At 71.4% G+C, this 226,611-nt stretch carries 214 protein-coding genes, 5 tRNA genes, 2 pseudogenes and 2 riboswitches (1 of these 223 running past the window's edge); of the genes and pseudogenes, 156 read left to right on the top strand and 65 right to left on the bottom strand.

Translation table 11 applies throughout. The features are described 5' to 3' along the window. The 5 genes from EWV39_RS01380 to EWV39_RS01360 all read right to left on the bottom strand — a co-directional run. Positions 1-731: the 5' end (the start) of an MMPL family transporter gene (locus tag EWV39_RS01380; RefSeq protein ID WP_129656514.1), read on the bottom strand. The gene continues 1,801 nt to the left of window position 1, outside the view; only the first 731 of its 2,532 coding nucleotides appear in the window; the start codon lies at positions 729-731; its stop codon lies off the left edge, out of view. Positions 732-733: 2 nt separating this feature from the next. Beyond that, positions 734-1,399 carry a TetR/AcrR family transcriptional regulator gene (locus EWV39_RS01375; RefSeq protein ID WP_129656513.1) on the bottom strand — a complete coding sequence of 222 codons (666 nt, stop codon included), beginning with the start codon at positions 1,397-1,399 and terminating at the stop codon, positions 734-736. Positions 1,400-1,489: 90 nt separating this feature from the next. Then, complete coding sequence (locus EWV39_RS01370) at positions 1,490-2,275, bottom strand: amino acid ABC transporter ATP-binding protein (RefSeq protein WP_129656512.1); 786 nt, start codon at positions 2,273-2,275, stop codon at positions 1,490-1,492. Between the two features lie 23 nt (positions 2,276-2,298). Further along, a complete protein-coding gene (locus tag EWV39_RS01365) occupies positions 2,299-3,090 on the bottom strand; it encodes an amino acid ABC transporter permease (protein ID WP_129656511.1) in 792 nt (263 codons plus the stop codon). Between the two features lie 69 nt (positions 3,091-3,159). After that, on the bottom strand, positions 3,160-3,972 hold the full coding sequence (locus EWV39_RS01360) for an ABC transporter substrate-binding protein (protein WP_165313072.1): 813 nt from the start codon (positions 3,970-3,972) through the stop codon (positions 3,160-3,162). Between the two features lie 172 nt (positions 3,973-4,144). Between EWV39_RS01360 and EWV39_RS01355 the strand changes: the two genes are divergently transcribed. From EWV39_RS01355 to EWV39_RS01335, 5 genes are all read left to right on the top strand, one after another. Then, entirely contained in the window at positions 4,145-4,846 is a 702-nt protein-coding gene (locus EWV39_RS01355; RefSeq protein ID WP_129656509.1) for a demethylmenaquinone methyltransferase, read from the top strand. 4 nt (positions 4,847-4,850) lie between these two features. Continuing rightward, positions 4,851-6,221, top strand: coding sequence for a geranylgeranyl reductase family protein (locus tag EWV39_RS01350; protein ID WP_129656508.1), 1,371 nt, complete (start codon positions 4,851-4,853; stop codon positions 6,219-6,221). Positions 6,222-6,377: 156 nt separating this feature from the next. Continuing rightward, positions 6,378-7,385 carry a polyprenyl synthetase family protein gene (locus tag EWV39_RS01345; RefSeq protein WP_129657280.1) on the top strand — a complete coding sequence of 336 codons (1,008 nt, stop codon included), beginning with the start codon at positions 6,378-6,380 and terminating at the stop codon, positions 7,383-7,385. A 73-nt stretch (positions 7,386-7,458) separates the two neighbouring features. Beyond that, a complete protein-coding gene (locus tag EWV39_RS01340; protein WP_129656507.1) occupies positions 7,459-9,153 on the top strand; it encodes a sodium-dependent transporter in 1,695 nt (564 codons plus the stop codon). After that, positions 9,150-9,260: a methionine/alanine import family NSS transporter small subunit gene (locus EWV39_RS01335; RefSeq protein WP_129656506.1), complete on the top strand. Its 111-nt coding sequence runs from the start codon at positions 9,150-9,152 to the stop codon at positions 9,258-9,260. Before EWV39_RS01340 ends, EWV39_RS01335 begins: the two co-directional genes overlap by 4 nt. Before the next feature lie 113 nt (positions 9,261-9,373). On the opposite strand, the gene EWV39_RS01330 is transcribed toward EWV39_RS01335, so the two are convergent. Further along, entirely contained in the window at positions 9,374-10,711 is a 1,338-nt protein-coding gene (locus EWV39_RS01330) for a DUF6882 domain-containing protein (RefSeq protein WP_129656505.1), read from the bottom strand. A 103-nt stretch (positions 10,712-10,814) separates the two neighbouring features. Here EWV39_RS01330 and EWV39_RS01325 point away from each other — a divergent pair, with 103 nt between their 5' ends. Further along, positions 10,815-12,305 carry an SseB family protein gene (locus EWV39_RS01325; RefSeq protein WP_129656504.1) on the top strand — a complete coding sequence of 497 codons (1,491 nt, stop codon included), beginning with the start codon at positions 10,815-10,817 and terminating at the stop codon, positions 12,303-12,305. 128 nt (positions 12,306-12,433) lie between these two features. Here the strand turns inward: EWV39_RS01325 and EWV39_RS01320 are convergent, their stop codons facing one another. Both EWV39_RS01320 and EWV39_RS01315 read right to left on the bottom strand, forming a co-directional pair. Next, positions 12,434-13,912, bottom strand: coding sequence for a catalase (locus tag EWV39_RS01320; protein ID WP_129656503.1), 1,479 nt, complete (start codon positions 13,910-13,912; stop codon positions 12,434-12,436). Between the two features lie 85 nt (positions 13,913-13,997). Further along, positions 13,998-14,522, bottom strand: coding sequence for a Fur family transcriptional regulator (locus EWV39_RS01315; protein ID WP_420329928.1), 525 nt, complete (start codon positions 14,520-14,522; stop codon positions 13,998-14,000). Positions 14,523-14,899: 377 nt separating this feature from the next. Between EWV39_RS01315 and htpX the strand changes: the two genes are divergently transcribed. Then, positions 14,900-15,793 (top strand): zinc metalloprotease HtpX, encoded by an 894-nt coding sequence (gene htpX, locus EWV39_RS01310; RefSeq protein ID WP_129656501.1) that lies wholly within the window; start codon positions 14,900-14,902, stop codon positions 15,791-15,793. An 84-nt stretch (positions 15,794-15,877) separates the two neighbouring features. On the opposite strand, the gene EWV39_RS01305 is transcribed toward htpX, so the two are convergent. After that, positions 15,878-16,369: a YajQ family cyclic di-GMP-binding protein gene (locus tag EWV39_RS01305; protein WP_129656500.1), complete on the bottom strand. Its 492-nt coding sequence runs from the start codon at positions 16,367-16,369 to the stop codon at positions 15,878-15,880. 169 nt (positions 16,370-16,538) lie between these two features. Here EWV39_RS01305 and EWV39_RS01300 point away from each other — a divergent pair, with 169 nt between their 5' ends. From EWV39_RS01300 to trxA, 4 genes are all read left to right on the top strand, one after another. Further along, positions 16,539-16,799: a hypothetical protein gene (locus tag EWV39_RS01300; protein WP_129656499.1), complete on the top strand. Its 261-nt coding sequence runs from the start codon at positions 16,539-16,541 to the stop codon at positions 16,797-16,799. A gap of 215 nt (positions 16,800-17,014) precedes the next feature. Continuing rightward, positions 17,015-17,096 (top strand) — tRNA-Tyr (locus tag EWV39_RS01295). Between the two features lie 95 nt (positions 17,097-17,191). Next, positions 17,192-18,637 carry a DHA2 family efflux MFS transporter permease subunit gene (locus tag EWV39_RS01290; RefSeq protein WP_129656498.1) on the top strand — a complete coding sequence of 482 codons (1,446 nt, stop codon included), beginning with the start codon at positions 17,192-17,194 and terminating at the stop codon, positions 18,635-18,637. 61 nt (positions 18,638-18,698) lie between these two features. Then, positions 18,699-19,112: a thioredoxin gene (gene trxA / locus EWV39_RS01285; protein ID WP_129656497.1), complete on the top strand. Its 414-nt coding sequence runs from the start codon at positions 18,699-18,701 to the stop codon at positions 19,110-19,112. 57 nt (positions 19,113-19,169) lie between these two features. Here the strand turns inward: trxA and EWV39_RS13750 are convergent, their stop codons facing one another. Then, a complete protein-coding gene (locus EWV39_RS13750) occupies positions 19,170-20,192 on the bottom strand; it encodes a DNA-3-methyladenine glycosylase family protein (RefSeq protein WP_165313070.1) in 1,023 nt (340 codons plus the stop codon). A gap of 55 nt (positions 20,193-20,247) precedes the next feature. On the opposite strand from EWV39_RS13750, the gene EWV39_RS01275 reads away from it, so the two are divergent. The 12 genes from EWV39_RS01275 (at position 20,248) to EWV39_RS01220 (ending at position 31,524) form a co-directional block, all read left to right on the top strand. Beyond that, positions 20,248-21,873 carry a DUF2079 domain-containing protein gene (locus tag EWV39_RS01275; protein WP_129656496.1) on the top strand — a complete coding sequence of 542 codons (1,626 nt, stop codon included), beginning with the start codon at positions 20,248-20,250 and terminating at the stop codon, positions 21,871-21,873. Positions 21,874-22,299: 426 nt separating this feature from the next. Continuing rightward, positions 22,300-24,285, top strand: coding sequence for a DEAD/DEAH box helicase (locus EWV39_RS01270; protein ID WP_420329927.1), 1,986 nt, complete (start codon positions 22,300-22,302; stop codon positions 24,283-24,285). A gap of 92 nt (positions 24,286-24,377) precedes the next feature. Then, positions 24,378-24,449, top strand: a tRNA-Thr gene (locus EWV39_RS01265). Positions 24,450-24,503: 54 nt separating this feature from the next. Then, positions 24,504-24,577 (top strand) — tRNA-Met (locus tag EWV39_RS01260). A 171-nt stretch (positions 24,578-24,748) separates the two neighbouring features. Next, positions 24,749-25,582 carry a TrmH family RNA methyltransferase gene (locus EWV39_RS01255; RefSeq protein ID WP_129656494.1) on the top strand — a complete coding sequence of 278 codons (834 nt, stop codon included), beginning with the start codon at positions 24,749-24,751 and terminating at the stop codon, positions 25,580-25,582. A gap of 103 nt (positions 25,583-25,685) precedes the next feature. Beyond that, positions 25,686-26,150 (top strand): FAS1-like dehydratase domain-containing protein, encoded by a 465-nt coding sequence (locus EWV39_RS01250; protein ID WP_129656493.1) that lies wholly within the window; start codon positions 25,686-25,688, stop codon positions 26,148-26,150. Continuing rightward, on the top strand, positions 26,147-26,605 hold the full coding sequence (locus tag EWV39_RS01245; protein WP_129656492.1) for a MaoC family dehydratase: 459 nt from the start codon (positions 26,147-26,149) through the stop codon (positions 26,603-26,605). The genes EWV39_RS01250 and EWV39_RS01245 overlap by 4 nt, the downstream gene beginning before the upstream one ends. Before the next feature lie 5 nt (positions 26,606-26,610). Then, complete coding sequence (locus tag EWV39_RS01240) at positions 26,611-27,885, top strand: MFS transporter (protein WP_129656491.1); 1,275 nt, start codon at positions 26,611-26,613, stop codon at positions 27,883-27,885. Between the two features lie 50 nt (positions 27,886-27,935). Continuing rightward, on the top strand, positions 27,936-29,027 hold the full coding sequence (locus EWV39_RS01235) for a UDP-N-acetylmuramate dehydrogenase (RefSeq protein ID WP_129656490.1): 1,092 nt from the start codon (positions 27,936-27,938) through the stop codon (positions 29,025-29,027). A gap of 111 nt (positions 29,028-29,138) precedes the next feature. Beyond that, positions 29,139-29,630: a PGPGW domain-containing protein gene (locus tag EWV39_RS14055; RefSeq protein ID WP_238147961.1), complete on the top strand. Its 492-nt coding sequence runs from the start codon at positions 29,139-29,141 to the stop codon at positions 29,628-29,630. 55 nt (positions 29,631-29,685) lie between these two features. Next, entirely contained in the window at positions 29,686-30,159 is a 474-nt protein-coding gene (locus EWV39_RS01225) for an RrF2 family transcriptional regulator (protein WP_129656488.1), read from the top strand. A gap of 189 nt (positions 30,160-30,348) precedes the next feature. Then, positions 30,349-31,524, top strand: coding sequence for a globin domain-containing protein (locus EWV39_RS01220; protein ID WP_129656487.1), 1,176 nt, complete (start codon positions 30,349-30,351; stop codon positions 31,522-31,524). 21 nt (positions 31,525-31,545) lie between these two features. On the opposite strand, the gene EWV39_RS01215 is transcribed toward EWV39_RS01220, so the two are convergent. The 8 genes and pseudogenes from EWV39_RS01215 to EWV39_RS01185 all read right to left on the bottom strand — a co-directional run bounded on the left by EWV39_RS01215 (position 31,546) and on the right by EWV39_RS01185 (position 39,824). Further along, entirely contained in the window at positions 31,546-31,989 is a 444-nt protein-coding gene (locus EWV39_RS01215) for a GntR family transcriptional regulator (protein ID WP_129656486.1), read from the bottom strand. Positions 31,990-31,999: 10 nt separating this feature from the next. Beyond that, positions 32,000-33,139 carry an aspartate-semialdehyde dehydrogenase gene (asd, locus tag EWV39_RS01210; protein WP_129656485.1) on the bottom strand — a complete coding sequence of 380 codons (1,140 nt, stop codon included), beginning with the start codon at positions 33,137-33,139 and terminating at the stop codon, positions 32,000-32,002. A gap of 83 nt (positions 33,140-33,222) precedes the next feature. Continuing rightward, positions 33,223-33,915, bottom strand: coding sequence for a dihydrofolate reductase (locus EWV39_RS01205; RefSeq protein WP_129656484.1), 693 nt, complete (start codon positions 33,913-33,915; stop codon positions 33,223-33,225). Further along, positions 33,912-34,736, bottom strand: coding sequence for a thymidylate synthase (locus EWV39_RS01200; RefSeq protein WP_129656483.1), 825 nt, complete (start codon positions 34,734-34,736; stop codon positions 33,912-33,914). The genes EWV39_RS01205 and EWV39_RS01200 overlap by 4 nt, the downstream gene beginning before the upstream one ends. Then, entirely contained in the window at positions 34,726-35,670 is a 945-nt protein-coding gene (locus EWV39_RS01195) for an NUDIX hydrolase (RefSeq protein ID WP_129656482.1), read from the bottom strand. The genes EWV39_RS01200 and EWV39_RS01195 overlap by 11 nt, the downstream gene beginning before the upstream one ends. Before the next feature lie 84 nt (positions 35,671-35,754). Beyond that, entirely contained in the window at positions 35,755-38,028 is a 2,274-nt protein-coding gene (locus EWV39_RS01190) for an RNA degradosome polyphosphate kinase (RefSeq protein WP_238148051.1), read from the bottom strand. A gap of 6 nt (positions 38,029-38,034) precedes the next feature. After that, positions 38,035-39,063: pseudogene (gene mshD / locus EWV39_RS14050) on the bottom strand (mycothiol synthase); the annotation flags it as partial. Positions 39,064-39,149: 86 nt separating this feature from the next. After that, positions 39,150-39,824 carry a winged helix-turn-helix transcriptional regulator gene (locus EWV39_RS01185; RefSeq protein ID WP_129656480.1) on the bottom strand — a complete coding sequence of 225 codons (675 nt, stop codon included), beginning with the start codon at positions 39,822-39,824 and terminating at the stop codon, positions 39,150-39,152. A 250-nt stretch (positions 39,825-40,074) separates the two neighbouring features. Here EWV39_RS01185 and EWV39_RS01180 point away from each other — a divergent pair, with 250 nt between their 5' ends. The 3 genes from EWV39_RS01180 to ygfZ all read left to right on the top strand — a co-directional run bounded on the left by EWV39_RS01180 (position 40,075) and on the right by ygfZ (position 42,681). Continuing rightward, entirely contained in the window at positions 40,075-40,761 is a 687-nt protein-coding gene (locus EWV39_RS01180) for a hypothetical protein (RefSeq protein ID WP_238147960.1), read from the top strand. A 178-nt stretch (positions 40,762-40,939) separates the two neighbouring features. After that, positions 40,940-41,545, top strand: coding sequence for a heme-binding beta-barrel domain-containing protein (locus tag EWV39_RS01175; RefSeq protein WP_129656479.1), 606 nt, complete (start codon positions 40,940-40,942; stop codon positions 41,543-41,545). Beyond that, complete coding sequence (gene ygfZ, locus EWV39_RS01170) at positions 41,542-42,681, top strand: CAF17-like 4Fe-4S cluster assembly/insertion protein YgfZ (RefSeq protein ID WP_129656478.1); 1,140 nt, start codon at positions 41,542-41,544, stop codon at positions 42,679-42,681. The genes EWV39_RS01175 and ygfZ overlap by 4 nt, the downstream gene beginning before the upstream one ends. A gap of 115 nt (positions 42,682-42,796) precedes the next feature. On the opposite strand, the gene EWV39_RS01165 is transcribed toward ygfZ, so the two are convergent. Both EWV39_RS01165 and EWV39_RS01160 read right to left on the bottom strand, forming a co-directional pair. Continuing rightward, positions 42,797-43,828, bottom strand: coding sequence for a 6-phosphofructokinase (locus EWV39_RS01165; protein WP_129656477.1), 1,032 nt, complete (start codon positions 43,826-43,828; stop codon positions 42,797-42,799). Positions 43,829-43,934: 106 nt separating this feature from the next. Continuing rightward, the gene (locus tag EWV39_RS01160; protein ID WP_129656476.1) at positions 43,935-45,146 is read right to left on the bottom strand and encodes a pyridoxal phosphate-dependent aminotransferase; all 1,212 of its coding nucleotides are present in this window, start codon (positions 45,144-45,146) and stop codon (positions 43,935-43,937) included. 301 nt (positions 45,147-45,447) lie between these two features. Here EWV39_RS01160 and EWV39_RS01155 point away from each other — a divergent pair. From EWV39_RS01155 to rplL, 7 genes are all read left to right on the top strand, one after another. Further along, positions 45,448-45,520 (top strand) — tRNA-Trp (locus tag EWV39_RS01155). Positions 45,521-45,598: 78 nt separating this feature from the next. Beyond that, on the top strand, positions 45,599-45,862 hold the full coding sequence (gene secE / locus EWV39_RS01150; RefSeq protein ID WP_129656475.1) for a preprotein translocase subunit SecE: 264 nt from the start codon (positions 45,599-45,601) through the stop codon (positions 45,860-45,862). Positions 45,863-45,948: 86 nt separating this feature from the next. Next, a complete protein-coding gene (nusG, locus tag EWV39_RS01145) occupies positions 45,949-46,887 on the top strand; it encodes a transcription termination/antitermination protein NusG (RefSeq protein WP_238147959.1) in 939 nt (312 codons plus the stop codon). A gap of 277 nt (positions 46,888-47,164) precedes the next feature. Continuing rightward, positions 47,165-47,599: a 50S ribosomal protein L11 gene (rplK, locus tag EWV39_RS01140; protein WP_129656474.1), complete on the top strand. Its 435-nt coding sequence runs from the start codon at positions 47,165-47,167 to the stop codon at positions 47,597-47,599. A 131-nt stretch (positions 47,600-47,730) separates the two neighbouring features. Then, positions 47,731-48,423 (top strand): 50S ribosomal protein L1, encoded by a 693-nt coding sequence (gene rplA / locus EWV39_RS01135; RefSeq protein ID WP_129656473.1) that lies wholly within the window; start codon positions 47,731-47,733, stop codon positions 48,421-48,423. A 548-nt stretch (positions 48,424-48,971) separates the two neighbouring features. Beyond that, positions 48,972-49,511, top strand: a complete 540-nt coding sequence (gene rplJ / locus EWV39_RS01130; RefSeq protein ID WP_129656472.1) for a 50S ribosomal protein L10 — start codon at positions 48,972-48,974, stop codon at positions 49,509-49,511. Positions 49,512-49,637: 126 nt separating this feature from the next. Continuing rightward, positions 49,638-50,027, top strand: a complete 390-nt coding sequence (gene rplL, locus EWV39_RS01125; protein ID WP_129656471.1) for a 50S ribosomal protein L7/L12 — start codon at positions 49,638-49,640, stop codon at positions 50,025-50,027. Positions 50,028-50,287: 260 nt separating this feature from the next. On the opposite strand, the gene EWV39_RS01120 is transcribed toward rplL, so the two are convergent. From EWV39_RS01120 to EWV39_RS14335, 6 genes are all read right to left on the bottom strand, one after another. Next, positions 50,288-51,682 carry an LLM class flavin-dependent oxidoreductase gene (locus EWV39_RS01120; RefSeq protein ID WP_129656470.1) on the bottom strand — a complete coding sequence of 465 codons (1,395 nt, stop codon included), beginning with the start codon at positions 51,680-51,682 and terminating at the stop codon, positions 50,288-50,290. Continuing rightward, complete coding sequence (locus EWV39_RS01115) at positions 51,679-53,220, bottom strand: MFS transporter (protein WP_129656469.1); 1,542 nt, start codon at positions 53,218-53,220, stop codon at positions 51,679-51,681. The genes EWV39_RS01120 and EWV39_RS01115 overlap by 4 nt, the downstream gene beginning before the upstream one ends. 1 nt (position 53,221) lies before the next feature. Further along, positions 53,222-54,532 (bottom strand): acyl-CoA dehydrogenase family protein, encoded by a 1,311-nt coding sequence (locus tag EWV39_RS01110; protein ID WP_238147958.1) that lies wholly within the window; start codon positions 54,530-54,532, stop codon positions 53,222-53,224. Positions 54,533-54,848: 316 nt separating this feature from the next. After that, positions 54,849-56,036, bottom strand: coding sequence for a molybdopterin molybdotransferase MoeA (locus EWV39_RS01105; RefSeq protein ID WP_165313068.1), 1,188 nt, complete (start codon positions 56,034-56,036; stop codon positions 54,849-54,851). Further along, positions 56,033-56,896 (bottom strand): molybdenum cofactor guanylyltransferase, encoded by an 864-nt coding sequence (gene mobA, locus EWV39_RS01100; protein ID WP_129656466.1) that lies wholly within the window; start codon positions 56,894-56,896, stop codon positions 56,033-56,035. The genes EWV39_RS01105 and mobA overlap by 4 nt, the downstream gene beginning before the upstream one ends. Next, positions 56,868-57,227: a MoaD/ThiS family protein gene (locus EWV39_RS14335; protein WP_165313066.1), complete on the bottom strand. Its 360-nt coding sequence runs from the start codon at positions 57,225-57,227 to the stop codon at positions 56,868-56,870. The genes mobA and EWV39_RS14335 overlap by 29 nt, the downstream gene beginning before the upstream one ends. Before the next feature lie 218 nt (positions 57,228-57,445). Between EWV39_RS14335 and EWV39_RS01090 the strand changes: the two genes are divergently transcribed. The 26 genes from EWV39_RS01090 (at position 57,446) to tuf (ending at position 93,968) form a co-directional block, all read left to right on the top strand. After that, a complete protein-coding gene (locus EWV39_RS01090) occupies positions 57,446-58,741 on the top strand; it encodes a molybdopterin molybdotransferase MoeA (protein ID WP_129656465.1) in 1,296 nt (431 codons plus the stop codon). After that, positions 58,738-59,226 carry a cyclic pyranopterin monophosphate synthase MoaC gene (gene moaC / locus EWV39_RS01085; protein ID WP_129656464.1) on the top strand — a complete coding sequence of 163 codons (489 nt, stop codon included), beginning with the start codon at positions 58,738-58,740 and terminating at the stop codon, positions 59,224-59,226. Before EWV39_RS01090 ends, moaC begins: the two co-directional genes overlap by 4 nt. Further along, on the top strand, positions 59,223-59,723 hold the full coding sequence (locus EWV39_RS01080) for a MogA/MoaB family molybdenum cofactor biosynthesis protein (protein ID WP_129656463.1): 501 nt from the start codon (positions 59,223-59,225) through the stop codon (positions 59,721-59,723). Before moaC ends, EWV39_RS01080 begins: the two co-directional genes overlap by 4 nt. After that, on the top strand, positions 59,724-60,029 hold the full coding sequence (locus tag EWV39_RS14280; RefSeq protein ID WP_129657274.1) for a molybdenum cofactor biosynthesis protein MoaE: 306 nt from the start codon (positions 59,724-59,726) through the stop codon (positions 60,027-60,029). Further along, positions 59,920-60,468, top strand: coding sequence for a rhodanese-like domain-containing protein (locus EWV39_RS14275; RefSeq protein ID WP_129656462.1), 549 nt, complete (start codon positions 59,920-59,922; stop codon positions 60,466-60,468). The genes EWV39_RS14280 and EWV39_RS14275 overlap by 110 nt, the downstream gene beginning before the upstream one ends. A gap of 65 nt (positions 60,469-60,533) precedes the next feature. Next, the gene (locus EWV39_RS01065) at positions 60,534-64,253 is read left to right on the top strand and encodes a nitrate reductase subunit alpha (protein WP_129656461.1); all 3,720 of its coding nucleotides are present in this window, start codon (positions 60,534-60,536) and stop codon (positions 64,251-64,253) included. Then, positions 64,253-65,917, top strand: coding sequence for a nitrate reductase subunit beta (gene narH, locus EWV39_RS01060; RefSeq protein ID WP_129656460.1), 1,665 nt, complete (start codon positions 64,253-64,255; stop codon positions 65,915-65,917). The genes EWV39_RS01065 and narH overlap by 1 nt, the downstream gene beginning before the upstream one ends. Next, entirely contained in the window at positions 65,917-66,654 is a 738-nt protein-coding gene (gene narJ, locus EWV39_RS01055) for a nitrate reductase molybdenum cofactor assembly chaperone (protein ID WP_129656459.1), read from the top strand. Before narH ends, narJ begins: the two co-directional genes overlap by 1 nt. Continuing rightward, positions 66,651-67,406: a respiratory nitrate reductase subunit gamma gene (gene narI / locus EWV39_RS01050; protein WP_129656458.1), complete on the top strand. Its 756-nt coding sequence runs from the start codon at positions 66,651-66,653 to the stop codon at positions 67,404-67,406. Before narJ ends, narI begins: the two co-directional genes overlap by 4 nt. Positions 67,407-67,516: 110 nt before the next feature. Next, on the top strand, positions 67,517-68,746 hold the full coding sequence (locus tag EWV39_RS01045) for a nitrate/nitrite transporter (RefSeq protein ID WP_129656457.1): 1,230 nt from the start codon (positions 67,517-67,519) through the stop codon (positions 68,744-68,746). 173 nt (positions 68,747-68,919) lie between these two features. After that, positions 68,920-69,010, top strand: a riboswitch (glycine riboswitch). Next, positions 69,011-69,110, top strand: a riboswitch (glycine riboswitch). Positions 69,111-69,136: 26 nt separating this feature from the next. Further along, on the top strand, positions 69,137-72,001 hold the full coding sequence (gene gcvP / locus EWV39_RS01040; RefSeq protein WP_129656456.1) for an aminomethyl-transferring glycine dehydrogenase: 2,865 nt from the start codon (positions 69,137-69,139) through the stop codon (positions 71,999-72,001). Positions 72,002-72,004: 3 nt separating this feature from the next. Beyond that, positions 72,005-73,177 carry a glycine cleavage system aminomethyltransferase GcvT gene (gcvT, locus tag EWV39_RS01035; protein ID WP_129656455.1) on the top strand — a complete coding sequence of 391 codons (1,173 nt, stop codon included), beginning with the start codon at positions 72,005-72,007 and terminating at the stop codon, positions 73,175-73,177. Between the two features lie 40 nt (positions 73,178-73,217). Beyond that, positions 73,218-74,654 (top strand): L-serine ammonia-lyase, encoded by a 1,437-nt coding sequence (locus tag EWV39_RS01030; RefSeq protein ID WP_129656454.1) that lies wholly within the window; start codon positions 73,218-73,220, stop codon positions 74,652-74,654. Positions 74,655-74,920: 266 nt separating this feature from the next. Then, the gene (gene rpoB / locus EWV39_RS01025; protein WP_129656453.1) at positions 74,921-78,436 is read left to right on the top strand and encodes a DNA-directed RNA polymerase subunit beta; all 3,516 of its coding nucleotides are present in this window, start codon (positions 74,921-74,923) and stop codon (positions 78,434-78,436) included. Positions 78,437-78,489: 53 nt separating this feature from the next. Further along, entirely contained in the window at positions 78,490-82,386 is a 3,897-nt protein-coding gene (locus EWV39_RS01020; protein WP_129656452.1) for a DNA-directed RNA polymerase subunit beta', read from the top strand. A gap of 230 nt (positions 82,387-82,616) precedes the next feature. Further along, entirely contained in the window at positions 82,617-83,483 is an 867-nt protein-coding gene (gene pcaH / locus EWV39_RS01015; RefSeq protein WP_129656451.1) for a protocatechuate 3,4-dioxygenase subunit beta, read from the top strand. Next, positions 83,480-84,118, top strand: a complete 639-nt coding sequence (gene pcaG / locus EWV39_RS01010; protein ID WP_129656450.1) for a protocatechuate 3,4-dioxygenase subunit alpha — start codon at positions 83,480-83,482, stop codon at positions 84,116-84,118. The genes pcaH and pcaG overlap by 4 nt, the downstream gene beginning before the upstream one ends. Positions 84,119-84,132: 14 nt before the next feature. Next, the gene (locus EWV39_RS01005; RefSeq protein ID WP_238148047.1) at positions 84,133-85,407 is read left to right on the top strand and encodes a lyase family protein; all 1,275 of its coding nucleotides are present in this window, start codon (positions 84,133-84,135) and stop codon (positions 85,405-85,407) included. Continuing rightward, entirely contained in the window at positions 85,404-86,798 is a 1,395-nt protein-coding gene (gene pcaDC, locus EWV39_RS14330; RefSeq protein WP_165313062.1) for a bifunctional 3-oxoadipate enol-lactonase/4-carboxymuconolactone decarboxylase PcaDC, read from the top strand. Before EWV39_RS01005 ends, pcaDC begins: the two co-directional genes overlap by 4 nt. A gap of 220 nt (positions 86,799-87,018) precedes the next feature. Then, positions 87,019-87,705, top strand: coding sequence for a 3-oxoacid CoA-transferase subunit A (locus EWV39_RS00995; RefSeq protein ID WP_129656447.1), 687 nt, complete (start codon positions 87,019-87,021; stop codon positions 87,703-87,705). Continuing rightward, positions 87,702-88,409 (top strand): 3-oxoacid CoA-transferase subunit B, encoded by a 708-nt coding sequence (locus EWV39_RS00990; RefSeq protein WP_129656446.1) that lies wholly within the window; start codon positions 87,702-87,704, stop codon positions 88,407-88,409. Before EWV39_RS00995 ends, EWV39_RS00990 begins: the two co-directional genes overlap by 4 nt. Further along, on the top strand, positions 88,406-89,188 hold the full coding sequence (locus tag EWV39_RS00985) for an IclR family transcriptional regulator domain-containing protein (RefSeq protein ID WP_129656445.1): 783 nt from the start codon (positions 88,406-88,408) through the stop codon (positions 89,186-89,188). Before EWV39_RS00990 ends, EWV39_RS00985 begins: the two co-directional genes overlap by 4 nt. A gap of 379 nt (positions 89,189-89,567) precedes the next feature. Beyond that, on the top strand, positions 89,568-89,942 hold the full coding sequence (gene rpsL, locus EWV39_RS00980) for a 30S ribosomal protein S12 (RefSeq protein ID WP_129656444.1): 375 nt from the start codon (positions 89,568-89,570) through the stop codon (positions 89,940-89,942). Continuing rightward, the gene (gene rpsG / locus EWV39_RS00975) at positions 89,942-90,412 is read left to right on the top strand and encodes a 30S ribosomal protein S7 (protein WP_129656443.1); all 471 of its coding nucleotides are present in this window, start codon (positions 89,942-89,944) and stop codon (positions 90,410-90,412) included. The genes rpsL and rpsG overlap by 1 nt, the downstream gene beginning before the upstream one ends. A gap of 66 nt (positions 90,413-90,478) precedes the next feature. Beyond that, positions 90,479-92,593 (top strand): elongation factor G, encoded by a 2,115-nt coding sequence (gene fusA, locus EWV39_RS00970; protein ID WP_129656442.1) that lies wholly within the window; start codon positions 90,479-90,481, stop codon positions 92,591-92,593. Positions 92,594-92,777: 184 nt separating this feature from the next. After that, a complete protein-coding gene (tuf, locus tag EWV39_RS00965) occupies positions 92,778-93,968 on the top strand; it encodes an elongation factor Tu (protein WP_129656441.1) in 1,191 nt (396 codons plus the stop codon). 155 nt (positions 93,969-94,123) lie between these two features. On the opposite strand, the gene EWV39_RS14205 is transcribed toward tuf, so the two are convergent. Beyond that, on the bottom strand, positions 94,124-97,753 hold the full coding sequence (locus tag EWV39_RS14205; RefSeq protein WP_129656440.1) for a hypothetical protein: 3,630 nt from the start codon (positions 97,751-97,753) through the stop codon (positions 94,124-94,126). Between the two features lie 500 nt (positions 97,754-98,253). Between EWV39_RS14205 and rpsJ the strand changes: the two genes are divergently transcribed. The 34 genes from rpsJ (at position 98,254) to glmM (ending at position 120,118) form a co-directional block, all read left to right on the top strand. Continuing rightward, complete coding sequence (rpsJ, locus tag EWV39_RS00955; RefSeq protein WP_030015043.1) at positions 98,254-98,562, top strand: 30S ribosomal protein S10; 309 nt, start codon at positions 98,254-98,256, stop codon at positions 98,560-98,562. Positions 98,563-98,578: 16 nt separating this feature from the next. Beyond that, entirely contained in the window at positions 98,579-99,235 is a 657-nt protein-coding gene (gene rplC / locus EWV39_RS00950; RefSeq protein ID WP_129656439.1) for a 50S ribosomal protein L3, read from the top strand. A 5-nt stretch (positions 99,236-99,240) separates the two neighbouring features. Continuing rightward, on the top strand, positions 99,241-99,864 hold the full coding sequence (gene rplD, locus EWV39_RS00945) for a 50S ribosomal protein L4 (protein WP_129656438.1): 624 nt from the start codon (positions 99,241-99,243) through the stop codon (positions 99,862-99,864). Continuing rightward, positions 99,861-100,163, top strand: coding sequence for a 50S ribosomal protein L23 (gene rplW, locus EWV39_RS00940; protein WP_129656437.1), 303 nt, complete (start codon positions 99,861-99,863; stop codon positions 100,161-100,163). Before rplD ends, rplW begins: the two co-directional genes overlap by 4 nt. Before the next feature lie 36 nt (positions 100,164-100,199). Next, the gene (rplB, locus tag EWV39_RS00935; RefSeq protein WP_129656436.1) at positions 100,200-101,039 is read left to right on the top strand and encodes a 50S ribosomal protein L2; all 840 of its coding nucleotides are present in this window, start codon (positions 100,200-100,202) and stop codon (positions 101,037-101,039) included. A 12-nt stretch (positions 101,040-101,051) separates the two neighbouring features. Beyond that, complete coding sequence (gene rpsS / locus EWV39_RS00930) at positions 101,052-101,333, top strand: 30S ribosomal protein S19 (RefSeq protein WP_129656435.1); 282 nt, start codon at positions 101,052-101,054, stop codon at positions 101,331-101,333. A gap of 59 nt (positions 101,334-101,392) precedes the next feature. Then, complete coding sequence (gene rplV, locus EWV39_RS00925; RefSeq protein WP_129656434.1) at positions 101,393-101,758, top strand: 50S ribosomal protein L22; 366 nt, start codon at positions 101,393-101,395, stop codon at positions 101,756-101,758. Further along, entirely contained in the window at positions 101,759-102,586 is an 828-nt protein-coding gene (gene rpsC / locus EWV39_RS00920; protein WP_129656433.1) for a 30S ribosomal protein S3, read from the top strand. Continuing rightward, on the top strand, positions 102,587-103,003 hold the full coding sequence (gene rplP / locus EWV39_RS00915; protein WP_129656432.1) for a 50S ribosomal protein L16: 417 nt from the start codon (positions 102,587-102,589) through the stop codon (positions 103,001-103,003). It begins immediately after the preceding gene. Positions 103,004-103,005: 2 nt separating this feature from the next. After that, positions 103,006-103,335 (top strand): 50S ribosomal protein L29, encoded by a 330-nt coding sequence (gene rpmC, locus EWV39_RS14200; protein WP_129656431.1) that lies wholly within the window; start codon positions 103,006-103,008, stop codon positions 103,333-103,335. Further along, positions 103,332-103,604, top strand: coding sequence for a 30S ribosomal protein S17 (gene rpsQ, locus EWV39_RS00905; protein ID WP_129656430.1), 273 nt, complete (start codon positions 103,332-103,334; stop codon positions 103,602-103,604). Before rpmC ends, rpsQ begins: the two co-directional genes overlap by 4 nt. 453 nt (positions 103,605-104,057) lie before the next feature. Continuing rightward, positions 104,058-104,429, top strand: a complete 372-nt coding sequence (gene rplN / locus EWV39_RS00900; protein ID WP_129656429.1) for a 50S ribosomal protein L14 — start codon at positions 104,058-104,060, stop codon at positions 104,427-104,429. Between the two features lie 3 nt (positions 104,430-104,432). Beyond that, a complete protein-coding gene (rplX, locus tag EWV39_RS00895) occupies positions 104,433-104,768 on the top strand; it encodes a 50S ribosomal protein L24 (RefSeq protein WP_129656428.1) in 336 nt (111 codons plus the stop codon). Further along, positions 104,768-105,331, top strand: a complete 564-nt coding sequence (gene rplE / locus EWV39_RS00890) for a 50S ribosomal protein L5 (RefSeq protein WP_129656427.1) — start codon at positions 104,768-104,770, stop codon at positions 105,329-105,331. The genes rplX and rplE overlap by 1 nt, the downstream gene beginning before the upstream one ends. Before the next feature lie 69 nt (positions 105,332-105,400). Beyond that, positions 105,401-105,799 carry a 30S ribosomal protein S8 gene (rpsH, locus tag EWV39_RS00885; RefSeq protein ID WP_129656426.1) on the top strand — a complete coding sequence of 133 codons (399 nt, stop codon included), beginning with the start codon at positions 105,401-105,403 and terminating at the stop codon, positions 105,797-105,799. A gap of 27 nt (positions 105,800-105,826) precedes the next feature. After that, a complete protein-coding gene (rplF, locus tag EWV39_RS00880) occupies positions 105,827-106,363 on the top strand; it encodes a 50S ribosomal protein L6 (RefSeq protein ID WP_129656425.1) in 537 nt (178 codons plus the stop codon). A 2-nt stretch (positions 106,364-106,365) separates the two neighbouring features. Then, positions 106,366-106,728, top strand: coding sequence for a 50S ribosomal protein L18 (gene rplR / locus EWV39_RS00875; RefSeq protein WP_129656424.1), 363 nt, complete (start codon positions 106,366-106,368; stop codon positions 106,726-106,728). Further along, on the top strand, positions 106,725-107,447 hold the full coding sequence (rpsE, locus tag EWV39_RS00870) for a 30S ribosomal protein S5 (RefSeq protein ID WP_129656423.1): 723 nt from the start codon (positions 106,725-106,727) through the stop codon (positions 107,445-107,447). The genes rplR and rpsE overlap by 4 nt, the downstream gene beginning before the upstream one ends. Then, the gene (gene rpmD / locus EWV39_RS00865) at positions 107,447-107,656 is read left to right on the top strand and encodes a 50S ribosomal protein L30 (RefSeq protein WP_129656422.1); all 210 of its coding nucleotides are present in this window, start codon (positions 107,447-107,449) and stop codon (positions 107,654-107,656) included. Before rpsE ends, rpmD begins: the two co-directional genes overlap by 1 nt. Positions 107,657-107,658: 2 nt before the next feature. Next, positions 107,659-108,135, top strand: a complete 477-nt coding sequence (rplO, locus tag EWV39_RS00860) for a 50S ribosomal protein L15 (protein ID WP_129656421.1) — start codon at positions 107,659-107,661, stop codon at positions 108,133-108,135. Between the two features lie 265 nt (positions 108,136-108,400). After that, on the top strand, positions 108,401-109,711 hold the full coding sequence (gene secY, locus EWV39_RS00855) for a preprotein translocase subunit SecY (RefSeq protein WP_129656420.1): 1,311 nt from the start codon (positions 108,401-108,403) through the stop codon (positions 109,709-109,711). Next, positions 109,708-110,271 (top strand): adenylate kinase, encoded by a 564-nt coding sequence (locus EWV39_RS00850; RefSeq protein WP_129656419.1) that lies wholly within the window; start codon positions 109,708-109,710, stop codon positions 110,269-110,271. The genes secY and EWV39_RS00850 overlap by 4 nt, the downstream gene beginning before the upstream one ends. Before the next feature lie 103 nt (positions 110,272-110,374). Next, a complete protein-coding gene (gene map, locus EWV39_RS00845; RefSeq protein ID WP_129656418.1) occupies positions 110,375-111,202 on the top strand; it encodes a type I methionyl aminopeptidase in 828 nt (275 codons plus the stop codon). Between the two features lie 46 nt (positions 111,203-111,248). Beyond that, complete coding sequence (gene rlmN / locus EWV39_RS00840) at positions 111,249-112,424, top strand: 23S rRNA (adenine(2503)-C(2))-methyltransferase RlmN (RefSeq protein WP_129656417.1); 1,176 nt, start codon at positions 111,249-111,251, stop codon at positions 112,422-112,424. 206 nt (positions 112,425-112,630) lie between these two features. Then, on the top strand, positions 112,631-112,852 hold the full coding sequence (gene infA / locus EWV39_RS00835) for a translation initiation factor IF-1 (RefSeq protein WP_005505018.1): 222 nt from the start codon (positions 112,631-112,633) through the stop codon (positions 112,850-112,852). Positions 112,853-112,999: 147 nt separating this feature from the next. Beyond that, positions 113,000-113,113: a 50S ribosomal protein L36 gene (rpmJ, locus tag EWV39_RS00830; RefSeq protein ID WP_129656416.1), complete on the top strand. Its 114-nt coding sequence runs from the start codon at positions 113,000-113,002 to the stop codon at positions 113,111-113,113. A gap of 152 nt (positions 113,114-113,265) precedes the next feature. Continuing rightward, positions 113,266-113,634, top strand: coding sequence for a 30S ribosomal protein S13 (rpsM, locus tag EWV39_RS00825; RefSeq protein ID WP_129656415.1), 369 nt, complete (start codon positions 113,266-113,268; stop codon positions 113,632-113,634). 25 nt (positions 113,635-113,659) lie between these two features. Then, the gene (gene rpsK / locus EWV39_RS00820; protein WP_129656414.1) at positions 113,660-114,064 is read left to right on the top strand and encodes a 30S ribosomal protein S11; all 405 of its coding nucleotides are present in this window, start codon (positions 113,660-113,662) and stop codon (positions 114,062-114,064) included. Between the two features lie 175 nt (positions 114,065-114,239). Then, entirely contained in the window at positions 114,240-115,244 is a 1,005-nt protein-coding gene (locus tag EWV39_RS00815) for a DNA-directed RNA polymerase subunit alpha (RefSeq protein ID WP_129656413.1), read from the top strand. Between the two features lie 100 nt (positions 115,245-115,344). Continuing rightward, a complete protein-coding gene (gene rplQ / locus EWV39_RS00810; RefSeq protein WP_129656412.1) occupies positions 115,345-116,040 on the top strand; it encodes a 50S ribosomal protein L17, sunset domain variant in 696 nt (231 codons plus the stop codon). Positions 116,041-116,167: 127 nt separating this feature from the next. Then, positions 116,168-117,112 carry a tRNA pseudouridine synthase A gene (locus EWV39_RS00805; protein ID WP_129656411.1) on the top strand — a complete coding sequence of 315 codons (945 nt, stop codon included), beginning with the start codon at positions 116,168-116,170 and terminating at the stop codon, positions 117,110-117,112. Between the two features lie 416 nt (positions 117,113-117,528). Next, positions 117,529-117,972: a 50S ribosomal protein L13 gene (gene rplM / locus EWV39_RS00800; RefSeq protein WP_129656410.1), complete on the top strand. Its 444-nt coding sequence runs from the start codon at positions 117,529-117,531 to the stop codon at positions 117,970-117,972. 32 nt (positions 117,973-118,004) lie between these two features. After that, positions 118,005-118,508, top strand: a complete 504-nt coding sequence (rpsI, locus tag EWV39_RS00795; protein ID WP_129656409.1) for a 30S ribosomal protein S9 — start codon at positions 118,005-118,007, stop codon at positions 118,506-118,508. Between the two features lie 236 nt (positions 118,509-118,744). Beyond that, entirely contained in the window at positions 118,745-120,118 is a 1,374-nt protein-coding gene (gene glmM, locus EWV39_RS00790) for a phosphoglucosamine mutase (protein ID WP_129656408.1), read from the top strand. Between the two features lie 205 nt (positions 120,119-120,323). Here glmM and mscL read toward each other — a convergent pair whose 3' ends face one another. From mscL to coaA, 3 genes are all read right to left on the bottom strand, one after another. Continuing rightward, positions 120,324-120,737 (bottom strand): large conductance mechanosensitive channel protein MscL, encoded by a 414-nt coding sequence (mscL, locus tag EWV39_RS00785; RefSeq protein WP_129656407.1) that lies wholly within the window; start codon positions 120,735-120,737, stop codon positions 120,324-120,326. Between the two features lie 149 nt (positions 120,738-120,886). Next, the gene (locus EWV39_RS00780) at positions 120,887-121,672 is read right to left on the bottom strand and encodes a M15 family metallopeptidase (RefSeq protein WP_129656406.1); all 786 of its coding nucleotides are present in this window, start codon (positions 121,670-121,672) and stop codon (positions 120,887-120,889) included. Positions 121,673-121,757: 85 nt separating this feature from the next. Beyond that, the gene (gene coaA, locus EWV39_RS00775) at positions 121,758-122,714 is read right to left on the bottom strand and encodes a type I pantothenate kinase (protein WP_129656405.1); all 957 of its coding nucleotides are present in this window, start codon (positions 122,712-122,714) and stop codon (positions 121,758-121,760) included. 265 nt (positions 122,715-122,979) lie between these two features. On the opposite strand from coaA, the gene EWV39_RS00770 reads away from it, so the two are divergent. From EWV39_RS00770 to EWV39_RS00750, 5 genes are all read left to right on the top strand, one after another. Then, positions 122,980-124,971, top strand: a complete 1,992-nt coding sequence (locus EWV39_RS00770; RefSeq protein WP_420329926.1) for a PTS mannitol transporter subunit IICBA — start codon at positions 122,980-122,982, stop codon at positions 124,969-124,971. Further along, positions 124,968-126,107 (top strand): mannitol-1-phosphate 5-dehydrogenase, encoded by a 1,140-nt coding sequence (locus tag EWV39_RS00765; RefSeq protein WP_129656404.1) that lies wholly within the window; start codon positions 124,968-124,970, stop codon positions 126,105-126,107. The genes EWV39_RS00770 and EWV39_RS00765 overlap by 4 nt, the downstream gene beginning before the upstream one ends. A 250-nt stretch (positions 126,108-126,357) precedes the next feature. Beyond that, the gene (gene glmS / locus EWV39_RS00760) at positions 126,358-128,232 is read left to right on the top strand and encodes a glutamine--fructose-6-phosphate transaminase (isomerizing) (protein WP_129656403.1); all 1,875 of its coding nucleotides are present in this window, start codon (positions 126,358-126,360) and stop codon (positions 128,230-128,232) included. Positions 128,233-128,373: 141 nt separating this feature from the next. Continuing rightward, positions 128,374-128,778 (top strand): holo-ACP synthase, encoded by a 405-nt coding sequence (locus tag EWV39_RS00755; protein WP_129656402.1) that lies wholly within the window; start codon positions 128,374-128,376, stop codon positions 128,776-128,778. After that, positions 128,769-130,382 (top strand): bifunctional ADP-dependent NAD(P)H-hydrate dehydratase/NAD(P)H-hydrate epimerase, encoded by a 1,614-nt coding sequence (locus tag EWV39_RS00750; RefSeq protein WP_129656401.1) that lies wholly within the window; start codon positions 128,769-128,771, stop codon positions 130,380-130,382. Before EWV39_RS00755 ends, EWV39_RS00750 begins: the two co-directional genes overlap by 10 nt. A gap of 58 nt (positions 130,383-130,440) precedes the next feature. On the opposite strand, the gene EWV39_RS00745 is transcribed toward EWV39_RS00750, so the two are convergent. Then, positions 130,441-131,235 (bottom strand): phosphatase, encoded by a 795-nt coding sequence (locus tag EWV39_RS00745; RefSeq protein WP_129656400.1) that lies wholly within the window; start codon positions 131,233-131,235, stop codon positions 130,441-130,443. 11 nt (positions 131,236-131,246) lie between these two features. After that, positions 131,247-132,488: a glycosyltransferase gene (locus tag EWV39_RS00740; RefSeq protein WP_129656399.1), complete on the bottom strand. Its 1,242-nt coding sequence runs from the start codon at positions 132,486-132,488 to the stop codon at positions 131,247-131,249. Positions 132,489-132,729: 241 nt separating this feature from the next. Here EWV39_RS00740 and alr point away from each other — a divergent pair, with 241 nt between their 5' ends. From alr to tsaD, 5 genes are read left to right on the top strand one after another with little or no spacing between them, the layout of a single operon-like run. Continuing rightward, on the top strand, positions 132,730-134,109 hold the full coding sequence (alr, locus tag EWV39_RS00735; protein WP_129656398.1) for an alanine racemase: 1,380 nt from the start codon (positions 132,730-132,732) through the stop codon (positions 134,107-134,109). Continuing rightward, positions 134,102-134,662 carry a tRNA (adenosine(37)-N6)-threonylcarbamoyltransferase complex ATPase subunit type 1 TsaE gene (tsaE, locus tag EWV39_RS00730; protein WP_129656397.1) on the top strand — a complete coding sequence of 187 codons (561 nt, stop codon included), beginning with the start codon at positions 134,102-134,104 and terminating at the stop codon, positions 134,660-134,662. Before alr ends, tsaE begins: the two co-directional genes overlap by 8 nt. A 9-nt stretch (positions 134,663-134,671) precedes the next feature. Then, positions 134,672-135,433, top strand: a complete 762-nt coding sequence (gene tsaB / locus EWV39_RS00725) for a tRNA (adenosine(37)-N6)-threonylcarbamoyltransferase complex dimerization subunit type 1 TsaB (protein WP_129656396.1) — start codon at positions 134,672-134,674, stop codon at positions 135,431-135,433. Beyond that, a complete protein-coding gene (gene rimI, locus EWV39_RS00720; protein WP_129656395.1) occupies positions 135,430-136,011 on the top strand; it encodes a ribosomal protein S18-alanine N-acetyltransferase in 582 nt (193 codons plus the stop codon). Before tsaB ends, rimI begins: the two co-directional genes overlap by 4 nt. After that, complete coding sequence (gene tsaD, locus EWV39_RS00715; protein WP_129656394.1) at positions 136,008-137,132, top strand: tRNA (adenosine(37)-N6)-threonylcarbamoyltransferase complex transferase subunit TsaD; 1,125 nt, start codon at positions 136,008-136,010, stop codon at positions 137,130-137,132. Before rimI ends, tsaD begins: the two co-directional genes overlap by 4 nt. A gap of 7 nt (positions 137,133-137,139) precedes the next feature. Here the strand turns inward: tsaD and EWV39_RS00710 are convergent, their stop codons facing one another. Beyond that, positions 137,140-138,291, bottom strand: coding sequence for a glutamate--cysteine ligase (locus tag EWV39_RS00710; protein WP_129656393.1), 1,152 nt, complete (start codon positions 138,289-138,291; stop codon positions 137,140-137,142). 94 nt (positions 138,292-138,385) lie between these two features. After that, positions 138,386-139,708, bottom strand: coding sequence for a class I SAM-dependent methyltransferase (locus EWV39_RS00705; RefSeq protein WP_129656392.1), 1,323 nt, complete (start codon positions 139,706-139,708; stop codon positions 138,386-138,388). Positions 139,709-139,929: 221 nt separating this feature from the next. On the opposite strand from EWV39_RS00705, the gene groES reads away from it, so the two are divergent. The 12 genes from groES to EWV39_RS00645 all read left to right on the top strand — a co-directional run bounded on the left by groES (position 139,930) and on the right by EWV39_RS00645 (position 160,353). Beyond that, positions 139,930-140,226, top strand: coding sequence for a co-chaperone GroES (gene groES / locus EWV39_RS00700; RefSeq protein ID WP_129656391.1), 297 nt, complete (start codon positions 139,930-139,932; stop codon positions 140,224-140,226). Between the two features lie 51 nt (positions 140,227-140,277). Then, the gene (groL, locus tag EWV39_RS00695) at positions 140,278-141,867 is read left to right on the top strand and encodes a chaperonin GroEL (RefSeq protein WP_129656390.1); all 1,590 of its coding nucleotides are present in this window, start codon (positions 140,278-140,280) and stop codon (positions 141,865-141,867) included. A 547-nt stretch (positions 141,868-142,414) separates the two neighbouring features. Beyond that, the gene (locus EWV39_RS00690) at positions 142,415-144,529 is read left to right on the top strand and encodes an acyltransferase family protein (RefSeq protein ID WP_129656389.1); all 2,115 of its coding nucleotides are present in this window, start codon (positions 142,415-142,417) and stop codon (positions 144,527-144,529) included. Between the two features lie 64 nt (positions 144,530-144,593). Next, positions 144,594-146,858, top strand: coding sequence for an acyltransferase family protein (locus tag EWV39_RS00685; RefSeq protein ID WP_129656388.1), 2,265 nt, complete (start codon positions 144,594-144,596; stop codon positions 146,856-146,858). Between the two features lie 330 nt (positions 146,859-147,188). Next, on the top strand, positions 147,189-148,568 hold the full coding sequence (locus EWV39_RS00680) for a DUF3100 domain-containing protein (protein ID WP_129656387.1): 1,380 nt from the start codon (positions 147,189-147,191) through the stop codon (positions 148,566-148,568). A gap of 192 nt (positions 148,569-148,760) precedes the next feature. After that, entirely contained in the window at positions 148,761-150,278 is a 1,518-nt protein-coding gene (gene guaB, locus EWV39_RS00675; protein WP_129656386.1) for an IMP dehydrogenase, read from the top strand. A gap of 37 nt (positions 150,279-150,315) precedes the next feature. Then, complete coding sequence (locus EWV39_RS00670; protein WP_129656385.1) at positions 150,316-151,443, top strand: GuaB3 family IMP dehydrogenase-related protein; 1,128 nt, start codon at positions 150,316-150,318, stop codon at positions 151,441-151,443. 112 nt (positions 151,444-151,555) lie between these two features. Beyond that, entirely contained in the window at positions 151,556-152,599 is a 1,044-nt protein-coding gene (locus tag EWV39_RS00665; RefSeq protein ID WP_129656384.1) for an SURF1 family protein, read from the top strand. 6 nt (positions 152,600-152,605) lie between these two features. Further along, the gene (locus EWV39_RS00660; RefSeq protein ID WP_129656383.1) at positions 152,606-153,169 is read left to right on the top strand and encodes a DUF3817 domain-containing protein; all 564 of its coding nucleotides are present in this window, start codon (positions 152,606-152,608) and stop codon (positions 153,167-153,169) included. Between the two features lie 106 nt (positions 153,170-153,275). Next, on the top strand, positions 153,276-154,880 hold the full coding sequence (gene guaA, locus EWV39_RS00655; protein WP_193554664.1) for a glutamine-hydrolyzing GMP synthase: 1,605 nt from the start codon (positions 153,276-153,278) through the stop codon (positions 154,878-154,880). A gap of 390 nt (positions 154,881-155,270) precedes the next feature. Then, on the top strand, positions 155,271-156,044 hold the full coding sequence (locus EWV39_RS00650) for a MurR/RpiR family transcriptional regulator (protein ID WP_129656381.1): 774 nt from the start codon (positions 155,271-155,273) through the stop codon (positions 156,042-156,044). A gap of 133 nt (positions 156,045-156,177) precedes the next feature. Next, a complete protein-coding gene (locus EWV39_RS00645; protein ID WP_129656380.1) occupies positions 156,178-160,353 on the top strand; it encodes a DNA helicase in 4,176 nt (1,391 codons plus the stop codon). A gap of 426 nt (positions 160,354-160,779) precedes the next feature. Here the strand turns inward: EWV39_RS00645 and EWV39_RS00640 are convergent, their stop codons facing one another. The 3 genes from EWV39_RS00640 to EWV39_RS00630 all read right to left on the bottom strand — a co-directional run bounded on the left by EWV39_RS00640 (position 160,780) and on the right by EWV39_RS00630 (position 162,714). Next, complete coding sequence (locus tag EWV39_RS00640) at positions 160,780-161,400, bottom strand: CpaB family protein (RefSeq protein WP_129656379.1); 621 nt, start codon at positions 161,398-161,400, stop codon at positions 160,780-160,782. A 369-nt stretch (positions 161,401-161,769) separates the two neighbouring features. Further along, complete coding sequence (locus EWV39_RS00635; protein WP_129656378.1) at positions 161,770-162,009, bottom strand: FmdB family zinc ribbon protein; 240 nt, start codon at positions 162,007-162,009, stop codon at positions 161,770-161,772. 72 nt (positions 162,010-162,081) lie between these two features. Next, positions 162,082-162,714, bottom strand: coding sequence for a 5-formyltetrahydrofolate cyclo-ligase (locus EWV39_RS00630; protein ID WP_165313060.1), 633 nt, complete (start codon positions 162,712-162,714; stop codon positions 162,082-162,084). A 76-nt stretch (positions 162,715-162,790) separates the two neighbouring features. On the opposite strand from EWV39_RS00630, the gene galU reads away from it, so the two are divergent. The 3 genes from galU to EWV39_RS00615 all read left to right on the top strand — a co-directional run bounded on the left by galU (position 162,791) and on the right by EWV39_RS00615 (position 167,062). Next, the gene (gene galU, locus EWV39_RS00625) at positions 162,791-163,705 is read left to right on the top strand and encodes a UTP--glucose-1-phosphate uridylyltransferase GalU (protein ID WP_129656376.1); all 915 of its coding nucleotides are present in this window, start codon (positions 162,791-162,793) and stop codon (positions 163,703-163,705) included. 525 nt (positions 163,706-164,230) lie between these two features. Continuing rightward, complete coding sequence (locus tag EWV39_RS00620) at positions 164,231-165,241, top strand: hypothetical protein (RefSeq protein WP_129656375.1); 1,011 nt, start codon at positions 164,231-164,233, stop codon at positions 165,239-165,241. A gap of 120 nt (positions 165,242-165,361) precedes the next feature. Next, positions 165,362-167,062 carry a CYTH and CHAD domain-containing protein gene (locus tag EWV39_RS00615; protein WP_129656374.1) on the top strand — a complete coding sequence of 567 codons (1,701 nt, stop codon included), beginning with the start codon at positions 165,362-165,364 and terminating at the stop codon, positions 167,060-167,062. Between the two features lie 187 nt (positions 167,063-167,249). On the opposite strand, the gene EWV39_RS14325 is transcribed toward EWV39_RS00615, so the two are convergent. Then, a complete protein-coding gene (locus tag EWV39_RS14325; protein WP_420329939.1) occupies positions 167,250-167,462 on the bottom strand; it encodes an aromatic-ring hydroxylase C-terminal domain-containing protein in 213 nt (70 codons plus the stop codon). A 141-nt stretch (positions 167,463-167,603) separates the two neighbouring features. On the opposite strand from EWV39_RS14325, the gene EWV39_RS13735 reads away from it, so the two are divergent. Beyond that, entirely contained in the window at positions 167,604-167,750 is a 147-nt protein-coding gene (locus tag EWV39_RS13735; protein ID WP_165313059.1) for a hypothetical protein, read from the top strand. A gap of 14 nt (positions 167,751-167,764) precedes the next feature. On the opposite strand, the pseudogene EWV39_RS14320 reads toward EWV39_RS13735, so the two are convergent. Further along, positions 167,765-168,781, bottom strand: a pseudogene (locus EWV39_RS14320) (FAD-dependent monooxygenase); the annotation flags it as partial. Between the two features lie 454 nt (positions 168,782-169,235). After that, positions 169,236-170,654, bottom strand: coding sequence for a phytoene desaturase family protein (locus EWV39_RS00605; RefSeq protein WP_129656373.1), 1,419 nt, complete (start codon positions 170,652-170,654; stop codon positions 169,236-169,238). A gap of 672 nt (positions 170,655-171,326) precedes the next feature. On the opposite strand from EWV39_RS00605, the gene EWV39_RS00600 reads away from it, so the two are divergent. Beyond that, positions 171,327-171,758, top strand: a complete 432-nt coding sequence (locus EWV39_RS00600) for a hypothetical protein (protein ID WP_129656372.1) — start codon at positions 171,327-171,329, stop codon at positions 171,756-171,758. 112 nt (positions 171,759-171,870) lie between these two features. Here the strand turns inward: EWV39_RS00600 and EWV39_RS00595 are convergent, their stop codons facing one another. After that, positions 171,871-172,269, bottom strand: coding sequence for a hypothetical protein (locus EWV39_RS00595; RefSeq protein ID WP_129656371.1), 399 nt, complete (start codon positions 172,267-172,269; stop codon positions 171,871-171,873). 332 nt (positions 172,270-172,601) lie between these two features. Here EWV39_RS00595 and EWV39_RS00590 point away from each other — a divergent pair, with 332 nt between their 5' ends. From EWV39_RS00590 to EWV39_RS00570, 6 genes are all read left to right on the top strand, one after another. Continuing rightward, positions 172,602-174,176, top strand: a complete 1,575-nt coding sequence (locus EWV39_RS00590; RefSeq protein ID WP_129656370.1) for a helix-turn-helix transcriptional regulator — start codon at positions 172,602-172,604, stop codon at positions 174,174-174,176. A 497-nt stretch (positions 174,177-174,673) separates the two neighbouring features. Continuing rightward, positions 174,674-174,838 (top strand): hypothetical protein, encoded by a 165-nt coding sequence (locus tag EWV39_RS14015; protein WP_238147957.1) that lies wholly within the window; start codon positions 174,674-174,676, stop codon positions 174,836-174,838. Between the two features lie 15 nt (positions 174,839-174,853). After that, a complete protein-coding gene (locus tag EWV39_RS14010; RefSeq protein WP_337589935.1) occupies positions 174,854-175,195 on the top strand; it encodes a GNAT family N-acetyltransferase in 342 nt (113 codons plus the stop codon). Between the two features lie 148 nt (positions 175,196-175,343). Then, on the top strand, positions 175,344-175,814 hold the full coding sequence (locus EWV39_RS00580) for an SNARE-associated domain-containing protein (protein ID WP_129657270.1): 471 nt from the start codon (positions 175,344-175,346) through the stop codon (positions 175,812-175,814). Between the two features lie 54 nt (positions 175,815-175,868). Beyond that, the gene (locus EWV39_RS00575; protein ID WP_129656369.1) at positions 175,869-176,216 is read left to right on the top strand and encodes an ArsR/SmtB family transcription factor; all 348 of its coding nucleotides are present in this window, start codon (positions 175,869-175,871) and stop codon (positions 176,214-176,216) included. A gap of 22 nt (positions 176,217-176,238) precedes the next feature. After that, positions 176,239-177,216, top strand: coding sequence for an SRPBCC family protein (locus tag EWV39_RS00570; protein ID WP_129656368.1), 978 nt, complete (start codon positions 176,239-176,241; stop codon positions 177,214-177,216). A gap of 115 nt (positions 177,217-177,331) precedes the next feature. Here EWV39_RS00570 and EWV39_RS00565 read toward each other — a convergent pair whose 3' ends face one another. From EWV39_RS00565 to EWV39_RS00550, 4 genes are all read right to left on the bottom strand, one after another. Then, entirely contained in the window at positions 177,332-178,306 is a 975-nt protein-coding gene (locus EWV39_RS00565) for an MsnO8 family LLM class oxidoreductase (RefSeq protein WP_129656367.1), read from the bottom strand. Between the two features lie 100 nt (positions 178,307-178,406). After that, a complete protein-coding gene (locus tag EWV39_RS00560; protein WP_129656366.1) occupies positions 178,407-179,438 on the bottom strand; it encodes a P1 family peptidase in 1,032 nt (343 codons plus the stop codon). Positions 179,439-179,913: 475 nt separating this feature from the next. Then, positions 179,914-180,390 carry a PH domain-containing protein gene (locus EWV39_RS00555; RefSeq protein ID WP_165313057.1) on the bottom strand — a complete coding sequence of 159 codons (477 nt, stop codon included), beginning with the start codon at positions 180,388-180,390 and terminating at the stop codon, positions 179,914-179,916. 97 nt (positions 180,391-180,487) lie between these two features. Then, complete coding sequence (locus tag EWV39_RS00550; RefSeq protein ID WP_129656364.1) at positions 180,488-181,228, bottom strand: hypothetical protein; 741 nt, start codon at positions 181,226-181,228, stop codon at positions 180,488-180,490. A 79-nt stretch (positions 181,229-181,307) separates the two neighbouring features. Between EWV39_RS00550 and EWV39_RS00545 the strand changes: the two genes are divergently transcribed. Further along, on the top strand, positions 181,308-181,742 hold the full coding sequence (locus EWV39_RS00545; RefSeq protein ID WP_238147956.1) for a hypothetical protein: 435 nt from the start codon (positions 181,308-181,310) through the stop codon (positions 181,740-181,742). Positions 181,743-181,926: 184 nt separating this feature from the next. On the opposite strand, the gene EWV39_RS00540 is transcribed toward EWV39_RS00545, so the two are convergent. Then, positions 181,927-181,999, bottom strand: a tRNA-Ala gene (locus EWV39_RS00540). A 64-nt stretch (positions 182,000-182,063) separates the two neighbouring features. On the opposite strand from EWV39_RS00540, the gene EWV39_RS00535 reads away from it, so the two are divergent. Then, positions 182,064-183,083, top strand: a complete 1,020-nt coding sequence (locus EWV39_RS00535; RefSeq protein WP_129656363.1) for a LysR substrate-binding domain-containing protein — start codon at positions 182,064-182,066, stop codon at positions 183,081-183,083. Here EWV39_RS00535 and EWV39_RS00530 read toward each other — a convergent pair. Next, a complete protein-coding gene (locus EWV39_RS00530; protein WP_238147955.1) occupies positions 183,037-184,023 on the bottom strand; it encodes a mechanosensitive ion channel family protein in 987 nt (328 codons plus the stop codon). The genes EWV39_RS00535 and EWV39_RS00530 overlap by 47 nt on opposite strands. A gap of 388 nt (positions 184,024-184,411) precedes the next feature. Further along, the gene (locus EWV39_RS00525) at positions 184,412-184,600 is read right to left on the bottom strand and encodes a hypothetical protein (protein ID WP_129656362.1); all 189 of its coding nucleotides are present in this window, start codon (positions 184,598-184,600) and stop codon (positions 184,412-184,414) included. Positions 184,601-184,902: 302 nt separating this feature from the next. Between EWV39_RS00525 and EWV39_RS00520 the strand changes: the two genes are divergently transcribed. From EWV39_RS00520 to EWV39_RS00510, 3 genes are read left to right on the top strand one after another with little or no spacing between them, the layout of a single operon-like run. Continuing rightward, positions 184,903-185,337 (top strand): NUDIX hydrolase, encoded by a 435-nt coding sequence (locus tag EWV39_RS00520; RefSeq protein WP_238147954.1) that lies wholly within the window; start codon positions 184,903-184,905, stop codon positions 185,335-185,337. Between the two features lie 59 nt (positions 185,338-185,396). Continuing rightward, complete coding sequence (locus EWV39_RS00515; protein ID WP_129656361.1) at positions 185,397-186,356, top strand: ABC transporter substrate-binding protein; 960 nt, start codon at positions 185,397-185,399, stop codon at positions 186,354-186,356. Between the two features lie 27 nt (positions 186,357-186,383). Next, positions 186,384-187,610 carry a pyridoxal phosphate-dependent aminotransferase gene (locus tag EWV39_RS00510; protein WP_129656360.1) on the top strand — a complete coding sequence of 409 codons (1,227 nt, stop codon included), beginning with the start codon at positions 186,384-186,386 and terminating at the stop codon, positions 187,608-187,610. Positions 187,611-187,758: 148 nt separating this feature from the next. Here EWV39_RS00510 and EWV39_RS00505 read toward each other — a convergent pair whose 3' ends face one another. Both EWV39_RS00505 and xseA read right to left on the bottom strand, forming a co-directional pair. Beyond that, entirely contained in the window at positions 187,759-188,016 is a 258-nt protein-coding gene (locus EWV39_RS00505) for an exodeoxyribonuclease VII small subunit (protein WP_420329925.1), read from the bottom strand. 115 nt (positions 188,017-188,131) lie between these two features. Beyond that, positions 188,132-189,469 (bottom strand): exodeoxyribonuclease VII large subunit, encoded by a 1,338-nt coding sequence (xseA, locus tag EWV39_RS00500; RefSeq protein WP_129656358.1) that lies wholly within the window; start codon positions 189,467-189,469, stop codon positions 188,132-188,134. A 63-nt stretch (positions 189,470-189,532) separates the two neighbouring features. Between xseA and EWV39_RS00495 the strand changes: the two genes are divergently transcribed. Both EWV39_RS00495 and EWV39_RS00490 read left to right on the top strand, forming a co-directional pair. Next, positions 189,533-190,507 (top strand): hypothetical protein, encoded by a 975-nt coding sequence (locus tag EWV39_RS00495; RefSeq protein ID WP_129656357.1) that lies wholly within the window; start codon positions 189,533-189,535, stop codon positions 190,505-190,507. An 83-nt stretch (positions 190,508-190,590) separates the two neighbouring features. Next, positions 190,591-191,646 (top strand): 4-hydroxy-3-methylbut-2-enyl diphosphate reductase, encoded by a 1,056-nt coding sequence (locus tag EWV39_RS00490; RefSeq protein WP_193554682.1) that lies wholly within the window; start codon positions 190,591-190,593, stop codon positions 191,644-191,646. A 216-nt stretch (positions 191,647-191,862) separates the two neighbouring features. On the opposite strand, the gene EWV39_RS00485 is transcribed toward EWV39_RS00490, so the two are convergent. From EWV39_RS00485 to EWV39_RS00465, 5 genes are all read right to left on the bottom strand, one after another. Further along, complete coding sequence (locus tag EWV39_RS00485; RefSeq protein ID WP_129656355.1) at positions 191,863-193,047, bottom strand: DNA recombination protein RmuC; 1,185 nt, start codon at positions 193,045-193,047, stop codon at positions 191,863-191,865. 67 nt (positions 193,048-193,114) lie between these two features. After that, entirely contained in the window at positions 193,115-193,726 is a 612-nt protein-coding gene (locus EWV39_RS00480) for a response regulator transcription factor (RefSeq protein WP_129656354.1), read from the bottom strand. After that, positions 193,723-194,928, bottom strand: a complete 1,206-nt coding sequence (locus EWV39_RS00475; protein ID WP_129656353.1) for a sensor histidine kinase — start codon at positions 194,926-194,928, stop codon at positions 193,723-193,725. The genes EWV39_RS00480 and EWV39_RS00475 overlap by 4 nt, the downstream gene beginning before the upstream one ends. After that, positions 194,925-195,689, bottom strand: a complete 765-nt coding sequence (locus EWV39_RS00470; RefSeq protein ID WP_129656352.1) for an ABC-2 transporter permease — start codon at positions 195,687-195,689, stop codon at positions 194,925-194,927. Before EWV39_RS00470 ends, EWV39_RS00475 begins: the two co-directional genes overlap by 4 nt. Beyond that, positions 195,686-196,597, bottom strand: a complete 912-nt coding sequence (locus tag EWV39_RS00465) for an ABC transporter ATP-binding protein (RefSeq protein WP_129656351.1) — start codon at positions 196,595-196,597, stop codon at positions 195,686-195,688. Before EWV39_RS00465 ends, EWV39_RS00470 begins: the two co-directional genes overlap by 4 nt. A 138-nt stretch (positions 196,598-196,735) precedes the next feature. Between EWV39_RS00465 and EWV39_RS00460 the strand changes: the two genes are divergently transcribed. The 9 genes from EWV39_RS00460 (at position 196,736) to EWV39_RS00415 (ending at position 208,538) form a co-directional block, all read left to right on the top strand. After that, positions 196,736-197,206, top strand: coding sequence for an OsmC family protein (locus tag EWV39_RS00460; RefSeq protein WP_129656350.1), 471 nt, complete (start codon positions 196,736-196,738; stop codon positions 197,204-197,206). A gap of 327 nt (positions 197,207-197,533) precedes the next feature. Further along, complete coding sequence (ychF, locus tag EWV39_RS00450) at positions 197,534-198,640, top strand: redox-regulated ATPase YchF (RefSeq protein ID WP_129656348.1); 1,107 nt, start codon at positions 197,534-197,536, stop codon at positions 198,638-198,640. 145 nt (positions 198,641-198,785) lie between these two features. Next, on the top strand, positions 198,786-200,690 hold the full coding sequence (locus EWV39_RS00445) for a site-specific DNA-methyltransferase (protein WP_129656347.1): 1,905 nt from the start codon (positions 198,786-198,788) through the stop codon (positions 200,688-200,690). A 2-nt stretch (positions 200,691-200,692) separates the two neighbouring features. Beyond that, complete coding sequence (locus EWV39_RS00440) at positions 200,693-203,032, top strand: DEAD/DEAH box helicase (RefSeq protein ID WP_129656346.1); 2,340 nt, start codon at positions 200,693-200,695, stop codon at positions 203,030-203,032. Positions 203,033-203,102: 70 nt separating this feature from the next. Then, a complete protein-coding gene (locus tag EWV39_RS00435; protein ID WP_129656345.1) occupies positions 203,103-204,653 on the top strand; it encodes a recombinase family protein in 1,551 nt (516 codons plus the stop codon). A gap of 115 nt (positions 204,654-204,768) precedes the next feature. Next, the gene (locus EWV39_RS00430) at positions 204,769-205,674 is read left to right on the top strand and encodes an Abi family protein (protein ID WP_129656344.1); all 906 of its coding nucleotides are present in this window, start codon (positions 204,769-204,771) and stop codon (positions 205,672-205,674) included. A gap of 94 nt (positions 205,675-205,768) precedes the next feature. Beyond that, positions 205,769-206,449 carry a hypothetical protein gene (locus tag EWV39_RS00425; protein WP_129656343.1) on the top strand — a complete coding sequence of 227 codons (681 nt, stop codon included), beginning with the start codon at positions 205,769-205,771 and terminating at the stop codon, positions 206,447-206,449. Then, the gene (locus EWV39_RS00420; RefSeq protein WP_129656342.1) at positions 206,442-207,563 is read left to right on the top strand and encodes a helix-turn-helix domain-containing protein; all 1,122 of its coding nucleotides are present in this window, start codon (positions 206,442-206,444) and stop codon (positions 207,561-207,563) included. The genes EWV39_RS00425 and EWV39_RS00420 overlap by 8 nt, the downstream gene beginning before the upstream one ends. Positions 207,564-207,644: 81 nt before the next feature. Next, positions 207,645-208,538, top strand: a complete 894-nt coding sequence (locus EWV39_RS00415; RefSeq protein WP_129656341.1) for a hypothetical protein — start codon at positions 207,645-207,647, stop codon at positions 208,536-208,538. 26 nt (positions 208,539-208,564) lie between these two features. Here EWV39_RS00415 and EWV39_RS00410 read toward each other — a convergent pair whose 3' ends face one another. Beyond that, entirely contained in the window at positions 208,565-208,720 is a 156-nt protein-coding gene (locus EWV39_RS00410) for a response regulator transcription factor (RefSeq protein WP_337589934.1), read from the bottom strand. Between the two features lie 164 nt (positions 208,721-208,884). After that, complete coding sequence (locus EWV39_RS00405; protein ID WP_238147953.1) at positions 208,885-209,895, bottom strand: EamA family transporter; 1,011 nt, start codon at positions 209,893-209,895, stop codon at positions 208,885-208,887. 83 nt (positions 209,896-209,978) lie between these two features. On the opposite strand from EWV39_RS00405, the gene EWV39_RS00400 reads away from it, so the two are divergent. Beyond that, the gene (locus EWV39_RS00400) at positions 209,979-210,449 is read left to right on the top strand and encodes an RrF2 family transcriptional regulator (protein ID WP_202864868.1); all 471 of its coding nucleotides are present in this window, start codon (positions 209,979-209,981) and stop codon (positions 210,447-210,449) included. Positions 210,450-210,516: 67 nt separating this feature from the next. After that, complete coding sequence (locus tag EWV39_RS00395; protein WP_202864867.1) at positions 210,517-211,734, top strand: MFS transporter; 1,218 nt, start codon at positions 210,517-210,519, stop codon at positions 211,732-211,734. Between the two features lie 154 nt (positions 211,735-211,888). Here the strand turns inward: EWV39_RS00395 and EWV39_RS00390 are convergent, their stop codons facing one another. Next, positions 211,889-212,584, bottom strand: a complete 696-nt coding sequence (locus tag EWV39_RS00390; RefSeq protein ID WP_129656339.1) for a response regulator — start codon at positions 212,582-212,584, stop codon at positions 211,889-211,891. Beyond that, on the bottom strand, positions 212,581-213,423 hold the full coding sequence (locus EWV39_RS00385) for a sensor histidine kinase (protein ID WP_129656338.1): 843 nt from the start codon (positions 213,421-213,423) through the stop codon (positions 212,581-212,583). Before EWV39_RS00385 ends, EWV39_RS00390 begins: the two co-directional genes overlap by 4 nt. A gap of 109 nt (positions 213,424-213,532) precedes the next feature. Here EWV39_RS00385 and EWV39_RS00380 point away from each other — a divergent pair, with 109 nt between their 5' ends. The 5 genes from EWV39_RS00380 to EWV39_RS00360 all read left to right on the top strand — a co-directional run bounded on the left by EWV39_RS00380 (position 213,533) and on the right by EWV39_RS00360 (position 216,899). Beyond that, positions 213,533-214,240: an ABC transporter ATP-binding protein gene (locus EWV39_RS00380; RefSeq protein ID WP_129656337.1), complete on the top strand. Its 708-nt coding sequence runs from the start codon at positions 213,533-213,535 to the stop codon at positions 214,238-214,240. Next, complete coding sequence (locus tag EWV39_RS00375; RefSeq protein WP_129656336.1) at positions 214,237-214,968, top strand: ABC transporter permease; 732 nt, start codon at positions 214,237-214,239, stop codon at positions 214,966-214,968. The genes EWV39_RS00380 and EWV39_RS00375 overlap by 4 nt, the downstream gene beginning before the upstream one ends. Beyond that, positions 214,965-215,729, top strand: coding sequence for a hypothetical protein (locus EWV39_RS00370; RefSeq protein ID WP_129656335.1), 765 nt, complete (start codon positions 214,965-214,967; stop codon positions 215,727-215,729). The genes EWV39_RS00375 and EWV39_RS00370 overlap by 4 nt, the downstream gene beginning before the upstream one ends. A gap of 91 nt (positions 215,730-215,820) precedes the next feature. Continuing rightward, a complete protein-coding gene (locus tag EWV39_RS00365; protein ID WP_129656334.1) occupies positions 215,821-216,570 on the top strand; it encodes a hypothetical protein in 750 nt (249 codons plus the stop codon). Beyond that, positions 216,567-216,899: a hypothetical protein gene (locus tag EWV39_RS00360; RefSeq protein WP_129656333.1), complete on the top strand. Its 333-nt coding sequence runs from the start codon at positions 216,567-216,569 to the stop codon at positions 216,897-216,899. Before EWV39_RS00365 ends, EWV39_RS00360 begins: the two co-directional genes overlap by 4 nt. 42 nt (positions 216,900-216,941) lie before the next feature. On the opposite strand, the gene EWV39_RS00355 is transcribed toward EWV39_RS00360, so the two are convergent. The 3 genes from EWV39_RS00355 to EWV39_RS00345 form a co-directional block, all read right to left on the bottom strand. Beyond that, complete coding sequence (locus EWV39_RS00355) at positions 216,942-217,553, bottom strand: recombinase family protein (RefSeq protein ID WP_129656332.1); 612 nt, start codon at positions 217,551-217,553, stop codon at positions 216,942-216,944. 230 nt (positions 217,554-217,783) lie between these two features. Beyond that, positions 217,784-218,272, bottom strand: coding sequence for a transcriptional regulator (locus EWV39_RS00350; RefSeq protein WP_238147952.1), 489 nt, complete (start codon positions 218,270-218,272; stop codon positions 217,784-217,786). A 143-nt stretch (positions 218,273-218,415) separates the two neighbouring features. Continuing rightward, positions 218,416-218,814 (bottom strand): DNA-binding protein, encoded by a 399-nt coding sequence (locus EWV39_RS00345; RefSeq protein WP_129656330.1) that lies wholly within the window; start codon positions 218,812-218,814, stop codon positions 218,416-218,418. Between the two features lie 60 nt (positions 218,815-218,874). On the opposite strand from EWV39_RS00345, the gene EWV39_RS00340 reads away from it, so the two are divergent. The 6 genes from EWV39_RS00340 (at position 218,875) to EWV39_RS00315 (ending at position 223,142) form a co-directional block, all read left to right on the top strand. Next, positions 218,875-220,041, top strand: a complete 1,167-nt coding sequence (locus EWV39_RS00340; protein WP_129656329.1) for a PEP/pyruvate-binding domain-containing protein — start codon at positions 218,875-218,877, stop codon at positions 220,039-220,041. Between the two features lie 63 nt (positions 220,042-220,104). Next, the gene (locus tag EWV39_RS00335; protein WP_129656328.1) at positions 220,105-220,707 is read left to right on the top strand and encodes a histidine phosphatase family protein; all 603 of its coding nucleotides are present in this window, start codon (positions 220,105-220,107) and stop codon (positions 220,705-220,707) included. Positions 220,708-220,981: 274 nt separating this feature from the next. Next, on the top strand, positions 220,982-221,323 hold the full coding sequence (locus EWV39_RS00330; protein ID WP_129656327.1) for an ArsR/SmtB family transcription factor: 342 nt from the start codon (positions 220,982-220,984) through the stop codon (positions 221,321-221,323). After that, complete coding sequence (locus EWV39_RS00325) at positions 221,320-222,501, top strand: MFS transporter (RefSeq protein ID WP_129656326.1); 1,182 nt, start codon at positions 221,320-221,322, stop codon at positions 222,499-222,501. The genes EWV39_RS00330 and EWV39_RS00325 overlap by 4 nt, the downstream gene beginning before the upstream one ends. 111 nt (positions 222,502-222,612) lie before the next feature. Next, positions 222,613-222,960, top strand: coding sequence for a hypothetical protein (locus EWV39_RS00320; protein WP_129656325.1), 348 nt, complete (start codon positions 222,613-222,615; stop codon positions 222,958-222,960). Then, the gene (locus EWV39_RS00315; RefSeq protein WP_129656324.1) at positions 222,957-223,142 is read left to right on the top strand and encodes a hypothetical protein; all 186 of its coding nucleotides are present in this window, start codon (positions 222,957-222,959) and stop codon (positions 223,140-223,142) included. The genes EWV39_RS00320 and EWV39_RS00315 overlap by 4 nt, the downstream gene beginning before the upstream one ends. A gap of 33 nt (positions 223,143-223,175) precedes the next feature. Here EWV39_RS00315 and EWV39_RS00310 read toward each other — a convergent pair whose 3' ends face one another. From EWV39_RS00310 to EWV39_RS00300, 3 genes are all read right to left on the bottom strand, one after another. Then, positions 223,176-223,865 carry a type 1 glutamine amidotransferase domain-containing protein gene (locus EWV39_RS00310; RefSeq protein ID WP_129656323.1) on the bottom strand — a complete coding sequence of 230 codons (690 nt, stop codon included), beginning with the start codon at positions 223,863-223,865 and terminating at the stop codon, positions 223,176-223,178. A gap of 37 nt (positions 223,866-223,902) precedes the next feature. Then, complete coding sequence (locus EWV39_RS00305; protein WP_129656322.1) at positions 223,903-224,865, bottom strand: alpha/beta hydrolase; 963 nt, start codon at positions 224,863-224,865, stop codon at positions 223,903-223,905. A 100-nt stretch (positions 224,866-224,965) separates the two neighbouring features. After that, on the bottom strand, positions 224,966-225,553 hold the full coding sequence (locus EWV39_RS00300) for a TetR/AcrR family transcriptional regulator (protein WP_129656321.1): 588 nt from the start codon (positions 225,551-225,553) through the stop codon (positions 224,966-224,968). 104 nt (positions 225,554-225,657) lie between these two features. On the opposite strand from EWV39_RS00300, the gene EWV39_RS00295 reads away from it, so the two are divergent. Next, positions 225,658-226,593, top strand: coding sequence for an NAD-dependent epimerase/dehydratase family protein (locus EWV39_RS00295; RefSeq protein ID WP_129656320.1), 936 nt, complete (start codon positions 225,658-225,660; stop codon positions 226,591-226,593). Positions 226,594-226,611 lie beyond the last annotated feature (18 nt).

The raw sequence follows: 226,611 nt of genomic DNA, 5'->3' as shown, positions 1-226,611 counted from the left end.
TCGAACGCGTCCATGACGGCGTCCTTGGTCTCCTGGCTGATGTTCTGCTCGGACTCCGAGAAGGAGATGTTCACCAGGGCGGTGGTGTCGTCATCGGAGACCATGTCGCTGGCGGAGGAGAGCTCGAACAGCGCGAGGCTGCGGTTGTAGCTCTCCTGCTGGGAGGAGAGCTCCTCGCGGCTGGACTCGAGCTGGTCCGCGGTGGAGTCCAGCTCGCGCTGCTGCTCGTCGAGCCGCTGGCCGGCTGCGCCGTCCGCCTCCGCCCGGGCGCTCTCGAGCTGGTCGCGGCCCTGCTGCAGCTGGTCCTCGGCCGAGCCCAGCTGGGACCAGCCGCCCTCGATCTGGCGGGCGGCATCGTCGAGCTGGGTCTTGCTCTCGGCGACGGTCTCCTCGGACTGGAACGGGTCGATCGCCTGCTCCACGCCGTCGACGTCGGACAGGGTGCCGAGGAAGTCGGAGATCTCGGCGCGCTGGTCCTCGGTGAAGGGCTGGTCGTCGTCGGTGCTCAGCACGACCTGCCCGATGCCGTTGCTCGCGGAGGGCAGCTCGTCCTCGAGGACGTCCTGGAGCCGCTCGGTCTCCGAGCCGGGGATACTGAAGCTGCTGCTGAGCTGCCCGCCGAAGGCCGCGAAGCTGCCGCCGGCCGCGGCCAGCACGACCACCCAGAGGGCGATGAACAGCCAGGAGGTGCGCGCGGCGAACCGCCCGAGCCTGTAGAGAAGTGATGCCACGATCAGTTCCTATTCGATGAGTGCTGGAAGGAGAAGTGCGAGGAGGAGAGGAAGGTCAGCGCGTCGACGACGCGGGCGCGCAGGTCCTCGAGGGAATGCGGCCGCTCGGCGCACGCCTCGAGCGCGATCGCCGCGGACTCCACGAGCACGGTGCACAGGATGCGCACGCGGACCGGGTCGGCCTCGGGGTAGGCCTCGGAGACGAGCTCGGCGAAGGAGCCGATGATGTGCTCCATGGCCTGCCATCCCCAGGTGTCGAGCGACTGGTGCTGGCCCAGCTGCACAGCCGTCTCGAGGATCCCCTGGACGATCCGCAGGGGCTCGGCCTCGAGGATGAAGTCCCCGAAGGCCTGGGTGACCTCGGCCGTCATGTCCTCCTGGCGGCCGCCGACCTCGAGGCGGAAGCCCTCGATCAGGGAGTCGAAGTCGTCGTGCAGCTGAGCGTATGCCGCCTCCTCGATCGAGGAGAAGTGGTTGAACACGGTGCGGCGGGAGACGCCCGCCTGCTCGGCGATCTCGTCGACCCTCAGCTGGTCCGCGCCCTTGGCGCGGATCAGCTCGGCCGCCGCGGCCGCGATGGCCCGGCGGTTCTGGGTGCGGACGAGGGCGCGGCGGTCGGGGCGCGCGCCGTCGTCGGCGGGAGGGGGAGGGGTCTGGGGAACGCTCACTCCATTACACTAAGTGCAAGGATGCACCGAGTGCAAAGACCTTCGGGTGAGATCTGCGTCGCACTTTCCCGCCCCGTCCGGCGCCGGTCCTCAGTCCTCGGGGGCCTCGACGCCGGTCGGGTTCAGCACCCGGGAGAGGAAGCGCCTGGTCCGCTCGTGCTGGGGGTCGCCGATGACCTCGGCGGCCGGTCCCTCCTCGACGATGACCCCGCCGTCCATGAAGGCGACCCGGTCGGCGACGTCGCGGGCGAAGGCCATCTCATGGGTGACCACCAGCATGGTCATGCCGCGCTCGGCCAGCGAGCGCATGACGGCCAGGACGTCTCCCACCGTCTCCGGGTCCAGGGCCGAGGTCGGCTCGTCGAAGAGCATCAGCTGGGGGTCCATGGACAGCGCGCGGGCGATCGCGACGCGCTGCTGCTGGCCGCCGGAGAGCTGGTCGGGGTAGCGGTCGGCCTTGTCGGTCAGGCCCACCAGCTCGAGGTTGCGCCGCGCGGCCTCGGCGGCCTCCCGCTTGGAGCGCCTGAGCACCTTCGTCTGGGCCACGGTGCAGTTCTCGAGCACCGTGAGGTGCGGGAAGAGGTTGAACTGCTGGAAGACCATGCCCACGGAGCGGCGGGCGAGGTCGAGGTCGGCCTCGGGGTCGGTGACCTCGTGGCCGGCGACCTCGATCGTGCCGCGCTGGGGCGTCTCCAGGAGGTTGACGCAGCGCAGCAGCGTGGACTTGCCGGAGCCGGAGGGGCCGATGAGGCAGACGACCTCGCCGGCGTCGATCTCCAGGTCGATCCCCTTCAGGACATCGACGGGGCCGTAGGACTTGTGCAGCCCCCGGATGGAGGCCGAGGCGTGGGAGGCGGTCTGGGAAGCGTCGGACATGGTGGGTACCTCTCGGGCGGTGGCTAGCGGGACGCCTTGTCGGCGCGGTTCTCGAAGCGGCGGGCCAGGATGCCCAGGGGGACGGTGATGACCAGGTAGCAGGCGCCGGCGACCACCAGCGGGGTCAGCCCGGCGCCGGTCGCGGAGATGCCCTCGCGCCCGAACTTCGTGAGCTCGTACTGCGAGACGGTCATGCCGAGCAGGTACACCAGGGAGGAGTCCTTGGTGAGCAGGATGATCTCGTTGGTCATCGGCGGCAGGACGATCCGCAGGGCCTGCGGGATGACGATCGTGACCATCGCCCGGGTCCGGGACATGCCCAGCGAGCGGGCGGCCTCCATCTGGCCCTTCGGCACGGCCTGGAGGCCGGCGCGCAGCACCTCGCCGATGTAGGCGGCCGAGACCAGCCCGAGGGCGAGCATCACGGTGACGTAGCTGTTGAAGCGGAAGCCGAAGGCCAGCGGGATGCCGTAGCCGAAGGCCAGGAAGACCAGCAGGGCCGGCAGGCCGCGGAAGACCTCGATGTACAGTGTCGCCAGCCAGCGGTAGGGGGCCACCGAGGAGAGCTTCATCAGCGCCAGCACCACGCCGCCGACGACGCCGACGACGAAGCCGAGCAGCGTGTAGATGATCGTGTTCTTCAGCGCGGTGACGATGATCCCGGGGAACTGCTGCGCGATGATCTCGGGGTTGAAGGCCGCGCCGAGCAGGGTGGGCCAGTCGGCGAGGAGCGCGACGGCGAGCACCGCCGCCACCAGGACCGCGTACTGCACGGTGCGGCTGACGCGCTGCCGCTGACGCATTGACATTGCCATCGAAAGTTCGGTTCCTCAGTTGCTCGTAGTGGTCGGACCGGGCAGGGGCGGGGTGCCCCGGTGCGGCGGCTAGGGCCGGACGTGCTCGGGGCGGGCCGCCTCGGCGGCCTCCGGGCCGAGCCAGGCGGAGCGGATGGCGTCCAGGCGCCCGTCCCCCTCCATCTGCTCGAGCACGGAGTCGACGTGGCGCAGCAGGCTCTCGTTGCCCTGCCGCACGCCGACCACCAGGGGCTCGCCGGTGCCGATCTCGTCGACCACGGTGGCCCGCTCGTTGGCCTGCAGCTCGTCGGCGAAGATCGAGACGTTGCCCACCACGGCGTCGATCTGCCCGGTGGACAGGGCCTGCAGCAGCAGCCCGCTGTCCTCGAACTGGATCTTGTCCAGCCCCGCCTCGTCGGCGTAGTCGTCGCCCGAGGTGCCCTGCTGGACCCCGACCCGGTGGCCGGGCAGGTCCTCGGCGGAGGAGACCCCGGTGCCGTCCATGCTCAGCACCGCCAGCGAGTCGTCGACGTAGGGCTGCGAGAGATCCATCACGGACTCGCGCTCCTCGGTCGCGCCCATGCCGGAGATCACGACGTCGCACTGCAGCGAGGACAGCGCCGAGCCGGACTCGAGGGACTCGAAGCTGGTGTTCAGCACGCTGAGCTCCACGTCCATGCTGTGCGCGATCTCCGTGGCGATGTCCGGGTCCAGGCCGACGATCTCGCCGTCCCGGTCGAACTCGAAGGGCTTGTAGGGGGAGTTGGCGCACATCGTCATGCTGCCCTCGTTGACGAGCTGGACCTCGCCGGACTCGGTGGAGACCGTCTGCATGGGGGTGCATCCGGACAGGGCGAGCGCCGCGGCGGCGGCGAGCCCCGCGCTGGCGAGCGATCTGCGCATGTGGGTCCTCATCGAAGGGGAAGGGGACGGCGTCGTGCCGGAGGGCCGGCGCCGGGAGCGGATGGAGCGCACGTCCGGCGCGGGCCCGGGGAGGGCCGGCCGGCCATGGACGCCGGCGGGCGCCCTCGACCCCGGCAGCTCCAGGTTATCGGGACCGGGCCGTTCTGACACAATGGGGGATGTGAATCGCGCAGATCTGACAAAAGTGAGCCACGAGGTCGCCGAGATGTTCGACGGCGTCGCCCCGCGCTACGACCTCATGAACGCCCTCCTGTCCCTGGGCCAGGACCGCGGCTGGCGCCGGGCCACCGTGGAGGCGGTCCAGCCGCGCCCCGGCCAGCGGCTGCTGGACATCGCGGCGGGCACCGGCACCTCCTCGGTGCCGTACGCGGAGGCCGGCCTCGACGTCGTCGCCGCGGACCTCTCCGAGGGGATGCTCGCTGAGGGGCGCCGCCGCCACCCGCGCATGGAGTTCGTCCGCGCGGACGTCACGGACCTCCCCTTCGCCGACGCCGAGTTCGACGTCGTGACCATGTCCTTCGGCCTGCGCAACGTCGCCGACTACCCCCGCGCCCTCTCCGAGCTGCACCGGGTGACCAAGCCCGGCGGCCGGATCGTGGTGTGCGAGTTCTCGACGCCGGTCCTCAAGCCCTTCCGGGTGCTCTACCAGGAGTACCTCATGCGCGCCTTCCCGCCGGTGGCGAGGCTGTTCTCCTCCAACCCGGAGTCCTACGAGTACCTGGCCGAGACCATCCGCGACTGGCCGGCCCAGGAGGAGCTCGCCGCGGCCTTCTCCCGCGCGGGCTGGACGGGAGTGCAGTACCGGAACCTGACGGGCGGCATCGTCGCCCTGCACCGCGGATTCAAGGGCTGATCCGATGCGCGTACTGATCGTCGGGGCGGGCCCCGCGGGATCCACCGCCGCCTTCTGGCTGGCGCGCGCCGGACACGAGGTGACCGTGTTGGAGAAGACCCGCTTCCCGCGGGAGAAGGTGTGCGGCGACGGCCTGACGCCGCGGGCCGTGCGCGAGATGCGGCTGATGGGCCTGGCGCACGGGACCGCGGAGGGATACCACCGCCAGCGCGGCCTGCGGCTGCGCGCCGCGGGCACCAGCATCGACCTCCCCTTCGAGGCGGCCGGCGACTTCCCCGGCTACGGTCTGACCCGCACCCGCTTCGGCTTCGACGAGGACCTGGCCCGGCACGCCCGCGCCGCCGGCGCCCGCATCCTGGAGGGCCACGGCGCCCACGAGGTGATCCGCGCCGGCGAGCTCGCGCAGGCGCCGGAGGGGCTCTCCCGCGCGCTGCTGCGGGACGCGGACCGCATCGTCGGCGTCCGGGCGCGGCTGCACGACGCCGCGGGCCATCGGACGGGGGAGACCGCCGACTTCCACGCCGACGTCGTGCTGGCCGCCGACGGCAACTCCACCCGGGTCGCCGTGGCCGCCGGCCTGGAGAAGCGCGACGACCGTCCCATGGGCGTGGCCGTACGCGCCTACTACGACTCCCCGCGCTCCGAGCTGGAGTGGATGGAGGGCTGGCTCGAGCTGCGCGGGGACGACTCCTCGCGCTCGGGCTCCGCCGGGACGGACGGGCCCGCCGGCTCCTCCGGCCCCGGCGGGCTGCTGCCCGGCTACGGCTGGATCTTCGGCGTCGGGGACGGCACCGCCAACGTCGGCCTGGGGATCCTCAACACCTCGCGCGAGTTCGGGACCCTGGACTACCGGAAGGTGCTGGCCTCCTGGACCGCGACGATGCCGCAGGAGTGGCGCCTGGACACGGAGCACCGCACCGGCCGGGTGCTGGGGGCGGCGCTGCCGATGGGCTTCAACCGCACGCCGCACTACGTGCCGGGGCTGATGCTGCTCGGCGACTCGGGCGGGATGGTCTCCCCGTTCAACGGCGAGGGCATCTCCTACGCCATGGAGTCGGGACGCTACGCCGCGGACCTGATCGACGAGGCCGCGCGCGCCAACGGCCCCGCCCAGCGCGAGCTGGCGCTGGCCCGGTACCCCGACGCCATCGGCGGCGCGTGGGGCTCGCACTTCACCCTGGGGCGGGTCTGCGCACGGCTGATCGGCAAGCCCGCCGTGATGCGCGCGGCGCTCGCGGCCGGGATGAGCGTCCCCTCGCTGATGCGCCTGGCGGTCTCCGTCATGGCCAATATGAGCCCCGACCGGCCGGAGACCCTCACGGACCGCGTGGTGGGCGTGATCGAAGCTCTCACGCCCGCGACGTCCACCCGATAGGATTGCGTCCGACCCCCTTTTCAGCGTGCCCCGTGCCGACCGCGAACTTGCTCGTCAGACAGATAGTGTGATCCCGTGACCGATACAAACCCCGCTCAGCCGGCGGATCAGCCGGACGCCCGCCTCGCCGAGGACCTCTTCGCGCCCTTCGAGGGCATGACCCTGCCCGCGGGGTTCGAGCTGATCGCCCGCGACGAGGAGCTCGGCCCGAAGATCCTGGAGGGGCTGACCGAGGTCGAGGAGCGGCTGGACCGGGCCATGCGCTACACGGACGCGCTGGCCGACGTCGCCGCCCGCCACCTCCTGGAGGCCGGAGGCAAGCGCGTGCGCCCCCTGCTGGCGCTGCTGGCCGCCGAGGCCTCCGGCGGGATCAACGACGACGTCCTGCAGGCGGGCGTGGTCACCGAGCTGACCCACCTCGCCACCCTCTACCACGACGACGTCATGGACGACGCGACCAAGCGCCGCGGCACCGACGCCGCCCACACCATCTGGGGCAACTCGGTCGCGATCCTGACCGGGGACCTCATCTTCTCCCGCGCCTCGCTGATCGTCTCCGAGCTGGGCGCCCGGCCGCTGGCCATCCAGGCCCGGACCTTCGAGCGCCTGGTCCTGGGTCAGCTGCACGAGACCTCCGGGCCCGGCACGGGCGAGGACCAGCTGGCCCACTACATCAAGGTCATCGAGGGCAAGACCGGCTCGCTCATCGCGGCCGCCTGCGAGTACGGCTCGCACCTGGCGGGCGCGCCGGAGGAGACCGTGCAGACCCTGATCCGGTACGGGGAGCTGGTCGGCGTCGCCTTCCAGCTGGCCGACGACGTCATCGACGTCACCGCCGACGACGCCGTCTCCGGCAAGACCCCGGGCACCGACCTGCGCGAGGGCGTCCCGACGCTGCCGACGATCCTGGTGCGCCAGGCGGCCCTCGACGGCGACGAGGCGGCCCAGCGCGTCGTCGAGCTCATGGACGCGGACCTCGCATCGGACGAGGCCCTGGACCGGGCCGTCCGCGCGCTGGCGGCCCACCCCGCCACCAGCACCGCCTGGAACATCGCCTACCGCTGGGCCGACGACGCGATCGAGGCGATCTCGCCGCTGCCGGACTCGACCGTCAAGCGCGCGCTGGAGAGCTTCGCGCACGCCGTCGTGCACCGGGACGCCTGAGGCCCCGTCCACCTCCCACCGCAACCGTCCACCACCGAGTTCACCGCATCGTCACCTGAATGTTGAGGCACCTATGAGCCGCACCTCATCGACTCCCGCGGCCCCCGAGAAGCGCGAGGGCTTCTCGAGCCGCAGAGTCTTCATCTTCGCAGCGATCGGGTCCGCCATCGGGCTCGGCAACATCTGGCGCTTCCCCTACGTCGCGTACGACAACGGGGGAGGGGCCTTCATCATCCCCTACCTGGTGGCGCTGCTGACGGCGGGCATCCCCCTGCTGTTCTTCGACTACGCGGTCGGGCACCGGCACCGCGCCTCCGCGCCGCTGTCCTTCCGCAGGATCCACCCCAAGCTGGAGTTCCTGGGCTGGTGGCAGCTGGCGATCTGCTTCGTGATCGCCGCCTACTACGCGGTGATCCTGGCGTGGGCCGTGATGTACACGGGCTTCTCCTTCACCCGGGCCTGGGGCTCCGACCCCGCCGCCTACTTCCAGGAGACCTTCACGCAGTCCACCGGGGGCTCGGGCGTCGGCTTCGACTTCGTGCCGCAGGTGCTGATCCCCCTCCTGCTGGTGTGGGTGGTCCTGCTGATCGTGATGGCCTTCGGCGTGCAGAAGGGCATCGGGGCCTCGAACATCGTCTTCCTGCCGCTGCTGGTGGTCATGTTCATCGTCATGGTGATCATGGCGCTGACCCTGCCGGGCGCGAGCACCGGCCTCGACGCGCTGTTCACCCCGAACTGGGCCGCGCTGGGCGACTCGGGGGTGTGGGTGGCCGCCTACGGGCAGATCTTCTTCTCGCTCTCGGTCGGCTTCGGCATCATGATCACCTACTCCTCGTACCTCAAGCGCAAGACGGATCTGACCAGCTCCGGCCTGGTCGTCGGCTTCTCCAACTCGAGCTTCGAGATCCTCGCCGGCATCGGCGTCTTCGCGGCGCTGGGCTTCATGGCCCAGGCGTCGGGGACGCAGGTCTCGGAGGTCGCCGAGTCGGGCATCGGGCTGGCGTTCATCGCCTTCCCCGCGGTGATCAACGAGGCGCCCTTCGGCACGGTGATCGGGGTGCTCTTCTTCGGGGCGCTCTCCTTCGCCGCCTTCACCTCCCTGATCTCGATCGTCGAGGTGGTGATCGCCGGCGCCCAGGACAAGCTCGGGCTGCGCCGCGTGCCGGCCACGCTCGGCGTCGGCGGCCTGATCGCGCTGGCCTCGCTGCTGCTGTTCCCGACCACGACCGGGCTGAACCTGCTCGACGTCGTGGACAACTTCGTGAACAACTTCGGCATCGTGGTCGTGGCGCTGATCGCGGTGACCCTGCTGACGGCCGGCTTCAACGCCCTGCCGCGGCTGAGGGACCACCTGAACGAGGTCTCGACCTTCAAGGTGGGGCGGACGTGGCAGATCTTCGTCGGCGTCGTGACCCCGCTGCTGCTGGGGTACATCCTCATCGACCAGATCAGCGCCGTGATCGCCGAGGGCTACGGGGACCTGCCGCGCGAGTTCGTCAACGTCTACGGCTGGGGCATGTCCATCGGCCTGATCGTGGTCGCCGTGCTGCTCTCGCTGATCCCCTGGTCCTCCCGTTCCCGGGCCGCCGAGCCGAGCCCCGCCTACGCGGTGCTCGACCCGGTCATGGACGCCAAGCTGATGCGCCGCAACGGCGCCCGCGGCGAGGCGGGGCACGTGGAGGCCGAGCCGGGCGTCGAGCGGGAAGCACTGGAGGGAGCCGCCGCGGCCCCCTGGAGCACCGAGTCAGGAGAGGGGGAGCGGGCATGAGCGCATCCGCCATCGTCATGATGGTCGTGGCCATGGTCACCGTGTGGGGCGGTCTGATCGCCTCGGCGGTGAATCTCAGCCGGTCCAAGGACGAATCGGCCGAGTAGGCCGGCCGCCCGCCCGAGGCGCGGAGCGACCGGGAACGCCGCGGGCCGGGCACCTTCCCAGGTGCCCGGCCCGCGGCGTTCTCGCAGGCGGGGCGCGACCCCGCCGAGGCCCTCTACAGGCCGAAGAAGCGGTTGAAGAAGCCCTTCTTGCGGGGCTTCTCCTCCTTGGCCGGCCGCTTCTCGGCCTCCTCGGCGGGCTGCTCGAACTCCTCGTACTCGACCTCGTCCCGCCGCTCCGCGGCGTCCTGCTGCGGGGCATCGCCGCCGGCCCGGAGGCGGTCCAGGGCGGAGGGCTCCCCGCCCGGCTCCGGGGTCTCGGCGCTGGTCTCGGGGAGCTCCTGGCGCGCGGCCGGCGCCTCCGCCGGCTCCACGACCGGGTGGGCGTCGGTGGCGGCCTCGTCCGGCTCCTCGGCCCGCGCGGGCTCCTCCTCCACCACGTGGGTGGAGACCAGGCCCGGCTCGACGTCGGCGCGGGGATCCTGGTCGAAGGGGAGGTCGCTGCCGGAGCTGTCGGTGCGGACGACCCCCGCCGGCTCGGCCGCGGGCTCCCGTTCGGCGCTGGGCTCCGGCTCGGCGACGGGCTCCGGTTCCTCGGCGGCCTCGGGCTCGGCGAGGGCCGCCTGCGTCGCGGCGAAGCGCTCCGCCTCGGACCGCTCGCGCAGGACCCGCTGCTCCTCGGACTCGCGGGCGGCGAGGTCGAGGGCGCGGTGGCCCTCCTCGCGCAGCACCTCGCGGTGTTCCCGCGCCTCCTGGGCCGCGCGAGCCAGCTCGCGCTCGCCCACCACCGGCTCGGCGGGCTCGATCCCGGAGATCCTCCGCTCGTCGAACCACAGGCGCAGGGCGCCGTCGGATGCGGTCACCACGGCGCAGGCCTCGGTGTCCCAGGAGATGTGGGCGCCGCGCAGGCGGGCGTAGGAGTCGACGGCGCGCTGATGGTGCTCTGCGGTGCCGGTCTGCAGGGCCTGGGCCATGACGCGGCCCATCCGCTGGACCGTGGGCGCAGGGAGCTCGAGTTCCGGACCGTCGAGCAGGAGCCACGCCCGCACCCCGCCGCCGGCGACGGCGGGGTAGTGCGCGTAGACGCCGGTGACGGCCTTGGCGGCGAGGGTCAGGCGGCGGGCCAGCCCCTCGCTGGTGAGCAGCTCGTCGGTGGTCAGCTCGGGGATCTCGAGCCGCTCACCGGCCTCGCGGGCCTGCACGGCCGCGGAGACCACGCTCTCGGGGAAGTGTCCCAGCTCCTGCCAGGCCCAGATCCAGGAGCCCCGCTGCTCGGACTCGGTGCCCAGGAGATAGGGCGTCAGAGAGCGCGAAGGGTCGGCCTGGAGGGTGAAAGACGGTGCCGAGAAGTCCACCGACCAGTCAGAATCCCCGGTGATCTCGGCCAACCGGGCCTGGTACTCGGTGGAGATGAAGATCGATTCGTCGATCAAGTCCTGCAGAGATTTCGTCATGCCATCAGGCTAGCAAGTAAAACCCGCCTCCCGGGCGTCCGACGGGAGGGGCGAATGTGTAGGCTCGACAGAGCAAGATGCCCACGGACCGGAGGAAGCGCGCATGGCCAGCAACGATCAGTCGGGAGCGACCCCGGTGGAGCCAGAGGGCGGGCCGGGCGGGGTCGACGCGGCCGTCAACCGGCTGGCCCACTGGCTCCTCGGATCGACCGTCACCGAGCCGGGCTGGGAGCGGATGGTGGCCGACTTCAAGCCCTCGCGCCGCACCCCCGGCGCCTATCTCGCCCGCATCGTGGAGATCCGCGACGGACGGGAGGTCCCCGGCTCGAGCGGGATCCTTGGCCCCCAGACGCGGGCGGCCCCGCTGCTGGACGATCTGCGTGAGGCGAGCTACACCCCCGAGGAGGGGGCGTGGCTCTCCGCGACCATGATCCTGCGGGCCCACGGCTGGCCGGAGCCCGAGTACGAGGTCGGCGTGGACATGAACCACCACGAGCAGCCCGAGGTGTGGGCCGAGGAGGCCCCGCTGGACGCGGAGGACCTCCACGCGGACCTCGCGCGCTTCCCGCGCCGGGGCCGCCTGCCGGAGTGGATGAGGGAGCTGCTGAGCGACCCGGGCGCGGAACCGGCGCCCGACGCCGGCCGGTCGCCTCAGTCGGATCCCTCCGCCTCCTCCGCGCCGGCATCGGAGACGCCCTCCGACGCCGGCCAGGACCCCGCCGCGACCCCGGCGCCCCCTGCGCCGGGATCGGCCGCCCCGGAGGTCCCGGCCGACGACGCCGAGGCCTCCCCGGGGGAGGAGACGGTCAACGAGGAGGTCCTCAGGGCCCTGGACCACTACGGGCGGCTGCCGGGCGAGAAGACCACGGTCAACGTCCTGCGCGCCCTCATGGGCGGGGAGATGCTGCTCGAGGTCTCGGGCCCCGGCGGTGCCGAGACCCCCGCCGGGGAGAGGGGCACCTACCTGCAGACGGTCCGGGCCTCCGACGGCGCCACGCTGCTGGCGGTCTACGCCTCCGCCGCCACCGCCCGGACGATGTTCGAGGCCTCCGGCCTGCCCGGCCCCATGCGCCTGGAGCGCCGCCGCGGCGTCCGCATCCTGGAGGGGTTCCTCGCCGACCAGAGCTGCCAGGACGTCGTCGTGGAGCCCAACGGGGAGGTCAGCTGCCGGATCGAGCGACAGCTGGTCGAGTGGGCCCTGCGGACCCCGCGCAACGACGCCGCCAAGCGCGCGCTGCTGGCGGGCAGCATGCAGCAGCTGCTGGGCAGCTTCATGGCCCCCACGGCGACGCTGCTCATGGGCGTCCGCGCCGACGATCCCCAGGGCCGCCCCGTCTTCCGCGGGGCGGACGGCTCGGAGGAGCCCGAGACGATCGTCCTGTTCACCTCGGGGCCCGAGGTGGCGGCCATGGACCCGGCCCTGCAGATCCGCTCCGCCCCGGCCGTGGCCGCCCTGCGCTACGCCCTCGAGATCGGCGCGCGCTCGGTGGCGATCAACGCGCTCGGTCCCACCGCGACCCTGGAGCTGGGGCAGATCAGGGAGCTGATCGAGATCGCCGAGGCCAGGAACGCGCAGCAGCCCCCGCAGGGCTGAGACCGTGCCGCCTGGCCGGGTCCTGGCCGGGCAGACGAAAGGGCCCCTCCCGTTCCGGGCAGGAACGGGAGGGGCCCTTCACTCGCTCGGGGAGCGGGCCGGGCCCCCCGAGGAGGCCCTGCGGCGGATCAGGCGCCGGGGACGTCGTCGCCCCGGCCCTCCATGGCCGCCTTCTGGATGCGGTCGCCGACCTCCTGGTCGATGTTCTTCCAGTACTGGAAGACGCGGGAGAGCACCGGCTCCTCGACGTCGGCCATCATGCCGGAGACGGTCGCGATGAGACGCTCGCGGGCGCCCTCGTCGTAGACGTCGCGGACCAGCGTGTGGGCCTGGCCGAAGTCGTCGTCCTCGGGATGCAGGGTGTAGGCGGCGCGCACGAGCTCGCCATCGGACTCCCAGCCGTTGTCCACCGGGCCCTGCTCGTCCTGGTAGGAGCGGCCGTACGAGTTGGGGGCGTAGACCGGAGCGTCACCGCTGTGGTGGTACTCCATCTGCCCCTCCTTGTCGTAGGAGTTCATGGGCACGATCGGCGCGTTGACCGGCAGCTGGTTGTAGTTGGTGCCGATGCGGTTGCGCTGCGCGTCCGGGTAGGAGAACACGCGGCCCAGCAGCATCTTGTCCGGGGATACGCCGGTGCCGGGGACGGTGTTCGAGGGGCTGAAGGCCGCCTGCTCGATCTGCGAGAAGTGGTTGACCGGGTTCTGGTTCAGGGTGAACCGGCCGATCTTGAACCGCGGGTAGTCCTTCTTCGACCAGATCTTGGTCAGGTCGAAGGGGTTGAAGCGGTAGTCCTTCGCCTCGTCGTAGGGCATGACCTGCACCTCGACGCTCCAGGAGGGGTAATCGCCCTTCTTGATGGAGTTGAAGAGGTCGCGGCGGTGGTAGTCCCCGTCGGTGCCGGCCAGCTGGTCGGCCTCCTCGTTGGTCAGGTAGTCCATGCCCTGCTCGGTGATGAAGTGGTACTTCACCCAGAAGCGCTCGCCGTCCTCGTTGACCCACATGTAGGTGTGCGAGGAGTAGCCGTTCATGTGGCGCCAGGTCTTCGGCAGGCCGCGGTCGCCCATGAGGTAGCTGACCTGGTGGGCCGACTCCGGGGAGAGGGTCCAGAAGTCCCACTGCATGTTGGCGCTGCGCAGGCCGGAGTCCGGGGTGCGCTTCTGCGAGTGGATGAAGTCGGCGAACTTCATGGGGTCCCGCACGAAGAAGATGGGGGTGTTGTTGCCGACGATGTCGAAGTTGCCGTCCTGGGTGTAGAACTTCAGCGAGAAGCCGCGGACGTCGCGCCAGGTGTCGGGGGAGCCGAGCTCGCCCGCCACCGTGGAGAAGCGGGCCAGCATCGGGGTCTTGGTGCCCTGCTGGAACAGCTTCGCCTTGGTGTACTTGCTGACGTCCTCGGTGATCTCCAGCTCGCCGAAGGCGCCGGAGCCCTTGGCGTGCGGGGAGCGCTCGGGGACGCGCTCGCGGTCGAAGCGGGCGAGCTTCTGGACCAGGGCGACGTCGTGCAGCATCAGCGGGCCGTTATGGCCCACGGACAGCGAGTGGGCGTCGGATTCGCGAGGGGCGCCGACCTCCGTGGTCGACGGGCGCTTCGGATCGAATTCGGTCATGTGTGTCTCCTGAGTCGTGTGATGTGTGACTGGGGATAACCCGGGACCAGGGGAAGGCCCGGGAAACTGGTGGCGGAGGGTGCCGCTAGGGTGCGACGGCAGCCGTGGGGCCGGAGCTGCTCTCCTGCTCGGCGGCCTCCCGGGCCGCGCAGTCGGCGCAGATGGCCCGGTAGACGATGTCCGCGCTGAGGACGGTCATCCCATGGGACTCGCTCGGGGTCAGGCACGGGGCCTCGCCCACCGAGCAGTCGACGTCCTCGACCCGCCCGCAGCGGATGCAGAAGGCGTGGTGATGGTTGTCGTCCGTGCGCGTCTCGTAGAGGCCCGGGGTGCCGGGGGGCTGGAACTTGCGCAGCATCTCGATGGCGGTCAGGTCGGCGAGCACCACGTAGATGGACTGCACCGTGATGGTGGGCAGGTCCTCGCGCACGTGCTGGACGATCTCCTCCGCGGTCGAGTGCGGGTGGCCGTGCACGGCGGCCAGGACCGCGAGGCGCTGCTTGGTGACCCGCCGGCCGTGCGAGCGGAGCTCTCCGGACCAGAGGGCCGACATCGCCTCGAGGGTGTGGCCCCCGTGCGGATTCGTCGTCTCCGGTGTCAGGGAAGTCATACCTAACATCGTACAGTTATTCTGAGGTATTCACAATAACGCTACGTCGGAGCCCGGGGATCGAGCCCTCCGGAGGCGCCGCCGGGCGCCGGGGAGGGGGTCGCGGGCGCGAGGAAATGGTAAGCTTTTGCTTCCCTATCCGGCGTGTCCGACGTCGCGGGGGACGCCGCGCCGCGGGTGGGCCGCGCTCCGCCCGGGGCGGCGTCCGGAGGTCCCGGCGCCCACGATCTTCGGAGCCTCCTCACAGCCGGGTGAGAGGGCATCGAGATCATCCCGTGATCCTGTTACTTTACAGTGGAGGCAAACCTGCCGGAGCCTCCGGCGGCCCGTGAAACCTGTAGCGCCCGCTAAGGCGCCCGAGGAGAGATGCAGCGACTATGCACAACCACTACAACGGGCTCAAGACCGTGTTGTTATTCGGTGGCATGTGGGCCGTCCTGCTCGCGATCGGCGGGGTGCTCTCCGCCGGCAGCGGCAGCAGCGCCTTCCTCTGGATCTTCGCGGTCGTCGGCCTGGTCTCCACCGCCTACGGCTACTGGAACAGCGACAAGCTCGCGATCCGGGCGATGAACGCCCAGCCGGTCTCCCGCGAGCAGGCCCCCGGCATGTACCGCATCGTCGAGGAGCTCTCCGCCAAGGCCGGCAAGCCCATGCCGCGCCTCTACATCGCCCCCACGATGTCGCCCAACGCCTTCGCCACCGGCCGCAACCCGCAGAACGCCGCGGTCTGCTGCACCGAGGGGATCCTCCAGCTGCTCAACGAGCGCGAGCTGCGCGGCGTCCTCGGCCACGAGCTCATGCACGTCTACAACCGCGACATCCTGACCTCATCGGTCTCCTCGGCGATCGCGGGCGTCATCACCTCCGTCGCGCAGTTCGCCGTGTTCTTCGGCGGCTCGCGCGACCGCGGGGGGAACCCCATCGCCGCGATCCTCGTCTCGCTGCTGGCCCCCTTCGCGGCCATGACCATCCAGTTCGCGATCAGCCGGACCCGGGAGTACGACGCCGACCAGGACGGCGCTCAGCTCACCGACGACCCGCTCGCGCTCGCCTCGGCCCTGCGGAAACTGCAGATGGGCACTCAGCAGGCCCCGATGGACGCCGAGAACCAGCGCGTGGTCAACGCCTCGCACATGATGATCGCCAGCCCCTTCCGCGCCGGCCAGATCAAAAACCTGTTCTCGACCCACCCGCCGATGGACAAGCGGATCGCCCGCCTGGAGGGCATGGCCGGCTACGGCGGCAACGTCCCGGAGCCCGGCCGCTACTGACCGGGGCGCGGCGGCTTCCCCGAATGATCGGAGCGCGGCGCGGGCTCCGAGCGCCGGGTGCCCGCCCGGGGTCGTCCTCCGGCTCTACCGGTAGTTGACGAACTGCAGGTCCACCTCGAGGTCGGCGCCCTTGAGCAGGGCGATGACGTCCTGGAGGTCGTCGCGGGACTTCGAGGAGACTCGGAGCTCGTCGCCCTGGATCGTGGCCTTGACCCCCTTGCCGGCCTCGTCGCGGATCAGCTTGGAGATCTTCTTCGCCTGGTCCTGCTCGATGCCCTCCTTGACGGAGGACTCGATGCGATACTCCTTGCCGGAGGCGTAGGGCTCACCGGCGTCGAGCGACTTCAGCGAGATGCCCCGCTTGACCAGCTTGGACTCGAAGACGTCCAACACGGCCCGGGCCCTCTCCTCGGTGTTGGCCTTGATGAGGATCTTCTCCCCGGAGAAGTCGATCGAGGCGCCGACGCCGCGGAAGTCGTAACGCTGCTCCACCTCCTTGGACGCCTGGTTCAGCGCGTTCGAGACCTCCTGCTTGTCCACCTTGCTCACGATGTCGAATGACGATTCGCTGGCCATGTTGCCGTCCCTTCGCGGTCGATGCGGTTCTGGTTCCTCACCCTTCAGCTTATGGCACTGTGACGCCGTTCGACGGGGAGTGACGGCGGGGCGTCGTGCGGGGAAATCTTAATAGAAATGTGATCCCTTTCCCTCCCGCTTCACAGGTGGGCTGAGCAGAATGGGAGACATGAAGACCAACACCACTCTTCCCGCTGGTGACTTCCTCGCCGACGTCGACCTGATGATGCTGCAGTCCTCAACGCTTCCCTCCCCGCCCACCGCGGACGGGGAGGCGGGGGAGCTGGTGCGCCCGGATCTGGTGGCGCGCCGGGACGGCGTCCTCGGCGACCTGCGGGGGGCTCTGGAGCGGGGCGAGATCAGCGAGGAGCAGCTCGAGCGCTTCCTCGAGAGGATCGAGGCCCGGCTGCTCGCCGAGCAGGCCGGCTGAACCCGGCGTCGTCACACACCTCCTCCCCGGCCGTCCGGAGCGTTCTCTCGGCGGGGTCCGGGGGCGGAGCGACGTCGGCCCGGGGCGCGGTGAGCCGGCTCGCGGAGGCCGGTTTGTACTTTCGGCCGGGTGTTCGGTACTGTTGAACCCGCTCCCGTTCGCGGGGGCGATGTTCTGCCGGCGCTCTCCTCTCACGGGAGCCCGGCGGGATGCTCGGCAGATTACCCGAGCGGCCAAAGGGGGCTGACTGTAAATCAGCTGGCACTGCCTACGGGGGTTCGAATCCCTCATCTGCCACCGAGCACATGCCGCGGGACCGATCCGGTCCCGCGGCATTTTTCTGTCTGCCCTGACGGCCTGACGGCCCCGATTCCCCAGGAAGGGACCATCCCGTGACGCACGAGAACACCCCGCCCGCCGCCGTGGCCCGGCCCGCCGAGCAGGAGCGGCCGACGAAGGGCCGGCTGACCGCCATCATCGGCTCCCTGGCCTTCGCCGGGCTGATCATGATCCTCAACGAGACGGTGCTCTCCGTGGCGCTGCCCTCCATCCTGGAGGACTTCCGGATCAGCGAGACCACCGGGGGATGGCTGACCACCGGCTTCCTCCTCACCATGGCCGTGGTCATCCCCACCACCGGCTACCTGCTGCGGCGCTTCAGCACCCGGGCGCTCTTCGTCGCGGCCCTGCTGCTCTTCATCGTCGGGACGGCTCTGGCCGCCCTCGCGCCCGGCTTCCTGGTGCTGCTGCTCGCCCGGGTGGTGCAGGCCAGCGGGACGGCGATCGTGCTGCCGCTGCTGATGACCACCACGCTGAACCTCGTGCCGATCACCCACCGCGGGTCGGTCATGGGGCTGATCGGCGTCGTCATCTCGGTCGCTCCGGCGATCGGGCCGACCGTCTCCGGCGTCGTCATGCACGCCTTCAGCTGGCGGATGGTCTTCGGGGTGGTCCTGCCGCTGGCGCTGCTGACCCTGGTGGTGGGCTTCATCGGACTCGGGCGCTCCGAGGCGCCGGGCAGCGGGAAGCTCGACGTCGTGAGCATCCCGCTCTCGGTCATCGGCTTCGGCGCCCTGGTCTACGGGCTCTCCAGCGCCTCCCAGCTGGCCGAGGGGAACCTCGTGCCGGCGGTGGGCCTCGTGGTGGGGGCTGCCTCCCTCGTCCTGTTCATCCGCCGCCAGAACCGGCTCGACCGTCAGGGGCGCGGGCCGCTGCTGAGCCTCGAGCCGCTGGGCATCCCGGTGTTCCGCCGCGGCGTCCTCGTGCTGGCGATCGGCATGGCCACGGCGCTGGGCTCGATCGTGGTGCTGCCGCTCTACCTGCAGAACGGCCGTGGCTTCGACCCGCTGGCCATCGGCCTGGCCCTGCTGCCGGGCGGGCTGCTGCAGGCGGCGCTGTCCTCGATCTTCGGGCGCGTCTACGACCGCTTCGGTCCCCGTCCGCTGGTGATCCCCGGCGCGATCCTGCTGCCCACGGCGCTGTTCGGCTTCGCCACGATGTCCGGGCAGACCCCGCTGGGCGCCATGATCGGGTGGCACATGCTCTTCTGCACCGGCATGGCGATGCTGATGACGGCGCTGATGACGCACTCCCTCGGGGCCCTGCCGCAGCGGCTGTACCCGCACGGCTCGGCGATCGTGAACACCGTGATGCAGCTGGCCGGGGCCACGGGCACGGCCCTGCTGCTGACCGCGTTCTCGATCGGCATCGCCGTGACGGGCACGGCGGGGACCGGCGCGCGCTTCGCCTTCCTGTTCGCCGGCGCGCTCGCGCTGCTGCCGATCTTCATCGTCCCCAGGCTGCGCAAGCACTCCGCCGAGGAGCCGGCCGCCGCCTGATCGGTGAGCTGAGCGTGAAAGCCCCTTGGGCGGCCCGCCCGCGGTCTGTAGGCTCGGGACCATGTCAACTCTGGAACTGACCCAAGAGAACCTGAACGAAACGATCGAGAAGAACGACGTCGTGCTCGTCGACTTCTGGGCCGAGTGGTGCGGACCCTGCAAGCAGTTCGCCCCGGTCTTCGAGGACGCCTCCGAGAAGCACGACGGCGTCGTCTTCGGCAAGGTCGACACCGAGGACCAGCAGCAGCTGGCCGCCGCCGCCGGCATCTCCTCGATCCCGACCCTGATGGCCTTCCGCGAGCAGACCCTCGTCTTCGCCCAGCCGGGCGCGCTCAACGGCGCCCAGCTGGACCAGGTGATCGACGCCGTCAAGGCGCTCGACATGGACGAGGTCCGCGAGCAGATCGCCCAGGCCGAGGCGGAGGCCAAGGCCAAGGAGGAGAACGAGGCGGCGGCCGACCCCGGCCAGGCCTAACCCCTCCGGACCCAGCGCGGACCAGCGGGCCGCGGCCGGCCCTCCGGGGCGCATCGCTCAGACGAGCCGGTGCGCCCCGGGGGCCAGCCGCGGCCCGCGTCGTTGGTCCCGGGCCCCCGCGAGCAACAGGATCCGGACCACGCGCTGACGGTTGCCCCGCCACGGGGCCAGCAGCTCGAGCATCCTGTCGTCGTCGCCCCGCCGGCCCTCCAGCGCCACGCAGATCCGGTGCGCGAGGTGGTAGTCCCCGACGCTGACGGCGTCGGGCAGTCCGTGCGAGCGCTGCATGGCCTCCGCGATGGTCCAGGGGCCGACGCCGGACACCCCCGCCAGCGCGCGGGCCAGCTCGCCGGGGGAGGCGCCCTCGCCGAACCGGCTGAGCGAGGGGGCGAGCTCGGCCATCCGCCGGACCGCCCGCGCCCGGTGGACGTCCACGCCGTGCCGGTGCCACTCCCACGAGGGGACGGCCAGCCAGTCGGCGGGGCGCGGGAAGACCCGCATGCCCTCCGGCAGGCCGGGCAGGCCCGCGGGCGGCGGGGGAGGAGCCTCGCCGTACCGCCGCACCAGGCGCTGCCAGGCGCCGATGGCCTCGCCGGAGGTGACGCGCTGCTCGAAGATCGCGGTGATGGTCTGCTTGACCACCTGGCCGGTGGCGGGCAGCCGCAGCCCGGGGCGCCGCCGGAAGCCGGCCCGCGCGCCCTCCGGGATGAGCCGGTAGGCCTCCGAGGCGGTGAAGGGCTCCCAGTCGTCCCCGAGGCCGACCAAGGCCGGGGCGCCCCGGAGGAAGGCCTCCACGTCCTCGGGCTCGGGGCCCCACGCGCGGACCCGGATCGGCGCCCGGACGCGGGACCCGGCCGGGCCGGCCGGGCCGGAGGCGCCGCGCTGCTCGAGGACCGCGGAGACCCCGCCCCCGGAGACCTCGCCGACGCGCGCGGCCACGTGCACGCGCGTCGCGCCGTCGGCCGCCTCGATGCGTAGGGTGGGGTCGGACGCGCCGCGCTGCACGACCGAGAGGGTCAGCGCGAGGTCCAGGGGTCGCCGCGGCTCCAGGACGCGTTCCGCCAGATAGGTCGGGGGCATGGGCCCATCGTCTCACGCCTCACGAGCCCTCCACGAGACCAGCGAAAGGCCCCTCATGCCAGCCCACGGCCCCTCGGACCGCCCGGCTCCCCGCGCAGGCGCTCCCGTCTCCGGCCGGCGGCTGGCGGCCCTGACGGCCGTCGCGGTGGGGCTCGCGGCCACGGCCGCCTACCTCTGGATGTCCGCGGAGCAGCTCCGCCGGATGGAGACCCCCTCCTGGGACCTGGCGATCTTCACCCAGCTGGCGAAGGCGTACGCCGGGGCCTCCGCCCCGATCGTGGACGTCAAGGGATACGGCTTCAACCTGCTGGGCGACCACTTCCACCCCATCCTGGTGCTGCTGGGGCCGGTCTACGCGGCATGGCCCTCGCCGATGGCGGTGATGGCGGTCCAGGACGTGCTGCTGGGGGCGGGCGCCGGGATCCTGGCGTGGTTCGGCTGCCGCTGGATCGGCCCGGTGCGCGGGGCCGCGCTGGGGCTGGGGTTCGCCCTGAGCTTCGGCGTCCTCGAGGCGGTGCGGGTCCAGTTCCACGAGGTGGCCTTCGCGGTGCCGCTGCTGGCGGCCTCGCTGTGCCTGCTCGCCCTGCGGCGTTTCCTGCCAGCGGCGCTGTGGGCCGCGCCGCTGGTGTTCGTCAAGGAGGACCTAGGGATCACGGCGGCTCTCATCGGGGCCCTGATCGCCGTTATCGCCGCGGCTCAGCGGGATCCCGAGGGCGCGTGGACCCCGCGGGGGCGGGCTGTCCGCGCTCCCGGGCCCGCCCGGTGGGGAAGGGCCGGGGGAGCCCCGCGGATCGGCGGGTCCGGGAGGCCTCGCGAGAGCGGCGGACGCCGCTGGGACGTGCGCCGGCCCGGCGTCGTCCCCGGGGCGCTGCTCTGCCTGTGGGGCGTGGGATGGACGCTGCTGGCGATCCTCGTGGTGCTCCCCGCCCTGAACCCGGAGGGAGCCTTCGACTACGGGGACCGGGTGGACCTCGGGGCGGCGCTGGCGGATCCGCTGCGCTCGCTGGCCCTCATGCTCTACCCCTGGCAGAAGGCCGAGACGCTGGCGCTGATCCTCGCGACCGGGGCCGTGGTCTTCCTGCGCTCGCCGCTGGCGCTCGTCGCGCTGCCGACCGTGGCCTGGCGCTTCCTCTCCGAGGAGCCCGGGTACTGGGAGCCGACCTGGCACTACAGCCTCGTGATCATGCCGGTGCTCTTCGCCGCCCTGCTCGACGCCGTCCTGCGGGGCAGGCGCTCCGGAGCGCGCCGGCTGGGCGCCGGGCCCGGAGCGGTCCTCTCCCGGGCGTGGAACGGCTGGGCCGCGGGCGGGCCCCTCCTCGCGCTGGCCTTGGGCCTCCTCCTGCTGCCGGCCTCCCCGCTGGCGGCGACGGCGCAGGAGACCGGGCGGCCGGTGTCCCCGGCCGTCGAGGCTCAGCGGCGCGCCGTCGACCGGGTGCCCGCCGGCTCGCTCGTGGCCAGCGACCTCTCGGCCCTCACCTTCCTGGTGCCGGATCACCGCGTGCTGTGGATCGGCAACGAGGGCGATCCGGCGCCCGACTACGTCGTCCTGGACACCGACGGGAGCACCTGGGGCGGCAGCGGCCCCGGCGACCCGGTCGGCTACGCGGAGCGGAAGTACGACGCCGGCTACTCGCTCCGCTCCCAGGAGGGCGGGATGACGGTGCTCGAGCGCACGGACTGAGCCGATCCCGCCCCGGAGCCGTCGCGGGATCGGCGGGGCGTCGGCCCCGGGCCGGTGCCCCGCCGTCGCGGGGCCGGTGCAGCGCGGGAGGCCCCGGCGCCGGAGGACGCGAGGGCGCCCGTGCCCCGGCTGAGGATTGCGTCACGTCTTCCCGGCGGGAGAGCGCCGATGCGGTAGGATGGACACTTACCGGGATTCCCCGTTGTGTGCCGTGTCAGTCCCGCGTATGGGACCCGGCCGTTACATCAGAAGTGTCGAGCTCGCCGCAGCGCGCATCATCAGTTTTCCATCTCCCACCGGATCGTCCGTGGGAGGGGTGCGCCCACAGAGGATATGAAGGTCCGTCCGCCGGACCGCATTGCGGGCAGTTCACAAGGGGATACACCGGCGTCCGCCGTCGAGACGACTCGGCGCGTGATCACCCCGATGTGCAAAGGATATGTGGTGACCGAAACCAACTCCGCCCTGCCCGAAAACTCCTCCTCCGCCGAGAGCGAGGAGACCGTCCTGTTCACCGATCTCGGGATCGACGGCCGCGTGCTGTCCTCCCTCCAGGAGATCGGCTACGAGAAGCCGTCCCCCATCCAGGCCGAGACCATCCCGCTGCTGCTGCAGGGGCGCGACGTCGTCGGCCTCGCCCAGACCGGCACCGGCAAGACCGCGGCCTTCGCGGTCCCCGCCCTGTCCCACCTGGCCGAGCTCGCCGACGTCCACGGCCCGTCCCAGACCACCCAGGTCCTGGTGCTGGCCCCGACCCGCGAGCTGGCCCTGCAGGTCGGCGAGGCGTTCTCCTCCTACGCCAAGCACCTGGAGAACTTCACCGTGCTGCCGATCTACGGCGGCTCGCCCTACGGCCCCCAGCTGGCCGGCCTGCGCCGCGGCGCCCAGGTCGTCGTCGGCACCCCGGGGCGCGTCATCGACCACCTCAAGCGCGGCTCGCTGGACCTCTCGCAGCTCAAGCACCTCGTGCTCGACGAGGCCGACGAGATGCTGCGCATGGGCTTCGCCGAGGACGTCGAGCAGATCCTCGCCGAGACCCCGGCCGAGAAGCAGGTCGCGCTGTTCTCCGCGACCATGCCCAAGTCCATCCGCCACCTGGCGGAGCGCTACCTCAACGACCCGGTCGAGGTGCGCGTGAAGTCCAAGACCACCACCGCGGCCAACATCCGCCAGCGCTACATGCAGGTCATGCACTCCCACAAGCTGGAGGCCATGACGCGCGTGCTCGAGGTCGAGGAGTACGATGGCGTCATCGCCTTCGTGCGCACCAAGAAGGAGACCGAGGAGATCGCCGAGAAGCTGCGCGCCCGCGGGTTCACCGCGGCCGCGATCAACGGCGACATCCCGCAGAACCTGCGCGAGCGCACGGTCGAGTCGCTGCGCGAGGGGCGCATCGACATCCTCGTGGCCACCGACGTCGCCGCCCGCGGCCTCGACGTCGAGCGCATCTCGCTGGTCGTCAACTTCGACATCCCGCACGACACCGAGTCCTACGTGCACCGCATCGGCCGCACCGGCCGCGCCGGGCGCGAGGGCGAGGCGATCCTGTTCATGACGCCGCGCGAGAAGTACATGCTGCGCCAGATCGAGAAGGCCACGCGCCAGCAGGTCGAGCAGATGCACATGCCCACCGCCGACGCCGTCAACTCGACCCGCCTGCAGAAGTTCGCGGACGAGATCACCGAGACGATCGAGAGCAGCGACCTCTCCATGTTCAAGGGCCTGGTCGAGGAGTACCAGACCGAGCACAACGTGCCGGCCGAGGACATCGCGGCGGCCATCGCCGTGATCGCCCAGGCCGGGCGCTCGTTCCTGGTCGAGGAGCTGCCGGAGAAGCCCAAGCGCGCCCGCGAGGACCGCGGCGAGCGGGGCCGGGACGACCGCGGCCGCGGCGAGCGGGACGACCGCGGCGGGCGCAAGCGCCGCGACGAGGGCCTGAAGACCTACAAGATCCAGGTGGGGCACGACCAGCGGGTCTCCCCGGGCTCGATCGTCGGCGCGCTGACCAACGAGGGTGGCCTGAACGGCTCCCAGGTCGGCAACATCGACATCCGCGGGGGCTTCTCCCTCGTCGACCTCCCGGAGACCGTGGACCTCGGCGCGCTGCGCGACATCGAGATCAACGGCTCGCCGCTGCGCATCGAGGCCGACCGCGGCGGGCGCGGCGGCGGTCAGGGCGGCCGCGGCCACCAGGGCGGTCGTGGCGGCTTCCGGGGCGGCCGTGAAGACCGCGACGGCCGGGACGACCGCGGGGGCTACCGCGGCGGCCGCCAGGACCGCGGAGGCTACCGCGGCGGGCGCGAGGACCGCGGCGATCGCGGGGGCTACCGCGAGGACCGCGGCGGCTACCGCGGAGGCCGTGACGACCGCGGTCCCCGCGGCGGCCGCGGCGGCGGATTCCGGAAGTTCTAGGGTCCGCCACCCCCTCCGATCACTGATGTGATCAGCGACATGCTGTGCGGATTTGTCGGTTCCGGCAAGGGTCTGTATAGTTTTATGTCGTTGCCCCGATAGCTCAGTGGTAGAGCGCCATCTTGGTAAGATGGAGGTCCCGGGATCGATTCCCGGTCGGGGCTCTCATGCTGAGGGCCTGCATCAGGTTCATTCCTGGTGCGGGCCTTCCATGTCACGGCGGTGTAGCTCAGCTGGTTAGAGCGCACGACTCATAATCGTGAGGTCGACGGATCGAGCCCGTCCACCGCTACAGAACCGGGATCCCCGGCATTCCAGGCCACAGGCTGCGGATGCCGGGGATTTTTCGCGTCCGGGGCCGCGGGGGATGCACACCACCCCGCACGTCGACGCACGTTCCGCTCCCGGAACCGCGCAGGAACGCCCCGAAAGCCCCGCCCACCCCGATTGATAGGATGCGCAGATGGAATCTTACGAGACGATCACCGACCGCGGGGACCCCGGCGTGCAGCGCATCGTGGACGTCGCGAAGCCCTCGCGGACGGTCCTGCGCACCATCCTCGTCGAGGACGAGGAGCCGGTCCTGCAGAGCCTGCGCGGCGGCGTCGACTTCATCGAGGTCTACGCCCTGGAGACGGCGCCCGTCCCGGCCGAGGTGGCGGAGATCTGCCGTGAGCGGGAGATCCCGATCCGCCTGCTGGGCACCTCGCTGGCCACCGAGGTCTTCAAGAGCGAGAAGCGGCCCAAGCTCTTCGGCATCGCCCGCGCGCCGCGGGCCCTGCGGCCCGGCGGGGTCTACGGGAGGACGGGCGACGTCGTCGTGCTGGACGGCGTGACGATCGTGGGCAACATCGGGGCGGTCGTGCGCAGCGCCTACGCCTTCGGCGCCGCCGGGGTGGTGCTGGTGGACAGCGGCCTGGCGAGCATCGCCGACCGCCGGCTCATCCGGGCCAGCCGCGGCTACGTCTTCTCCCTGCCCGTCGCGCTGGCTACCCGGGAGCAGGCCAGGAACATGCTCGCCGAGGGCGAGCGCCGCGTGGTGGCCCTGGACGGCGGCGCCCGCCGGCGGGTGCGGGAGATCTCCGGGGACGCCGGGGACCTCGCGCTGGTGTTCGGCGCGGAGAAGACCGGCCTGTCCGAGGAGGTCGCCTCGGCGGTGGACTGGACCGCCGCGATCCCGATGGCGGCCGGCACCGAGTCGCTGAACGTCTCGGTCGCGGCCGGCATCGCGCTCTACGACCGCTCCGAGCGGGCCCTGGGGCGCTCGGACGCGGGGGAGGCCGCCGCCTCCGCCTGAGCGCCGCGTGCGCGCCGGTAGGCTGGGGTACGACGTCGTCGGGCCCCGCCGGGCGGAGCCGCGACCGACCACTCCACCAGAACCCCACCCGCCAAGGAGAGCCATGCCAGCATCCCCGAGCCTCGCGGAGGACCTGGCCGGGCGCGTCTACGCCGACGCCCCGGTCTACTCCGTCTCCCGCGAGAAGATCCGCGAGTTCGCCCGCGCCGTGAAGGCCCAGGCCCCGGCGCACCACGACGTCGACGCCGCCCGCGCGCTCGGGCACGCCGACCTGGTGGCCCCGCCCACCTTCGCGATCGTCGTGGCCCAGGCCGCGGACGCGCAGCTGATCCAGGACCCCACCGCCGGGATCGACTTCTCCCGGGTGGTCCACGCGGACCAGCGCTTCACCCACCACCGCCCGATCGTGGCCGGCGACGAGCTCAGCGCCACCGTCCACGTCGACGCCGTCCGCTCCCTGGGGGCCGGCGCCATGATCACCACGCGCGAGGAGATCGCGGACGCCGCCGGCGAGCCCGTCGCCACCGCCGTGTCCTCCCTGCTGGTGCGGGGAGGGGAAGAGGAGTGAACGTGAACCTCGCAGAGCTCGAGAAGGGCCAGAGCATCGGCACCCGCGAGATCCCGGTGACGCGCGCCGACCTGGTGCGCTACGCCGGCGCGAGCGGCGACCTCAACCCCATCCACTGGAACGAGCGGTTCGCCCGCGCCGTCGGGCTGCCGGGCGTCATCGCCCACGGCATGTTCACGATGGGCGCCGCCGTGCAGCTGGTCGTCGACTGGGCCGGGGACCCCGGTGCGATCCTCGACTACCAGACGCGCTTCACCAAGCCCGTCCCCGTGCCCGACGCCGAGGGCGCCGGCTCCCCGGAGACCGGTGGCAGCGTCGTCACGGTCTCCGGCAAGATCGCCGCGCTCGACGCCGAGGCCTCCACCGTCCGCGTGGACCTGGCGGTGACCGCCCCGGACGAGGCCGGGAAGGACCAGAAGGTCCTGGTGAAGGCCCAGGCCGTGGTGCGCCTCTGAGCGACATGAGGACCCCGCGCCCCACCGACCGCGCCTGGCTGTACGCCGTCCTGGGCGTCTACCTGGCCAGCGGCCTGTCCATCTCCGCATGGCTGGTGCGCGTGCCCGCCATCGCCGGCGAGCTCGGGCTGAGCGCCGGCCCGCTCGGGATGCTGCTGCTCGCCCAGACGGTCGGCGCCTTCCTCTCCGTCTCCGCCTCCGGGCCGGTGGTGATGAGGCTCGGCGCGCAGCGCACGCTCTGGCTGACCTTCGCGCTGATGATGGTCGGCGGCTTCGGCCTCGCCGCGGGGGTGACGCTGCTGCACTCGGTGGCGGTCGCCGGGATCGGGCTGGGTCTGTTCGGCCTGGGCCAGGCCACGTACTCGGTGGCCGCCAACGTCCAGGGAGCCGCCGTCGAGCGGGCGCTGAGGAAGCAGCGCATGCCGCTGATGCACGGCTGCTTCTCCGTGGGTACCGTGCTCGGCTCGATCGTGGGCACCGCGATGACGGCGCTCGGGGTCTCGGTCTTCGCCCACATGGCCGGGGTCTACGTCGTGGTGATCGCGCTGGTCATCGTCTCGATGCGCTTCACCCGGCACGAGGGCGGCGACATCCAGCCCACCACCACGGGACTGATGGCGATCGTCGACCAGCGGGGCGGTCCGTACACCGTGCGCCACGCGTGGCAGGAGCGGCGGACCGTGCTGCTGGGCCTGTTCGTGCTCGGCATGGCGCTCGCGGAGGGGGCCGCCAACGACTGGGTCGCGCTGGCGCTGACCGACGGCTACGACGCCTCCGCCTCGGTCGGCGCGATCGGCTACGGCCTGTTCGTCACGGCGATGACCACCGGCCGGCTGCTCGGCACCGGGGTGCTCAACGTCTACGGCCGCGTCGCCGTCATGCGGGTCGCCTGCGGCCTGGCGATCGTGGGGCTCGCGGGCTTCGTGCTCTCGCCGTGGCTGTGGCTCGGCCTGATCGCGGTCTTCGTGTGGGGCGTCGGGGCGGCCCTGGGCTTCCCGGTCGGGATGTCCGCCGCGGCCGACGACCCGGTCCGCGCCTCGGCCCGCGTCTCGGTGGTCTCCACCATCGGCTACGGCGCCTTCCTGGGCGGTCCGCCGTTGCTGGGCGTGCTCGGCGAGGCGCTGGGGGTCCGCAACGGGCTGGCCGTGGTCCTGGTGCTGGTGGTCTGCTCGCTGTTCCTGGTGCCGCAGCTGGCGACGCCGAAGCGCGAGCCGCGTGCCCCGGACGGGGATTCCGAGCCGCACCTGCGCGGTCCCCTGCCGGGCGAGGACGAGCGTTAGAGGCCCCGGCCACACCCGGCTCGGTGCGCCCTCCGGCTAGACTGGATGCCGTGACTGAGACCCTCCTGAGCGACCTGACCACTCTCGGCGTGGGCGGACCCGCCGCCTCCTACGCAGCCGCGACGAGCACCGAACGGCTCGTGGACGCCGTCGCCCGCGCCGACGCCGCGGGAGAGCCCCTCCTGGTGCTCGGCGGCGGCTCCAACCTGCTGATCGGCGACGCGGGCTTCGCCGGGACCGTGGTGCACGTGCGGACCCGCGGCGTCGAGATCTCCGAGCGCGCCGGGAGCGAGGGCGTGCTGCTGCGGGCCGCGGCGGGCGAGCCGTGGGACGAGCTGGTGGCCCGCGCCGTCGACTCCGGGCTCTCCGGGCTCGAGACGCTCTCCGGCATCCCCGGCACCACGGGTGCGACGCCGGTGCAGAACGTCGGCGCGTACGGCACCGAGATCTCCCAGCTGCTGACCCGCGCGTTCGTCTACGACCGGCGGGAGCGCCGGCGGCTCGAGCTGAGCCGGGACGAGCTGGCCTTCTCCTACCGGGACTCGCGCCTGAAGCGCGAGACCATGGGGCACTCGCCCCGCTACGTCGTGCTCGAGGTCGAGTTCGCGCTGCCGCGCAGCGCCGCCTCGGCGCCGATCCGCTACGCCGAGCTGGCCCGCGTCCTGGGGGTCGAGGTCGGCGAGAGCGCCCCGGCGGCCGAGGTGCGGCGCGCGGTCCTCGGCCTGCGGGCCGGCAAGGGGATGGTTCTGGACGCCGGGGACCGGGACACCTTCAGCACCGGCTCGTTCTTCACCAACCCCATCGTCCCGGCGGGGGAGGCCGGGGCGGTTCCCGACGACGCCCCCCGCTATCCCGTCCTGGACCCGGCCGGCGAGGTCGACGCCTCCAGGATCAAGCTCTCCGCCGCCTGGCTGATCCAGCACGCGGGTTTCACCAGGGGCTTCGGGCTCGACGGCGAGGCGGCGGGGATCGCGGGCGGGCGCTCCTCGCTCTCGACCAAGCACACCCTCGCCGTGACCAACCGCGGGGGCGCGAGCGCGGGGGACGTGCTCGCGATCGCCCGGACGGTGCGCGACGGCGTGCAGGAGGCCTTCGGCGTGCGGCTGGAGGCCGAGCCGGTGCTGCTCGGCGTCGAGCTGTAGCTGGCAGTTTCCTGCGCATCGGCCGTTCCGTGGGGCGTACCATATACCGGAGGGCCGCCAGCACCTAGACTGGGGAGCACGTTTGTCACCCGAGCGCGCCAGGAGGTGCCGGTGAGCCTAGAGGCCGAGATCGAACAGGGGCAGCGCGAAGGGCGCCTGCACCACCTGCTGGGACGGTTCAAGGCGTTCACGCACCGGCACCCCGTGCTGCGGCTGGTCTACAAGGGGCTCGTGACGCTGGTCGGAGGAGCGATCGCGCTGGCCGGCGTCGTCATGCTGGTGACGCCGGGGCCGGGCTGGCTCGCGATCTTCCTCGGGCTCGGGGTCCTGGCCACGGAGTACCCGCTGGTCCATCGGTTCAACCAGTGGGCCAAGGGCAAGGTCGTGGCCGTGTGGCGCGCGTACCGGCGGCGCCGGGAGCAGCGCCGCGAGCGGACGGAGAGGGTCCGCGCGGAGCGGGCGGGGGCCCGGGTCGCCCGCCGCCAGCGGCACGACCTCCTCATGGCCCGGATGCACAGGCGGCACAGCTGCGCACCGCATCGCCGGCGCGGTGCGCACCCCCTGGTCCTGCCGCGGACCGGGCGGATCATGAGCCACTCCTGACGGGCCGACGCCCGCCGGGGCGGACGGAAACTCGAAGGGAAGAGAGGGCAGGCCCGTGCGTCTCACCGCGTTCTCCGACGTGAGCCTGAGGACCATGATGCTGCTCGTCGGCGTCGAGAGCGGCAGCCGGCTGACCACCCAGCAGATCGCCGAGGCCATCGACTCCCCGTACCACCACGTGACCAAGGCCGTGGCGCGGCTGAGGTCGCTGGGGCTCGTCGACGCCGCGCGGGGCCGCTCGGGCGGCGTCGCCATCACCCCCGCCGGCGGCCGGGAGACCGTGGGACGCCTGCTGAGGGAGCTCGAGGGGGACCAACCGATGGTCGAGTGCGAGGCCGCGGACGGCGCCTGCCCGCTCGACTCCTCGTGCCGGCTGCGAGCCGCGCTGGGGAAGGCCAGGGAGGCCTTCTACGCGGCGCTGGACGACATCGTGGTCTCGGACCTGCCGCACGCGCGGCAGATGGGCCCCGTGATGCTCAGCCTGGGCCTCACCGTCTCCCAGGGCGAGACCACGCCGCAGCTTCCCTGACGGGGCCTCACCCTCCTGGCCGTGCGCGGCCCCCGCGTCCACCGGAAGCGGGCCCCTCAGGCCCGCGGCGAGCACTGACGGAACGGCGCGACCCTCACCGATGCGGCCCCGGGATCCCCCGATTCAATAATTGGTATTCAAAATGCTAGTTTTAAGGGGCACACAGATCCCGACCGCCGGAGGCATCCCATGCTGTCTGCCAAGTCCCGTCCCCTCATCGAGGCCACCCTTCCCGTCATCGCCGAGCGGATACCCCACATCACCCCCGTCTTCTACCGGGAGATGTTCCAGGCGCGCCCCGACCTGATGGACGGGATGTTCTCCCGCTCCTCCCAGCTGGAGGGCTCGCAGCCGCGGGCGCTCGCCGGCTCCATCACCCTCTTCGCCCAGTGGCTCGTCGAGAACCCGGACGCCTACCCGGAGAAGATGCTCTCGCGCATCGCCCACAAGCACGCCTCGCTCGGGCTGGATGAGGGGGAGTACCCCACCGTCTACCGCTACCTGTTCGGCGCGATCGCCGCCGACCTGGGCGAGGCGGCGACGCCGGAGATCGTGGACGCCTGGACCGAGGTGTACTGGCTCATGGCCGACGCCCTGATCTCGCTCGAGAAGGACCTCTACGCCCGGCAGGCCAACGACGAGGTGCGTTCGCCCTTCCGGCTCGTCCGCCGGGAGGAGACGGGGGAGGACGTCGTCGTGCTCACCTTCGAGCCGGCCGACGAGACCCCGATGACGCCCGCGCTGGCCGGGCAGTACGTCTCCCTCTTCGCCCGCGCGCAGGACGGCCTGCTGCAGCCGCGGCAGTTCACCCTCCTGCCCGCCGGGCCGGGGCAGCGGCGGGTCTCGGTCCGGCGCGATCCGGAGGGGGAGATGACGCCGATCATCCACGCGCGGCTGCGGGAGGGCGACGTCGTGGAGCTGTCCAACCCCTACGGCGACCTCACGCTCGACGTCGTGGCGGACGGGGGAGAGGAGCCGCTGTACCTCTTCGGCGCCGGCATCGGGCTGACGCCGGTGGTCTCCCTCGTCGACGAGCTGGCGCGCCGGGGGAGCGAGCGGGAGGTCGTGGTCGTCGCGGCGGTGCGCTCCCGGGACGCCTGGCCCCTGCGCGAGGAGCTGGCCGCGGGCGTGCGCTCGCTGGCGAACGGCCGGCTGCTGTCCTTCACGGAGGAGACCGACGAGGGCACCTACCGGGGCCGGGCGGACGTGGGCCTGCTGGAGGTGCCCGCCGAGGCGAGCGCCTTCCTCTGCGGGCCGCTGCCCTTCATGCAGGGCGTCCGGTCGCAGCTGATCGACGCCGGCGTGGCGGCCACCGCCATCCGCTACGAGGTCTTCGGCCCCGACGAGTGGCTCCCGCGGAGCTGAGCCGCGCCCGCGGGGCCGGGGTCAGGCGCCCTCCTCCTCCGGGGCGAGCGGGCGCTCCTCGAGGACGCGGTCCAGCAGGGAGCGGCCCTCCCGGGCGGTGAGGCCGAGGTCGCGCAGCGCCGCGAGGTAGTCGCGGGTCAGCGTCAGCGCGCGCTCCTCGGCGTCGGAGGCGGCCCGGACGAAGCTGCCGGAGCGCCCCCGGGTCTCGATCACGCCGGCCGCCTCGAGCTCTCGGTAGGCCTTCGCGACGGTGTTGGGGGCCAGGTCCAGCCAGCTCGCCAGCCGGCGCACGGGCGGCAGCCGGGTGCCGGGCGCGAGCGTGCCGCGGGCGCGGGCGTCGATCACCCGGCGGCGCAGCTGCGAGTAGGGCGGCACGTCCGAGCCCTGCTCGACGGCGAAGAACCCCCGCGCCGCCTCCTCGTCGCCGAGGTCGAGGGGAAGCGGACGGGGGTCCGGACCGGTCACGGCGGGCGCCCTAGAGGGTTCCGGTCGCGATCTTGAGCATGCGGCGCACCGGCTCGGCGGCGCCCCACAGCAGCTGGTCGCCCACGGTGAAGGCCGAGATGTACTCCGGGCCCATCGCGAGCTTGCGGATCCGGCCCACCGGGATCTGCAGGGTCCCCGAGGCCGCCACGGGGGTCAGGTCCCGCGCGGTGGCCTCCTTGGTGTTGGGCACCACGGCGGCCCACTCGTTGTCCTCCGCGATGATCCGCTCGATCTCCTCGACCGGCAGGTCCTCGGTGAGCTTCATGGTCAGCGCCTGCGCGTGCGAGCGCATGGTCGCGATGCGCACGCACAGCCCGTCCATGATCACCCGGTCGGAGCCGGAGAGGCCGAGGATCTTGTTGGTCTCGGCGTCGGCCTTCCATTCCTCGCGGGACTGGCCGTTGCCGAGGTCGGAGTCGATCCAGGGGATCAGGGAGCCTGCCAGGGGCACCTCGAACTGCTCGGTGTCCAGCTCGTCGGAGCGCTGCTTCTCCAGCACCTTGCGGTCCACCTCCAGGATGGCCGAGGCCGGGTCCTCCAGCTCCGCGGCGACGCCGCCGGAGATGTCCCTGAACCCCTTGAGGACCTCGCGCATGTGCCGGGCCCCGCCGCCGGAGGCGGCCTGGTAGGTCATGGCCGTGGTCCACTCGACGAGCCCGCGGCGGAACAGCCCGCCCAGGCCCATCAGCAGGCAGGAGACGGTGCAGTTGCCGCCGACGAAGTCCCGGATCCCCGACTCGAGTCCGCGGTCGATGACGTCGCGGTTGACGGGGTCCAGCACGATCAGGGCGTCCTCGGACTGGCGCAGGGTCGAGGCGGCGTCGATCCAGAGGCCGTCCCAGCCGCGGCGGCGCAGCTCGGGGTGCACGGCCTTGGTGTAGTCGCCGCCCTGCGTGGTCACGATGATCGGCAGCTCGGCGAGGGCGTCGATGTCGTGGGCGTCCTGCAGCGTCCCGGTCTCGGAGGCGCCCGCGAAGCGCGGTGCCTCGCCGCCGGCGTTGGAGGTGGAGAAGAACACGGGGGCGATCCCGGAGAAGTCGCCCTCCTCTTCGAGGCGCTTCATGAGCACGGAGCCCACCATGCCGCGCCACCCGACAAAACCCACTGCATCTGAACGGCTGAAAGTCATGGGGCACAGTCTACCGGTCGAGAGGCGGACGGCCGAGTCCGCGTCGCAGGGGCGGAGCACGACGCCGTCCCGCCGCGGGCGGCTCAGCCCGCCCGGCGCCGCTCCAGGAAGCGGTAGGGGACGGGGCGGGGAGCCAGGGCGCCGTCGGGGCCGGCGACCCGGGCCCGCTCGTCCACGCCCTGGCCGAGCGTCTCCTCGGTCCACTCCGGGCCCAGCGCGGGCGCCCGGCGGTCCCCGGGCACCTCGACGTCCAGGCGGGTGACCAGGACGCGGGAGAGCCTGCCGCCGAGGACCTCGGGCAGGCCGGCGGCGTCGAGGACGCGATCGTACAGGCTCGCCCCGCCGATGATCCAGATCCGCTCCTCCCCGCCGGGGGCGCGGGCCGCCAGCGTCAGGGCGCGCTCGAGGTCCGGGACCCACCGGGCGCCGTCGCGCTCCTCTCCCTCCCGCGGGGCGCGGCGGCTGAGCACGATGTTGGCGCGGCCCGGCAGCGGCCGGAACCGCTCCGGGAAGGACTCCCAGGTGGAGCGCCCCATGATCACGGGGAAGCCGGTGGTCGCCCGGCGGAAGAACGCCATGTCCTCCGGCACGTGCCACGGCATCGAGCCCCGCGCGCCGATGACGCGGCCGCGGGCCTCGGCCCAGACCGCGGCGAGCTCGGGGCCGGCGGGGCCCGCCGCACCGGCGTCCGTCCCGGCCTGCGCGGCGTCGTCCCTCTCCGGGCCGGGGCCGGCCGCCCCGCCCGCCGGCGTCCCCTTCCCCACGGCGTCGCTCATACGGCGATCGGCGCCTTGATCGTGGGGTGCGGGTCGTAGCCGAGGACCTCGAAGTCCTCGTACTCGTAGGCGTCGATGGACTCGCGGTGCCCGATGCGCAGCTCGGGGTAGGGGCGGGGCTCGCGGCTGAGCTGCAGCCGCACCTGGTCCATGTGGTTCTCGTAGATGTGGCAGTCCCCGCCGGTCCACACGAACTCGCCGGGGGCCATCCCCACCTGGTCCGCGACCAGCCGGGTCAGCAGGGCGTAGGAGGCGATGTTGAACGGCACTCCCAGGAACATGTCCGCCGAGCGCTGGTAGAGCTGGCAGGAGAGCCGGTCGGGACTGTCCTGCACGGGCTCGACGTGGAACTGGAACAGCGCGTGGCACGGCGGGAGCGCCATCTGGTCGACCTCCGCCGGGTTCCAGGCGGTCACGATGTGCCGGCGGGAGTCGGGGCGCCGGCGCAGCGAGTCGATGACGCGCGCGAGCTGGTCGATGCTGCCGCCCTCGGGCCGGGGCCAGGAGCGCCACTGCACGCCGTAGACGGGCCCCAGGTCACCGTTCTCGTCCGCCCACTCGTCCCAGATGGTGACGCCGCGCTCCTGCAGCCAGCGCACGTTCGAGCCGCCGCGCAGGAACCACAGCAGCTCGATCGCGACCGACTTGAAGTGCACGCGCTTGGTCGTGAGCAGGGGGAACGAGGAGGAGAGGTCGAAGCGCATCTGGCGCCCGAACACGCCGAGCGTGCCGGTGCCGGTCCGGTCGGTGCGCCGGTGGCCGGTGGCCAGGATGTCGCGCAGGAGGTCCTCGTAGGGGGTGGGGACGGGTTCAGTCGTCAAAGGGCTTGACCTGTTCTATCGAGATGACGCGGTCGCGGTGCCTGAGGCTGACGTTCAGGACGATCATCTCGCCCGGCGTCAGGTACGGGTCCTTGGCCGGCAGCTGCGAGCGCAGCTGCTTGGGGCAGTGCTTCCCCAGGGCCTCCAGGACGGTGGGGAGCACGGGACGGTGGGTGCACAGCACCACCGACTGGCTCGAGTCGAAGAGCGTGTGGACCAGCCGGGTGACCTTCTCCGGCTTGCGGCTGTGCGCGGCCTCCGTGAGCCGGTTCTTCTCCTTCACCGGGACGGAGAAGCGCTGGGCGTAGCCCGCGACGGTCTGCATGCACCGCATCCACGGGCTGGAGATGACACGCGCGGGCCGCCAGCAGGCCAGCAGGTTCCCGACGGCGACGGCCTGCCGCCTGCCCGTCGCGGCCAGGGGACGCTCCCCCTCGGCGCGGGACCACGAGGAGCGCGGCTTGGCCTTCGCATGCCGCACGACGACGATCTGCCGGGTCTTCAGGTCCTTGGCCTCCCGCAGCTCCAGGAGGCGGTCCAGCGGTGCGGTGTCGGTGGGGTTGGTGAGCATCTTGCGGGCCTTGGCGGGCGAGACCCACTCGAGGCGGTCCACCTCGCCGTCGTCGGGCTCGGCGTGCGCCGCCGGGTCGGTCTGGGCCGCCCAGTAGTACACGTCCTTGCGGCGCTTCGAGACCGTGTACGTGGTGGTGGCCAGGGGCGGGCCGAGGGTGACCTCGAGCCCCACCTCCTCGCCGAGCTCGCGCACCGCGGTCTCCGGGATGGACTCGCCCCGGTCCTGCTTGCCCTTGGGCCAGGACCAGTCGTCGTACTTGGGGCGGTGGATGATCAGCACCTCGAACCCGCCGTCGCGCTCGCGCCAGCAGATCGCGCCCGCGGCCACGATCGGCGGCCGGGCGTCGGGTGAATGGGACATAGGCGTGGGTTCCTTCGGGGCGGAGAGGGACGAGGGGAGGGGCGGCGAGGCCCCGCGGCGGACGGCTGCGCGCCCTGCGGGGCCTCAGGAGCGCGAGGAGGAGCTGGTCTCGGCCCGGGAGGCCAGGTAGTGGGACTGGACGTCGCGCAGCCGCGAGCCGTCCGCGGCCCGGGAGTGCCGCGTCCACTCGCCGTCGCCGCTCAGGTGCCAGTTGGAGGACTCGTCGGAGACGTAGACGTCGAACATGTTCAGCAGGTACTCCACGTGCACGGGGTCCTTGATCCGCACCAGCGCCTCGACCCGGCGGTCCAGGTTGCGGTGCATCATGTCCGCCGAGCCGATGAAGGCCACCGGCTTCCCGCCGTTCTCGAAGGTGAAGACCCGCGAGTGCTCCAGGAACCGGCCCAGCACGGAGCGGACCGTGATGTTCTCGGAGAGGCCGGGGACCCCGGGACGCAGCGCGCAGATGCCGCGGACGACCACGTTGACCTCCACCCCCGCCTGCGAGGCGCGGTACAGGGAGTCGATCACCGCCTCGTCCACCATCGAGTTGCACTTGATCTGCACGCGGGCGACCATCCCGGCGCGCTGGTGGGCGATCTCGCGGTTGATCCGCCCGATCAGCCCCGAGCGCAGCGAGCGGGGCGCCACCAGCAGGGACTCGTAGGAGGTCTTCGGCGCGTAGCCGGAGAGCTGGTTGAACAGCCGGGTGACGTCCTCGGCGATGCCGGGATCGCAGGTCAGCAGGCCGAGGTCCTCGTAGAACCGGGCGGTGGAGGGGTGGTAGTTGCCGGTGCCGATGTGGCAGTAGCGCCGCAGCCCGTCGGCCTCGCGCCGGACGACCAGGGAGATCTTGCAGTGGGTCTTCAGCCCGACGATCCCGTAGACCACGTGCACCCCGGCCTGCTCGAGCTTGCGCGCCCAGGAGATGTTGGCCTGCTCGTCGAAGCGGGCCTTGATCTCGACGACGGCGAGCACCTGCTTGCCCGACTCGGCGGCCTCGATGAGGGCGTCCACGATGGGGGAGTCCCCCGAGGTGCGGTAGAGCGTCTGCTTGATGGCCTGCACCGAGGGGTCGGCCGCCGCCTGCTCGAGGAAGGCCAGCACGCTGGTCGCGAAGGAGTCGTAGGGGTGGTGGAGCAGGACGTCGCGCTCCCGGGTGGCGCCGAAGACGTCGGCGGCGTTGGCGGTCTCCGCGGAATTCAGGAAGCGGGAGGTGTGCGCGACGAACTTGGGGAAGTGCAGCCGCGGCCGGTTGGCCCGGACGATGTTGGACAGGCCGCGCAGATCCAGCGGGGCGGGGAGCCGGTAGACCTCGTCCTCGTGGATGCGCAGCTCGGAGACCAACAGGTCCAGGATCGCCGGGTTGATGGAGTCCTCGACCTCGAGGCGGACCGGCGGGCCGAAGCGGCGGCGCAGCAGCTCCTTCTCCAGCGCCTGGAGGAGGTTCTCGGCGTCGTCCTCCTCCACCTCCAGGTCCTCGTTGCGGGTGACCCGGAAGACGTGGTGCTCCACCACCTCCATGCCCGGGAACAGCAGGTTCAGGTGCTGGGAGATGATCTCCTCGAGCGGAATGAACCGGGCCGTGCGGGCGGGGGAGTTGGCGGCGCGCTGGCCGTCCACCGAGACCATCCGGTCCAGCTGGTCCGGGACCTTGATGCGGGCGAAGAGCTCCTTGCCGGACTGGGGGTTGCGGACGATCACGGCGAGGTTCAGGGAGAGCCCCGAGATGTAGGGGAACGGGTGCGCCGGATCCACCGCGAGCGGGGTCAGCACCGGGAAGAGCTCCCGGGTGAACTGCTCGGAGAGCCGCTCCCGGGCCTCGGCATCCAGGTCGTCCCACTCGACGATCCTCAGGCCCTCCTCGGCCAGGTCGGGCCGGAGCATCTCGTGGAAGACGCGGGCGTGGCGCTCCTGCAGCCGGTGGGCCGAGGCGCTGATGAGGTCCATCTGCTCCTCCGGCGTCAGGCCGGAGGCGGAGGGGACGGCGATGCCGGTGGCGATGCGCCGCTTGAGCCCGGCCACCCGCACCATGAAGAACTCGTCGAGGTTGGAGGCCACGATCGAGAGGAAGTTCAGGCGCTCCAGCAGGTACTGGGCGGGGTCCTCGGCCAGCTCGAGGACGCGGGTGTTGAAGTCCAGCCAGGAGGACTCCCGGTCCAGGAACCGCTCGGGGCCGAAATCGCCCTGCAGCAGGGGCGCCTGGACCTTCTCCGGGGCCTCGATGCGGTCACCGCGGGTCTCGGCCCGCTCGATCTTGCCGATGCTGGTCGAGGTGGCCGGCTGGGTCAGGTTGTGCTGCTGCCGGGAGCGCTCCGCCCCGCCCGCGGCACCGTCCTCACCCTCGGGCGCGTACATGGTGTCGATGTCCCAGGGCTTGAAGCCGAGGGAGCGGTACAGGCCCACCGCGGCGGAGTTGTCCGAGTCCACGTAGAGCACGATGGCCTTCAGCGGCTCCTCCGAGCCGTCGAGGCCGAGGGAGGCGAGGTAGTCCATCCCCGTGAGCGTCAGCGCCCGGCCGAGCCCGGTGCCCTGGGCGTCGGGGGAGACCCCGACGGCGTAGACCTCGCCCTCGCGCTCCCCGGCGGGCTGGTCGGCCTCGATCTTGGTCCAGTGGAAGCCCAGCAGGGCGGGCCTGCCGGTGGCGTCCCGCTCGGACTCGGCCAGGAAGAAGCCCTCGGGGCGGAACCAGCTCTCCTCGCGGCGGGCCTTCAGGTCCTCCAGGGACAGCTGCCCCTGCTCGGGGTGGTCCGCGAAGGCCTCGGCGTTCAGGGTGAGCCAGGCCTCGGCGTCGGCGTCCTGGAAGGTGCGCAGGTGCACGGGGCCGCTGGGGGCGTGCCGGGCCGCCTGGCGGGAGATCTCCTCGCGGGCCTGGTCGGTGAGCTCGAGCCGCATCTTCCACAGCTCGCGGACCGAGGTGAAGCGGAAGTCCCGGGCCAGCGCGACGGCGGCGAGCGGCGCGGAGTACTCCGCATTGTCCCCAACGACGCCGGTGCCGTGCACCCACGCCCGGTAGCGGCGCAGCTCCGAGCCCAGCCCCCGCTCGCCCAGGGCGTAGCCGAGCAGCGCCCGCCCGACCCCGCGTCCCCGGGCCTCGGGGGCGACGACGGCCTCGAGCGTCCCCGTGGCGTCCTCGGACACCGGCGGGGTCGCCACCGCGGCGGCCACGAGCTCGCCCTCCTCGCAGGCGGTCACCAGCAGCAGCCCGGTCCCCTCCTCGCCGGCGGCCCGGCGCAGCTCCACGAGGCTCTGCTCCGAGAGCGGGGCCGCGCCGTCGTGCGCCTGGGCGGCCTGAGCGATCCGCTCCACGCGCTCCACGAGGCCGGGGGTCGGGCGGGACCCCTCCACGTGGAAGCTGGTCGAGGATCCGTGCTGCGCCTGCTCCACCGTCATGTCCGTCTCCTCTCGCGAAGGCAGGGGCCGGAAGTGCCCCACGAGCCTCTCCATACTCTAACAATCCGCACCTCGGAGGCCCTCGCTCAGGAGGAGCCGGCGGCGAAGCTGTAGCCGACGTTGCGCACCGTGGTGATCAGCTGCTCGTGGTCGTTGCCGAGCTTGGCCCGCAGCCGCCTGATGTGCACGTCCACGGTTCGGGTGCCGCCGTAGTAGTCGTACCCCCACACCTCGGAGAGCAGCTGGACGCGGGTGAAGACCCGGCCGGAGTTCTGGGCCAGGAACTTCAGCAGCTCGAACTCCTTGAAGGTCAGGTTCAGCGGCTGCCCGTTGACCCGGGCGACGTAGGAGGCCTCGTCGATGGTCACGGCCCCGGAGCGGATCACCGTCTCCCGGACGGGCTCCTCCTCGGTGCGCTCACCGGCGAAGCGCAGGCGCGCGTCGAGCTCGGCGGGGCCCGCGGCCGCCAGGACGAAGTCGTCGATGGACCAGTTGGCGGAGACCGCCGCCAGCCCTCCCTCTCCCATCACCGCCAGCACGGGCGCCTGGGCCCCCGCCGCGCGCAGCAGCTGGGCGGTGTTCTTGGCGGTCACGAGCGCCTGGCGAGCGTCGATGAGGACGACCTCGGCCCCCGTCTCCGCCAGCGCGGCGGCTCCCGCGCCGGTCGGCCGCGTGCTGGTCCGGTGCGTCAGCAGCTCCAGCGACGGCAGCACCTCGGCGGCCTCGCCGGCGGTGTCGCTGAGCATCAGGATGTGGACCACGTAGTACCTCCGGGATGTGGCGTGCCGCCCGGGCCGGTGAGGGGCGATCGGGCGCGTGCGATTCGTGCGGCGCCGGTGCCTGAAGGTCAGTATATGGCGTGGCGCACCCGCCGCCGCGGAGATCGGGGCACGCCGTGGGGCCGGCCCGGACCCGGGGCCCCGCCCCGGTTAGACTGGCCAGGTCAGGCCCGGGGCCCGAGGGCCGCCCCAGCGCGGGTGCCGGCGGGGCCCGCAGATCGCACGGAGGAACATGGAAGCCAGTCCAGCGCAGGAGGGGGGCGGCGCGGGTGCTCGCGCCGGGACCCACGGCAGGGGGCGCTACGCGCTCGTGGCGGGCGCGGCCGTCGTCGCGCTCGTGCTGGCCCTGACCGGGGCCGTGCTCTCGCCGACGGTCTCGCTGCTCGTCACGGTCGCCATGGTCCTCACCATCGCGTGGGGGTGGCCGGCCGCGACGGGCGTCGCCGCGATGCGGGGGCGCAAGCGGCTGCTCTCCCACAGCGCCCTCATCGCCGGGTGCGGGCTGCTCAGCTGCCTCGTGGTCTACCTCTTCTCGATCGAGGAGCTGCTGTACCTGCTGCCGGCGGTGGTCGCCGTCGGGGTGCTGCTGTGCTTCATCGTGGAGCTGGTGCGCGGCGAGGGGGCGCGCGGGCGGCTGGAGTCGGTCATCTCCGCGGCCGCCGGGGTCCTCGCCGCGGTGAGCTCCTCGGGATGGATCGGCATGGCCACCGTGCACTCGGAGACCAGCGCCGACGCCGTGGTGTGGGGCACCGGCGTCGTCATCGCGGCTTGCATCGGCCTGGTGGGCGGGCGGATGATCTGGGCGGGCCCGCGGGACGGCCCCCGCCGCGGCGCGATCACCCTCGGGGTGACCCCCGTGGCGTTCTTCGGCACCCTCGGCTACGCGGGGACGTTCTTCCTCCTGGCCGTGTTAGGTTAAGGGCATGATCATCGCTCTGGAAATCTTCTACCTGACCCTGCTGGGCGTCGCCAGCCTGTCCATCGCCGGGTGCGCGGCCCTGGTGATCGCGCGGCTGTTCAAGGGCCAGCGCTAAGCTCACGACGTACGCGAGGGCCCGGGCATGGATGCCCGGGCCCTGCGCGTTTAAGATGGGGGCATGCCTATTGAAATCCCCTCGAACCTGACTCCCGAACTCGTCCCCTTCGCCTGGCTGCTCGGCGAGTGGGAGGGCGTGGGCGTGCTCGGCTACGGCGAGGACGAGGAGCGCCAGTTCGGCCAGATCGTCTCCTTCTCCCAGAACGGCCTCCCCTACCTCGAGTACCGCGCCGAGTCCTACCTGCTGGACGAGGAGGGGAACCAGACGCGTCCCCTCTCCGTCGAGACCGGGTTCTGGCAGCTGGACCGGAAGCTCGTGGACGGCGACCCGGGGCCGGGGCTGCTGCCCGCCGACGTCGTCCCCGTCATGTCCTCGGCCGAGGACGTCGAGAGGCTGCGCCGCGAGGAGGGCGGCTTCGAGATGATCGCGACCATCAACCATCCCGGCGGCATCAGCGAGATGTACGTCGGCGTCATCGAGGGACCGCGGATCCAGATGGCCACCGACGCCGTCATGCGCAGCTCCGGATCCAAGGAGTACGCCTCGGCCTCGCGGATGTACGGGCTGGTCAACGGCGAGCTCATGTGGGCCTGGGACATGTCCGCCCTCGGCCGGGAGCTGGCCACCCACGCCTCGGCGCGACTGCGCAAGGTGGAGGGACGATGAGCCGCCGCTCCCCGCTGCTGGACCTGCACGGCGCCGTGGAGGCCTCCGCGCCCGACGCCGGCGTCGCCGCCCACTACGGCGACCCGGTGCGCGAGCAGCGCGCCCTGGTGCGCGAGGACGGCGGGGCCCCGGCCGCCGTGGACCTCTCCCACCACGAGATCGTGACCATCGCGGGGGAGGATCGCGCCTCCTGGCTCACCACCCTCTCCTCGCAGGTGATCACCGGCCTGCCCGCCGGCGCCTCGGCCGAGACCCTGCTGCTGAGCGTGCAGGGCAGGATCGAGTTCGCCCCGCACGTGATCGTGGGGGAGGACCGGCTGTGGCTGATCGTCGAGCCCGGCCAGGGAGATTCGCTCGCCGCGTTCCTCGACTCCATGCGCTTCATGCTGCGGGTCGAGGTGGCCCGGGCCGACGAGGAGCTCGCGGTCATCGGGTCCAGCCGGGACCTGACGGAGGCGCTGGGCGAGGACCTCGCGTGCCCGGTGTGGCGGGACCCGTGGCCGGGCGTCGTCGAGGGCGGCATCGGCTACTCCGCCGGGCCGCACCCGGGGGAGGACTACGCGTGGTTCGAGGCGATCGTGCCGCGGGACCGGCTGCCGGAGCTGGGGCTGCGGTGGTCGGGCGTGTGGGCCGCCGAGGCCCTGCGCGTGGAGGCCTGGCGGCCCCGCATCGCGACCGAGGCGGACGAGCGCACCATCCCCCACGAGCTGGACCTGCTGCGCACCGCCGTCCACCTGGCCAAGGGCTGCTACAAGGGGCAGGAGACGGTGGCCCGCGTGCACAACCTCGGCCATCCCCCGCGCCGGCTGGTCTTCCTGGACCTGGACGGCTCCGAGCACACGCTCCCCGCCCGGGGCTCGGCCGTGCGGCTCGGCGAGCGCACCGTGGGCCGGGTGACCAGCGTCGTCCAGCACCACGAGGCGGGGCCGATCGCGCTCGCGGTCCTCAAGCGCTCGGCGGACCCGTCCGCGGCGCTGACGGTGCTCGACGAGGGCGGCGACTCGGAGCAGGGCGAGACCCGCGACGCCGAGGGTGCCCCGGCCGCCGTGGAGTACGCCGCGGCCCAGACCGTGATCGTGGACCCCGAGGCGGGGCAGGTGGTGGGCCGCCGGAACCGGGCGGACTTCCTCCGCTGAGCCCGGCGGCGGGCGGCTCCGCTGCCGTCGCCGACGACGGGAAACGCAGAGGGGCGGCGTCCGGAAGGTCGTTCCGGACGCCGCCCCTCCCGCGTCGTCGTACCCCTCGGGCGGCTCAGCGGCCGAAGAGCACCTTCGCCTCGTCCCAGCGGGCCTGCGGGACGGACTTGAGGTTGTTCAGCGCCTCCGCGAACTCCACCCGCACGACGTCGGTCCCCTTGAGCGCGACCATCCGGCCCCACTCCTTGTCGTGGATCATGTCCACCACGGCCATGCCGAAGCGGGTGGCCAGCACGCGGTCGAAGCCGGTGGGGGCGCCGCCGCGCTGGATGTGGCCCAGCGTGGTGTTGCGGGTCTCGATGCCGGTGAGGCGCTCGATCTCCTCCGTCACGTACTCGCCGATCCCGCCCAGGCGCGGCCGGCCGTCCTTCTCCGTGCCCTTCTCGTGCAGCACCTCGTCGAAGCCCTCCGGGATGAAGCCCTCGGCGACGACGACCAGCGGCGCCCGGCCGCGGTCGTGGACCTCCTTGACCCACTCGGCGACCTGGCTCATCGGGACCTGCTGCTCGGGGATCAGCACGGCGTGCGCGCCGGCGGACATCCCGGAGTGCAGCGCGATCCAGCCGACGTGGCGGCCCATGACCTCGGCGACCATGCAGCGGTGGTGGGACTCGCCGGTGGTGCGCAGCCGGTCCATGGCGTCGGTCGCGATGGAGACGGCGGTGTCGAAGCCGAAGGTGTAGTCGGTGGCCTGGAGGTCGTTGTCGATGGTCTTGGGCACGCCCACCACCGGCAGGCCCGCGTCCGCGAGGCGCTTGGCGCCCGCCAGGGTCCCCTCGCCGCCGATCGCCACGATGGCGTCGACCTGGTGGCGCTCCAGCACGATCGAGATGTTCTCGGGGCCGCCGTGGGGGCCGTCGAAGGGGTTGGTCCGGGAGGTGCCCAGGATGGTGCCGCCGGTGCGGGCCAGCCCGCGCACCTTGGTGCGGGGGAGGTCCATGATGTCGCCCTCGACGACGCCGCGCCATCCGTCCCGGAAGCCCACGAACTCGTCGTCGTAGGTCTTGACGCCGTTGAGCACGGCGCCTCGGATCACGGCATTGAGTCCGGGGCAGTCGCCCCCGCTGGTCAGCAGTCCGATCTTCATCTCGGCGCTCTCCTCGCTTGGTCGCGGTGTGTGGTCGGGCGGGATCCTTCGATCACCAGTCTACCCGGTGGGAGGTTGCGATCGTGTGTGTTCCCGAGGGTTTCCCTCAGCGCTCGGCCCCAGCCAGCAGGCGCTGGATCCGGCCGAGGCCCTCCTCCAGATCCTCGTCGGCCAGCGCGTAGGAGAGCCGGAGGTATCCCGAGGGGCCGAAGGCCTCGCCGGGCACGACGGCGACCTCGGCCTCCTCGAGGATGACCTCCGCGAGGTCCTGCGAGCTCTCGACGCGGCGCCCGGCCACGCTGCTGCCGAGCAGGCCGGTCACGTCCGGGTAGGCGTAGAAGGCGCCCTCGGGCACCGGGCAGCGCACGCCCTCGATCGCGTTGAGCCCCTCGACGATGGCGCGGCGGCGGCGGTCGAAGGCGACCTTCATCTCCTCCACGGCGTCCATCGGGCCGGAGATCGCCGCGAGCGCGGCGCGCTGGGCGATGTTGTTGACGTTGGAGCTCAGGTGCGACTGGAGGTTCGCGGCGGCCTTGACGACGTCGTCGGCGGCGATCATCCAGCCCACCCGCCAGCCGGTCATGGCGTAGGTCTTGGCGACGCCGTTGAGGATCACGACGCGGTCGCCGAGCTCGGGCGCGGCGGCCGCGATGGAGGTGAAGGGGACGCCGTCGTAGGTCAGGTGCTCGTAGATCTCGTCGGTGATGACGAAGATGCCCTTCTCCGCGGCCCACCGGCCGATGGCGGCGGTCTCCTCGGGGGAGTAGACCGCGCCCGTGGGGTTGGAGGGGGAGACGAAGATCAGGGCCTTGGTGCGCTCGGTGACGGCCTCCTCCAGCAGGTCGACGGTCACCTTGTACTCCAGCTCCGAGCCGGCGAAGACCTCCACCGGGACGCCGCCGGCCAGGCGGATCGCCTCGGGGTAGGTGGTCCAGTAGGGGGCGGGCAGCAGGACCTCGTCGCCCTCGTCGATGACGGTCGCGAACGCCTCGTAGACCGCCTGCTTGCCGCCGTTGGTCACCAGGACCTGCGAGGGCTCGACGTCGCAGCCGGAGTCCCTGCGGGTCTTCTCGGCGACGGCCGCGCGCAGGTCGGGCAGGCCGGCGGCGGGGGTGTAGCGGAAGTTGGCGGGGTCCTCCAGGGCCTCGCGGGCGGCGTCGACGATGTAGCCGGGGGTGGGGAAGTCGGGCTCGCCCGCGCCGAAGCCGATCACGGGGCGCCCGGCCGCCTTGAGGGCCTTGGCCTTCGAGTCCACGGCCAGGGTGGCAGAGGGGGCGATGGCGGCGATGCGGGCGGAGATGCGCTCGTGGGAGGTCATGGTCTCTCTTCTTCTGAGGCGTCGCGGACAAAGGGCGGTGGGGGCTGCCCCCTCGGACAATCCTAGGCGGCGGGGGCCTCGGAATCCTAGGGCGGGACGCCGGGAGGACGGGCCGCGAGGGGCCGGGTCCCCGGCTCCGGGGCGCGGGGGCGTCGGGGCTCGGGGCGCCGGCGGGCGGGGCGTCGCGTTGCGCTCCGTCCGCGGAGCCGTTACAGTTGTTCCCGGTGCTCACACCCCAGTGATCGAGTGCGCCTTGAATCGCCTCGGGAACGAATGTGGGACGGCGGCATCGTGCCGCCGAAGGGCAGTGGCGCAATTGGTAGCGCAGCGGTCTCCAAAACCGCAGGTTGCAGGTTCGAGTCCTGTCTGCCCTGCAGTATCCCCTCACGGATGACAGTTCGTGATCAGCAGTCGAGGTGCTTTCGATCGTCTAGGAAAGGGGCGGAACCCAGATGGCAAGAGCCGCAGTACCGGGAGCCGCCGGCGAGCAGGAGGCGCGTGAGAAGGGCTTCTTCGGCCGCTTCTTCACCTTCCTGCGCGAGGTCATCGGCGAGCTCAAGAAGGTCGTCACCCCGACCCGCCGCGAACTCTTCAACTACGTGGTCATCGTCCTGGTCTTCGTGGCCTTCATGCTCCTGCTGATCTCGGGCCTCGACTTCGTGTTCGGCCAGGGGGCCTTCTGGCTCTTCGGCAACGGCACGGCGGGACCGCAGTAGCGCCCCGACCACCTCATCCAACCGATCTCCGCGTGATCAAGACGCCGACCATCCGGTGGCGGTACCACGAGAAAGCAGGGAACCCAGTGTCCGAGCAGGAACTCGAGAACTCCAGCGCGCAGCTGCCTTCCGACGACTCCGAGCAGGTCGAGCAGGCCCAGGCCGCGGAGCAGGCCAGCGGCTCGGCCTTCGAGCAGACCGAGTCGGCGCTGGTCTCCTCCGCTCAGGAGGACGCCGAGGAGTCCGACGCCGGTGCCGACGCCGACTTCGAGGACACCGTGGCCGAGGCCGTGGAGTCCGCCGAGCAGGCTGAGGATCCCGCAGAGGAGGGCGAGCAGCAGCCCGAGAGCTCCGACGAGGAGCCCGCGGAGCAGGGCGAGGCCCAGGCCGAGCAGCCCGAGGAGGAGGTGGACCCCCTCCAGGAGTTCCGCTCCAAGCTGCGCCGCCAGGAGGGTGACTGGTACGTCATCCACACCTACGCCGGCTACGAGAACCGCGTGAAGACCAACCTCCAGACCAGGGCCCAGTCCATGAACATGGAGGACGACCTCTTCGAGATCCAGGTCCCCATGGAGGAGGTCGTGGAGATCAAGAACGCCCAGCGCAAGACCGTGCGCCGCGTGCGCATCCCCGGCTACGTGCTGGTCCGGATGAACCTCACCGACGAGTCCTGGGGCGTCGTCCGCCACACCCCGGGCGTCACCGGCTTCGTGGGGCAGGACGCCTACAACCCGGTCCCGCTGCGCCTGGACGAGGTCGTGGACATGCTGGCCCCGGTCTTCGAGGCCGAGCAGGTCGAGGCGGCCAAGGAGGCCGGCGAGCCCATCCCGGAGGCCGTGGCCCCGCAGCTGAACGTCGGCTTCGAGATCGGCGAGTCCGTGATCGTCAAGGAGGGTCCGTTCGAGACCCTCCCGGCGACCATCTCCGAGATCAAGCCCGAGGCCCAGCAGCTGGTCGTGCTCGTCTCGCTCTTCGAGCGCGAGACCCCCGTGACCCTGAGCTTCAACCAGGTCACCAAGATCTAGAGGGGCCGGGCGGATGCCCGGACCCTCCTCGCCGGACGGCGCGCCGAGTCCTCGCGGACCGGCGCGCCGTCCGCCGTCCATCCCCTCCCGCGGCTCTTCCGCCGGCGTGAGCTTGCTCCCCTCAGGTGGCGGTCCGCGCCCGGGGAGGACTATGATGGATGTCGCGTGTGCTCGCTCAGCTTTGGCGAGTCTCCGCGCGGCCACCGCGCCACGGTGGCCACCCGCCGTCGTACGCTCCTGTGCGGCGGTCAGCACCGTCACGAAAAGGACCAGCGAATTGGCTCCCAAGAAGAAGAAGGTCGCAGGCCTCATCAAGCTGCAGATCCAGGCGGGCGCCGCCAACCCGGCGCCTCCGGTGGGTCCGGCGCTCGGCCAGCACGGCGTCAACATCATGGAGTTCTGCAAGGCGTACAACGCCGCCACCGAGTCGATGCGCGGCAACGTGGTGCCCGTGGAGATCACGGTCTACGAGGACCGTTCCTTCACCTTCATCACCAAGACCCCGCCCGCCGCCGAGCTGATCAAGAAGGCGGCCGGCGTCGCCAAGGGCTCGGGCGTCCCCCACACCCAGAAGGTCGGCTCCATCACCCCGGATCAGATCCGCGAGATCGCCGAGACGAAGATGCCGGACCTCAACGCCAACAGCGTCGAGTCCGCCTCCAAGATCGTCTCCGGCACCGTCCGGTCGATGGGCATCACCATCAGCGAGTAGGCTCCGGCCCCTCGCACCTCAACCCCTTTCCATGAAGTCCCGCGCGACAGCGGGCCTCCCGTACCCCGCGGGAGCGTGGCAGGATCCAGCGCGATCCGATGGACCACAACTGCACAAGGAGAATTCAGCAGATGGCACAGCGCAGCAAAGCGTACCGGGCGGCCGCAGCCAAGATCGACGAGAACCGGCTGTACGGCGCCTCCGAGGCGATCGCCCTCGCGAAGGAGATCAACTCCTCCAAGGCCGACGCCACCGTCGAGGTCGCCATGCGGCTCTCGGTGGACCCCCGCAAGGCCGACCAGATGGTTCGCGGCACCGTGAACCTCCCCAACGGCACCGGCAAGACCGCCCGCGTGGTCGTCTTCGCCCAGGGTGAGAAGGCCGTCGCGGCCGAGGAGGCCGGGGCGGACTACGTCGGCTCCGACGAGCTCATCGCCAAGGTCGCCGACGGCTGGGTCGACTTCGACGCCGCCGTGGCCACCCCGGACATGATGGGCAAGGTCGGCCGCCTGGGCAAGGTCCTCGGCCCCCGCAACCTCATGCCGAACCCGAAGACCGGCACCGTGACCATGGACGTCACCAAGGCCGTGGGCGACATCAAGGGCGGCAAGATCGACTTCCGCGTCGACCGCAACGCCAACCTCCACTTCATCATCGGCAAGTCCTCGTTCGACGCCGAGAAGCTGGAGGAGAACTTCCGCGCCGCCGTGGAGGAGATCGTCCGCCTCAAGCCCTCCTCCTCGAAGGGCCGCTACATCTCGCGGCTCACCGTGGCCACCACCTTCGGCCCCGGCATCCCCGTGGACCCCGCCGCGGCCGAGTAGTCGCGAGGCGCCTCCCGCGGGAGGCGTCGGGGGAAGGGGCCCGTCGAGCGTTCGCGCTCGGCGGGCCCCTTTCGCGTCTCCCGGTAGGAGGGAGCACGCTGGACCGCATGCGGGCCCGGGGTGCACAGGCCGTTCCGACGCGCCTGCCGTCCCGGAGGCGGAGCATTGCATCCGGGCTGCGGGCCGGATGCAATGCCCCGCTTCCGGGCTGGGGGCCGGGTTCTGTATGCCGAGACCTCGACGCCGGGCGGAAGCCGCTCCCGGAAGCCCGGGTGACGTCCATCTCCTTCCTCCTCCCGCGGTTTTGCCCGGGGCGCCGCGTGTGGTTTACTGGAATCACCAAAGACCGCCGGTCGTAGGTTTTGCATGTCCTTCATGGGCGTGTCGATCCGCCGTAAGAGTTCCTCAGGAACGGCCAGCGCAGGTGAACGTGACGTATGGGAGATTCCGCGCATTTCTGTGCGCGTTGAGTCCTATGTGCCCCGCCTCCTGCGCGGGGCTTTTTCATGAGCTCATGGGCGCCCGGCAATCAGACCGGAAGGAGTACCATGGCGACACCGGAAAAGGCAGCCGCTGTAGCCGAGTTGAAGGAGCTTTTCTCCAACTCGAACGCTGCTGTTTTGACTGAGTATCGTGGTCTCACCGTGGCGAAGCTCATGGAGCTGCGCCGTTCCCTCGGTGAGAACGCCGAATATGCCGTGGTGAAGAACACGCTGACCGCCATCGCGGCCAGGGAAGCCGGCGTCAAGGGCCTGAACCTCGACGACCTCCAGGGCCCTTCGGCCGTCGCCTTCATCACCGGCGAGCCGGTGGAAGCGGCCAAGAACCTGCGTGACTTCGCCAAGGCGAACCCCCAGCTGATCATCAAGAGCGGTTTCTTCGGAGACAGCCCCCTGAACGCAGCTGACATCGAGAAGCTTGCGGATCTTGAATCTCGCGAGGTGCTGCTGTCCAAGGTCGCGGGTGCCGCAAAGGGCGCCCTGTCCAAGGCAGCATCGCTCTTCCAGGCACCCATGTCCAAGACCGTCCGCACCGCAGAGGCCCTGCGCGCGAAGGTCGAGGAGCAGGGTGGAGAATCCGCCGCCTGAGGCATTCGATCCGTTCGATGCCGACAACGGGAAACCGTTGCGCCTGGATCCCCGCCCCGGGGCCAGGAGACCAAGATCCGTTGCAGGACCAACCGCTGCAACTAGACATGAGAAGGAGCCAAGCACATGGCTAAGCTGACCACCGATGAACTGATCGAGGCCTTCAAGGAACTGTCCCTGATCGAGCTGTCCGACTTCGTCAAGGCCTTCGAGGAGACCTTCGACGTCACCGCTGCCGCTCCGGTTGCCGCTGCTGCCGCCCCCGCCGCCGGCGGTGGCGAGGCCGCTGCCGCTGAGGAGGAGCAGACCGAGTTCGACGTCGTCCTCGAGTCCGCCGGCGACAAGAAGATCGCAGTGATCAAGGAAGTCCGTGCCCTCACCTCCCTCGGCCTCAAGGAGGCCAAGGACCTGGTCGACGGCGCTCCCAAGCCGGTTCTCGAGGGTGCCTCCAAGGAGGACGCCGACAAGGCCAAGGAGCAGCTCGAGGGCGCTGGCGCGACCGTCAACCTCAAGTAATTTCCCTTCCGGAAATCTTTGGTTCGGAGGCTCCCCCACCATCAGGTGGGGGAGCCTCCTCCCTTTTAACCCGGTGCTCTCCGGGCGCCGGTCTCTTCTGGCTGACCGCTCGCGACAGGGCGGGCCTCCTGATCGCCCGGCTGTTCCTCGGGGCGGACCGTCCCGGGTTGGCAGTCTGGCAGTTTCCGTCCCGCGTGCAGAACGGCCCGCCCCAGGCGTCTGGGACGGGTCGTTCTGCGTCGGGGCGGGAGAGGGGGAGGCTATCCCCGTCCGGCCGCGACCGCGCTCGTGCGCCGGTAGGAGGCTCCCCGGTGCTCGGCGGGCAGATGCGGGCCGGAGCCGGTCAGCCGCTCGCGCAGCGTCGCGGCGGGCACGGCGTCGGCCTCCGGCAGCAGCCCGCGGCGCCGCAGCTCGGGGGAGACGAGGCGGGAGAACCGCTCGAGGTCGGCGGGGCGCACCGCGGCGGAGACGTTGAAGCCGTCGACGCCGGCCTCCTCCTGCCAGCGCTCCAGCTCGTCGGCCACGGTCTGCGGGGAGCCCACGATCACGGGCCCGCGGCCGCCGATGGCCACGAACTCGGCGAGGTCGCGCACGGTCCACTTCCTGCCGCCGGCCAGCGTCGTGAACGAGGCCAGCGCCGACTGGTTCGCATCGGTGGCCACGTACTCCAGCGTGGAGTCGGGGTCGGCGCCGGAGAGGTCGACGCCGGTCCAACCGCCGAACAGCGCCAGCGCCGACTCGGTGTCCACCAGCGCGCGGTACTCCTCGAGCCGCCGCTGGGCCTCCTCGTCGGTCTCGGCGACGATGACGGTGGCCAGGGAGAAGATCTTGACCGCATCGCGGGGGCGGCCGGCGGCCTCCACGGAGTCGCGCACGCCGTCGACCCATCCGCGGACCAGCTCGGGCGTGCCGCCGGAGAAGAAGATCGCCTCGGCGTGGTCGGTCGCGAACTGCTGGCCGCGCTTGGAGGCGCCGGCCTGGAAGAGCAGCGGCGTCCGCTGCGGGCCCGGGTGGGTCAGCGCGGCGCCCGGCACGGAGAACCAGCGGCCCTCGTGCCCGATCGGGCGGACCCGCTCGGGGTCCACGAAGACGTTGGCCTCGGGGTCGGCGCGCACGGCGTCGTCGTCGAAGGAGCCCTCGAAGAGCTTGTACATGACCTCCATGTACTCGTCGGCGCGGTCGTAGCGCTCGTCGTGCGGGATCTGCCCGGACATGCCGAGGTTCCGGGCCGCCGAGTCCTGGTAGCTGGTCACGATGTTCCAGGCGACCCGGCCCTCGGTGAAGTGGTCCAGCGTGCTCAGGGTGCGGGCCAGCAGGTACGGCTGCTCGTAGGTGACCGAGGCCGTCACCCCGAAGCCGAGGGTCCGGGTGGCCCGGGCCATCGCGGGGACCACCACGAGGGGGTCCAGCAGGGGGTACTGCACGCCGCCCCGGGCGGTGGCCGCGCCGTCGCCGCCGTAGACGTCGTAGATGCCGGGGATGTCGGCGAGGAAGAGCGAGGCGAAGCCGCCCTCCTCGAGGGTCTCGGCGAGCTCCACCCAGTAGTCGAGGCGGTCGAAGCCGGCGACGCCGGACTCGGGGTGCCGCCACAGGCCGGGGGACTGGTGGACGGGCACGAGCATGTCGAAGGCGTTGAGCAGCATCGGGCGGGTCATCGGTTCTCCTGAGCGGTGGTGTCGGACGGTGCGGAGGGGGCCGCGGCGGCGGACGGGGCGCGAGGGGCCTCGTCGTCTCGGACGGCGGGGGCCTCGCGGGCGGCGTCGGGAGCCGATAGCGGGGAGGCCTCGGAAGCCGGGGCCGGGGCGGTGGCGGGCTCCGGGGCCGAGCCGGCGGCGGCGTCGGGCGTGGGGGCCGGCCCGGCGAGGGCCTCCTTCGCCTCGGCGCGCGCCGGGTCCGCGGCGAGCAGCGCGGCGGTCACGGAGAGCACCACCAGCACGGTGAGGTAGGAGACGATCAGCCACGGGGTGTTCCCGCCCCAGGTGTAGAGCAGGGTCGCGGTGAAGGGCATCAGGCCGCCGCCCACCAGCGTCCCGATCTGGTACCCCATGCTGACGCCCGAGTAGCGGACCTCCACGGGGAACTGCTCCGCGAACCACGCCGCCTGGGCGCCGTACACGCTGTCGTGGGCGAAGACCAGGCCGACCACGATGATGACCGGCAGGATCGAGAGCATCCCGGCGTCGGCGGCGATGAAGATCAGCCAGCCGAAGATCCCGATGCCGATGTAGCCGAACAGGGAGACGGCCCGCCGCCCGACCCGGTCCGAGACGTAGCCCCAGACGGGCCCGGAGAAGAGCCCGATCGCGGAGGCGATCATGACCGCGGTCAGCACCGAGCCGGAACCGCCCTGGGTCTCGCCGAGGTAGGTCAGCAGGTAGACGGTGACCAGGTAGTAGATGCCGTTCTGGGCCACCCGCAGGAAGATCGTGATCAGCAGCGCCCGGGGGTGCTCCCTGATCACGCGGATGACCGGCGCCCGCTCGACGTTGCCGGACTCCTTGACGTCCTTGAACTCCCGCGCATCGGTGACGCCCAGGCGGATCACCAGGGCGACGGCGACCAGCAGACCGGAGGCGAGGAAGGGCAGGCGCCAGCCGAAGCTGGCGAACTGCTCATCGGTGAACACCGCCTGCACCACGGCGTAGGAGCCGGTGGCCAGCAGCATCCCGCCGGCCGAGCCGATCTGGGTGAAGGAGCCGAAGAAGCCCCGGCGCCGCGGGGGAGCGTGCTCCACGCTCAGCAGCGCCGAGCCGCCCCACTCGGCGCCCGCGGAGAGCCCCTGGAACACGCGCAGCACCACCAGGCCCACGGGGGCGAGGATGCCGACGGCGTCGTAGGTCGGCAGCACGCCGATCAGGGTCGAGGAGATGCCCATGGTCAGCAGCGAGCCCACCAGCAGCACCTTGCGGCCCACCCGGTCGCCGATGTGCCCGGCGAGGATCCCGCCGATCGGGCGCACGACGACGCCCACGGCCAGCGAGGCGAAGGAGGCCAGCAGCGCGACCAGCGGGGAGTCGGAGTGGAAGAACTGGTTGTTGAAGATGATCGCCGCGGCGATGCCGTAGAGGTAGAAGTCGTACCACTCGATGGTGGTGCCGGCGAAGGCGCTGCCGAGCACGCGGACGGGGTTCGAGCGCTTGGCCTCGACGGCCGTGGCCGGCGGCCGCTGCTCGGTGATGGTGTTCTCGCTCATCTCAGGCGTCCTGTCGGGGGTTCTGGCGGGGTGAGGCGGTGGCGTCGCCGATGGCGTTGAGCCCCTCGGGCAGCGTGCCGTTGATCCAGTAGTCGCCGAGCGCGCGGGCGCGGAAGGCGATGGGGTTGTGGGTGGCCACGGTCTGGGCGTTGCGCCAGTGGCGGTCTAGGGCCTTGCCGCGGGAGACGGCGGAGGCGCCCACGGTCAGGAACAGCTCCTGGGCGGCGTCGAGTGCCAGGTCCGGGACCGTGACCTGCGCGTGCTCCACCGCGATCTCGCTCTGGTGCAGGGCCTCGGGGATCCGGGCCGCGAAGTCGGGGTCGGAGAGGAACTCCCAGGACGCGGCGCCGGACTCGACGGCGGCGCGCAGCCCGGCGTCCTGGGCGCGGGCGACGGCGAGCACGGCGGCCTCGGCGGCGAAGGCCTTGGCGGCGATCCGGCCGGTGGCCTCCTGGATCAGGGGATCCTCGCGGAAGGGCAGCCCGGAGCCGGTGTTGAAGGTCCGCGCGCGGCGAGCGATCGTGGCGGCGGCGTCGCGCCGGGCGGCCCGGGCGATGCCGGCCAGCACCGCGAGCAGCACGAGCTGGAAGAACGCGGCCTCGTGGATCGCCTCGGGGGAGCCGGAGACCCGGTCCAGCACGGACTCGGGGGAGACCTCGACGCCGTCGAAGGTCGTGGTGCCGGTGCCGGTGAGCTTCTGGCCGAAGCCGTCCCAGTCGTCGGCCACGGTGACGCCCGGCGCGTCGACGGCGACGACGGCGAAGCGGCGGCCGTCCTGCCCGTCCAGGGCCGCGGAGACGCGCGTGTGGTCGCAGAAGATGGTGCCGGTGGTGTAGTACTTCTCACCGGTGATGCGCCAGCCGCCCTCCTCCTGCGTCAGGACGGTGTTCAGCGTCCCGAGGCGGTTGCCGCCGCGCTCGGTGGAGGCGTTGCCCACGGTCTGGCCGGCGAGGACCCGGGGATACCAGGCCTCCTGGACCTCCCGGGGCTGGAAGCGCAGCGACTCGACGAAGCCGGAGTGGGAGCGGTAGACGTGTGCGATGTTCGAGTCGGCCTCGGCGAGGTCGACGAGGAGGCGGATGAAGGTCTCGATGCTCACCTCGGGGCCGCCGTGCTCGGCGGGGACGCGCAGGGTGCCGAAGCCCGCGGCGTCGAGCTCCCGGATCTCCTCGAAGGGCATCCTCCGCTCCAGGTCACGGGCGAGGGACCCCTCGGCGATGCGGGCGAAGATCGGGGCGAAGCGCTCGGACAGGGAGTCGTAGTCACGGGGCAGGGCGGCCGTGGTGACCGACGGATGATCGTGGGTGCTCAATCGTTCTCTCGCTCCAGGATGGCGTGTTCGGGACCGCTTTGAGATTACGGAGCCGGGAGCGGATCGGAAAGAAATGGTCGCCATGTGTCCGTATGACGCCGGAAGTCGTCACAGGCCTCCCGGGCGGCGGGAGATGACGCCGGATGGCGACGCGGCCGCGGGACCTCGGCGGAAGGTCCGCGGCGGGAGGGCCCGCGGCCGGAGCCGTGCCCGGGGGTCCGGAGTCGCCCGGCGGCAGCCGGTACCGCCTCCGGAACCGGCCGGTGCCGCGTTCGGGGCCGGTGCGGGTCAGCCGGCCCGGGACAGACGAGCCGGGTCAGTCGAGCCGGAGCAGCTCGACCTCCTGGCCTTCGACGCCCCCCTCGGGACCGACGCGGCAGAGGACCTCGGCGGCGGCCAGTCCGGAGAGCATGTGGGAGCGGGTGCCGGAGAGGGGGAGGACCCGCTCCCCGTCCCACCGGGCCGGCAGCAGCCGGTCCTCGCCCGAGGGCAGCGGGGCGACGGCAGCGCCGAGCCTCCCGCGGCTGGTGCTCGGCAGCGGACTGCCGAGCAGTCCCGCGCAGGCCGCCGGCGCGAAGGAGTACAGCGAGGTGTGGGCCGCCAACGGGTTCCCGGGCAACCCCAGGACGATCCGCTCGCCGGGCAGGATCCCGAGGATCGTCGGGTGGCCGGGCCGCACGGCGAGGGATGAGGCGACGAGGTCCGCGCCCAGGTCGGCCAGCGCGGAGCGCACGAAGTCCTGCCCGGAGGACCCGGAGCCTCCCGTCAGGACGACGAGCCTGCCCTCGGCCCCGGCGATCCAGCGCCGGACCGCCCCGGCGTCGTCGGGGAGCCAGTCGTTCCGGTCCACGCGGGCGCCCCAGGCTCGCAGGAGCGTCGGGAACCCGGGGGAGAACGCGTCGCGCACCTCGCCGGGGCCGGGCAGCCCGGCGGGGATCACCTCGTTGCCCGTGCGGCCGAGGCTGACCCCCACCGGCTCGCGCACCGTCACCTCGTCGATGCCGCAGGAGGCCAGCAGGGCGAGCTGCCTCGGGCCGAGGCGGGTTCCGGCCTCGAGGAGGAGCGCGCCCGGGGCCAGCTCCTCCCCGGCCCTCCGGATGTCCCGGCCGGTCCGGTGGGGATGCTCGGGGAGCGGGCGGAGGAGACCGCCCTCGAGCAGGGCGTGCTCGGAGCGGACGACGCCGTCGGCTCCCGGCGGCAGGAGGGAGCCGGTGAGGACCGGCCGGGCGCCGCCGGGGCGCAGCGGAAGGGCGCGGCGGTGCACGTTCCTGCCCTCGGAGTCCTCCACCGGCGCCTCCAGCAGGGTCCACGGCGGGGGGCCGGCCACGGCGTAGCCGTCCATCGCGGAGGAGGAGAAGTGCGGGACGGGGGCGGGTGCGGTGGTCCCCTCGGCCAGGGCCCGTCCCATGGCCTCCCGCAGGGGGACGCGGCCTGCCGGCGGCGGGGAGAGCAGCGCGGCCGCCTCGTGCAGGGCCTCCCGCGCCTCGGCCCAGCGCCGCCTCACGCCGGCTCCCCGGGCGGGAGGGAGGCGCCGCCGGTGAAGCCCAGCTCGACGGCGTCCTGCCAGGTGTCCACGTCGGCGCTGGATCCGGACGGCACCGCGACGGGAAGTGGTTCGAGGATCCGCAGTCTGGAGCGCACCGACGCGTCCTCCGAGCCCCGGCCGAAGGCGGCCAGGGCGGCGTCGAGCCGGAGCAGGCACAGCAGCGGCTGCTCGACGCCCTCGTCCACCGCGACGAGGGCGGAGGGGGCGGCATCCCCGGCGCGCGCGGCCTCGAGGGCCTCGACCAGGCGCAGCAGGGCCGGGAGGGCGCGGGGCATGTCGGCGGCCAGCAGGAGGACCCAGCCGGGCCGGGCTCCCGCGGCGTCGCCGGATGCGCGGGGGGAGCGCGGTGCACCGGCCTCCGGGGAGGGGGCGCGTCCGCCGGTGGGTCCGGCGTCGGCGCCGGTGGCCTCCCCCAGGGCGGTGAGCCCCGCTGCGATCGCCGCCGCCGGTCCGGTGAACGGCGGGTCCTCGCGCACCAGCCGGGCCCCGGCCGGGACGGGGAGGAAGGGAGGTCCCACGACGACGCTGCGCCGGCTCGGGACGCCCGCCGTCCGCAGCGCCCCGAGGGCCGCCTCCAGCAGCGTCCCCGAGCCGTCCGCGAGCAGCGGCTTGTCCGGGGCGGGGAAGGGGGCGCTGCTGTGCAGCCGCGAGGAGCGGCCTCCGGCGAGGACCAGTCCGTGCAGCCTCGGCTCGCCGTCCCCCTCGGGGGAGGCTCCGGGGGACGCCCCGGTGCGGGCAGCACGGCCGGCGGGGGCCGGCGTCGTGGGCGGGGGGACCGCGTCCCCGGGGCTATCCGCCGGCGAAGGGGGGCATGACATCGAGCCGGCTCCTTTCCTTCAGCTCGGCCTCGGGGGAGGCGACCCTGCCGTCGAGCAGGAAGGCGCAGCGCTCGAAGACCTCCGCCAGGGACAGGCTCCCGGCCCGGCCGGAGACGTGGCGCTCGCCCATCAGGGTCAGCAGGCCGCCCAGCGTCGTGATCCCCTCGGGCCCGGGGTCGACCGCCTCCTCGGCGGTCAGCAGCTCCGGGCGGGGGAGCCAGTCCAGGCCTTCCGCCGGCATGCAGTAGACGCAGCGGAGGTTGCATTTGTCGATGAGGGAGAGCCGCAGGTCCTCGGCCACCCGCCCCCATCTGTCCTTGAGGAGCCCCATATGACCTCCCGATGGTGCTTCGACATGGCGTCGGGCTGGTCCTCCCCACCCTACGGTAAATTTGCATCGAGGATGACATAATGACTGGTGGGCAGGTCGCACGAATCCCCTCGAGGAGGAGCACATGACGCGCCGCATCCCCGGCCCGCGGGCCGGCGTCGTGCGCGCGCCGCTCGCGTCCTCCCGCCGTCCCGGACGGAACCGGAAGGAGCGCAGCCATGGGTCCAGCCCCGCGTGAGCCGAGGGAGCACCTGGAGCACCTGGTCGAGCGCCTGCGCCGGTCCGGAGCGCGCCCCGCCGCCGAGCAGGCGGCCCTCGGGGAGGCCCTGGGGCGGACGCTCGCCGAGGACCTGCACGCGATGCACGACTCCCCGCGCTTCGACAACTCCCAGATGGACGGCTACGCCCTCTCCCGGGAGCAGAACGAGGCCGCGGACCGCCGCTTCACCGCCGGGCCGCCGCTGCCGGCCGGGACCGACCCGGAGGAGGCCTACCCGCGGGGACTGGGCGACCGAGAGGTCTGTCCCATCATGACGGGAGCGGCGCTGCCGGACGGCGCCGTCGCCGTCGTCCCGGTCGAGCACTGCGTGCCGCCCGAGTTCGTGGAACGGGGGGCGGAGGTCCGGGTGCCCGCCGCGGAGCCCGGCCGCTTCGTGCGGCGCGCCGGGGAGGACCTCGGCGCCGGCGCGCTCCTGCTGCGCGCGGGGGAGCGGCTGAACCCCCAGGCCCTCGCCTCGGCCGCCGGCCAGGGGCTGCGGGAGCTCCCCGTCCGGAGGCTCCCCCGCGTCCTTCTCTGCACCGGCGGCGAGGAGCTGGTCTCCGCGGGGGAGACGGCGGGCCCGGCTCAGATCCCCGACGCCAACGGGCCCCTGCTGGAGGCCCTCTGCGCCGTGCACGGCCTCCGGGTGGTCGGGCGCCTGCGCACCGGCGACGATCCCGAGGCGCTGGGCGCCGCGCTCCGGGAGGCGATCGCCGCGTCGGCGCCCGATCTGATCGTGACCTCCGGCGGGGTCGGACACGGGCGGTACGAGGTGGTCCGCCGCCTGCTGGAGGGTGCCGAGGGAGCGTGGTTCGGGCACGTCGCCCAGCAGCCGGGAGGCCCCCAGGGGCTCGGGACGTTCGAGGGCGTGCCGGTGGCGGCCCTGCCCGGGAACCCCATCAGCACCCTGGTCTCCTTCCGGCTGTTCGTGGTGCCCGCCGCGGCGCGGGCCTGGGGAGCCGCCCCGGAACCGCCCCGTCTGCGGGCCCGGATCTGCGAGGACGCCGCCGGGCTGCCCGGCAGGACCTGCTTCCTGCGCGGCCGGCTGGAGCTGGGGGAGAACGGCCTGCGGGTGCGGCCGGTCGGTGGGAGGGGCTCGCACCTGCTGGCCCAGGCCCTTCCGGCGGACTGCCTGATCGAGATCCCCCCGGACGACGACGTCGGGCGAGGGGATCCGGTGACGGTCCACCCCCTCGAGGGGTCCGGGCCGGCCGGAGCGACCGACATGGAAGAACGACCTGAGGGGAAGAGATGACTGAGGAACGGCTGACTCACGTCCGCGCGGACGGCTCGGCGCACATGGTGGACGTGACGGAGAAGCGGAGCACGAGCCGCCGGGCCAGGGCCACGGCCCGGCTGGTGACCCGCCCGGAGGTCATCGAGCTCATCTTCGCCGGGGAGCTGCCCAAGGGGGACGCGCTCCCGGTGGCCCGCGTGGCGGGGATCATGGGGGCCAAGCGCACCCCGGAGATCATCCCGCTCTGCCACCCGCTGCCGCTGGGGAAGATCGAGGTGGACTTCCACCGCGAGGAGTCGGCGGTGCGGATCGAGGCCGCGGTGAAGACCCTCGGGGTCACGGGGGTGGAGATGGAGGCGCTCACCGCCGCCACGACCGCCGCGCTCTCGCTCTACGACACGGTCAAGGCCGTGGACCGGCACGCGAGCATCGAGGACGTGCGGGTGCTGGCCAAGTCCGGCGGGAAGTCCGGCGACTGGGAGGTCGGGGAGGAGGGCCGATGAGCGATGGTCCGAGCCTGCCGAGGACGGGCCTGGTGATCGTCGCCTCCACCCGGGCCGCCCGCGGCCTGTACGAGGACCGCTCCGGCCCCGTCCTGGTCGACTGGCTGCGCTCCCGGGGCTTCGAGGCGCCCTCTCCCCGGGTGGTCGAGGACCGGCTGATCGGGGTGGAGCTGGACGCCCTCCTCGGGGATCGGGAGCGGCTGCCGCGGGTGACCCTGATCAGCGGCGGCACGGGGCTGAACGCCGAGGATCGGACGGTCGAGGCCCTGCGCCCGCACCTGGACAAGGAGATCCCGGGGATCGCGCACGCCTTCTGGGCCCGGGGCCTGGAGAGCACCCCGGCGGCGGTGCTCTCGCGCACCCTGGCCGGGGTGGCCGGCCGGGGCTTCCTGATGGCCCTTCCCGGCTCCCGGGGCGGCGCCGCGGACGGCGCGGCGGTGCTGGATCCCCTCCTCGAGCACATCCTGCGGCAGCTGGAGGACTACCACGACCGCTGAATCCGGAGACTCCCGCGCGCGGGAGGGGGACGACGTCGTCCTCCCGGGTCCCGAGCGGGCCGCCGAGGAGGCCGGGCGCGTGCTGCGCGCCGAGGTCGTCTCCCGGCACCCCGGGTCAGGCTGTGGAGCGCGCACCGGATCGGCGGTCTGCGGGTCGGCGAGTCGGCCCTGACCGGCGTGGCGGCGGCCCACCGGGATGAGGCCTTCGCCGCCTGCGAGGACACGGCCGACACGGTCGAGCGGCGCGTGCCGACCCGGAAGGAGCAGACCTTCTCCGACGGCGGCATCGATTGGGTTGGGCTGTGACGGCCGAGCGGGAGAGCACGACGGAGGCGGGCCGGGGCGCGGGCCCGGAGCGGCGGCGGATGCGGCGCTACCGGCGCCAGGTGGTCCTGCCCGGCTTCGGTCGGCGCGGGAGGAGGGCCCCTCCGCCGTCCTCGCCGACGACGCCGAGAGTCTGGGAGACGACGTCCTGCTGGTGGACGTCAGGGAGCGGAAGGAATTCTCCGCGGTACATATTCCCGGCGCCGTCAACATTCCGCTGAGCGACGCCGAGAAGTATTCGGAAATATCCGCTCAGAAGATAGTAACCCTATTGAAAGAGGGGCCCGAGGGGTCCCGGATCGTCGTGTGCTGCGCCTTCGGGGTGCGGTCGGCCCGCGCCCTCGAGGGGCTGCGGAGCCAGGGGGTGAGGGACCTGGAGAACCTCCCCGGCGGGGTGGACGACTGGCTGGATCGGCTCTGATCCGGGGAAATAACGAAGATTTTTATTCGGTATTTTACAGGCAAGTTTTAAGCTAGCCTCGTCTCATGGAGGAGACGACGAAGACCCCAGACATCGACGGACCGCTTTTCCGGAATCTCGTCAAATTCGGCAGATTCTTTTCCCGCGCCGAACTCTCCGAGGACGGTCGAGCCGAATTCCTGGAGGGCGGGCGCCAGGGTGACGTATTTTACAGGGACCGCTGGAGCCACGATAAGGTGGTGCGTTCCACGCACGGCGTGAACTGCACCGGCTCCTGCTCCTGGAAGGTCTACGTCAAGGACGGGATCATCACCTGGGAGGCCCAGGAGACCGACTACCCCTCGGTCGGCCCCGACCGCCCCGAGTACGAGCCCAGGGGCTGCCCCCGCGGCGCCGCCTTCTCCTGGTACACCTACTCGCCCACCCGGGTGAAGTACCCCTACGTCCGCGGCGTGCTCCTGGAGATGTACCGGGAGGCGAAGGCGGAGCACGGCGACCCGGTGGAGGCCTTCGCTGCCATCACCCAGGACCCGGAGCGGCGCCGCCGGTACCAGCAGGCCCGGGGCAAGGGCGGGCTGGTGCGCTCCAGCTGGGAGGAGGCCCTCGAGCTCATCGCTGCGTCCCAGATCCACACGATCAGGGAACACGGCCCGGACCGCAACATCGGCTTCTCCCCGATCCCCGCCATGTCGATGGTCTCGCACGCCGCGGGCGCCCGCTACATCGAGCTGATCGGCGGGGTGATGACCTCCTTCTACGACTGGTACGCCGACCTCCCCGTCGCCTCGCCGCAGGTCTTCGGCGACCAGACGGACGTCCCGGAGTCGGGGGACTGGTGGGACGCCAGCTACCTGATGATGTGGGGCTCCAACATCCCCGTGACCCGCACGCCGGACGCCCACTGGCTCGCGGAGGTCCGCTACCGCGGCACCAAGGTCGTCTCGGTGAGCCCGGACTACGCGGACAACACCAAGTTCGCCGACGAGTGGCTGCCCGCCCAGGCGGGGACCGACGCTGCGCTCGCCATGGCGATGGGGCACGTAGTGCTGAAGGAGAACTTCGTCGACCGCCGGGTCCCCTTCTTCGAGGACTACGTGGGCACCTACACCGACCTGCCCTTCCTGATCCGCATCGACCGGGACGAGCAGGGCCGCGCCAAGGTGGGCAAGTTCCTCACCGCCGCGGACCTGCCGGAGCACCGCGACGCCGCCGACGCCTCCTTCAAGACCGTCCTGCTGAACAGGGAGACGGGCGAGGCCGTGGTGCCCAACGGCTCCATGGGCTTCAGGTACAACGACGAGGACGCCGGCCGCTGGAACCTGGACCTCGAGGGGGTCGTCCCGGCCCTCTCCGTCCGGGACGCGGCGGGGCTGGGGGCGGAGGCCACGGAGCTGCAGATGGCCGCCTTCGACCGGCCGGACGGCTCGGGCAGGACCGTCTCGCGCGGCGTCCCCACCACCACGGTCGCGGGGCACGAGGTCACCACGGTCCTGGACGTCATGCTCGCCCAGTACGGGGTGGGCCGTGAGGGCCTGCCCGGCACCTGGGCCCAGGGGTACGACGACGCCTCCGTCCAGTACACCCCCGCCTGGCAGGAGGAGATCACCTCCGTCCCCGCCGAGGCGGTGATCCGGGTGGCCCGCGAGTTCGCCAGGAACTCCGAGGAGTCCAGGGGCCGCTCGATGATCATCCTCGGGGCCGGGATCTGCCAGTGGTACCACGGGGACACCACCTACCGCGCGATCCTGGCGCTGCTCATGCTCACCGGCTGCCAGGGCCGCAACGGCGGCGGCTGGGCGCACTACGTCGGGCAGGAGAAGGCCCGGCCCATCACCGGCTGGGCCACCGTGGCCAACGCGCTGGACTGGAGCCGCCCGCCCCGCACCATGATCGGCACCGGCTTCTGGTACATGCACACCGACCAGTGGCGCACGGACGGGCACTCGACCGACTCCCTGCAGTCCCCCCTGGGCCGCGGCGACCTGCGCGGGATGCACACCGCCGACGTCGTCGCCAAGTCCACCCGGATGGGATGGATGCCGTTCTACCCCCAGTTCCGGGAGAACTCGCTGGACCTCGCCGACCGCGCCGGGGAGGCCGTGGCGGCGGGGGAGGCCGAGGACGAGGCCGCCTACGTGGCGGGCCGCCTGAACTCGGGCGACCTGGACCTCTCGGTCGAGGATCCCGACGCGGAGGAGAACTGGCCGCGCACCCTCATGCTCTGGCGCTCCAACCTCCTGGGATCCTCCGCCAAGGGCGAGGAGTACTTCCTCAAGCACCTGCTGGGCACGCACCACAGCGTCCAGGGCGAGGAGCACTCCGACTCCCGGCCCAGCGACGTCGCCTGGCACGAGGAGGCCCCCGAGGGGAAGCTGGACCTGCTGGTCTCCGCCGACTTCCGGATGACCTCCTCGACGCTGCTCTCCGACGTCGTCCTGCCGGCCGCGACCTGGTACGAGAAGCACGACCTCTCCTCGACCGACATGCACCCCTACGTGCACGCCTTCACCCCGGCCATCGACCCGCCCTGGGAGGCCCGCACGGACCACCAGATGTTCAAGGACCTCGCCGAGGAGTTCTCCCGGCAGGCCGCGCGGCACCTGGGCACCCGGCGCGACGTCGTCGCCGTGCCCCTGCAGCACGACACCCCGGGCCAGCTCGCCCAGCCGGGCGGGCACGCCCCCGACTGGAAGAACACCGGGATCACCGGGGTCCCGGGGCGCAACATGCCGATCTTCAAGACCGTCGAGCGCGACTATCCGGCCGTCTCGCAGATGTACAACACCGTCGGGCCGCTCGCCTCGAGCCTGGGGCTGACCACCAAGAACGTGACCTTCGACGTCACCTCCCAGGTGGACCGGCTGGCTTCCGAGCACGGCGTGATGAGCTCAGGGAAGGGCGCGGGACGCCCCGCGATGGACACCGACGTCAAGATCGCCGAGACGATCCTGAGCTTCTCCGGGGCCACCAACGGCGAGCTGGCGGTGCAGAGCTTCAAGAGCCTCGAGGAGCGCACCGGGGTCCGCCTCGCGGATTACGCCGAGGGCAGCGAGGAGAAGCGCATCACCTTCCCGCAGACCCAGGCGGGGCCGGTTCCGGTGATCACCTCGCCCGAGTGGTCGGGGTCCGAGACCGGAGGCCGGCGCTACGCGCCCTTCACCGTCAACATCGAGCGGCTCAAGCCCTTCCACACCCTCTCCGGGCGGATGCACTTCTTCCTGGACCACGACTGGATGCACGAGATGGGGGAGAACCTCCCGATCTACCGGCCCCCGCTGGACATGAATGCCCTGTTCGGCGAGCCCAAGCTCGGCGAGCGGGGGGAGCTCTCCGTCGCGGTCCGCTACCTCACCCCGCACAACAAGTGGTCGATCCACTCCGAGTACCAGGACAACCTCTTCATGCTCTCCCTCTCCCGGGGCGGGACCACGGCGTGGATGAGCCCCCAGGACGCGGAGAAGATCCAGGTGAGGGACAACGACTGGATCGAGTGCGTGAACACCAACGGGGTCTTCGTCGGCCGCGCGGTGGTCTCGCACCGGATGCCCGAGGGCGTCATCTACGTCCACCACGCCCAGGAGCGGACCATCGACGTCCCCCGCTCGGAGACCACCGGGAAGCGGGGCGGCATCCACAACTCCGTCACCCGCATCCTCGTCAAACCCACCCACATGATCGGCGGGTACGCGCACCAGGCCTACGCGTTCAACTATCTGGGCCCCACAGGAAACCAACGGGACATCGTCTCCCTCATCCGCCGTCGCAGCCAGGAGGTCAACTACTAATGCGAGTCATGGCGCAAGTCAGCATGGTGATGACGCTCGACAAATGCATCGGGTGCCACACCTGCTCCGTCACCTGCAAGCAGGCCTGGACCAACCGGGCGGGCACCGAGTACGTGTGGTTCAACAACGTCGAGACACGCCCCGGCCAGGGCTATCCACGCCGCTACGAGGACCAGGAGCGGTGGCGCGGCGGCTGGGAGCTGAACAAGCGCGGTCGGCTCCGGCTCAAGTCCGGGAACCGGCTGCAGAAGCTCTTCGGGATCTTCGCCAGCCCCGTCCAGCCCGAGCTCAAGGACTACTACGAGCCGTGGACCTACGACTACGCCTCGTTGGTCAACGCGCCCCTGGGCGACGACTTCCCGGTGGCCAAGCCGAAGTCGCTGATCACCGGCGAGGACACCAAGATCGAGTGGAGCGCCAACTGGGACGACGACCTCGGCGGCGTCACCGAGAACGGGCACCTGGACCCCATGGTGGAGAAGGTGCGGAAGGAGTCCGAGGAGCGGATCGCCTTCGAGTTCGAGAAGACGTTCATGTTCTACCTCCCGCGCATCTGCGAGCACTGCCTGAACCCCTCCTGCATGGCCTCCTGCCCCTCCGGGGCGATCTACAAGCGCACGGAGGACGGCGTCGTGCTGGTGGACCAGGACCGCTGCCGCGGCTGGCGGCAGTGCATCACCGGCTGCCCCTACAAGAAGATCTACTTCAACCACAAGTCGGGCAAGGCCGAGAAGTGCACCTTCTGCTACCCGAGGATCGAGGCCGGGATCCCGACGGTCTGCGCGGAGACCTGCGTGGGGCGGATGCGCTACATCGGCATCTTCCTCTACGACGCGGACCGGGTCACCGAGGCCGCCTCGGCGCCCGAGCAGGAGCTCTACGAGGCGCAGTTGGACCTCATGCTGGACCCGAACGACCCCGAGGTCATCCGCGAGGCCCGGAAGGCCGGCATCGAGGAGTCATGGCTGGAGGCGGCCCGCCGCTCGCCTGTCTACAAGATGGCCAAGGAGTGGCGGGTGGCCCTGCCGCTGCACCCCGAGTACCGGACCATGCCGATGGTCTGGTACGTGCCCCCGCTCTCGCCCATCGTGGACCTCCTCAGGGACCAGGGGCACGACGCGGAGGACGAGGGGAACCTCTTCGGCGCGATCGACGCCCTGCGCATCCCGGTGGAGTACCTGGCGGAGCTGTTCACGGCCGGGGACACCGAGCTCATCACCGGCGTGCTGAGGAAGCTCGCCGCCATGCGCTCCTACATGCGGGACATCTCGCTGGGCCGTGAGGCCCGCTCCGAGATCGCGGAGGAGGTGGGCATGACGGGCTCCGAGATGTATGAGATGTACCGGATGATGGCCATCGCCAAGTACCAGGACCGCTACGTCATCCCCAAGGCCCACATGGAGGACGCCCACAACCTCGAGGAGATGGGCTGCTCCCTGGACTTCGAGGGCGGGCCGGGCATGTACCAGGGCGCCTTCGGGGAGACCAGCGGGCGGCCGGTGCCGGTCGCGGTCGAGAACTTCCAGGCGCTGCGCGAGCGCCAGTGCGGGGAGCGCCCAGCCGACGACGAGGCCATGGCCGGTCGCGTGAACCTGCTCAACTGGGACGGCAACGGCAGGCCCGATGGCCTCTTCCCCGACCAGCGCGAGGGAGGCGAGCGGTGATGGCGGGTCTGCTCTCCAAGATCCTGGGCCGCCAGCAGTCCGCGGAGGAGGCCGGCCGCCGCGGCCGGGACCCCCTCGACCCGGGCCCCGGCGGGCCCACGGACCCGCTGGTCTACCAGCTCGTCGCCGTGCTGCTCGGGTACCCGGACGAGGACCTGCTCCGGGACCTGCCGGCGGTGCGCGAGGCGGCGGCCGCGTCGGAGCACCCCGGCCTGGCGGAGGCGGTGGAGCGCACCGCCTCCTGGCTGACCGGGGACGGGCTGGCGGAGGTCCAGGGCGCGTACGTCCAGGAGTTCGACCTCTCCCGGCGGCACAGCCTCAACCTCTCCTACTGGACCGACGGGGACACCCGGCGGCGCGGGGAGGCGCTGGGCCGCTTCAAGCGGGCCTACCGGGAGTCCGGGGTGCTGACCCACCTGCGCGGGGAGCTGCCGGACTACCTGCCGATGGTCCTGGAGTTCGCCGCCGCCGTGGACATGGGGCGGGGCAGGGCCCTGCTGCAGGAGTACCGGCCCAGCCTCGAGCTGCTGCGTCTGGCCCTGCGCGAGGGCGGGCTGCCGCACGAGGCGCTCGTCGAGCTGGTGTGCGGCTCCCTGCCGGGCGTCTCGCCGAGGACCCAGCAGGAGGTCCAGGCGATGGTGAGCGCCGGGCCGCCCCAGGAATCGGTGGGACTGGGCCACGACGACCCCCGCCTGCTGCCAGTGATCGACAAGAACGCCGCGGGAGCCGCATCATGAACGTCCTCGACCTCCTCCTCTGGGGAGTGCTTCCCTACGTCACGCTGGTCATCCTGGTCGGCGGCACCGTCTGGAGGTACCGCTACGACCAGTTCGGCTGGACCACCCGCTCCTCCCAGCTCTACGAGTCCAGGATCCTGCGGATCGCCTCCCCGGTCTTCCACATCGGCATCCTGGTGGTGCTGGTGGGGCACATCGTGGGCCTGCTCATCCCCAAGACGTGGACGCAGGCGATGGGGGTCTCCCAGGAGATGTACCACGTGATGGCCCTGGGACTGGGCTCGGTGGCCGGCGTCGCGACGCTGGGCGGGCTGGCGCTGATGATCTACCGCCGGCGCCGCACGGGCCCGGTGTTCATGGCGACGACGAAGAACGACAAGGTCATGTACCTCGTGCTGGTCTCGGCGATCGTGCTGGGCCTGGCGACGACGCTGATCTCGGTCACCGAGGGCGAGGCCGGCGGCGACTACCGGGAGACCGTCTCCCCGTGGTTCCGCTCGCTCTTCATCCTCCAGCCGGACATCGGGGCGATGGCCGCGGCGCCGCTCTCCTTCCACCTGCACGTGCTGGTGGGGCTGCTGCTGTTCATGCTCTGGCCCTTCACCCGCCTGGTCCACGCCTTCACGGCCCCGGTCCACTACCTGTTCCGTCCCTACATCGTCTACCGCTCGCGCGGGGCGGGGCGCCGCAGCTCGGCCTCCCCGCGGCGCGGCTGGTCCCCGGTGGGCACCCCCGACCGGGAGAGGAGGTAGCCCGGCCCCGCCCCGGGCCCTCCCGCGGCGGGCCGCCGCGCCGGGAGGGCCTCTCCAGCAGAAGCGCACCATCCGAGACGCCTCCAACCCGAGGAGATCTGAGAGGAAACATGTCCGCACCATCCGACGCCGTGACCGCCAACGACCTCAAGAAGGGCCAGCTGCGCAATCTCCTGCTGGCGACCTTCGCCTCCACCATCGGCTTCTGGGGCTGGACCATGATCGGCCCGCTCAGCGGGCACTACACGTCCATCATGGAGCTGAGCACCGCGCAGGCCTCCCTGCTGGTGGCGATGCCCGTCATCGTGGGCTCCGTGGCCCGCATCCCCGCCGGGGCGCTGACCGACCGCTACGGCGGGCGGGTCATGTTCACCTGGGTGCTGGGGCTGACCGCGCCGCTGATCGTGCTGGTGGGCCTGGCGGGCGCGGCGGGGAGCTACCCCCTGCTCCTGGTCGTCTCGTTCTTCCTGGGCATCGCCGGGACGATCTTCTCGGTCGGCATCCCCTTCTCCTCCGACTGGTACGAGTCGCACCGCAAGGGCTTCGCCACCGGGGTCTTCGGCGCCGGGATGGGCGGCACCGCGGTCTCCGCCTTCGTGACCCCGCGGCTGGCCGCCTGGCTGGGCTACCTGCCCACGCACTTCGTCGTCGCCGGCGTCGTGCTGGTCACGGCCCTGATCGTCTGGCTGTTCCTGAGGGACTCCCCGGTCTGGCTCCAGCGCGAGGCGACGCCGATGATGCCGAAGCTGAAGAGGGCCTTCACTCTCGGGGTGACCTACCAGATGTGCTTCCTCTACGCGATCATCTTCGGCGCCTTCGTCGCCTTCTCCAACTACCTGCCCACCTACCTGGGGAACGTCTACGCCTTCGACGCCACGGAGGCCGGGACCCGGACGGCGGGCTTCGCCCTGGCCGCGGTGATCGCCCGTCCGATCGGCGGCACGCTGGCGGACCGCATCGGGCCCCGGCTGGTGACGTGGGCGTCCTTCATCGGCGTCACCGTCTTCGCCGCGATCCTGGCCTTCCAGCCCGCCGACGAGCGTCAGTTCGGCCCCCTGTGGGTCCTGATGGCCCTGTTCGTCGGACTGGGCACGGGCGGGGTCTTCGGCTGGGTCAGCCGGGCGGCCCCCGCCGCCGCGGCGGGGACCATCTCCGGGGTCATCGCGGCCGCGGGCGGGCTCGGCGGCTACTTCCCTCAGCTCTACATGGGCGCCGTGTACGACCCGGACAACGCGAGCTACTTCGTGGGCCTGATGACCCTCGCGGTCTTCACCGTCCTGGGGCTGGCACTGACGTTCTTCGTCCGCAACGGAGGCGCTCCCGGCAGGGAAGGACGCTGAGGCTCAGCGGACACGCGCCCTCCTCGGGAGGGTGAGGGAGGTGCCCCGGCCCGGCCGGCGGGGCGCCTCTCCGCGCGGCGATGAGGCCGCAGGCGGAAAGGGCGCGGGCGGTTCGTGTCGCCCCGTTCACGTCCGTCCGTGTCCTGTGGCACACTGGATCGGAGACAAGCCGTTCACGCGCGACGGGAGAGCCCCGGTCAGCCGGGCGCCGAAGGAGCAAACCCTCCCCGGGAAACTCTCAGGCACACGAACCGCCGCGCTAGGCGACTCTGGAAAGGAGCCCCGTGGCTCCGCCGAAGGGGCAAGGACCCCGATCCGCGGATCGGGACCCGAAACTCTCAGGTCACTGCACAGAGTGGGGAGGATCAGCCCACCCCGCTCGGAGAACAGATGCCCTTCCTCGACCGTCACCTCGGTCCCCGCCCGGACGACGTCGCCGCCATGCTGGAGGCCGTCGGCCACCGCAGCCTGGACGATCTCGCGGCCGCCGCGGTCCCCGCCTCCATCGCCGCCCGGGAGCCGCTGCGCCTGCCGGGCCTGCCGGCGGCGCTCTCCGAGGAGCAGGCCCTCGCCCGGATGCGCAGGATCGCGGCGAGGAACCGCCCGGCGGTGCAGATGATCGGGCAGGGCTACCACGAGACGACGACGCCGGCCGTGCTGCGCCGCAACATCCTGGAGTCCCCGGCCTGGTACACCTCCTACACCCCCTACCAGGCGGAGATCTCCCAGGGCCGGCTCGAGGCCCTGCTGAACTTCCAGAACGCGATCATGGACCTGACCGGCCTGGACATCGCCAACGCCTCGATGCTGGACGAGGCCACCTGCGCGGCGGAGGCGGTGCTGCTGATGCACCGCGCCAACCGGAAGGTCAAGGAGGGCGCGGTCGCGGTCGACTCCCGGCTGCTGCCGCAGACCCTCGGCATCGTCTTCAGCCGCCTCGAGGCCCTGGGCATCGAGGCCATCCTCACCGACTTCTCGTCAGGGCTGCCGGAGGGGCGGCTGTTCGGGGCCCTGCTCGCCCAGATCGGCTCGGAGGGAGAGCTGCTCGACGTCGGCCCCACGGCCGCCGCGGCGCGGGAGGCGGGCGCGCTCGTCGCCGTCGCGACCGACCCGCTGGCCCTGACCCTGATCCCCTCGCCCGGCTCGCTGGGCGCCGACGTCGCGGTGGGCAGCTCCCAGCGCTTCGGCGTCCCGCTGTTCTACGGCGGCCCCCACGCCGCGTTCATCGCCGTGCGCAAGGGGCTGGAGCGCTCCCTGCCGGGCCGCCTGGTGGGGGTCTCGACCGACGAGGCGGGGCGGCCGGCGTACCGGCTGGCCCTGCAGACCCGCGAGCAGCACATCCGGCGGGAGAAGGCGACGTCGAACATCTGCACCGCCCAGGCGCTGCTGGCCGTGGTCGCCGGCGCCTACGCCGTCTACCACGGGCCCGAGGGCCTGCGGCGCATCGCCGAGCAGATCCACGGCCGGGCGGCCCGGCTCGCCGCGGGGCTCGCCGGGGCGGGCCTGGAGCCGCTGCACGGCCGCTTTTTCGACACGGTCACGGTGCGCGTGCCGGGCGAGGCCGACCGGGTGCTCGCCCGGGCGCTGGAGGAGGGCATCAACCTGCGCCGCGTCGACGCGGACACGGTGGGCGTCTCGGTGGGGGAGCCCCACACGGCCGAGCACATCGAGGCGGTGCTGCGGGCCTTCGGCGCCTCCGCGGCGCAGGAGGGCGAGGCCGAGCGCTTCGCGATCCCCGCGCAGCTGCGCCGCCGGGACGGCTACCTCGGCCACCCGGTCTTCCACGCCCACCGCTCCGAGACCTCGATGATGCGCTACCTCCGGGAGCTCTCCGACCGGGACCTCGCGCTGGACCGCACCATGATCCCGCTGGGCTCCTGCACCATGAAGCTCAACGCCGCGGCCGAGCTCGAGCCCATCTCCTGGCCCGAGCTCGCCGGCATCCACCCGCTGGCCCCGGCGGACCAGGCGCGGGGATGGGCCGAGCTGATCGGCGACCTCGAGGCCTGGCTCGCCGCGATCACCGGGTACGCGGCCGTGTCCCTGCAGCCCAACGCGGGCTCCCAGGGAGAGTACGCGGGACTGCTGGCCATCCGCGACTACCACCGCGACCGCGGCGACGACCAGCGACGCATCGTGCTGATCCCCGCCTCGGCGCACGGCACCAACGCCGCCTCGGCGGTCCTGGCGGCGCTGAGGGTGGTCGCGGTCGCGACGGCCGAGGACGGCTCGATCCTCATGGAGGACCTCGCCGCCAAGGTCGAGAGGCACCGGGACGAGCTCGCGGCGATCATGATCACCTACCCCTCCACCCACGGCGTGTTCGAGGGGGACGTCGCGGAGGTCTGCCGCATGGTGCACGACGCCGGCGGCCAGGTCTACCTCGACGGCGCCAACCTCAACGCCCTGGTGGGGCTGGCGACGCCGGGCGGCTTCGGCGGCGACGTCTCCCACCTGAACCTCCACAAGACGTTCTGCATCCCGCACGGCGGCGGGGGCCCCGGCGTCGGCCCCGTGGCCGTCGGCGAGCATCTGCGGCCCTACCTGCCGGGGGATCCGGCGGCTCCCGGGGAGGGGAGCGGCGCGGTCTCGCAGGCGATGTTCGGCTCCGCCGGCGTCCTGCCGATCTCCTGGATGTACCTGGCGATGATGGGCGCCGAGGGGCTGGCCGAGGCCTCGCGCACCGCGATCCTCAACGCCAACTACCTCGCCCGGCGCCTGGACCCGTACTTCCCGGTCCTCTACGCCGGCGCCGGCGGCCTGGTGGCCCACGAGTGCATCCTCGACCTCCGTCCGCTGACCAAGGCCTCCGGCATCACCGCCGAGGACGTCTGCAAGCGGCTCATGGACTTCGGCTTCCACGCCCCGACCCTGGCGTTCCCGGTCCCCGGCACCCTCATGGTCGAGCCGACCGAGTCCGAGGACCTCGCCGAGCTGGACCGCTTCGTCGAGGCGATGGCCGCCATCCACGCCGAGATGACCGAGGTGGCCGAGGGCCGCGTGGAGGCGGGGGAGTCGGTGCTGCGCCGGGCACCGCACACCGCCGAGGCGGTCTCCGCCGACGCGTGGGACCGGCCCTACCCGCGCTCGCAGGCCGCCTACCCGGTGCCGGGGCTGCGCCGGAGCAAGTACTGGCCGCCGGTCGGCCGGAACGACGGCACGGCGGGGGACCGCAACCTCGTCTGCGAGTGCCCGCCGCCGGCCGCCTTCGACATCGAGCACCGGGCGGACGAGCCCGCCGGAAGCGAGGACTAGGACATGAGCGAGGAGACCACCGGGGGCACGGCGCCCCGCCGCACGCCCCTGCACGGCGTCCACGAGGAGCTGGGGGCCGCCTTCACCGACTTCGGCGGCTGGGAGATGCCCCTGAGGTACGGGAGCGACGTCGCCGAGCACCGGGCGGTGCGCACGGCCGCGGGCCTGTTCGACCTCTCCCACATGGGCGAGATCCGGGTGAGCGGCCCCGGGGCGGGCGCCCTGCTGGACCGGGCCCTGGTCTCCTCCTTCGGCGCCCTCGCCGTGGGGCGGGCCAGGTACTCGATCATGGCCGACGCCGCGGGCGGGATCGTGGACGACCTCATCGTCTACCGGCTGGGCGAGCAGGACTTCCTGGCGGTCCCCAACGCCGCCAACGCGGAGGCGGTGCTGCGCGAGCTGACGGTGCGCGGCGCCGGGATCGAGGCGGAGGTCGCCGACGAGTCCGAGGCCACGGCGCTGATCGCCCTCCAGGGTCCCGCCGCGGCCGGCGTCGTGGGGCGCCTGCTCGAGGAGCTGGAGCTGCCCGGCGGGGACTCCGAGCTCTCCGGGCTGAGGTACTACGCCGCGGCCCCGGCCCGGGTGGCCGGGCACGAGGTGCTGCTGGCGCGCACCGGCTACACCGGCGAGGACGGCTTCGAGCTGTACGCGGCGCGGGAGGACGCGGAGGCCCTGTGGCGGGCGCTCGCCGCGGCGGGGGAGCCCGACGGCGTCGTGCCCGCGGGCCTGGCTGCCCGGGACTCGCTGCGGCTCGAGGCCGGCATGCCCCTCTACGGGCACGAGCTCGGACCCGGCATCTCGCCGTGCGAGGCCGGATTCGAGCGCATGGTGGAGAGGGCCCTGGAGGCCAAGGGGGAGTTCGTGGGGCGGGAGGCGCTGGCCGTGGCCCTGGAGGCCGCCGGGGACCCGTCCTCGCGCACCCTGGTGGGGCTGCGCGGGCTGGCCCGGCGCCCCGCCCGCGCCGGCGCGGAGATCCTGGAGCCGGGGGAGGAGAGCGCCGGAAAGGTCGGCGTCGTCACCTCGGGCATCCCCTCGCCGACGCTGGGGCACCCCATCGCGATGGCCCTCCTCGAGCGGCGCCGGGCCGAGCCGGGCGCCGTCCTGCCGGTGGACATCCGCGGCCGCAGCGCGGACTTCGAGGTCACGCCCCTGCCGTTCTACCGACGCGGACGATGAGCATCAGCACACACAGCACCTGCTACCGGGAGGTACACGGATGAACGCCACCGACATCAGCGTCTTCGACCTGTTCAGCATCGGCGTGGGGCCCTCGAGCTCCCACACGGTGGGGCCGATGCGGGCCGCCAACCGCTTCGTGACCGAGCTGATCGACGCCGGGGCCCTGGAGAGGGTCGCCGAGCTGAGCGTGGACCTCTACGGCTCGCTGGCGGCCACGGGGGCCGGGCACGGCACCATGGCGGCCACGGTCAAGGGCCTGGCCGGCTGGGAGCCGGAGAGCATCGACATCGCCGCCGCCGAGCGCCAGCTCGCCGAGAACCAGGCCACCGGCCGGCTCGTCCTGGCCGGCCGGCCGAGCCCCGCCCGCGGCGGGGGAGGGGAGCCGGCCACCGGCCCCGAGGTGGCGGTCAGCGAGGCGGCCATGACCCTGCGCCCGCTGACGGTCCTGGAGCGGCACACCAACGGCGTCCGCTTCAGGGCGCTCGACGCCGGGGGAGCCGTGCTGGACGAGCGGACCTACTTCTCGGTGGGCGGCGGCTTCGTCGTCGAGGAGGGGGAGGAGGCCGCCGACGGCGACAGCCTGGCCGACGTGCCGCACCCCTACGACTCCGCCGAGCAGCTGGTGTCCCGGGCTTCCGAGGCGGGGATCTCGATCGCCCGGCTCAAGCTGGAGAACGAGCTGACGGCCCGCTCCGAGCGGGAGGTCGAGGAGGGGATCCTCGCGATCTACCGGGTCATGCGCGAGTGCATCGGCTCCTCGCTGGAGCGGATCGGCTACCTTCCCGGCGAGCTGAAGGTCCGCTGCCGGGCCGGGCAGTGGCACCGCGACCTGCTCCGGGAGGACGCCGGGAAGTCGGCCGAGTACGCGATCGACTGGGTCAACCTCATCGCGCTCGCGGTCAACGAGGAGAACGCATTCGGCGGCAGGGTGGTCACGGCTCCCACCAACGGCGCCGCGGGGATCCTCCCGGCGGTCCTGCACTACGCCATGAACTACCTGCCCGGCATCCGCACGGCGGGTCGCCCGGCGCGGGAGCGCGCCCTCGTCGACTTCTTCCTCGCCTCCGCGGCGGTGGGGGCGCTGTACAAGAAGCGGGCCTCGATCTCGGGGGCGGAGGTCGGCTGCCAGGGCGAGGTGGGCAGCGCCTCGTCGATGGCGGCGGCCGGGCTGGCCCAGGTGATGGGCGGCAGCAGCCAGCAGATCGAGAACGCGGCCGAGATCGCGATGGAGCACAACCTCGGGCTCACCTGCGATCCGGTGGGCGGGCTCGTGCAGATCCCGTGCATCGAGCGCAACGCCATGGCGGCGGCCAAGGCGGTGAACGCCGCCAAGATCGCGCTGCGCGGCGACGGCGAGCATAGGGTATCGTTGGACCAGGTGATCGAGACCATGAGGCAGACCGGTGCCGACATGTCGGCGCGGTACAAGGAGACCTCCCGCGGCGGGCTGGCCGTCAACGTCGTCGAGTGCTAGAGCCCGGGCCACGGCCTGTGGACAACGCCCGCGCCGTGGTGTACTGTGATTATTTGCGCTTTCCCTAACTCTTTGTGCCTTCATATAGCGGTGGGTACAACTGATGGATCCAGCTCACGTTTCCAGGCCAGCAGACCACCGACTCGCACGCACCCTCAGCCCCCGGGCCCCTTTCCGCGTGCTGCAAGAGGTCGGCCGCGCGACGTGAGTGAGATCGGATCCGGGCGAGCCCGTGTACACACACGTTACGTGGAAGGATCCATATCTTGGTCGCCTCGAGCACCTCAAATTACGACGCCGCTAGCGCGGCCGGAAACCTCCCCGAGGGTTCCGCGTCCCGCATCTCATTCGCAAAGATTCACGAGCCCCTCAGCGTGCCGAACCTGCTCGCGCTGCAGACCGACAGCTTCGACCGGCTGATCGGCAACGAGCGCTGGGCCCAGCGTGTGGAGGAAGCCGCGAAGACGGGGGACACCTCCGTCTCCCCCGTCGCGGGCCTGGCCGAGATCTTCGAGGAGATCTCTCCCATCGAGGACTTCCAGGGCACCATGTCCCTGTCCTTCTCCGAGCCCGAGTTCGCGGACCCGAAGTACACCATGGAGGAGTGCAAGGATCGCGACGCGACCTACTCCGCCCCGCTGTACGTCAAGGCCGAGTTCATGAACAACGAGACCGGCGAGATCAAGCAGCAGACCGTGTTCATGGGCGACTTCCCGCTGATGACCGAGTCCGGCACCTTCGTGATCAACGGCTCCGAGCGCGTCGTCGTCTCCCAGCTGGTCCGCTCCCCGGGCGCCTACTTCGAGAAGTCGGCGGATCGCACCTCGGACAAGGACATCTACTCGGCCCGCATCATCCCTTCCCGTGGTGCCTGGTTCGAGCTCGAGATCGACAAGCGCGACCAGGTCGGCGTGCGCCTGGACCGCAAGCGCAAGCAGTCGGTGACCGTGCTGCTCAAGGCGCTCGGCTGGACCGAGGCCAAGATCCTCGAGGAGTTCGGCGAGTTCGACTCGATCCGCGCGACGCTGGAGAAGGACGCCGTCGAGACCCGCGACGACGCCCTGATCGACATCTACAAGAAGCTGCGCCCGGGCGAGCCGCCGACGGTCGACGCCGCCCAGGCGCTGCTCGACAACATGTACTTCACGCCGAAGCGCTACGACCTGGCCAAGGTCGGCCGGTACAAGATCAACCGCAAGCTGGGCATCGACAAGCCGCTCGGCGACAACGACTCCTCCGTGCTGACCCAGGAGGACATCGTCGCGATGATCCGCTACCTGGTGACCCTGCACGCCGGCGGCGAGTCCATCAAGGGCGCCCGCGACGGCGAGGAGGTGGACATCCGCGTCGACACCGATGACATCGACCACTTCGGCAACCGCCGCATCCGCGCGGTCGGCGAGCTGATCGAGAACCAGATCCGCACCGGCCTGTCCCGCATGGAGCGCGTCGTGCGCGAGCGCATGACCACCCAGGACGTCGAGGCCATCACCCCGCAGACCCTGATCAACATCCGCCCGGTCGTGGCGTCGATCAAGGAGTTCTTCGGGACCTCGCAGCTCTCGCAGTTCATGGACCAGAACAACCCGCTGGCCGGGCTGACGCACAAGCGCCGCCTGTCCGCGCTGGGCCCCGGCGGCCTCTCCCGCGACCGCGCGGGCATGGAGGTCCGCGACGTGCACCCGTCCCACTACGGCCGGATGTGCCCGATCGAGTCCCCTGAGGGCCCCAACATCGGTCTGATCGGCTCGCTCGCGACCTTCGGCCGCATCAACCCCTTCGGCTTCATCGAGACCCCCTACCGGGTGGTCGAGGGCGGCAAGGTCACCGACAAGGTCGTGTACCTGACCGCCGACGACGAGAAGGGCTCGATCATCGCGCAGGCCAACGCGCCGCTGACCGATGACCAGCGCTTCGCAGAGGAGGGCGTGCTCTGCCGCGCCTCCGACGGCTCCGGCGAGGCCGAGGTCAAGGCCGCCGAGGACGTCCAGTACATGGACGTCTCCCCGCGCCAGATGGTGTCGGTGGCGACCTCGCTGATCCCGTACCTCGAGCACGACGACGCCAACCGCGCGCTCATGGGCGCCAACATGCAGCGTCAGGCGGTCCCGCTGCTCCAGTCCGAGTCCCCCGTGGTGGGCACCGGCATGGAGGGCTACGCCGCCCTGGACTCCGGCGACTCCGTCCTGGCCCGCAAGGCCGGCGTGGTCACCGAGGTCTCGGCGGACCTGGTCGTGGTGGCCAACGACGACGGCACCACCACCTCGTACCCGATCGCGAAGTTCCAGCGCTCCAACCCGGGCAACTGCTACAACCACCGCGTCGTGGTCTCCGAGGGACAGCGCGTCGAGGACCGCTCCCTGCTGGCCGACGGCCCCTCCACCGACGAGGGCGAGCTGGCGCTGGGCAAGAACCTCCTGGTGGCGTACATGTCCTGGGAGGGTCTGAACTACGAGGACGCGATCATCCTCTCGCAGCGGATGGTCTCCGACGACGTGCTGACCTCGATCCACATCGAGGAGCACGAGATCGACGCCCGCGACACCAAGCTGGGCGCCGAGGAGATCACCCGGGACATCCCGAACGTCTCCGAGGAGGTCCTCTCGGCCCTCGACGAGCGCGGCATCATCCACATCGGCGCCGAGGTCGAGGCGGGCGACATCCTGGTCGGCAAGGTCACCCCGAAGGGCGAGACCGAGCTGACCCCGGAGGAGCGCCTGCTGCGCGCGATCTTCGGCGAGAAGTCCCGCGAGGTCCGCGACACCTCCCTGAAGGTCCCCCACGGCGAGTCCGGCACCGTCATCGGCGTCCGTGTCTTCGACCGCGAGGAGGACGACGAGGACATGCCCCCCGGCGTCAACCAGCTGGTCCGCGTCTACGTGGCCCAGAAGCGCAAGATCACCGACGGCGACAAGCTCGCCGGCCGCCACGGCAACAAGGGCGTTATCTCCAAGATCCTCCCGGTCGAGGACATGCCCTTCATGGCCGACGGCACCCCGGTGGACGTCATCCTCAACCCGCTGGGCGTGCCCGGCCGCATGAACATCGGGCAGGTGCTCGAGGTCCACACCGGCTGGCTGGCCAAGCAGGGCTGGAAGATCGAGGGCGAGCCCGAGTGGCTCGGCAAGCTCTCGAACTTCCCCAAGGAGTCCGGCCCCACCAAGGTCGCCACCCCCGTGTTCGACGGCGCCGAGGAGCAGGAGATCTTCGACCTCCTGGACCACACGAGCCTGAACCGCGACGGCGAGCGCCTGATCGACAGCACCGGCAAGGCCCTGCTGTTCGACGGCCGCTCCGGCGAGCCGTTCCCCGAGCCGATCTCGGTGGGCTACCAGTACATCCTGAAGCTGCACCACCTGGTGGACGACAAGATCCACGCCCGCTCGACCGGCCCGTACTCGATGATCACCCAGCAGCCGCTGGGCGGCAAGGCGCAGTTCGGCGGTCAGCGCTTCGGCGAGATGGAGGTGTGGGCCCTGGAGGCGTACGGCGCCGCCTACACCCTGCAGGAGATCCTGACCATCAAGTCCGACGACGTCCACGGGCGCGTGAAGGTCTACGAGGCCATCGTGAAGGGCGACAACATCCCCGAGCCGGGTGTCCCCGAGTCCTTCAAGGTGCTCATCAAGGAGATGCAGTCGCTGTGCCTGAACGTCGAGGTCCTCTCGAGCGACGGGCACGCGATCGAGATGCGCGACTCGGATGAAGAAGGATTCCGGGCTGCCGACGAACTGGGGATCGACCTCTCCCACGCCGAGCCCAGCTCGGTCGAGGAAGTCTGACCCGCTCGTCCACCCAAGATCCTTCACACGTTTTTTCAAGAGAAAAGGACCCCATGTCCAACGAATCTTCACTTGGATTGATGCGGATCGGCCTGGCCACCGCTGAAGACATCCGTAACTGGTCCTACGGCGAGGTCAAGAAGCCTGAGACCATCAACTACCGCACCCTCAAGCCGGAGAAGGAAGGCCTCTTCGACGAGCGGATCTTCGGACCCACTCGCGACTGGGAGTGCTACTGCGGCAAGTACAAGCGCGTCCGCTTCAAGGGCATCATCTGCGAGCGCTGCGGCGTCGAGGTGACCCGCGCCAAGGTGCGCCGCGAGCGGATGGGCCACATCGAGCTGGCCGCCCCCGTGACGCACATCTGGTACTTCAAGGGCGTCCCCTCCCGCCTCGGCTACCTGCTGGACCTGGCGCCGAAGGACCTCGAGAAGATCATCTACTTCGCCGCCTACATGATCACGTGGGTGGACGAGGAGGCGCGCCACGACGACCTGCCGAACCTGCAGGCCGCCCACGACAAGGACAAGCGGTCCCTGGAGTCCGAGCGCGACGCCGACATCGCCGCGATCGCCCGGGAGACCGAGCAGGAGCTGGCACGCATCGAGGCCGAGGGCGGCAAGGCGGCCGAGAAGCGCAAGCTGCGCGACTCCGCCGAGCGCCAGATGGCCCAGGTGCGCAAGCGCGTGGACGCCGAGATCGCCCACCTGGACCAGGTCTTCGACCGCTTCAAGAACCTCAAGGTCTCCGACCTCGAGGGCGACGAGGCGCTCTACCGCTCCATGGTCGACCGCTTCGGCATGTACTTCGAGGGCTCGATGGGCGCGGAGTCCATCAAGAAGCGCCTGGAGAACTTCGACATGGCCGCCGAGGCCGAGTCGCTGAAGGAGGTCCTCCAGACCGGCAAGGGCCAGCGCAAGACCCGCGCCCTGAAGCGCCTGAAGGTCATCAACGCGTTCCTGACCACGGACAACTCGCCGCTGGGCATGGTCCTCGACGCCGTCCCGGTGATCCCGCCGGAGCTGCGCCCGATGGTCCAGCTCGACGGCGGCCGCTTCGCGACCTCGGACCTGAACGACCTGTACCGCCGCGTGATCAACCGCAACAACCGCCTCAAGCGGCTGCTGGACCTCGGCGCGCCCGAGATCATCGTGAACAACGAGAAGCGGATGCTCCAGGAGGCCGTGGACTCGCTGTTCGACAACGGCCGCCGCGGCCGCCCGGTCACCGGGCCGGGCAACCGCCCGCTGAAGTCGCTGTCCGACATGCTCAAGGGCAAGCAGGGTCGCTTCCGTCAGAACCTGCTGGGCAAGCGCGTCGACTACTCGGGCCGTTCCGTGATCGTCGTCGGGCCCCAGCTGAAGATGCACCAGTGCGGTCTGCCCAAGCAGATGGCCCTGGAGCTGTTCAAGCCCTTCGTGATGAAGCGCCTGGTCGACCTCAACCACGCGCAGAACATCAAGTCGGCCAAGCGCATGGTCGAGCGGTTCCGCCCCCAGGTCTGGGACGTGCTGGAGGAGATCATCACGGAGCACCCCGTGCTGCTCAACCGCGCCCCCACCCTGCACCGCCTGGGCATCCAGGCCTTCGAGCCGCAGCTGGTGGAGGGCAAGGCCATCCAGCTGCACCCGCTCGTCTGCTCGGCCTTCAACGCCGACTTCGACGGCGACCAGATGGCCGTGCACCTGCCCCTGAGCCCCGAGGCCCAGGCCGAGGCGCGCGTGCTGATGCTGTCCTCGAACAACATCCTCAAGCCCTCGGACGGCCGCCCCGTGGCGGTCCCGTCCCAGGACATGATCATCGGCCTGTACCACCTCACCACCGTGCGCGAGGGCGCCGAGGGCGAGGGGCGGGCGTTCTCCTCGCTGGCCGAGGCCCTGATGGCCCTGGACCGCCACGAGATCCACCTCAACGCGAGGATCAGGATCATCCTCGAGGACTTCACGCCCTACGCGGGCTGGGAGGCCCCCGAGGGCTGGGAGGCCGGCCAGCCGGTGCTCGTGGACTGCACGCTCGGCCAGGTCCTGTTCAACCAGACCCTGCCCGCCGACTACCCGTGGTACGGCGGGGTCGCGGACAAGAAGGGCCTGGGCGCGCTGGTCAACGACCTCGCGGAGAACTACCCGATGGTCGAGGTCGCCCGCACGCTGGACAACCTCAAGGACACCGGCTTCTACTGGGCCTCGCGCTCGGGCGTGACCGTCGCGGTCACCGACATCGCGACGCCGCCGCAGAAGCCGGCCATCATGGAGGGCTACGAGAAGCAGGCGTCGGAGATCCAGGGCCAGTACGAGCTGGGCCTGATCGACGACGACGAGCGCCGCTCCGAGCTGATCGACATCTGGACCAAGGCGACCGACGAGGTGGCCGAGGCGATGCGCGAGAACCTCACGGATCTGAACACCATCAACCGCATGGTGTCCTCCGGTGCGCGAGGCAACTGGATGCAGGTCCGCCAGATCGCGGGCATCCGCGGCCTGGTGGCCAACACCCGCGGCGAGATCATGCCCCGCCCGATCAAGTCCTCCTACCGCGAGGGCCTGTCCGTGCTGGAGTACTTCATCGCGACCCACGGCGCCCGCAAGGGCCTCGCGGACACCGCGCTGCGTACCGCCAACTCGGGCTACCTGACCCGTCGTTTGGTGGACGTCTCGCAGGACGTCATCGTGCGCGAGCTCGACTGCGGCACCCGCCGCGGCCTGAACCTCGACCTGGTGGACATCGATCCGGACACCGGCACGATCTCGCTGCAGGAGGACGTGGACAACTCGATCCACGGCCGCGTGCTCGCCGTCGACGTCAAGGACGCCGAGGGCAACGTGCTGGCCGAGGCGGGCTCCGACGTCTCCGACGCGGTGATCCGCCGCATGTACGAGGGCGGGATCCAGCAGGTCCGGGTCCGCTCGGTCCTGACCTGCGAGTCCGCCGTCGGCGTCTGCGCCAAGTGCTACGGCCGCTCGATGGCCTCCGGCAACCTGGTGGACATCGGCGAGGCCGTGGGCATCATCGCCGCGCAGTCCATCGGCGAGCCCGGCACGCAGCTGACCATGCGGACCTTCCACACCGGCGGCGTGGCCTCGGCTGAGGACATCACCCAGGGTCTGCCCCGCATCCAGGAGCTCTTCGAGGCCCGCACGCCCAAGGGCGTCGCGCCGATCTCGGAGATCGCCGGCCGGGTCAGCATCGAGGACACCGAGAAGGCCCTCAAGGTCGTGGTGACCCCGGACAACAAGGACGACGAGCCGATGGCCTACCAGGTCCTGCGCCGTTCCCGCCTGCTGGTGGACGACGGCGACACGGTCGAGGTCGGTCAGCAGCTGGTCTCCGGCGCGGTGGATCCCAAGGAGGTGCTGCGCATCCGCGGCCCCCGCGAGGCGCAGAAGCACCTCGTGGACGAGGTCCAGGGCGTGTACCGCTCCCAGGGCGTGGGCATCCACGACAAGCACGTGGAGGTCATCGTGCGTCAGATGACGCGCCGGATCACCGTCATCGAGTCCGGCGACACCGAGCTGCTCCCGGGCGAGCTGGTGGAGACCGTGCTGTTCCAGCAGTCCAACAAGAAGGCGGTGACCAGCCAGCAGCGTCCGGCCGCCGGACGTCCGGAGCTGATGGGCATCACCAAGGCCTCGCTGGCGACCGACTCCTGGCTCTCCGCGGCCTCCTTCCAGGAGACCACCCGCGTCCTCACGCAGGCCGCGATGGAGGGCAAGTCGGATCCGCTGGTGGGCCTCAAGGAGAACGTCATCATCGGCAAGCTCATCCCGGCCGGCACCGGTCTCGATCGGTACAACAACCTCGAGATCGAGCCGACGGACGAGGCACGCGAGAAGCTGTACGCCAACACCACCGGGTTCGGCGACTTCAGCTACGCGGCCGAGAACGACGCCTCCGTGGCCGCCGAGTTCCAGGCCATCCCGCTGGATGACTACGACTTCGGCAGCAACAGCTAGACGCCCGCCGGCGTTCTGCGTGCCCGGCTCCTTTCGGCGGCCGCGGCGCCCAGACCCCGGGCCGGCCGAGCACCTCCGCCCCCGCGGTTCGCATGCCGCACACAGATTCAGCAAGCGAACACCTCCCCGGTAGGGTCGTTATGGGCCACATCACAGGAGCCGTTCCCGCGGGGCGGATCCGGGAGGCCCGGCGCAGTGCGGCGCCGGGCGCTCCGAGGGAAGGAGTTCGCATGTCATCCACCACCGAGACGTTCGAGGACAGGCACCGGGAGCACGATGCCGTTCCCGCCACGCCCCCGCCGGGGCTCCCGGCAGACCCCGCGGCGTCCTCCGACGCGGCCGCCGACTCCCAGTCCCAGCTGAGCGAGGAGATGGAGCGCATCCAGCGCGGCTACGAGGCCTCCGGCGAGCGGGAGCACGGCCCCCGGCTGGACTACGCCCCCTACCGCAGCTCGGTGCTGCGCCATCCGACCAAGGACCCGCACCACGTGGACCCGGAGCTGATCGAGCTCTCCTCGCCGGCCTTCGGGCACCGCGACGTCGGGGACCTGGAGTCGGACCTGACGATTCAGAGCGGGGGAGAGCCCATCGGCGAGCGCATCAAGGTGCGCGGGCGCATCCTCGACTCGGCGGGCCGCCCCGTGCGCGGACAGCTCGTGGAGGTCTGGCAGGCCAACGCCGCCGGCCGCTACATCCACAAGCGGGATCAGCACCCCGCGCCGATCGACCCGAACTTCACCGGCGTCGGCCGCTGCCTGACGGGTCAGGACGGCTCCTACGAGTTCACCACCATCAAGCCGGGGCCGTACCCGTGGAAGAACCACCGCAACGCCTGGCGCCCGGCGCACATCCACTTCTCCCTGTTCGGCACCGACTTCACGCAGCGGCTGATCACGCAGATGTACTTCCCCGGGGACCCGCTGTTCTCCCTGGACCCCATCTACCGCTCGATCGTCGACGACCAGGCGCGCAGGCGGTTGGTCGCCGAGTACGACCACGAGGTCTCCGAGCACGAGTGGCTGCTGGGATACCGCTGGGACATCGTCCTCGGCGGCAGTAACCGCACCTGGACCGAGCCCGAGGAGGACGAGCGATGAGCCGCGAGCCGCAGCAGACCCCCGTGAGCCGCGGCCGTCCGGTGGCGGATCCCCCGGCCGACCTCACCCCGACCCCGGGCCAGACCATCGGCCCGTTCTACGGCTACGCCCTCCCGTACGAGGGCGGCGAGAGGCTCGTGGACCGTGCCGATCCGCGCGCGGTGCGCCTGCACGGCACCGTGTACGACGGCGCGGGCGACCCCGTCCCCGACTGCCTCCTGGAGATCTGGCAGCCCGACGAGCACGGCCGGGTCCCCCGGGAGCCGGGCTCCCTCCTCCGGGACGGCTACACGTTCACCGGATTCGGCCGCGCGCCGGCCGATAGGGCGGGCCACTACGACTTCACCACGCTGGAGCCCGGCGCGACCGCGCCCGGCAGAGCCCCCTACCTCCTGCTGACGGTGTTCGCGCGCGGTCTGCTGGACCGCCTCTTCACCCGGATCTACCTGCCGGAGGACGCGGTGGCCCTGGCCGCGGACCCCGTCCTGAGCGGCCTGCCGGAGCAGCGGCGCTCGACGCTGGTCGCCGAGCGGGAGCCCTCCGGGGCCCTGCGCTTCGACGTGCGCCTGCAGGGCGAGGACGAGACGGTGTTCCTCACCTATCCGGGCCAGTCGAGCTACGGGTTCGGGAGGTAGCCGGCGTGCCGTTCATGGACTTCCTGGTGCCGGGCGGGCAGCGGGCGCACGACGTCGTCGGCCCCGCCGCCTTCCTCGACCGGTTGGTCGAGGCCGAGGCCGCGTGGGTGCGCGCCCAGGCCGCCGCGGGAGCGCTGGAGGGCTCCACGGCCCGGGCCCTCGCCGAGCGCCTGGGCACCGGCCGCGAGTACGACGCCGCGGGCCTGGCCGCCGCGGCGGAGGGCGGCGGCAACCCGGTGATCGGCCTGGTCGCCGCGATGCGCGAGCGCGCCGGTGACTCCGCGGCCGGCGGGGACCCCGCCTGGAGGCCGCTCGTCCACCGCGGTCTGACCAGCCAGGACGTCATGGACACCGCGCTGATGGGCATGCTCGCCCGGGCCGTGGAGCGGACGCTGGACGAGGTGCTCGCCGCGGGCGACGCCGTGGCCCGCCTCGCCGCCGAGCACATCGGGACCCCGATGCTCGCCCGGACGCTCACCCAGCCGGCGCTGCCCACGACCTTCGGCGCCCGAGCGGGGAGCTGGCTCGCGGGGCTGACCGGCGTCGTCCCCCTGCTTCGCCGGGCGCGGGAGCAGGCGCCCTACTCGCTGGGCGGGGCGGCCGGGACGCTCGCGGCGCTCGAGGAGTGGGAGCGGCCTGCCGGCGTCGGCGCGGCGGAGCTCGCGGGCCGCCTGGGCGCGGCGTGGGGGCGCGAGCTGTGCCTGGCGGGGGAGCCGCTGGGGGTCTGGCACACCCGCCGGGGCCCGCTGCTGCGGATGCTGGAGCCCCTCGCGGAGACCGCGGCGGCGTGCGCGAGGATCGCGGGCGACGTCGCCCTGTCCTCCCGCGCGGAGATCGCAGAGCTCTCCGAACCCGCGGCCCAGGGGCGGGGAGGCTCCTCCGCCATGCCGCACAAGCGGAACCCGGTGCTCTCCGTGCTGATCCGCCGCTCGGGGCTCAGCGCGGGGGCCGCGCTGGGGGCCGCGGCCCAGGCCGGCGCCCTGGCCGTCGAGGAGCGCTCGGACACCGCCTGGCACCTGGAATGGGAGCCGGCGCGCGCCGTCGCCCGGCACGGCATCGTCGCCGCGAGCCTGACCCGCGAGCTGGCGGCGGGCCTGGAGGTCCACCGCGAGGCGATGCGGGAGAACCTGGCGGCCCACGGCCCGGCCGGCTCAGGGTCGGGGCAGGCGGCCCGGACCGCGGGGCAGGCGGTCCGGGACTGGAGCGCCCTGCGGCGGGACGCGGCGGAGGACGCGGCACCGCAGAGACCCACCACCCGAGAGAGCATCCGAGAGGCGAAGGACCGATGACAGAACCCCGACTCGTGGCAGTCTCCCTCTCCGGCCGAGGGGCCGGAGGGAGCGCCCATCAGGAGCACCGGCCCCTGCTGATCGTGGGCCCCTCGCTGGGGACCTCGGTGACCGCGCTGTGGAGCGCGGCCGCCGGGCACCTGGGCGAGAACTACGAGGTCGTGGGCTGGGAGCTGCCCGGCCACGGCCGGGGAGCCCCCGCCGCCGAGCCCTTCTCCGTGGCCGAGCTCGCGGGCGCCGTCGCCGCTCTGGCGCGGCGTCTGCAGGACGAACGCGAGGTCCCGGGGGCCCAGTACTACTACGCCGGCGTCTCCGTCGGCGGGGCCGTGGGCCTCGAGCTCGCGCTGCTCGCGGGCGAGGAACTCGCCGGGCTGGCCGTGATCTGCTCGGGTGCGCGCATCGGCGCCCCCGAGGCGTGGATCGAGCGGGCGGAGCTCGTGGAGGCCGCCGGGACCCCCACCCAGATCACCGGCTCGGCCCAGCGCTGGTTCACGCCCGGGTTCATGGAGAGGGACAGCAAGACGGCCACCGAGCTGCTGCACGCCCTGCAGTCGGCGGACCGGCACAGCTACGGCCGCATCTGCCGGGCCCTCGCCGACTTCGACCTCCGAGAGCAGCTGGGGGAGATCTCGACGCCGGTCCTCACCGTGGCGGGGGAGTACGACGAGGCGACGCCGCCGGAGCGCCTCGCCGAGGTCGCGGCAGGCGTCCGGGACTCCGAGTCGCTGCTCTACCTCGACGCCGCCCACCTGGCCCCCGCCGAGGCGCCCGAGCGGATCGCCGGGGACCTGCACGGGTTCTTCGCCGAGCACCCGCCGCAGGGGCGGGCCCCCGGCAGCGGGAGGGATCCCGGGGCGACGCCGCCGCGGGTGACGGTCGATCCCGACACCGGCGAGACGGTCCGCCGCCGCCCGGCCGCCGACGCCGCGGGCGCCCCCTCCCGGGCAGCGGGCGCCCCCTCCCGGGCAGCGGGCGCGCCCGCTCCCGGCCGAGCGGCGCCGGCGGACCCCCGCCGCTCCGAGGAGCGCGCGGCGGGCATGCGGGTGCGCCGCGAGGTGCTCTCCGACGAGCACGTGGACCGGGCCGTCGCCGCGACCGACCCCTTCACCGAGGACTTCCAGGACTTCATCACCCGCAACGCCTGGGGAGGCATCTGGACGAGGCCCGGCCTGGACCGCCGCATGCGCAGCGCCATCACGCTGACCGCGATGATCGCCCTGGGCCACTGGAAGGAGTTCGACCTGCACGTGCGGGCCGCGCTGCGGAACGGGCTCTCGGTCGGGGAGATCCGGGAGGTTCTGCTGCAGTCGGCGATCTACTGCGGCGTCCCGGCGGCCAACACCGCCTTCTCGCGGGCGGACGAGATCCTCCGCGAGGAGGGGGAGCTGTGAGCGCAGCGCCCCGCCCCACCGCGTCCCGCCCGCCCGCGCCTCGACCCATCGAGGCCCGCCCCGCCGCGGCCCGCCCCATCAAGGCGATCCCGCGCGCACCCCACGCCCTCGCGGCCCGCCCCTGCGCGCCTCGCACCGCCGAGGCCCACCCGATCGAGAGGACCCCCATGCCAGTCACCCGAGCCGCCCGCCCCCGCCGAGACCGAGGGAGCGCGGGACGATGACCCGGTTCGTCGAGACGGCCCTGGAGGCCGTGCGCAGCATCGAGGACGGCGCGACCGTCATGATCGGCGGCTTCGGCGTCGCCGGGCAGCCGGTGGAGCTGATCGACGCGCTGATCGAGCACGGCGCCGGCGGGCTCACGGTGGTCAACAACAACGCCGGCAACGGCGACGTCGGCCTGGCCCGGCTGATCCAGCTCGGGCGGGTGGAGAAGATCGTCTGCTCCTTCCCCCGGCAGAGCGACTCCTGGCACTTCGAGGAGCAGTACGCGGCGGGCGGGATCCGGCTCGAGGTGGTCCCGCAGGGCAACCTCGCCGAGCGGATCCGCGCCGCGGGGGCCGGGATCGGCGGGTTCTTCACCCCCACCGGCTTCGGCACGGCGCTGGCCGAGGGCAAGGAGACCCGGCGGATCGGCGGGCGCGACTACGTCCTGGAGATGCCGCTGGCCGCCGACGTGGCGCTGACCAAGGCCCAGGTGAGCGACGGCGTCGGGAACCTGACCTACCGGAAGACGGCCCGGAACTTCGGGCCGATCATGGCCGCGGCCGCCGCGCACTCCGTGGTGCAGGTCGCCCGGACCGTCGAGACCGGGGCGCTGGACCCCGAGGCGGTGGTGACGCCCGGGATCTACGTGGACACCGTCGTCGAGATCCCCGCCCCAGAGGCAGAAGGAGCGAGAGCATGACGCAGCATAGCACCGCCGGGCTCGCGGTCCCGAGGCGCTCCGACGAGCCGCTGGACCGCGAGGGCATCGCCCGCGCCGTCGCCGCGGACATCCCCCGCGGGGCCTTCGTCAACCTCGGCATCGGGCAGCCGACCCGGGTCGCCGACCACCTCGACCCAGCCGACGGCGTCACCCTGCACACCGAGAACGGCATGCTGGGCATGGGGCCCGAGGCGACGGGGGACCGGATCGACCCGGACCTGATCAACGCCGGGAAGATCCCGGTCACGGAGCTGCCCGGCGCCTCCTACTTCCACCACGCCGACTCCTTCGCGATGATGCGGGGCGGGCACCTGGACATCTGCGTGCTGGGCGCCTTCCAGGTGGCGGCCGGGGGCGACCTCGCCAACTGGTCCACCGGGGCCCCCGGGGCCATCCCGGCCGTGGGCGGCGCGATGGACTTGGCCATCGGCGCCAAGCAGACCTTCGTGATGATGTCCCTGCTCGCCAAGGACGGGGCGCCGAAGCTGGTGCCCGAGTGCAGCTACCCGCTGACCGGCGTCGGCTGCGTCTCACGGGTCTACACGGACCTGGCCGTCTTCGACCTCGCCGAGGGCCGCGCCCACGTCCGGCAGACCCACGGGATCGACGCCGGGGAGCTCGCCGAGCTGCTCGAGGTCGAGCTGGCCGGGCCCCTGGGCGCGGACCGGGACGCGCCGGGATGAGCGGGGACGCCTACGTGCAGTCGCTGGCCCGCGGCCTGGCGGTGCTGCGGGCCTTCGACGCCGAGCACGTGCAGATGTCCCTGGCCGACGTCGCCCGGCGCACCGACCTGACCAGGGCCACTGCCCGGCGGTTCCTGCACACGCTCGTGGAGCTCGGCTACGTGCTGACCGACGGAAGCAGGTTCCGGCTCAGCCCCAGCGTGCTGAGCATCGGCTACTCGTACCTCTCCGGCCTCTCCCTGCCCGAGCTCGCCTACCCGCACCTGCGGGAGCTCTCGGGCCGGGTGGGGGAGTCCTCCTCCATGTCGGTGCTGGCCGGGGACGACATCATCTACGTGGCCCGGGTGCCGGCGCGCCGGATCATGGCGGTGACCATCAGCGTCGGCACGACCTTCCCCGCCTACGCGACCTCCATGGGCAGGGTCCTGCTGGCCGGGCTCGCTCCCGGCGAGCTCGAGGCCTACCTGGCCCGGCAGGAGCCCGAGGCGCTCACCGACCGGACCCTGACCGACCGCGCGCAGATCGCGGAGAAGATCGAGCAGGCGCGCCGCTGCGGGTGGACGCTGGTGGACCAGGAGCTCGAGATCGGCCTCCGCTCGGTCGCGGCCCCCGTGGTCGACGCCGCCGGGAGGACCATCGCGGCGATCAACGTCTCCATGCGCGTGGGCTCCACGACGGCGGGGGTGGAGTCGATCTCCCGCAGCGTCGTGCCGCGCCTGCGGGAGACGGCGCTGCGGATCGGCCACGCCTACCGGGCCTCCGGCGGGGTGCTGGGCTGAGACGGCCCCGGCGGCGGGAGAAGGGTCGCGTGCGGCACATCCGTTAGCCAAAGCCGGGGCTCTCGGGTATTCTTTAATGCGAAGTACTCAGTCTCAGTGCGAGCGTGCCGTGCTCCGTCCCTCCGTTTCTCCGGTGGGACAGGCCGCGGTCCGCGCCACGCGGGTCGGGCTTCGAATCAATGGCAGGTATGGATACGGTCCTCTGGCGCGCTCTCTTGCGTCAAAATGCCATCAGTTCGCTGTGCCCACTTGCGCCTCGCTGGACCGGTCATCAGTGCGCTCAGCAGCGGGCCCCGCCCGCGTGAGGCAATCATCAACGGCCCCCCGTACACGCGCCCCGCGCGAGTGCCGGGCCCTCGATACAACGGAGAACACGAAAGTGCCTACAATTCAGCAGCTGGTCCGCAAGGGCCGGACTCCCAAGGTCACCAAGACCAAGGCGCCCGCTCTCAAGGGCAGCCCCATGAAGCGCGGCGTGTGCACCCGCGTGTACACCACCACCCCCAAGAAGCCGAACTCCGCGCTGCGGAAGGTCGCTCGCGTCAAGCTCAACGGCGGCGTCGAGGTCACGGCCTACATCCCCGGCGAGGGCCACAACCTGCAGGAGCACTCGATCGTGCTCGTCCGCGGCGGTCGTGTGAAGGACCTCCCCGGCGTGCGCTACAAGATCGTGCGCGGCGCGCTGGACACCCAGGGCGTCAAGAACCGCGGCCAGGCCCGCTCCCGCTACGGCGCGAAGAAGGAGAAGAAGTAATGCCTCGTAAGGGTCCCGCTCCCAAGCGTCCGCTCGTGGTCGATCCGGTCTACGGCTCCCCGCTCGTGACGCAGCTGATCAACAAGGTCCTGCAGGACGGCAAGAAGTCCACCGCCGAGCGCATCGTCTACGGTGCCCTCGAGGGCGTGGCAGGCAAGGCCGAGGGCGACGCCGTGTCCACCCTGAAGAAGGCCATGGACAACATCAAGCCCTCCCTCGAGGTCCGCTCCCGCCGCGTCGGCGGCGCGACCTACCAGGTCCCGGTCGAGGTCCGCTCCGGCCGCGCCACCGCCCTGGCACTGCGCTGGCTGGTCGGCTTCTCCAAGCTCCGCCGCGAGAAGACCATGACCGAGCGTCTCATGAACGAGATCCTGGATGCGTCCAACGGTCTCGGTGCCGCTGTGAAGCGCCGCGAGGACACTCACAAGATGGCCGAGTCCAACAAGGCCTTCGCCCACTACCGCTGGTAATTTCAGCCCCGCCGGCCCGCCCAGCGGGCGGGCCGGCGCTCCTGAACCACCTGAAAGGGATACATCGTGGCACTTGACGTGCTTACCGACCTCAACAAGGTCCGCAATATCGGCATCATGGCGCACATCGATGCCGGTAAGACCACCACTACCGAACGCATCCTGTACTACACGGGCATCAACCACAAGCTCGGTGAGACCCACGAGGGTGCCTCCACGATGGACTGGATGGCGCAGGAGCAGGAACGCGGCATCACCATCACCTCCGCGGCGACCACGTGCTTCTGGAAAGACAACCAGATCAACATCATCGACACCCCGGGCCACGTGGACTTCACGGTCGAGGTCGAGCGCGCGCTGCGCGTGCTCGACGGCGCCGTCGCGGTCTTCGACGGCAAGGAGGGCGTCGAGCCCCAGTCGGAGACCGTCTGGCGCCAGGCCGACAAGTACGAGGTCCCCCGCGTCTGCTTCGTCAACAAGATGGACAAGCTGGGCGCGGACTTCTACTTCACCGTCGACACCATCGTCAAGCGCCTCGGCGCCAAGCCGCTGGTCATCCAGCTGCCCATCGGCTCCGAGAACGACTTCGTCGGCGTCGTGGACCTGATCGAGGAGAAGGCGTACGTCTGGGAGGGCGACTCCAAGGGCGACGTCTCCCTGGGCGCCTCCTACGAGACCCGAGAGATCCCCGAGGACCTCAAGGAGCGTGCCGAGCAGTACCGCAACGAGCTCATCGAGTCCGTCGCCGAGAGCTCCGAGGAGCTCATGGAGAAGTACCTCGAGGGCGAGGAGCTCACCAAGGACGAGATCAAGGCCGGCATCCGCGCCCTGACCGTCAACAACGAGGCCTACCCGGTCCTGTGCGGCTCCGCGTTCAAGAACCGCGGCGTGCAGCCCATGCTCGACGCCGTGATCGACTACCTCCCCTCGCCGCTGAACGTGCCGCCGATGATCGGGCACGACCCCAAGGACGAGGAGGTCGAGCTGGTCCGCAAGCCGGCCAAGGACGAGCCGTTCTCGGCCCTGGCCTTCAAGGTCGCGGCGCACCCGTTCTACGGTCAGCTCACCTACATCCGCGTGTACTCGGGCATCGCCACCTCCGGGCAGCAGACGCTCAACGCGACCAAGGGCCGCAAGGAGCGCATCGGCAAGCTGTTCCAGATGCACTCCAACAAGGAGAACCCGGTCGAGGAGATCCAGGCGGGCCACATCTACGCCGCGATCGGCCTCAAGGAGACCACCACGGGCGACACCCTGTGCGATCCGGCCAACCCGATCGTGCTGGAGTCGATGACCTTCCCCAAGCCCGTGATCTTCGTGGCCATCGAGCCCAAGACCAAGGGCGACCAGGAGAAGCTCTCCACGGCCATCCAGAAGCTCGCCGCCGAGGATCCGACCTTCACGGTCAACCTCAACGAGGAGACCGGCCAGACCGAGATCGGCGGCATGGGCGAGCTCCACCTGGACATCCTGGTGGACCGCATGAAGCGCGAGTTCCGCGTCGAGGCCAACGTGGGCAAGCCCCAGGTGGCCTACCGCGAGACGATCAAGAAGACCGTCGACAAGGTCGACTACACCCACAAGAAGCAGACCGGCGGCTCCGGTCAGTTCGCCAAGGTGCAGGTGGCCTTCGAGCCGATCGCCCTGGACGCCGAGGAGCTCTACGAGTTCGAGGACAAGATCACCGGCGGCCGCGTGCCCCGTGAGTACATCCCCTCGATCGACCGCGGCATCCAGGACGCCATGCAGCTCGGCATCCTCGCCGGCTACCCGGTCGTGGGCGTCAAGGCCACCCTGCTGGACGGCGCGTACCACGACGTCGACTCCTCCGAGATGGCCTTCAAGATCGCCGGCTCGATGGTCTTCAAGGAGGGCGCGAAGCGGGCCAGCCCGGTCCTGCTCGAGCCCCTCATGGCCGTGGAGGTCCGCACCCCCGAGGAGTACATGGGCGACGTCGTCGGCGACCTGAACTCCCGCCGCGGGCAGATCCAGGCCATGGAGGACGTGGCCGGCGTCAAGCTGGTCTCCGCCCTGGTCCCGCTGTCGGAGATGTTCGGCTACATCGGCGACCTGCGTTCCAAGACGCAGGGCCGCGCGGTGTACTCGATGACCTTCGACAGCTACTCGGAGGTCCCCAAGGCGGTCGCCGAGGAGATCATCCAGAAGAACCGCGGGGAGTAAGAGCCCCTCACGCTGCGGCCCCGCCCGGGGCCGCAGCGCCACCCCACCTACCCAAGCCCGGAAACCGCGCTGGTTTTCATGCGGGAAGAGTTTTCCGCTAATGTGTACCAGGAATCCGTCTTCAACCGCGGACTGCGCACAGGCCAGCGCACGTTTTCATCAGACGTTCTAGGAGGAACATTCAGTGGCTAAGGCAAAGTTCGAGCGCACCAAGACGCACGTCAACATCGGCACCATCGGTCACGTCGACCACGGTAAGACCACGCTGACCGCTGCGATCTCCAAGGTGCTCCACGACAAGTTCCCGGACCTCAACGAGGCCCGCGACTTCGGCATGATCGACGCTGCTCCCGAGGAGCGCCAGCGCGGCATCACCATCAACATCGCGCACATCGAGTACCAGACCGACAAGCGCCACTACGCGCACGTCGACGCTCCCGGCCACGCCGACTACGTCAAGAACATGATCACCGGCGCGGCTCAGATGGACGGTGCGATCCTCGTGGTCGCCGCCACCGACGGCCCGATGGCCCAGACCCGTGAGCACGTCCTCCTGGCCCGCCAGGTCGGCGTCCCCTCGCTGCTGGTCGCGCTGAACAAGTCCGACATGGTCGAGGACGAGGAGCTGCTGGACCTCGTCGAGATGGAGGTCCGCGAGCTGCTGTCCTCCCAGGAGTTCGACGGCGACAACGCTCCCGTCGTGCGCGTCTCCGCCCTGAAGGCCCTCGAGGGCGACCCCCAGTGGGTCAAGTCCGTCGAGGACCTCATGGACGCCGTGGACGAGTTCATCCCGGACCCCGAGCGTGACAAGGACAAGCCCTTCCTCATGCCGATCGAGGACGTCTTCACCATCACCGGCCGCGGCACCGTCGTGACCGGTCGTGCGGAGCGCGGCACCCTGGCGCTGAACTCCGAGGTCGAGATCGTCGGCATCCGCCCGGTCCAGAAGACCACCGTCACCGGCATCGAGATGTTCCACAAGCAGCTCGACGAGGCATGGGCCGGCGAGAACTGCGGCCTGCTGCTGCGCGGTCTCAAGCGTGACGACGTCGAGCGCGGTCAGGTTGTCGTGAAGCCGGGTTCGATCACCCCGCACACCAACTTCGAGGCGAACGTCTACATCCTCTCCAAGGACGAGGGTGGGCGTCACAACCCGTTCTACTCGAACTACCGTCCGCAGTTCTACTTCCGGACCACCGACGTCACCGGCGTCATCACCCTCCCCGAGGGCACCGAGATGGTCATGCCCGGCGACAACACCGAGATGTCGGTCGAGCTGATCCAGCCCATCGCGATGGAAGAGGGCCTCGGCTTCGCCATCCGCGAGGGTGGCCGCACCGTCGGCTCGGGCCGCGTCACCAAGATCACCAAGTAAGGTCCCAGACCTTCCGCGTGATCGCGGGCGGATCCCCGTGATCCGCCAGCGCGCCGCATGAAGGGCCCCGGCATTGCGCCGGGGCCCTTCGTCGTGCCTGGGGGCAGCCGTCGCGCCGGATGGGACCGGCCCGCTGAGGACGGCCGGGGCGCGGGTCAGTCCCGCCGGCCGGTGCGCAGCAGGAACCAGATGACGACGCCGGTGATCGCCAGCGCCAGGATGATGAGTAGCAGCGGTCCCAGGTTCCGGGCGTACCACAGCAGCACGGCCGTGATCAGCGTGGCCCACGCCCAGCCGGGGGCGGTGCTCCGGGTCAGCACCGCAGCGACCATGCCCAGCGCGAGGGCCGCCACCAGCAGGGCCGGCACGGCCAGTCCCCACAGAGCCCCCGCCGGCCCGGCCGTGCCGGGGTAGGCCATGGAGACCAGCCACGCGAGGACCTCGGCCGCGAAGGCGAACCAGAGGTAGGCTCGCGCCCGGTCCGGCGCGTCGTCGCGACCGGCCAGGGCGAGCCCCGCCAGCGCGACGCCGACCAGCAGCGGCCACAGGACCGGCTGCGGGCCGTCGAAGAAGTACCCCAGCAGACGCAGCAGGACGATCAGCCCCGTCCACACGACCACGTGCCGCCGCAGCTCGGCGCGGGGGAGCGCCCCGACCGGCGTCGTGCCCTCCCCGCCGGCGCGCCCCGCCGTCTCCCGGAGCAGCAGGAGGACCGTCCCCGCCGCGACGACGACGCCGGCGCACGCGACCCAGCCGGTCCGGTCCGGCACGAGCCCGCCGAGGACCAGCAGCCCCAGCCACACCAGCTCGCCCGCGGCCCCGGCGCGGCCCTCCCCGCGCCCGGCGGCCTCGCGGAGGATGCGGGCTCCGAGCGAGATCAGGGCCGCCAGGAGGATGCCGAGGCCGGCGAGCACGGGCGTCGCCTCGGCTCGCGGCGCGAGCGACTGCCCCGCGCCGTCGGCGGCCGCGAGTCCGGCCAACGCCAGGAGGTGGGGGAGGGCGGCGTAGCCCGGCAGCGTCCTGCGGAGCTCGTAGACGCCGGCGGCCGCCGCCGCGAGCAGCAGCATGGCCCCGGCGGAGAACGCGGCCGCGGCGCCGGGCACCGTGAGCCAGAGCAGCAGGGCGGTCAGCGTCTGCGCCGCCAGCAGGACCCAGCCGAGCACCGCGTCCGGGCGGGCGGGGGCGGGGCCGCGCAGGGTCACCCAGCTCACGAGGTGCTGGGCGAGGACGACGACCGCGATCGCCCAGGCGATCCCGATCCAGCTGTCCAGCAGTCGCACGGCGAGCTCGGCGGTCAGCGGGAGCACGGCGATCCGGGTGATGAGGATCCAGAAGGGGGCGGCCTGCCCGCGCCGGGCCGCGAGCGCTCCGAGGGCGGTCAGCAGGAGGACCGCGTACACCGCGGCGGGCGCCCACCCGGGCACGGCTCCGCCGGGGATGCGGCTGCCGGCTGGGATGCTCAGCAGGAGGCCGGTGACCAGCGGCGAGAGCAGATAGGCGGCCGCGAGCCCGTCCAGGAGGGCGCGGCCGCGTCCGGACCGCGCGAGGTCGAGCACGATCGCGGCGCCGACGAGGACCGGCGCGGCGAGCAGGACCCAGAGGAGCACGACGTCGAGCACGGCCGGCCCCTCCGCCCCGCTCGGCAGACCGAGGGCCGTCGCCCCGGCGGGCCAGAGCACCGCCGAGGCCGCGACCGGGACCGCGATGCGGGCGACGGGACGGTCTCGCTCCCTCGGCATCAGAGCCTGCGCGAGCGCGACGCAGGCGAGCGCCGCCACGGCGACCAGCAGCCCGTGCCGGGCCGCGGGGGAGGGAGCGACGTCGGCCGTCAGGGCCCCGAGGCCCAGGGCCAGGGCGGAGGGGAGCCAGAGGAGCGGCGGCAGCCCCCGAGAGCGGCGGGCGGTCCCGGAGCCCGCCGTCCCGGAGCCCGCTGCCTCTGCGTCCGCCGCCCCGCCGGTCCGGGCCGCCGCCCCTCCCGGAGCAGGAGCCGGCGTCGGGGCCAGGAGGACGACGAGGACGAGCGCCGCCGCGATCCACACCGGTCCGAGGCCGTGGAGGCTCAGCAGGGAGGCGGCGGAGACGGCGAGCACCACGGTCTGCGCCAGGGCGGGGACCCGGAACCGCCGGCCCCAGAACGCGGCCGCGGCGAGCGTGAGGACCGCGGCCAGCCATACCGGGGGAGCCCAGGCCGGCTCGGCGAGCAGGCGCTCGGCGCTCCAGCCGGCGACGTCGGGGCCCCCGGGGGTCTCGCGCACGCGTTCCCCGACGGCCATGTACCACAGGGCGAGGAGGGTCAGCGCGGCGAAGAGCCAGGCCTGCACGAGCTCCGAGCGCGCCCCGAGCGAGTGCCGGAGGCCCGCGAGGCCGCTCGTGCCTCCCGATGCCGAGGCACCGCTGCGCTGCCCGGCGGCGCGGCCGTCCCCCGGCGTGACAGTGCGGTCGTGTCCCCGCGCGGCGGCGTCGCCGTCCCCCGGCGGCGCGGCGGGGCCGCCGCCCGGCAGGCCGCGGGTGAAGCCGCAGGAGGCCGTGGCCGCCAGCAGCCCGGCCCAGGCGCCCCAGCCCGCCCAGTACCAGCTCCCGGCGAGCCACAGCACGCCGGAGGAGAGCACCACGGCGGGGAAGGCGCGGAGCTGGAGCAGCTCGATCCTCGTCCGGTGGAGGACGTGGAAGAGCGTCGCGTAGGCCGTGAAGACCGCGAAGGCGATGCAGATCTGCCGGGCCTCGGCCCACGGCGCGGTGAAGACCGTGGCCGCCGCGGAGCCCGGGACGATGAGCCGGTGGGTCTGCACGACCGAGGCGAGCACGCTGCGGGGCAGCCGCTCGGGCAGCAGCCGGACCAGCAGGGTCAGCACCGTGGCGAGGGCAGTGGTGGCGACGAAGTACCACACCAGGCCCAGCCCCACGGTGGAGACCATGGACAGGGAGACGGAGACCAGGAAGGCCACCATCAGCCAGCCCAGGACCCGGCTGTTCATGAGCGCGCAGGCGGCGAACAGGGCCGCGGTCCCCACCAGCGAGGTCAGCAGCCAGATCAGGGACCCGGCGTCGGGCAGGAGCAGGGTCCAGGTCGCGAGCCCCGCGAAGGGCAGGACCGCCAGGCCCGTGCCCGTCATGGAGATCCCCGCGGCCCGCAGCCTCCGGACGGAGAGGAACAGCACGAGGCCGACGCCGTAGTACAGCAGGCTCAGCAGCCATAGCCCCGCCACCTTGATCGCCGCGGGGGCCGTGAAGGTGACGAGCAGGGCACTTCCGGTGATCAGGAGCAGGCTCGCGACGTAGAGCCCCAGGTTGATCAGGACGCCGGAGCCGGAGGGGCCCGGCCTCTCACCGGGCTGGGCCGCTTCCGCGCCGGGACGGGAGTATCTCGGGGCGTACGGCCCGATCCCCTGGTGGCGAGCGCCCAAGTCCGTACCCGTGCCGGCTCCCCGTCCGGTCCCTTGGTGATGGGCGCCCGAGCCAGCGCCTTGCCCGACGCCGGACGAGGCGCCTGCCGGGCGCGCCCCGGAGCCCTGCCCGCTCCCGGGGACGGGCCGGACGCCGCCGCCCTCGGGAGGGGCCCCGGCGCCGGGCCCCGGGGCCGGGTACGGCGAGGAGGGCGGGACGGAAGGGCGGGGGCCATCGTGGGGAGCGGGCCGCGGGTGCTGCGCGGGGGCCCTCGTCCCGCCGTCGTAGTCGTCCCGCCGGCGCGCGGACCGGCGGCCCCAGGCGAAGCCGATCGCCAGGCCGAGGGCCAGCGGCGCGCCCAGCAGGATCCCGAGGACGATGACGACGAAGAGCGCTTCCATGAGTGGTTCACCTCGGGGTCGGCGGGGCGACCGGCCGGGGCGCGCCGTGCCGGTCTCTTGGCACAAATCTAGTCGGTGGACCCCGCGCCGGGCGGTTGGACGGCCCTCCGCAGTGTCTCTGGACACGCCGGCGGGCAGAGGTTGCGGGGCGCTGCCCGCTCTGGCAAGATGGAGGACGTTGTTCAAGCGCTTGTTGGCGTCGACATGCCCGAAATCGGGGTCTCCCCGGGGTGGTCCGCACAAGCCCAAATACGACCCGGTCCGACAGATCGAGGCCGTGTACCTGGAATCTAGGCGACACGCCCGAGTACGGGGGTCGGTGTCTCGGTGAGTTGAGGAACCCGGAAGAAGTCCGGATTCAGCTTGCGCGAGGCGGCGCCAGGAACCCATCCACGCATCCGCTGCAAGGGGACGTGCGTTGGGAGCTTGCCTGAAGACGCCATACAAGGGGCCTGCCGGCCCCATCACAGGGAAGTACTTGAAGAAAGAGAGTCCGACAGATGGCGGGACAGAAAATCCGCATCCGGCTGAAGTCGTATGACCACGAGGTCATCGACTCCTCGGCTCGGAAGATTGTTGAGACGGTGACGCGCGCCGGCGCCACGGTGGTCGGCCCCGTGCCGCTGCCCACCGAGAAGAACGTGTACTGCGTGATCCGCTCGCCGCACAAGTACAAGGACAGCCGCGAGCACTTCGAGATGCGGACGCACAAGCGCCTGATCGACATCGTCGATCCCACGCCGAAGGCGGTCGACTCGCTCATGCGCCTGGACCTGCCGGCAGACGTGAACATCGAAATCAAGCTTTAAAGAGGATCGCATCCCCATGACTACCAAATTCGAGCGCCAGGTGAAGGGCCTGCTGGGCACCAAGCTCGGTATGACCCAGGTCTGGGACGAGAACGGCAAGTTCGTGCCGGTCACCGTCGTCAAGGCCGATTCCAACGTCGTCACCCAGCTGCGCGACCAGGACACCGACGGCTACTCCGCCGTTCAGATCGGTTTCGGTGCGATCGACCCCCGCAAGGTGACCAAGCCCCTGGCCGGTCACTTCGAGAAGGCCGGCACCACCCCGCGTCGCCACCTCGTCGAGATCCGCACCTCGGACGCCTCCGAGTACGCCCCGGGACAGGAGCTGTCGGTCGAGGTCTTCGAGACCGGCCAGCACGTCGACGTCATCGGCAACACCAAGGGCAAGGGCTTCGCCGGTGTGATGAAGCGCCACGGCTTCAAGGGCGTCGGCGCCTCGCACGGCCAGCACAAGAACCACCGCAAGCCCGGTTCCATCGGCGGCGCCTCCTACCCCGCCCGCGTGTTCAAGGGAATGCGCATGGCGGGCCGGATGGGCAACAACCGTCACACCACCCAGAACCTCACGATCCAGGGTGTGGATGCCGAGAACAACGTCCTGCTCATCAAGGGTGCCATCCCCGGCCCCAAGGGCGGCGTGGTTCTGGTGCGCACCGCTGTGAAGGGAGCCTAACTCTCATGGCTACTGAAACCCTCAAGGTCGACCTGCCGAGCGACGTCTTCGGCGTGGAGCCCAACACGGCCCTGTTGCACCAGGTCGTCGTGGCCCAGCTGGCGGCTGCCCGCCAGGGGACCCACAAGACCAAGAACCGCGGCGAGGTCTCCGGGGCCGGCCGCAAGCCGTTCAAGCAGAAGGGGACCGGCCGCGCCCGCCAGGGCTCGATCCGCGCTCCCCAGATGACCGGCGGCGGCATCGTCCACGGCCCGGTGCCGCGCGACTACTCGCAGCGGACCCCCAAGAAGATGAAGGCAGCCGCCCTGCGCGGAGCGCTCTCGGATCGCGCCGCCTACGGCCGCATCCACGTGGTCGCTTCCCTGGTGGACTCCGTCTCCACCAAGGCCGCGAAGGCAGCCCTCGCCGACATCACCCCCCGCAAGAACGTGCTGGTTGTGATCGACCGCAAGGAAGACGCCGTCGCACTGTCCGTGCGCAACCTCGCCGACGTCCACGTCCTGTACGCGGATCAGCTCAACACCTACGATGTGCTGGTCTCCGACGACGTGGTGTTCACCAAGGATGCGTACGACGTGTTTGTGGCATTCGCCAGCAAGGCTGGAAAGAACCAGGAGGACGCCCAGTGAGCGCCACCATCAAGGACCCCCGCGACGTCATCATCGCGCCCGTCGTCTCGGAGAAGAGCTACGGTCTGATCGACGAGGGCAAGTACACCTTCGAGGTCGACACCCGCTCCAACAAGTCGGAGATCAAGGACGCCGTGGAGCGCATCTTCGGCGTCAAGGTCGCCGGCGTGAACACCATCAACCGTGCCGGGAAGCGCAAGCGCACGCGCTTCGGCTGGGGAGCCCGCAAGAGCACCAAGCGTGCCGTGGTGACCCTCAAGGAAGGCACCATCGACATCTTCGGCGGTCCGCAGGCCTAGGGCCTAGCGGAGACCACTTTAACGAGGAACTGAACTATGGCAATTCGCAAACACAAGCCGACAACCCCGGGCCGTCGTGGCTCGAGCGTCGCCGACTTCGCAGAGATCACGCGCTCGACCCCGGAGAAGTCCCTGGTCCGGCCGCTGCCGAAGAACGGCGGACGCAACAACTCCGGCCGCATCACCACCCGTCACAAGGGCGGCGGGCACAAGCGCCAGTACCGTCTGATCGACTTCCGTCGGCATGACAAGGACGGCGTGGACGCCAAGGTCGCTCACATCGAGTACGACCCCAACCGCACCGCGCGCATCGCGCTGCTGCACTACACGGACGGCGCCAAGCGGTACATCATCGCCCCGAGCCGCCTGAAGCAGGGCGACGTCGTCGAGTCCGGTCCGGCCGCCGACATCAAGCCCGGCAACAACCTGCCGCTGCGCAACATCCCCGTGGGCACCGTGATCCACGCCGTGGAGCTGCGCCCCGGCGGTGGCGCCAAGCTCGCCCGTTCCGCCGGCGCCTCCGTGCAGCTGGTGGCCAAGGAGGGCAAGTTCGGCCAGCTCCGCCTGCCCTCCGGCGAGATCCGCAACGTCGACGTGCGCTGCCGCGCGACCGTCGGCGAGGTGGGCAACGCCGAGCAGTCCAACATCAACTGGGGCAAGGCCGGCCGCAACCGCTGGAAGGGCATCCGCCCGACCGTGCGCGGCGTCGTCATGAACCCGGTGGACCACCCGCACGGTGGTGGCGAGGGCAAGACCTCCGGTGGTCGTCACCCCGTCAACCCGAACGGCAAGCCCGAGGGACGTACCCGTCGTCCCAACAAGGACAGCGACAAGCTCATCGTCCGTCGTCGTCGTACTGGCAAGAAGAAGCGCTAAGGAGCCTGAAAGATGCCTCGTAGTCTGAAGAAGGGCCCTTTCGTTGATCAGCACCTTTTCCTGAAGGTCGCGGCTCAGAACGATAAGGGCTCCAAGAACGTCATCAAGACGTGGTCCCGCCGCTCGATGATCGTCCCCGACATGCTCGGGCACACGATCGCCGTGCACGACGGACGCAAGCACATCCCCGTGTTCATCACCGAGTCGATGGTCGGGCACAAGCTCGGCGAATTCGCTCCCACGCGGACTTTCCGCGGCCATGTGAAGGACGACCGCAAGGGCAAGCGTCGCTGATCGGGCAACCGATCGGCAACGTGAAGCTCTTCGGCAAGAAGACGAAAGAGAGATAGGCAATGGAAGCCAAGGCATCTGCGCGCTACGTTCGCGTGACGCCTATGAAGGCCCGGCGCGTCGTCGACCTGATTCGTGGCAAGCAGGCGAATGAGGCTCTGGCGATTCTGAAGTTCGCCCCCCAGGGCGCTTCTGAACCGGTGTTCAAGATTGTCGAGTCGGCAGTGGCCAACGCGCGCCAGCTGGCGGACCGCGACAGCCTCGCCTTCAAGGAGGAGGAGCTGTTCGTCAGCACCGCCTACGTCGACGAGGGCCCGACCATGAAGCGGTTCCAGCCGCGTGCGCAGGGTCGCGCCTACCGCATCAACAAGCGAACCAGCCACATCACCGTGGTGCTCGCTACCCCGGATCACGAGGAGGACCGCTAAGTGGGACAGAAGATCAACCCGCACGGATTCCGACTGGGGATCACCACGGACCACAAGTCGCACTGGTTCGCTGACTCCAACAAGGAAGGCCAGCGCTACAAGGACTTCATCCGCGAGGACGTGAAGATCCGCGAGCTCATGTCCAACGGCATGGAGCGCGCCGGCATCGCCAACGTCGAGATCGAGCGGACCCGGGACCGCGTGCGGGTGGACATCCACACCGCGCGTCCGGGCATCGTGATCGGCCGCCGCGGCGCCGAGGCCGACCGCATCCGCGGCGAGCTCGAGAAGCTCACCGGCAAGCAGATCCAGCTGAACATCCTCGAGGTGAACAACCCCGAGACCAACGCCCAGCTGGTCGCCCAGGGCGTCGCCGAGCAACTCGCCTCCCGCGTGGCCTTCCGCCGCGCGATGAAGAAGGCCATCCAGTCCGCGCAGCGGGCCGGGGCCAAGGGCATCCGCATCCAGTGCGCCGGCCGTCTGGGCGGCGCGGAGATGTCCCGCTCGGAGTTCTACCGCGAGGGCCGCGTGCCCCTGCACACCCTCCGCGCCAACATCGACTACGGCTTCTTCGAGGCCAAGACCACCTTCGGTCGCATCGGTGTCAAGGTGTGGGTCTACAAGGGTGACCTGACCGATAAGGAACTGGCTGCTCAGCAGGCCGCTCAGGGCAACCGCCGCGGCGGCGGCAACGACCGTCGCGGAGGGGGCGAGCGTCGTCGTCGCAACGCCGGCGGTGCCCCGCGCCGCGGCCGCAACGAGCAGCAGAACACCGCTTCCGAGGCCCCGGCCCAGGAAGCCAAGACTGCAGAAAACGGTGAGGCATAAATGCTGATTCCCCGTCGCGTTAAGTACCGCAAGCAGCACCACCCCAAGCGCACCGGCGTCGCCAAGGGCGGCACCACCGTCTCCTTCGGTGAGTGGGGCGTCCAGGCACTGGCTCCTGCATACGTGACCAACCGCCAGATCGAGGCAGCTCGTATTGCCATGACCCGCTACATCAAGCGTGGCGGCAAGGTCTGGATCAACATCTACCCGGATCGCCCGCTGACCAAGAAGCCCGCCGAGACCCGCATGGGCTCCGGCAAGGGCTCGCCGGAGTGGTGGGTTGCCAACGTCAAGCCGGGTCGCGTGCTCTTCGAGCTCGCCGGCGTGAACGACGACGTGGCACGCGAGGCCCTGCGCCTGGCGATCCACAAGCTCCCGATGAAGGCACGCATCGTGCGTCGCGAAGGTGGTGAATAGAAATGGCAGTAGGATCCAAGGATCTCTCGATCGATCAGCTCGAGGAACTGGACAACAACGCTCTCGTTGAGAAGCTGCGTGCGTCTAAGGAGGAGCTGTTCAACCTCCGTTTCCAGAAGGCCACCGGTCAGCTGCAGAACTCGGGTCGGTTCCAGGCCGTCAAGCGCGACATCGCGCGCATCTACACCGTGATGCGCGAGCGCGAGCTGGGCATCCGCCCGGAGGCCGAGGCGACGGAGGCCGGGGCTTCGGACAAGAAGGCCGACAAGAAGGCCGCCAAGGCGGCCAAGAAGGCTGACAAGGCCAACGCTACCGAAGGTGATGCCAAGTGAGTGAAGTGAAGTCGGAAGAGCGCAATCTCCGCAAGACCCGCCGCGGCTACGTGGTGTCCGACAAGATGGACAAGACCGTCGTCGTCCAGGTCGAGGATCACGTCACGCACGGCCTCTACGGCAAGGTCATGCGGCGCAGCACCAAGGTCAAGGTCCACGATGAGCAGAACGCCGCCGGCACCGGCGACCTCGTGCGCATCATGGAGACCCGTCCGCTGTCCGCGGGCAAGCGCTGGCGCATCGTCGAGATCGTCGAGAAGGCCAAGTAGGCCGGACCGTCAGCTCGACTGATCACGAGGGCCCCTTCCGCCGTCCGGCGGGAGGGGCCCTCGCCGTGCCCGGGCGCACTCGTCCTTCCGTCAGCACGTGACGGAGGTCAAGCGCGGAGCCCGCCGGGACGGGCTCCGCGCCCTGTCGGACACGCCCGGGCTGTGGTAAAGTTTTATCTTTGTGTGGGCCCATCCGGCCCGCTCGTCACCACGGATCTTCCGTGCCAGTGCATAATGCCGCTACCAACGGGCGCATTCGCCCGCTCGAGGCGGGACCAGATGTTCCTGGCATGGCGGCTCCCAGGCGTGGCCGCTAACCCCTGGACCTTCCGTCCGGCGGGACCGGTGCGTCAATCAACCCCGATCAACTGTTCCACAAGGCCCACGGCGTTCAGCGCGGACGATCAGATCCGCCTGCGGCGTGAGAACCGGTGAGACGACAGGAGTACATCAGTGATTCAGCAGGAGTCACGGCTCAAGGTCGCCGACAACACGGGTGCTAAGGAAATCCTTACCATCCGCGTCCTCGGTGGCTCCGGCCGTCGCTACGCAGGCATCGGCGACATCATCGTCGCCACCGTCAAGGATGCTATCCCCGGCGGAAACGTGAAGAAGGGCGACGTGGTCAAGGCCGTCGTCGTCCGTACCAAGAAGGAGGTCCGTCGTCCGGACGGCTCCTACATCAAGTTCGATGAGAACTCGGCAGTGATCCTCAAGAACACCGACGGCGACCCCCGCGGCACCCGCATCTTCGGGCCGGTCGGGCGCGAGCTGCGCGACAAGAAGTTCATGAAGATCATCTCGCTTGCTCCGGAGGTGCTCTAACTCATGGCCAAGATCAAGAGCGGTGACCTCGTGCAGGTCATCTCTGGTTCCGACAAGGGCAAGCAGGGCAAGGTCCTGAAGGTCATCCCTGAGACCAACCGCGTCGTCGTCGAGGGCGTCAAGGTGGTCACCAAGCACACCAAGGCCAACCCGAACACCGGTGAGGGCGGGGGCATCCAGAAGGTCGAGGCCGCGATCCACGCGTCCAACGTCGCGATCGTCGATCCCGAGACCAACAAGCCCAGCCGCGTTGGCTACCGCGAAGAGACCGTCGAGCGCAACGGGCGCGAACGCACCGTCCGCGTGCGCGTGTCCAAGAGCTCGGGTAAGGACCTCTAATGACCGATACGAAGATCACCCCCCGCCTGAAGGGCAAGTTCCAGGACGAGGTCGTTCCGGCGCTGCAGGAGAAGTTCGAGTACAAGAACCCCATGCAGACGCCCAAGCTCGTCAAGGTCGTCGTCAACATGGGCGTCGGAGAAGCGGCTCGCGACTCCAAGCTCATCGACTACGCCGTGCGCGACCTGACCGCCATCACCGGTCAGAAGCCGCAGGTGTCCAAGGCCAAGAAGTCCATCGCGCAGTTCAAGCTCCGCGAGGGTCAGCCGATCGGCTGCCACACCACCCTGCGCGGCGAGCGCATGTGGGAGTTCCTGGACCGCCTGGTCTCCCTGGCCCTGCCCCGCATCCGCGACTTCCGCGGTCTCTCGGACCGCCAGTTCGACGGCAACGGCAACTACACCTTCGGCCTGACCGAGCAGTCGGTCTTCCACGAGATCGACCAGGACGCGATCGACCGCGTCCGCGGTATGGACATCACCGTGGTCACCACCGCCAAGACCGACGACGAGGGTCGCGAGCTCCTGCGGGCGCTCGGCTTCCCCTTCAAGACCAACAACTAACTACGGCGCAGGTCCGACGGCGCGTGATGCGCCCGCAGGAAACCGCTCCGAGGAAGGGCTAGTGCCCACATGACCATGACAGATCCTGTCGCAGACATGCTGACGCGTCTGCGCAACGCCAACTCGGCACACCACGACACCGTGTCCATGCCGTTCTCCAAGCTCAAGTCCCGGATCGCCGCGATCCTCAAGGCCGAGGGCTACATCAAGGACTGGCGCGAGGAAGAGGCACGGGTCGGCAAGACCCTGACCCTGGACCTCAAGTTCGGTCCGAACCGCGAGGCCTCCATCGCCGGGGTCCGCCGCATCTCCAAGCCGGGCCTCCGCGTCTACGCGAAGTCCACCAACCTCCCGCAGGTCCTCGGCGGGCTCGGCATCGCCATCCTCTCGACCTCCTCCGGGCTGCTGACCGACAAGCAGGCCTCGAGCAAGGGCGTCGGCGGGGAAGTCCTCGCCTACGTCTGGTAGTCGGGCACAAGAGAAAGGAAGAGAATAATGTCACGTATTGGACGTCTCCCCATCTCGGTGCCGGCCGGCGTTGAGGTCTCGATCGACGGGTCCGAGGTCACCGTGAAGGGGTCCAAGGGAGAGCTCTCTCAGACGATCGCCTCGCCGATCAGCGTCTCCCTCGAGGAGAACACCATCACCGTCACCCGTCCCGACGACGAGCGCGAGTCCCGCTCGCTGCACGGTCTGTCCCGGACCCTGATCAACAACATGATCATCGGGGTCTCGGAGGGCTACTCCAAGCAGATGGAGATCGTGGGCACCGGCTACCGCGTGCTCGCCAAGGGCAACGATCTCGAGTTCGCGCTGGGCTACAGCCACCCGGTCTCGGTCAAGGCCCCCGAGGGGATCACCTTCACCGTGGAGGGCAACAACAAGCTCACCGTGTCCGGAATCAACAAGCAGCAGGTCGGCCAGGTGGCCTCCAACATCCGCGGCCTCCGTGCACCCGATCCCTATAAGGGCAAGGGTGTCCGCTACGCGGGCGAGCAGATCCGCCGCAAGGTCGGAAAGGCTGGTAAGTAAACATGTCCCAGAAGACGAAGACTGTTGCTCGCAAGCGCCGTCACACGCGCGTTCGCAAGCACATCAACGGCACTGCCGCTCGTCCCCGCCTCTCGGTGTTCCGCTCGACCCAGCACATGTTCGTGCAGGTCATCGACGATGCCCAGGGTCACACCCTGGCCTCGGCGTCGACCCTCGAGGCCGAGCTGCGCTCCGCATCTGACCTGGACAAGACCGGCAAGGCCAAGCGGGTCGGCGAGCTGATCGCCGAGCGCGCCAAGGCCGCCGGCGTCGAGTCCGTCGTATTCGATCGTGGCGGCAACAAGTACCACGGCCGTGTGGCCGCTGTTGCTGAAGGCGCCCGGGAAGGTGGTTTGGCACTGTGAGCGAGCAGACCGCAAACGAAAAGGAAACCCAGGTGGCAGAGAACAACGCTGCGCCCGAGACCGCCGAGAACCAGAACCAGAGCCAGAACTCCCAGCAGCGCGACGACCGCCGTGGCGGCCGTAACGAGCGTGGCGGCCGCGGCCGCAACGAGCGCGGCGGCGACCGCGGCGGCCGTGGTGGCCGCGGCGGGCGCGATGAGGAGAAGGACAAGTACATCGAGCGCGTGGTGACCATCAACCGCGTCTCGAAGGTCGTCAAGGGCGGCCGTCGCTTCAGCTTCACCGCTCTGGTCGTCGTCGGCGACGGCAACGGCCTGGTGGGCGTGGGCTACGGCAAGGCCAAGGAGGTGCCCTCGGCCATCGCCAAGGGCGTCGAGGAGGCGAAGAAGAACTTCTTCCGCGTCCCCCGCATCGAGGACCGCACCGTCCCGCACCGCGTGCAGGGCGAGGCGGCCGCGGGCGTGGTCATGCTGCGTCCGGCCACGGCCGGTACCGGCGTGATCGCCGGCGGCCCGGTCCGCGCGGTGCTCGAGTGCGCCGGCATCCACGACGTGCTCTCGAAGTCCCTCGGTTCCTCGAACCAGATCAACATCGTGCACGCAACGGTCGAGGCCCTGCGCCAGCTGGAGGAGCCCGTCTCCGTCGCCGCGCGCCGTGGCCTGCCGCAGGACGAGGTCATCCCGGCCTACCTGATGCGTAGCGAAAAGGCAGGTGCGTAATGACCGGCAAGCGTATTCAGCCCAGCGATTCCCAGCTGGAGATCACGCAGATCAAGTCCTACGTTGGCCAGAAGCAGAACATGCGCGACACCCTGCGTTCGCTGGGTCTCAAGCGCCCGGGCAACACGGTGGTCCGCACCGCCGACCCGGTGACCTGCGGCATGGTCAACACCGTTGCTCACCTCGTGAAGGTTGAGGAGGTCAAGTAACCATGGCAGACACCAACGAAGAGCAGACCGGCTCCGCGATCAAGATCCACGATCTGCGTCCGGCCCCGGGCTCCCGCAAGGCCAAGACCCGCGTGGGTCGCGGCGAGGGATCCAAGGGCAAGACCGCCGGCCGCGGCACCAAGGGCACCAAGGCCCGGTACCAGGTCCGTGCCGGCTTCGAGGGCGGGCAGCTTCCGCTGTACATGCGCCTTCCGAAGCTGCGCGGCTTCAAGAACCCGTTCCGCGTCGAGTTCCAGGTGGTCAACCTGGATCGCCTCTCGGAGCTGTTCCCCGAGGGCGGCGACGTCACCGTCGAGTCCCTCGTGGCCAAGGGCGCGGTCCGCAAGAACCAGCCCGTGAAGGTTCTCGGCCAGGGTGAGCTGACCGTCAAGGTCAACGTCACCGTGGACAAGTTCTCCGCCTCCGCGGTGGAGAAGATCGAGGCCGCCGGCGGCACCGCTACGGCGACCGCCCAGTAAGGACGGCCGGATCCGGCTTTCGTCCGGGTTCCCCTCCTCACATGCAGAGGCCCCTTCCCACGTTCGCTGGGCGGGGGCCTCTGCGCCGTTCGGGGCCGGATGACGCCGCCGACGCCGGGGGAGCGGGGCCGGCACCACGGGATCCCACCGGGTGGTGACCCGACCATAACCGGTTAGACTTACCCACGGATGCCCAGAGCCCGTCCGTCCCGCCAGGCGGCGTGCGCGGACTCGCCAACACCCAAGACTTTCTACAGGAGGCCATGTGCTCAGCGCTTTCGGACGGGCGTTCAAGACCCCTGATCTGCGGAACAAGCTGCTGTTCACCCTCGCGATCATCGTGATCTACCGCGCCGGGACGTTCATCCCGGCGCCCGGGGTCGACTACGGCAACGTCCAGCAGTGCCTCGCCCTCGGCGGCACCACCGGCGGCATCTACGACATGGTCAACCTCTTCAGCGGCGGCGCGCTGCTGCAGCTGTCCATCTTCGCCCTGGGCGTGATGCCCTACATCACGGCGTCGATCATCGTCCAGCTGCTGCGCGTGGTCATCCCGCGCTTCCAGGAGCTCCACCAGGAGGGTGGCCAGGGCCAGCAGAAGCTGACCCAGTACACCCGCTACCTGACCATCGGGCTGGCGATGCTCAACGCGACCACGATCATCTCGCTCGCGCGCTCCGGGACCCTGCTGGGCGACTGCCCGCTGCCGATCATCCCCGACGACTCGATCCTCATGATCGTGCTGCTGATCTTCACCCTGACCGCCGGCACCGGCATCATCATGTGGCTCGGCGAGCAGATCACCGAGAAGGGCGTCGGCAACGGCATGTCCCTGCTGATCTTCACCTCGATCGCCGCCTCCTTCCCCTCGGCGCTGGGAGACATCTTCCGCACCCAGGGCTGGGCCGTCTTCGCCGGGATCCTGCTGATCGGGCTGCTGGTGATCATCGCGGTGGTCTTCGTCGAGCAGTCCCAGCGCAGGATCCCCGTCCAGTACGCCAAGCGCATGGTCGGACGGCGCACCATCGGCGGGACCACCACGTACATCCCGCTCAAGGTCAACATGTCCGGGGTGATCCCGGTGATCTTCGCGTCCTCGCTGCTGATGCTGCCGGGGCTGCTGGCCGAGTTCAACACCCCCGCGGACGGCACGGCTCCGCCGGCCTGGGTCAACTGGATCAGCAGCTACCTGGTCAGCGGGGACCACCCGATCTACATGATCGCCTACTTCCTGCTGATCGTGGGCTTCAGCTACTTCTACGCCTCGATCACCTTCAACCCGCAGGAGGTCTCGGACAACATGAAGCGCTACGGCGGCTTCATCCCGGGCATCCGCGCGGGCCGGCCCACGGAGCGGTACCTGAGCTACGTGCTCTACCGCATCACCCTGCCGGGCTCGCTGTACCTCGGCATCATCGCCATGATCCCGCTCATCGCGCTGGTCCTGGTCGATGCGAATCAGAACTTCCCGTTCGGCGGCACCTCGCTGCTGATCGTGGTCGGCGTCGGACTCGACACCATCAAGCAGATCGACGCCCAGCTGCAACAACGACACTACGAAGGACTTCTGCGATGAACCGTCTGCTCATCATCGGGCCTCCCGGGGCCGGCAAGGGAACCCAGGCCGCGAGGATCTCCGAGGAGCTCGCCATCCCGGCGATCTCCACCGGGGACATCTTCCGCGCCAACATCAAGGGCGAGACCGAGCTGGGCCGCGAGGCGAAGCAGTACATCGACGCCGGAAACCTCGTGCCCGACTCCGTCACCAACCGCATGGTCCGGGACCGCCTGGGCCAGCAGGACGCCGGCCAGGGCTTCCTGCTGGACGGCTACCCGCGGAACACCGCGCAGGTCGAGGAGCTGGACCGGATCCTGGAGGAGCTGGGCCAGAAGCTCGACGGCGTCCTGCTGCTGACCGCGGACAACGAGGAGCTGGTGCAGCGACTGCTGGGCCGCGCAGCCCAGGAGGGCCGCAGCGACGACACCGAGGACGTCATCCGGCACCGCCTGGACGTCTACGCGAGCGAGACCGCCCCAATCGTGGACCTCTACGCCGAGCGCGGGCTGGTCACCGAGGTCGACGGCCTCGGCTCGATCGACGAGGTGACCGAGCGGCTGCTGTCCGCCGTCCGCTAGAGCCCCTCGACCCCCTGCCGCGGCGGGCCCCCGGGACCCCGGGGGCCCGCCGTCGCACTATCCGCTCTCAGCCTCCCCACCCCTCACGAAAGCGAGCCTCCCCATGTTCGGGCGCCGAAAGATCGAGTACAAGACCAACTCCGAGCTGCGCACCATGGCGCGCGCCGGCGTCGTGACCTCGAGGGCCCTCGACGCCGCCGTGGCCGCCACCGCCGCCGGGGTCACCACCGCCGAGCTCGACGCCGCCTTCCGCGCCGTCCTCGAAGAGCACGGCGCGACGTCGAACTTCCTCGGCTACTACGGCTTCCCCGCCACGATCTGCGCCTCGCCCAACGACGTCGTCGTGCACGGGATCCCGGGGGACCGGCTGCTGGCGGAGGGGGACATCGTCTCGATCGACGGCGGCGCGGTGGTGGAGGGCTGGCACGGGGACTCCGCCCGCACCGCCCTGATCGGACCCGCCTCCGCGGCGGACCGGGACCTCTCCGAGATGACCCGGACGGCGATGTGGCACGGCATCGCGGCCGCCTCCCGCGCCCAGCGGGTCGGGGAGATCGGCGAGGCGATCGAGGCCTTCGTCCGCAGGGAGTCGGGGGAGACCTACGGGATCGTCGAGGACTACGTCGGGCACGGCATCGGCAGCGCGATGCACATGGCCCCGGACGTCCCGAACTACAGCACGCGTGAGGGAGGTCCCAGGCTCAAGGCCGGGATGGCCCTGGCCATCGAGCCCATGCTTGTGACAGGATCGACCGAGACCGTCGTCCTGGAGGACGACTGGACCGTCAAGACCGTCGACGGCTCCCACGCCAGCCAGTGGGAGCACTCCGTGGCCTTCCACCGGGACGGCATCTGGGTCCTGACCGCCGAGGACGGCGGCGCCGAGGAGCTCGGCAAGCTCGGGGTGAAGGTCTCGCCCATCCCGGCCTGACCACCCATCACACACACCGTCGCCATCGCGTAAAGGGGCAGCACCCGTGTCCGAAAGCACCGCCACTCCCGTGGAGATCACCACCCGGCCCGAGCCGGGCAAGATCCAGCTCAAGGCCCCGCGCCGGGGGAAGCCGCCGCGGCACATCGCCGACTTCGACCTGGCCGGCCGCAAGGAGTTCCTGCGGGAGCTCGGGCACCAGCCCTTCCGCGCGACCCAGCTGTCCAAGCACTACTTCGACCACCTCATCACGGACCCGGAGCAGATGACGGACCTGCCGGCCGCCTCCCGGGAGCAGATGGTGGCGGACGCGATGCCGACGCTGCTGACCTCCGTGCGGACCCTCGAGGCCGACGGCGGCGCCACCCTGAAGTCGGTGCACCGCCTCTTCGACGGCGCCCTGGTCGAGTCCGTCATCATGCGCTACTCCAACCGCGTCACGATGTGCATCTCCTCCCAGGCCGGCTGCGGCATGAACTGCCCCTTCTGCGCGACCGGCCAGGCGGGCCTGACCCGCAACCTCTCCACGGCGGAGATCGTGGAGCAGGTGGTCGCGGGCGCCCGGCTGCTCAAGCAGATGCAGGGCCTGGAGGCCGCGGAGGACGGCGCCGAGGCCACCCGGCCCCTGCGGGTCTCGAACATCGTCTTCATGGGGATGGGCGAGGCGCTGGCCAACTACAAGTCCTCCCTGGGGGCCGTGCACCGGCTGATCGACGCCTCCCCGGAGGGCCTGGGCATCTCGGCCCGCGGGATCACCATGTCCACCGTGGGCCTGGAGCCGGCGATCCGGAAGTTCACCCGGGAGAAGCTCCCGGTCACCCTGGCGCTGTCCCTGCACGCGCCCGACGACGAGCTGCGCGACGAGCTGATCCCCATCAACAACCGCTGGAAGGTCGACGAGACCCTGGACGCGGCCTACGCCTACTACCGGGAGACCGGGCGGCGGGTCTCGATCGAGTACGCGCTGATCCGGGACATCAACGACCAGGGCTGGCGCGCCGACCTGCTGGGCAAGAAGCTCGCGCAGCGGGGGAGGGGCTGGGTGCACGTGAACCCCATCCCGCTGAACCCGACGCCGGGCTCCAAGTGGACGGCGTCGCGCCCCGGCGTCGAGCAGAACTTCGTGGAGCGCCTGCGGGCCCACGGCATCCCCACCACGGTGCGGGACACGAGGGGCTCCGACATCGACGGCGCCTGCGGGCAGCTCGCGGCGGCCTCCTAGTCTCCCGTCCCGGCCCGCGGGCGGGGAGGGAGATCACAGCTCGGACCTCCGGGGCGCCGGGTTAACTTTCGAGCCGCTATCGCGTACACTAGTCTGTTGGTTGTCTCTGCCGTGGACTCGCGCGCCCGCGCTCGGGAACGGCAGACGAAGAATCATACATCTGCCCCGCCGCACGCCAGCGGTGGGCATCGACGTTAGCGGAGGATATGGCCAAGAAAGACGGCGTAATCGAGATCGAAGGCTCTGTGGTGGAGGCCCTGCCCAACGCGATGTTCCGCGTTGAGCTGGACAACGGCCACAAGGTCCTCGCGCACATCTCCGGGAAGATGCGCCAGCACTACATCCGGATCCTCCCCGAGGACCGCGTCGTGGTGGAGCTCTCCCCGTACGATCTCTCGCGAGGCCGCATCGTCTACCGCTACAAGTAGGACTCGCTCCCCGCTCCGTGGCGGGAAGCGGAAGGCACCGCCGCTCACCAGCAGGTGGTGCCTGTCTGCGTGCGGGACGAGGGGATCCTCCGAGGTCCCCGCGCCCCGCGAACAACAGCAACAGTTGCAACAACGCGAAGGAATGCGATGAAGGTCAAGCCGAGCGTTAAGCCGATCTGCGATAGCTGCAAAGTGATCCGTCGTCACGGTGTGGTTATGGTGATCTGCTCGAACCCGCGCCACAAGCAGCGCCAGGGCTAAGCTCCCCGGCCGCCGGCCGGACCGGCACCTCAAGGACAAGGCACCGCACCCGTCACGCAAGGGACACCTCCGGATACAGAGGCCGGAGACCGGGGAAACCCGGGCGAGCGATGCCGTAAACCTCTGGATCAACTACAAGGAGAACCGCCACTATGGCTCGTCTCGCAGGAGTGGATCTTCCCCGCGAAAAGCGCGTGGAAATTGCTCTCACGTACATCTACGGCGTGGGTAAGACCCGCGCATCCGAGGCCCTCGCGGCCACCGAGATCAGCGGTGACATCCGCGTCAAGGATCTCTCCGACGCTCAGCTCGTCGCGCTGCGCGACTTCATCGAGGGCAACTTCAAGGTCGAGGGCGACCTCCGCCGCGAGGTGGCCGCCGACATCCGCCGTAAGGTCGAGATCGGCAGCTACCAGGGCCTGCGCCACCGTCGCGGTCTGCCCGTCCACGGTCAGCGCACCAAGACCAACGCTCGCACCCGCAAGGGCCCGAAGCGCACGGTCGCCGGTAAGAAGAAGTAAGCCCAAGCGTAGGAGAATTTTCTAAATGCCCCCAAAGACTCGTGCTGCGGCCGCTCGTAAGCCCCGCCGCAAGGACAAGAAGAACATTGCCGCCGGTCAGGCGCACATCAAGTCCACGTTCAACAACACCATCGTCTCCATCACCGATCCCTCGGGCGCTGTGATCTCCTGGTCCTCCGCCGGTGAGATGGGCTTCAAGGGCTCGCGCAAGTCCACGCCCTACGCCGCCCAGATGGCCGCTGAGTCGGCCGCCAAGCGCGCGCAGGAGCACGGCGTGCGCAAGGTCGACGTCTTCGTCAAGGGCCCGGGCTCGGGGCGCGAGACCGCGATCCGCTCGCTGCAGGCCACCGGCCTGGAGGTCGGCTCGATCCAGGACGTGACCCCCAGCGCTCACAACGGCTGCCGCCCGCCGAAGCGCCGTCGCGTCTGATCGCCAGGTCGTCGTCCGCCGGGTGAGCGGGCCGCCCTCGGGCAGCTCGCGCTCCTGAGGCTCTGCGGTGAGAACCGCGGGCCTTCCCGGCGCGGCCTCCGGCCGTGCCCCCATCCCTTGTTTTCCCCCACCTGTGTTGCGTCATATAGCGGATGCTCGCTGAAAGGAAACATCAGTGCTCATTGCACAGCGCCCTACTCTCAGTGAAGAAGTCGTAGCGGAAGACCGCTCGCGTTTCACCATTTCGCCTCTCGAGCCCGGATTCGGCTACACGCTGGGCAACTCCCTGCGCCGTACCCTCCTCTCCTCCATCCCCGGTGCCGCCGTGACCAGCATCCGTATCGACGGCGTGCTGCACGAGTTCTCCACCGTGGACGGCGTGAAGGAGGACGTCACCGAGATCGTCCTCAACGTGAAGCAGCTCTCGGTCTCCTCGGAGAACGACGAGCCGGTCATCGCCTACCTGCGCAAGCAGGGGCCGGGCGAGATCACCGCCGCGGACATCGAGGTGCCCGCCGGGGTGGAGATCCACAACCCGGATCTCCGCATCGCGACGCTCAACGCCAAGGGAAGCTTCAACGCGGAGCTGACCATCGAGCGCGGCCGGGGCTACGTCTCCGCCTCGCAGAACAAGGCGGGCGTCGGGGAGTCGGAGATCGGCCGCATCCCGGTCGACTCCATCTACTCGCCGGTGCTGAAGGTGACCTTCCGCGTCGCCGCGACCCGTGTGGAGCAGCGCACGGACTTCGACAGCCTCGTGCTCGACGTCGAGACCAAGGAGGCGATCGCCCCGCGCGACGCCGTGGCCTCTGCAGGCAGCACCCTGGTGGAGCTCTTCGGGCTGGCCCGCGAGCTGAACACCGAGGCCGAGGGCATCGAGGTCGGGCCGTCGCCGGCCGACGAGTCGATGGCGGCCGACATGGCGCTTCCCATCGAGGACCTCGACATGTCGGTGCGTTCCTACAACTGCCTCAAGCGCGAGGGCATCCACACCGTGGGTGAGCTCGTGACCCGCTCCGAGGCGGACCTCATGGACATCCGCAACTTCGGTGCGAAGTCCATCGACGAGGTCAAGGACAAGCTGGCCGAACTGGGGATGTCGCTCAAGGATTCGCCCGCAGGATTCGATCTGGCAGCGCGGGTCGCCGAGGAAGAGGAGCCCGAGGAGGACTCCTACTAGGCCTCGGACCGGCCCAGCCGTCCACAGTTCACGAACAAACTTGGTCTTCGGTGCATCTATGATCGGCGCGGAAGACCGTCACCAACGGAGATAATCTACTATGCCTACTCCCACCAAGGGGCCCCGCCTCGGAGGCAGCCCGTCGCACCAGCGGCTCATGCTGGCCAACCTCTCGCAGCAGCTCTTCGAGCACAAGCGCATCACCACCACGGTGACCAAGGCCAAGCGCCTGCGTCCCGTCGCCGAGCGCATGATCACCTTCGCCAAGCGCGGTGACCTGGCCGCTCGTCGTCGCGTGATGCGTCAGCTGACCGACAAGTCGGTCGTGCACGAGCTGTTCACCGCCATCGCGCCGGCCATGGCCGACCGTCCCGGCGGCTACACCCGCATCACCAAGATCGGCAACCGCTCGGGCGACAACGCCCCCATGGCCGTCATCGAGCTCGTCATGGAGCCCGTCGCCAGCCAGTCGGTCGTCAACGAGGCCACCTCGGCCGCCGCCTCGGCGGCTCCGGCGGAGGCCCCCGTCGAGGAGCCCGCCGCCGAGGCCGAGGTCGTCGAGACCCCGGCCGCCGAGGGCGAGCTGCCCGCCGGCTCGCACGGCCCGCTCGAGGACGGCGAGGCCCCCGAGGGCTTCTCCGTCAAGGGCAACAGCAACTCGATGAAGTACCACGTGCCGGGTTCTCGCTGGTACAACTCGACGACCGCCGAGATCTGGTTCGACTCCGCCGAGTCCGCCATCGCCGCCGGCTACGCGCCGGCCGGTGGCGAGGCGGCTCAGAAGGTCTCCGAGTAGCATCGGCCGCACGCCCTCCGCGAGGGCGCGCATCGGGCCCCGTCGACCTTTCGGGTCGGCGGGGCCCTTCCCGTATCCCGAGCCCGCCCGCAGGGGCGGCGCGCCCGTCACTTCGAGGAGTGTCCCCATGTCCGAGGCCGCGGAGCCCCGTGAGCACCCGCTGGGAGCTGAGGCGGCGTCGTCCCCCTCGGTCCGCGTCCGGGTCGACCTGGCGTACGACGGCGCGTGCTTCTCCGGCTGGGCCAAGCAGCCCGGCCTGGTGACCGTGGAGGGCTGCCTCGCGGAGGCCCTCGAGCTGGTCCTGCGGGAGCCGGTGCGGCTGACCGTGGCCGGACGGACCGACGCCGGGGTGCACGCCGGGCACCAGGTCCTGCACCTGGACGTCCCGGCCTCGCGCTGGCAGGGCCTGCCCGGCCGCTCGGGGGACGCGCCGGGGGAGGCCCTGGTGCGCAAGGCCAACGGGGCGCTGAGCCGCGTGCTGGGACGGGTGGGGCACCCGCTGAGGCCCGGCGCGCGGCCGGTGGAGGTCGGTGCCGTCGCGCTGCGCTGCGCGCGCGAGGTCCCGGCCTCTTTCGACGCGAGGTTCTCCGCGCTCAGCCGCACCTACCTCTACCGGATCGCGGACGGCCCGCTGCGGCGGACGCCGCTGAACCGGACCTACAGCTGGGCCCTGAAGGACGCCGTCGACCCGGGGGAGCTCTCCCGGGCCGCCGAGCCGCTGCTGGGCCTGCACGACTTCCTCTCCTTCTGCAGGCCGCGCCCCGGCGCGACGACCATCCGCGAGCTGCACCAGCTGAGCTTCACGCGCGGGGAGGGCGGCCTGATCGAGGCCACGGTCAGGGCTGACGCGTTCTGCCACAACATGGTCCGGGCCCTGGTGGGGGCGTGCGTCGCGGTCGCGGAGGGGCGCCGGGAGACGGGGTGGCTGACGGGTCGGATCGAGAGCCCCGCGCGCGACTCGAGCATCCGCCTGGCGCCGCCGGAGGGGCTCATGCTCCAGCGGATCGACTATCCGGAGACGCCAGAGGACTGGGCAGAGCGCGCCGATGCCACGCGGGCTCGGCGGGGCTGATCGGGGGAACTGGTCCGGGCCCGCCAGGACTGACCGGTCCGGACCGGGCCCGGCAGGCCTGATCGGGACGAACCGGGCCGGGCCCGGCGGGGCTGCGGCCGCGCCGCGCGGGGCCGACGGCGCCTTCCCACGGGAAGAGACGCCGGGGTGGCGGGCCTCTCCCCGGCGGGCAGCACCGAGGCTGTGGATTAAGCGGTGAACGTTCGGTATAGTGATGAGCTGTTGTGCGTGTCCCACCTCGGTTCCTGCGCGCGATCGACCGGCCCAGTTGCAGGGCGCATCGGTGATGGCGCGGCGAGACTTCGGGACTGGAACGGCTGCGTCTGGCCCTCACCCAGACCCCTTCGAGCGCACCCCACCTGGCGTGACGCCCAACTCGCGCCACCGAAGTAATTCCGAGACGAAGGCAAACAAAAGTGCGTACGTACACCCCGAAGCCCGGCGATATCGAACGCCAGTGGCACGTCATTGACGCCACCGACGTTGTCCTGGGTCGTCTTGCCAGCCAGACCGCAACGCTGCTGCGCGGAAAGCACAAGCCGACCTTTGCCCCCAACGTCGACGGCGGCGATTTCGTCGTGATCATCAACGCCGAGAAGGTCGCCCTCACCGGCGCCAAGCTCGAGCAGAAGAAGGCCTACCGCCACACCGGTTACCCGGGCGGTCTGCGTTCGGTCAGCTACACCGAGCTGCTGGCGAAGAACCCGACCCGCGCGGTCGAGAAGGCCGTCAAGGGCATGCTGCCGAAGAACAAGCTGGCTGCCGAGCAGATCAAGCACCTCAAGGTCTACGCCGGTGCCGAGCACCCGCACGCTGCCCAGCAGCCCAAGACCTACGAGTTCACCCAGATCGCCCAGTAATCGGGCCTGCGAAGACAACAACAGGAGAAATCGTGGCTCAGACTACTGAAGACCAGATCAACACCGAGGGCGAGGAGCTGACCAGCTACACCTCCGAGTCCTCCGAGACCGTCGCCACCGCCGTCGCCCCGGAGCGCCCCGCGCTGACCGTGGGCGGCTCCGCCGTCGGCCGCCGCAAGCAGGCCGTGGCCCGCGTCCGCATCATCCCCGGCTCCGGCCAGTGGATCGTCAACGGCCGCGCGCTGGACGTCTACTTCCCCAACAAGCTGCACCAGCAGGAGGTCAACGACCCCTTCAAGCTGCTCGAGCTCGAGGGGTCCTACGACGTCGTCGCCCGCATCCACGGCGGTGGCCCCTCCGGCCAGGCCGGTGCGCTGCGCCTGGGCATCGCCCGCGCGCTGAACGAGGTCGACCTCGAGAACAACCGCCCGGCCCTGAAGAAGGCCGGCTTCCTGACTCGTGACGCCCGCGTCATCGAGCGGAAGAAGGCAGGCCTCAAGAAGGCCCGCAAGGCTTCGCAGTTCTCGAAGCGCTGATCCTCCCGCAGGATCTTCCAGCGGCCCGTCTCCCTCTGGCAGGGAGGCGGGCCGTCGCCGTATGCCGGGGCCCGCGGCCGGGCATCCGCCGCCCCGGTGGCATCCCTCGCCGCCGGAGGGGCATTGTACTCCTGAGTAGGCCGAGGCCCTACGCGGGGTCGCCGATGCGTACTTATGGGTACGAGCACCCGTAAAACTCCCGGGAATATATATCTGCCGGCGTATAATGTCAGGCGATGTCTAGATTATTTGGAACCGACGGCGTTCGCGCGTGCGCGAACAGCGAGTCCATGGGGGCTCTGTCCTCCCTCCAGCTGGCGCAGGCCGCGGCGGTCGTCCTCGGCTTCGACCGGGTGCCGGACGGCGAGCGTCCCAAGGCGGTCATCGCCCACGACTCCCGCATCAGCGGCGAGTTCATCGGCGCGGCGATCTCGGCGGGCCTGGCCTCCTCGGGAGTGGACGTCTACGACGCCGGCATGCTGCCGACCCCCGCGGCCGCGTACCTCGTGGCGGACCTCCGCGCCGATTTCGGCGTCATGATCTCCGCTTCGCACAACCCCTTCCAGGACAACGGCATCAAGTTCCTCGCCCGCGGCGGCAAGAAGCTGCCCGACGCCGTCGAGGACCGGATCGAGGCCGTGTACACCGCCCAGGACTTCCGGAAGCCCCGCGGGGCCGCCCTGGGCCGCATCTCCCGGTTCGCGGACGCCGAGGACCGCTACGTGACCCACCTGATCTCCACCATGCAGGCCCGCTCGGCCCTCGAGGGCCTGACGATCGTCCTGGACTGCGCCCACGGCGCGGCCTCGGGCTGCTCCCCGGACGCGTTCCGGATGGCCGGCGCCCGCGTGCACGTGCTGGCCGCGGACCCCAACGGCACCAACATCAACGACGGCGTCGGCTCGACCCACCTGGAGGGCCTCCAGGCCAAGGTCCGCGAGGTCGGCGCCGACCTCGGCATCGCCCACGACGGCGACGCCGACCGCTGCCTGGCCGTGGACGAGCGGGGCGAGATCGTGGACGGGGACACCATCATGTCGATCCTCGCCGTGGCCCGCCGGGACGCCGGGAAGCTCAAGGACAACACCCTGGTCGCCACCGTGATGACCAACCTGGGCATGGAGAAGTACCTCGAGTCCGAGGGCATCCACCTGGTCCGCACCAAGGTGGGGGACCGCTACGTGCTCGAGGCGATGAACGCGGCGGGCTACACCCTGGGCGGCGAGCAGTCCGGGCACGTCATCATGAGCGACTACGCGACCACCGGCGATGGGATCCTCACGGGCCTGCACCTCGCCGCGGAGGTCAACCGCACGGGGCTCTCCCTCTCGACCCTGGCCACCCGGTTCGAGCGCGTGCCGCAGACGATGATCAACGTCTCCAACGTGGACAAGAACGGCGTCGAGACCAACGCCGCGGTGCAGACGGAGATCGCCTCCGTCCGCTCGGCGCTGGGAGAGGACGGCCGCGTGCTGCTGCGCTCCTCGGGCACCGAGCCGCTCGTGCGCGTCATGGTCGAGGGACCGACCGAGAGCATCGTGGAGACGCACGCCCAGCGGCTGGCAGCCGTCGTCGCGCAGGAGCTGGGTCTCAAGACGCCTGTCTCCTGAGCGCGCCGAGCCACACGGGACGAGCCGGGGCCCGCACCGTTCGACGGTGTGGGCCCCGGCTCTCTGCGGCTGCCCGGCGGATGCGAAAGACCCCGCGCCGTGATGCGGCGCGGGGTCCTCGACATCTTCGCCCGGCTGTGCCCGGGGCTCTCTGCGTCTCCGCCCGCTGTTCCAGGGGCCGGGGACGGAGGGAACGGGGGAGGGGTCAGCGCTCGACGCGGCCCTCGGGGCCGGGCGCCCTGCCCTGCTCCACGAGCGCGTCGCGGATCTCCATCAGCAGCTCGACCTGCGGGTCCACCTCCTCCTCCTTCGGCCCCAGGCCCAGGCGCCGACGCCGCCGCTCGTCGAGCTTGTTGATCGGCAGCACGATGAAGAAGTAGATCGCCGCCGCGACGATCAGGAAGTTGACCAGGGCGGTGAGCAGGACGCCGACGCGGACCGGCCCGAAGACCAGGAACGAGTCGAAGGACGGCGCGCCCACGGCCCAGGAGACGGCCGGCATGATGACCGACTCGACCAGGGCGTTGACCACCGTGTTGAAGGCGCCGCCGAGGATCACGGCGACCGCGAGCTCGAGGACGTTGCCACGGGTGATGAAGTCTTTGAAGCCTTGAAGCATGCGGAACATCCTATGCCACGGGGAGGGGCGGCGGCCAAGGCCGGAGCGCCCCGTGGACGCCGGGCGGGACGGGGATCGAGGTCATCCCGCCTCGGAGGGCCGGGAGGAGGGAGCGGGCGGGAGACGGATCTCACAGGGCGGCCATGAGCTCACGGGTAGTCCGGAGCGGCCTCGGCGCCCAGGAACTCCTCGTAGTTCGGCGCCTCCGAGGCGGCGTAGGCCTCCGCGGCCTCCTCGCCCACGTAGCGCAGGTGCCAGGGCTCGTACCAGTAGCCCGTCGTCTCGTGCTCCATCCAGGGGTAGCGGACGATGAACCCGTGCTCCTCGGCGTGCTCAGCGACCCAGTCGGCCGAGGCCGTCTCGGCGAAGCAGACCTGCAGGTCGCAGCCGCCGTTCTCGCCGATGTCCGCGGCGAGGCCGGTCTGGTGCTCCGAATGGCCGGGGCGGGCCGACGCGGTGTCGGCGCCCTCCTGCCCCTGCGCGGAGACCCAGGAGGAGTAGGTCCGTTCCTGGTCCGCGTAGGAGCGGTAGCCGCTGATCAGCGTGAAGCCGACGCCGTCCCGCCCGGCCGCGGCGATCATCTCCTCCGCCGCGCGCGCCGCCTCGGCGCGCAGCTGCACGCCCTCGACGCCCACCAGGTCCTCCGGCGCCCAGTCGAGGGGCTCCAGCGGGGCCGCCTTGTTGACCAGGGCGGTCGTGGAGCCCGGCGCGTCGTCCCGGAACTCCTCGCCCGGGGCGGACTCGCCGGTTCCCGCGCCGGAGGGGCCCGGAGCGCCCTGGCCGGAGTCCGAGCCGGAGGGGGCGCTTCCGGCCGGGGAGGACGACGTCGTGCCCGCACCGTCCCCGGGGTCCTCCGCGGCCCGCTCGCCCGAGCAGCCGCCCAGCAGGAGCCCCGTCACGGCGACGACGCTCAGGAGCCAGCCTCTTCGTCTCATCTCGTCCTCCTCCGAGCGGGCCGGATCCCTCCGGCTCGCTCCGTCCTCCCGTCCCGCCCGGCCTTGCCGGGCCGAGGCCGGCCGATCAGGTCTTGCGCAGCAGCACCCGGCGGATCGAGTGGTCCCCGTCCTTGGAGAGGATCAGCTGGGCGCGGCCGCGGGTGGGCCGCACGTTGTGGACCAGGTTGGGCTCGTTGATCCGCTTCCAGATGCCGCGCGCGGTCTCCTGGGCCTCCGGGTCGGAGAGCTCGGCGTAGCGCTTGAAGTAGGAGCGGGGGTCCGAGAAGGCCCGGCTGCGCAGCTTGAGGAAGCGCTCGATGTACCACCGCTCGATGTCGGCGGTGCGGGCGTCGACGTAGACGGAGAAGTCGAAGAAGTCGCTCAGCGCCAGGGCCGCCTTGTCGTCGGGCCGCAGCTGGGCCGGGGCGAGCACGTTGAGGCCCTCGACGATCAGCACGTCGGGGCGGGTCACCACGATCCGCTCGTCGGGCAGGATGTCGTAGGTGATGTGCGAGTACTTGGGGGCGGTGACCACCGGAGCCCCGGACTTGATCTCGGAGACGAAGCGCAGCAGCGCCCGGCGGTCGTAGGACTCGGGGAAGCCCTTGCGCTGCATCAGGCCCCGGGCCTCGAGCTCGGCGTTGGGGTGCAGGAACCCGTCGGTGGTGACCAGCTGGACGTCGGGGGTGGTCGGCCAGCGGCTCATCAGCGCCCGCAGCAGCCGCGCCGTCGTCGACTTCCCCGCCGCGACCGAGCCGGCGACGCCGATCACGAACGGCGTGCGCTGGTGCTCCTTGCCGAGGAACTCGTTGGTGGCCTGGTTGAGGCCCCCGGCCGCGTTGACGTAGAGGTTGAGCAGGCGGGAGAGCGGGAGGTAGACCTGCCGGACCTCCTCGACGTCGAGCCTCTCGCCGAGGCCGCGCAGGCGCTCGACCTCCTCGGGGGAGAGGGGGACGTCGATCTCGTCCGAGAGCCTGGACCAGGTCTCCCGGTCCAGGGACACGAACGGCGTCGTTCGGGGCAGCGCGAGTGCTTCAGTCATCGCACTCAGTGTAGGCCCAGGGCGCGGGCCGATCCGAATCCCCGGCCCCGCCCGAGGCCCCAGCGGGAAGATCTGTTCAGAGATCCCACTATTCGGGATAACCTGTGATCAGACCGAGATTCATGGTGGCACCGATGCCTCCTGCTGACGGATCCCGGCCGGATCATCAACTCGCATCGTGGTGGGGTGGGCGGCGACGAGATCCGTCGCGGGCCTCTCGGGGCGCCCCGGCTCATCCTCGATGTCCTGAACCAGGGAGCCTACCGTGAGCACCACCACCTCAGCGGAGGAGAGACAGCAGAAGGGCGGAGTGCGCGTGGCCGTGCAGCGCTTCGGCACCTTCCTCTCCTCCATGATCATGCCGAACATCGGCGCCTTCATCGCCTGGGGCGCCATCACCGCGCTGTTCGTCTACCCGGACGGCCCGTTCGCCAACGAGAAGATCAACACGCTGGTCGGGGCGACCGTCACCTACCTGCTGCCGATCCTCATCGCCTACAGCGGCGGCCGGCTGATCCACGGCGTCCGGGGCGGCGTCGTCGGCTCCGTCGCGGTCATGGGCGTCATCCTGGGCACCAGCTCGCCGGTGTTCATCGGCGAGGACGGCGTCGGCGCGCCCATGTTCCTCGGCGCCATGATCATGGGGCCGATCGCGGCCTGGGTCATGAAGAAGCTCGATGCGCTGTGGGCCGGGAAGATCAAGCCCGGCTTCGAGATGCTGGTGGACAACTTCTCCGCGGGCATCGTGGCGGCCATCCTGGCGATCGGCTCGATGTTCCTGCTGACGCCGGTGATGAACTTCCTGACCCACATCGCCGGCGTCGCGGTGGGCTTCCTGATCGACCACGGCCTGCTGCCGCTGACCTCGATCCTCATCGAGCCCGCCAAGGTGCTGTTCCTCAACAACGCCATCAACCACGGGATCATCACCCCGCTGGCCACCGAGCAGTCGCTGGAGCAGGGCAAGTCCATCCTGTTCCTCCTCGAGGCCAACCCCGGCCCCGGCTTCGGCATCCTGCTGGCCTACATGTTCTTCGGCCGCGGCGTCTCCCGCGCCACCGCCCCGGGTGCGGCGATCATCCAGTTCTTCGGCGGCATCCACGAGATCTACTTCCCGTACGTGCTGATGAAGCCGGTCCTCATCGTCGCCGCCATCGCGGGCGGCATGTCCGGCGTCTTCGTCGAGCTGCTGTTCGACGCCGGCCTGCGCTCGCCGGCCGCGCCCGGATCGATCATCATGGTGCTGCTCTCCACGGCCAACGACTCCTACGTGGGCGTCGTCCTGGGCGTGCTGGCGGCGACGGTGGTCTCCTGCGTGGTCGCCTCGGCGATCCTGAAGTTCTCCAAGCAGTCGGAGGACGACCTGGCCAAGGCCACGGCCCAGATGGAGGGCATGAAGGGCAAGAAGTCCTCGGTCTCCGGCTTCCTGACCGGGGAGGACGGCCAGGCCGGCGGCGCGCAGATCTCCAAGATCGTCTTCGCGTGCGACGCCGGCATGGGCTCCTCCGCGATGGGCGCCTCGGTGCTGCGCAACAAGATCAAGAAGGCCGGCTACGGGGACCAGATCAGCGTCGTCAACTCCGCGATCAACAACCTCACGGACGAGTTCGACCTGGTGGTGGTCCACGAGGACCTCTACGACCGGGCGAAGGACCCGACGCCCTCGGCCGCCCACGTCACGGTGGACAACTTCATGGGCTCGCCGCGCTACGACGAGATCGTGGAGACCATCCGCCGCCAGCGCGAGGGCGAGGCCGCCGAGCCCGGCGCCGGGGCCCCGGCGGAGCCCGCGGGGGATGCCGAGGCGCAGAGCGGCTCGGCGACCGAGGGCATCCTGACCGCCGACTCGATCGTCCTGGGCGGGCAGGCCGCCGACCGCGACGCCGCGATCGACGAGACAGGCGGCCTGCTGATCGCGACCGGCAAGGTCGAGGACGCGTACCTCGCCGCCATGCACGAGCGCGAGTCCTCGGTGTCCACGTTCATGGGCAACGGCCTGGCGATCCCGCACGGCACCAACGAGGCGAAGTCGGCCATCCACTCCTCGGCCGTCTCCCTGGTGCGCTACGACGAGGAGATCGACTGGAACGGCAAGCCCGTCCGCTTCGTCATCGGCATCGCCGGCGCCGGCGGGCAGCACCTGGAGCTGCTGCAGAAGATCGCCAAGGTCTTCTCCGACAAGGAGGCCGTCGCCCGTCTCGAGCGGGCCGGCTCCGCTGAGGAGGTCCTCGAGATCTTCGGAAAGGTCAACGCATGAAGAAGGCACTTCACTTCGGAGCGGGGAACATCGGCCGCGGATTCGTGGGGGTCCTCCTCCACGAGGCGGGCTACGAGCTCGTCTTCGCCGACGTCGCGGCCCCGCTGATCGAGGCCCTCAACGAGCAGGACTCCTACACCGTCCACGAGGTCGGCGCCGAGCCCCGCGACATCCGGGTCACCGGGTTCAGCGGGGTCAACTCTGCGAGCGACCCCGAGGGGCTGCGGCGGCGGATCGTCGAGGCGGACGTCGTCACCACCGCGGTGGGGCCGACCGTCCTGAAGATCATCGCGCCGGCCATCGCCGAGGGCCTGCGGGCCCGTGCCGAGGCCGGCACGCCGGGGAAGGTCGCGGTGATGGCGTGCGAGAACGCGATCAACGCCACCGACGGGCTCGCCGCCGCGATCCGCGAGGCCTATCCCGAGGCCGACGACGTCGCGATCTTCGCGAACACCGCCGTGGACCGGATCGTGCCCCAGCAGGAACAGGGCGGCGGCCTCGATGTCACCGTGGAGACCTACTACGAGTGGGCGGTGGAGTCGAAGCCCTTCGGCGACGCCGTCCCGGAGGTCCCCGGCATCACGTGGGTCGAGGACCTGGCGCCCTACATCACCCGCAAGCTGTACACGGTCAACACCGGCCACGCGGCGACCGCCTACTTCGGCCGCCTCCAGGGGCTGCACAAGATCTCGGACGCGCTCGCCGACGCCGGCGTGCGCTCCCGCGTCGAGGCGGTGCTGGCCGAGACCAAGCAGCTGCTGGTCGAGAAGTTCGGCTTCGCGCCGGAGACCCAGCAGGAGTACATCGGGAAGATCCTGACCCGCTTCTCGAACCCGCACCTGCCGGACACGGTGGAGCGGGTGGGCCGGGCCCCGCTGCGCAAGATCTCGGCGGGGGAGCGCTTCGTCGGCCCCGCGGCCGAGCTCGCCGAGCACGGGCACCGGCCGGAGGCGCTGGTGGCCGCGGTCGGGGCTGCGCTGGCCTTCGACGTCGAGGGTGATCCCGAGGCGCAGGAGCTGCGCGGGCTGCTGGAGGAGTACGCCGGGCGGCGCGGGGAGCTGGTGGAGCGGCTGACCGGCGTCGGGCCCGAGCACCCGCTGCACCCGCAGCTGGTGGAGGTGTTCGAGGCGGCCTGATCCGTCCCTCGCCCGGCTCGCGCGGGGCTCTTCCCGCGCGAGCCGGCGCCCGCCTGCGGCCCGTCCCATCCGAGGGGCGGGCCGCAGGCGGTTCCGGGGGCCGCCCGAGGCGCCGCGGCCGGCGCGGGGCCCGGCGGGGCACAGGCGGCGAACCCCGCCGCGGGTCGCGGCCGCGGCGCGTGCGAACGTCACATACCCGTCGGTCCGGTTCGGCCGTGACAGCGGGCTGGCGTGGGCTAAGCTGAAGCCTATGTGTGGAATCGTTGGATACGTAGGACAGCCCGGCGCCGTCGACCGTGAATACTATGCCCTCGACGTGGTCCTCGAGGGCCTGCGCCGTCTCGAGTACCGCGGGTACGACTCCGCTGGCGTCGCGGTGGTCGCCGAGGGCGCGGTCGAGCACCGCAAGAAGGCGGGCAAGGTCGCGGCGCTCGACGCCGAGCTGGAGGCCAGCCCCCTCCCGCACTCGATCCTGGGGATCGGGCACACCCGCTGGGCGACCCACGGCGGACCGACCGACCCCAACGCCCACCCGCACGTGGTGGACAACGGGCGGCTCGCCGTCGTCCACAACGGCATCATCGAGAACTTCTCCGAGCTGAGGAGCGAGCTGTCCCAGAAGGGCTACAACTTCGTCTCCGACACGGACACCGAGGTCGCCGCGACGCTGCTGGCGGACCACTACAACAAGGATGCCGCCCGGGACCTGACCGTGGCGATGCGGCTGACCTCCCAGCGCCTCGAGGGCGCCTTCACCCTGCTGGCCGTCCACGCGGACCACGAGGACCGCATCGTCGCGGCCCGCCGCAACTCCCCGCTGGTCATCGGCCTCGGCGAGCACGAGAACTTCCTCGGCTCGGACGTCTCCGGCTTCATCGACTACACCAAGCAGGCCGTGGAGATGGGCAACGACCAGATCGTGACCATCACCGCCGAGGGCTACGAGATCACCGACTTCGAGGGCAACCGCGCCGAGGGCAGGCCCTTCGAGGTCAAGTGGGACGCCGCCGCGGCCGAGAAGGGCGGCTTCTCCTCCTTCATGGACAAGGAGATCCACGACCAGCCCGCCGCCGTGCGCGACACGCTGCTGGGCCGCCTGGACGAGAAGGGCCGGCTGAGCCTCGACGAGGTGCACATCGACGAGTCGGTGCTGCGCTCGGTGGACAAGATCGTCGTCATCGCCTGCGGCACCGCCGCCTACGCCGGCCAGGTGGCCCGCTACGCGATCGAGCACTGGTGCCGGATCCCCACCGAGGTCGAGCTCGCCCACGAGTTCCGCTACCGGGACCCCATCGTCAACGAGAAGACCCTCGTCGTCGCGCTCTCCCAGTCCGGCGAGACCATGGACACGCTGATGGCCATCCGGCACGCCCGCGAGCAGGGCGCCAAGGTCGTGGCGATCTGCAACACCAACGGCTCCTCGATCCCGCGCGAGTCCGACGCCTCGCTGTACACCCACGCGGGCCCCGAGATCGCCGTGGCCTCGACCAAGGCCTTCCTGGCCCAGATCACCGCCGCCTACCTGCTGGGCCTGTACCTCGCCCAGCTGCGCGGGAACATGTACGCGGACGAGATCGCCGACGTGCTGGACGAGCTGCAGAAGATGCCGGAGAAGATCCAGGAGGTCATCGACGCCGAGGAGCAGGTCAAGAAGCTCGGCACCGACATGTCGACCTCCTCCTCCGTGCTGTTCCTGGGTCGCCACGTGGGCTTCCCCGTGGCGCTGGAGGGCGCGCTGAAGCTTAAGGAGATCGCCTACATCCACGCCGAGGGCTTCGCCGCCGGCGAGCTCAAGCACGGCCCGATCGCGCTGATCGAGGAGGGGCAGCCGGTCTTCGTGATCGTCCCGTCCCCGCGCGGGCGCGACTCGCTGCACTCCAAGGTCGTCTCCAACATCCAGGAGATCCGGGCCCGCGGCGCCATCACCATCGTCATCGCGGAGGAGGGCGACGAGTCCGTGAAGGACTACGCCAACCACGTCATCACCGTCCCGCAGGCGCCCACGCTCCTGCAGCCGCTGCTGGCCACCGTCCCGCTGCAGGTCTTCGCCTGCGCGCTGGCCGGAGCCAAGGGGTACGACGTCGACCAGCCGCGCAACCTGGCGAAGTCGGTGACCGTCGAGTAGGACGGGTCCCGCCCTCGTGAGACCGCAACGCCCGTCGCCACCCCGCGGCGGGCGTTGCGCGTCCCGGGCCCGGCCGTCGCGGCCGGCCGTCCCGTCCGCCCAACGCCGCCATCGCCGCCCGACCGAGGGGAGCACAGCACCGTGATCATGGGCACCGGAGTCGACGTCGTCGACATCGCCCGCTTCGAGGGGATCCTCGAGCGCACCCCGCGGCTGCGCCGCCGGCTGTTCACCGCGGAGGAGCAGGAGCTCCCGGTCTACTCGCTGGCCGGGCGCTTCGCGGCCCGGGAGGCCGTGGCCAAGGCGCTGCACGCCCCTCCGGGGATGATCTGGCACCACTGCCGGATCGAGAAGAACCGCTACGGCGCCCCGCGCCTGGTGGTCACCGGCACCGTCCGGGAGACCGCCGAGAAGCTGGGCATCAACCGCTGGCACATCAGCATCACCCACGACGGCGGAACCGCGGTGGCCACCGCGGTCGCCGAGCGCCTCGGCGAGGAGGACCTCGCCGCGGCCCACGCACTGGAGGAGGCGGCATGGTCCTGAAGGCATACACCGCGGAGCAGGTCCGTCAGGCGGAGCGGCCCCATCTGGAGGCCGGCGAGCAGCTCATGGCCGTCGCGGCCCGCGGCCTGGCCGCGGCGGCGGCCCGGCTGCTCGAGGAGCGCGCGGGCGGCGTCGCCGGCGCGCGGGTCGCGCTGCTGGTGGGGGCCGGGAACAACGGCGGCGACGCCCTGTACGCCGGGGCCGGGCTGAGCTCCCGCGGGGCCGAGGTCACCGCGGTGCTGACCGCGGCCCGGCACCACGAGGAGGGGCTGGCGGCCCTGCGCGGGACCGGCGGCGCCGTGCTCTCCCTGGAGGACGACGGCGCCCGGGCCTGCCGCGAGGCGGCAGCCGGATCCGCGCTGATCGTGGACGGGATCCTCGGCACCGGGGGCTCCGGCGGCCTGCGGGAGCCGGCGGCGGGCCTGGTCCGCGAGCTGCTGGCCGACCGGGGCGACGCCGGCGCCGACCGCCCCGCCGTCCTCGTCTGCGACGTCCCCTCCGGCCTGGACGCGACCACGGGCCGCCTCGTGCAGCCGGTGCTCCCGGCGGACGTGACGGTGACCTTCGCCGCCCCGACCACCGGCCTGGCGGCCCCCGCGGCCGCCAGGCCGGTGGGGAAGCTCGACGTCGTGCCCATCGGTATCGAGGAGGACCTCCCCGAGCCCGGCGTCCTGGTCCTGGAGGACGCGGACCTCCCGGCCGTCTGGCCCGCCCCCGGCGAGGGGGACCACAAGTACACCCGCGGGGTCCTGGGCACGGTGGCGGGCAGCGACGCCTACCCCGGCGCGGGCCTGATGTGCGTCCGGGCGGCGGTCAACTCCGGCGCCGGGATGGTCCGGTACACCGGCGGGGACACCCTGGCCGGGCTCATGGCGCTGGAATGCCCCGAGGCCGTGCGCAGCGAGCACGTGGGGGCGGACCGGGTCCAGGCGTGGGCCGTGGGCTCGGGCGCGGCCGGCCCCGGCGCGGAGCACGAGATCCGGGCGGCCCTGGACTCGGGGCTGCCCGTGGTCGCCGACGCAGAGGCGATCCGGATCCTGGCCGGCGCCGCGGGCGAGGGCGAGCGGGCCCGAGCCTCGGTGATCATGACCCCGCACGCCGGGGAGCTCGCCTCCGCCCTGGAATGGGCGGTGCGGCTGAGCGGCTCTGCGGGGGAGCGGCTGCGCGCGGCAGCCCTGGAGGCGGGCCTCGCCGAGGAGGAGCTGCCCGAGGAGGGATTCCCCGACCGCGCCCGGATCGAGGCGGCGCCGCTGCCGTGGGCCCGGGCCGCCCGCGAGGTCCTGGGCGGGACGCTGCTGCTCAAGGGCGGGACCACGGTGGTGGCCGGGCCCGGCGTCGTCTACGCGCACACCGGGGGCAGCCCCTGGCTTGCCACGGCCGGCTCGGGGGACACACTGACCGGGATGCTGGGCGCGGCCGCGGCCTGCCACGGGGCGCGGGTGGAGAACGGCGCGGCGCCGGAGGACGACGCCGCCTGGGCCGGGGTCGCCGCCGGGGCCCTGCTGCTGCAGAGGGCGGTCAGCCGGGCCGAGCCGGGGCCGCTGCCGCCCAGCGTGGCCGCGCGTCGCATCCCGGGCGAGCTCGGCCGGCTGCTGGGGGCCTGAGGGGCCGGCGGGACCGTGCCGCCGAGGCCCGGGAGCCGCCGCCAGGCGGGGACGCGCCTCAGACGGCGCTGCCGACCAGCAGGCCCGCGCGGTCCAGGACGAACTCCGTGACCGGGTCGTAGAGGTGCGGCAGGACGTTGTCGTCCATCGGCACCGCGACCTCCAGCTGGCCCTGCGCCTCGGAGACGAACAGGCCGGGGTCGTTGCAGTCGGCGATCCCGATCGTGGGCAGCCCGGCGCTCGCCGCGGCCCCCGCCCACCCGTGGTCGGCCACCACGAAGTCCACCGGGGCCCCGGCCTCGCGCAGCTGCGCCAGGACCAGCCGCATCGGCTCGGGGAGGTGCGTGTGGGCGAGCGAGCCGTACTGCTGGAACATCACGACGTCGTTGATCTGCCGGAGGTCGCCGCCGTCGAAGCGGATGCCCTCCTCGATGCCGACCACCCAGGCCCCGTGCCGCCGGGCGGCCTCCGCCAGATGCTGGTAGACGGGGAACAGGCCCGCCGGGTGCCCGGTCGCGAAGAGGATCGCGGAGCCCGCCCGCACGGCCTCGCCGAAGCGCCGCGCGTAGCGGGTCAGGGCGGCGACGCAGCGGTCGGCGCTGATGGTGTCCTGCCCGTGCGCGTGCGCGGGGTCCGGGTGCAGCCCGACCCGGTCCACCATGAGCTCGAAGACCTCCTCGCGGCTCCACCGCCGGGTCAGCTCGACGCCGAACTCGAGGTGCTCGTTCCCGGCCAGGAACCCCTCGATGTGGGCCAGGTTGTCCTGGCGCGGGGTCCCGACCTCACCCGTGATGCGCGCCCGGTCCAGGTAGGCCGCGAAGGCCGCCTCGTCGTGGATGTCCGTTCCGTCCATCGTCTCCTCCATCATCCGTTCAGCAGGTCCTCGTATACGCGGACGGTCCGCCGGGCGGCGTCGTCCCAGGTCAGCCCGTGAGCGTGGGCGACTGCCGCGGCGCTCAGCCGCTTCCGCAGGGCCGGGGCCGCGGCGGCCTCGCCCAGCGCCCGGGCCCAGGCATCCGGCTCCCGGCGGGGGACCAGCAGGCCCGCCCGGCCGTCGTCGAGCGCTGCCCGCAGCCCGGTCACGTCGGAGCCCAGCACCACCGCCCCGCAGGCCTGCGCCTCGAGCGCCACCAGGCCGAAGGTCTCCGAAGAGGAGGGGCAGGCGACGACGTCGGCACGGCGGAAGGCCTCGGCCAGGTCCGCGCTGGTGGTGGCGGGGTAGAAGCGGACGACGTCGTCGATCCCCAGCTCCCGGGCCAGCGCGGCGAGCTCGGCCAGGTAGCGCTCGCCGGCGGTGCCGCGGATCTCCAGCTCGATCCCGGGGACGGCGGGGCGGGCCAGCGCGACGGCGCGCAGCAGGATCTCCGGGCCCTTGAGCGGCTGCGGGCGGCCGGCGAAGAGCACGCGGAAGCGGCCGTCGGCCGGGCGCGGCGGGCCGGGGCGGAAGACGGCGGCGTCGACGCCGGGCGGGATCACCCGGGTCCTGGCCGGGTCGGCGCCGTAGAGGCTCGCCATCTGCGCCGCCTCGGCCTCGGTGTTGACGATCAGGGCGGCCGCGGAGCGGATCACCTCGCGCTCGCCGCGGACGCGGCTGGCGGGCTCGGGCGGCTCGGCGGGACCGGCGGAGAGGTTCTTGACCATGGCGCTGGTGTGCAGGACCGCGACGAGGGGGATCCCCCGGGGGCCTGCGGACCCGGTCCGGGAGCTCCCGACGTCGTCCACCGGCTCCCCGAGGGCCTCCCGGTAGGACTCGGCGGCCCGCCCGGAGAGCCAGTAGTGGGCGTGGATCACGTCGGGGGCGGGGAGGCCCCCGCGGACGCGCTCGGCGCAGGCGCGGCCGAAGGCGCCGGTCAGCTCCGCCATGGCCTCCTTGCCGGCGCCGGCGGCCTCGGGCAGGTAGAGCTCGTGCACGGTGTAGCCGGGGGAGACGCCGGTCGAGCGGGCGGCGGGGAGCGATGGGTCGGCGTCCTCGGGAGGGGCGGTCAGGAGGGTGAAGGCTTCCACGCGCACCCCGGTGCGGGCGAGGGCCCGGGAGAGCTGGCCGATGTAGACGTTCATGCCGCCGGCGTCCCCGTGCCCCGGCTGGGCGAGGGGGGAGGTGTGCATGCTGATCACGTGGACGATCCGCCCGCGTCCTGTCTCCGTTGAACTCACCCCCACGAGTCTACGCGAGCCGCCGGCGCCCCGGCCGCGGTGGCAGGCACGGTCGCGCCGGGGGTCCCGGTGTCCCGGTCGCGGCGGGAGGAACGGCCATGCCGGGCGGCCGTGCTGTGGCGAGGGGCGCGGCTGCGGTGGGCGGCGCGGCCGAGGGCGGCGGGGCAGCCGCGGCGGGTGAGAGAATGGCCCCATGCCATCCTGCAGCCCCGCCCCCCGGCGCGGCCCGGACCCCGCAGCGGGCTCCGGCCGCGCCCCCGCCCAGGACCCCGTCAGCGTTCCGGACTCTGCGAGCCTCTCGAAGCCCGCGACATCTCCCGCCGGCACCTCCGCGCCGTCTCCCTCCGCCCCGGAGCCTCCGCCCGCCCCGTTGCCCGAGCGGGCCGCCGTCATCGACCTGGACGCCCTCGCCCACAACGTCCGCAGGCTGCGCCGCCTCGTGGCGCCGGCCCGGCTGATCGCGGTCGTCAAGGCCGACGCCTACGGCCACGGCGCCTCCGCCGTCGCCCGCGCGGCGCTGGCGGCCGGCGCGGACCTGCTCGGGGTCGCCCACGTGCGGGAGGCCCTGCGGCTGCGCGAGGAGGGGATCGGCGGGACGGTGCTGGCCTGGCTGCACACCTCCTCCACCGACTTCGCGGCGGCGCTGGAGCACGACGTCGAGCTCGGCGTCTCCGGCTGGGAGCTGGAGCCGATCGCGGCCGCCGCCGAGGGCTCTGGCCGCACCGCGCGGGTGCACCTGAAGATCGACACCGGCCTGGGCCGCAACGGCTCGACGGCGCAGCGGTGGCCCGACCTCGTCGAGCGCGCCCGGGCCCTCGAGGAGCGGGGCCTGGTCGAGGTCGTCGGGATCTTCACCCACCTGGCCGTGGCCGACGAGCCGGAGCGCCCCGAGACGCGGGAGCAGCTGGAGCGGTTCGACGACGCCGTCGCCCGGGCGCGCGCCGCGGGCCTGCGGCCGGCCCTGCTGCACGTCGCGAACTCGCCCGCGACCCTCGCCCTCCTGCTCACAGACGGCGCCGCCCCCCAGGGCGCGGCCCCGTACTACGACGCCGTGCGGGTCGGCCTGGCCCTCTACGGCCTCTCGCCGATCAGCGGGGTGCCCCCCGAGGACTTCGGCCTGCGCCCGGTGATGACGCTGCGGACCACGGTCGACGCCGTCAAGGAGGTCCCGGCAGGCCAGGGGGTCTCCTACGGCCTCGCCTACCGCACCGAGCGCCCCACGACCCTCGCCCTGATCCCCCTGGGCTACGCCGACGGCGTCCCGCGCGTGGCCACCGGCGGCCCCGTGCGGATCCACCCCTCGGGGGCGCCGGCCAGGACCTATCCCGTGGTCGGCAGGATCGCGATGGACCAGCTCGTCGTCGACCTGGGCGAGCCCGGGCTCAGCGACCCCGCCCTGGGCTACCTCCACGCGCCGGCGGTGCTGTTCGGAGCAGGGGAGGAGCCCTCGGCCGACGACTGGGCCGAGGCCGCCGGGACCATCAACTACGAGATCGTCACCCGCATCTCCCCGCGCGTGGAGCGGGTGACGGCGGGCGGCGCCGAGCGAGAGGACGGGACGGGCCATGACTGAGGCGGAGGAGGACGCGGTCCTGGAGCTGCACGGCACGGAGGCCACCCAGCGCGTGGCGCACGTGCTGGCCGGGAGCCTGCGGGCGGGGGACCTGCTGGTGCTCACGGGGGAGCTCGGGGCCGGCAAGACGACCTTCACCCGCGCCCTGGGCGAGGGGCTGGGGGTGCTCGGGAGCGTGATCTCGCCGACGTTCGTGCTCTCCCGGATCCACCGCAACGACCCCGAGGGGGCCCGGCCCGGCGGGCCCTCCCTGGTGCACGTGGACGCGTACCGGCTCTCCAGCGCCGAGGAGGTCGACGACCTCGACCTCGAGTACTCCATGGACGGCGCCGTCACGGTCGTCGAGTGGGGCCGCGGCCTGGTGGAGCACCTCGCCGAGTCGCGGGTGGAGATCGAGCTGGAGCGCGCCGTCGGCGCCGAGGCGCCGGTGGTCGAGGGCTCCGAGGAGGACCTCGACCCCCGCATCCTGCGGATCGGCTTCGTCGGACCGCGCTGGCGGGAGGAGCGGACCGGCCCGCTCGCGCTGAAGCTGCGCGAGGCGGCGCGGCATTAGACTGGTCGGGTGCTGATACTCGGTTGTGATACCTCGTCCATCGCCAGCGGCGCGCTGATCCGCGTGCCCGACGACGCCGCCTCCGGGGCCCCCTGCGCCGGCCCGGTGGAGGTCCTCGGCGCCTTCCGCACCGAGGACACCCGATCCCACGCCGAGGTCATGGCGCCGGGCCTGAGGGACCTGCTGGCCGAGGCCGGCGCGCAGGGCCCCGAGCTGGGGATGATCCTCACCGGGCTCGGGCCCGGCCCCTTCACGGGGCTGCGGGCCGGGATCGTCACCGCCCGCACCCTGGGCTGGGCCTGGGGCGTGGAGGTGCGCGGGGCCGTGAGCCTCGACGCCGTGGCCGAGGCGGCCCACGAGGACGCCCGCCGCGCCGGCCACGGCCTCCTGCGGGTCGCCACCGACGCCCGGCGCCGCGAGGTCTACTGCGCCGATTACGAGATCCTCCCCGAGGGGTACCGCCGGGTCGTCGGCCCGGCGGTGGGCCCCGCAGCCGCGGCCGGGGCCGTGCTGTACGGCGAGGAAGCGGCGGCCGAGGAGAGCACGGGGACGTCGCCCCTCGGCCCCCCGGCCGCCGGCCGCGGCGCCGCGCTCTACCCGGACGCCCTCGTGGCCCTGCCCGGCCATGAGGCCGACCAGCCCCTCGCCGAGGACCTGGTCCGCGCCGCCCTGCGCGCGGGCCTGGCCGCGGCGCAGACGGACACCGCCCCGCTGTACCTGCGCGAGTCCGACGCCCGGGTCCCGGCGGCACGGAAGCGGGCCACGCGATGAGCCCGGCCGACTCGCCGGGCGGGCCGCCGCCCTCGATCGGCCCGCGGCCCTCGGCGGCCCCCGCCGCGTCCCCGGCATCAACCGGACCCTCGCCCGAGCCGCCCCCGCCGGCGGGATACGCGGCCCGCCCCCTCGAGCTGGCCGACCTCGAGGCCGTGCACCGCTTCGAGCTCCGGCTGTTCCCGGCCGACGCCTGGCCGCTGGAGATGTTCCTCGCCGAGGTGCGGCATCCCACGCGGCGGTACACCGTCGTCCTGGACGAGGCCGGCGTCGTCGTCGGATACGCCGGGATGATGGCGGTGGCGGAGACCGGGGACGTGCAGACCATCGCGGTGGACCCCGGGCACGAGGGCCGCGGCCTCGGCCGCTGGCTCATGGAGCGGATGCACCGCCAGGCCCGCGAGGCCGGGGCGGGCACCATGATGCTCGAGGTCAGGGCGGACAACCCGCGCGCCGCCGGGCTGTACGAGTCCCTCGGCTACGCGCGGATCCACCTGCGGCCGCGCTACTACCAGGACGGCGTCGACGCCGTGATCATGAGCAAGGACCTGACCCCGGAAGGCGGACCCCGACCGTGAACCAGCCCCATACCTCCGCCCCGCGCACCGGACCCGTGGTGCTGGGCATCGAGTCCTCCTGCGACGAGACCGGGATCGGGATCGTCGCCGGCAGCCGGCTGCTGACCAACACCGTCTCCTCCTCGATGGAGGAGCACGAGCGCTTCGGCGGCGTCATCCCCGAGATCGCCTCCCGCGCCCACCTGGAGGCGATGATCCCCGCGCTGGACGCCGTGCTCGCCGATGCCGGCCTGGGCCTCGCTGAGGTGGACGCGATCGCCGTGACCAGCGGCCCGGGGCTGGCGGGGGCCCTCATGGTGGGGGTCAGCGCCGCCAAGGCCCTCGCCGTGGCCACCGGCAAGCCGCTCTACGCCGTCAACCACCTCGTCGCCCACGTCGGGGTGGGGCTGCTGGAGGGCAGCGGGCTCCCCGCCCCGGAGGCCGGGGGAGAGGGGCTGCCGGAGGGGCTCGGGGCGCTGCTGGTCTCCGGCGGGCACACCGAGATCCTCAAGGTCGGGGACATCACCGGCTCGGTCCGTCTGCTCGGCGCGACGCTCGACGACGCCGCCGGCGAGGCCTACGACAAGGTGGCCCGCCTGCTGGACCTCGGCTACCCTGGCGGCCCGGCCATCGACCGCGTGGCCGCCGGGGGAGACGCGGCCGCGTTCAGGCTGCCCCGCGGCCTGACGGCGGGCAAGTACATGGGCAGCGCCGAGGCGCCGGGGAGCCACCGGTACGACTTCTCCTTCTCGGGGCTGAAGACCGCGGTGGCGCGCGTCGTCGAGGGCTTCGAGGCCCGGGGGGAGGCAGCGCCGGTCGCAGACGTCGCGGCCTCGTTCCAGGAGGCGGTCGCCGACGTCGTCACGGCCAAGGCGATGCTGGCCTGTACCGAGAACGGCATCGACACGCTGCTGCTGGGCGGCGGCGTCGCGGCGAACTCGCGGCTGCGGGCGCTGACCGCCGAGCGCTGCGAGCGGCACGGCATCCGCCTGGTGGTCCCGCGCCTGTCCCTGTGCACCGACAACGGCGCGATGGTCGCCGCGCTGGGCGCCCGCCTCGTCGCGGCCGGCGTCGCCCCCACCGGGCTCGGCTTCACCGCGGACCCCTCCCTGCCGGTGACCACGGTCAGCGTCCCGGCGTAGGGGGATCCTAGTCCGGGTACCCGTCGCGGGTCAGTCCTGCGATGTCGCGGACCACGGCGCGCAGGTCGCCCCCGGCCTCCTTCGCGATCCGCCGCTGCCGCAGGTAGCCCGGACCGCGCCGGATGATGCGCTCGACGCCGGCCAGCTCCTCCGAGCAGCCGAGCTGGCCGGCGATGGGCTCGAGCCGGTTGAGCAGGTCGATGGTGTCGTCGGTGACCAGGCGCTCGTTGTTCTGGGCGTCCTGGATGATGATGGCCTCGATGCCGTAGCGCGCGGCGCGCCACTTGTTCTCCTCGGCGTGCCAGCGCGGCATCAGCGGGATGCGCTCCCCGGCCTCGACCCGCCGCGAGGTCTCCTCGACCAGGCACTGGGTGAGCGCGGTCAGGGCGCCGATCTCCTCCACCGTCGAGACGCCGTCGCACACCCGCATCTCCACGGTGCCGTACCTCGCGACCGGGCGGATGTCCCAGCGGTTCTCGGAGGGCTCGTCGATCACGCCGGTCTGCAGCAGGTCCCAGGTGTAGTCCTCGAACTCGTGCCACTGCTCGAAGCCGAAGGGCAGACCGGCCGTGGGGATCTGCTGGAAGACCATGGCGCGCTGGGAGGCGTAGCCGGTGTCGTGCCCGCCCCAGTAGGGGGAGTTGGCCGAGAGCGCGAGCAGATGGGGGTAGTAGTTGACCAGCTGGTTGACCACGGGCAGGGCCTTGTCCCGGGCGTCGAGGCCGACGTGGACGTGGATGCCGTACATGAGCATCTGGTGGCCCCAGTACTGCGTGCGGTCCAGGATCTTCTGGTAGCGCTCCTTGGCGGAGACCTGCTCGGTCCGCCACTCGGCGATGGGGTGGGTCCCTGCCGAGAACAGGTCGATCCCGAGAGGGTCTGTGTAGGTGCGCAGCCGGTCCGCCAGGTGCTGCAGCTGGTCCGTGGCCTCGCTGACGCGGGTCGCGACGCCGGTGACCATCTCCACGGTGTTGGCCAGGAACTCCCGGGCGATGTGCGGGGTCTGGCCCTCGGGGTCGGCCAGTGCGGGGTCCGAGGCCTCGATGGCCTCGAAGACCTCCTCGGCCGCGGGACGCGTGGCACCGGTTCTCCGGTCCACCAGTGCGACCTCCCACTCCACGCCGAGCGTGGACTGGGAGGAGCGAGAGAACTCGATCATGGGGCGGCCTCCAAACAGGGTCGATTCATCGTACCCGCGGGAGGGGCTCCCGCCCTACCCCGGCCCGCGCGACGCGCCGCCGCGAGGAGGGCCCTCACCCGGCGGCGAGCGGCTCGACCGCGAACGCCCCGCGGTGCTCCCCGTCCGCCGCGTCCCACCGGGTCAGTACGAGGGTGGCCCGCCGGCCCCGCCCCGAGCGCTTCCCGGAGCCGGCCAGCAGCTGCTTCCGCAGGACCTCGGGCACGACGTCGACCCCCCGTTTCTTGATCGTCAGCTCGGTGACGCCGTGCTCGCGCACCCAGCGCTTGAGCGGCTTGGCGTGCAGCGGCAGGGCCTCCAGGACCCGCCACCCGCTCGCCCAGTCCAGCCGGTGCTCCCGCTCGGAGAAGACGTAGGCGATGCGAGGGTCCACCAGGTGCCCGCCGACGGCCTCGGCCAGCCGGTCCACCAGCTCGGCGCGGATCACGGCCCCGTCGGGCTCGTAGAGGTGCCCGGCGGGCTCGCCGACCGGCGCCTCGGGGCCCTCGCCGAAGTCGTCCCCGGAGCTCAGGCTCGCCAGCGTCTCCGGGACCAGGGGGTCGGGCCCGAGCACGGTGGCGCGGCGCCGGACCCCCGGGGTGCGCAGCGCGTTGAACCACAGCACCAGCTCCACGACCTCGCCGCGGTGGCTGATCCACTCGGCCTCGGCCCCTGCCGGGATCGCGGCGCGGTCCATGCCGGGGCCCATCTTCACGCCCAGGGGGACGCCCGTGCTCGCCAGCGACTCGATGAGGGAGAACGGCGGGGAGAAGGCCTCCGGGTCGAAGATCCGGCGGGCGCCCTGGCCGGGTGCGCGGTGCTCGCCGCCGCCCCTCGGAGCCGTGCCGCCCCGGGGCCGTGCGCCGACGCCGGGAGCCTCCCGGCGGGCGGGGTCGAGCCACAGGGCCTCGACGGGGCGCCCGGCCGCGTCGGAGAGCGTGCGCAGGTCCAGCTCGGCGACGTCGGCGCAGCGCACCTCGGCCCCGGGGTAGGGAGCGAGGTTGTGGGCCGCGAAGCGGGCGGTGCGGGGGTCGACCTCGACGGCGCTCACCCGCAGCCCCTCCCGGGCGAAGGCCGCGGCGTCCCCGCCCAGGCCGCAGCCGAGGTCGGCCACGGAAGCGATCCCCGCCTCGCGGAACCGCCGCGCGTGCAGCCGGGCGACCGCGCCCCGGGTCGCCTGCTCCAGCCCGTCGCGGGTCAGCAGCATCCGGCCCGCCTCCTCCGCGCCGAACTTGCCCGCGGCCTCGGCCCGCAGCCGGGCCTGGGTCAGCAGCTCCGCGGCCCGCTCGGGGGCGAGCCCCCGGTCCCGCAGGCGGGAGGAGAGCGCCAGGACGTCCCGCTCCCGGTACTCGATGCCGTCCAGCAGGGCCAGTTCTTCGCGGGTGTACTCGGGGCGCATGCGTTCACCCTAGCGCGTCGCGGGGGCCCGTCGCGGGGGCCCTCCGCGGCGACGCGCTGGCACTCGCCTTGACCCTCTGCTAATCCCCGGAATAGAGTCGTGTTAGCACTCTGAGACTCAGGGTGCTAACTGGGCCCGGCGCTCAATCGGCACCGCGACGACGGTTGGCACGTCCCGTGGCTCACGCCAGGAACTGATCCATCTAGGGAAGAAGGTCACTCATGTCCGTCTCCATCAAGCCCCTCGAAGACCGCATCGTCGTTCAGCCCGTCGAGGCCGAGCAGACCACCGCCTCCGGCCTGGTCATCCCCGAGACCGCCAAGGAGAAGCCCCAGGAGGGCAAGGTCGTCGCCGTCGGCCCCGGCCGCGTGGACGAGAAGGGCAACCGCATCCCCGTGGACGTCAACGAGGGCGACGTCGTCATCTACTCCAAGTACGGCGGAACCGAGGTCAAGTACTCGGGCCAGGACTTCCTGGTGCTCTCCGCCCGTGACGTGCTGGCCGTCGTCGAGAAGTAGTCTCGGTGCACGTCCCGGCACCACCACATCCCTAAGGAGTCATTGAAACCGATGGCAAAGCAGTTGGAATTCGACGACGCTGCCCGCAAGGCCCTCCAAGCCGGTGTGGACAAGCTCGCCAACACCGTCAAGGTGACTCTCGGCCCGCGCGGCCGCAATGTCGTCCTCGACAAGCAGTGGGGCGCCCCGCTGATCACCAACGACGGCGTGACCATCGCCCGCGAGGTGGAGCTCGACGACCCGTACGAGAACCTCGGCGCGCAGCTGGCCAAGGAAGTCGCCACCAAGACCAACGACGTCGCCGGCGACGGCACCACCACCGCGACCGTGCTCGCCCAGGCGCTGGTCGCCGAGGGCCTGCGCAACGTGGCCGCCGGTGCCGCCCCGGGCGAGATCCGCTCGGGCATCGAGGCCGCCGTGAAGGCCGTCTCGGCCCGTCTGCTGGAGAACGCCCGCGAGGTCGAGGGCCAGGACGTCGCGCACGTCGCGGCGATCTCGGCCCAGTCCGAGCAGATCGGCGAGCTGCTCGCCGAGGCCTTCGAGAAGGTCGGCAAGGACGGCGTCATCACGATCGAGGACGGCTCCTCGACCGAGATCGAGCTCTCCGTCACCGAGGGCATGCAGTTCGACAAGGGGTACCTCTCCCCGTCCTTCGTGACCGACGCCGAGCGCCAGGAAGCGGTGCTCGAGGACTCGGCGATCCTGCTCTACCAGGGCAAGATCTCCTCGGTCGCGGAGCTCATGCCCGTCCTGGAGAAGGTCGTGCAGGCTAAGAAGCCGCTCACGATCATCGCCGAGGACGTCGAGGGCGAGGCGCTGTCCACCCTGGTGGTCAACAAGATGCGCGGGAACCTGAACGTGGTGGCCCTCAAGGCCCCCGGGTTCGGCGACCGCCGCAAGGCCATCATGCAGGACCTGGCCGTCCTGACCGGCGGCGAGCTGGTCACCAGCGAGCTGGGCATCAGCCTGGACTCGGTGGGCCTGGACCAGCTGGGCACCGCCCGGCGGGTCACGGTGACCAAGGACAACACCACGATCGTCGACGGCGGCGGCTCGGAGGACGCTCTCCAGGAGCGCGTGGCCCAGCTGCGCGCCGAGGTCGAGCGCGTGGACTCGGACTGGGACCGCGAGAAGCTCAAGGAGCGCCTGGCCAAGCTCGCCGGCGGCGTCTCGGTCATCAAGGTCGGCGCCGCCACCGAGGTCGAGGCCAAGGAGCGCAAGCACCGCATCGAGGACGCCGTGTCCTCGACCCGCGCGGCCCTCGAGGAGGGCATCGTGGCCGGCGGCGGCTCGGCCCTGGTCCACGCCGGCAAGGCGCTGGACGAGGACCTGGGCCTGGTCACCGAGGGCGAGCGCACCGCGGTGGACATCGTGCGCCGCTCGCTGGTCCAGCCGCTGCGCTGGATCGCGGAGAACGCGGGGGCGGACGGCTACGTCGTCGCCTCCCGCGTGGCGGATCTGGAGCCGGGCTCGGGCTACAACGCCGCGACCGGCGAGTTCGGCGACCTGCTGGCCGCCGGCGTGATCGATCCCGTCAAGGTGACCCGCTCCGCGCTGGAGAACGCGGCGTCGATCGCCGCGCTGGTGCTGACCACCGAGACCCTCGTGGTCGACAAGCCGGAGGAGGAGGACGAGGACTGAGCCTCGCCCGGATGCGGGCCCCTGCGGCCCGCTCCTCCCCGCTCGAGGGCCCCGCGACACCCGTCGCGGGGCCCTCGTCCGTTCACCGCCCCCTTGATTCCCTCTAGCCCCGCCCCTTCAGCCCTCTCGCCTCGTCCGCTGCCCCTCCTCGGGCCAGCTGCCCGGCCTCGCCGCGCCCCGACCGCGGCTCCTTCCGTTCCCTATCCGCTCCCCATCCGCCCTGGTCGGCCGGGTCCTGACGGGGAAGCGCGTTTCCGCCGGGGCTGCCGAGCCGATAAGCTTGCCGGGCGGCCCGGGCGCCCTTCCCGCGGAAGCGTCGAGCCCGGCCGCACTGCCCCGGCCCCCGCTGGCCGAGCAGGAGAACCAGCCCGTCAGCCCGAGCACCGGCGCAGCCGCGCCCGTGGGCGAGGGACCGGAGTCCGCAGGACGCGGTCCGCCGCCTTCCCGGGCCGAGCAGAAGGGATATTCCGGCCGCACGCCGCCCGAGGCACCCGGTTCTCGGAGCCGCCCCGCGAGCTCCGCGACCGCACGGCGGCCGCCTGAACCCATGCGACCCACCTCCACGCCCCCAGCCGCTCCCGCGCCGCCGGACGCAGCGGAGCAGCATGACGGACTCCGCCGGTTCCGCCCGGAGATCGAGGGGCTGCGCACCCTGGCGATCCTGCTCGTGGTGGTCTTCCACGTCTGGCTCGGCCGGGTCTCCGGCGGCGTGGACGTGTTCCTCTTCATCTCGGCCTTCCTCCTGACCTGGAGCTTCACCCGCAAACTCGAGGCGGGCGAGCCGCTGGGCTTCCGGCAGGTCAGCCGCTACTGGACTCACGTGTTCCGGCGCATCCTGCCGCTCGCGGTGCTCACCGTGCTCGGCGTCCTGCTGGCGACCCGGCTCTGGTACCCCGCCTCCCGGTGGCACGAGATCATGGGGGAGTCCCTCGCCGTCGTCACCTACACCTCCAACTGGTTCTCGGCGGCGACCGGCGTCGACTACTACGCGACCGACGCCTCCCTCGCCTCCCCGCTGCGGCACTTCTGGTCGCTGTCCGTCCAGGGGCAGGTCTTCCTGCTCTGGCCCCTCCTCATCGCCCTGGGCGGGCTCTGGGCACGACGCCGGGGCTGGAGCGTCCGTCCCGCCCTCGCCCTGATCTTCGGCCTCGTCTTCGCCGGATCGCTGGGATTCTCCGTCTACTACACCGCCGCGGACCAGCAGGCCGCCTACTTCAGCACCGTCGCCCGGCTGTGGGAGTTCGCGCTGGGCTCGCTCGTCGCGCTCGCCCTGCCCTCCCTCCGCCTCCCCGCCCGGCTGCGCGTGGCGATGGGCTGGGCCGGCGTCGCGGCGATCGTCCTGTGCGGCCTCGTGCTCGAGATCGAGGGGGCGTTCCCCGGCTACGCCGCGCTGATGCCCACCGCGGCGGCCGCGATGGTCGTGATCGCCGGGGACACCCGGAGCCGCCTCGGGATCGACCGCCTCCTCGCCTCCCGCCCCATGGTCTACCTGGGCGGACGGTCCTACGCGCTGTACCTGGTGCATTGGCCGATCCTGGTCTTCTACCTGCTCTTCGACGGCGGCGAGCGGGCCGGTCCGCTCGCGGGCCTGGCGATCATCGCCGTCTCGCTCCTCCTCTCGCTGGTGCTGACCTCGCAGGTGGACGCGCGGCTGCGTCGCTGGAGGTGGCCCGAGGCCCGCCGGCTGCGGGCCCTGGCGGTCTGCGGCGCCTGCGGGTTCCTCGTGCTGGGCACGGTCGGGGCCTGGCAGGGGCGGATCGCGTACATGACCGACGCGTACGTGGCGAAGAACGCCGAGACGCGGAACCCGGGGGCGACCGTCCTCTCCGGGGAGTCGATGGAGCCCGCCGCGTCGACGCGCGACGCCGAGGGCGAGGCGACCGGGGCGAGCCTGCCCTACGCCTCCGCCCGCTCCACCGACTGGTCCATGGAGACCCGTCCCTGCTCGGAGGACGGCCTCGAGACCTACGGCCTGGAGGAGGACGAATGCGCCCATCCGGTCTCCGACCCCGAGCCGACCCAGCGGGTGCTGGCCGTGGGCAACAGCCACACCGAGCACTGGCTGTCCGCCCTGATCGCCACCGCCGAGGAGCGCGGGTGGGACCTCGTCGTCGTCGTCCGCCACGGCTGCCACTTCACCACGCCGGAGGACAACGCCTCCGACGCCGAGTGCGCCGGATGGGTGCCCCGGGCCGAGGAGTTCGTCATGGGCTACGGCGCCGACGTCGTCTTCATGCAGGGGACGACCTCGGCCTTCGTGAGGGACCGCCCGGAAGGGGAGTATATTCGTCCCGGAACCGAGGAGATGGTCCAGCAGGTGGCGGCGACCGGCTCCGACGTCGTGGCCTTCCGCGACAACCCCCGCTTCGAGGTCTCGCACGAGGAGTGCCAGCGCCTCGGCCGCGACTGCGACTACACCTCCCCGATGCTCCAGGCCGAGAATCCGCTGGACGAGTGGGTGGGCTCGGGCACACCCGGCTTCGGGACGATGGAGATGAACGACCTGATTTGCCCGGACGGGGTATGCTCGCCCACGGTCGGCAACGTCTACACGTTCGCGGACAAGCACCATCTGACCGCCACGTTCGTCTCCACCACCCAGGAGTTCTTCGACCAGCGACTCGACGCAGCCCTCCGGCAGGCGGAGTCCTCGCGGCTCTGACCCGCCCGCCCAGATCGCGCGGCGCATCACGCCGCCGGCACCACATGACGTACAGGATCGATACATGACAGAGAGCAACGACCGCGGCGCGCCGATCGGACAGGGGGAGGCCCCCTGGGCGGCGCGCTCGATGCCGTCGGCCGCCCCCGAGAAGCCCAAGCGGGCCTTCCGTCCCGAGATCCAGGGCCTGCGCGCCCTGGCGGTGCTCCTGGTCGCCGTCTACCACATCTGGTTCGGCAGGGTCTCCGGCGGCGTGGACGTCTTCCTGTTCATCTCCGCCTTCCTCATGACGCTGTCCTTCACGGGCAAGCTCGAGCGGGGCACGCCGATCCGCTGGAAGGAGCTGACCAAGTACTGGGTCCACGTCTTCAAGCGGATCCTGCCGGTGGCGGTGCTCACGGTCGTGGCCGTGCTGATCGCGACCCGCCTCTTCCTGGGGGCGGACCGCTGGGTGCCGACGCTGCACGAGGCGCTCTCGGTCCTGCTCTACTACGAGAACTGGTTCTCGATCTTCAACTCCGTGGACTACTACGCGGCGGACACCAGCGCGGCCTCGCCGCTGCGCCACTTCTGGTCGCTGTCCATCCAGGGCCAGATCTTCCTGATGTGGCCGCTGCTGTTCGCCCTGGGCGGCTTCGCCGCGAAGCTGCTGCGCCTGCCGATCCGGGCCACGCTGGCCTTCGTCTTCGGCTGCGTCTTCGTCGCCTCGCTGACCTTCTCCGTGATCGAGACGGCTACCGACCAGCAGGCGGCCTACTTCAACACCTTCGCCCGCCTCTGGGAGTTCGCCCTCGGCTCGCTGGTGGCCATCGTGCTGCCGTGGATCAAGCTGCCCGGCGGGGCCCGCGGGATCATGACGTGGATCGGCGTCGTCGCGATCCTGATCTGCGGGGCGGTGCTCGACGTCGAGGGGATGTTCCCCGGCTACATCGCGCTGTGGCCGACCCTGGCCGCGAGCCTGGTGATCGTCGCCGGTCAGAGCGGCACACGGTGGGGCGCCGACCGCATCCTGACGTGGAAGCCGCTGGTCTCCCTGGGTGCGTACTCCTACGCCCTCTACCTCCTGCACTGGCCGCTGCTGGTCTTCTACCTGGACCGGGTGGGGCGGGAGAAGGCCGACTTCTTCGCCGGCGTCGGCATCCTCGGCGTGGCGCTGGCGGGATCGGTCCTGGTGACCCGGATGGTGGACACGCCGCTGCGCCGCTGGAAGTGGTCCGAGGCCAAGCGGTGGCGCTCGCTGGTGGTCGTCGTCGGATGCCTGGCGGTAGGCCTCGGGGCGGTCGCCGCGTGGCAGGGCCGCATCGTCTACGTCAACCACCAGATCCAGGCCAACGCGTGGAAGAACAACCCCGGCGCGCAGATGCTGGACCCGGGCTACCGGTACCAGGGCGACCCCGACCCGGGGCTCATCCCCACGGTGCTGGACCGCGCGGACGACTGGGCGTGGCAGGACGGCATGGGCTCCTGGTGCTCGGACGAGCCCGACATGGACCTGCACGGCCTCGTGGACGACCAGTGCTACCACGTGGTGGACAACCCCGATCCCGAGCGGACCGTGGTCGCGGTGGGCAACAGCCATACGGAGCAGTGGATCACGGCGATGAAGGAGACCGCGAGCTCCCAGAACTGGGACCTGATCTTCGTCCGCCACCCCGGCTGCTTCTTCACCACCGAGGAGGACAACGCCTTCTCGGGAGCCTGCCAGGAGTGGCTGCCGCGCGCCGAGTCGTTCATCGAGGACCAGAACCCGGACACGCTGGTCATCCAGTCGACGCAGTCGACCTACGACGGCCTCGCCGAGGTCATCCGCCCGGGCACGGAGGAGCAGGTCCGGCACTGGACCGAGCGCGGGGTCAACGTCGTCGGCATTCGGGACAACGCGCGCTTCGGCGAATCCCACTGGGACTGCGAGGAGAACGGGAGCTTCGACGACTGCACCTTCGAGCACGTGACCGCGTACACCCCGGACCCGACCCTGCCGTGGCGGGAGGAGATCCCCGGCTACGGCTCGGTGGACATGGACGACCTGGTCTGCCCGGACGGCAGCTGCCCGCCGGCGGTCGGCAACGTCTACACCTACATCGACGACAACCACCTGACCGCGACCTACGTGAGGTCCACCGGCCCCTTCTTCGACCAGCGCTTCGGCGACGCCCTGGTGGAGCCGACGTGGACCGGCCCGGACGGCGAGCGCGGCTTCGGCGACCCGGACGCCCCGCAGCCCGGGGAGCAGCAGTACGACGAGCTCGGCAACCCGCTGCCGCCCGAGGCGGGGGAGGAGGGCACGACGCCGGAGGGCGCCGCCCCCGGGGCCGGCGCGATGCCGTAGCGCCCGCCCGATCTGGGAGGCGGGGCGGGCCGCCCCGCCTCCCGAAGGACCGGTCGAGCGGACGGCGACCACGGGAACCTGCATCCAGCACCGCCGAATCACGGAAAACAGGACGGCCTGCGGAGAGTTCGCAGGGATTCGCGCAGGTGGGCCGGTGTGTAACGGCGTCGTGATCTTCCGCGTGCACAATGTTATGCGGAACACCCCGGGGTGGCGGAGACCACTTTCTCGGGGATGAGCCCCCTGCACGACGCCGCGGGCCGACCACCCCGCCGGGAACGGACCGGGCCGGCCCCTCCAGCGCCTCGGCCCCTACGCGAAAGAACCAGCATGAAACAGAACCCCCAGCCCAGCGTCGCCCCGGCGCCCGGGCGCGCGACGTCGGCGGGCGAGGCCTTCCTCTACACCTTCCGGACCCCGCAGCTGTGGCTGCTGGTCGCGCTCATCGTGGTCATCGCGGGCCTGGCCCAGGCCATCGGCCCCGCCGAGATCTCCCTCGGCCCGGCCTCGATCACCATGCTCCCGATGATCTGGGGCCTGATCCTCGCCGCCGTCCTCTCCGCGCAGAAGCTCAAGCCCATGCCCGCCGGCCTGCAGCACGCCGCGGGGCTGATCATGGGCGTGGCGGTGCTGCTGCTGTGCGCGCGGCTCTCGCTGACCATGGGCCCGAACATCCCGCTGATCCTCGAGGCGGGACCGGCCCTGCTGCTCCAGGAGTTCGGCAACGTCTTCGGCACCATCCTGCTGGCCCTTCCGCTGGCCGTGCTGCTGCGGATGGGCCCGGCCACGGTGGGCGCGACCTTCTCGGTGGACCGCGAGGCCGCCTTCGCCATGGTCACCAACCGCTTCGGCTCCGACTCCCCGCAGTACCGCGGGGTGCTGTCCATGTACGTCTTCGGCTCGGTCTTCGGCGCGGTGATCGCCACGCTCATCGCCTCCCTGGCGACGTCGCTGGGCATCTTCGACCCGCTGGCCCTGGCGATGGGCTCGGGCATCGGCTCGGGCTCCATGATGGCGGCCGGCGCCTCGGCGGTGGCCGCTGCGCATCCGGAGATGCAGGACCAGATCCTGGCCCTGGCCACCACCGCCAACCTGATCGCCAGCCTGGCCGGGATCTACCTGGGCGTCTGGGTCTCGCTGCCGGTGGCCGACCGGTTCTACCGGCTGCTGACCCGCAACCGCGACGCCGAGGCCACCGGGCGCAAGAGCATCGGGACCATGGCCACCGAGCAGCTGCACGCGGTCAAGGACGCGATGACGCAGGGACCCGAGGTGAGGGTCCCGCTGTGGAACATCCTGGCCATCCTGTGCGGGGCCGGGCTCGTGGTCGCGGTCATCGCGGAGCGGTCCTTCACCTGGGACATGGTGTGGACCTACCTGCTGCTGGCCGCCCTGGTCGCGGTGTCCATGGGGGTCACCCGGATCAGCCGGGGGAAGGTCCCCGCCCTGATCGTGCTGGTGACGCTGGGCATGCTGGTCTCCTCGCCGATCTCGCCCGTGGCCGGGTGGGTGGCCGAGGCCTCCGAGTCGGTGGACTTCCTCTCGGTGATCACCATGATGCTCACCGTCGCCGGGCTGAGCCTGGGCAAGGACATGCCGATGCTGCGCTCGATCGGCTGGAAGATCGTGCCGGTCGGCGTCGTCGGGATCGCCGCGACCTTCGTCTGCTCCACGATCATCGCGGAGTTCGTGCTGGGCCTGGTGGGGTAGCTCGCGGCGGGTCCGACCGGCGGCGGGCGCGGGGCCCGCGGACCTCCCGCGCCCGCCGCCGACTCGGCGTAACGGCCCGGGCGCGTCTATGATGACCTACAGAAGTTCTTCTCCCCGCACCCCGGCACCCGCGGGCATCGCGTGACCGGGAGCGGGCGCCAGCCACGCGCAACGCGAAAGGTCGCATCCCCCTTGACTCAGCCCACAGCACTCTCGGACGACCCCTTCGGCCTCGTCGGCCTCACCTACGACGACGTCCTGCTGCTTCCCGGCAACACCGAGGTCAACCCCTCGGAGGCGGACACCACCACCCGCCTGTCCAAGCGCATCTCCCTGAGCAGCCCCATCATCTCCGCGGCGATGGACACCGTGACGGACTCCCGCATGGCGATCGCGATGGCCCGCCTCGGCGGGATGGGCGTGATCCACCGCAACCTCTCCATCGCCGACCAGGCCGAGCACGTGGACCGGGTCAAGCGCAGCGAGTCCGGGATGATCACCAACCCGGTCACCATCACCCCGGACGCCACCCTGCGCGAGCTGGACGACCTGTGCGGGCACTTCAAGATCTCCGGCCTGCCCGTGGTGGACGAGGGCGGCGTCCTGCTGGGCATCATCACCAACCGCGACACCCGATACCTCCCCGAGGAGGACTTCGAGACCCGCCGGGTCGAGGAGATCATGACGCGGATGCCGCTGATCACCGGCCACGAGGGGATGCACAAGGACGAGGCCTTCGAGCTGCTGGCCAGCAACAAGATCGAGAAGCTCCCGCTGGTCGACGACGCCGGCCGCCTGACCGGCCTCATCACCGTCAAGGACTTCACCAAGACCGAGCAGTACCCGAACGCGACCAAGGACGAGGAGGACCGCCTGCGCGTCGGCGCCGCCGTCGGCTTCTTCGGTGACGGCTACGAGCGCGCGATGACCCTGGTCGAGGCCGGGGTGGACGCGCTGTTCATCGACACCGCCAACGGCCACTCCCAGGGCGTGCTGGACATGATCGCCCGGCTCAAGAAGGAGCCGGCCGCGGCCCACGTGGACGTCATCGGCGGCCAGGCGGCGACCCGCGAGGGCGCCCAGGCGATCGTCGACGCCGGCGCGGACGCCGTGAAGGTCGGCGTCGGCCCCGGCTCGATCTGCACCACGCGCATCATCGCCGGCGTCGGCGTCCCGCAGATCACGGCCATCAACGAGTCCGCCAAGGCCACCATCCCGGCCGGCGTCCCCCTGATCGCCGACGGCGGCCTGCAGCACTCGGGCGAGATCGGCAAGGCCATCGTGGCCGGCGCCGACTCGGTCATGCTCGGCTCGATGCTCGCCGGCTGCGACGAGTCGCCCGGGGACCTGATCTTCATCAACGGCAAGCAGTTCAAGGCCTACCGCGGGATGGGCTCGCTCGGCGCGATGCAGACCCGCGGCAAGCAGGCCTCCTTCTCCAAGGACCGCTACTTCCAGGCCGACGTCAAGAGCGAGGACAAGCTCATCCCCGAGGGCATCGAGGGCCAGGTGGCCTACCGCGGCCCGCTCTCGGCGGTGCTGCACCAGCTGGAGGGCGGCCTGCGCCAGACGATGTTCTACGTCGGCTCCCCGGACATCGACCAGCTCAAGCACAAGGGCCGGTTCGTGCGGGTCACCCCGGCGGGGCTGAAGGAGTCCCACCCCCACGACATCACCATGACCGTCGAGGCCCCCAACTACCGCCGCTGAGCCGCGCCCGGGCCGCGCGGCCCGCGAAAGGAAGACCGTGAGTTACGACATCGAAATCGGGCGCTCGAAGCGGGCACGCCGCACCTACTCGCTGGACGACATCGCCCTGGTCCCGGCCCGGCGGACCCGGGATCCCCGGGACGTCTCGACGGACTGGCAGATCGACGCCTTCTCCTTCCCGGCCCCGGTGCTGGGCGCCCCGATGGACTCGGTGATGTCCCCGGCCTCGGCGATCGAGCTCGGCCGCCTCGGCGGCCTGGGCGTGCTCAACCTCGAGGGCCTGTGGACCCGGTACGAGGACCCGCAGCCGTACCTGGACGAGATCTCGCTGCTGCCCGGGGACGACATGCCGCGGGTGACCTCCCGGATGCAGGAGATCTACGCGGAGCCGATCAAGGCCGAGCTGATCACCGAGCGGCTGGCGCAGATCCGGGAGGCCGGCGTCGTCGTCGCGGGCTCGCTGACGCCCCAGCGCACCCAGGAGTTCTACCGGACCGTGGTGAACGCGGGGGTGGACGTCTTCGTCATCCGGGGGACCACGGTCTCCGCCGAGCATGTCTCGCAGAACCAGGAGCCGCTGGACCTCAAGGAGTTCATCTACGAGCTCGACGTGCCGGTGATCGTCGGCGGGGCCGCCGGATACACTCCCGCGCTGCACCTGATGCGCACGGGTGCGGCGGGCGTGCTGGTGGGCTTCGGCGGGGGCGCGACGACGACCACCCGCCGCGCGCTCGGCATCCACGCCGCGATGGCCACCACCATCTCCGACGTCGCCGCCGCCCGCCGGGACTACCTCGACGAGTCCGGCGGCCGCTACGTGCACGTGATCGCCGACGGCGGCCTGGGCGTCTCCGGGGACATGGTCAAGGCCATGGCCATGGGGGCCGACGCCGTGATGATCGGCGCCCCGCTGGCCCGCGCCACCGACGCGCCGGGCCGCGGCTACCACTGGGGCCCCGAGGCGCACCACCACGAGTTCCCTCGCGGCGCCCGCACGCAGATGAGTCAGGTCGGCTCCTTCGAGACCGTGCTGCACGGTCCCTCGAACCACGTGGACGGCACCTCCAACCTGGTGGGCGCCCTGCGCCGGGCGATGGCGACCACGGGCTACTCGACGCTGAAGGAGTTCCAGCGCTCCGAGGTGGTCATCACCAACCGGCTGTAGCCGAGGCGGCCGGAGGAGCCCGGCGCTTGCGGGCGGCCCCGGGCCCGCCCGCCGCTGTGATCCGCCCCGCTCGATGAGCCGTCTCCCAGGATGATTCGATACGCTGGACAGCGTGCTTAAACTCGCTCTGACCCCGCGGTGGCTGGCCGGGCTCCTGCTCGCCCTGCTGCTGGCCACCGGCTTCATGCTGCTGAGCCAGTGGCAGCTGGATTCGGCGTCCTCGGGACAGATCCACGAGGATCCCGCCAAGGAGGTCGTGGAGCCGCTGGAGGGGAAGGTCCAGGCGCTCGAGCCGGTCCTGGCCTCCGAGGCCGACTCGATGGTGGAGACCACCGGGGCCTACGTCCCGGACAGCACCGTCCTGGTGGCCAACCGGGTCAACGAGGGGACGTCCGGCTACTGGGTCGTGACCCGCTTCGTGCCGGAGGGCCAGGCGCCGGTGGCCTCGACGGACTCGGAGATCGCGGACCCGGACGCGACCTACTCGGTCGGCGTCGCCCGCGGGTTCGTCGAGGATCCGGAGGCGGCCGCGGCCTACGACGAGCCGGCCGGCCGGGTCACCCTGGCCGGGCGGCTGATCGCTAACGAGGCGCCGGTCGCCAGCAACCTCGTCGACGAGGCCTCCGAGGGGTCCTCCTCCGGGATGGGGGAGCCGACCGTGCTCGGCGCCGCCGCCACCGCCCAGCTGACCAACCTGTGGGACGCCCCGCTCTACTCCGGCCTGGTCACCGCGAACGCGGAGGTCCCCGCCGGCTCGCCCCTGCCCCTGGACGAGCAGGGCCGCCTGGACGACGACGCCGCCCTGGCCGCGCCCGCCGAGGGCCTCGAGACCATCCGGGCCGACCAGGTGACCGACGAGTCGATGGACTGGCTCAACATCTTCTACGCGCTCGAGTGGGTTGTCTTCGCCGGCTTCGCGCTCTACCTTTGGTGGCGGATGCTGGCCGACTCCTATCAGCGCCGCGCCCACCCCGAGAAGTTCTACGAGATCGTCCCCGCCCGCGAGGGCCGCTTCTTCTACGAGGAGCAGACGGGGCGGTACTTCTACTACGACGCCGAGGCCGAGCAGTACTTCTACTTCGACGAGCCGGAGCCGGCCGCGTCGGAGCCGGCCGCGGCGCGCTCCGAGCAATCCCCGAACCCAGAACGGAAGTGACCGAACGTGTCTGAGACCCCCGGCCCCCACGGCACCCCGCGCCCCGTGGAGCGCACGGACGGCAAGAAGGTGCCGCTGCCCCCGGACGCCAGCCCGGAGAAGGCGGCCAACGTGCGCGTCGCGCGCCGGAAGTTCGCCGGGACCCAGTCGCAGATCCGCGGCTCCCTGACCTTCTACAAGTACTGCGCCTGGATCTCCGGCACGTTCCTGCTGCTGCTGGTCGCCGAGATGATCTCCCGCTACGCGATCGGCTACGACCTCATCGCCGGCGGCCGGGACGCCTCGACGGGGGAGACGGTCGCGGTGGGCTGGCTGAACCTGGAGACCGGCAACCTGGTGGGCGGGCTGAACCTCTCCACCTGGGTCCTGATCGTCCACGGCTGGTTCTACGTCGTCTACCTCATCGCCTGCTTCCGGGTCTGGTTCCTGATGCGCTGGCCCTTCCCGCAGTTCATCGTGATGGCGCTGGGCGGAGTCGTGCCGTTCCTCTCCTTCATCGTCGAGCGGCGGATCCACCGGGAGACGCTCTCGCAGCTGCGCGCCAACCCCAAGTCCACCAAGCGCTACTAGCCCGCCCGCCGTCGGGGGCCGACCTCCGACGCGGGGATGTAGCCTAGACTGGTGCCGCTCCGTCGCCGGGGCGCACCCCCCACTCCCTCCACCGACTCCAGAGGACATGTCAGTGACCCACACCGTTGATCCGGTCTCCGCCGAACTGGAGGAGCGACCGGTACTCGTCGTCGACTTCGGCGCGCAGTACGCCCAGCTGATCGCGCGGCGCGTGCGCGAGGCCAACGTCTACTCCGAGATCGTCCCGCATTCCATGCCGGTCGAGAAGATGATGGCCAGGAACCCCGCCGCGTTCGTGCTGACGGGCGGCCCCTCCAGCGTCTACGAGGAGGGCGCGCCCTCCCTGGACCCCGCCCTCCTCGAGACGGGGGTGCCGGTCTTCGGCATCTGCTACGGCTTCCAGTCGATGGCCCAGGCCCTCGGCGGCACCGTGGCCCGCACCGGCCTGCGCGAGTACGGCGCGACGGACGCGACCCTCGCCGACGGCGGGGCCTCCTTCCTGAGCGGGACCCCCGTGATGCAGAACGTCTGGATGAGCCACGGCGACTCGGTGACCGAAGCGCCGGCCGGCTTCGAGGTGCTGGCCACCACCGAGCGCACCCCCGTGGCGGCCTTCGTCAACGAGGAGCGCAAGCTCGGCGGCGTCCAGTGGCACCCCGAGGTGAGGCACTCCAGCTTCGGCCAGCAGGCGCTGGAGAGCTTCCTGTTCAACGTCGCCGGACTCGAGCAGACCTGGACCACCGGCAACGTGATCGAGGAGCAGGTCGAGAGGATCCGCGAGCAGGTCGGGGACGCGCAGGTCATCTGCGCCCTGTCCGGCGGCGTCGACTCCTCGGTCGCGGCGGCCCTGGTCCACGAGGCCGTCGGCGACCAGCTGACCTGCTTCTTCATCGACCACGGGCTGCTGCGCGAGGGCGAGCGCGAGCAGGTCGAGCGGGACTACGCCGAGACCATGGGGATCCGCGTGGTGACCATCGACGAGTCGGAGCGCTTCCTGGGCGCGCTGGCCGGGCTCACCGACCCCGAGCTCAAGCGCAAGGCCATCGGGCGGGAGTTCATCCGCTCCTTCGAGGACGCCCAGCGCAAGCTGATCGCCGAGCTGGGCGGCCAGGGCGAGGACATCAAGTTCCTGGTCCAGGGCACCCTGTACCCCGACGTCGTCGAGTCCGGCGGCGGCGAGGGGACCGCGAACATCAAGTCCCACCACAACGTCGGCGGGCTCCCGGAGGACCTGAACTTCGACCTGGTGGAGCCGCTGCGCACCCTGTTCAAGGACGAGGTCCGCGCGATCGGCCGTCGGCTGGGGGTGCCCGAGAAGATCGTGGCCCGGCAGCCCTTCCCGGGCCCGGGCCTGGGCATCCGGGTGATCGGCGAGGTCACCCGCGAGAACCTCGAGGTGCTGCGCGCCGCGGACGCGATCGCACGCGCCGAGCTGACCCGGGCCGGGCTGGACGAGGAGGTCTGGCAGATGCCGGTGGTTCTGCTCTCGCAGGTCCGCTCGGTGGGGGTCCAGGGCGACGGCCGGACCTACGGCCACCCGATCGTGCTGCGCCCGGTCTCCTCCGAGGACGCGATGACCGCTGACTGGTCCCGGCTGCCCTACGACCTGCTCGCCCGGATCTCCAACCGCATCACCAACGAGGTGCAGGAGGTCAACCGGGTGGTGCTGGACGTGACCTCCAAGCCCCCCGGAACCATCGAATGGGAGTGATCCTCCCGCTGCCCGCCCCGGCCGCCGCGTAGGCTCCCCGGGACGGTGCGAGGCCCGCCGCCGCCCCCGCCCGGGGCGGCGGCGGGCCTCTTCGCATCCCTGCTCCCGTGCCGGATCCCCGGCATATGTTCCGGGCCCGCGCTTTCGGCGGATTCCCGGCACGGGCCCGCCTAATCTCGGAAGTGGGCCCCCGCGGCCGTGCGGCCCGCCGGGCCCGCCGCGCCGCGGCGGCCCGGGAGCCCACAGCGGCTCGCGGAGGGGGCCGGAGGGCCCCTCGATCCACAATGCGGGGCGAACGCGCGGCGTCGCGGCCCGTCCGGGGGAGCCGAGTGCAATGATCAGCTTGAGCGTGACCTCGCGGGGCCGACCGCGCGGGGTGGGGGAGGGAAGATGAACCTGGAGAGCGTGGTCGCATCGCGCCACGAGAAATGGAATGAGACCGAGCGCGCCATCATGGCCTACGTCCTGGCCAATCAGGAGCGGGTGGTCGAGTCCTCGGTGCAGGCCGTGGCCCACAGCACCTTCACGTCCCCCTCCTCCGTGATGCGGCTGACCAAGAAGCTCGGCTTCAGCGGGTTCTCGGAGCTCAAGTACTTCCTGCGGCACTCCCGCTCCGCCCCCGCCGCGGAGGGCGCGGACCTGCTGGAGGCGCAGCGGCGCGACGTCGAGGGGACGCTCGCCCAGCTGGAGCGCCTCGACCTGGAGCCGGTGCTGCACGGCATCGAGCGGGCGGGGACCGTCTACTGCTACGGGACCGACTTCTCCGCGGGCATGGCGGCCCAGGAGCTGTCCAAGGCGCTGCTGATCAGCGGTACCTCGACCGTGGTGATCCCCGGCGTCAAGGAGCTCAAGGTCAGCCTCCCGGCGATGGGCTCGGAGGACCTCCTGGTCCTCGTCTCGGGCGGGGAGGGGATGCCCGAGGCGCCGGAGCTGCCCGAGCTGTTCCTCCTCCGGTCCCTGCAGACGCTGCTCATCACCCGGCTCGGCGACCGGGAGGCCAGCTACAGCCCCGAGTGGACCGTGCACTACTGCGCGAGCCCGCTGGGCCGCGTCGCGGGCTCCGAGTGCTTCTACTCGTGGATCGGGCTCAACGTCGCGCTGGACTATCTGGTCAGACGCTACGTGATGCACCTGCGCGAGGGGCGCGCGGCGGTCCGGCCCTGAGGAGGCGGCAGGGGCCCGCCGCCCGGCAAGGCCCTCCGCCGCGGATGCGGGAACGCGGGGAGAGAACTCCTAGAATGGAGGGGTGCGCGCCGTCGCGGGCACATCACCACCAGACACGGGAAGTTGAGGCACTGTGAGCGACTCGCACTCCGTAGGAACCGGCACGTCCCCGGGAGGAGCCCCGGACGAGCGGGACGCCCCCGCCCGGCGGACCGCCCGTCCCGGTGCCCCCTGGGCCGGCGGGCGAGCGGACGCGTCGGCGTCGTTGGCCCCCTCCTCCCCGGGAGGCCCCGGTCCGGCGGACTCCTCGGGGACCCAGGACGCCCCCGCGGAGGCCCCCGAGGAGCCGGCGCACGGGGCCGGCGGGGGCTCGGAGCTGCGCCTCGGACGCTGGCTCGAGCAGGTCGAGGTCTACACCGGCCCGGACGCCCTGCTGGACTTCAACCGCGTCGACAACGTGCACATCGACCTCACGGAGTCGAATCCCTCGGGCTACGCCCAGCTGCTCTCGGGCCGCAAGACCCGCCTCTCGACCATCCTCCGGGACCGCGCGGCGCTGAGCACCGGCATGCGCTCCGCGCAGGCCATCCGCGCCAAGACCTTCGAGCTCGACGCCGACCACGGCCTCTCCGCGGGCTTCTTCGCCGCCGGCACGGCCTCGTGGATCTCCCGGGAGGAGCGGGTGCGAGCCCCCGGCCAGCGCCGCGGCGTCGAGAAGCGCTTCATCGCCCCGATCCTGCTGGCCCCCATCAGCATCAACCCGCACCCCGACGGCGACGACTACGAGCTGCGGCTGACCGGCCCGGCCCGCCTCAACCCGGGCATGGTGCGCCAGCTGCGCAAGGAGTACGGGATCGACCCGGTGGCCGAGGGCGTGGCCCGCAAGGCCGTCTCCGGCTCGCGGCTGACGCCCGAGCCCGTGCTCGAGGCCCTTCGCACCCTGTGCTCCGGGGTGCTGGGGATGCACGTCGAGGCCACCACCGTCGTCTCGACCTTCGCGGACCTCTCCGACACCGTGGGCCAGCTGCCCACCCGGTCCGCGGCCGGGATCCTGCGGGACCTCTCGGACCTGGAGACGGCCGAGGTCGACGGTCCGCGGACCCGCCGCGGCTTCTCGCACGAGCCCGCGCACCCGGACGCGCTGAGCCCGCGGGACGAGGCGCTGGTCTACGACGCCGACTCCCGGATCTCCGAGATCACCCAGCTGGCGCGCGCGGGCGAGTCGATGACCGTCACCGCGCCCCCGGGGACGCAGCTGCTGCGGGCGGCGCTCAACGTCGTCGCCGCCCTCGCCGAGCAGGGCAAGTCGGTCATGGTCCTCGGAGAGCGCCGCGCGACGCTGGCCGAGGCCAAGCGCAGGCTCAAGGAGCTGGGGCTGGCGGACCTGGTGCTCGAGCCGGGGGAGGAGAACGACCCGGAGGAGCTCTCCCGCTCCCTGATCTCCTCGATCGTGGACCGCGAGCGCTCCGAGGAGCCCTCGCTGGAGGCGCTGCACCGCGACCTCGTGCAGGCGCGGGAGCGGCTGTCCGAGCACGTCGAGTCGCTGCACTGGCACGAGGAGCGCTGGGGCGTGACCCCCTACCGCGCCATGCAGACGCTGGCCGAGCTCACCGCCAAGGACCCCGCGCCCTCCACCCGGGTGCGCTTCAAGCGCGCGGTGCTCGACGCGACCGTGGACCGCGCGGAGACCGTGGCCCAGCTGGAGCGCGCCGCCGAGCTGCGGGCCTTCCACGGGACGACCAAGCACTCGCCGTGGTTCGGCGCCAAGCTGGTCAACACCGAGGAGACCACCCGCGCCCGCGCCCTGGTGCGCGAGATCCTGGAGACCGCGCGCGAGCTCGGCGAGCGCCTGCACTCCGCGCTCGGGTCGGCGGGCCTGGAGCGGGCCGAGACCCTGGCGGGCTGGGAGGAGCAGCTGGACCTGCTCGAGGGCGTGGAGGAGTCGCTCGAGCGCTTCACCCCCGAGATCTTCGACGGGCCGGTCACCGACCTGATCGCCGCGACCGCGTCCTCCGGATGGCGCCGCGAGCGCGGGATCGACATGTCCGCCCTGCAGCGCTCCAAGCTGCGCCGGGCGGCCAAGGAGTACATCCGCCCCCAGGTGCACCTCTCCGACGTGCACCGCTGCCTGGTCACGGTCCAGGAGCAGCACGAGGCCCGGCAGAGGTGGGCCGTGGACGACCGCGTCGTGTCGGTCCCCGAGGGGCTCGCTGAGCTGCGGCGGACCTACGACCGGCTCTCGGCGGAGGTCTCGGGGCTGGCCATCGTCATGGAGGACAGCCCGGCGCGGCGCGACTACTTCCAGACGCCGATCCGGGAGCTGCTGCGGATCCTGGAGACCATGGCCCAGGATCCCTTCCTGCTGGACACCCTGCCGGAGCGGGAGCGCCTGCTGAGCATCCTGCGCGGCAAGGGGCTCGGCGAGCTGCTGGTGGACCTGGAGCAGCGGGCGGTGCCGCAGCGCGCCGTCGCGGACGAGCTCGACCTCGCCTGGTGGCAGTCGGCCTTCGAGATCATGCTGACCCGCTCCGAGGTCAACCTCGTCGACGGCGACCGCCTCGGCGAGTGGGAGGCCGTGTACCGGCGCACCGACGCCGCGCACGTGGCCTCGGGCCCCTCCCGGGTGCGCCACGGCGCGGCGCGGGGGTGGAACCGCGCCGTGAACCTCAAGCCGGTCCAGGCCCGCCAGCTGCGCCGGCTGCTCAAGGGCGCGCCGGCCCCCCTGGCCGAGTACCTGGAGGAGGCGCCCCGCGTCCTGGCGGCCCTGCGGCCGCTGTGGCTGACCAGCCCGTTCGCCGTCGGACGGAGCCTGCCCGCGCAGGCCCGGGTGGACGCCGTCGTGGTGCTCGACGCCGAGTCGACGCCGCTGGGGGCCTGCCTCGCCGCGTTCGCGCGCGCCGACCAGGTGATCGCGATCGGCGACGACGCCTCGGGCTACCCCCAGCCCTTCATCGTCTCCCCGCTCCTGGGCAAGGAGCGGGAGGCCAGCGGGACGCCGGTGGAGTCCGTCCTGGAGGTGCTCGACCGGATCTATCCCTCGCGCACGCTGGAGCGGGTCCACGACTGCCGCGACCGGGTCCTGCTCGAGTACCTGAACGAGGAGTTCTACGACGGCGCGCTGCGCTCCATGCCCTACGGCGAGGAGGTCGTGGACTCGGTGCGCTCGCTGCGGGTCGACTACCTGCACGCCGAGCAGCCGGACGACCACCTGGGCGCCCCGGTCGTCGAGTCCCCCGCCGCGGAGGTGCGGGCGGTGGTCGGGATGATCTTCGACCACGCCGCCCGGAACCCGCGGCAGTCCCTGGCCGTGCTGACCGCCGGCCCGCGCCACGCCGCCCGGATCGCGGAGGGGGTGCGCTACGGCATCGGTCGGCACCCGGAGCTCGCCGAGTTCTTCGCCCCGCGCTCGGAGCCCTTCCGGGTGCTCGACCTCGCCCGGGCCCGCGGCGTGCGGCGGGACCGGGTGATCCTGTCCCTGGGCGTGGCCCCGGAGGCGGGCGGGCGCGCCGACCACTTCGGCCAGCTCGCCGACTCCCGGGGGAGGCAGCGCTTCGTCATGGCGATGACGGCCGCGCGCTTCCACACCCGCGTCGTCTCCTCCCTCACGCTCGAGCAGCTGCGGGCCTGCGACCTCCGGACGGGGACGGCGGACCTGGTGGGCCTGCTCGAGCGGTACGAGGCGGCCCGGCAGGCCGAGTCCTCGGGCGGGCCGGCCGAGCCCGGACGGCTGGGCGGGGGAGAGGACCCGCTGGCGGGCGACCGCTCGGCAAGCCGCTTCCTCTCCGTGTACGACCCCGACGAGCGTGAGCAGCAGGCCGACTGGCTCCTGGCCGACCTGGCCGGGCGCCTGCGCATCCGCGGCGCCCAGGTGGGGCTGAGCCCCGAGCTGGAGGTCGACGCCGTCGCCACGGCGCCGGGGGAGTCGCTCTCCGCCGGGGCGATCCCCAGTCCCCGGGCGCGAACCTCCGGGCAGGGGACCCGCGGGCCGCGGGAGACGGCCGAGCCCCTGCGCTTCCCCGTCGCGGTGACCTCCGACGGCACCGAGGAGTACGCCAGGATGACGGTGCGCGAGCGCTCGCGGCTGCTGCCCGAGCTGCTGATGAGGACCGGATGGAACCACACGCCGGTGTGGACGGTCGACGTCTTCTCCGATCCCCAGGGCGTCGCGGAGGGGATCCTCCGGACCCTGGGAGTCGACCCGGGCGCCGCCGCCGAGGCCGGCCCGGGATCCCACGACGCCGAGCGCGGACGGTTGGCCTCCGGCGGCCGCGCCGCCGCGGAGGCTCCGGGACCGCACGAGGGAGCCTGACGGTGAGCGATCCTCAACCGCGGCGATACCGGCACCGGGGCCCCCGCCGCGCGAGCGGCGGGACCTGGACCGCGCCTGAGCCCGAGGACGGGCCCCCCGCCCCGGCGGAAGGCGAACGCCCCCAGGAGCCCGCTCAGCCCTCGGATCCGGGGGCCGCCCGGCCCCAGCGTCCGGGCGCGCAGAAGGACGACGTCGCGAAGGACCGTGCCGCGAAGGACGTTCCCGCGCGCGGGGACGCGCCCCTGGACGCGCGGGCCCGCTGGCTGATGGAGGAGCGCCCGCCGCACTGGGGATGACCTCCCGGTTCTGCCCCGGCCCTGGATCTGCCGGGGCAGGACCGGCACCGGACCGGGACAGTTCCGTGGGCGTCTCCGGGACAGTTCCAGGGGCGGGGACGGGAGCAGGAGCCGCCTCAGGCCGGGCCCCTCACCGATGCACGGCGAAGCCCATCCCTCCATCCGCCGCGGCGAGCCGGCGGGCCTCCTCGATGCCGACGCCGACCAGGACCGGCCCCGCCCCGCCCTCCCGCGACGCGGCGCCCCACCCGGCCTCGGCTCCGCTCGTGGCGCCGTCGGGCCCTCGGAGGATCAGGGCCTCGGCCTCGATGACCTCCCCCTCCGGCGAGGAGGCCAGGAGCGTGGCGCGGACGCCGGGGCTCAGCAGCTCCTGCGACGTCGGCTCCCGGGCCCGGACGCTCACGGCCACCATGCCCTCGGGCAGCTCCCGTACGAGCTCCCCGGAGGAGACCATGCCGCTCGCCAGGACCTCGCCTCGGCGCACCGGGACCGCGAGCTGCGACTCGAGGAGCTCGGAGCGGAGGGCCTCCGCCTCCTCGGCGCGGGGCAGGCCGGGGCCGGAGGCCTCGCGCACGGCGAGGTCCCCCGCCGTGACGAGGTGGCCCACGGGCAGGTCCCGCTCGGCGACCACGAGCCGTCCCGGCGGGGCGGGGGAGCCGCGCGGCACCAGGATCGCCGCAGCGGCCGCGAGGATCAGGAGGAGCGCGCCGACCCCGCGGGCGCGCCGGCTCAGCGCCGACCGCCACCGCACCCACACCGGGATGACGCGGGGCGCGCCTCTGCGTCGGGGAGCGGGCGGGCGAGAGAGGGAGCCGCGGCGGGCGCCGTCGCCCTCGGGGCGCAGGTCGTTGCCCGGGTCGACGGAGCGGCGGATCGGGCCGTCTCCGGGGGAAGTCAGGCCGGGGCAGCCGGCGGCCCCGACGTCGACGAGGCCGGTTCCGGCGGCGGGACGGATCCGCCGTCGAGACGGGGGCGGGAACGGGAGCAGAGGGGAACGCGAGACCATGTCGCCAGACTGGCACCCCGCGGCCCGTCCCGCCGTCCCCGGGAGCGGAAGAGGGCCGAACGGTGGATAACCCTCCCGCTCAGCTCCTCCGGGAGGGCCCTCGGGACGGCCGCCTCAGGACTCGGAGGAAGAGGAGGAGGTCGAGGAGGCCGAAGAGGAGCCGCTCGAGGAGGCCGCCTTGGCGTCGGTGCTGTAGAACCCGCTGCCCTTGAAGCTCACGCCGACGGTGTTGAACTTCTTGCGCAGCTCCGGTCGGTGGCACTCGGGGCACTCGGTCAGGGCGTCGTCGCTGAACGCCTGGCGGATGTCGAAGCGGTGCTGGCAGCTCTTGCACTGGTAGGCGTAGACGGGCACGCTGGTCCTCCCTCGTGAAGTCGGTATCGGCGCACCATCATACTCCTGCGCGCGTGCCCCGGCTCCCGCGGGCTACCGGCCCAGGGGGAAGCTCACCAGGCCCTGCTCGGTGCAGGCCTCGAGCAGGCGCGCGTCGTGCGGCTGGGCGGGCACCCGGCCCGCGGGCAGCAGCTCGTCCGCGTAGAGGACGCCGACGGCGCCCGCCGCCCCCGCGGCGTCGAGCGCGGTGTCGTAGTAGCCGCCCCCGTAGCCCATGCGCACGCCGTCGGCGTCGACGGCCAGGGCCGGGACGAGGCGCACCGCGGCGCGCAGGAACTCCTCGGCGTCCAGGAGCTCGCCCTCCGGCTCCTCGATGCCGAAGCCCGCCTGCCGGACCGGTACGCCGGGGAACCACTCCGCCCACGCCAGCCGCCGCTCGGGCAGGCTGACGGGGACGATCACCCGGCGGCCCGCGGCGTGGAAGGCCTCCATCGCGTCGAGCAGGGGCGGCTCGGTCGGCGTCGGCATGAAGGCGGCGACCGTCCCGCCGGCCGGGCAGCGGCGCCGCACGAGCGGGCCGAGGTGCTCCGCGAAGGCGCGGGCGTCGCGGGAGCGCTCGGCGGCGGCGTCGTCCTCCAGCGCCCGCTGTCCGCGCCGGTCCATCATCAGCCCGCGCAGGCGGGCCTTCTCCTCGACGGCGTCCATCCCGCCTCCCGTGCTCTCCATACGCCGACCGTAACTCACGTACGCCATACTCCGCGGTAGTGGGGGAATGGGGCGGGTCCTCCGCTATGGTGTGGTTATGACCGCAAATACATCTGCACAGCCCGTCACCAAGGCAGTGATCCCCGCCGCGGGCATGGGAACGCGCTTCCTCCCGGCGACGAAGGCCAGCCCCAAGGAAATGCTGCCGGTCGTCGATCGGCCCGCCATCCAGTACGTCGTCCAGGAGGCCGTCTCGGCGGGCCTGGACGACATCCTCATGATCACCGGCCGTTCCAAACGCGCGCTCGAGGACCACTTCGACCGCGTCCCCGACCTCGAGGCCTCCCTCAAGGAGTCGGGCAAGGACGCCCTGCTGGAGTCCGTCGAGCAGGCCACGGCCCTGGGCGAGCTGCACTACCTCCGCCAGGGCGACCCGCGCGGGCTGGGCCACGCGGTGCTGCGGGCCAAGACGCACGTCGGCGAGCACCCCTTCGCGGTGCTGCTGGGCGACGACCTGATCGACGAGAAGGAAGATCTGCTGGTCCGCATGATCGAGGCGCAGCGGAGCACCGGCGCCAACGTCGTCGCGCTCATGGAGGTCCCGCAGGACCAGATCAGCGCCTACGGCTGCGCGGCCGTGGAGGCCGTGGAGGGCGAGGACTACGTCAAGGTCACCGGCATGGTCGAGAAGCCGGCTCCCGAGGACGCGCCGTCCAATCTCGCGATCATCGGCCGCTACGTGCTGCACCCCCGCGTCTTCGACGTCCTGGAGAACACCCCTCCCGGGCGCGGCGACGAGATCCAGCTCACCGACGCGCTGGAGACCCTGGGGCAGGGCAGCGGCGAGGGCGAGGGCGTCTACGGCGTCGTCTTCAAGGGCCGTCGCTTCGACACCGGGGACAAGCTCTCCTACCTGAAGGCCAACGTCATCCTGGCCGCCGAGCACGAGGACCTCGGGCCGGGCATCCGCTCGTGGCTCAAGGAGTTCGTGGAGACGCTCCCGGCCGAGTAGCCCGCCGGCCCCGGTGGGGGCCGAGGGACCGTGCGGTGGGCGCGAGGGCGCCGGAGGACGAGTGCGTCCGCCGGCGCCCTCGCGCGTCCCCTGGGATGAGCCGTGGGGGGGCGGAGAGGTCGTCGGCGCGTCCGCGGAGGCCACCCTCCCGCCCGCTCTGCGCGCCGATCCTCCCGCCCGCTTCGAGGACCCTCCCGTCCCTCTTCGAGCCCCGCCATCCTCTCCGGGTCCTGCGACCGTCTCCCGCCCCCGTGCCCGCCCCGCGGGAGACACGGCGCGACGCACCGGGACGGCCGGGGTGAACCCCGGCGTCCCAGCGGATACAGTGAGGGGGTGACTTTCTCCTGGGTTTCGATGTCGAGCATCCTGCTCCTCGTCGTCTTCGTTCTCCTGGCGCGCCTGGTGCGCAGCATCGACCGCAAGCGCCATCCCGTGGTTGTTGCCCAGGTCACCGCACGGGATATCATGGAGGAGTCAACCCCCGCCTTCCCCCGGGACCATGCCCCTGCGTGTCAAAGGACCGACATGACGAGCAATCTCCCTCCCGGCGAGCCCGAAGGCGCGGCTGAGCCCATCCGAGACCCCCGCCCCGAGGGCGTGCGCGTCCCGCGTAGCGAAGGCGCCGCCCCCGCCGGGTGCGCTGCGGCCCCGGGCATCCGCTGGGGCCGCACCGCCATCGCCCTGGCCGGGCTGCTCGGCCTGCTGGGCGCCGCCCTCACCGCGGTCCTGAGCCCCTTCACCGGCATCGGCTGGCCCCTGCCGGTCTTCCTCGTCATCGTGGGGATCGGCGCCCTGGCCTCCCTGCGCTACCTGGCCCTGAGCGACCGCGAGGCGCTCCGGGCCGGCGGCACGACGTCGCGTTCCGCGGCTCCGGCCTCGAGCTCCGCCTCGGCCGCCACTGCATCGCGTCCGGCGGTCCGCGCCGGGGAGGGGACCGCCGGCCGGGCGTCGTCGCGCTCCGCTTCGGAGGCGCGGGCCTCCGGCCGTTCCGAGGCCACGGGACGCTCGGCCTCCGCCCGCACCGAGGCGCCCGAGCGGCAGGCCCCGTCTGTCTCCGCCCCCGCGCGGGCTGCGGGGGCCCCGGCCCGGCCTTCCGCCCGGGGCTCCTCCGCCGCGCCGGCCGCTGGCCGTCGGGCGTCCGCCGACGTCGTGGCCCCCGCCTCGGGCGCCCTCCGCTCCGCCCCGCGTCGTCCCACCGCCGCGACCCCGCAGCCCCGCCTGTACGACCGCGCGCCCCAGGCGCCGACCGGCGAGTCCCGGGGGGAAGCCCCCCGGAACGGTCTCGCGGAGCTGCGGGCCCAGGCCAAGCGCTCCGCGGCGCGTCCCAGCGAGGCCTTCCGCGCGACGGGCAGCACGTGGGACCCGGTCGAGGTCCCCAAGCCCACCTACGTCGACGCCCCCGAGGCGCACCGGGAGCGGCCCGAGCCGCTCACGCCCCCGGCCGAGCCGGAGGCCCACTCCAAGAGCCTCGAGGAGGCGAGCCGCCGGGCCCGTCCCATCGACCTCGACGACGTGCTCTCCCGCCGCCGCGCCTGAGGCGCGGCGCGCGGGCCGCCCTGACCGCCCACCACACCCACTGACGCGACCGCGCCGCCCCACCCGGCGGACCGCGCTCGCCCGACCGGGCCGCCGGCGGCGACGGCCCACGGAGGCCCCATGAGCAAGAGCCAGCTGGAGATCGAGAAGAAGTACGAGGCCCCCGCGGACGGGACCGCAGGGCCCGACCTCGAGGACGTCCCCGGCCTCTCCGTCGCCGAGGTGCAGGACCAGGAGCTCGACGCCACGTACTTCGACACCGAGGCCCGCGACCTGCTGGCCCGGAAGGTCGCGCTGCGCAGGCGGCGGGGCGGTCACGACGAGGGCTGGCACGTGAAGTTCAGCTGGAACGGCGCCCGGCACGAGGTGCACTTCCCGCTGCTGAAGGACCGCACCGGGATGCCCCGGGCCGTGCAGAGCCTGGTGAGCGGGCTGACCGGCGAGGCGCCGCTGGTGCCGCTGGCGCATCTGGCGACCCACCGGCGTCGCACCCTGCTGGAGGACGAGCGGGGCGAGCAGGTGGTCGAGGTGTGCGACGACGACGTCCGGGCGCTGGACCACTCCACCGGCCGGGAGCGGGCGTGGCGCGAGTGGGAGGTGGAGCTAGCCGACGCCGGGTTGCCCGCCGAGGTCGCCGAGCACGCCTTCTCGGTCCTCGACGAGGCGCTGCGGAAGGCCGGGGCCGCCGAGTCCTCCTCGGTCGCGAAGATCGCCCGCGCGCTGGGGGAGGACCGGGCCTTCGACGAGGCGGCGGACATCCCCGGCGAGGAGTACCCGACCGGAGGGAAGCCGACGGCGGAGGATCCGAGCAGGGAGAAGCCTGCCGGGAAGGGATCGCGGGACGAGGCGGCGACCCCCGGCGGGACCGGGGCCCCGGTCGCCAACGGGGCGGCCTTGGTGACCGCCCTGCTCCGCCCCCACCTGGAGGAGCTGCCGGTCCTCGACCTGGCGGTGCGCGCGGACGCCCCCGACGCCGTCCATCAGCTGCGGATCCGGATGCGGTCCATCCGCAGCATCCTGCGGGGCCTGCGCGGCTCCATGCCGCGGTCCCTCAGCGAGGGCATCGTGGAGGGCCTGCGCTCGGCGGGCCTGGCCCTGGGCGAGGAGCGGGACCTGGAGGTCATCCGCAAGGAGATCGAGCGGCAGTCCGCCTGGCCGGGGCTGACCCGGGCGGCCCGCCGCGAGCTGGAGGACCTGCTCGAGGAGGAGGGGCGGGCCGCCCACCGGCGCGCCGTCGCCCACCTGGGATCCGAGGAGCACCGGAGAGTCCTCGAGGAGCTCACCGCCCTGGTCGAAGAGCCGAGGCTCCGCCGCTCCGTGGCGGACGCCTCCCCGCGCAAGCTGGGCCGCCGGATGGTCGAGGAGCTCGAGGGCAGGGTGCGACGCCGCCGGGAGAAGGCCCGCGCGGCGTGGCGGAAGGCCGGTGCCGGCGAGGTCGGCCCGGAGGCGGTGGCGGCCCTCGGGCTGCACGTCGGGGCCGAGGAGGACGCGGCGCCCGGCCGCAAGGTCCTGCGACGGCTCCACGACGTCCGCAAGGCCGCCAAGAGCCTGCGGTACGCCGCCGAGGCCCTGGAGGCCACCGGCGTCCTCTCGCAGAAGCGGGCCGCCAAGGTGGACGCCCTGCGCTCGGAGGCCTCCGCGACGCAGTCGGTCCTGGGCCGCCTGATGGACGCCGGCGCCGCGCAGGACTGGCTGGAGCACGCGGCGAGGACGCTGCAGAGGCGCGACGCCGACCGGCTCGCCGTCGGCATCCTGCTGGGCGGCATGGCCGGGGAGCACGAGCGGCGCCTGGAGGACGGCCTGCGGGCCGTGGGCGCCTGAGGGCAGCGGGAACCGCGGGCGCCGCCGGTGTCGGGGGCGTCCGGGAGACCCTGGCGCCGCTGTCCGACGCCGTCTCGCGGGCAGCGCCGAGCCCCCGACGTCGGAGGCCGCCTCACCGGTGGAGCGCGGCTCCGGCCCCTCGGCCGCCTCACCGGCTAGGCCCGGCTCCCTGACCTCTGGGGCGTCCTCACCGAGACGTGACGGCCAGCTCCGCGGCGGCCCGGCGCAGCCCGGCCGCAGTCTCGGGGACGCCCTCTTCCGCGGCCCACGCCACGTAGCCGTCCGGGCGGACCAGCGCGGCGGCGGGCGTCCCCGCGGCATCCCGCCCCCCCCGGCGCCTGAGCGATCCCCGGACGGCAGCCGCACCACCGCGAGGCCGGGAGGGACCGGTTCCTGCCAGCCGCCGAAGTCCACCAGGGTCGGCAGCGCGGAGCCCAGCCGGGCGTCGAGGTCGCCGACGGCGGGGACGAACCGGCCGACCAGCGGGTGGGCCCCGGCGGCGGCGGGATAGACGACGTCGGATCCCTCGAGCAGGCGCGCCATGCGCCCGGTGACGGCCGGCTCCTCGAACAGCTCCGTCAGCAGTGCCCGCAGCGAGGCGATCGCGCTGCCCGGGGACAGCAGTAGGGTCTGCACCTGCGTCTGCATCGCGACCCGCTCGGCGGCGGGGCGCCGCTCCGCCTCGTAGCCGGGGAGCAGATCGCCGGCGCCCCGCAGCGTCGCGGCGAGGCGCCATGCCAGGCAGGCGGCGTCCTGGAGGCCGACGTTCAGCCCCGGCGCGCCGACGGCGTTGTGGACGTGCGCGGCGTCGCCGGCGAGCAGGACGCGGCCGCGGCGGTAGGAGGAGGCGATGCGCGTGTTGCGCCCCCTCCAACGGCGCAGCTGGTGCGGTCCGGGGCCCTCGGGCGCCCGCAGCGGGACCCGGGCCCCCAGCACCCTCCTCAGGGCCTCGGAGACCTCCTCCACGGTCACCTCGGGCTTCTCTGCTCCGGCAGGCTCCCCGTCGCCCCATTCCATGACGCTGACCAGCAGGGCCCCACCCGGGCGCGGCATCATCACCCACGCTCCCGCTTCCGTCCGGTGCCACTGGTAGAGCCCCAGCCGGCCGGCCCCGGGGACCTCGGCCGCGGCCTCCCGCGGCCTGACCTCGGCGCCCAGGATGTGGGCCTCGGCGGTGCGCGAGACGACCTCCGCGTCGGTGACGCCGGGGAACCCGATGCCCGCGAGGCCGCGGACCCGGCTCGAAGCGCCGTCGCAGCCGACGAGGTACGCCGCGCAGACGCGGCTCTCCCCGGCTTCCTCGCGGACCCGCACGGACACCGAGCCGCCCTCCTCGGTCCAGCCGAGGAGCTCGCACGGCCTCCTGAGCTCCGCGCCCAGCTCGGACGCCCTCTCGGCCAGCGCCGCCTCGAGGCCCCGCTGGGTGACGGGCAGGCCGTGCAGCGGATCCTCCGGGGCGGAGGTCAGGTCCAGCGGGATGCCCCCGAACTGGAAGACCGACGACGCTGCGGGAGGCTCGGCGAGGCCCATCCGCTCCGGCAGGCCCCGATGGCGCAGCAGCCGGGCCGCCTGCCCGACCACGGCGTTCGCCTTCGGCTCGGCGCCGGGAGCGGCGAGCCGGTCCACCACCAGGACCCGAATCCCCGCGCCGGCCAGGTCCCCAGCGAGCAACAGGCCCACTGGGCCGGCTCCCGCCACGACGACGTCGTACGAGTCCATCTTCTGATCCCCTGCCTCTCCCCGGCGCGCTGGGCCGGCTCCTTCGCGAGGCGGTTGATTCTACTCGGCTGCAGCGGGGCGCAGGAGGGCGGGGCGAGGACCGGCCAGCAGGGACGGCTTAAAAGGCGGATGGGCCCCGGTCTCCCGGGGCCCATCCTTTGCATCACACACAGGAAGAAGATCTTCACACGGCGGAGGCGCCGGTCCGTCAGGCGGCGGATGGTCCGCCGTTCCCTCCGAACTGCCTCCCGGCTATTTGGTAATAAAAACATAACCTAATGGGATGAGGTTTGGCTACCCTCACCTGAGGTTTCCGCAGAAAAAATCTGCATCGCCGAAGCCCGGTTCACCCTGGTGCACAATGAAACTCCTAGTCAGATCCAAGATGGTGAACGGGGGTGCCCTGCGAAAGGTGCCCTAAATCACAGTGACTCTTCGCTATCGTGCCCCGAGATCATGCCCCGAGATCCCGCAGCACGACGCCGGCCGCGTTCCATCCGCCCATCCCGTGCGCGCCGCCGCCGGGCGGCGTCGAGGATGAGCAGAGGTACAGGCCGCGGCGGCCGGCCCGGTACGGCTGCCAGGACGGCGTCGGGCGGAAGACCTGCTGGAGCCCGCTCAGGGACCCTCCGCCGATGTCCCCGCCCACCAGGTTGGGGTCCCAGTGCTCCAGTGCGGCGGGGGAGGTCACCTGGGCCTCGAGGATCCGGTCCCGGAACCCCGGGGCGAACCGCTCGATCTGCGCGTCGATCAGGGGCCGGACGTCCCGCTCGCAGCCGTTCGGCACGTGCGCGTAGGCCCACAGCACGTGACGGCCGGGCAGGGAGCAGCGAGAGGGGTCGGCAGCCTGCTGCTGGGTGACCATGACGAAGGGCCGCTGGGGCAGCGAGCCGCGGCGCACGGCGGCCTCCGCCTCCGCCATCTCGCGGGTGCTCCCGACGACGTGCGCGGTCCCAGCACCGGCCACCGCCGGGTCCGTCCAGGGGACAGGGCCGTCGAGCAGGTAGTCCACCTTGTGGGCGGCGGGGCCGTGGCGCCACCGGCTGAGGCGGCGCGCGTACCGCTCCGGCAGGTCCGTGCCGCCGAGCTCCAGGAGGCGGGAGGGCACGACGTCGAGCACCGCCGCGTCGTGCGCCGGCAGCTCTCTCAGGTCGGTCACCTCCACGCCGCAGCGGATGCTCCCGCCGGCCTCGGTCAGGGTCCGCACCAGCGCGTCCACGATCGCCTGCGAGCCGCCCCGGGCCACGGGCCAGCCGCTGGTCATCCCCAGGGATCCGAAGACGCCGCCGAAGGCCGCGGTGAGCGGGTGGGTCGGCGGCAGCATGGAGTGCAGGGCCGATCCGGTGAACAGCGCCCTGGCCCGCTCGCCCCGGAAGGCCGCGCGGGCCAGGGCGGAGGCGCTCCACACCGCCCGGGCACCGAACCTCGCCATGACGAGCGGGTCGCGCGGCCAGCGCAGGAGCGGCCCCATGACGTTGCGCGGGATCGCCTCGGGGGCCTCGGCGAACGGGGCGTGGACGGCGCGCCAGGCCCGGGTGTCGCGGCCCAGGCCGCGGGCGGTCCCCTCGGCGTCGCGCCGGAGCAGGGCGGCGGGTCCGCCGGGGAGGGGATGGGCGAGAGGGACCTCCGGATGGAGCCATTCGAGGCCGCGGTCCTGCAGGCCCAGCGCCGCGAAGGCCGGGCTCGCCGCTCCGAAGGGATGGGCGGCGGCACCCAGGTCCACGACCGTCCCTTCGCCGAGCACGGGCGCGGAGCGGCAGGCGCCGCCGGGGGCCTCGGCCCGCTCGTACACGGTCACCTCGAGTCCCGCCCGGGCGAGCCTGCAGGCCGCCGTCAGGCCGTTGGGGCCCGATCCGACCACCGCGATCCTCATGGAGCCTCCCGTTCCCCGGCGCGTGCGGACGCCGTCTTCCCTCGACCCTAGCCCCGACCCGGGCCGGAGGCCGAGGGGGCAGGCGGCCCCGTCCCCGGGTCGGCGCGGATCCCTGGGAAGGCGGGGCCGGCCGCGGCGTCGCGGCGTCGCGCCCGGATCCATGCCGTTCTCCCTGGTGATCCCCGGGTATTTCCCAGTGCGGTGAGCCACAGTGAGGGTCACTGATGGCTCGACCACGGAAGGCCCCGCCCATGAGCAGCATGTCCAGACTCTTCAAGACGATCGTCGACGCCGCCTCGTCCAGATCGGACCGGGGCGCCTCCGGGCGCCAGGGCGGGGGCCGCGACTGGCGGGCGATCGCCCACACGGTGGCGCAGAAGGTCCAGGAGAAGACGGCGCCCGCCGAGCAGCCCGGCGGGAGCCCCCAGGGCGCGCGGCCGGGGGAGCAGCGAGCCGGGACCCCCGACGGCCGGACCGCGGGCCCCGGCGACCTCGCAGGAGCCAGGACCGGCGGTCCCTCCGTCCCGGGCGGCCAGCGCCCGGACGGCGCTTCCTCCGAGGAGGAGCGCGCTCGCCAAGTACGAGTACCTGACCCGCACGGCCCCGCCGGAGAAGCTCGAGCAGGTCAACCGGGACGCCTTCGACCGCCTCTCGCCCGAGCAGCGCGACGAGGTGCGCTCGCGCTTCGACGCCGAGTTCCCCGCCCCGGAGCGTCCCGCGTCCTCCCGGCCGGAGGACCTCGCGCGCTCGGCGACCCGGGCCGAGGTCATGAAGCCCGGCCTGATCCAGCGCGTGCTGGGCGGAGGAGGCGCGGGCGCGGCACAGGGCGGACGGGGGCGCGGGCTGGGGGCCGCGGCGGCCGGCGTCGGCATCGGAGCGGCGGGCGGGGGACTGCTCGCCGCGGTGGCGGGCGGCGCGGTTCTCAGCGCGGCCGCCGGGCCGCTGCTGGAGGGCCTGCAGGGGCTGGAGGCGCCGGAGGAGATCGCGGAGCTCGGTCAGATGACCGAGGGGGTCGACGCCGAGGGCCTGCTCGGCGGGGCCGGCCTGGACCGGCTGGGCGAGCTCGGCTCCCAGTGGGGCTTCGGCGGGAACCTGTTCGAGTAGACGGTCCCCAGGCCCACGGCGTCACGCCTGGGCGACGCGCCCGCGTGCCCGGTGGTCGAAGACGGCCCAGGGCATCCCAGGCCCGGCCTGCGGAGACCCGGCGTCCGGGCGCTCAGCCGATCAGCGCCTGGATCAGCGAGACCAGCCACCCGAGGGCGCCGACGCCGAGGAAGATCAGCGCCAGCCGCGGGACGACGCGGACCGCCGCCGCGGTGCGGTGCAGGCGCATCCACCCCGGGTCCCGTGTGCTGACGTAGGCGCGATGCACCTCCGCAGAGCCGAGCGCGGCGATCTCCGCAGGGGTCAGGGGGCGCTGATGGATGCCGTCCTCGAGGATCCACCGCGCGATCGGCCCGCGGTCCTCCTCGAGGAGGACGATGGTCGCAGGCTGCCACGAGCCGTCGTAGAGCCGGATGAACAGGGCCGCGACGGCGAGCAGCAGCCCCGCCCCGAGGCCGATCCACGAGAGGGTCTCCGCGACGACGCCCACGACGTCCAGAACGCTGTCCATGAGTCATGATGATGGCACACGCGACCCCGCATCGGGCGCTGCGCGGAGGCGGATCCGACGCCGCGCGGTGCGAGGGGAGATGCCGATATGGTGAACTTCATCACCTTTTTATCCGCTGGAACTCCTTCGTCCGCTTCCGCCCACCTCGGCGGAGAGCCTCTGAAACCCCTGTGGCGAATCTTTCACAGAGCGTCCCATTAGCGAATTCTCGTCACTCCCGACTATTGCGAAGCAAGCTGACGTTTTCCCCTTTCCGGAGACTCGCCGTTTCTTGACAATTCATGGACACTGTGGGGTGTCGGGGGGATCATGTGGGAATGGTAGCGACGACATTGGCTGATCTGAGACGCGCCCTCTGGGCGGGCGACGCGGATGCCCTGCTGAACGTGATCGAGAGTCACCCTCTGGAGTCCTGGCACGCCATCCGGCCCTGGCACACGCGCCGGCTGCTGGAGGCGCTGCCGCGGCACCGCGCGGCGGCCTCGGACGTGGTCCACTACGTCTTCGGCACGGGCCCTCACGCGGGATGGTGCGATGCCGGGCCCGTAGGACACGCCGGCTCCATGGGCCATGCCGGTTCCGCGAGGCGCGCCGTCCCCACGGGGCGCGCCAGCCCGGAGGTGCACCCGGGCGGCGTCGTCCACGCAGGCCAAGCCGACCGCTCCGAGCAGGAGGGGTGCGGCGAAGCGGGGCGGCACAGCGTCTGGGCGATGGTCTGCGAGCTGCGGGAGCAGCGCCGCGGCCGGCCGCGCGCCGCGATGGAGGCGGGGCTGTCGGTGCGCGAGGTGCTCGCGCTGCGGCCCGAGGGCGTGAACCCCGCCGTGTGGAAGGCGATGTGCTGCTACGAGATCGGGGTGACGTCGATGCTCGCGGGGGAGATGTCGGCGGCGCTGGAGGCCTTCGCGGCCGTGCAGTCGGCCGAGCCGCCTCGCCGGATGGGCATGTACTCCCGCGACGCCCTCGTCAAGACGGCGCTGGTGCACGTGCTCTTCGGCGACGACGCCGTCGCGCGGGCCAAGCTGTCCACCTCCGCCTACGCCGGCCGCACCAAGAGCTGGGTCGAGGCGCAGATCGACCTCGACACCCGCTTCACCCGCGCCATCGCCGACGGCGAGCAGCGACCGGGCGCGCTGCTGCGCCTGGCGGGCGGCGCCCAGATCGACGCCCTGGGGAAGCTCTGGCCCTTCTACGTCTACGCGCTCTGGCGGGCCTGCCGCCGCCAGGGGGCGCTGCCGGCGTTCCGCGGGCGCCTGGACGAGCTCGAGGCGAGGATCCCCGCCGAGCTGCGGGGCGACGGATTCCCCGGCAGCGCGCTGCCCATCGCACGAGCCTGCTTCGAGCTGGAGGACGGGAGGCCCGACGTCGCGGACCGCCACCTCGACGAGGCGGATCAGCAGTTCTTCCTCACGCGCCTGGTGCGCAGTCGGGTGGCTCTGCGGTCCGGCCGTCCCGAGGAGGCGCTCGAGGCAGCGGCCTCGCTCCGGCCGGACACCCGCTCGCTGCGCCGCCTGGAGCTGCTGCGCTCCTCGATGGGGGCCGACGCCGCGTTGCAGAGCGGCCGTCCCGAGGAGGCGGCGGCCTTCCTCGGGGAGGGTCTGAGGCGGACCGGAGGCCTGCGCGAGGCGGAGATCGGGGAGTTCAGCACGAGGGTGCGCCGCTTCGCAGAGGCCTCCGTGGACGACTGGCCCCGCCCGGGCGGGGCGGCACATGCCAGGCCGGGCCTGACGCCGCGGGAGATGGAGCTGCTCCCGGCCCTCTGCGGCGAGGGCACCCGGAAGGAGATCGCGGAGAGACTGCTCATCTCCTTCAACACCCTGAAGACCCATCAGCGGATGCTGTATCGGAAAATGGGCGTCAGCAATCGCGAGGAGCTGCGCCTGGTGGCGGAGAAGTCGGGTCTTATCTAGGTGAAACGCATTCTTTCCCTGATAGTGGGAAAAGATGTGGGGATTTAGGGGTTTTAGAGGAAGCGCCATTATCCTGCTCTTGAAGAGGGGAGTTCCATTCCGTCTTCTTTCAGGGGAAAGAATGACGATGAGGAGGGGACCGCGGGGGAGCCGACCTCGGCCTCGGCCTCTACCGCGAGTCGCGCGGACCCAGGCGGATGAGGGACTTTTCCCAGGTTCCTGCACCGGGCGGCACAGCTGATCCGAAGGTGTGCCTCCTAACGTGGGAACCACCTCATAGGTGCGAGTGATGAATGGGTTTGACACCCCATCGGACGACCCCGCCGGATCCGTTCCGGCGGGGTCGTTCGGTATCCGGGGCCTACGCCGCCGAGACGGCTCCTTGCTCAGTGGGCCCGCGGCCGAGGGCCCATCACGGTGGCGGAGACCCAGCGGCATGTGGTGTCGCCCCCCCCGTGACGGTCGCTGCCACCGGATTCGGTGGAATACTCGCACGCATGGTCACCGAAGTCAGACTGCTGCGTCCCGCCGACACCGAGGAGTTTGCCGCGCTCCTGGCAGCCAACCATTCCTTCCTCGCCCCCTGGGAACCGATCCGGGAAGCGAGCTACGCCACCGCCGAAAGGCAGCGGCGTGACATCGAGGGTCTGCTGAGACGATAAGAGCAGGGCGAGGCGCTGCCTCTGGGCATCCTCGACGGAGACGGCCGGCTCATCGGCAGGGCGACCCTCACCGGCATCGTCCAGGGGGCCTTCCGCTCCGCCGATCTCGGATACTGGGTGAGCGAGGCCAGTAACGGCTGCGGCCATGGGACGCAGGCGGTGGCATCCTTGGTGCGGATGGCCTTCGAGGAGCTGGGGCTGCATCGCGTCCAGGCGGGGACGCTGGTCCGCAACGAGCGCTCCCAGCGGGTTCTCCTCAAGAACGGCTTCACCCGCATCGGGGTGGCGCCGGAATACCTGCGCATCGCGGGCCGATGGCAGGATCACGTGCTGTTCCAGCGCATCTGCCGTGAGTGACGAGGCGATCCTCGGTGCCGATCCAGGCCCCATCAGCATATGGATGCGCAGAAACATGCTTTAAGGCGGGTGCGTGTGTCGCCGAGAGGGAAGCGGCGTATGTCCACCGTCACCGCGGGGCGCGGCGTCGTCCGATAAACTCGTGTCCATGCAGGAGTGGATCGAGGGGCTGCACTGGGGGTTGGCCATCCTCTTCTTCTGGGGCATCGGCATCCTGCGCACCTCGCTGGTCTTCATGCTGGGCTGGATCGCCGCGACGGGAGGCCGCCGGGCCGCCCGCATCAGGAGCCTGATGGACACCCCGCTGTACCGCCGCGCCGAGGCCTTCGTGAACCGCTGGGGCGTCCTGGCCGTCCCCGCCTGCTTCCTCACCGTGGGCTTCCAGACCGCCGTCATCATCACCACCGGCTTCACCCGCATGCCCCTAGTCCGCTGGATCCCCGCCATGCTGGTGGGCACGCTGATCTGGGGGACCATCTACGGGACCGTCGGGATGGCCGTGGTCTGGGCCTGGCTGGAGAGGCCGTGGCTGGCCGGGGCGGTCATCGCGGCGCTGCTGGTCGGCGTCGTGGTCTATCGGCTGGTCTCGCGCGCCCGTCTCCGCCGCGCCCGCCTCTGAAGTGAAGCGACAGCCTCTTGACCTGGGGTGTTCGCGGCCCTAAAGTACAACCAAATGGTTGTACATAGTGATCAGCGCCTCGCGCTCGACGAGGACCAGGTGGATCGCATCTTCCGGGCCCTCGCCGACGCGACCCGACGCGACATCGTCCGCCGCACCATGTCCGGTGAGGCCTCGATCTCGCGGCTCGCCGCCGCCTACGAGATGTCGTTCGCGGCGGTCCAGAAGCACGTCTCGGTCCTCGAGGGGGCCGGGCTCGTGACCAAGTATCGGAGCGGCCGCGAACGCCTCGTCCGCGGCAACCCGGAGACGCTCAGGAGGGCCCAGGCCCTGCTGGACGAGTACGAGCAGCTCTGGCGCGTCAGACTGACCCGCCTCGAGGAAATGCTCACCTCCGAGTGATCCCTCACCGAAAGGTACCGTCATGCCCATCACCACCGTCGACCAAGACCTCGAAGCCCTCACCCTGCGCGTCGTCGCCGAGTTCCCCATCCCGGTCCGCCGGCTCTGGGACGCCTACGCGGACCTCCGCCAGATCGAGCGGTTCTGGGGGCCGCCGGAGTGGCCGGCCACCTTCACCCGACACGACATGTTCCCCGGCGGCCGCTCCGACTACTACATGACCGGCCCCGAGGGCGAGGCCTCCGGCGGGTACTGGGAGTTCGTCGACGTCGACGAGCCGCGCTCCTTCGAGGTCCGGGACGGCTTCACGACCTCCGAGGGCGAGCCCGACCCCGGCATGCCGAGCATGCGGATGACCTTCGAGTTCGAGGAGGCCGGCGAGGGCTCGCGCCTGGTCACCACCACCTACTTCGACTCGCTCGAGCAGCTCGAGCAGCTGCTGGCGATGGGCATGCGCGAGGGCATGACCGCCGCCATGGGCCAGATCGACGACGTCCTGCAGGACCCGACGCCGCTGGATCCCGGCCGGGGCACCGTCTCCCAGGAGATCGGCGACCGGCGGGTGCGGGTCAGCCGCGTGGTCCGCGGCGACGCCGAGCGGGTGTGGCGGGCCCACCACGAGCCCGAGCTGATGCGGCGCTGGATGCTCGGCCCGGACGGCTGGACGCTGCCGGTCTGCGAGGTCGCCGAGGAGGTGGGGCAGGCCTACCGCTACGAGTGGGAGTCCGAGGACGGCTCGGAGCGCTTCGGCTTCACCGGCGAGGTCCTGCACCTCGAGGCGCCGCGCCGGGTCGTGACCACCGAGCGGATGATCGACGCCGGCCCCACCGAGACCGTCAACGAGCTCACCATCACGCCCCTCGAGAACGGGACCCTGGTCTCCACGCTGATCACCTACCCGGACGGCGAGACCCGGGCGGAGATCCTGGGCACCGGCATGGTCCACGGGATGGAGGACAGCTACGCCCGGCTGGAGCGGGAGGTGCTGCAGGGGGCGTGAGGCGGGGCCGCGTGGGGTCCGGGCCGGGCCCCGCACCTCGGCTCCGCGGCGTCGGGCCGGCGGCGTCGGGCCCACGGCCGCTGGGATCCGGCGCGGCGTCGTCCTCTGGCCCGGCTCAGGCAGCCCGGACCGCCGCCGCCAGCCGCCGGTCGGAGGCGCGGAGGGCGTCCAGGTCGAAGGTCGAGGCGGTGCTCATGACCTCGTCGGCGCCGGTGCGCTCGAGCAGCTCCGTCAGCTCGGTGAGCACTCGGTCCTCGGTCCCCGCGATGGTCCCCGCCAGCGTGTCCTCCACGGTCCGGCGCTGGCGGGGCGCCGGCTCCTCGGGGATGTCTCCGGGCGGCACGAGGGGCGGGAAGGCCCCGGCGCTACGGGCCTCTGCCATCGCCCACGCCTCCGGCAGGGCGAGCTCCTCGGCCTCGGCCTGAGAATCGGCCACGAGGATGTCGGCGCTCGCGACGAGATGGGGCTCGGGGAAGCGCTCGCTGGGCCGGAAATCGCGGCGGTAGCGTTCGAAGGGCTCGGGCCCCTCCCGCAGCGCCGGTCCGCCGACGACGGCGGGCAGGCCGAGCTCCGCGGCGAAGCGCAACCCCGCCCCGGTGCCCAGCACGTGGATCGGCGGAGAGGGCACGCCGGCGGGGCGGATGGTCACCGCGGCGTCGCCCTCGAGGTGATCGCGGAGGGAGCGGATGTCCGCCAGGAACTCTTCCGGCCGCGCGCTGAGCGCCCCGAGCGCTTCGCGCACCGGGCGGGTGAACCCCAGCGAGCGGCCGACGCCGAGGTCGAAGCGCGGCCCGTGCAGGGCCGTGAGGACCGCGAACTGCTCGGCGACGACGATCGGCCGGTGGTTCGGCAGCATGATCCCGCCGGAGCCGACACGGATCCGGCGGGTCGCCTGCGCCACGGCCTGTATCAGCAGCGGGGGAGCGCCGGAGGCGATGCCCGGCACCCCGTGGTGTTCGGCGACCCAGAAGCGGGAGTAGCCGGCCTCCTCGGCGGCCCGGGCGCGTTCGACGGTGTTCAGCAGGGCCTGCGCGTCGGAGGACCCGGCCCGGGTCCGCGAGCGGTCGAGCAGGGAGAGCGGGAGGTCCATGTCCGTGTCAACGTCCGGGCGGGACCGGGTATTTCATCCGGCGGCGTGCGGCGTCGGCACCTCTGATGCTGGATTCGAGGCGCGGCGTCCGGCGTCGTCCTCAGCGGTGCGAGCGGATCGCCTCGGCGGTCGCGGCCAGGCCCAGGAGGCGGACGGCGTCGATGGGGGCCTCGACCTGACCGGTCGCGGCGGCGATGAAGCCGTCCCCGTCGAAGCGGGTGTGGGGCGGGGTGACGGCGCGGGCCAGGCCGTCGTGGGCGCCCTCGGCGAGGATGCGGCAGCCGACCTTGTCCAGGCGGGCGTTGGTGACCACGACGCCGATGGTCGTGTGGACCCGCTGCCCGCCGGATACGGAAGGCTCAGCGGCGGAGGCGTCCAGCAGCGCCCGCGCGGCCTCCAGCGAGGCGGGGAAGGCGCCGTCGTCGACGTCGCCGAAGGCGTTGAGCGCGCACATCGAGCCGACCACGAGCTCGCCCAGACGCCGCTCGGCGTAGACGAGGCCCCCGGGACGGCGCCCCTCGGGGCCGCGCCACTGGCTCACGTGCGCGCCCGTGCCCGCGCCGATGGCGCCGCGCAGCACCTGCTCACCCGCGCAGGCCGCCGCGGCCGCGTAGCCGGCCTCGGGGCCGGGGCGGACGGAGGAGTCTCCCGCGGCGAGGTCGAACAGCGCCATGGCCGGGACGATCGGGACCCGCCCCGCGGGGGTAGGGACGCCGCGGCTCTGCTCCTCGCACCAGCGCATCACGCCGTCGGCGGCGGCCAGGCCGAAGGCGGAGCCGCCGGTGAGCAGCACGGCGTCGATCGAGGAGACGGTCTTCTCCGGGGCGAGCAGGTCCAGCTCCCGGGAGGCCGGCGCGCCGCCGCGCACCTCGCAGGAGGCGACGGTGCCCTCGGGCAGGACGACGACGGTGCAGCCGGTCCGCGCCCGGGAGTCCGTCCAGTGCCCCACCCGCACGCCGCCGACGCCGATCACCTCGAACTCGCTCGCCCCGCCGGACTCGGTCCTGCCCTCACCGGGGATCTCGGGGCCGGGGCCGCCGAGGGCCTCGGAATCGGTCTCCTCGGCGGTCCCGGTCCCGGGCCCGCCTGAGACGCCGTCGCGACGACGCGGGGTCTCCTCGAACTGGGTCATGGTCGGTCCTCCTCCGAGCGGGTGCCTGATGGCCAGACTAGCTGTGATGTCCAGAGAGGTTGTACCGCCGGGCGTCGGCGGTCGGCTCGCCGCGAGGATCCGGGGGATAGCGAGCGCGCAGAGACCGGTCCAGGCCCCCCAAAAAAGCCCTTGTCAACAGTGACAGTAGGTGCGGTGACCGACGAGAAGGCCCAGACTGCGTACGGACCCGCGCGTCGATCGGGCCGTGGAGGGACACCGCTGTGTGGGACGTCTCCACAGGGGACCTGATCGTGCCCGAGCCCCGCCGGGTGCGCATCGACCTGGGCTTCGCGATCGTGCCCAAGGTCGGTCAGCTCGCCCGTGAGATGACCCGGAAACGACTGAAGCCGCCCGATCGGACGGCTTCACACAGGCAGCCAGGCGATGAACGGGAGGGCCGGGGATTGCCCGACCGCCCACCTGGCCCAAGCCGAGCTCCTCGCGCGACCGCGACCTACGAGAACTCCCCGCGGAGGTAGCGCTGGTGGGCATCGATCGCCGCTCGCACGGGGATCGCCGCGTCCAGCAGCTGCGGGCCGTGATCGAATGTCGACTCGCCCCGGCGCATGGCGTACCGTGCTGCGGTCACCGGCGCCCCGACCCGGGTTCCGTCATGCCTGAGGACGAGCGCCTGACCGCGGTGCGTGTGTCGGGGATCCACCTGCACCACGGCCACCTCATGCCACGGTACGTACACCGTGCGGAAGATGCCGCGCACGGTGACGCCCGAAGTCGACACCACGAACGCCGACGAGGTTCCTCGGATGATCACGAAGAGGAAACTGGCCAGCAGCGCCAGGATGAGGGCAGCCGCGCAGAGCCCGATGATCCTCGAGGACGGGCGACTCGCATCCATCGCTGACGCCGCGACCACCCAGACCATCACGGCAGGCCCGGCAGAGAAGGTCCAGACGAGCGAGAGGACGAGCACTCTGAGCACCGGCAGGACAGCGGCGCGATAGAGTACGGTCGGCGCTGGGGAGTCGTCAGATGTTCGAGGCATGGTGGCATCAAGCCTATGCCGATTGCTAAGCCGAGGGGAGATCAGGTCGGCTTGCGCGTCCTTCGCGTGTGGTTGCAGTGGCCTCCCGCCTCGGCGGCACGAACCTGGGTCTATGCCCCGGCCGGTTCCGCTGGAACTGCATCTTCCCGATTGTTCCCAGAAAGACGAACGACTCCGCGTGCAGGTGGCGGACGAACCAGGTGTCGCCCCGCCCGTCGGAGAAGCTGACCACCGACATCGACATGGCTCCGAGCCTGCGCCCGATGCCGGGATCCCAATGATCCGCGACGATTGCCGTGCTCGTCGAAACCTCCGCGGCGGGTGCGAGCGGCACCAGCCGACGCCGTGACCACCGAATGAACAGGATGACGCTCGCAGCTCCGACCAGAAGTGCGAGCGCGAGCAGCGCGCTGGTGACGCCAGGACTCTCGGCACGGGTGAAGGCAGAAAATGCAAAGCCGCCGGCCACGCCCAGCGCGGCCATCAGCACCTGCGCACCCGAGTAGTACGCAACGCTCCCCCTCGTGCGGGAGCGTCCGAGAGCTGCATGAATGAATACTTGCCCACATACGACGGACACGGCCCCGAACCCCGACGCGAGCGCGATCAACAAGGCAACTTGCCCGCGCGGTTCCGTGATGTCGGAAAGCAGCGGGATCAGGGCGACGACGAGGAGCACTGAGAACAGCATCCCGCCCCGCGCTAGGCCGGCGAGCACGTTCGCGATTTTCCTCCCGAACCCGAGAAGCAACGGTTCGAGCGACACAGCACCTCCCGATCAGCGCGATGAATACCTCCTCCGATTCTCGCAGAATGTGATCGAACTAACCTGATACGCTCGGAGCGTGGAAATCATCAGCAGGCGCACCGCCCTGGCGGGCGCACTATCGATGCTGACGGTTTTCGCCACGGGATGCGCGCCACGGAGCGACCAGGCGGCGGTGCAGGCGGCGCTGCAGTCGGCAGTGGACGCGGTTCCGGGATACGTTGGCGGCACGATTCAGTACCAAGATGGCTTTTCCCCCGGAACAACGATTTCGGCTGTGCTCACCGTCACGGCAACCGACCGCGAAGGCACCGCCGAGGTCCTCTCGAGCATCCTGGAAGCCGTGATCCGAACCTACGTCGACCAGCCGGACGTCCGCACCGGGTTCGTGCGCATCAGCGCGAGCCCAGAAGGCGACCAGACCATCAGCGTCAACACCGCGGACATCGTCAAGCCGTCCGAGGGGGCTAACGCCACGACTGACGATGTCGCAAGCCACTTCAAGCTGTCGTAGACCAGCGGTAGCCGTTGGCGACGCTCCCACCGTCTCCTGGCGCTACTGGCTCCGCTGAGCCGACCGTTCCACATCCGGCTCGACAGCGCCGGCGATGACGCGGGGCAGGAGCACGAGGGCAGAAACGACTTACGGGAACACGCCACATCTTTCGATGTCGCGTGTTCCCGTAAGTCAACTTGGGTGGAGCTAAGGGGAATCGAACCCCTGACCTTTTCATTGCGAACGAAACGCTCTACCAACTGAGCTATAGCCCCTTGCAACCTCTCCAACATACCCTGTCCCACCGGCGGAGTTCAACTTCACTGCTAGGTTGTGGGGATGACCCCTCCCGATCGTCCCCATCCCGCCACCGAGCGCCCCGGCCCGGTGGGCCCGCCGCGCGAGGGGCTGACCGTCGCCTTCGTCCCCGGCGTGATGCCCGGCAAGTGGTTCGACCGCTGGGACCGCCGGCACGGGCGCGCGACGCCGCTGGCCCGCCTCCCGCTCGAGGAGGGGGAGACGGGGCTGGGGGCGCTCGCCGACGGCGTCGCCCACCTGGCCCTGCTGCGCCCCGACGCCGAGCCCGCCGCGCTCGACCGCCAGGCGTACCACGCCGTCGAGCTGTACCGGGAGCGGCAGGTGGTGATCCTGCCCGTCGACCACGTGCTGACGCTGCTGGACGAGGTGCCCGTGGCGGAACTCGCCGAGGAGCGCATGCTCCAGGAGCCGGAGAGCGCGCCCGAGTGGGCCGAGGCCAGTGCCGCCCACCGGGCCGCGCACCCGCCGCGGCCGTTGCCGTCGATGCGGGACACGGGCGACGCCGTCGAGCTGGTCGCGGCCGGGCTCGGGCTGCTCATCGCGCCGATGTCGCTGGCCCGGATCCACCACCGCAAGGACCTGACGCACCGGCCGCTCGCCGACGCCGCCGATCGGCCGGTCTGCCTGGTCTGGCCGCGCCTGGGCCCGGGGGAGCGGCCCGATCCGGACGAGGCGGTGATCCAGGAGTTCGCGGGCATCACGCGCGGGCGCCGCGAGGACAGCTCCCGCGGGGAGCTCGGCGGCCCGGGGGAGGAGCGCGGCGTCGCGGGCGGCCGCGGCCAGGGCAAGGGGAAGGACCAGAAGGGCGGAAAGGGCGCGACTGCCGGTCGCCGCGGCGGATCCTCCGCTGGTCAGGGATCCTCCGCCGGCCAAGGAGTCTCCGCGGCCCGGGGCGCCTCCGGACGCGGAAAGGGCCCCGCCTCCCGGTCGTCGTCCGGGAAGCGGGGCCCTCGGGGCGCAGCGGCGTCCGGCGGGAAGCCGGGCGCCCGCGGTGCTAGCTCCCGCGGTTCGAGGAGTCGTCCTCCCCGGAAGCGGAGCTGATGCGGGTCGAGACGCTGGGGAAGCTCGAGGTCTGGTGGATGATCGACTGGTTCATCAGCGGCATCCGGAAGCCCTCCTTGTCCAGGGCGCGCTTGATGTGCGCCCGTAGCGTCCGGGCCACGTCCCACTGCTGCAGCGGCGCGGTCTTGACCGCCAGCCGCAGCGTCAGGGACTCCCCGGACATCTGCTCCACGCCCCATACCTCGGCCTTGCCCATGATGGACTTGCCGCTCTCGGTGTTCTCCCGCACGTCCTCGGCGGTCTGCAGGAGGAGGTCGGTCACGGCGTCGAGGTCGCTGTTGTAGGCGACCGGGACGTCCAGGACGGTCCGGGCCCAGCCCTGCGAGGAGTTGCCCACGCGCAGGACCTCGCCGTTGCGCACGTGCCACAGGGTGCCCTCGACGTCGCGCACCTGGGTCACGCGCAGCCCCACGGACTCCACCGTGCCGCTGGCCTCGCCGAGGTCGACGACGTCGCCGATCCCCAGCTGGTCCTCGGCGACCATGGAGATGCCCGCGAGGTAGTCCTTGACCAGCGACTGCGCGCCGAAGGACAGCGCGACACCGGCGATGCCGGCGCTGGCGATGACCGGGGCGATGTTGAAACCGAGCTCGGAGACGACCATCAGGATCGCCATCGTCCAGATGATGATGGTGGTGACGCTGCGCAGCACCGACCCCACGGTGGCCGCCCGCTGCGCCTGGCGCTCGTTGGCGATCCGGGTGTCCTCCACCCAGCGCTGGCCCTTGCTGCTCTTCTTGGCGACGATGCGAGCCCGCGTCCCCTTCGAGACGCCGGCGGTGACCTTGTGGATCACGGTCCGCGCGACGAGGTTCAGGACGGCGGCGATCACGAGGATCAGCACGATCCGCAGGGGACGATCGAGCCAGAAGTCGAGGTTGGTGAGCTGCCCCATCAGCCCGTCCGACTGGGCGAACATCGATGGGGATTCGTCGGCTAGCACATTCATGGTCCACAGATTATCGCTTCACCCCGGTGCTCAGCACGGAGCGTCCGCCGGATGTGAGCAAGCTCCGAGGACTTTCCTACGGCGGACCGAAGTTCCGCCCGGACCAGGGGCGACGCCGCAGCGGGATGCCGGGCGAGGCTCGGACGGCGGAGTGGGGCGGCGGCTCGGGGAATGCCGTTCGGAGGGATGAAGGGCCGCGTCCGGTCGGCGGGACGCGAGACGAGAGAAGGCGGCCGGCAGGACGAGGATCGGCCGGCGGGACGCCGGGCGGCTGCCGTGCGCTGCGGACGAACGTCCGAAACGCCCGAGGGGCCGCCCCGCGACGTCGCGGAGCGGCCCCTCGGGCGGGCGGAGGGGGTCAGGAGAGCGCCGGCGCGTTCACCGTCCCCGCGGCCTCGGCGGTCCCGGAGGCGAGCATGGAGACCGTCTCCTCGCCGGCGAGGAACAGCACCACGCCGCCGAAGACCAGCACGGCCAGCAGGATGATCCCCCCGAGGATCCACAGCCAGGTCAGCGAGCTCTTGGCGGTCGAGGGGTCGTTGCTCATCAGGGTTCCTCCAGGGTGTTCTCTCGTGTGTGCGATCGATGCTCTCTCCACTATAGGACGCCGGGGGACGACGTCGTGCCAGGCCCGCCGGCGCGGAACCCGCGGCCGCGCGGCGCTCGGCGCGGGACCGGGGGCGGGGGATAGCATGGGAAGGCCCACCGGCGGTCCCTTCGAGATCCGCGGCGGACCGGATGCGGGCGGCGTCGGGCCTTCCGCGGGCCGGTGCCGCGCCGGCCGGCGGCGAAGAGGCACGGCGCGCCGCGGATCCGGCGCCGCCGGGGAGAACGAGGCAGAAACCCGATATGGCCCTAGTCATGGACACCCGCCCGGCCGCCTACGCGGTCATCATCGAGCAGGGGAGCATCCTGCTCACGCACTGGACGGGGGAGCGCCACCCCGAGCGCGCGGCGTGGACGCTGCCCGGCGGCGGGATGGAGGTCGGCGAGACCCCGGAGCAGGCCGCCGTCCGCGAGGTGTACGAGGAGAGCGGCTACCGGGTCGCGCTGGACGGCCTGCTCGGCGTCGACAGCAAATACCATTACGAGAGCGGCCGGCAGCGGCCCTTCCACGCCCTGCGGATCCTCTACCGCGCCTACATCACGGGCGGAAGCATGGGCGTGACCAGCACCGACGACTCCACGGACGACGTCGCCTGGGTGCGCCTGGAGGACCTGCCCGGCCTCCGCAAGGTCTCGCTGGTGGAGGTCGCGGCCCGGGCCTACGGCCTGCCGTTCTAGATGCCCCGCCCGTCCCCGACCGCCCCGCACGTCCCCGACCGACACCAAGGAGCCCGCCCGTGAAGCGCAGGACCGCAGCCCCGCTGGCCCTCACCGCCGTCCTCCTCCTGACCGCGACCGGATGCGGCGGGGAGGAGGAGGTCAGCCAGGACCCCTCGGCCTCGGCGTACGGCACCGTGCGCATCGGCGCCGGGATCAGCTCCGAGACCGAGGCCGTCGCCCACCTCTACGCCGGGGAGCTGGAGAAGGCCGGGTACGAGACCGAGGTCGTCCAGACCGGCGACACCCGCGACGACTACCTGGGCGCGATGCAGAGCACGGACGGGGAGCCCGTCCAGCTCACCCCCGACTACTCGGGCAACCTCCTGCTGCACGTGACCCAGGACGGCACCGTCAACCCGCAGGAGGGCGGCGCCGCCTCGTTGAACGTGACCGGCATGTCCAGCGGGGACATCCTCAGCACCCTGCCGCGCGTGCTCCCCGACGGGCTGGGGACCCTCAGCGCCTCCTCCGCGGAGAACAAGGACGCCCTGGTGGTCACCAGCGTCACCGCGGCCGAGTACGGCCTGTCCACGCTGCGAGACCTCGCCGAGCACTGCGGCGAGCTGACCTTCGGCGTCCCCGAGGGGTTCGAGGAGCGGGGCTACGGCGCGGCCGGGCTGGGCAGCCTCTACGACTGCGTGCCGAAGGGCTACGAGGCGGAGGACGACCAGGAGAAGCTCGTGGACCGGCTGACCGAGGGCGGGGTGGACGTCGCCGACGTCTACAGCGCCTCGGCGGCCGTCCCCGAGAACAACCTCGTGGTCCTGGAGGACCCCCAGGTCAACTTCATCGCCCAGCAGGTCCTGCCCGTGGTCCAGGACGACGAGCTGCCAGACGCCGCGGAGCAGGCTGTGAACGCGGTCTCCGGGCGGCTGACCACCGGGGACCTGGTCTTCCTCAACCGGCTCATGACCGGAGACGACGCCGTCTCGGCCGAAGACGCGGCGGAATTCTGGCTGGAGGAAGGCAATAGCTGACCGGGCATCAGGTATACCCTGGTCCACATGGCACAATTCCGGCAGTCGAAGAAGCTCAACAACGTCCTGTACGACATCAGGGGACCGATTCTGGAAGAGGCGGAGCGGATGGAGGCCCAGGGCCACCGCATCCTCCGCCTGAACATCGGCAACCCCGCGCCCTTCGGCTTCGAGGCGCCGGACGCCATCATGAAGGACATGGTCCGCCATCTCGACCACGCCCAGGGCTACTCCGACTCCCGGGGCATCTACTCCGCGCGCACCGCCGTCGTGCAGTACTACCAGAACCAGGGCATCATGAACCTGGACACGGACAAGGTCTACCTCGGCAACGGCGTCTCCGAGATGATCACCCTCTCGCTGCAGGCCTTCTGCGACCCCGGGGACGAGATCCTCGTCCCCACCCCGGACTACCCGCTCTGGACCGCCTCGGTGGCGCTGTCCGGCGGCACCCCGGTCCACTACCTGTGCGACGAGCAGAACGGGTGGAACCCGGACATCGAGGACATCCGGGCCAAGATCACCCCCCGCACCAAGGGCATCGTGGTCATCAACCCGAACAACCCCACCGGCGCCGTCTACTCCCGCGAGACCCTGCAGCAGATCGTGGATCTGGCCAAGGAGCACGAGCTGGTCCTGTTCTCCGACGAGATCTACGAGAAGATCACCTACGACGGCGCCGAGATGGTGCACACCGCGAGCCTGGCCGACGACGACGTCGTGTGCCTGACGTTCTCGGGCCTGTCCAAGGCGTACCGGGTCGCCGGCTACCGCTCCGGCTGGCTCGCGATCACCGGGCCGACGTGGAAGGCAGAGAGCTACGTCGAGGGCATCAAGCTGCTGGCCAACATGCGCATGTGCGCCAACGTCCCCGCCCAGCACGCGATCCAGACCGCCCTGGGCGGCTACCAGTCGATCAACGACCTGATCCTGCCCGGCGGGCGGCTCAAGGAGCAGCGGGACCTGGCGCACCGGAAGCTCAACAGCATCGACGGCATCACCTGCCAGCAGGCCGACGGCGCGCTCTACCTGTTCCCCAAGATCGACACCGAGAAGTTCGGGATCGTCGACGACGAGCAGTTCGTGCTCGACCTCCTCAAGGAGCAGAAGATCCTGGTCAGCCACGGCCGGGCCTTCAACTGGATCGCACCGGACCACTTCCGGCTGGTGACGCTGCCGGACACCGAGACGCTCTCCCGCGCCCTGGACCGGCTGGGGGAGTTCCTCAGCGGGTACCGGCAGACCCAGCGGTAGGGCCGGCGCCGCGGGCGGGGCCTCGACCTCACCCGCGGCCCGGTCCGCCGACGCGGCCCGGCCCGGCCCGGCCCGCCGAGGATGCGGCGTGCGGCCGCCGTCAAGCGCCCCGGTCCCGAGGAGGGGCCGGGGCGCTCCTGCCCTCCGGCTACTCGGCCTCGGCCCGGCGCTCCTTCGCCGCGTCGAGGCGCTTCCGGGCGCCGTCGAGCCATTCCTCGCAGCGCTGGGCCAGCGCCTCGCCGCGCTCCCACAGGGACAGCGACTCCTCCAGGCTCGAGGCGCCGGACTCCAGCTGGGAGACGATGTCCATGAGCTCCTCTCGGGCCTGCTCGTAGCTGAGCTCCTCCACCGGGGTCCGGGCCTGGTCCTGTTCTGCCATGGTGTTCTCCTCGTTCGTCGTGTGCATCGTCGTCATCCTGCCTGATCCGCGGCGGCGGGGTCGCCCGGGCGCGTCGCCTCGCCGATTGCTGCCGGTTCCGGGCCCGGAGGCTGCCGTGCTGCCGCCTCTTCCGCTCCTGGCCTTACCGCGGCGGTGTCCCATCGGCTTCGGCGCCGGACGCCTCGCCGGGTTCGGGCCCGTCGCCGGCCTCGGCCCCGTCGCTGGGCCGCACCTCCTCGACCTTCGCGCCGAGGCTCCCGGCGGCGAGCCGCACCGTGACCGCCGCGCCGGGGGCCGTCCCCGCGGCCTCGCGGAGCACGTTGCCCTCCTCATCCTGCACCACCGCGTAGCCGCGGTTCAGCGTGCGCTGGGGCGAGAGGGAGACCACCCGGGAGCGCAGGTGCTCGATCTGCGCCCGGCCGCGGTCCAGCGCCACCGTCAGGGCGCGCTGGGCGCGCTGCCGGGCGGCGTCGGTCTCCTCCTCGCGGGCCAGGAGCATGCTCTCCGGGTGGGCGAGCACCGGGCGCGAGCGGAACTGGGCCAGTCCGCCGGCCTCGCGCTCCACGAAGGTCCGGATCGCGCGCTCGGTCGCGGCGCGGGCCTGGTCGATGCGCAGCCGCTCCTCCTCGACGTCGGGCACGATCCGCTTGCCCGCGTCCGTCGGCGTGGAGGCACGGACGTCCGCCACGTGGTCCAGCAGCGGCTGGTCCGCCTCGTGCCCGATGGCGGAGACCACCGGCGTGCCGGCGGCGGCCACCGCGCGGATCATCGCCTCCTCGCTGAAGGGCAGCAGGTCCTCCAGGGCCCCGCCGCCGCGGGCGATCACGACGACGTCCACGGCAGGGTCGGCGTCGAGCTCGGCCAGCGCCGCGGTCACCTGCGACAGCGCGTGCACGCCCTGGACCGCGACCTCGCGGACCTCGAACTCCACGCCGGGCCAGCGCAGCCGGGCGTTGCGGATGACGTCCTTCTCCGCGTCGGACTCGCGGCCGGTGATCAGCCCGACGCGGTGCGGGAGCACGGGCAGCGGCCGCTTGCGCGAGGGGTCGAACAGGCCCTCCTCCGCGAGCTTCCGGCGCAGCCGCTCGATGCGCTCGAGCATGTCGCCCAGCCCCACCTGGCGGATCCCGGAGCCGACCATCGAGAGGCGGCCGGTCTTCTTCCAGTAGTCGGGGTTCAGCCGGGCCACCACCCGCATCCCGCGCTCGAGCTCGGTCTGCATGCGGGCGGTCTCCGAGGCGAAGAGCGTCACCGGCACGGAGATCTCCTCGTCGACGTCGCGCAGCGTCAGGTAGGTGACCCGGGCCCGGCGGTTCAGCTCGATGATCTGCCCCTCGACCCAGGTGGGCGCGCAGCGGGCGACGTACTCGTGCATCTTCTCCGCCAGCAGGCGCAGCGGCCACGGGTTCTCCGGGGTGGTCTGGCTCGCCCGGGCGGCGAGCGGCCGGGCGCCCGCCGAGCCCTCATCTGAAATGCTCATGCTTAAGTGATACCAGCCGCGGCCTCCCATCGGCCGCGCAGGACCGTCCGATACCATCGCGGCATGACCCCACCAGCGCATGCCCACCCGGCTCCGGCCCCGTCGGCGCAGCCGCATCCGGCCCACGGCACCCTCCGCCGCATCCTCGCGATCCTCGCCTCCCTGGCCGCCGTCGTCCTGGCGTGCGGCTCGGTGGTCCTCGCCTGGTTCGACGCCGCGATCCTCGACGAGGGCTCCTTCACGGCCTCGGCGGACACCGTGGCCGCCTCGGACCAGTTCCGCCAGGAGCTGACCGACGCCGCGGTCCAGGACATCATGGCCTCCGACGAGGTCTCCCGCTACCTCGGCGACGGCTCCGGCGGCGACTCCTGGTACAGCGACCTCCAGGACATCGCCCGCGGCGGCGCCGAGAAGGCCCTGCACAGCGCGGTCTCCTCCGCGGTGGACTCCGATGACTTCGAGTCCGTGTGGAACGAGACGGCCGTGGAGACCCACCGCGAGAACCTGGGCGGAGATCCCTCGCAGACCCTGGTGCTGGACGCGACGCCGCTGTACCGGGCCGTGGACGAGCGGGTCGGCGGGATCGTCGGCGTCGACCTCGGCCTGGGGGACCAGCGGCATCTCATCGAGCTGGAGGAGGCCGGGGCTTCGGGGGAGGGCGACGCCGCCGCGGTCCTGCACCGGATCGAGCGGCTCGCCACCGCGGTGCCCGCCTTCGCCGTGGGCGCCGTGGTGCTGACCCTGGCCGCCGCGGCGCTGCTGCCCCGGCATCGAGCGCTCGCGCCCGCCGGCGTCCTCGCCGCCTCCGGCATCCTCACCTGGGCCGTGATGTCCCTGGGGTCGGGGGCACTGGTGCGGTGGGCGGAGGGCCTGGGCGGCACCGGCGGCGTCGTGCTGGGCCGCTTCATGGAGGCGGTCACCGAGGGCGTGCCGGGCTGGGCGCTGACCTCGCTGGGGGTCGGGCTCGGCGGCGCGGTGCTGCTGATCATCGCGGATGTGCTCATCGGCTCACGCCGGGGCCCTGCTGAAGTCTTCTGATCGTGGATAGACTGGAGCATATGCCGACCACCACTGAGACCCAGCCCCGCACCGGCGCCCAGACCCGGTCGGTGCCGCTCGCCATGCCGCACGTGCCGCGGACCCGCCGCTCCCGGGAGGAGATCGAGGCGGCCGCCCCCACCGGGCCCAAGAAGGTCCTGCTGGCCGCGCCGCGCGGTTACTGCGCCGGCGTCGACCGCGCGGTGATCGCCGTCGAGAAGGCCCTGGAGCACTACGGCGCCCCGGTCTACGTCCGCAAGCAGATCGTGCACAACGCCCACGTGGTCACCAGCCTGGAGGAGCGCGGCGCGATCTTCGTGGACGAGGTCGACGAGGTGCCCGAGGGCGCCGTCACGGTGTTCTCCGCCCACGGCGTCTCCCCGGCCGTGATCGACGAGGCCGAGCACCGCGGCCTGCAGACCATCGACGCGACCTGCCCGCTGGTCAACAAGGTCCACCGCGAGGCCGTGCGCTTCGCCAAGCAGGACTTCGACATCCTGCTGATCGGCCACGTCGGCCACGAGGAGGTCGAGGGCACCGCCGGGGAGGCCCCCGAGCACATCCAGATCGTGAACTCCCCGGACGACGTCGACTCGGTCGAGGTCCGCGACCCGGACCGGGTCGTGTGGCTCTCCCAGACGACGCTGTCCGTGGACGAGACCATGGAGACCGTCGAGCGGCTGCGGCGCCGCTTCCCGAACCTGCACAACCCGCCCTCGGACGACATCTGCTACGCGACCTCCAACCGCCAGGGCGCCATCAAGGAGATCGCCCCGCAGTCCGACCTGGTGATCGTGGTCGGCTCCTCGAACTCCTCCAACTCGGTGCGCCTCAAGGAGGTCGCGCTCGAGTGCGGCGCCGGGCGCTCCGAGCGCGTGGACTTCGCCCACCAGGTGGACGAGTCCTGGTTCGAGGGAGTGAGCACCGTGGGCCTGACCTCGGGCGCCTCGGTGCCGGAGGTCCTGGTCCAGCAGGTGCTGGAGCTGCTGGCGGACTACGGCTACGGCGACGTCGAGCCCGTGGAGACCGCGACCGAGGACATCCTGTTCTCGATGCCCAAGGAGCTGCGCGCGGCGCTCAAGGACTCCGGCGACTCCTCCCGCCAGATCGGCGGGCGCGGGGAGAAGCCGAGCCGCTAGGCCGAGGGGCAGGTTCCACGGAAGCGGAGCCGAGCCCTCTGTCCGGCATCCGGCGCCGAGCCGTTGCCTCAGCGTCGCAGCGCCGAGTCGTCGCTCCAGGACCGCGGCGTAGAGCCGTCGTTTCAGCGCCGCGGCGCCGGGCCATCCATCCCGTATCCGAGCCCGGGCCACCTCGCGTGGCCCGGGCTCGTGCCGTCCCGCGCGCCTCGGCGTCGGTCAGTCCTGTAGCTCCGAGGCGGTGAGCGGCTTGGCGGCGGCGTCGACCGGGCGCGGCTCGAGCCGCTCGTCCGGCCGGGCCGAGGGGTCGAGGTCGTTGATGCGTCGCGCGGTGACCAGCACGCGCGACTCGAGCGAGCCCAGCATCGAGTTGTAGGACTCGACGCTCTTGGTCAGCGAGCGGCCCATCTGCTGCAGGTGCCCGCCCACCGTGGCCAGCCGCTCGTAGAGCTGCCGGGCCAGGGAGAGCAGCTCCCGGGCGTTGGCCGAGACCGACTCCTGCCGCCAGGACAGCGCCACGGCCTTGAGCGAGGCCAGCAGGGATACCGGGGAGACCAGCGCGACGCCGCGGCTCGCGGCGTAGTCCAGCAGCGTCCCGTCCGCGCGCAGCGCCGCCGAGAGCGCCGACTCCATGGGCAGGAAGCACAGCACCACCTCGGGGCTCACCTCCCGCGACTCCCAGTACCTCTTGCCGGCCAGGGCGTCCACGTGGGACTTCACGGCCTTGGCGTGCTTGGCCTCCCACGCGGCCCGCTCCGACTGGTCCTCGGCCTCCTGGGACTCGAGGTAGGCGTTGAGCGGGGCCTTCGAGTCCAGCACGATCTCCTTGCCGCCGGGCAGCGCCACGACCATGTCGGGCCGGACCGTGCGGGTCTTCCCCTCCTCGTCGAGGACCTGCGCGCTGACCTGCTCGGAGAAGCTCACGTGCGGGTCCATCCCGGCGGCCTCGACCACGCGGCGCAGCTGCGTCTCGCCCCAGGAGCCGCGCGCCGTCGTCGAGCGCAGGGCGGAGGAGAGGTTGTAGGTGGAGTCCCGCAGCTCGTCCTGCCCGCGCCGGGCGACCTCCAGCGCCTCCCGCACGGAGCCGTACTGGTCCGCGCGCTCGCGCTCCATCTGGCGCACCTGCTGCTCCACGGTGGCCAGCTGGGTCTTCACCGGCGCCAGGGCGCGCAGCACGTCCTGGTCCGTGCGGGCGCGCTCCTCGAGGGACTCGACGCGGGCGGCGAGCATGCCGCGGCCCTCGACGGCGGCCGCGAGCTCGGAGCGCAGCCGCGCGTTCTCCTCGGAGAGGTCCCCGGGCGCCCCGGGACCGGCGCCGGAGCGCCGCGAGCCGATCAGGAATCCGCCGAGGCCCCCGAGGACGAGGGCCAGCAGCGTGCAGAGGATGAGGGGCAGAATGTCCATGCTCCCACCATGCCAGGCGGGACCGACAGAATAGGCATCCCCGGCGGGGCTGTGGACGGCCCCGCCCCTAGAGCCAGCCGTTCTCCTCCGCGACGCGCACGGCCTCGTGCCGGTTCCGCGCCGAGGTCTTGCCGATCACCGAGGAGAGATGGTTGCGCACCGTCCCGCCGGACAGGTGCAGGGAGGCCGCGATCTCCTTGACCCCGGCGCCCGCCGCGGCCGCGCGGCAGACCTCGGCCTCCCGCTCGGTCAGGGGGTTCTCGCGGGCGAGCAGCGACTGCTCGGCCAGCGAGGGGTCGATGACCCGCAGCCCCGCGTGGACGCGCCGGACGGCCTCGGCCAGCTGGGCGGGCGGCGTGTCCTTGACCACGAAGCCGCTGACCCCCTCCGCCAGCGCCCGCTGCAGGTAGCCGGGGCGTCCGAAGGTCGTCACGATCACCACCGCGCACCGGCTGCCGGCCGCACGCAGCCGCCGCGTCGCCTCGATGCCGCTGCCGCCGGGCATCTCGATGTCCATGAGCACGACGTCGGGCTCCAGACGGGCGACGGCGTCGGGCACCTCGTCGCCCCGCCCGGCCTCGCCCACGACGTCGATGTCCTCCTCCATCGCGAGCAGGGCCGCCAGGGCGCCGCGCACCAGCTGCTGGTCGTCGGCGATGAGGACGCGGATCGGGGTCATCGGGGTGCCTCCAGGGGAGTCTCGCTCGCGGTCATGGTGACGAGGACGCGGGTGCCGGGGCCCGGCGCGCGGCGGCCGCCGGCTTCCTCCGACGGGGCTGCGTCGGGAGGTCCCTCCGTCGCCTTCGAGGACGCGACGTTGGGCACCCCGCCCGTCTCCGCCTCCGCCAGCGGCGAGACGACCAGCCGCCCGCCCGCCTCCTCGACCCGCTCGGCGAGCCCGTTCAGGCCGTTGCCGAAGGCGCCGCCGGGACCGACGCCGTCGTCGTCGATCTGCAGCTTCTCCGCGCTGAGCCTGACCTCGCAGCGGCTCGCCCCGGAGTGCCGGACCACGTTGGTCACCGCCTCCCGCAGGACCCAGGAGAACAGGGATGCGTTGCCGCCCGCCAGCCGCGGCGCCTCGACGGCCGACGGCAGCACCGCCGTGAGCCCCGCGGTGGTCAGCGCGGCGCGGGCGGCCTCGACCTCGCCGCCGAAGTCGGGCGTGCGCAGGCGGGTCACGGTCGAGCGGACCTCGGCCAGGGCCACCCGGGAGAGCTGGGAGATCTGCTCGAGCTCCTCCCGGGTGCCCCGCGGATCGGCGTCGAGCCTCTTCAGCGCCAGCTCGGCCTTGAGGTTGATGACGGTCAGGGAGTGGCCGAGCAGGTCGTGGACGTCGCGGGCGACGCGCTCGCGCTCGGTGGCGACGGCCAGCCGCTGCTGCAGCCCGTACTCGGCCTCCTCCCGGTGGGAGAGGACGCCGATGATGAACACCACCAGCGGCACCAGCACCAGCGTGCTGGACAGCGGCCACAGCGCCCCGGGATCGATCAGGAGGACCGTGACGCTGGAGAGCGCGCAGCACAGGACCCCGAGGGAGAGGCCCAGCCGCCGCTGCAGGCCGAAGGCCAGCAGGGCCACGAAGTAGCCGTTGAGCGAGAAGGCGTAGATCCCCAGGGCCGGGACCAGCGCGAGGGCCGGCACGAGCAGCCCGCCGAGCCACGCGAACGTGAGCCAGTGGCTGCACCGCGTCCACGCCTCGATGAGGCCGAAGGCCAGCAGGTACACCACCGCGAAGACGCCGAGCCCCACGAAGGCCAGGGCGCGGAGGCCCGGGGCGGCGGAGGACTGGAGGACCAGGATCACCGGGAAAGCGAGGAAGACCAGCCACACGCCCGCCTGCAGGGCGTGCAGCCAGCGGAACTCCCGCAGCGCGTGCTTCATCGGCGTCCCTTCTGCCTCCGTCCGAGCAGCGCGCAGATGCCCGCGAAGACGACCACCCACACGACCACGTTGAGGACCGCGTACCAGAGCGGGTCCGTGACCACGACGCCGATGTCGCTCACGGCCTGCTGCCCGTCACTCAGAGGGTAGCGGGCCAGCGACGTCGCGCCGTACATGGGGCTGAACCGGGCGAGTCCCATGAGGAACTCGGGCAGAGGCGAGAAGGAGTTGCCGAGGAAGGCGAGGATCACCACCGAGGTGCTCGCGATCGAGACCGCCGACTCCGAGCGGAACAGCATCCCGAAGATCATCCCGTAGAAGCCGAAGGGCAGGGCGACCAGGACCGTGACGAGCGCGCACGCGACCCAGGTGCCGGCCGGCATGTCCGCCTCGGTGAAGATCCCGGCGACGTTGACGGCGGCCACGGGGAACGCCGCGCGCACCAGGATCACCACGGTCTTGGAGGAGAGCATGGCCAGGCTGCTGAGCGGGGTCAGCGCGAGCTGCCGTCCCCAGCCGGTGGTCTGCTCGACGGCGGTCGAGCCCACGGTCGCGCAGGCCGCGGTGATCCCGCCGTACACGGCCATGCCGACCATGACGTAGGCGGAGACGTTGCCCTCGCCGAAGGGCGCGTCGCCGTAGCTCTGCATCGCCCCGAACAGGAGGTAGAAGAGCACGGGCAGGCCCGCGGTGAAGAACAGCCCGGCGCCGTCGGTGAAGATGCGGCGCAGGTCGATGAGGGTGTAGACGGCGAGGTTCACAGCTGCTCCTTCGCGGGGTCCGCCGAGGTCAGGGCGAGGAAGGCGTCCTCGAGGGAGCCGGTGGAGATGGACAGGTCGACGGCGTCGGTCTCGGTCAGCAGGTAGCGGGCGAGGGCGTCGGAGTCGCCGGTGGTCAGGGTGGTGCGGCCGCCCTCGGTGCTGACCGAGAGCACCCCGGGCAGGGCCGCGGCGTCGAGCCCCTCGGGGAGCGCTGCGCTCACCGTGCGGGCCGAGGCGCGCTCGCGGACCTGATCGGTGGGGCCGTCCGCGACGATCCGCCCGTTGCCGACCATGACGATGCGGCGGGCGAAGTTCTGCGCCTCCTCGATGTAGTGGGTCGCGAAGATGATGGTCCGGCCCTCGCTGGCCTGCGCGGACATCGAGTCCCAGAATGCGTGCCGGGTGCCGGCGTCCATGCCGGTGGTCGGCTCGTCGAGGATCAACAGCTCCGGGTTAGACAGCACGGCGAGGGCGAAGCGCACGCGCTGCTGCTCGCCGCCGGAGCACTTGCCGACGCGTCGCTTCGCCAGATGCGTCAGGTCGGCCTGCTCGAGGACCGTCTCCAGCGGGAGCGGGTCCCGGTGGGTCGCGGCGATCATCCGGATCGTGTCCGCGACCGTCAGATCCGGCAGCAGGCCGCCGGTCTGCAGCACCGCGCCGATCCGCCCCTCCCGGATGGCCTGAGCCGGCTCGGCGCCGAAGACCTCGACCGTGCCGCGGGTGGGGCGGGTCAGGCTGAGCACCATGTCGATCAGCGTCGACTTGCCGGCGCCGTTGGGGCCCAGCAGCCCGATGATCTCGCCGGTGCCGACCTCTAGGTCGATGCCGTCCACGGCGTTGAAACCGCGCCCGCTGCCGTCCTTGAAGCTCTTGACCAGGGCTTCCGCCCGGATGACGTTCGTGTCCATGCCTCTCAGCATCCCCGGCCGGAGGCGCGGGGGACAGGGGCAGACGTCATGGGTTCGCCATGACGTTTGTCAGGGGCTGGGGTTTCGCTGGTAGAGCACCGCCTCCCGCGCGAGCCCGCCCGGGTGCAGGATGGACCCATGAACGCATCACTTCCAGAGCACGACGACGCAGCCACCGCCCGCGAGGAGGATCCCCGCTACCGAGGGGTCGAGGTCGAGCGGGTCGGGCTGAAGCACTACCGCGCGACCAACGCCGCCGGGGACACCGTGGACTTCGGCCAGGGGGAGGGGCTGCTGACGCCGGTCGAGCTGCTGCTCGCCGCGGTCGCCGGGTGCTCCGCGGTCGACGTCGACGTCGTCTCCTCCCGGCGCGCCGAGCCGGAGGAGCTGCGCGTGCGGTCGAGCGGGATGAAGATCACCGACGAGTCGGGCGGGAGCCGCCTGGACGACGTCGAGCTCTCCTTCTCCGTGCGCTTCCCCGAGGGGGCGGCGGGGGAGAAGGCCCGGGCCATGGTGCCGCGGCTGGTGGAGCTCTCCCGGACCAAGGACTGCACGGTCTCCCGGACGGTCGAGCATCCCACGAACGTGAGCATGCGGGTCGAGGACTGAGGCGGGGCGGCGGGCCGAGTCGGTCGGTAGGCTCAGCCGACGGGGCGAGCCGGTTGGCGGGCTGAGCGGGACGTTGCGGCCGGTCGACCTGCCGGGCGGACCAGTTCGATGGGCCGGGCCGGGCTCGATGGTCTCGGCTCGGCTCGGCTCGGCTCGGCTCGGCTCGGCTCGGCTCGGATCGGCTTGGCTCCGGCCGGCCCGGGTATGCAGCTGACCGCCGGGCGGGTCTCGACGGTGACGAGCGTGCGGGCCCCGACGGTGACGAGCGGGCGCGAAAGATGACCTCGGGCATGCGGGTCGCCGCGTCGCCGGATAGACTGGGGCACCGTGGCTTTAACTATCGGAATCGTGGGACTGCCGAACGTCGGCAAGTCGACCCTCTTCAACGCACTGACCCGCAACACCGTCCTGGCGGAGAACTACCCCTTCGCCACGATCGAGCCGAACATCGGCGTCGTGAACCTCCCCGACCCGCGGCTGGACCGGCTCGCGGAGATCTTCGGGTCGGAGAAGATCCTCCCCGCCACGGTCTCCTTCGTGGACATCGCAGGCATCGTGAAGGGCGCCTCCGAGGGGGAGGGGCTGGGGAACAAGTTCCTCGCCAACATCCGCGAGGCGCAGGCCATCGCGCAGGTCGTGCGGGTCTTCGACGATCCCGACGTCGTCCACGTCGACGGCGCGGTCAACCCCGCCTCCGACATGGAGACCATCAACACCGAGCTGATCCTCGCCGACCTCCAGACCATGGAGAACGCGATCCCGCGCCTGGAGAAGCAGGTCAAGATCAAGAAGGGCGACGCCGCCCAGCTCGAGGCCTACCAGCAGGCGCAGAAGATCCTGGAGGAGGGCGAGACCATCTTCCGCGGCGCCGGCCCGGCCAAGCTCGACGTCGAGAAGCTGCGCGAGCTGAACCTGCTCACCGCCAAGCCCTTCATCTACGTCTTCAACGCCGACGAGTCGGTGCTCGGCTCCGAGGAGCGGCAGCAGGAGCTGCGCGACCTCGTCGCCCCGGCCGAGGCCGTCTTCCTGGACGCGAAGCTCGAGGCCGACATGGTCGAGCTTTCCGAGGAGGAGGCCCGCGAGATGCTGGAGATGTCCGGCCAGGAGGAATCCGGCCTGGACAAGCTGGCCCGCACCGGCTTCTCGACGCTGGGGCTGCAGACCTACCTGACCGCCGGGCCCAAGGAATCCCGCGCCTGGACGATCTCCCAGGGGGACACCGCCCCGCAGGCGGCCGGCGTCATCCACACCGACTTCGAACGCGGCTTCATCAAGGCCGAGATCGTCTCCTTCGACGACCTCGACGCCGCCGGCACCATGAACGAGGCGAAGGCCGCGGGCAAGGTGCGGATGGAGGGCAAGGAGTATGTGATGAAGGATGGGGATGTGGTGGAGTTCCGGCACGGAGGGCAGTCTGGAAGCGGGAAGAAGTGAGGGGTGCCCGACTGACGGTCATCCAGCTCGACCCGAATGTCAGTGGCCCCTGCTCTACTGATCCCGAGAGTGCGCACCACCGCTGCGGTTCGTCGCGGACTGCGCCGCACCTTCCCATTTCTGCATGCCATCAAGGGGGCGCGTCGTGGACGATGTGACTGAGCTGGAATCACTGCCGGTCGAGCAGCTGATCGAGATGATCCGCGAGAAGACCGGGGCCGGTGTGAACCTCTCCTTCCCCGGCAAGGTGCTCGTGCGCCAGATCGGTCGCCGCGTTCGCCCGAGGAACCAGCGCACCGTGAAGGCCCTGAGCGCCGGCGACGAGCGGGGCCGCTCGCGGAACCTGGTCATCGAGGGCGACAACCTCCAGGCGCTGGCCTCGCTCTACCGAGAGCGCGGCCAGATCGACATGATCCTCACGGATCCGCCCTACAACACGGGCGGCGACTTCCGCTACAACGACAAGTGGGACAAGGACCCGAACGACCCCGACATGGGCGAGTTCGTGGGCAGCGACGACCCCGCGAAGCACACCAAGTGGATGAAGTTCATGTACCCGCGTCTCCAGATGATGCGGGCCATGCTCAAGCCCTCCGGCGTGCTGGCGATCTGCATCGACAGCCGCGAGCTCTTTCACCTCGGCCAGATGCTCGACGAGCTCTTCGGCGAGGAGAACCGGCTGGCGATCATCAACTGGCAGAAGACGGCTGCGCCGCGCTCCGACAAGGGCGGGGTCACGACCACGACCGAGTACGTGCTCGTGTACGCCAAGAGCATCGCCCGCGCGAAGACGGCGTCCATGGAGCGCACGGACTCCGACAATCGGCGGTACGGCAACCCCGACAACGACTCGCGCGGCCTCTGGCGCGAGGGCAACCTCACCGCGCGCACCTGGGCCGAGAGCGGCGACTTCGCGATCCAGTCGCCGTTCACCGGGGAGATGCACTACCCGGCAGGCGAGGGTGCCTGGAGGCACCCCAAGCGCAACATCAGGGAGTGGCTCGAGGAGTGGGGCTCCGAGTACCGCGAGAAGGACATCGCGGACGGCAAGGTCAAGGCGCTGGTGCTGAAGGACGGGTTCGACGCCGGCACCGCGGAACGTGCGAACAAGCGGCTCGAGGAGCCCGAGTGGCCCTTCATCTGGTTCGGTCGCGACGGGCAGGGCCGCCCGCGGACCAAGACCTACTTGGAGAAGCTCAAGAAGGGCAAGGTCCCGGTCACCTACTGGGCTGACCAGGAGCTGGACCTCCCTGTCGAGCTCGGCTCCACCTCGTGGGACTTCGAGGAGTCGGGGCGCAGCAGCGACGGGTCGAGCGAGCTCACGGCGATCGTCGGCAAGGGGCACGGGTTCACGACGGTGAAGCCGTTGAAGCTGATGATGAAGCTGATCCAGCTCTGGGTCCCCGACCGCGGCACCGTGCTCGATCCCTTCGCCGGCTCCGGGACCACGGGGCACGCGGTGCTGGCGCTCAACTCCACGTCCGGCAGCGACCGGAGGTTCATCCTCGTCGAGCAGGGCCGTCCTGAGCGCGGCGACTCCTACGCGCGGGAACTGACTGCCGACCGCCTCGCCCGCGCGATCAGCGGGGACTGGGCCAACGGCGATGGTCGTGCGCTGGGAGGGGGCTTCACGTTCAAGAAGCTCGAGAAGAAGGTCGACGCTAAGACGCTGCTCCTGATGGAGCGCGACGAGATGATCGACACCGTCATCGCTTCGCACTCCAGCACCGGCAGCCGCCGAATGGCTGTGCTCATCCCGCTGGTCGACGAGGACGAAGAGCCGTACACGTACCTCGTCGCCAAGAACGCGAGCAACGAGGGCATCTACCTGGTCTGGTCGGGCGCGGGTTCGAACACTGACCTCACCGAAGAGGTGTACGAGGCGATCACGGAGGAGGCGGACGCCGCCGGGCTGGCCGACGTCTACCACGTGTACTCGCGCCGGAACCTCATCGTCACCGACGACGTGATCTGGTACCAGATCCCCGACCGCATCCTGTCCGACTTCGGGCTCGACGTCCGCACCGAGTCCTTCACCGAGGAGGGGTGACCATGGCGATCGAGCTGTTCCAGTTCCAGCAGGACGCGGCCTCCCAGATGGCCGACCGGTTCGTCGACTACGCCAAGGAGCCCATCGTGATGGGCCGGCGGGCGAACATGCGCGAGGTGCCGTTCTACCAGGCGCTCTCGTCCATCACCGGGTCCGGCAAGACGGCGATCCTGGCGCAGGCCGTCAGCGAGATCGTCGCGCTCTCGGAGATCCCGCCCGTCATCCTGTGGCTGTCCAAGGGCAAGGTCGTCGTGCAGCAGAGCTACGCGAACCTGGCCGACGGCGGCAAGTACGACCACCTCCTGCCCGACATCACCGTGCGGCTGCTCAGCGAGTACGACCCCGAGGACGTCGCCAACTCGAGCGAGGCGCTGCTCTACTTCGCCACGGTCGGCACGTTCAACCAGAGGGACCGCGAGAACAGCAATCTCAAGATCTTCGCGTTCGACACCGACGACATCGAGTCGACCCGGTGGGAGGCGCTCAAGGCTCGTGAGACCGCCGACGGACGGCGGCGTCCGCTCGTGGTCGTCTACGACGAGGCGCAGAACCTCAGCGACCAGCAGACGACGCTCCTGCTCGAGCAGCAGCCGGCGGTGTTCCTGCTCGCCAGCGCGACGCTGCGGTTCCCGGCGCAGTTCGACGCCGAGGTCATCCAGCCGCTGCGGCAGCAGGGCGAGTACAAGGACGAGGACCTCATCACCCCGGTGAAGTCCTCGACCGTGGTCGCCTCGGGCCTGGTCAAGGGGATGGTCTCCCTCGACGGGCTCAACGCGCCGATGGAGGAGACCGTCTCCGAGATGCTCTCGGACATGCGGGAGGCCGAGGACGACGCGAAGGCGGAGGGGCTGTCCTTCGCGCCCAAGGCGATCTACGTCTGCAACACGAACGTCCTCGCCCACGACGCCAGCCAGACCGACGACCCGAAGCAGCCCTTCGACCAGCGGCAGGCACCGCCGATCCTCATCTGGCGCTACCTCACCGAGCAGTGCGGCGTGCCCGCCGAGGAGGTCGCGGTGTACGCGGACCTCAAGACGCACAAGGACTTCCCGCTGCCCGCGGACTTCACCCTCTTCAACGGCGGGGAGCGCGACTACGAGGACTTCGTCGCCGGCGAATACCGGCACATCATCTTCAACCAGACCCTCCAGGAGGGCTGGGACGACCCGAGCGTCTACTTCGCCTACGTCGATCGGACGATGGACTCCTCGGTGCAGATCACGCAGGTGGTCGGACGCGTGCTGCGCCAGCCCGGGGCGACGCACTACGAGGCCGACCGCCTGAACACGGCGCACTTCTACGTCCGGGTCGACCGCAACGACTCCTTCGCGCAGGTCGTCGACGAGGTCCGCCGCGGCCTCGGCGGGGACGCTCCCGAGGTGCGCATCCTCACCTCGCCGCCAGGGACCGAGGAGCCCGAGAGCCTGGCCCCGAAGGAGTCCCGCTCGGTTCCCCGCACGGCGATCGACAACACGCCCACGCTCGCGCCCGTCGAGAAGGTGCTGGCCAAGGTCCACGACTACTCGCAGGACGCCCTCAACACGCGCGGGAAGGGCCGTCGCCGCACGGTCCAGCAGGCGATCGGCGCGGACGCCGCTGCCGACACCGAGTGGGTCGACTTCGAGCAGTCGAACCGGGTCAACGCCCGCTGGGTGTTCCGGCGCGAGGTCGCGCGGCGCTACCGCCCCGCCCTGATGGTGATGAACACCGACGAGAGCAGGTTCGACGCCAAGGTCGGCGTCGGCAGCAGCGCCTACTCGGCGCTGGCCGACAACGCGGCCGACGCGGTCGACGAGTACCTGCGGCACGCCGTGGTCAAGCAGCTCAAGCCCAAGCCGTACACGATCGGGAGCACCCTGGTGCGCCGCAGCGGGATGGAGACCTTCCGGAACGCGCTCCACGAGGGCTACGACGGGCTCAACGACCTCGAGCGTCGCTTCGCCCGCGCGATCGACGAGACCGGGCTGCCGTGGGCGCGCAACCGCTCGCAGACCGGGTACAAGATCCCGCTGGTGTCACTCGGTCAGACCGTGTGGTTCTTCCCCGACTTCCTCGTGTGGGCGGGGGAGAAGGTGATCTGCGTCGACACCAAGGGCAGCCACCTCGTCGAGGGCGACGGCCGCCGCAAGCTGCTGTCCATCCAGCCGCACAAGGCCGTGCCGACCACCGTCGAGGTCAAGTTCGTCTCCGAGGGGACGTGGAAGGTCGACGGCACTCCCGACGGCAAGGACGGCTTCTCGGTGCTGGACCTCGGGAGCGGACGTGACTTCAAGCAGCTCCCGTTCGACGACCTCGAGGAGCTCGTGAAGACGTTCGTCCCGGACCCTGGCGCGGAGGGATGACGCGGGAGACCGTCGTCGACACACCAACGAGTTCCGGCACGTAGGGCGGTCTGCGATTTAGGCTGGGGTCATGTCTGAATCTCCGGTCCGCGCCGTCCTCTACCTCCGGGTCAGCCAGGACCGCGAGATGGACGGGCTGGCGATCGACCGGCATCGCGAGGCATGCCTGAAGATCGCTGACGAACGCGGCTGGAAGATCATCGAGGAGTACGTCGATCAGTCGATCTCGGCGACCGACAAGTCCAAGATTCGCCCGGGCTACGACCGCATGGTCGCCGACTACGCCGCAGGCAAGATCGACGCGATCCTGTGCTGGGACCTCGACCGCCTGACCCGGCAGCCGCGCGAGCTCGAAGACTGGGTCGACGCTGCGAAGGACCGCGGCCTGAAGCTCGTCACGGCCAACGGCGAAGCGGACCTCACGACCGACGGTGGGCGCATGTACGCCCGCGTCAAGGCGGCGGTTGCCGCCGGAGAGGTCGAGCGCAAGGCCGAGCGCCAGTCGCTGGCGCATCAGCAGCGCGCGCGGCAGGGGCGTGCGCCGAAGGGGCAGCGACCGGTGGGCTACGCGACCAACGGCGACGTGGTCGAGCACGAGGCCGCCGCGGTCAAGGAGATGTTCCGGCTCTTCGCGGTCGAGGACGGCACGACCATCGCCGCGATCGCTCGTGCGCTGTCCGGTATCGAGGGCCCCGAAGTCCCGGCATCTCTCCCGCGGCTGACCCGGCACAGCCGCACGGTGATGATCGAGCGCAACGAGCGCCGCGTCGCCGAGGGGCTGGCACCCAAGCCCGTCCCCGAGGACGGCCGTTGGCACAGCTCGAGCGTCCTCGACATCCTCCGCAATCCCCGCTACGCGGGCTACAGCGTCTACACCAACAGGATGGATCGGACGCAGAACAAGCGGCGGACCTGGTACAACCAGATCGTCGAGGACGATGACGGTGAGCCGATCCGCGGCCAGTGGGAGCCGATCGTCGACGAGCTGACCTGGTGGAGGGTCCAGGAGAGACTGAACGAGCCGTCGAGGATCACGAATAGGACGGGCTCCACTGCGCGCAAGCACCTCGGCGCGGGACTGTACCTGTGCGGGCTTTGCGAGAGGCCGGTTCGAACCGGTTCCGCGCGCTACCGCTGCGCGGGCTGCGGCATCAACCGCACGCGCGAGCACGTCGACGACTGGGTGCTGCGGATCGTCCGAGCTCGCTTAGCTCGACCCGACCTCGCCGACACCATCCCGACCGGCGACGAGCCGCGCCTCCAGGCTATCGCCGCCGAGATCGGCGCAAGGCAGGCCAAGATCAAGCGGGCGCAGAGCGACTACGACAACGAGATCATCGAGGGCTACGACCTCAAGCGCGTCCGGGAGCGCGAGAACACGACCATCGCCGCGCTCGAGGCCGAGCGACGATCGCTGACCGCCACCACCGACCTCGGAGGAGTGCTCGACGCGAGGGACCCGGTGAAGGCCTTCGAGGACGCCGACCTGATGATCAAGCGCCGGGTCATCGACTTCTTCTGCACCGTCCGGCTCTACCCGCACCCTCAGGGGAGGAAGACGTTCGACCCGGAGACGGTCAAGGTCACGCCGAAGGCCTCCCAGACATCGGCGACGGCGTGAGCGCGTCGATGTGCGCGCACGCCGCCGAGTCAGCTATCATGGAACCAATCGACCCCCTCCCAAGCCTCTCGAAGAAGCTCAAATGGGAGGGGCCTCTTTCTTTCCGGGGTACTCCATGAAGCCGTCGCTGTCCTGGGACGCGCAGGTGGCCCTGATGACTGGCCGCGGCCTCGCCATCGATGACGAGGCCGTCTGCGCCGAATTCCTCGCGGCCACCAACTACTACCGGTTCTCCGGGTACGCCCGCTACTTCCAGAAGGCTCCTCACCTCGGCGACGACGACTTCCGGTCGGGCACCACGTTCGACGAGATCCGGGCTGTCTACGACGCCGACGAGGCGCTGCGCACCGCACTCGTCGAGCCCTTGGCCCGCGTCGAGATCATGCTGCGGTCGCACGTCGCCCGCGTCATCGCCGACGAGCACGGCCCGTACGGCCGGTACCTCGAGCAGGACTTCTACACCGACGTCGGCGATCGCGAGCCGACGGTCGAGTCATGCCTGCGCGACATCGAGCGCAGTCGTGACAGGCACATCCTCCGCTACAAGGGTGTGGGTGGCGACCGCGCCGACTTCAGCGAGTTGCCGGTGTGGTCGGCTGTCGAGGCGTGGTCGTTCGGCACCCTGTCGAAAGTGATCGAGCGCGGAGGCGGCGGATCCCTGGCCGACTCGATCGCGACGAGCATCGGCGTCGCCAAGGCCGGCTTCGCCTATCGAGTGAGAGCGCTGGTCTATCTCCGCAATCGCTGCGCGCACCACAGCCGCCTGTGGCACCACTCGGTCATCGATGCCGGCCCCACGCCGAACAACGTGCGGAAGAAGGCCAAGAGGGAAGCCGGGCAGTTCGAGCCTCGGTCCGTGCTCGATGTCATCGCCTCCTTTGACGACATGGCCGCCCGCGGCGGTGTCGCCGATCCGCTGCTCCCGACGCTCGCGGCTGAGCATGATCGAGCGTCGGAGTTCATGCAGGGCCTGGCCAAGCCTCAAAGTCCTCGCGACCATGCACGTGACACGCCGCGGTGATTGACTGAAGTACATGTGCGCGAATCATGTGTCATACTGAAGTTGCTGTCCTTGCCGAATCCGCGGCTCTGGACGCGGATTCAGGAGGTACACGATGGTTCCGCTCTCGCCTGCCGAGGCGCTCGGCAGCCACGCATCCGGTGTCCGTGACGTGCTCGTCGAGGTCGTTCGCTCTGTGCACGGCAGATTTGCCGAGGCGCACCTGGTGTCGGAGTCGCGGTACGCGATCGACTTCGGCAGCCAGTGGCGCGATCTGCTCGCCGATGCCAACGAGGCGCTGGTTGACCGGGGCTTCCAGTCGCACAAGCTTCGGCCGGCCGGATACAAGCTCCCCGTCGTCAACGACTGCTTGATCTATGTCTGGCGCATCCCGGACTCCGCTGACCCGGGCGACTTCGCGTCGAGTCCGACGAAGAAGAACGGCTTCTCTGCTCAGCCGCCCGACCCCACCTTGTTCGATCCTGTCATCGGAGACGAGCCAGTCGAGCCCGAGCAGCCCGGGCTCGAGCGCGTGGTGCGAGCCGCCGGTGAGGTGATGCCGGTGGTCCTGGTCATCGTCCATTCCTCTCCCCGGCAGCTGCAGTCGATCGAATGGGCCGTCGCTGAGCTCGACGAGACGACCGGCAAGGTCAAGCGCCACGGCCAGGAAGCCATGTGGGAGTCGGAGCTCGTCGGTGCCGACGCGGCATCGGCTGGCGAGTCGTTCGACAGCGGCACCCCGGTGCCGCCTGGTATCGAGCCGCGAGAGCAGGAAGGCATGGGCCCGGATGCGTGATGACACTCCGAGCCTGTTCGACGTCTCGGGCTCTGGGCAGACGCACGGGCGCTTCGAGCCGGCGCGGCTGACCCAGGCCCGCGTCCGCCGCTCGGTGACCAAGACCGATCTGGCCGCTGAGGTGGGCGTCTCCGCCGCCGCAATCGGTCAGTACGAGGCCGGCGTCAATTCGCCACGTGCCGACGTGCTCGATCGCTTGGCGAAGGCGCTCGACGTCCGTCCCGGATTCTTCGGCGTCGGTCGGCCCTTGGCTCGCATCGACACGGTCAACGCTCACTTCCGGAGTCTGCGGACGGCCAAGGTGAGCGACCGTCAGAAGGCGTTGGCCACGGTCGCGCTGGTGTGGGAGCTGACGTTCGCGCTCGAACGGCACGTCAGGCTCCCCGAGGTCGACCTCCCCGAGGTCCGTCCCGGCACCGCGCCTGCTGAAGCCGCTGCTCTCCTGCGCCGGCACTGGGGCTTGCCAGACGGCCCGGTCAAGCACCTTGTCGCCACGGCCGAGTCCCGAGGCATCGTGGTCGCCGTGCGACCTCTCGCCGAGATCGACACCGTCGATGCCTTCTCTGTCGTCATCGTCGACCGGCCGATCATCATCACGACTCCGCGTCGGACCGAGAACGTGTTCAGGCATCGGTTCTCGATCGCGCACGAGATCGGGCACCTGCTGCTGCATGCCGACACCGGCGAGCACAGTGCTGCCGTCGAGAAGGAGGCGGACGAGTTCGCCGCGGCCTTCCTTACTCCGGCTGCGTCCATGGACGCAGCCCTGCCGCAGCGGCTCGATCTCGCTGCCCTCGACCGCCTCGGCAGGACATGGGGGGTTTCACCGACCTCCCTGATCCGTCGGATGGTCGAGCGCGGACGCACCACCGAGTCCTCGGCGCGGCGCGCCTACCAGCGGCTGTCGGCCGTGTACGACTCCAAGGCCGACCCGACCAGCGCTTATCCCGGCGAGGTGCCGACGCTGCTGAGGAAGGCCGCTGACCTCGCTGGTGACCACGGCGCGCCCGTGCCGGCGCTTGCCGAAGCACTGAAGATCAGCCTCTCCCAGGTGCGCGACCTGCTGGGCGAGGACGACGAGCGCCCAGTGCTCCGACTCGTCGGCAGTGACTGACTCCCTGGTCCCGCCGGATGGGGACCGACGTGCCCAGGCCCGGCTTCGCCTCCGATCACCGACTACGAAGGACCTTCACCGATGGCCTATCCCACCCTTGCGCTCCACCTGCTCATCTCGGCACCCGGGGACGTGCCGCTCGAGGACATGGCCGTCATCCGCAAGACGATCAGCCAGTGGAACCTCAACCTCGGCCGCGTCGTCGGCCTGACCGTGCTGCCCGTGTCATGGACCGAGCACGCGGTCGCCGAGTTCGGTGACCGCCCTCAGGCCATTCTCAACGACCAGATCGTTGAGGAGGCGGACTTCGCTGTCGCTCTCTTCTACGACCGCCTGGGCACTCCGACCGGTGAGGCCGATTCGGGTACGGCCGAGGAGATCAAGGTCCTCGTCGAGGCTGGCAAGTCGGTGGCGGTACTGGTGAATGCGTCCGCCAGGCCGCCTCTCGGTGGTTCCGCCCTTGAAGAGCGGAAGCGCCTGACCGAGTACCTGACTGACCTGCGTAAGACCGCCCTCGTCTTCGAGTACGCCAACGAGGGCGACCTCATTAGCCACCTCAACAACTTCCTGAGCAGGGCCACTGCGCAGTTCCAGCAGTCTGTCGAAGCCTCCAAGGATGAGGAACCGGCAGGGCCGGACCCCTCGGAAGGCGTGTGGCCGCGAGCCGAGGTCCGCGAAAGTGTGAAGACCGACAACAAAGGCCGTGTAAAGACCCAGCGGCACTGGTCGCTGGTGCTACACAACACGTCGCGGGGACCGGCGTCCGACGTGGACTTCCAGTTCCTGGACCTGCCGGAGAATGCGATGTTCCGCGTGCACCGCGAGGAGGGTCCGCTCGGAACCATTCCGCCTGGCCAGGAAGCTCGGTTTCCACTGCTGCTCGCCATGGGTTCGCCGGACGCGGTCGACTGCCTGGTGACGTGGACCGACACTGCCGGCAACACCCGCGAGACCAGGGCGACCGTGCGCACCTGATCGGTCGCATGGGCTCCGGTACCGATCTACGCCAACGGCGCGCTTCGATGACCGTTCTCGTACGCGGCGATGACGAGTTGCGCCCGGTCCCTGGCGTGGAGCTTCGAGCGCGGCGCGCCGATGTGAGCCTTGACTGTGTGCATGGTGACGACGAGCTCGGCGGCGATCTCGTCGTTCGACAGGCCCTCGGCGACGGAAGACGGAATGAGCGCCGCAATGTGCGCGCAGGCCGCCGTGTCGGCCCGCTTCTTGGCAGCGACGAACCACTATCGGTTCTCCGGCTACGCCCGCCGCTTCCAGAGTGCGGCGGCGGTCGGCAACGGGATATTGAGTAGTGGCGTGCGGGTCATACATGTCCCTCGCTTGCTCGGGATGATTGCGTCGGCTTCTGGGGGTCGTGATCCTGACGGCTGTCGATCATAGCTTTGTCGCGCGGCCGCAGCTGGTGTCGTGCTGCCTCGATGTCACCCCATTTCACGAGGACGATCCCGGTCAGGATGACGATGCCACCGGCGAGTTGCAGCGGGGTCAGGATCTCGGCGAGGAGGACCCACGCGGCGATCGCGGAGAAGGGCACTTCGGTGAGGTTCACATACGATCCGACCGTGGCTCCGAGGTGGCGCAGGCCGAGGATGCCGAACAGGTACGCGCCGACCGTGAACACGATCAGCAGCAGCGCAGGCACGAGCCACGAGACGCGCAGCCCTGCGAAGTCGAGATCAGTGGTGACGAACCGCGCGGGCATGAGGTGGGCGAGATTAGCGATGAGTGCGGCGACGGCTCCGATGCCCATGCCGAGCCCGGTGAACGCGATCGATGGGAGCCGGATCGTGTCATCGGCGGAGACGAGGAAGTAGGAGGCGAAACACGCCGCGGCGGCAAGTGCCATGACGATCCCGACCCAGCTCAGCGAGGCGTTGCGGAAATCGAGCACCAGCACGACCCCGATGAGGGAGACGATCACCCCGATCGCGGTGATCAGGTTGGGACGTTGTTTCGTGCGTGCCCAGAGCCAGAACACGATGATCAGCGGGGCACCCATCATCTCCAGCAGTATCGCCACGGCGACGCTGAGGTGCTCCAGCGCGAGGAAGAAAAAGGCCTGCACCCCGGCCATCGACACGACGCCGTAGAGGAGGATCGTCTTCCAGTGGCTTCGGACCTCGCCCCAGCGTCCGCGCAGCGCGAGCAACGTCGGGATCAGCAGTAGGAGCGAGGCACCGGATAGCCGGATCAGCACCACCGAGCCTGGCGTCCAGCCGATCCCGTAGAGGGCCTTGGCGACCGGGCCGGCCACGGCGAAGAAGAACGTGGACAACAGCATGTACATGAACCCGCGGACCACGCCGAAACTCATAGGTTCCCCTCTTCTTCTGGATCGGTTTCCGGTGTTCCTGACCACTCTACCCAATCGGGATGTGTAGTATCCCTGTTATGCGGATGAGTGAGGGAGTCGAGTGGGGGCTGCACTGCTGCCTCGTGCTGGCCTGGCTCGACGACGTCGCGCCCCTGCCCGTGGGCAGGCTCGCCGAGGTCTTCGACCTGCCGCCGGAGTACTTGAAGAAGCAGCTCCAGCCACTGGCGAAGGCAGGCATCCTCGAGTCCGTGGCGGGCGCGCGCGGCGGCTACCGGCTCGGCCGTGGCCCGGAGGCGATCAGCCTGATGGATGTCGTGACCGCGATCGAGGGCGGCACGGACCCGTTCCAGTGCACCGAGATCCGCCAGCGTGGGTCTGGACAGCTCGCCGCCCCTGGCGAGTTCGCCCACCCCTGCGGCATCTCCCGCGCGATGCGCAAAGCCGAACTGGCCTGGCGGCGAGAGCTCGCGGGCCAGACGCTGGCCGACCTGATCGCCGAGACCCCGGTGACATCCGAGCGCCGCGTCCGGACCTTCCTCGAACGCACCGTCTGACCCCCACATCGCAGGCCCGACAACCTCGGTGCAGCGTCGGGCCTTTCATGAAAGGAGAATCGGGACATTGAACATCTCATTAAGAAGCCAGCGGCCTGCGACGGCTTCCCGGGGTTCAGGCGGTCGGGTCCCGCTCCTGGCCCTGGGTACCTTCGCGGTCGGCACGGATGCCTTCGTCGTCGCCGGGTTCCTGCCAGAGATGGCCGGAGAACTCGGGGTCTCCGAAGCCGCCGCTGGTGCCTCGGTGACAGTGTTCGCGATCTGCTATGCGGTGTTCTCGCCCATGCTCGCCTCCGCCACTGCGACCGTGCCGCGGCGGCGTCTGTTGGTCGCCGCGTTGCTCGTCCTCGGCCTCGCCAACCTCGGCACCGCCCTGGCCCCGAACTTCGCGGTGCTCATCGCTTCTCGGGTGCTGGCGGCCCTGGGTGCTGCGGCCTACACCCCGAACGCCGGAGCGGTCGCCTCATCCCTGGTCCCGCAGGAGCGACGCGGGCGCGCCCTGGCCCTGGTGGTCAGCGGCCTGACCGTCGCCACCGCGATCGGCGTCCCGCTCGGCGGCCTCGCCTCTCGCGTCATGGGCTGGCGGACGGCGCTCGGCCTGGTCGCACTGCTGTGCGTGCTCATAGGGATCGGCCTGGCAGTGCTCCTGCCGGCCCTGGCAGGTGGGGCACGGGTTCCACTCGCCGCGCGCCTGGCAGTCTTGAGGAACCCTGGTGTGCGGGTGATCCTGCCGGTCACCGCCCTGGGCATGGCGGCCGCCTACACCGCCTACGCTTACGCGATCCCCGCATTCGGTGCCGTAGGCATCCGCACGGAGACGGTGCAGTGGATGCTGTTCCTCTACGGCATCGGAGCCGTTGCCGGCGCACAATCCTCGGGCCGGTTTACCGACCGTTTCGGCGGCATCCGGGTACTGATCGTCGGATACGCGGTGATGGCCGCCACGCTCGCCGCGCTCGGATCGCTCAGCCTGTCGAACGCGAGCCTTCCCGTACTGGTCGGCGTACTGGCGTTCACCTGGGGTGCGAGCAGCTGGTGCCAGACCCCACCGCAACAGCACCGACTGGTCGCTGCTGCACCGAACGAAGCCCCCTTGGTGATCGCGCTGAACTCCTCGGGCATCTACATCGGCATCGGGCTCGGCACCCTCATCGGCGGTGTCGCCGGAACGGGAAATGCGATCTGGATGTTCTTTTCCGGCGCTGCCATCGCCGTAGCCACCGCCGCATTCCTGATAGCGACCTCCCGAGCTGGGGGCCGAAATGCGCCGAAAGAAGCTATATGACGATCGCATGCTGGTCTCGGGCTGGTGGCTGCTGCCCCGGGCGCTAAGGACGTGAATCGTCCGGGCCCTGTACGGCCGTGGGCCCTCGCCGAGCCTTCGAGGTCGATCGCTCGAGGCCTGAGCTCGGGCGACTGCGATCAACAAGAGGAGCGCATCATCTCGTCGCCGAGCTCCTTCCCGGGGACCCGCCACTCAAACCGCCCTCGTACGCCGCGATGACGAGCTGCGCCCGGTCGCGGGCGTGGAGCTTCGACTTCATCGCTCCGATGTGCGCCTTCACGGTGTGCATGGTCACCACGAGCCTCATGGCGATCTCGTCGTTCGACAGTCCCTCGGCGACCAGGCCGAGGACCTCGCGCTCCCGCTCGGTGAGCACGTCGAGCCGTGATCCGTCGGCCCGGGCTCTCGGAGCGGCGACGTAGCGCTCGACCAGCCTGCTCATGACCTGCGGCGCGAACAGCGACTCTCCCTCGTTGACGCGGCGGATCGCCTCGACGAGCCGCTCGGGGGTCGCGTCCTTGAGCAGGAACGCACTCGCACCCGCCTTCAATGCTCCGTAGACGTATTCGTCGAGCTCGAACATCGTCAGAACGACGACCCGTGTCTCGCTGAGCTCGGCGTTGTCGGTGATCGCCTGCGTCGCCTCGATCCCGTTGCCACCGGGCATCCGGATGTCCATGAGGACGACGTCCGGTCGCAGCGCCCGCGCCTGGGTCGCGGCCTCCGTCCCTGTCGCGGCCTCCCCGACGACCTCGAGGCCGTCCTCGTGGTCGATGGCGATCTTCAGGGACCGGCGCAGCAGCTGGTCGTCGTCGACGAGGAGCACCCTGATCGCTGGCGCGTCGTTCACTGCTCCTCCCTCGGCAGCTCGGCGAGCACGCGGAACCCGCCCTCGTGCTCACCCGTCGTCAGCGTCCCGCCGTGGAGCCCGACCCGCTCGCGCAGCCCGTCGATTCCGTGGCCGGTGCCCGGGTGCGGCTGCCAGCCCGGCGAGGGCCCGGTGTCGCGGACGTCGACGGCGATCCCGCGCCGGGTCAGGACGATGGAGACTTGAGATCGGGTGGCCCCCGCGTGCCGGGCGGCGTTGGCCAGCGCCTCGCGCACGACGGCGCAGATGGTCACCTGGACACTGGCGGGCACCTCGCCGAGCTCGTCCATGCTCGCCTCGACCTCGATGCCGGTCCGTCTCGCGGTCTCGATGATCTCCGGCAGGTCGGCCAGCGAGTCCGCCGGGCGCATCGGAGCCTGAGCGCCGGGGTCGCGGAGCACGGCCAGCATCTTCCTTAGCTCGGCCGTCGACCTCCTGCCGAGGCGCTCGATGTCGGCCAGCGCCATGAGCCGCTCGTCCTCGTCGGCGAGCTTGGCCGTTGCCGCGCGGACGGTCATGGTCCCGAGGCCGTGGGAGGCGAGGTCGTGGAGCTCCCGGGCGATCCGCAGCCGCTCGTCCTGCGATGCCTTGGCCTTCGCCCACTCCTCGAGCCGGGCCTCGTACTGACGTCGCTGGAGCCGCGTGCGCAGCACGGCCCAGCCGACGACGCCGACGACGAGGAGTGCGAACCCGGCCAGGGACCAGATCGGCTCTATGCGGCCGATGGGCAGTCCCGGCAGGAGGACGAAGAGCAGCGCGAGAGCGGCGAAGGCGATGGGCCATGCCCACGAGGCCCAGACCGGCCGCTCGAAATGCTGCATCCCTCAAGCGTATGGAGCGTCTTCGTGAATCTCCTCAGACCCAGGTCTAGGACCGAAGACTGCACCGAGGTCCAATGCCATCGCGGTCCCGTCTCGCTGGGATGGAGGCATGCTCACATTCGACCAGCTGACCAAGCAGCGCGGATCCCGGACGATCCTCGACGGCATCACCTTCCAGGCCCGCCCGGGACGGGTCACCGGCTTCCTCGGGCCCAACGGCGCGGGCAAGTCCTCGACCCTGCGGATCCTGCTCGGTCTCGACCGCGCGACCTCCGGGACCGCTCTCGTCGACGGTCAGCCATTTGCCTCCCTCCGCGACCCCCTGCGCAAGGTCGGGGCTGTCCTCGACGGCTCCGGCGCGCACCGCTCCCGCACGGGACGGGCTCACCTGCGCTGGGTCGCGCGCTCGGCCGGCATCGGCAACGCACGCGTCGAGGAGGTGCTCGGGACCGTCGGCATCCTCGACGCCGCCGGCAAGAAGGTGAGCACCTATTCGCTCGGCATGGGGCGCAGGCTCGGGCTCGCCGCGGCGCTGCTCGCCGACCCGGAGGCACTCGTCCTCGACGAGCCGGTCAACGGTCTCGACCCCGAGGGCATCCGCTGGATCCGCCTCTTCCTGCGCGAGCAGGCGTCCTCCGGCAGGACCGTGCTGCTCTCCTCCCACCTCATGGGGGAGCTCGCCGAGACCGTCGACGACGTCGTCGTCATCCGGCAGGGACGGATCGTCGCCGACGGCACGCTGGCCGAGGTCACCGGCTCCCATCGCAACCTCGAGGACGCCTTCTTCTCCCTGACCGGCGATCGGGGCGCGCGATGAGGGCGCTGCGAGCAGAGCTGTCCAAGCTCGTCTCCCTTCCTGCCAGCTGGCTCGCCGCCGCGGTCGGCGTCGTCGTCTCCGCCGCCGTGACGGTCCTCTCCGCGGGCAGCTCGACTCCCGGGCCCGACACCGGCTTCTCCTCGCTGGCCCTCGGCGTCGCCGGGGCCATCGTCATCGGCGTCGTCGCGATGAGCAGCGAGTACGCCGTCGAGGGCGAGGAGTCCGCCGGTGGCCGTCAGATCACCACCACCCTGACCGCTGTGCCCTCCCGCCTCCGCGTCCTGCTCGCCAAGGCGCTGGCCGTGGCCATGGCGACTGCGGCTCTGGCCGTCGTCGCGATCGCGGTGACCTTCGGGCTCACGGCGCTGCTGCTCGGCGACCGCGCGCCCGTCCTCGACGCTGACGCGATCGTGCGGATGGGCGGGATGGCGCTCTACTGGGTCCTCGTCGCCCTGCTCGCGTTCGCGCTCACCGTGCTCACCCGCAACGGCGTCGTGCCGATGGCCGTGCTCATCGCGAACTTCTCGGCCGTGCCCGTGACCTTCCTTCTGACCCGGGTCGCCGACCTCGCGAACTGGCTGCCTGATGTCGCCGGGATGCGGATGTGGTCCCGGGGCCTCGACACCTCGGTGGAGATCGCTCCCGTCCTCGGCGGTGCCGTCATGGCCGCCTGGGTGGCTGTCCTCCTCGTCATCGCGTCCGTCACGTTCACGAGGAGGGACGCATGAGCGCCGCTCCCGCCCTCGCCCAGCGCACCGCTGCGGCGTCCTTCGTCGACGCCGTCCGTGCGGAGATGTCGAAGATCCTCACCTTGCCCGCGACCTGGCTGACGGCCGGAGGCACGGTGGCGCTCTCGGCGCTGCTCGCCTTCTTCCTCGCCTCCCAGGCAGCCGAGTCCTCCGGCAGCCTCGACTCGCTCGACGTCGCCATGGCCGCCCTGCCCTATGGGCAGGCGGGCTTGTTCGTCCTCGGCGTGGTGATCGCGACCTCCGAGTACGTCGGCGGGCAGATCCGCACGACGCTCGTCGCCATGCCGCGCCGGGTGGCCCAGCGGCTGGCGGCGACGGTCGCCCTCGTCCTCGTCGCGCTGCCGGCAGCGCTCGTCACCGTCCTGGTCACGGTCGGCACCTCGGCGCTGGTCCTGGACGGGAGAGGGGCGTTCCCCGACGCGGCGACGGTCACCAGGACCCTCGTGAGCGCGAGCGTCTACCTCGTACTCATGGTCGTCTTCTCCGCCGCGATCGGCTTCCTGACCAAGCGGGCCCTGCCCGCCGCCGGGGCTCTTGTGCTCTACCTCGTCGTGGCCAGCCCCATCCTGCTCGGCCACTCGTTCTCTGTGTACCTGCCCGACATCGCCGGCTACACCTTGTGGTTCTCCACCGCTCCCGAGAACGCGCCCCCTGCCCCGGTCGCGTGGCTGATCGTCCTCGGCTGGACCCTTGCCGCCCTCGTCCCGTCCATCGTCGTCTACCGGCGGAGGGACGTGTGAGCCATGGTCATGGTCGAGCCGGTCGCCCAGCCGGGATGGATCGCCGGACACCACGCTCATTACGCTGATGTGGTGGGGAGGGAGGAGCACTGTGACCGAAGAACTCTCGGAGGCGTCGCAGAGGTGGGAGTCGCTGCCCGCAGGACAGCGCCATCCCAAGAACCTCGCCATCCTCGTGACGGAGCACGTCGGCCTGCCTGACGGTGTCAGCACGATCGTCCTCCAGGACATCGACTACCGAAACCCGACGGTCACCGCTGAGGTTGAGATCCCGAATGGGCCCATCTGCGAGGTCGATGTGCTCGACTCCGATGACCCTGACTCGCTGGCGGAAAGGATCTGCTGGGCCGGTGAGATGGTCGTCGACGCCGAGCGCCGGCAGCTCAACCCGCGTTTCGCCTGGGCAGATCAGCATCCTGCGGCGCTGCAGGAGCTCGTCGACCCGTCGATCCGACTGACCGGTCTCCAGTACGTCTGGGGTCTGCCCGCCGGCTGGGTGCCGATCATGAACCGGCTGCACCGCGATCTCGTGGCCCCCGAGTTGCTCGGGGACTACGCGGTGACCTCGGCCGGGAACAAGATGTCCTTCCTCCGAGTAGCGCTCGACCGCTACCAGCGCGACGACGGAAACCCGGACGTCTGGACCGCTGTCAACGACCGGCTCCGCGCCGCGAAGGAGGAGTCCCTGCGCACCTGCGATCTCTGCGGAGGGCCCGCCGAAGGCACGGTCTCCTTCGGCATCACCCGTTGCCCCGCGCACGCGCAGGAGCACGTCCCCGGTCCTGGCGGCGCGACGGCAAGGCCCCCGGGCTGGAGGACACCGAGGAGAATTGAGACATGACGGAGAACGGAACCCGTCACCTTGTCGACCTGCGCGATCCCGAGGGCGGTGTCCGGCGCATGCGGATCCCCGGCGACGGCCGGCCTGAGCACAGCCTCGACGGGCGGTGGCAGGGTCGCGTAGGCATCGTCCACCACCGCGACATGCAGGCGAACGACGACTGGGACCGCGGTCACGAGGTCGTCATCTGCGAGCCCTGCGAGTTCCCCGGCCCGGGCTTCGGCGACTGCCACCTCACCACGAACATCGTCGATGTGCGGGCGCTCGACGCCGAGGAGGTCCCGCCGTTGGGCACGGTCGCCTATGGGCCTGTCGCTTGCGTCACGTGATGGGCCGCGACGACCAGCTCGACGAGTAGGTCACGTCGACCTTCAGGTCGCAGCACCTTCGAGCTCCGCGCGTCGCCGAGCGACCAGCGCGTACATTCGCGACCGGCTCATTCCGACGGCGTTGGCGATCTCCTGCCCAGTCATGGTGGTGGTATCGAGGAACTCCATCGCCCGGGCCACCTGCTCAGGAGTGTGCTTCGGCTTCCGACCGCCGACCCGTTCGCCGCGCCGGCGCTTGGCGTCCAGAGCAGACCTGGTGCGCTCGGCGATGAGGTCGCGCTCCATCTGGCCGACCGCCGCGATGATCGTGAAGATGAGCTCGCCCGCCGGGGTCGAGGTGTCGATGCCGAGGTTGAGGATGCGCAGGCCGACGCCCCGGTCCTTGAAGTCGCGCAGCAGGGCGGTCAGCTGAGTCGTCGACCGACCCAGCCGGGACAGCTCGACGACCGTGAGCCGATCGCCCCTCCGCAGCTGCCCGTCCTTCTCATCGACGAGCTTCTCCCACTTCGGGCGCTTCGCCCCGTGCTTGCCCGACGCCTTCTCCTCGACGATGCGATCGCACCCCGCCGCCTTGAGCTCGTCGACCTGCCGCCTGAGGTCCTGCGCCTCGCTGCTCACCCGCGCGTACCCGTAGTCCCGTGCACCGTCGTCCATGTTCGCCCCTAGTCCTGCATCTCGGTACCTCTACTAGGAATAATATCGGACATAGTTGCAAGACACTTGTGAGTCCAGTTCGAGCCGTCTGCGAGAGGCGTCGAGACAGTCCCGGGTCCCGACCGATTGCAGGACGGAGAGCAGGTGCGTTCTGTGGTTTGGATTCCGGCTCACTCGACGATTCGTGGACCGACGGGACTTCGCGCACGCAGCGACTGCTCGATCGATGTTTAGGCTTCGTTCCGCCGGTCGATGCCGAGTGTGGCGACGAGGTCTTCGTGGAGCTGGAACCAGACTCGGTGGCAGGAGTCGACGTCGGTCTTGTCGATCCAGTCGAGTTCTCCGTTCCTGGCCTTGCGCAGGGCGGCCTCGTACCGTTTCGTGTAGTCGTCGAACCTCATGAGAACGGCAGAGAGGCGGTCGGCCAAGGGCGCGAGTTGCCTGCCCAGCGCCGCGAGTTCATCGAGAACGCGTTCGTCCCACGTGTCGTCGGCGTGGTCGTTGGGCGCGAACCGGTCGGCTTCGGTGGGCCTGATCTGCCAGTCGGTGACGGCTCGGAGCAGTCGGGCGTTGAGCGGAAGGAACGAGCGGTAGACGGCCGCCACCACGCCAGCGGGGTCGGCGTCCACGAGTTCTGCCGCGAGCTGCCGCTCGTTCTCCGCCTTGCCCGAGTCGGTGAGTGACCAGCCGTCGAGGTCGGCGAATGCGACGTGCTGCACCCACACCTTGCACTCCGACTCACTCAACACTCGTTCTGCCTCGGGGCGGCTCGTTCCCGCACGCGCAGCGACGGCTTCACTGTCGGCGAATCCCATGACACGCACGGCGTGCAGCACGAGCAGTTCCGGCGCGGACCGATGCGTCATGCTCGTCTGTCCTGCCTGGCGCTGAGCCGGTTCACGTACTGCTGGCAGGCCTGCGGGGACCGGAACCCCATCGCTTCGGCGATCTGCGGCCATGTCAGCCCTTCGCTGCGAGCCGCGAAGAGCAGGCCGACCTCCACGCGCTCGACCTCGGCGCGAGCCGCAGGGAGCAGCGACAGTGCCCCCAGAAGCTCGTCCGGGGTCAGCTCGGATGACCGCCAGAGCGCGTACTGCGTCAGATCAACCGCGGGTGGCGAGGCCCCGGCGTCTGGCTGCCACGGTCGAGCCTCCAACTGGTCTGCACCCTTGTCGAGAAGCCGGACTCGGGCCTCGCGCTCACGCCCGGTCTGCGCCTCATCGGCACTGCTGGGCCGCTCGAGATCGTGCTTGCGTTCCATGCCGCCCATCCTGCTAGGCTCAACACAATGTTGTCAACATTTCGTTGAGAGGCTGGTGTGATGCTGACGACGCTCTCAGAAGCGCCCCGGGCGAGCTCGGGCGGCAAGGCGGCGGCGCTCGGTGTGCTGCTGCGGGAGGGGCTGCCGGTGCCCGATGGGTTCGTCGTGCCCAACGGCAGTCAGTCGACCAGCGCCGAGGCCGGGCGTTCCTTGCGTGGTGCGGTCGCCCGTGAACTGGGGAGGCTGGGCGAGCCGGTGGTGGCTGTGCGTTCGTCGGCGACGAGCGAGGACACCGTGGACGCTTCGGCTGCTGGCCAGTACGAGAGCGTCATCGGAGTTCGCGGCGCAGACGACGTTTGCCGGGCGATCACGGCGTGTTGGGAGTCGGCCCGCGCTTCACGAGTGGGCGACTACTGGGCTCGGACGGGTGGAGCGTCGTCTCATGCGTCGGGCATGGCGGTGCTCGTGCAGCCTGTGATCGAGGCGGATGTATCGGGGGTCATGTTCACGCCCCAGCAGTCCGGGGAGCAGACCCGGATCGAAGCATCCTGGGGCCTGGGGTTGGCCGTCGTCGGCGGGACGATCACGCCGGACGCCTACGTGGTCGCCTCGGACGGGGCTATCGACTGCTCGGTGGGAAGCAAGCAGACCCGTATCGACCTGGACCGTGAGCGCGGCGGCGTCGTCACCAGTGCGGTTGCCACCGACAAACAGGCCGCACGCGCCCTGGATGACGCCACGGTCGCAGCTTTGGCCGAGCTGGGAGGCCGGATCGCGAGGGTGCTCGGCGGGCCGCAAGACGTCGAGTGGGCGGTCGCAGGCGGCACCGTGTGGATCCTGCAAGCACGCCCGATCACCGCAGTGCTCCCCAGCACCAGAGCCCCCGGCTCGTCCCACCCCCACCCCGCTGAGGCGTTGAGCGGCACGCCCGGTTCCCACGGAACGGTCACCGCAGCGGCACGGATCGTCCGCGGCCCTTCCGGCTTCGCCGCCGTCGGCCGCGGCGACATCGTGATCTGCCCGTACACCGACCCGGCCTGGACACCCCTGTTCGCCGTCGCCGCCGGGGTGGTCACCGAGACCGGCGGCGCGCTCTCGCACGCCGCGATCGTCGCCCGCGAATACGGCATCCCCGCCGTGCTCGGCGTCGCCGGTGCCACCGCTCGCATCGAGGACGGTGCCCGAATCACAGTGGACGGCACTGCCGGAACCGTCACCGTCCTCTGACCCGAAGCCTGACCCCGAAAGAAAGGAGACGGGGAACATCGCCGCGATGCTCCCGACGCGCTCATGGCCACCAGATATCTCTACATCGCACGCCACGGCGACGCCGACACGTTCGGCAACCTCACCGATACCGGGCGCGAGCAGGCCCGCCTGCTCGGTCAGCGCCTGGCGCATCTTCCCATCGACGCCGTCTGGCACTCGCCGTTGCCCAGGGCCGTCGACAGCGCCCGACAGCTCAACATCTTCCTTACCGGCAGCGCTCCAGTGAGCGAAGCGGCCGAGCTGATCGACCACGTGCCCTACGTGCCGAAGCCGGAGGAGACCCCGCCGTCATGGGTGCCGTTCTTCGACGGCTACGACAGCGACGAGGCCGAAGCGGGCCACCAGATCGCGCACACCCTCACCGCGAGGTTCGCCGCCCCGCCCGAGGCCGATGCCGACGTGCATGAAGTGCTCGTCACCCATGCGTACCCGATCGCGTGGCTCATCCGTCACGCCATGGAGGCTCCGGCAGTGCGGTGGCTCGGGCTCAGCAGCGCCAACGCCGCGCTGACCGTGATCGAGTACCGGCAGAGCGTGCCGCCGAGCATCGTCATGTTCAACGACATGAGCCACCTGCGCGCCGATCTGCATTGGACGGGATTCCCCAAGACCCTGCGCCCCTGAACGAGGCGATGAATGCAAGAAGATTCAACTGAGTAACTGTGTGATAGAAGCCGAGGGGCTGATGAAGCGTTGCGGCGAGCGCCCCCGTTAGACCCTCGAGAAGGGTGCTTTCCGCGAGTTGAACCTCCTGTCATGTGCCCGGCGGGCGTGCCCGGGCATCGCCCAACGAGGCCGCTCGAAGCGGCCGGGCCTCACTGACTTGATCGTGACTTGATCGTGCGAGAATTGTCGAACTATGATCGTGCGAGAAAGTTCGAACGATAGGAGTCGCTCCATGCCCCCACGGACCTACCACCATCCGGATGCCGAGGAGATCGCGATCCCCCGTGTCCTCTTCGCCCTCAGCGAGCCGTTGCGCCTGAACATGGTGCGGAAGCTGGCCGCGCAGGGAGAGACCGACAGCATCGACCTCGGCCCCGATCTTCCCCGCTCGACACTGACCCACCACACAAGCCTCCTGCGCGAGTCCGGCGTCGTGTTCGTCCGTGCCGAGGGCCGCAAGTGCATGATCAAGCTCCGCGACGAAGATCTCGAGGCGCGCTTCCCCGGCCTGCTCGGAACGGTGCTCACCGGCTACGAGAGCGCCGACGTCGACGGAGAGGAGGCCGGCGCATGATCCGCAAGCTGTGGCCGCTGGTCGTCGCTGCCGTCTCTCTGGGGATCGACGCCTACGTTCTGGCAGGAGTGCTCCCGCAGATCGCGGACTCACTGACGACCACCGTGGCGATGATCGGCCTCGGCATCACCGCATTCACTGCGGCCTACGCCGTGGCAGGCCCGCTGTTGTCAGGTCGTCTGACCCGGGGAAGCACGGCACGAGCGCTGCTCATCGCGCTCGGCGTGTTCAACCTCGGCAACCTCGTCACGACCCTCTCGCCCGGCATCGAAGTCTTCTTGGCCTCGCGCGTCATCGCAGGTGCCGGAGCCGGCGTCCTCACCGCAGTCGCGACCGCGACGGCCGCGGCGATGGTCGCTGACCACGAACGGGGCCGCGCCATGTCCCTGGTGACCTTCGGCCTGTCCACGGGCACCGTGGCGGGCGTGCCGGCCGGGATGCTCATCGGCCAGAGCGCCGGATGGCGCTGGACCATGGCCCTGGTCGTGCTCATCGGAGTCGTCAGCATGGCGGCGCTGGCCGTCCGCGCGAAGTCGCTTCCGCGGCTCGAGGCGGCATCGGGCGGCTCCGCGTTTACGGTCCTGCGAACCGGCAGGACGGCAGTCGGCGTCGCAGCTGCCTTCTTGTTGGGAGTGGCGAGCCTGGGCCTCTACACCTACCTGCTGCCCATGGCAGAGGACCGAGGGTTGGAATGGCTGGGCTTCGCCCTGGTCTGGGCGTGGGGCATCGGCGGCGTCACGGGATCGGCCCTGATCGGAAAGCCTCTCGACCGCTTCGGCCCGAGACCCCTGCTGACCGCGCTGCCTGCGCTGCTGGCCTTGAGCTTCGCCGCGGCGTGGCTGTCCGCCTCGCCGATCGTGTGGCTCATCGCGGCGGCGGTCTGGGGCGCGGCCGGCTGGGCCAGCGTGCCCACGCTGCAACAGGCCCTCACGGCCGACCGGCCGACGCAGGCGATGCCGATCATCGCCTTCCAGATGGCCGCGATGTACCTCGGCTCCGCCGTCGGCGCGGCGCTCGGCGGCGCACTGCTCACCGCCGGAATCGGAGCAGCTGACCTCGCCGCCTGGGCGCTCGTTCCCGCCGTGCTCGCGCTGGCGTTCACGGGATGGATCGCGACGCGCGCCGCAACGCGCAGGACGCCCGAATCCGCGCAGGCGGAGGCGTGCAGCGTCGCATGATCGCGCATCCGGTGGTGCTGTGACCGTCGACGCGAGAAGCCCGTGGCCACGAAGGCCTCAACACGAACACGACCACTGCCCGGCTTACGATTGAGGAGAGAGGAGGGCGTCGTGGAGATCTACAAGCGCGTGGCACCGGGCACTCGCCTGGGCTTCTCCCACACCAAGCCCGTCCACGTCGCCGACGACCTCTCCGAGCTCCGCGGCCCGGCCTCGGGCACGGTCACACTCCCCATCCACATCGACTGGACGCCGGCGGCGACCTACGACCTCGCCGAGCCCGAGCGGGTGCGGACGATGCTCGAGACCGTCCTGCGCGAGGCAGGCAGCGAAGCTGAGGTCGCCGAGTGGGTCGACAGGGGCCTCCTCGTCGAGCACTGGGCCGCGCTCAACCTGGAGTCGTTCATCAAGGAGGCATGGGAGGACGCCCACCCTGAACTGAGGAGAACACGTCTGTGAGCAAGCACATCTCCATCGGACCCCTGCACCTCGCCGTCGTCCCCAGCGGGCGCGAGTGCCGGATCACCGTGCGCGCCTGGCGGCAGCGCGGCTCGGAGCGCTCCGGCGGCTGGCTCCAGCTGGGGATCTGGCCCCTCCGGGTGAACGCGGGCCGGGACGTCGCCGCAGAGTCTCTTCTCTGAGGCTTCGCGCGGGGTGCGGCACGCGCGACGCTGCTATCCCTGCAGGAGAGACGCGACCTTCTTCGCCGTTGTTCTGGCCGAACCTGGGTTCTGTCCGGTGACGAGCCTTCCGTCCGCGATTGCGTAGGGAAGAAACGGGAGCTTGGCCTTCTCGTACCGCGCGCCGCGCTTTTTCATCTCTTCTTCCGCGTTGTAGGGGACGAGCTCGTCGACGCGGGCGAGGACCTCTTCCTGCCAGGCGAAGCCGGTGACCTTCCGGCCGGCGACGAGCTGCGTGCCGTCCGAGAGCTTCGTGTTGAGCAGGCCGCAGTAGCCGTGGCAGACGGATGAGACGACCTTGCCCTGCTCCCACATCTCACGGGTGATGCGCTGCAAGCCCTCGCTGTCGGGGAAGTCGTACATGACGGCGTGGCCGCCGGTGAAGTAGATCGCGTCGTAGTCGGCGGCATCGATCTGGTCGGGGCTGAGTGTGGTCTCCAGCAGCGTCATGCGCTCAGGGTCCTGGTGCCAGGCTTTCGCGGTCCGGTCGTAGGTGGGGAACTTCAGGGACCGCGGCTCCAGCGGCGACTTCCCGCCCAGAGGACTGACGATCGCCTGCTCGAAGCCGCGGCCCTCGAAGACCTCCCAGGCGTGGGCGAGCTCGGACAGCCACAGCCCTGTGGGATGGGACGGGTCGTCGTAGTGGCCGACGTTCGTGACGACGTGGAGGATTCGCTTGGGCATGGGAGGGTCTCGGTTCGCGGCGGTGGTCCGGCCGCGCTCAGGTCTCGAGGAGGCGCTTGAGGTGCGCGACGGCCTGGGCTACGGCGGCCTTGGACTGGGGCGTGTCGTGCATGGAGTTGACCATGACGAAGTCGTGGATGATGCCGCCGTAGCGGACCTGGGTGACCTCGACGCCGGCGCGGCGGAGCTTCGCGGCGAACGCCTCGCCCTCATCGCGCAGCACGTCGGCCTCGGCGGTGATGATCAGCGTCGGCGGGAAGAACGCCAGCTGCTCCTCGGTCGCGCGCAGAGGCGACGCCGTGACCTCGTCCCGCTGGGATTCGTCGGTCGTGTACTGGTCCCAGAACCACTTCATGCCGTCGCGGGCGAGGAAGTAGCCCTCGGCGAACTGCTCGTAGGACTCGGTGTCGAAGGCGGCGTTCGTCACCGGGTAGAACAGCGCCGCGCCGCGGAAGGACACATCGCCGCGCTCGTGGCCCATGAGGGTCAGTGCGATCGCCATGTTCCCGCCGACGGAGTCGCCGGAGATGACGACGCGCTCGGGGTCCAGGCCCTTCTCCCCGCCGTGCTGGTCGATCCACTGCGCCACGGCGTAGGACTGCTCGTTCTGCGAGGGATACTGCGCGTCGGGAGCGCGCACGTACTCGGGGAAGACGACAGCCGCGCCGGTGCCGACGGCGAGGTCGCGCACCAGGCGGTCATGGGTGTGGGCGTCGCCGAAGACCCAGCCCGCGCCGTGGGTGTAGAGCACGACGGGCAGAGCGCCGGTCGCGCCTTTCGGGCGGACGATGCGGGTGGGGACCTCCCCGGTGGGACCGCCTTCGACGGTGATCCACTCCTCGTCGACCTCGGGCTTGGAGATCTCCTCGTCCTGGACCTCATCGACGGCCTTGCGGCCCTCCTCGGGAGGCAGCTGGTAGAGGAACGGCGGCTCGGAGGTGGCCTCGACGAACGCCTGAGCGGCGGGCTCGAGGGCGATGCCGTGCGGGTTGGCGGTCATGACGGTTCCTTCCGACGGCGCAATGTGCGCGGCGCTTACATGAGACTACGGCCACATGTGAGCACCGTCAACGCCCGGTGGACGGTTCGTGGGCGTCTGTTCACCCGGCGTTCAGCCCGAGCAGCGCCGAGACGGCGGCGCGGACTCGTCCGGCAACCTCGTCGGCCGGCTCGGGCCGGTACTTGCCGTCCAGATGCAGGAACGCCAGGCCGTGGGCGAGGCTCCACAGCGCCGTGGCGAGCTCCGGCGTCACCCTGCCCGGGAAGAGCCGCGCGATCACGTCGCCGAGCACGGCGTGCAGCGCCTGCGAGGCCTGGACGCGGTCGCTGCTCTCCTCGTCGCACTCGTTGCCGAACATCAGCCGGAACAGGGCCGGACGGCGCAGCGCGAAGCTCACGTAGGCGACGCCGAGTTCCCCGAGCACGTCGACCGGACCCGCCGCCGCTGGAGCGGACCCGAGGGCCTGCGCGAGCGCGTCCCGGAGGTCATCGAATCCCTCGACCGCGATCGCCGAGTCCAGCGCGTCGCGGTCCGGGAAGTGCCGGTAGGGCGCGGTCGGCGAGACCCCCGCGCGACGGGCGACCGCGCGCATCGAATACGCCTCCCCGGCCTCGAGCATCTCGACAGCGCTCTCCACGAGCGCCGCGCGCAGATCGCCGTGATGGTAGGCCCTCGCCGATGTTGACACCGCTCACTTCTCCTTCTATCTTGATGTAAGCACTGCAAACATAGCGCGGTCCGCTCAGCGTGTCCATTCGGGCGCACCGCGGGCGCGCAGAGAGGACGACACCGATGACCCAGACGATCCTGGGCGCGACCGGCCAGATCGCCGTGGAGCTCGCGCGCGAGCTGAACCGCCGGGGCACGAGCGACCTGCGGCTGGTCAGCCGCAACCCGCGCAAGGTCAACGACACCGACATGCTGGCGCGCGCTAACCTGCTCGACGCCGGGCAGACCGCCGAGGCGGTCGCCGGCAGCGAGGTCGTCTACTTCACCGCGGGCCTGCCCGCGAAGACCGAGCTGTGGGAGGCGCAGTTCCCGACGATGCTCCGCAACGCGCTGGACGCGAGCCGGGCCGCCGGTGCGAAGTTCGCCTACTTCGACAACACCTACATGTATCCTCAGGACGCTCGCGTCCAGACCGAGGACACGCCCTTCGAGCCCATCGGGCGCAAGGGCCGGGTCCGTGACGAGTTGGCCACCATGGTCCTCGACGAGATGGCCAGGGGAGAGATCCCGGTCCTCATTGCACGCGCCCCGGAGTTCTACGGGCCAGGACGCACCCAGGGATTCACCAACTCGCTCGTCATCGATCGCATGAAGGCGGGCAAGCGCGCCCTCGTTCCTGTCCGCGCGGACCGGCGTCGCAGCCTCATCTGGACCCCCGACGCAAGCCGCGGGCTGGCCGCGCTCGGCAACGCCCCCGACGCCTACGGCCAGACCTGGCATCTGCCAGTCGACGAGACCCGGCCCACCTACCGGCAACTCGTCGCCATGTCCGCCCAGGAGCTCGGCGCGGACGACAAGTACACGGTGCTGCCGAAGTGGGCGCTCAGCGCCGCCGGGCTCGTCTCGCCCGACGCCCGGGAGATCCGCGAACTGCTGCCGCGCTACGCCCACGACAACGTCTTCGACGCGACGAAGTTCCGAACGCGGTTCCCCGGCTTCGATGTGACGACTTTCCGCGAAGGCCTCGCGATCATCCGCGAGGAGTCGTCGAACGGCTGAACCGACGCCGGAGAGACC

Origin of the sequence: Rothia halotolerans (assembly GCF_004136635.1) — a bacterium.
Taxonomy (GTDB): Bacteria; Actinomycetota; Actinomycetes; order Actinomycetales; family Micrococcaceae; genus Rothia; species Rothia halotolerans.
This window is presented reverse-complemented; position numbering and strand designations above follow the sequence as displayed.

Coding starts and splice junctions, on each gene's coding strand:
- EWV39_RS01370 (WP_129656512.1), bottom strand. CDS start 2,275: ATGTCCGACGCTTCCCAGACCGCCTCCCACGCCTCGGCCTCCATCCGG.
- EWV39_RS01365 (WP_129656511.1), bottom strand. CDS start 3,090: ATGGCAATGTCAATGCGTCAGCGGCAGCGCGTCAGCCGCACCGTGCAG.
- EWV39_RS01360 (WP_165313072.1), bottom strand. CDS start 3,972: ATGCGCAGATCGCTCGCCAGCGCGGGGCTCGCCGCCGCCGCGGCGCTC.
- EWV39_RS01355 (WP_129656509.1), top strand. CDS start 4,145: ATGGGGGATGTGAATCGCGCAGATCTGACAAAAGTGAGCCACGAGGTC.
- EWV39_RS01350 (WP_129656508.1), top strand. CDS start 4,851: ATGCGCGTACTGATCGTCGGGGCGGGCCCCGCGGGATCCACCGCCGCC.
- EWV39_RS01345 (WP_129657280.1), top strand. CDS start 6,378: ATGACCCTGCCCGCGGGGTTCGAGCTGATCGCCCGCGACGAGGAGCTC.
- EWV39_RS01340 (WP_129656507.1), top strand. CDS start 7,459: ATGAGCCGCACCTCATCGACTCCCGCGGCCCCCGAGAAGCGCGAGGGC.
- EWV39_RS01335 (WP_129656506.1), top strand. CDS start 9,150: ATGAGCGCATCCGCCATCGTCATGATGGTCGTGGCCATGGTCACCGTG.
- EWV39_RS01330 (WP_129656505.1), bottom strand. CDS start 10,711: ATGACGAAATCTCTGCAGGACTTGATCGACGAATCGATCTTCATCTCC.
- EWV39_RS01325 (WP_129656504.1), top strand. CDS start 10,815: ATGGCCAGCAACGATCAGTCGGGAGCGACCCCGGTGGAGCCAGAGGGC.
- EWV39_RS01320 (WP_129656503.1), bottom strand. CDS start 13,912: ATGACCGAATTCGATCCGAAGCGCCCGTCGACCACGGAGGTCGGCGCC.
- EWV39_RS01315 (WP_420329928.1), bottom strand. CDS start 14,522: ATGACTTCCCTGACACCGGAGACGACGAATCCGCACGGGGGCCACACC.
- htpX (WP_129656501.1), top strand. CDS start 14,900: ATGCACAACCACTACAACGGGCTCAAGACCGTGTTGTTATTCGGTGGC.
- EWV39_RS01305 (WP_129656500.1), bottom strand. CDS start 16,369: ATGGCCAGCGAATCGTCATTCGACATCGTGAGCAAGGTGGACAAGCAG.
- EWV39_RS01300 (WP_129656499.1), top strand. CDS start 16,539: ATGAAGACCAACACCACTCTTCCCGCTGGTGACTTCCTCGCCGACGTC.
- trxA (WP_129656497.1), top strand. CDS start 18,699: ATGTCAACTCTGGAACTGACCCAAGAGAACCTGAACGAAACGATCGAG.
- EWV39_RS13750 (WP_165313070.1), bottom strand. CDS start 20,192: ATGCCCCCGACCTATCTGGCGGAACGCGTCCTGGAGCCGCGGCGACCC.
- EWV39_RS01275 (WP_129656496.1), top strand. CDS start 20,248: ATGCCAGCCCACGGCCCCTCGGACCGCCCGGCTCCCCGCGCAGGCGCT.
- EWV39_RS01270 (WP_420329927.1), top strand. CDS start 22,300: ATGTGCAAAGGATATGTGGTGACCGAAACCAACTCCGCCCTGCCCGAA.
- EWV39_RS01255 (WP_129656494.1), top strand. CDS start 24,749: ATGGAATCTTACGAGACGATCACCGACCGCGGGGACCCCGGCGTGCAG.
- EWV39_RS01250 (WP_129656493.1), top strand. CDS start 25,686: ATGCCAGCATCCCCGAGCCTCGCGGAGGACCTGGCCGGGCGCGTCTAC.
- EWV39_RS01240 (WP_129656491.1), top strand. CDS start 26,611: ATGAGGACCCCGCGCCCCACCGACCGCGCCTGGCTGTACGCCGTCCTG.
- EWV39_RS01220 (WP_129656487.1), top strand. CDS start 30,349: ATGCTGTCTGCCAAGTCCCGTCCCCTCATCGAGGCCACCCTTCCCGTC.
- asd (WP_129656485.1), bottom strand. CDS start 33,139: ATGACTTTCAGCCGTTCAGATGCAGTGGGTTTTGTCGGGTGGCGCGGC.
- EWV39_RS01205 (WP_129656484.1), bottom strand. CDS start 33,915: ATGAGCGACGCCGTGGGGAAGGGGACGCCGGCGGGCGGGGCGGCCGGC.
- EWV39_RS01195 (WP_129656482.1), bottom strand. CDS start 35,670: ATGTCCCATTCACCCGACGCCCGGCCGCCGATCGTGGCCGCGGGCGCG.
- EWV39_RS01190 (WP_238148051.1), bottom strand. CDS start 38,028: ATGTACGCGCCCGAGGGTGAGGACGGTGCCGCGGGCGGGGCGGAGCGC.
- EWV39_RS01180 (WP_238147960.1), top strand. CDS start 40,075: ATGGAAGCCAGTCCAGCGCAGGAGGGGGGCGGCGCGGGTGCTCGCGCC.
- EWV39_RS01175 (WP_129656479.1), top strand. CDS start 40,940: ATGCCTATTGAAATCCCCTCGAACCTGACTCCCGAACTCGTCCCCTTC.
- ygfZ (WP_129656478.1), top strand. CDS start 41,542: ATGAGCCGCCGCTCCCCGCTGCTGGACCTGCACGGCGCCGTGGAGGCC.
- EWV39_RS01165 (WP_129656477.1), bottom strand. CDS start 43,828: ATGAAGATCGGACTGCTGACCAGCGGGGGCGACTGCCCCGGACTCAAT.
- EWV39_RS01160 (WP_129656476.1), bottom strand. CDS start 45,146: ATGACCTCCCACGAGCGCATCTCCGCCCGCATCGCCGCCATCGCCCCC.
- secE (WP_129656475.1), top strand. CDS start 45,599: ATGGCAAGAGCCGCAGTACCGGGAGCCGCCGGCGAGCAGGAGGCGCGT.
- rplA (WP_129656473.1), top strand. CDS start 47,731: ATGGCACAGCGCAGCAAAGCGTACCGGGCGGCCGCAGCCAAGATCGAC.
- rplJ (WP_129656472.1), top strand. CDS start 48,972: ATGGCGACACCGGAAAAGGCAGCCGCTGTAGCCGAGTTGAAGGAGCTT.
- rplL (WP_129656471.1), top strand. CDS start 49,638: ATGGCTAAGCTGACCACCGATGAACTGATCGAGGCCTTCAAGGAACTG.
- EWV39_RS01120 (WP_129656470.1), bottom strand. CDS start 51,682: ATGACCCGCCCGATGCTGCTCAACGCCTTCGACATGCTCGTGCCCGTC.
- EWV39_RS01115 (WP_129656469.1), bottom strand. CDS start 53,220: ATGAGCGAGAACACCATCACCGAGCAGCGGCCGCCGGCCACGGCCGTC.
- mobA (WP_129656466.1), bottom strand. CDS start 56,896: ATGTCATGCCCCCCTTCGCCGGCGGATAGCCCCGGGGACGCGGTCCCC.
- EWV39_RS14335 (WP_165313066.1), bottom strand. CDS start 57,227: ATGGGGCTCCTCAAGGACAGATGGGGGCGGGTGGCCGAGGACCTGCGG.
- EWV39_RS01090 (WP_129656465.1), top strand. CDS start 57,446: ATGGGTCCAGCCCCGCGTGAGCCGAGGGAGCACCTGGAGCACCTGGTC.
- moaC (WP_129656464.1), top strand. CDS start 58,738: ATGACTGAGGAACGGCTGACTCACGTCCGCGCGGACGGCTCGGCGCAC.
- EWV39_RS01080 (WP_129656463.1), top strand. CDS start 59,223: ATGAGCGATGGTCCGAGCCTGCCGAGGACGGGCCTGGTGATCGTCGCC.
- EWV39_RS14275 (WP_129656462.1), top strand. CDS start 59,920: ATGAGGCCTTCGCCGCCTGCGAGGACACGGCCGACACGGTCGAGCGGC.
- EWV39_RS01065 (WP_129656461.1), top strand. CDS start 60,534: ATGGAGGAGACGACGAAGACCCCAGACATCGACGGACCGCTTTTCCGG.
- narH (WP_129656460.1), top strand. CDS start 64,253: ATGCGAGTCATGGCGCAAGTCAGCATGGTGATGACGCTCGACAAATGC.
- narJ (WP_129656459.1), top strand. CDS start 65,917: ATGGCGGGTCTGCTCTCCAAGATCCTGGGCCGCCAGCAGTCCGCGGAG.
- narI (WP_129656458.1), top strand. CDS start 66,651: ATGAACGTCCTCGACCTCCTCCTCTGGGGAGTGCTTCCCTACGTCACG.
- EWV39_RS01045 (WP_129656457.1), top strand. CDS start 67,517: ATGTCCGCACCATCCGACGCCGTGACCGCCAACGACCTCAAGAAGGGC.
- gcvP (WP_129656456.1), top strand. CDS start 69,137: ATGCCCTTCCTCGACCGTCACCTCGGTCCCCGCCCGGACGACGTCGCC.
- gcvT (WP_129656455.1), top strand. CDS start 72,005: ATGAGCGAGGAGACCACCGGGGGCACGGCGCCCCGCCGCACGCCCCTG.
- EWV39_RS01030 (WP_129656454.1), top strand. CDS start 73,218: ATGAACGCCACCGACATCAGCGTCTTCGACCTGTTCAGCATCGGCGTG.
- EWV39_RS01020 (WP_129656452.1), top strand. CDS start 78,490: ATGTCCAACGAATCTTCACTTGGATTGATGCGGATCGGCCTGGCCACC.
- pcaH (WP_129656451.1), top strand. CDS start 82,617: ATGTCATCCACCACCGAGACGTTCGAGGACAGGCACCGGGAGCACGAT.
- pcaG (WP_129656450.1), top strand. CDS start 83,480: ATGAGCCGCGAGCCGCAGCAGACCCCCGTGAGCCGCGGCCGTCCGGTG.
- EWV39_RS01005 (WP_238148047.1), top strand. CDS start 84,133: ATGGACTTCCTGGTGCCGGGCGGGCAGCGGGCGCACGACGTCGTCGGC.
- pcaDC (WP_165313062.1), top strand. CDS start 85,404: ATGACAGAACCCCGACTCGTGGCAGTCTCCCTCTCCGGCCGAGGGGCC.
- EWV39_RS00995 (WP_129656447.1), top strand. CDS start 87,019: ATGACCCGGTTCGTCGAGACGGCCCTGGAGGCCGTGCGCAGCATCGAG.
- EWV39_RS00990 (WP_129656446.1), top strand. CDS start 87,702: ATGACGCAGCATAGCACCGCCGGGCTCGCGGTCCCGAGGCGCTCCGAC.
- EWV39_RS00985 (WP_129656445.1), top strand. CDS start 88,406: ATGAGCGGGGACGCCTACGTGCAGTCGCTGGCCCGCGGCCTGGCGGTG.
- rpsG (WP_129656443.1), top strand. CDS start 89,942: ATGCCTCGTAAGGGTCCCGCTCCCAAGCGTCCGCTCGTGGTCGATCCG.
- EWV39_RS14205 (WP_129656440.1), bottom strand. CDS start 97,753: ATGGAAGCGCTCTTCGTCGTCATCGTCCTCGGGATCCTGCTGGGCGCG.
- rpsJ (WP_030015043.1), top strand. CDS start 98,254: ATGGCGGGACAGAAAATCCGCATCCGGCTGAAGTCGTATGACCACGAG.
- rplC (WP_129656439.1), top strand. CDS start 98,579: ATGACTACCAAATTCGAGCGCCAGGTGAAGGGCCTGCTGGGCACCAAG.
- rplD (WP_129656438.1), top strand. CDS start 99,241: ATGGCTACTGAAACCCTCAAGGTCGACCTGCCGAGCGACGTCTTCGGC.
- rplB (WP_129656436.1), top strand. CDS start 100,200: ATGGCAATTCGCAAACACAAGCCGACAACCCCGGGCCGTCGTGGCTCG.
- rpsS (WP_129656435.1), top strand. CDS start 101,052: ATGCCTCGTAGTCTGAAGAAGGGCCCTTTCGTTGATCAGCACCTTTTC.
- rplV (WP_129656434.1), top strand. CDS start 101,393: ATGGAAGCCAAGGCATCTGCGCGCTACGTTCGCGTGACGCCTATGAAG.
- rplP (WP_129656432.1), top strand. CDS start 102,587: ATGCTGATTCCCCGTCGCGTTAAGTACCGCAAGCAGCACCACCCCAAG.
- rpmC (WP_129656431.1), top strand. CDS start 103,006: ATGGCAGTAGGATCCAAGGATCTCTCGATCGATCAGCTCGAGGAACTG.
- rplX (WP_129656428.1), top strand. CDS start 104,433: ATGGCCAAGATCAAGAGCGGTGACCTCGTGCAGGTCATCTCTGGTTCC.
- rplE (WP_129656427.1), top strand. CDS start 104,768: ATGACCGATACGAAGATCACCCCCCGCCTGAAGGGCAAGTTCCAGGAC.
- rpsH (WP_129656426.1), top strand. CDS start 105,401: ATGACCATGACAGATCCTGTCGCAGACATGCTGACGCGTCTGCGCAAC.
- rplF (WP_129656425.1), top strand. CDS start 105,827: ATGTCACGTATTGGACGTCTCCCCATCTCGGTGCCGGCCGGCGTTGAG.
- rplR (WP_129656424.1), top strand. CDS start 106,366: ATGTCCCAGAAGACGAAGACTGTTGCTCGCAAGCGCCGTCACACGCGC.
- rpmD (WP_129656422.1), top strand. CDS start 107,447: ATGACCGGCAAGCGTATTCAGCCCAGCGATTCCCAGCTGGAGATCACG.
- rplO (WP_129656421.1), top strand. CDS start 107,659: ATGGCAGACACCAACGAAGAGCAGACCGGCTCCGCGATCAAGATCCAC.
- EWV39_RS00850 (WP_129656419.1), top strand. CDS start 109,708: ATGAACCGTCTGCTCATCATCGGGCCTCCCGGGGCCGGCAAGGGAACC.
- map (WP_129656418.1), top strand. CDS start 110,375: ATGTTCGGGCGCCGAAAGATCGAGTACAAGACCAACTCCGAGCTGCGC.
- infA (WP_005505018.1), top strand. CDS start 112,631: ATGGCCAAGAAAGACGGCGTAATCGAGATCGAAGGCTCTGTGGTGGAG.
- rpmJ (WP_129656416.1), top strand. CDS start 113,000: ATGAAGGTCAAGCCGAGCGTTAAGCCGATCTGCGATAGCTGCAAAGTG.
- rpsM (WP_129656415.1), top strand. CDS start 113,266: ATGGCTCGTCTCGCAGGAGTGGATCTTCCCCGCGAAAAGCGCGTGGAA.
- rpsK (WP_129656414.1), top strand. CDS start 113,660: ATGCCCCCAAAGACTCGTGCTGCGGCCGCTCGTAAGCCCCGCCGCAAG.
- rplQ (WP_129656412.1), top strand. CDS start 115,345: ATGCCTACTCCCACCAAGGGGCCCCGCCTCGGAGGCAGCCCGTCGCAC.
- EWV39_RS00805 (WP_129656411.1), top strand. CDS start 116,168: ATGTCCGAGGCCGCGGAGCCCCGTGAGCACCCGCTGGGAGCTGAGGCG.
- glmM (WP_129656408.1), top strand. CDS start 118,745: ATGTCTAGATTATTTGGAACCGACGGCGTTCGCGCGTGCGCGAACAGC.
- mscL (WP_129656407.1), bottom strand. CDS start 120,737: ATGCTTCAAGGCTTCAAAGACTTCATCACCCGTGGCAACGTCCTCGAG.
- EWV39_RS00780 (WP_129656406.1), bottom strand. CDS start 121,672: ATGAGACGAAGAGGCTGGCTCCTGAGCGTCGTCGCCGTGACGGGGCTC.
- coaA (WP_129656405.1), bottom strand. CDS start 122,714: ATGACTGAAGCACTCGCGCTGCCCCGAACGACGCCGTTCGTGTCCCTG.
- EWV39_RS00765 (WP_129656404.1), top strand. CDS start 124,968: ATGAAGAAGGCACTTCACTTCGGAGCGGGGAACATCGGCCGCGGATTC.
- glmS (WP_129656403.1), top strand. CDS start 126,358: ATGTGTGGAATCGTTGGATACGTAGGACAGCCCGGCGCCGTCGACCGT.
- EWV39_RS00750 (WP_129656401.1), top strand. CDS start 128,769: ATGGTCCTGAAGGCATACACCGCGGAGCAGGTCCGTCAGGCGGAGCGG.
- EWV39_RS00745 (WP_129656400.1), bottom strand. CDS start 131,235: ATGGACGGAACGGACATCCACGACGAGGCGGCCTTCGCGGCCTACCTG.
- EWV39_RS00740 (WP_129656399.1), bottom strand. CDS start 132,488: ATGCACACCTCCCCCCTCGCCCAGCCGGGGCACGGGGACGCCGGCGGC.
- alr (WP_129656398.1), top strand. CDS start 132,730: ATGCCATCCTGCAGCCCCGCCCCCCGGCGCGGCCCGGACCCCGCAGCG.
- tsaE (WP_129656397.1), top strand. CDS start 134,102: ATGACTGAGGCGGAGGAGGACGCGGTCCTGGAGCTGCACGGCACGGAG.
- rimI (WP_129656395.1), top strand. CDS start 135,430: ATGAGCCCGGCCGACTCGCCGGGCGGGCCGCCGCCCTCGATCGGCCCG.
- EWV39_RS00710 (WP_129656393.1), bottom strand. CDS start 138,291: ATGATCGAGTTCTCTCGCTCCTCCCAGTCCACGCTCGGCGTGGAGTGG.
- EWV39_RS00705 (WP_129656392.1), bottom strand. CDS start 139,708: ATGCGCCCCGAGTACACCCGCGAAGAACTGGCCCTGCTGGACGGCATC.
- groES (WP_129656391.1), top strand. CDS start 139,930: ATGTCCGTCTCCATCAAGCCCCTCGAAGACCGCATCGTCGTTCAGCCC.
- groL (WP_129656390.1), top strand. CDS start 140,278: ATGGCAAAGCAGTTGGAATTCGACGACGCTGCCCGCAAGGCCCTCCAA.
- EWV39_RS00690 (WP_129656389.1), top strand. CDS start 142,415: ATGCGACCCACCTCCACGCCCCCAGCCGCTCCCGCGCCGCCGGACGCA.
- EWV39_RS00685 (WP_129656388.1), top strand. CDS start 144,594: ATGACAGAGAGCAACGACCGCGGCGCGCCGATCGGACAGGGGGAGGCC.
- EWV39_RS00680 (WP_129656387.1), top strand. CDS start 147,189: ATGAAACAGAACCCCCAGCCCAGCGTCGCCCCGGCGCCCGGGCGCGCG.
- guaA (WP_193554664.1), top strand. CDS start 153,276: ATGTCAGTGACCCACACCGTTGATCCGGTCTCCGCCGAACTGGAGGAG.
- EWV39_RS00650 (WP_129656381.1), top strand. CDS start 155,271: ATGAACCTGGAGAGCGTGGTCGCATCGCGCCACGAGAAATGGAATGAG.
- EWV39_RS00630 (WP_165313060.1), bottom strand. CDS start 162,714: ATGGAGAGCACGGGAGGCGGGATGGACGCCGTCGAGGAGAAGGCCCGC.
- galU (WP_129656376.1), top strand. CDS start 162,791: ATGACCGCAAATACATCTGCACAGCCCGTCACCAAGGCAGTGATCCCC.
- EWV39_RS00620 (WP_129656375.1), top strand. CDS start 164,231: ATGACGAGCAATCTCCCTCCCGGCGAGCCCGAAGGCGCGGCTGAGCCC.
- EWV39_RS00615 (WP_129656374.1), top strand. CDS start 165,362: ATGAGCAAGAGCCAGCTGGAGATCGAGAAGAAGTACGAGGCCCCCGCG.
- EWV39_RS13735 (WP_165313059.1), top strand. CDS start 167,604: ATGCGCCCGGTGACGGCCGGCTCCTCGAACAGCTCCGTCAGCAGTGCC.
- EWV39_RS00605 (WP_129656373.1), bottom strand. CDS start 170,654: ATGAGGATCGCGGTGGTCGGATCGGGCCCCAACGGCCTGACGGCGGCC.
- EWV39_RS00595 (WP_129656371.1), bottom strand. CDS start 172,269: ATGGACAGCGTTCTGGACGTCGTGGGCGTCGTCGCGGAGACCCTCTCG.
- EWV39_RS14015 (WP_238147957.1), top strand. CDS start 174,674: ATGGTCACCGAAGTCAGACTGCTGCGTCCCGCCGACACCGAGGAGTTT.
- EWV39_RS00580 (WP_129657270.1), top strand. CDS start 175,344: ATGCAGGAGTGGATCGAGGGGCTGCACTGGGGGTTGGCCATCCTCTTC.
- EWV39_RS00575 (WP_129656369.1), top strand. CDS start 175,869: ATGGTTGTACATAGTGATCAGCGCCTCGCGCTCGACGAGGACCAGGTG.
- EWV39_RS00570 (WP_129656368.1), top strand. CDS start 176,239: ATGCCCATCACCACCGTCGACCAAGACCTCGAAGCCCTCACCCTGCGC.
- EWV39_RS00565 (WP_129656367.1), bottom strand. CDS start 178,306: ATGGACCTCCCGCTCTCCCTGCTCGACCGCTCGCGGACCCGGGCCGGG.
- EWV39_RS00560 (WP_129656366.1), bottom strand. CDS start 179,438: ATGACCCAGTTCGAGGAGACCCCGCGTCGTCGCGACGGCGTCTCAGGC.
- EWV39_RS00535 (WP_129656363.1), top strand. CDS start 182,064: ATGACCCCTCCCGATCGTCCCCATCCCGCCACCGAGCGCCCCGGCCCG.
- EWV39_RS00530 (WP_238147955.1), bottom strand. CDS start 184,023: ATGTTCGCCCAGTCGGACGGGCTGATGGGGCAGCTCACCAACCTCGAC.
- EWV39_RS00525 (WP_129656362.1), bottom strand. CDS start 184,600: ATGAGCAACGACCCCTCGACCGCCAAGAGCTCGCTGACCTGGCTGTGG.
- EWV39_RS00520 (WP_238147954.1), top strand. CDS start 184,903: ATGGCCCTAGTCATGGACACCCGCCCGGCCGCCTACGCGGTCATCATC.
- EWV39_RS00510 (WP_129656360.1), top strand. CDS start 186,384: ATGGCACAATTCCGGCAGTCGAAGAAGCTCAACAACGTCCTGTACGAC.
- EWV39_RS00505 (WP_420329925.1), bottom strand. CDS start 188,016: ATGCACACGACGAACGAGGAGAACACCATGGCAGAACAGGACCAGGCC.
- xseA (WP_129656358.1), bottom strand. CDS start 189,469: ATGAGCATTTCAGATGAGGGCTCGGCGGGCGCCCGGCCGCTCGCCGCC.
- EWV39_RS00495 (WP_129656357.1), top strand. CDS start 189,533: ATGACCCCACCAGCGCATGCCCACCCGGCTCCGGCCCCGTCGGCGCAG.
- EWV39_RS00490 (WP_193554682.1), top strand. CDS start 190,591: ATGCCGCACGTGCCGCGGACCCGCCGCTCCCGGGAGGAGATCGAGGCG.
- EWV39_RS00485 (WP_129656355.1), bottom strand. CDS start 193,047: ATGGACATTCTGCCCCTCATCCTCTGCACGCTGCTGGCCCTCGTCCTC.
- EWV39_RS00480 (WP_129656354.1), bottom strand. CDS start 193,726: ATGACCCCGATCCGCGTCCTCATCGCCGACGACCAGCAGCTGGTGCGC.
- EWV39_RS00475 (WP_129656353.1), bottom strand. CDS start 194,928: ATGAAGCACGCGCTGCGGGAGTTCCGCTGGCTGCACGCCCTGCAGGCG.
- EWV39_RS00465 (WP_129656351.1), bottom strand. CDS start 196,597: ATGGACACGAACGTCATCCGGGCGGAAGCCCTGGTCAAGAGCTTCAAG.
- EWV39_RS00460 (WP_129656350.1), top strand. CDS start 196,736: ATGAACGCATCACTTCCAGAGCACGACGACGCAGCCACCGCCCGCGAG.
- EWV39_RS00440 (WP_129656346.1), top strand. CDS start 200,693: ATGGCGATCGAGCTGTTCCAGTTCCAGCAGGACGCGGCCTCCCAGATG.
- EWV39_RS00435 (WP_129656345.1), top strand. CDS start 203,103: ATGTCTGAATCTCCGGTCCGCGCCGTCCTCTACCTCCGGGTCAGCCAG.
- EWV39_RS00430 (WP_129656344.1), top strand. CDS start 204,769: ATGAAGCCGTCGCTGTCCTGGGACGCGCAGGTGGCCCTGATGACTGGC.
- EWV39_RS00425 (WP_129656343.1), top strand. CDS start 205,769: ATGGTTCCGCTCTCGCCTGCCGAGGCGCTCGGCAGCCACGCATCCGGT.
- EWV39_RS00420 (WP_129656342.1), top strand. CDS start 206,442: ATGCGTGATGACACTCCGAGCCTGTTCGACGTCTCGGGCTCTGGGCAG.
- EWV39_RS00415 (WP_129656341.1), top strand. CDS start 207,645: ATGGCCTATCCCACCCTTGCGCTCCACCTGCTCATCTCGGCACCCGGG.
- EWV39_RS00405 (WP_238147953.1), bottom strand. CDS start 209,895: ATGAGTTTCGGCGTGGTCCGCGGGTTCATGTACATGCTGTTGTCCACG.
- EWV39_RS00400 (WP_202864868.1), top strand. CDS start 209,979: ATGAGTGAGGGAGTCGAGTGGGGGCTGCACTGCTGCCTCGTGCTGGCC.
- EWV39_RS00385 (WP_129656338.1), bottom strand. CDS start 213,423: ATGCAGCATTTCGAGCGGCCGGTCTGGGCCTCGTGGGCATGGCCCATC.
- EWV39_RS00380 (WP_129656337.1), top strand. CDS start 213,533: ATGCTCACATTCGACCAGCTGACCAAGCAGCGCGGATCCCGGACGATC.
- EWV39_RS00375 (WP_129656336.1), top strand. CDS start 214,237: ATGAGGGCGCTGCGAGCAGAGCTGTCCAAGCTCGTCTCCCTTCCTGCC.
- EWV39_RS00370 (WP_129656335.1), top strand. CDS start 214,965: ATGAGCGCCGCTCCCGCCCTCGCCCAGCGCACCGCTGCGGCGTCCTTC.
- EWV39_RS00360 (WP_129656333.1), top strand. CDS start 216,567: ATGACGGAGAACGGAACCCGTCACCTTGTCGACCTGCGCGATCCCGAG.
- EWV39_RS00355 (WP_129656332.1), bottom strand. CDS start 217,553: ATGGACGACGGTGCACGGGACTACGGGTACGCGCGGGTGAGCAGCGAG.
- EWV39_RS00345 (WP_129656330.1), bottom strand. CDS start 218,814: ATGGAACGCAAGCACGATCTCGAGCGGCCCAGCAGTGCCGATGAGGCG.
- EWV39_RS00340 (WP_129656329.1), top strand. CDS start 218,875: ATGCTGACGACGCTCTCAGAAGCGCCCCGGGCGAGCTCGGGCGGCAAG.
- EWV39_RS00335 (WP_129656328.1), top strand. CDS start 220,105: ATGGCCACCAGATATCTCTACATCGCACGCCACGGCGACGCCGACACG.
- EWV39_RS00330 (WP_129656327.1), top strand. CDS start 220,982: ATGCCCCCACGGACCTACCACCATCCGGATGCCGAGGAGATCGCGATC.
- EWV39_RS00325 (WP_129656326.1), top strand. CDS start 221,320: ATGATCCGCAAGCTGTGGCCGCTGGTCGTCGCTGCCGTCTCTCTGGGG.
- EWV39_RS00310 (WP_129656323.1), bottom strand. CDS start 223,865: ATGCCCAAGCGAATCCTCCACGTCGTCACGAACGTCGGCCACTACGAC.
- EWV39_RS00305 (WP_129656322.1), bottom strand. CDS start 224,865: ATGACCGCCAACCCGCACGGCATCGCCCTCGAGCCCGCCGCTCAGGCG.
- EWV39_RS00295 (WP_129656320.1), top strand. CDS start 225,658: ATGACCCAGACGATCCTGGGCGCGACCGGCCAGATCGCCGTGGAGCTC.